Annotated in this window: 201 protein-coding genes and 1 tRNA gene (2 of these 202 only partly in view); 105 read left to right on the top strand and 97 right to left on the bottom strand. The window is 31.2% G+C overall.

Features of this window, described 5'->3' with window-relative positions; all coding sequences use genetic code 11:
* The 3 genes in view from BTO06_RS17350 to BTO06_RS17340 are tightly spaced (at most 3 nt apart) and all read left to right on the top strand, a layout consistent with a single transcriptional unit that may run on beyond the window.
* On the top strand, positions 1 to 520 hold the 3' portion of the coding sequence (locus tag BTO06_RS17350) for a hypothetical protein (RefSeq protein ID WP_100926501.1). The gene continues 146 nt to the left of window position 1, outside the view; only the last 520 of its 666 coding nucleotides appear in the window; the start codon falls outside the window, past its left edge; it ends in the stop codon at positions 518 to 520.
* Between the two features lie 3 nt (positions 521 to 523).
* Entirely contained in the window at positions 524 to 1195 is a 672-nt protein-coding gene (locus BTO06_RS17345) for a hypothetical protein (RefSeq protein ID WP_100926500.1), read from the top strand.
* Positions 1192 to 1884: a hypothetical protein gene (locus tag BTO06_RS17340; RefSeq protein WP_100926499.1), complete on the top strand. Its 693-nt coding sequence runs from the start codon at positions 1192 to 1194 to the stop codon at positions 1882 to 1884. Before BTO06_RS17345 ends, BTO06_RS17340 begins: the two co-directional genes overlap by 4 nt.
* Position 1885: 1 nt before the next feature.
* On the opposite strand, the gene rsmI is transcribed toward BTO06_RS17340, so the two are convergent.
* Positions 1886 to 2557, bottom strand: a complete 672-nt coding sequence (gene rsmI, locus BTO06_RS17335; protein WP_100926498.1) for a 16S rRNA (cytidine(1402)-2'-O)-methyltransferase — start codon at positions 2555 to 2557, stop codon at positions 1886 to 1888.
* A 38-nt stretch (positions 2558 to 2595) separates the two neighbouring features.
* On the opposite strand from rsmI, the gene dxs reads away from it, so the two are divergent.
* Entirely contained in the window at positions 2596 to 4371 is a 1776-nt protein-coding gene (gene dxs / locus BTO06_RS17330) for a 1-deoxy-D-xylulose-5-phosphate synthase (protein ID WP_100926497.1), read from the top strand.
* A gap of 89 nt (positions 4372 to 4460) precedes the next feature.
* Complete coding sequence (locus BTO06_RS17325) at positions 4461 to 6392, top strand: CocE/NonD family hydrolase (protein WP_100926496.1); 1932 nt, start codon at positions 4461 to 4463, stop codon at positions 6390 to 6392.
* A 51-nt stretch (positions 6393 to 6443) separates the two neighbouring features.
* Here the strand turns inward: BTO06_RS17325 and BTO06_RS17320 are convergent, their stop codons facing one another.
* The 23 genes from BTO06_RS17320 to gdhA form a co-directional block, all read right to left on the bottom strand.
* On the bottom strand, positions 6444 to 6986 hold the full coding sequence (locus BTO06_RS17320) for an energy transducer TonB (RefSeq protein WP_100926495.1): 543 nt from the start codon (positions 6984 to 6986) through the stop codon (positions 6444 to 6446).
* A gap of 74 nt (positions 6987 to 7060) precedes the next feature.
* Positions 7061 to 7921, bottom strand: a complete 861-nt coding sequence (atpG, locus tag BTO06_RS17315; RefSeq protein ID WP_100926494.1) for an ATP synthase F1 subunit gamma — start codon at positions 7919 to 7921, stop codon at positions 7061 to 7063.
* 70 nt (positions 7922 to 7991) lie between these two features.
* Positions 7992 to 9572 carry a F0F1 ATP synthase subunit alpha gene (atpA, locus tag BTO06_RS17310; protein ID WP_100926493.1) on the bottom strand — a complete coding sequence of 527 codons (1581 nt, stop codon included), beginning with the start codon at positions 9570 to 9572 and terminating at the stop codon, positions 7992 to 7994.
* Between the two features lie 21 nt (positions 9573 to 9593).
* Entirely contained in the window at positions 9594 to 10151 is a 558-nt protein-coding gene (atpH, locus tag BTO06_RS17305) for an ATP synthase F1 subunit delta (RefSeq protein ID WP_100926492.1), read from the bottom strand.
* 10 nt (positions 10152 to 10161) lie between these two features.
* On the bottom strand, positions 10162 to 10659 hold the full coding sequence (locus tag BTO06_RS17300) for a F0F1 ATP synthase subunit B (protein WP_100926491.1): 498 nt from the start codon (positions 10657 to 10659) through the stop codon (positions 10162 to 10164).
* 101 nt (positions 10660 to 10760) lie between these two features.
* Positions 10761 to 10955 carry an ATP synthase F0 subunit C gene (gene atpE / locus BTO06_RS17295; protein ID WP_100926490.1) on the bottom strand — a complete coding sequence of 65 codons (195 nt, stop codon included), beginning with the start codon at positions 10953 to 10955 and terminating at the stop codon, positions 10761 to 10763.
* A gap of 40 nt (positions 10956 to 10995) precedes the next feature.
* Positions 10996 to 12135 (bottom strand): F0F1 ATP synthase subunit A, encoded by a 1140-nt coding sequence (gene atpB, locus BTO06_RS17290; RefSeq protein ID WP_100926834.1) that lies wholly within the window; start codon positions 12133 to 12135, stop codon positions 10996 to 10998.
* Positions 12136 to 12262: 127 nt separating this feature from the next.
* On the bottom strand, positions 12263 to 12637 hold the full coding sequence (locus tag BTO06_RS17285; protein ID WP_100926489.1) for a DUF6168 family protein: 375 nt from the start codon (positions 12635 to 12637) through the stop codon (positions 12263 to 12265).
* Positions 12630 to 12857 carry an AtpZ/AtpI family protein gene (locus tag BTO06_RS17280; protein ID WP_100926488.1) on the bottom strand — a complete coding sequence of 76 codons (228 nt, stop codon included), beginning with the start codon at positions 12855 to 12857 and terminating at the stop codon, positions 12630 to 12632. The genes BTO06_RS17285 and BTO06_RS17280 overlap by 8 nt, the downstream gene beginning before the upstream one ends.
* Complete coding sequence (locus tag BTO06_RS17275) at positions 12826 to 13248, bottom strand: bactofilin family protein (RefSeq protein ID WP_100926487.1); 423 nt, start codon at positions 13246 to 13248, stop codon at positions 12826 to 12828. The genes BTO06_RS17280 and BTO06_RS17275 overlap by 32 nt, the downstream gene beginning before the upstream one ends.
* 5 nt (positions 13249 to 13253) lie before the next feature.
* Positions 13254 to 15488, bottom strand: a complete 2235-nt coding sequence (gene porW / locus BTO06_RS17270) for a type IX secretion system periplasmic lipoprotein PorW/SprE (protein ID WP_100926486.1) — start codon at positions 15486 to 15488, stop codon at positions 13254 to 13256.
* Positions 15489 to 15577: 89 nt separating this feature from the next.
* Positions 15578 to 16273, bottom strand: a complete 696-nt coding sequence (locus BTO06_RS17265) for an ABC transporter ATP-binding protein (RefSeq protein ID WP_100926485.1) — start codon at positions 16271 to 16273, stop codon at positions 15578 to 15580.
* Positions 16274 to 16292: 19 nt separating this feature from the next.
* Complete coding sequence (locus BTO06_RS17260; RefSeq protein WP_232731489.1) at positions 16293 to 17714, bottom strand: DUF5687 family protein; 1422 nt, start codon at positions 17712 to 17714, stop codon at positions 16293 to 16295.
* Between the two features lie 153 nt (positions 17715 to 17867).
* Complete coding sequence (locus BTO06_RS17255) at positions 17868 to 18872, bottom strand: DUF4837 family protein (protein ID WP_100926483.1); 1005 nt, start codon at positions 18870 to 18872, stop codon at positions 17868 to 17870.
* Between the two features lie 49 nt (positions 18873 to 18921).
* Complete coding sequence (locus tag BTO06_RS17250; protein WP_100926482.1) at positions 18922 to 20238, bottom strand: lytic transglycosylase domain-containing protein; 1317 nt, start codon at positions 20236 to 20238, stop codon at positions 18922 to 18924.
* A gap of 18 nt (positions 20239 to 20256) precedes the next feature.
* Positions 20257 to 21018: an exodeoxyribonuclease III gene (locus BTO06_RS17245; protein ID WP_100926481.1), complete on the bottom strand. Its 762-nt coding sequence runs from the start codon at positions 21016 to 21018 to the stop codon at positions 20257 to 20259.
* Positions 21018 to 21674, bottom strand: coding sequence for a CoA transferase subunit B (locus BTO06_RS17240; protein WP_100926480.1), 657 nt, complete (start codon positions 21672 to 21674; stop codon positions 21018 to 21020). Before BTO06_RS17240 ends, BTO06_RS17245 begins: the two co-directional genes overlap by 1 nt.
* Before the next feature lie 2 nt (positions 21675 to 21676).
* On the bottom strand, positions 21677 to 22378 hold the full coding sequence (locus BTO06_RS17235; protein ID WP_100926479.1) for a CoA transferase subunit A: 702 nt from the start codon (positions 22376 to 22378) through the stop codon (positions 21677 to 21679).
* A gap of 39 nt (positions 22379 to 22417) precedes the next feature.
* Positions 22418 to 24706, bottom strand: coding sequence for a penicillin-binding protein 1A (locus BTO06_RS17230; RefSeq protein WP_100926478.1), 2289 nt, complete (start codon positions 24704 to 24706; stop codon positions 22418 to 22420).
* 3 nt (positions 24707 to 24709) lie between these two features.
* The gene (locus tag BTO06_RS17225; protein WP_100926477.1) at positions 24710 to 25210 is read right to left on the bottom strand and encodes a gliding motility lipoprotein GldH; all 501 of its coding nucleotides are present in this window, start codon (positions 25208 to 25210) and stop codon (positions 24710 to 24712) included.
* Entirely contained in the window at positions 25188 to 26657 is a 1470-nt protein-coding gene (locus BTO06_RS17220) for a PSP1 domain-containing protein (RefSeq protein ID WP_100926476.1), read from the bottom strand. The genes BTO06_RS17225 and BTO06_RS17220 overlap by 23 nt, the downstream gene beginning before the upstream one ends.
* Positions 26658 to 26828: 171 nt before the next feature.
* Complete coding sequence (locus BTO06_RS17215; RefSeq protein ID WP_100926475.1) at positions 26829 to 27668, bottom strand: alpha/beta hydrolase family protein; 840 nt, start codon at positions 27666 to 27668, stop codon at positions 26829 to 26831.
* 63 nt (positions 27669 to 27731) lie between these two features.
* Positions 27732 to 29075, bottom strand: a complete 1344-nt coding sequence (gene gdhA / locus BTO06_RS17210; RefSeq protein ID WP_100926474.1) for an NADP-specific glutamate dehydrogenase — start codon at positions 29073 to 29075, stop codon at positions 27732 to 27734.
* A 184-nt stretch (positions 29076 to 29259) separates the two neighbouring features.
* Here gdhA and pheS point away from each other — a divergent pair, with 184 nt between their 5' ends.
* Together pheS and BTO06_RS17200 are read left to right on the top strand one after the other, a co-directional pair.
* Entirely contained in the window at positions 29260 to 30279 is a 1020-nt protein-coding gene (pheS, locus tag BTO06_RS17205) for a phenylalanine--tRNA ligase subunit alpha (protein WP_100926473.1), read from the top strand.
* A 4-nt stretch (positions 30280 to 30283) separates the two neighbouring features.
* A complete protein-coding gene (locus BTO06_RS17200) occupies positions 30284 to 30679 on the top strand; it encodes a hypothetical protein (protein ID WP_100926472.1) in 396 nt (131 codons plus the stop codon).
* 820 nt (positions 30680 to 31499) lie between these two features.
* On the opposite strand, the gene BTO06_RS17195 is transcribed toward BTO06_RS17200, so the two are convergent.
* The 3 genes from BTO06_RS17195 to BTO06_RS17185 all read right to left on the bottom strand — a co-directional run bounded on the left by BTO06_RS17195 (position 31500) and on the right by BTO06_RS17185 (position 33708).
* Positions 31500 to 31862 (bottom strand): cupin domain-containing protein, encoded by a 363-nt coding sequence (locus tag BTO06_RS17195; RefSeq protein WP_100926833.1) that lies wholly within the window; start codon positions 31860 to 31862, stop codon positions 31500 to 31502.
* 10 nt (positions 31863 to 31872) lie between these two features.
* Positions 31873 to 32664, bottom strand: coding sequence for a DUF6503 family protein (locus BTO06_RS17190; RefSeq protein ID WP_100926471.1), 792 nt, complete (start codon positions 32662 to 32664; stop codon positions 31873 to 31875).
* 138 nt (positions 32665 to 32802) lie between these two features.
* The gene (locus BTO06_RS17185; protein WP_100926470.1) at positions 32803 to 33708 is read right to left on the bottom strand and encodes a hypothetical protein; all 906 of its coding nucleotides are present in this window, start codon (positions 33706 to 33708) and stop codon (positions 32803 to 32805) included.
* A 183-nt stretch (positions 33709 to 33891) separates the two neighbouring features.
* On the opposite strand from BTO06_RS17185, the gene BTO06_RS17180 reads away from it, so the two are divergent.
* On the top strand, positions 33892 to 35250 hold the full coding sequence (locus BTO06_RS17180) for an alanine/glycine:cation symporter family protein (RefSeq protein ID WP_100926469.1): 1359 nt from the start codon (positions 33892 to 33894) through the stop codon (positions 35248 to 35250).
* Between the two features lie 224 nt (positions 35251 to 35474).
* Here BTO06_RS17180 and BTO06_RS19025 read toward each other — a convergent pair whose 3' ends face one another.
* The 5 genes from BTO06_RS19025 to BTO06_RS17155 all read right to left on the bottom strand — a co-directional run bounded on the left by BTO06_RS19025 (position 35475) and on the right by BTO06_RS17155 (position 39189).
* Positions 35475 to 35567 (bottom strand): OmpW family outer membrane protein, encoded by a 93-nt coding sequence (locus tag BTO06_RS19025; protein WP_100926468.1) that lies wholly within the window; start codon positions 35565 to 35567, stop codon positions 35475 to 35477.
* Between the two features lie 451 nt (positions 35568 to 36018).
* Positions 36019 to 36720 (bottom strand): M50 family metallopeptidase, encoded by a 702-nt coding sequence (locus BTO06_RS17170; protein WP_100926467.1) that lies wholly within the window; start codon positions 36718 to 36720, stop codon positions 36019 to 36021.
* A 21-nt stretch (positions 36721 to 36741) separates the two neighbouring features.
* Positions 36742 to 37374 (bottom strand): FMN-binding negative transcriptional regulator, encoded by a 633-nt coding sequence (locus BTO06_RS17165; protein WP_100926466.1) that lies wholly within the window; start codon positions 37372 to 37374, stop codon positions 36742 to 36744.
* Positions 37375 to 37416: 42 nt separating this feature from the next.
* Entirely contained in the window at positions 37417 to 38742 is a 1326-nt protein-coding gene (locus BTO06_RS17160) for a Kelch repeat-containing protein (RefSeq protein ID WP_100926465.1), read from the bottom strand.
* Between the two features lie 105 nt (positions 38743 to 38847).
* Positions 38848 to 39189: a HopJ type III effector protein gene (locus BTO06_RS17155; protein WP_100926464.1), complete on the bottom strand. Its 342-nt coding sequence runs from the start codon at positions 39187 to 39189 to the stop codon at positions 38848 to 38850.
* 117 nt (positions 39190 to 39306) lie between these two features.
* Between BTO06_RS17155 and aspS the strand changes: the two genes are divergently transcribed.
* Positions 39307 to 41061: an aspartate--tRNA ligase gene (aspS, locus tag BTO06_RS17150; protein WP_100926463.1), complete on the top strand. Its 1755-nt coding sequence runs from the start codon at positions 39307 to 39309 to the stop codon at positions 41059 to 41061.
* A 114-nt stretch (positions 41062 to 41175) separates the two neighbouring features.
* Here the strand turns inward: aspS and BTO06_RS17145 are convergent, their stop codons facing one another.
* The 8 genes from BTO06_RS17145 to BTO06_RS17110 all read right to left on the bottom strand — a co-directional run bounded on the left by BTO06_RS17145 (position 41176) and on the right by BTO06_RS17110 (position 49490).
* Entirely contained in the window at positions 41176 to 41406 is a 231-nt protein-coding gene (locus tag BTO06_RS17145) for a hypothetical protein (RefSeq protein ID WP_100926462.1), read from the bottom strand.
* Positions 41407 to 41763: 357 nt separating this feature from the next.
* On the bottom strand, positions 41764 to 42414 hold the full coding sequence (locus BTO06_RS17140) for an energy transducer TonB (protein WP_100926461.1): 651 nt from the start codon (positions 42412 to 42414) through the stop codon (positions 41764 to 41766).
* 263 nt (positions 42415 to 42677) lie between these two features.
* On the bottom strand, positions 42678 to 43625 hold the full coding sequence (gene glpQ / locus BTO06_RS17135) for a glycerophosphodiester phosphodiesterase (RefSeq protein ID WP_232731552.1): 948 nt from the start codon (positions 43623 to 43625) through the stop codon (positions 42678 to 42680).
* Between the two features lie 84 nt (positions 43626 to 43709).
* Entirely contained in the window at positions 43710 to 44459 is a 750-nt protein-coding gene (locus BTO06_RS17130; RefSeq protein ID WP_100926459.1) for a hypothetical protein, read from the bottom strand.
* A gap of 140 nt (positions 44460 to 44599) precedes the next feature.
* Positions 44600 to 45181, bottom strand: coding sequence for a glutaminase (locus BTO06_RS17125; protein WP_100926458.1), 582 nt, complete (start codon positions 45179 to 45181; stop codon positions 44600 to 44602).
* Positions 45182 to 45525: 344 nt separating this feature from the next.
* Complete coding sequence (locus tag BTO06_RS17120; RefSeq protein ID WP_100926457.1) at positions 45526 to 46371, bottom strand: hypothetical protein; 846 nt, start codon at positions 46369 to 46371, stop codon at positions 45526 to 45528.
* Positions 46372 to 46591: 220 nt separating this feature from the next.
* On the bottom strand, positions 46592 to 48493 hold the full coding sequence (locus BTO06_RS17115) for a hypothetical protein (RefSeq protein WP_100926456.1): 1902 nt from the start codon (positions 48491 to 48493) through the stop codon (positions 46592 to 46594).
* Positions 48494 to 48563: 70 nt separating this feature from the next.
* Positions 48564 to 49490: a PfkB family carbohydrate kinase gene (locus tag BTO06_RS17110; RefSeq protein WP_100926455.1), complete on the bottom strand. Its 927-nt coding sequence runs from the start codon at positions 49488 to 49490 to the stop codon at positions 48564 to 48566.
* Positions 49491 to 49565: 75 nt separating this feature from the next.
* Here BTO06_RS17110 and BTO06_RS17105 point away from each other — a divergent pair, with 75 nt between their 5' ends.
* The 6 genes from BTO06_RS17105 to BTO06_RS17080 all read left to right on the top strand — a co-directional run bounded on the left by BTO06_RS17105 (position 49566) and on the right by BTO06_RS17080 (position 53786).
* A complete protein-coding gene (locus tag BTO06_RS17105; protein WP_100926454.1) occupies positions 49566 to 49991 on the top strand; it encodes a SufE family protein in 426 nt (141 codons plus the stop codon).
* A 9-nt stretch (positions 49992 to 50000) separates the two neighbouring features.
* The gene (locus BTO06_RS17100) at positions 50001 to 50321 is read left to right on the top strand and encodes a DUF59 domain-containing protein (protein ID WP_100926453.1); all 321 of its coding nucleotides are present in this window, start codon (positions 50001 to 50003) and stop codon (positions 50319 to 50321) included.
* 10 nt (positions 50322 to 50331) lie between these two features.
* Positions 50332 to 50838, top strand: coding sequence for a DUF2480 family protein (locus BTO06_RS17095; protein WP_100926452.1), 507 nt, complete (start codon positions 50332 to 50334; stop codon positions 50836 to 50838).
* A gap of 16 nt (positions 50839 to 50854) precedes the next feature.
* Positions 50855 to 51721 (top strand): DUF3078 domain-containing protein, encoded by an 867-nt coding sequence (locus BTO06_RS17090; protein ID WP_198517104.1) that lies wholly within the window; start codon positions 50855 to 50857, stop codon positions 51719 to 51721.
* Positions 51722 to 51809: 88 nt separating this feature from the next.
* A complete protein-coding gene (locus BTO06_RS17085) occupies positions 51810 to 52640 on the top strand; it encodes a DUF3078 domain-containing protein (protein ID WP_100926451.1) in 831 nt (276 codons plus the stop codon).
* Between the two features lie 72 nt (positions 52641 to 52712).
* A complete protein-coding gene (locus BTO06_RS17080; protein WP_100926450.1) occupies positions 52713 to 53786 on the top strand; it encodes a CNNM domain-containing protein in 1074 nt (357 codons plus the stop codon).
* Between the two features lie 343 nt (positions 53787 to 54129).
* Here the strand turns inward: BTO06_RS17080 and BTO06_RS17075 are convergent, their stop codons facing one another.
* The 4 genes from BTO06_RS17075 to BTO06_RS17060 all read right to left on the bottom strand — a co-directional run bounded on the left by BTO06_RS17075 (position 54130) and on the right by BTO06_RS17060 (position 59752).
* The gene (locus BTO06_RS17075; protein WP_100926449.1) at positions 54130 to 56988 is read right to left on the bottom strand and encodes a TonB-dependent receptor plug domain-containing protein; all 2859 of its coding nucleotides are present in this window, start codon (positions 56986 to 56988) and stop codon (positions 54130 to 54132) included.
* Positions 56989 to 57034: 46 nt separating this feature from the next.
* Positions 57035 to 57748, bottom strand: a complete 714-nt coding sequence (locus BTO06_RS17070; protein ID WP_157811914.1) for an energy transducer TonB — start codon at positions 57746 to 57748, stop codon at positions 57035 to 57037.
* Positions 57749 to 57938: 190 nt separating this feature from the next.
* Positions 57939 to 59129 carry a GTPase HflX gene (hflX, locus tag BTO06_RS17065; protein ID WP_100926447.1) on the bottom strand — a complete coding sequence of 397 codons (1191 nt, stop codon included), beginning with the start codon at positions 59127 to 59129 and terminating at the stop codon, positions 57939 to 57941.
* Between the two features lie 59 nt (positions 59130 to 59188).
* Complete coding sequence (locus BTO06_RS17060) at positions 59189 to 59752, bottom strand: class I SAM-dependent methyltransferase (RefSeq protein ID WP_100926831.1); 564 nt, start codon at positions 59750 to 59752, stop codon at positions 59189 to 59191.
* A 46-nt stretch (positions 59753 to 59798) separates the two neighbouring features.
* Here BTO06_RS17060 and BTO06_RS17055 point away from each other — a divergent pair, with 46 nt between their 5' ends.
* Positions 59799 to 60491: a ComF family protein gene (locus tag BTO06_RS17055; protein WP_100926446.1), complete on the top strand. Its 693-nt coding sequence runs from the start codon at positions 59799 to 59801 to the stop codon at positions 60489 to 60491.
* 45 nt (positions 60492 to 60536) lie between these two features.
* The gene (locus BTO06_RS17050; RefSeq protein WP_157811913.1) at positions 60537 to 62153 is read left to right on the top strand and encodes an Ig-like domain-containing protein; all 1617 of its coding nucleotides are present in this window, start codon (positions 60537 to 60539) and stop codon (positions 62151 to 62153) included.
* A 108-nt stretch (positions 62154 to 62261) separates the two neighbouring features.
* On the opposite strand, the gene BTO06_RS17045 is transcribed toward BTO06_RS17050, so the two are convergent.
* The 9 genes from BTO06_RS17045 to BTO06_RS17005 form a co-directional block, all read right to left on the bottom strand.
* Positions 62262 to 62972: an energy transducer TonB gene (locus BTO06_RS17045; RefSeq protein ID WP_100926444.1), complete on the bottom strand. Its 711-nt coding sequence runs from the start codon at positions 62970 to 62972 to the stop codon at positions 62262 to 62264.
* Positions 62973 to 63246: 274 nt separating this feature from the next.
* Positions 63247 to 63732 (bottom strand): hypothetical protein, encoded by a 486-nt coding sequence (locus tag BTO06_RS17040; RefSeq protein WP_100926443.1) that lies wholly within the window; start codon positions 63730 to 63732, stop codon positions 63247 to 63249.
* Between the two features lie 130 nt (positions 63733 to 63862).
* Complete coding sequence (locus BTO06_RS17035; RefSeq protein WP_100926442.1) at positions 63863 to 65551, bottom strand: glutamine--tRNA ligase/YqeY domain fusion protein; 1689 nt, start codon at positions 65549 to 65551, stop codon at positions 63863 to 63865.
* A 99-nt stretch (positions 65552 to 65650) separates the two neighbouring features.
* Complete coding sequence (locus tag BTO06_RS17030) at positions 65651 to 67507, bottom strand: M1 family metallopeptidase (protein ID WP_100926441.1); 1857 nt, start codon at positions 67505 to 67507, stop codon at positions 65651 to 65653.
* A gap of 66 nt (positions 67508 to 67573) precedes the next feature.
* On the bottom strand, positions 67574 to 69241 hold the full coding sequence (locus BTO06_RS17025) for a S8 family peptidase (protein WP_100926440.1): 1668 nt from the start codon (positions 69239 to 69241) through the stop codon (positions 67574 to 67576).
* A 5-nt stretch (positions 69242 to 69246) separates the two neighbouring features.
* Positions 69247 to 70092 (bottom strand): MBL fold metallo-hydrolase, encoded by an 846-nt coding sequence (locus BTO06_RS17020; protein WP_100926439.1) that lies wholly within the window; start codon positions 70090 to 70092, stop codon positions 69247 to 69249.
* Positions 70093 to 70185: 93 nt separating this feature from the next.
* A tRNA-Cys gene (locus BTO06_RS17015) sits at positions 70186 to 70256 on the bottom strand.
* Between the two features lie 50 nt (positions 70257 to 70306).
* Entirely contained in the window at positions 70307 to 70669 is a 363-nt protein-coding gene (folB, locus tag BTO06_RS17010) for a dihydroneopterin aldolase (RefSeq protein ID WP_100926438.1), read from the bottom strand.
* Between the two features lie 5 nt (positions 70670 to 70674).
* Complete coding sequence (locus BTO06_RS17005; RefSeq protein WP_100926830.1) at positions 70675 to 73509, bottom strand: VPS10 domain-containing protein; 2835 nt, start codon at positions 73507 to 73509, stop codon at positions 70675 to 70677.
* A gap of 175 nt (positions 73510 to 73684) precedes the next feature.
* Between BTO06_RS17005 and BTO06_RS17000 the strand changes: the two genes are divergently transcribed.
* The 18 genes from BTO06_RS17000 to BTO06_RS16915 all read left to right on the top strand — a co-directional run bounded on the left by BTO06_RS17000 (position 73685) and on the right by BTO06_RS16915 (position 91802).
* Positions 73685 to 74587 (top strand): RimK family alpha-L-glutamate ligase, encoded by a 903-nt coding sequence (locus tag BTO06_RS17000; protein WP_100926437.1) that lies wholly within the window; start codon positions 73685 to 73687, stop codon positions 74585 to 74587.
* Positions 74554 to 75516 (top strand): succinylglutamate desuccinylase/aspartoacylase family protein, encoded by a 963-nt coding sequence (locus BTO06_RS16995; protein WP_100926436.1) that lies wholly within the window; start codon positions 74554 to 74556, stop codon positions 75514 to 75516. The genes BTO06_RS17000 and BTO06_RS16995 overlap by 34 nt, the downstream gene beginning before the upstream one ends.
* 664 nt (positions 75517 to 76180) lie before the next feature.
* Positions 76181 to 76432 (top strand): hypothetical protein, encoded by a 252-nt coding sequence (locus BTO06_RS16990; protein ID WP_100926435.1) that lies wholly within the window; start codon positions 76181 to 76183, stop codon positions 76430 to 76432.
* Between the two features lie 131 nt (positions 76433 to 76563).
* Positions 76564 to 77889, top strand: coding sequence for a DEAD/DEAH box helicase (locus BTO06_RS16985; RefSeq protein ID WP_100926434.1), 1326 nt, complete (start codon positions 76564 to 76566; stop codon positions 77887 to 77889).
* A 57-nt stretch (positions 77890 to 77946) separates the two neighbouring features.
* Positions 77947 to 78516: a Crp/Fnr family transcriptional regulator gene (locus BTO06_RS16980; protein ID WP_100926433.1), complete on the top strand. Its 570-nt coding sequence runs from the start codon at positions 77947 to 77949 to the stop codon at positions 78514 to 78516.
* 74 nt (positions 78517 to 78590) lie between these two features.
* Positions 78591 to 79886, top strand: coding sequence for an aminopeptidase P family protein (locus BTO06_RS16975; RefSeq protein WP_100926432.1), 1296 nt, complete (start codon positions 78591 to 78593; stop codon positions 79884 to 79886).
* A gap of 126 nt (positions 79887 to 80012) precedes the next feature.
* Complete coding sequence (locus tag BTO06_RS16970; RefSeq protein ID WP_100926431.1) at positions 80013 to 80750, top strand: 3'-5' exonuclease; 738 nt, start codon at positions 80013 to 80015, stop codon at positions 80748 to 80750.
* Between the two features lie 41 nt (positions 80751 to 80791).
* Complete coding sequence (glpK, locus tag BTO06_RS16965; protein ID WP_100926430.1) at positions 80792 to 83959, top strand: glycerol kinase GlpK; 3168 nt, start codon at positions 80792 to 80794, stop codon at positions 83957 to 83959.
* A 151-nt stretch (positions 83960 to 84110) separates the two neighbouring features.
* Positions 84111 to 84368, top strand: coding sequence for a DUF2200 domain-containing protein (locus BTO06_RS18860; protein WP_257790653.1), 258 nt, complete (start codon positions 84111 to 84113; stop codon positions 84366 to 84368).
* Between the two features lie 330 nt (positions 84369 to 84698).
* Entirely contained in the window at positions 84699 to 84992 is a 294-nt protein-coding gene (locus tag BTO06_RS18855) for a hypothetical protein (RefSeq protein WP_232731488.1), read from the top strand.
* A gap of 27 nt (positions 84993 to 85019) precedes the next feature.
* Positions 85020 to 85952, top strand: coding sequence for a DUF2157 domain-containing protein (locus BTO06_RS16950; protein ID WP_100926429.1), 933 nt, complete (start codon positions 85020 to 85022; stop codon positions 85950 to 85952).
* Positions 85942 to 87015 carry a DUF4401 domain-containing protein gene (locus tag BTO06_RS16945; RefSeq protein ID WP_100926428.1) on the top strand — a complete coding sequence of 358 codons (1074 nt, stop codon included), beginning with the start codon at positions 85942 to 85944 and terminating at the stop codon, positions 87013 to 87015. Before BTO06_RS16950 ends, BTO06_RS16945 begins: the two co-directional genes overlap by 11 nt.
* Positions 87002 to 87487: a GDYXXLXY domain-containing protein gene (locus tag BTO06_RS16940; protein ID WP_100926427.1), complete on the top strand. Its 486-nt coding sequence runs from the start codon at positions 87002 to 87004 to the stop codon at positions 87485 to 87487. Before BTO06_RS16945 ends, BTO06_RS16940 begins: the two co-directional genes overlap by 14 nt.
* A gap of 130 nt (positions 87488 to 87617) precedes the next feature.
* Positions 87618 to 88895: a phosphatidylserine decarboxylase gene (locus BTO06_RS16935; RefSeq protein ID WP_100926426.1), complete on the top strand. Its 1278-nt coding sequence runs from the start codon at positions 87618 to 87620 to the stop codon at positions 88893 to 88895.
* A gap of 511 nt (positions 88896 to 89406) precedes the next feature.
* Complete coding sequence (locus BTO06_RS16930; protein ID WP_100926425.1) at positions 89407 to 89862, top strand: hypothetical protein; 456 nt, start codon at positions 89407 to 89409, stop codon at positions 89860 to 89862.
* A gap of 20 nt (positions 89863 to 89882) precedes the next feature.
* Positions 89883 to 90260, top strand: a complete 378-nt coding sequence (locus tag BTO06_RS16925) for a hypothetical protein (protein WP_100926424.1) — start codon at positions 89883 to 89885, stop codon at positions 90258 to 90260.
* A 7-nt stretch (positions 90261 to 90267) separates the two neighbouring features.
* On the top strand, positions 90268 to 91074 hold the full coding sequence (locus BTO06_RS16920; protein ID WP_100926423.1) for a sterol desaturase family protein: 807 nt from the start codon (positions 90268 to 90270) through the stop codon (positions 91072 to 91074).
* Positions 91075 to 91337: 263 nt separating this feature from the next.
* A complete protein-coding gene (locus BTO06_RS16915) occupies positions 91338 to 91802 on the top strand; it encodes a helix-turn-helix domain-containing protein (RefSeq protein WP_100926422.1) in 465 nt (154 codons plus the stop codon).
* A gap of 53 nt (positions 91803 to 91855) precedes the next feature.
* Here BTO06_RS16915 and BTO06_RS16910 read toward each other — a convergent pair whose 3' ends face one another.
* The gene (locus tag BTO06_RS16910) at positions 91856 to 92545 is read right to left on the bottom strand and encodes a CPBP family intramembrane glutamic endopeptidase (protein ID WP_100926421.1); all 690 of its coding nucleotides are present in this window, start codon (positions 92543 to 92545) and stop codon (positions 91856 to 91858) included.
* Positions 92546 to 93338: 793 nt separating this feature from the next.
* Between BTO06_RS16910 and BTO06_RS16905 the strand changes: the two genes are divergently transcribed.
* The 5 genes from BTO06_RS16905 to BTO06_RS16885 all read left to right on the top strand — a co-directional run bounded on the left by BTO06_RS16905 (position 93339) and on the right by BTO06_RS16885 (position 98891).
* Positions 93339 to 94190, top strand: coding sequence for an ankyrin repeat domain-containing protein (locus tag BTO06_RS16905; protein ID WP_157811912.1), 852 nt, complete (start codon positions 93339 to 93341; stop codon positions 94188 to 94190).
* Positions 94191 to 94730: 540 nt separating this feature from the next.
* Positions 94731 to 94970 carry a hypothetical protein gene (locus BTO06_RS16900; protein ID WP_100926419.1) on the top strand — a complete coding sequence of 80 codons (240 nt, stop codon included), beginning with the start codon at positions 94731 to 94733 and terminating at the stop codon, positions 94968 to 94970.
* Positions 94971 to 95152: 182 nt separating this feature from the next.
* Entirely contained in the window at positions 95153 to 96037 is an 885-nt protein-coding gene (locus BTO06_RS16895) for a hypothetical protein (protein WP_100926418.1), read from the top strand.
* A 1150-nt stretch (positions 96038 to 97187) separates the two neighbouring features.
* Positions 97188 to 98519, top strand: coding sequence for a sensor histidine kinase (locus BTO06_RS16890; RefSeq protein ID WP_100926417.1), 1332 nt, complete (start codon positions 97188 to 97190; stop codon positions 98517 to 98519).
* Positions 98520 to 98525: 6 nt separating this feature from the next.
* Positions 98526 to 98891 (top strand): response regulator, encoded by a 366-nt coding sequence (locus tag BTO06_RS16885; RefSeq protein WP_100926416.1) that lies wholly within the window; start codon positions 98526 to 98528, stop codon positions 98889 to 98891.
* Between the two features lie 60 nt (positions 98892 to 98951).
* Here the strand turns inward: BTO06_RS16885 and BTO06_RS16880 are convergent, their stop codons facing one another.
* The 3 genes from BTO06_RS16880 to BTO06_RS16865 all read right to left on the bottom strand — a co-directional run bounded on the left by BTO06_RS16880 (position 98952) and on the right by BTO06_RS16865 (position 107557).
* Positions 98952 to 100811: an ABC-F family ATP-binding cassette domain-containing protein gene (locus tag BTO06_RS16880; protein ID WP_100926415.1), complete on the bottom strand. Its 1860-nt coding sequence runs from the start codon at positions 100809 to 100811 to the stop codon at positions 98952 to 98954.
* A gap of 326 nt (positions 100812 to 101137) precedes the next feature.
* Positions 101138 to 103813 (bottom strand): GEVED domain-containing protein, encoded by a 2676-nt coding sequence (locus tag BTO06_RS18850; protein WP_232731487.1) that lies wholly within the window; start codon positions 103811 to 103813, stop codon positions 101138 to 101140.
* Positions 103814 to 104095: 282 nt separating this feature from the next.
* The gene (locus tag BTO06_RS16865; RefSeq protein ID WP_100926414.1) at positions 104096 to 107557 is read right to left on the bottom strand and encodes a GEVED domain-containing protein; all 3462 of its coding nucleotides are present in this window, start codon (positions 107555 to 107557) and stop codon (positions 104096 to 104098) included.
* A 199-nt stretch (positions 107558 to 107756) separates the two neighbouring features.
* Between BTO06_RS16865 and BTO06_RS16860 the strand changes: the two genes are divergently transcribed.
* The 6 genes from BTO06_RS16860 to BTO06_RS16835 are packed head-to-tail and all read left to right on the top strand — an operon-like array spanning position 107757 to position 114474.
* Positions 107757 to 109418, top strand: a complete 1662-nt coding sequence (locus BTO06_RS16860; RefSeq protein ID WP_100926413.1) for an ABC transporter ATP-binding protein — start codon at positions 107757 to 107759, stop codon at positions 109416 to 109418.
* A gap of 60 nt (positions 109419 to 109478) precedes the next feature.
* Positions 109479 to 110495 (top strand): sugar nucleotidyltransferase, encoded by a 1017-nt coding sequence (locus BTO06_RS16855; RefSeq protein WP_100926412.1) that lies wholly within the window; start codon positions 109479 to 109481, stop codon positions 110493 to 110495.
* Positions 110434 to 111447, top strand: coding sequence for a tetratricopeptide repeat protein (locus tag BTO06_RS16850; protein WP_198517103.1), 1014 nt, complete (start codon positions 110434 to 110436; stop codon positions 111445 to 111447). The genes BTO06_RS16855 and BTO06_RS16850 overlap by 62 nt, the downstream gene beginning before the upstream one ends.
* Before the next feature lie 3 nt (positions 111448 to 111450).
* Positions 111451 to 112218: a DUF4292 domain-containing protein gene (locus tag BTO06_RS16845; RefSeq protein ID WP_100926410.1), complete on the top strand. Its 768-nt coding sequence runs from the start codon at positions 111451 to 111453 to the stop codon at positions 112216 to 112218.
* On the top strand, positions 112218 to 113426 hold the full coding sequence (locus BTO06_RS16840) for a murein hydrolase activator EnvC family protein (protein ID WP_232731486.1): 1209 nt from the start codon (positions 112218 to 112220) through the stop codon (positions 113424 to 113426). The genes BTO06_RS16845 and BTO06_RS16840 overlap by 1 nt, the downstream gene beginning before the upstream one ends.
* A 1-nt stretch (position 113427) precedes the next feature.
* A complete protein-coding gene (locus BTO06_RS16835) occupies positions 113428 to 114474 on the top strand; it encodes an AI-2E family transporter (protein WP_100926408.1) in 1047 nt (348 codons plus the stop codon).
* Here BTO06_RS16835 and BTO06_RS16830 read toward each other — a convergent pair.
* Both BTO06_RS16830 and BTO06_RS16825 read right to left on the bottom strand, forming a co-directional pair.
* Complete coding sequence (locus tag BTO06_RS16830) at positions 114464 to 114976, bottom strand: acyl-CoA thioesterase (protein ID WP_100926407.1); 513 nt, start codon at positions 114974 to 114976, stop codon at positions 114464 to 114466. The genes BTO06_RS16835 and BTO06_RS16830 overlap by 11 nt on opposite strands.
* Before the next feature lie 75 nt (positions 114977 to 115051).
* Complete coding sequence (locus BTO06_RS16825) at positions 115052 to 115975, bottom strand: SPOR domain-containing protein (RefSeq protein WP_157811910.1); 924 nt, start codon at positions 115973 to 115975, stop codon at positions 115052 to 115054.
* 97 nt (positions 115976 to 116072) lie between these two features.
* Between BTO06_RS16825 and dprA the strand changes: the two genes are divergently transcribed.
* Positions 116073 to 117170, top strand: a complete 1098-nt coding sequence (dprA, locus tag BTO06_RS16820) for a DNA-processing protein DprA (RefSeq protein WP_100926828.1) — start codon at positions 116073 to 116075, stop codon at positions 117168 to 117170.
* Between the two features lies 1 nt (position 117171).
* On the opposite strand, the gene BTO06_RS16815 is transcribed toward dprA, so the two are convergent.
* The gene (locus tag BTO06_RS16815; protein WP_100926405.1) at positions 117172 to 118092 is read right to left on the bottom strand and encodes a hypothetical protein; all 921 of its coding nucleotides are present in this window, start codon (positions 118090 to 118092) and stop codon (positions 117172 to 117174) included.
* 83 nt (positions 118093 to 118175) lie between these two features.
* Between BTO06_RS16815 and BTO06_RS16810 the strand changes: the two genes are divergently transcribed.
* Positions 118176 to 119243, top strand: a complete 1068-nt coding sequence (locus BTO06_RS16810; protein WP_100926404.1) for a hypothetical protein — start codon at positions 118176 to 118178, stop codon at positions 119241 to 119243.
* Positions 119244 to 119254: 11 nt separating this feature from the next.
* Here the strand turns inward: BTO06_RS16810 and BTO06_RS16805 are convergent, their stop codons facing one another.
* The 12 genes from BTO06_RS16805 to BTO06_RS16755 all read right to left on the bottom strand — a co-directional run bounded on the left by BTO06_RS16805 (position 119255) and on the right by BTO06_RS16755 (position 137948).
* Complete coding sequence (locus BTO06_RS16805; RefSeq protein WP_100926403.1) at positions 119255 to 120121, bottom strand: DMT family transporter; 867 nt, start codon at positions 120119 to 120121, stop codon at positions 119255 to 119257.
* A gap of 85 nt (positions 120122 to 120206) precedes the next feature.
* Positions 120207 to 121571: a TlpA family protein disulfide reductase gene (locus BTO06_RS16800; RefSeq protein ID WP_100926402.1), complete on the bottom strand. Its 1365-nt coding sequence runs from the start codon at positions 121569 to 121571 to the stop codon at positions 120207 to 120209.
* 69 nt (positions 121572 to 121640) lie between these two features.
* On the bottom strand, positions 121641 to 122174 hold the full coding sequence (locus tag BTO06_RS16795; RefSeq protein WP_100926401.1) for a GldL-related protein: 534 nt from the start codon (positions 122172 to 122174) through the stop codon (positions 121641 to 121643).
* 11 nt (positions 122175 to 122185) lie between these two features.
* A complete protein-coding gene (locus tag BTO06_RS16790) occupies positions 122186 to 123520 on the bottom strand; it encodes a TlpA family protein disulfide reductase (protein WP_100926400.1) in 1335 nt (444 codons plus the stop codon).
* 53 nt (positions 123521 to 123573) lie between these two features.
* Positions 123574 to 124665, bottom strand: coding sequence for a hypothetical protein (locus BTO06_RS16785; RefSeq protein WP_100926399.1), 1092 nt, complete (start codon positions 124663 to 124665; stop codon positions 123574 to 123576).
* A 361-nt stretch (positions 124666 to 125026) separates the two neighbouring features.
* Complete coding sequence (locus BTO06_RS16780) at positions 125027 to 126913, bottom strand: amidohydrolase (RefSeq protein ID WP_100926398.1); 1887 nt, start codon at positions 126911 to 126913, stop codon at positions 125027 to 125029.
* 445 nt (positions 126914 to 127358) lie between these two features.
* Entirely contained in the window at positions 127359 to 130688 is a 3330-nt protein-coding gene (gene mfd / locus BTO06_RS16775) for a transcription-repair coupling factor (RefSeq protein ID WP_100926397.1), read from the bottom strand.
* Positions 130689 to 130794: 106 nt separating this feature from the next.
* Positions 130795 to 132285: a P-loop ATPase, Sll1717 family gene (locus tag BTO06_RS16770; protein WP_100926396.1), complete on the bottom strand. Its 1491-nt coding sequence runs from the start codon at positions 132283 to 132285 to the stop codon at positions 130795 to 130797.
* 4319 nt (positions 132286 to 136604) lie between these two features.
* On the bottom strand, positions 136605 to 137081 hold the full coding sequence (locus BTO06_RS16765) for a hypothetical protein (RefSeq protein ID WP_100926395.1): 477 nt from the start codon (positions 137079 to 137081) through the stop codon (positions 136605 to 136607).
* A gap of 111 nt (positions 137082 to 137192) precedes the next feature.
* Positions 137193 to 137375, bottom strand: coding sequence for a hypothetical protein (locus BTO06_RS16760; protein WP_100926394.1), 183 nt, complete (start codon positions 137373 to 137375; stop codon positions 137193 to 137195).
* A 62-nt stretch (positions 137376 to 137437) separates the two neighbouring features.
* The gene (locus tag BTO06_RS18625) at positions 137438 to 137608 is read right to left on the bottom strand and encodes a hypothetical protein (RefSeq protein ID WP_157811909.1); all 171 of its coding nucleotides are present in this window, start codon (positions 137606 to 137608) and stop codon (positions 137438 to 137440) included.
* A gap of 139 nt (positions 137609 to 137747) precedes the next feature.
* On the bottom strand, positions 137748 to 137948 hold the full coding sequence (locus BTO06_RS16755) for a hypothetical protein (RefSeq protein ID WP_100926393.1): 201 nt from the start codon (positions 137946 to 137948) through the stop codon (positions 137748 to 137750).
* Positions 137949 to 138131: 183 nt separating this feature from the next.
* Here BTO06_RS16755 and BTO06_RS16750 point away from each other — a divergent pair, with 183 nt between their 5' ends.
* The 3 genes from BTO06_RS16750 (at position 138132) to BTO06_RS16740 (ending at position 141526) form a co-directional block, all read left to right on the top strand.
* Complete coding sequence (locus BTO06_RS16750) at positions 138132 to 139958, top strand: sensor histidine kinase (protein ID WP_100926392.1); 1827 nt, start codon at positions 138132 to 138134, stop codon at positions 139956 to 139958.
* A gap of 3 nt (positions 139959 to 139961) precedes the next feature.
* The gene (locus BTO06_RS16745; protein WP_100926391.1) at positions 139962 to 140702 is read left to right on the top strand and encodes a LytR/AlgR family response regulator transcription factor; all 741 of its coding nucleotides are present in this window, start codon (positions 139962 to 139964) and stop codon (positions 140700 to 140702) included.
* 95 nt (positions 140703 to 140797) lie between these two features.
* The gene (locus BTO06_RS16740) at positions 140798 to 141526 is read left to right on the top strand and encodes a hypothetical protein (RefSeq protein ID WP_100926390.1); all 729 of its coding nucleotides are present in this window, start codon (positions 140798 to 140800) and stop codon (positions 141524 to 141526) included.
* Positions 141527 to 141570: 44 nt separating this feature from the next.
* Here BTO06_RS16740 and BTO06_RS16735 read toward each other — a convergent pair whose 3' ends face one another.
* The 6 genes from BTO06_RS16735 to BTO06_RS16710 all read right to left on the bottom strand — a co-directional run bounded on the left by BTO06_RS16735 (position 141571) and on the right by BTO06_RS16710 (position 147872).
* Positions 141571 to 142170, bottom strand: coding sequence for a methyltransferase domain-containing protein (locus BTO06_RS16735; RefSeq protein ID WP_100926389.1), 600 nt, complete (start codon positions 142168 to 142170; stop codon positions 141571 to 141573).
* 24 nt (positions 142171 to 142194) lie between these two features.
* A complete protein-coding gene (locus tag BTO06_RS16730) occupies positions 142195 to 143193 on the bottom strand; it encodes an alpha/beta hydrolase (protein WP_157811908.1) in 999 nt (332 codons plus the stop codon).
* A gap of 393 nt (positions 143194 to 143586) precedes the next feature.
* Positions 143587 to 144336 (bottom strand): DUF481 domain-containing protein, encoded by a 750-nt coding sequence (locus tag BTO06_RS16725; RefSeq protein WP_157811907.1) that lies wholly within the window; start codon positions 144334 to 144336, stop codon positions 143587 to 143589.
* A gap of 9 nt (positions 144337 to 144345) precedes the next feature.
* Complete coding sequence (locus BTO06_RS16720) at positions 144346 to 145320, bottom strand: peptidase (protein ID WP_232731485.1); 975 nt, start codon at positions 145318 to 145320, stop codon at positions 144346 to 144348.
* A gap of 75 nt (positions 145321 to 145395) precedes the next feature.
* Positions 145396 to 146919, bottom strand: coding sequence for a glutamate--tRNA ligase (gene gltX / locus BTO06_RS16715; protein ID WP_100926385.1), 1524 nt, complete (start codon positions 146917 to 146919; stop codon positions 145396 to 145398).
* A 119-nt stretch (positions 146920 to 147038) separates the two neighbouring features.
* Positions 147039 to 147872, bottom strand: coding sequence for a hypothetical protein (locus tag BTO06_RS16710; protein WP_100926384.1), 834 nt, complete (start codon positions 147870 to 147872; stop codon positions 147039 to 147041).
* Positions 147873 to 148410: 538 nt separating this feature from the next.
* Between BTO06_RS16710 and BTO06_RS16705 the strand changes: the two genes are divergently transcribed.
* The 6 genes from BTO06_RS16705 to BTO06_RS16680 all read left to right on the top strand — a co-directional run bounded on the left by BTO06_RS16705 (position 148411) and on the right by BTO06_RS16680 (position 156562).
* Positions 148411 to 151791, top strand: coding sequence for a DUF4175 family protein (locus BTO06_RS16705; protein ID WP_100926383.1), 3381 nt, complete (start codon positions 148411 to 148413; stop codon positions 151789 to 151791).
* A 13-nt stretch (positions 151792 to 151804) separates the two neighbouring features.
* Positions 151805 to 152935 carry a hypothetical protein gene (locus tag BTO06_RS16700; protein WP_100926382.1) on the top strand — a complete coding sequence of 377 codons (1131 nt, stop codon included), beginning with the start codon at positions 151805 to 151807 and terminating at the stop codon, positions 152933 to 152935.
* Complete coding sequence (locus BTO06_RS16695; RefSeq protein ID WP_100926381.1) at positions 152899 to 153225, top strand: hypothetical protein; 327 nt, start codon at positions 152899 to 152901, stop codon at positions 153223 to 153225. The genes BTO06_RS16700 and BTO06_RS16695 overlap by 37 nt, the downstream gene beginning before the upstream one ends.
* On the top strand, positions 153222 to 153635 hold the full coding sequence (ybeY, locus tag BTO06_RS16690) for an rRNA maturation RNase YbeY (protein WP_100926380.1): 414 nt from the start codon (positions 153222 to 153224) through the stop codon (positions 153633 to 153635). The genes BTO06_RS16695 and ybeY overlap by 4 nt, the downstream gene beginning before the upstream one ends.
* A gap of 53 nt (positions 153636 to 153688) precedes the next feature.
* Positions 153689 to 155566 (top strand): tRNA uridine-5-carboxymethylaminomethyl(34) synthesis enzyme MnmG, encoded by a 1878-nt coding sequence (gene mnmG, locus BTO06_RS16685; protein ID WP_100926379.1) that lies wholly within the window; start codon positions 153689 to 153691, stop codon positions 155564 to 155566.
* Between the two features lie 129 nt (positions 155567 to 155695).
* The gene (locus BTO06_RS16680) at positions 155696 to 156562 is read left to right on the top strand and encodes a class I SAM-dependent methyltransferase (protein ID WP_232731484.1); all 867 of its coding nucleotides are present in this window, start codon (positions 155696 to 155698) and stop codon (positions 156560 to 156562) included.
* Positions 156563 to 156691: 129 nt separating this feature from the next.
* Here the strand turns inward: BTO06_RS16680 and BTO06_RS16675 are convergent, their stop codons facing one another.
* Positions 156692 to 157090, bottom strand: coding sequence for a DoxX family protein (locus BTO06_RS16675; protein ID WP_100926378.1), 399 nt, complete (start codon positions 157088 to 157090; stop codon positions 156692 to 156694).
* A gap of 117 nt (positions 157091 to 157207) precedes the next feature.
* On the opposite strand from BTO06_RS16675, the gene BTO06_RS16670 reads away from it, so the two are divergent.
* Positions 157208 to 158140, top strand: coding sequence for an SPFH domain-containing protein (locus tag BTO06_RS16670; RefSeq protein WP_100926377.1), 933 nt, complete (start codon positions 157208 to 157210; stop codon positions 158138 to 158140).
* Between the two features lie 46 nt (positions 158141 to 158186).
* On the opposite strand, the gene tatA is transcribed toward BTO06_RS16670, so the two are convergent.
* The 3 genes from tatA to rnr all read right to left on the bottom strand — a co-directional run bounded on the left by tatA (position 158187) and on the right by rnr (position 161356).
* Positions 158187 to 158372, bottom strand: coding sequence for a twin-arginine translocase TatA/TatE family subunit (gene tatA / locus BTO06_RS16665; protein ID WP_100926376.1), 186 nt, complete (start codon positions 158370 to 158372; stop codon positions 158187 to 158189).
* 36 nt (positions 158373 to 158408) lie between these two features.
* On the bottom strand, positions 158409 to 159083 hold the full coding sequence (locus BTO06_RS16660) for a head GIN domain-containing protein (protein WP_100926375.1): 675 nt from the start codon (positions 159081 to 159083) through the stop codon (positions 158409 to 158411).
* A 68-nt stretch (positions 159084 to 159151) separates the two neighbouring features.
* Entirely contained in the window at positions 159152 to 161356 is a 2205-nt protein-coding gene (gene rnr, locus BTO06_RS16655; RefSeq protein ID WP_100926374.1) for a ribonuclease R, read from the bottom strand.
* A gap of 860 nt (positions 161357 to 162216) precedes the next feature.
* On the opposite strand from rnr, the gene rpiB reads away from it, so the two are divergent.
* Both rpiB and BTO06_RS16645 read left to right on the top strand, forming a co-directional pair.
* Positions 162217 to 162648, top strand: coding sequence for a ribose 5-phosphate isomerase B (rpiB, locus tag BTO06_RS16650; RefSeq protein ID WP_100926373.1), 432 nt, complete (start codon positions 162217 to 162219; stop codon positions 162646 to 162648).
* Between the two features lie 3 nt (positions 162649 to 162651).
* On the top strand, positions 162652 to 163092 hold the full coding sequence (locus BTO06_RS16645; protein WP_100926372.1) for a GNAT family N-acetyltransferase: 441 nt from the start codon (positions 162652 to 162654) through the stop codon (positions 163090 to 163092).
* On the opposite strand, the gene BTO06_RS16640 is transcribed toward BTO06_RS16645, so the two are convergent.
* Positions 163093 to 163677 carry a pseudouridine synthase gene (locus tag BTO06_RS16640; RefSeq protein WP_100926371.1) on the bottom strand — a complete coding sequence of 195 codons (585 nt, stop codon included), beginning with the start codon at positions 163675 to 163677 and terminating at the stop codon, positions 163093 to 163095. It abuts the gene before it with no gap.
* A 547-nt stretch (positions 163678 to 164224) separates the two neighbouring features.
* Here BTO06_RS16640 and recA point away from each other — a divergent pair.
* Both recA and BTO06_RS16630 read left to right on the top strand, forming a co-directional pair.
* Complete coding sequence (gene recA / locus BTO06_RS16635; protein WP_100926370.1) at positions 164225 to 165232, top strand: recombinase RecA; 1008 nt, start codon at positions 164225 to 164227, stop codon at positions 165230 to 165232.
* A 141-nt stretch (positions 165233 to 165373) separates the two neighbouring features.
* Positions 165374 to 165919 (top strand): GNAT family N-acetyltransferase, encoded by a 546-nt coding sequence (locus BTO06_RS16630; protein ID WP_100926369.1) that lies wholly within the window; start codon positions 165374 to 165376, stop codon positions 165917 to 165919.
* On the opposite strand, the gene dut is transcribed toward BTO06_RS16630, so the two are convergent.
* On the bottom strand, positions 165916 to 166347 hold the full coding sequence (gene dut, locus BTO06_RS16625; protein WP_100926368.1) for a dUTP diphosphatase: 432 nt from the start codon (positions 166345 to 166347) through the stop codon (positions 165916 to 165918). The genes BTO06_RS16630 and dut overlap by 4 nt on opposite strands.
* Positions 166348 to 166443: 96 nt before the next feature.
* On the opposite strand from dut, the gene BTO06_RS16620 reads away from it, so the two are divergent.
* The 3 genes from BTO06_RS16620 (at position 166444) to BTO06_RS16610 (ending at position 169591) form a co-directional block, all read left to right on the top strand.
* Complete coding sequence (locus tag BTO06_RS16620; RefSeq protein WP_100926367.1) at positions 166444 to 167439, top strand: NAD(P)H-dependent glycerol-3-phosphate dehydrogenase; 996 nt, start codon at positions 166444 to 166446, stop codon at positions 167437 to 167439.
* 225 nt (positions 167440 to 167664) lie between these two features.
* Complete coding sequence (locus tag BTO06_RS16615; protein ID WP_100926366.1) at positions 167665 to 168324, top strand: hypothetical protein; 660 nt, start codon at positions 167665 to 167667, stop codon at positions 168322 to 168324.
* 4 nt (positions 168325 to 168328) lie between these two features.
* Complete coding sequence (locus tag BTO06_RS16610; protein WP_100926365.1) at positions 168329 to 169591, top strand: MFS transporter; 1263 nt, start codon at positions 168329 to 168331, stop codon at positions 169589 to 169591.
* 42 nt (positions 169592 to 169633) lie between these two features.
* Here the strand turns inward: BTO06_RS16610 and BTO06_RS16605 are convergent, their stop codons facing one another.
* The gene (locus BTO06_RS16605) at positions 169634 to 170077 is read right to left on the bottom strand and encodes a YHS domain-containing (seleno)protein (protein WP_100926364.1); all 444 of its coding nucleotides are present in this window, start codon (positions 170075 to 170077) and stop codon (positions 169634 to 169636) included.
* 42 nt (positions 170078 to 170119) lie between these two features.
* Positions 170120 to 171094 (bottom strand): LuxE/PaaK family acyltransferase, encoded by a 975-nt coding sequence (locus tag BTO06_RS16600; protein ID WP_100926826.1) that lies wholly within the window; start codon positions 171092 to 171094, stop codon positions 170120 to 170122.
* Positions 171095 to 171176: 82 nt separating this feature from the next.
* Here BTO06_RS16600 and BTO06_RS16595 point away from each other — a divergent pair, with 82 nt between their 5' ends.
* The 6 genes from BTO06_RS16595 (at position 171177) to BTO06_RS16575 (ending at position 175038) form a co-directional block, all read left to right on the top strand.
* Positions 171177 to 171803, top strand: a complete 627-nt coding sequence (locus BTO06_RS16595) for a DUF6970 domain-containing protein (protein WP_100926363.1) — start codon at positions 171177 to 171179, stop codon at positions 171801 to 171803.
* Positions 171804 to 171884: 81 nt separating this feature from the next.
* Positions 171885 to 172580, top strand: coding sequence for a hypothetical protein (locus BTO06_RS16590; protein ID WP_100926362.1), 696 nt, complete (start codon positions 171885 to 171887; stop codon positions 172578 to 172580).
* 10 nt (positions 172581 to 172590) lie between these two features.
* Positions 172591 to 173130, top strand: a complete 540-nt coding sequence (locus BTO06_RS16585; protein ID WP_100926361.1) for an RNA polymerase sigma factor — start codon at positions 172591 to 172593, stop codon at positions 173128 to 173130.
* The gene (locus BTO06_RS16580) at positions 173130 to 174431 is read left to right on the top strand and encodes an outer membrane beta-barrel protein (RefSeq protein WP_100926360.1); all 1302 of its coding nucleotides are present in this window, start codon (positions 173130 to 173132) and stop codon (positions 174429 to 174431) included. The genes BTO06_RS16585 and BTO06_RS16580 overlap by 1 nt, the downstream gene beginning before the upstream one ends.
* 76 nt (positions 174432 to 174507) lie before the next feature.
* Positions 174508 to 174636, top strand: coding sequence for a hypothetical protein (locus BTO06_RS18925; protein ID WP_257790643.1), 129 nt, complete (start codon positions 174508 to 174510; stop codon positions 174634 to 174636).
* 9 nt (positions 174637 to 174645) lie between these two features.
* Entirely contained in the window at positions 174646 to 175038 is a 393-nt protein-coding gene (locus BTO06_RS16575; RefSeq protein ID WP_198517174.1) for a GNAT family N-acetyltransferase, read from the top strand.
* A 27-nt stretch (positions 175039 to 175065) separates the two neighbouring features.
* Here the strand turns inward: BTO06_RS16575 and BTO06_RS16570 are convergent, their stop codons facing one another.
* Positions 175066 to 176115 (bottom strand): isoaspartyl peptidase/L-asparaginase family protein, encoded by a 1050-nt coding sequence (locus BTO06_RS16570; protein WP_100926359.1) that lies wholly within the window; start codon positions 176113 to 176115, stop codon positions 175066 to 175068.
* A gap of 107 nt (positions 176116 to 176222) precedes the next feature.
* Between BTO06_RS16570 and amaB the strand changes: the two genes are divergently transcribed.
* The 3 genes from amaB to BTO06_RS16555 all read left to right on the top strand — a co-directional run bounded on the left by amaB (position 176223) and on the right by BTO06_RS16555 (position 180855).
* A complete protein-coding gene (gene amaB, locus BTO06_RS16565; protein WP_100926358.1) occupies positions 176223 to 177764 on the top strand; it encodes an L-piperidine-6-carboxylate dehydrogenase in 1542 nt (513 codons plus the stop codon).
* A gap of 1606 nt (positions 177765 to 179370) precedes the next feature.
* Positions 179371 to 180000: an aminoacyl-tRNA hydrolase gene (gene pth / locus BTO06_RS16560; protein ID WP_232731483.1), complete on the top strand. Its 630-nt coding sequence runs from the start codon at positions 179371 to 179373 to the stop codon at positions 179998 to 180000.
* Between the two features lie 9 nt (positions 180001 to 180009).
* A complete protein-coding gene (locus BTO06_RS16555) occupies positions 180010 to 180855 on the top strand; it encodes a hypothetical protein (RefSeq protein WP_100926357.1) in 846 nt (281 codons plus the stop codon).
* Between the two features lie 5 nt (positions 180856 to 180860).
* Here BTO06_RS16555 and BTO06_RS16550 read toward each other — a convergent pair whose 3' ends face one another.
* The 3 genes from BTO06_RS16550 to BTO06_RS16540 all read right to left on the bottom strand — a co-directional run bounded on the left by BTO06_RS16550 (position 180861) and on the right by BTO06_RS16540 (position 182775).
* Entirely contained in the window at positions 180861 to 181310 is a 450-nt protein-coding gene (locus BTO06_RS16550) for a 6-pyruvoyl trahydropterin synthase family protein (protein ID WP_100926356.1), read from the bottom strand.
* 245 nt (positions 181311 to 181555) lie between these two features.
* On the bottom strand, positions 181556 to 182008 hold the full coding sequence (locus BTO06_RS16545; RefSeq protein WP_100926355.1) for a GNAT family N-acetyltransferase: 453 nt from the start codon (positions 182006 to 182008) through the stop codon (positions 181556 to 181558).
* Positions 182005 to 182775, bottom strand: a complete 771-nt coding sequence (locus tag BTO06_RS16540) for an enoyl-CoA hydratase/isomerase family protein (protein WP_100926354.1) — start codon at positions 182773 to 182775, stop codon at positions 182005 to 182007. Before BTO06_RS16540 ends, BTO06_RS16545 begins: the two co-directional genes overlap by 4 nt.
* 50 nt (positions 182776 to 182825) lie before the next feature.
* Here BTO06_RS16540 and BTO06_RS16535 point away from each other — a divergent pair, with 50 nt between their 5' ends.
* The gene (locus tag BTO06_RS16535) at positions 182826 to 183281 is read left to right on the top strand and encodes a GNAT family N-acetyltransferase (protein ID WP_100926353.1); all 456 of its coding nucleotides are present in this window, start codon (positions 182826 to 182828) and stop codon (positions 183279 to 183281) included.
* Here the strand turns inward: BTO06_RS16535 and BTO06_RS16530 are convergent.
* A complete protein-coding gene (locus tag BTO06_RS16530; protein ID WP_100926352.1) occupies positions 183278 to 184612 on the bottom strand; it encodes an MATE family efflux transporter in 1335 nt (444 codons plus the stop codon). The two genes, BTO06_RS16535 and BTO06_RS16530, sit on opposite strands and share 4 nt — an antisense overlap.
* Before the next feature lie 66 nt (positions 184613 to 184678).
* Positions 184679 to 185056 (bottom strand): Fur family transcriptional regulator, encoded by a 378-nt coding sequence (locus tag BTO06_RS16525; protein ID WP_100926351.1) that lies wholly within the window; start codon positions 185054 to 185056, stop codon positions 184679 to 184681.
* An 81-nt stretch (positions 185057 to 185137) separates the two neighbouring features.
* On the opposite strand from BTO06_RS16525, the gene BTO06_RS16520 reads away from it, so the two are divergent.
* From BTO06_RS16520 to BTO06_RS16510, 3 genes are read left to right on the top strand one after another with little or no spacing between them, the layout of a single operon-like run.
* A complete protein-coding gene (locus BTO06_RS16520; RefSeq protein WP_100926350.1) occupies positions 185138 to 185539 on the top strand; it encodes a MerC domain-containing protein in 402 nt (133 codons plus the stop codon).
* A 15-nt stretch (positions 185540 to 185554) separates the two neighbouring features.
* Complete coding sequence (gene folE, locus BTO06_RS16515; protein WP_100926349.1) at positions 185555 to 186214, top strand: GTP cyclohydrolase I FolE; 660 nt, start codon at positions 185555 to 185557, stop codon at positions 186212 to 186214.
* Positions 186215 to 186226: 12 nt separating this feature from the next.
* Complete coding sequence (locus tag BTO06_RS16510; RefSeq protein ID WP_100926348.1) at positions 186227 to 186841, top strand: HAD family hydrolase; 615 nt, start codon at positions 186227 to 186229, stop codon at positions 186839 to 186841.
* Positions 186842 to 186847: 6 nt separating this feature from the next.
* Here the strand turns inward: BTO06_RS16510 and mutS are convergent, their stop codons facing one another.
* Positions 186848 to 189457, bottom strand: a complete 2610-nt coding sequence (gene mutS / locus BTO06_RS16505; protein ID WP_100926347.1) for a DNA mismatch repair protein MutS — start codon at positions 189455 to 189457, stop codon at positions 186848 to 186850.
* Between the two features lie 362 nt (positions 189458 to 189819).
* Between mutS and BTO06_RS16500 the strand changes: the two genes are divergently transcribed.
* Both BTO06_RS16500 and BTO06_RS16495 read left to right on the top strand, forming a co-directional pair.
* Positions 189820 to 190350, top strand: a complete 531-nt coding sequence (locus tag BTO06_RS16500) for an RNA methyltransferase (RefSeq protein WP_100926346.1) — start codon at positions 189820 to 189822, stop codon at positions 190348 to 190350.
* A 54-nt stretch (positions 190351 to 190404) separates the two neighbouring features.
* Entirely contained in the window at positions 190405 to 192312 is a 1908-nt protein-coding gene (locus BTO06_RS16495) for a tetratricopeptide repeat-containing sensor histidine kinase (protein WP_100926345.1), read from the top strand.
* Positions 192313 to 192549: 237 nt separating this feature from the next.
* Here the strand turns inward: BTO06_RS16495 and BTO06_RS16490 are convergent, their stop codons facing one another.
* A complete protein-coding gene (locus BTO06_RS16490; protein WP_100926344.1) occupies positions 192550 to 192849 on the bottom strand; it encodes a GIY-YIG nuclease family protein in 300 nt (99 codons plus the stop codon).
* Positions 192850 to 193761: 912 nt separating this feature from the next.
* On the opposite strand from BTO06_RS16490, the gene BTO06_RS18920 reads away from it, so the two are divergent.
* The 6 genes from BTO06_RS18920 to BTO06_RS16465 all read left to right on the top strand — a co-directional run bounded on the left by BTO06_RS18920 (position 193762) and on the right by BTO06_RS16465 (position 199503).
* Positions 193762 to 193887, top strand: coding sequence for a hypothetical protein (locus BTO06_RS18920; protein WP_257790642.1), 126 nt, complete (start codon positions 193762 to 193764; stop codon positions 193885 to 193887).
* Between the two features lie 69 nt (positions 193888 to 193956).
* Complete coding sequence (locus tag BTO06_RS16485) at positions 193957 to 195816, top strand: tetratricopeptide repeat-containing sensor histidine kinase (RefSeq protein ID WP_198517102.1); 1860 nt, start codon at positions 193957 to 193959, stop codon at positions 195814 to 195816.
* Positions 195809 to 196486 carry a response regulator gene (locus tag BTO06_RS16480; RefSeq protein ID WP_100926342.1) on the top strand — a complete coding sequence of 226 codons (678 nt, stop codon included), beginning with the start codon at positions 195809 to 195811 and terminating at the stop codon, positions 196484 to 196486. The genes BTO06_RS16485 and BTO06_RS16480 overlap by 8 nt, the downstream gene beginning before the upstream one ends.
* A 664-nt stretch (positions 196487 to 197150) precedes the next feature.
* A complete protein-coding gene (locus BTO06_RS16475) occupies positions 197151 to 197801 on the top strand; it encodes a hypothetical protein (protein ID WP_100926341.1) in 651 nt (216 codons plus the stop codon).
* A complete protein-coding gene (locus BTO06_RS16470) occupies positions 197801 to 198823 on the top strand; it encodes a sensor histidine kinase (protein ID WP_100926340.1) in 1023 nt (340 codons plus the stop codon). Before BTO06_RS16475 ends, BTO06_RS16470 begins: the two co-directional genes overlap by 1 nt.
* Positions 198823 to 199503 (top strand): LytR/AlgR family response regulator transcription factor, encoded by a 681-nt coding sequence (locus BTO06_RS16465; protein ID WP_100926339.1) that lies wholly within the window; start codon positions 198823 to 198825, stop codon positions 199501 to 199503. The genes BTO06_RS16470 and BTO06_RS16465 overlap by 1 nt, the downstream gene beginning before the upstream one ends.
* Positions 199504 to 199551: 48 nt before the next feature.
* On the opposite strand, the gene BTO06_RS16460 is transcribed toward BTO06_RS16465, so the two are convergent.
* Together BTO06_RS16460 and BTO06_RS16455 are read right to left on the bottom strand one after the other, a co-directional pair.
* Entirely contained in the window at positions 199552 to 200907 is a 1356-nt protein-coding gene (locus BTO06_RS16460; RefSeq protein ID WP_100926338.1) for an alpha/beta hydrolase family protein, read from the bottom strand.
* 1248 nt (positions 200908 to 202155) lie between these two features.
* A complete protein-coding gene (locus BTO06_RS16455; protein WP_100926337.1) occupies positions 202156 to 203334 on the bottom strand; it encodes an acyl-CoA dehydrogenase family protein in 1179 nt (392 codons plus the stop codon).
* Between the two features lie 67 nt (positions 203335 to 203401).
* On the opposite strand from BTO06_RS16455, the gene rnpA reads away from it, so the two are divergent.
* From rnpA to BTO06_RS16365, 18 genes are all read left to right on the top strand, one after another.
* Positions 203402 to 203785, top strand: a complete 384-nt coding sequence (rnpA, locus tag BTO06_RS16450; protein WP_100926336.1) for a ribonuclease P protein component — start codon at positions 203402 to 203404, stop codon at positions 203783 to 203785.
* Positions 203775 to 205406 carry a S41 family peptidase gene (locus BTO06_RS16445; protein WP_100926335.1) on the top strand — a complete coding sequence of 544 codons (1632 nt, stop codon included), beginning with the start codon at positions 203775 to 203777 and terminating at the stop codon, positions 205404 to 205406. The genes rnpA and BTO06_RS16445 overlap by 11 nt, the downstream gene beginning before the upstream one ends.
* 4 nt (positions 205407 to 205410) lie before the next feature.
* A complete protein-coding gene (locus BTO06_RS16440) occupies positions 205411 to 207087 on the top strand; it encodes a DUF6909 family protein (protein ID WP_100926334.1) in 1677 nt (558 codons plus the stop codon).
* 10 nt (positions 207088 to 207097) lie between these two features.
* Positions 207098 to 208141, top strand: a complete 1044-nt coding sequence (locus BTO06_RS16435) for a hypothetical protein (RefSeq protein ID WP_100926333.1) — start codon at positions 207098 to 207100, stop codon at positions 208139 to 208141.
* A 40-nt stretch (positions 208142 to 208181) separates the two neighbouring features.
* Positions 208182 to 209297: a GDP-mannose 4,6-dehydratase gene (gene gmd / locus BTO06_RS16430; protein WP_100926332.1), complete on the top strand. Its 1116-nt coding sequence runs from the start codon at positions 208182 to 208184 to the stop codon at positions 209295 to 209297.
* Positions 209290 to 210354, top strand: coding sequence for a GDP-L-fucose synthase family protein (locus tag BTO06_RS16425; protein ID WP_100926331.1), 1065 nt, complete (start codon positions 209290 to 209292; stop codon positions 210352 to 210354). The genes gmd and BTO06_RS16425 overlap by 8 nt, the downstream gene beginning before the upstream one ends.
* Positions 210347 to 211618, top strand: a complete 1272-nt coding sequence (locus tag BTO06_RS16420) for a lipopolysaccharide biosynthesis protein (RefSeq protein WP_157811906.1) — start codon at positions 210347 to 210349, stop codon at positions 211616 to 211618. The genes BTO06_RS16425 and BTO06_RS16420 overlap by 8 nt, the downstream gene beginning before the upstream one ends.
* Positions 211619 to 211627: 9 nt before the next feature.
* Positions 211628 to 212317 carry a hypothetical protein gene (locus BTO06_RS16415; protein WP_157811905.1) on the top strand — a complete coding sequence of 230 codons (690 nt, stop codon included), beginning with the start codon at positions 211628 to 211630 and terminating at the stop codon, positions 212315 to 212317.
* Positions 212314 to 213732, top strand: coding sequence for an O-antigen polymerase (locus BTO06_RS16410; RefSeq protein ID WP_157811904.1), 1419 nt, complete (start codon positions 212314 to 212316; stop codon positions 213730 to 213732). Before BTO06_RS16415 ends, BTO06_RS16410 begins: the two co-directional genes overlap by 4 nt.
* A gap of 1 nt (position 213733) precedes the next feature.
* A complete protein-coding gene (locus tag BTO06_RS16405) occupies positions 213734 to 214936 on the top strand; it encodes an O-antigen ligase family protein (protein ID WP_100926327.1) in 1203 nt (400 codons plus the stop codon).
* On the top strand, positions 214926 to 216002 hold the full coding sequence (locus tag BTO06_RS16400; RefSeq protein ID WP_100926326.1) for a glycosyltransferase family 4 protein: 1077 nt from the start codon (positions 214926 to 214928) through the stop codon (positions 216000 to 216002). Before BTO06_RS16405 ends, BTO06_RS16400 begins: the two co-directional genes overlap by 11 nt.
* Positions 215995 to 216543: a putative colanic acid biosynthesis acetyltransferase gene (locus BTO06_RS16395; protein WP_100926325.1), complete on the top strand. Its 549-nt coding sequence runs from the start codon at positions 215995 to 215997 to the stop codon at positions 216541 to 216543. The genes BTO06_RS16400 and BTO06_RS16395 overlap by 8 nt, the downstream gene beginning before the upstream one ends.
* Positions 216544 to 216568: 25 nt before the next feature.
* Positions 216569 to 217741 carry a glycosyltransferase family 4 protein gene (locus BTO06_RS16390; RefSeq protein ID WP_232731482.1) on the top strand — a complete coding sequence of 391 codons (1173 nt, stop codon included), beginning with the start codon at positions 216569 to 216571 and terminating at the stop codon, positions 217739 to 217741.
* A gap of 6 nt (positions 217742 to 217747) precedes the next feature.
* Positions 217748 to 219103, top strand: coding sequence for an undecaprenyl-phosphate glucose phosphotransferase (locus BTO06_RS16385; RefSeq protein ID WP_100926324.1), 1356 nt, complete (start codon positions 217748 to 217750; stop codon positions 219101 to 219103).
* A complete protein-coding gene (locus BTO06_RS16380) occupies positions 219103 to 219861 on the top strand; it encodes a glycosyltransferase family 2 protein (protein WP_100926323.1) in 759 nt (252 codons plus the stop codon). Before BTO06_RS16385 ends, BTO06_RS16380 begins: the two co-directional genes overlap by 1 nt.
* Positions 219862 to 219894: 33 nt before the next feature.
* Positions 219895 to 221172: a phosphoribosylamine--glycine ligase gene (purD, locus tag BTO06_RS16375; RefSeq protein ID WP_100926322.1), complete on the top strand. Its 1278-nt coding sequence runs from the start codon at positions 219895 to 219897 to the stop codon at positions 221170 to 221172.
* Between the two features lie 274 nt (positions 221173 to 221446).
* Positions 221447 to 224857, top strand: a complete 3411-nt coding sequence (locus BTO06_RS16370) for a hypothetical protein (protein ID WP_157811903.1) — start codon at positions 221447 to 221449, stop codon at positions 224855 to 224857.
* A gap of 7 nt (positions 224858 to 224864) precedes the next feature.
* Positions 224865 to 229397, top strand: a complete 4533-nt coding sequence (locus BTO06_RS16365) for a DUF6443 domain-containing protein (protein WP_157811902.1) — start codon at positions 224865 to 224867, stop codon at positions 229395 to 229397.
* A gap of 466 nt (positions 229398 to 229863) precedes the next feature.
* On the opposite strand, the gene BTO06_RS16355 is transcribed toward BTO06_RS16365, so the two are convergent.
* Positions 229864 to 230199, bottom strand: a complete 336-nt coding sequence (locus BTO06_RS16355; protein WP_198517101.1) for a helix-turn-helix domain-containing protein — start codon at positions 230197 to 230199, stop codon at positions 229864 to 229866.
* A 143-nt stretch (positions 230200 to 230342) separates the two neighbouring features.
* Here BTO06_RS16355 and BTO06_RS16350 point away from each other — a divergent pair, with 143 nt between their 5' ends.
* Positions 230343 to 230686, top strand: partial view of a hypothetical protein gene (locus tag BTO06_RS16350; RefSeq protein WP_100923995.1) — the 5' end (the start) only. The gene runs 1183 nt beyond the window's last position; the window shows 344 of its 1527 coding nt (coding positions 1–344); it begins with the start codon at positions 230343 to 230345; its stop codon lies off the right edge, out of view.

Below are 230686 nucleotides of genomic sequence, written 5' to 3'. Positions count from 1 at the left end.
AGATGATGGTTTTCAAACATCATTTTTAAAATACATGTTAAGTCGAAAAAAAGAGTTTGAAATTAAATATAAAAGTCAAGTAAAAAAGTTGAACTGGTTCTACACAAAGAATTTATGCAAAGGTATCTTCAAACTAACATCAAAACCAAAAATTCTATTGCCGATTTCTATTTTGATCTTCTTATGTATTCAATTTGGAAATCTATATCTCAAGGAAATAAGTATAGCCTTATTTATGCTTCTAATTGGAAGTTATCTATTCATTCTATTAAAGCTTAGAACTTTCGGAAAGAAATTTGCAAACGTAAAATTTGTAAAATTCTACACAGTTCTAAATTCTTTCTTAGTGATTCTTCCTTTAAACTTCCCTAATATTTCTAATGTACTATATAAAGGAAATTACTCTACAACAATGATGTACTTATTTTTGATTTCTCTTATTGGCATTTCACTTATCAATTTTCACTTTTTTAATCAAAAAAAAATAATTGAACAGAAATATAATTTTTTAATTCAATAAGCTATGGAGTTGAGTAAAGAACAAATAAAATATATCGATGATATATTATACGATAATGGCGTTAAATTCTGGGACGTTCGAATCGAAATGTTAGATCATATAGTCTCTGAACTTGAACAGCAATCAGATTCAAACTTAAACTTTAAAAAAAGGGTGTTTGAAGTTTTCAAAATAATGGGTTGGAAGGAAAATTTTAACGGTAGTAATTTTGAAGAAATAATTAAAGATCATCACAACAGCATTTCTAAGAAAGTCAGAAAAAGATTCTCTAAAGCAATGAAAGAAGATTTTTCGAATCCAGTAATTGTTGCTATTTCTATTGTGTTATTATATGCTTTTTATGAAGTTGCTCATTATAAAGAACTACTTAAATATTTCAGTTTATTGATATTATTAGGTCTAGTTTTTCCAATGATATTTTTCTTCACAAGAAAGATGTTCTATCGATCAATTCATTTAAATCATGTTTCAAGTATCGCATTTTTCTCTTTGAGTTTTTTTAATTGTTTTATCTTATTACCCAAAATCTTTTTTGACTTTAATATTTTCAATTATCCAATATTAGTTGCTCTTATTTTTGGAATAACCACAATTCAAACTGCACTTGGAATTAAGTTCTTTTTCAAAGAATTCGAAAAAACAAACGACGTTTACAAAAAACTGATGACGCTGTGAAACTAACAGAAACTAACATAACAGAATTATATGAGTTTACAAGAAAACATTTCGTTGTGCATTACGATGTTCAAACAGAATTAGTGGATCATCTAGCAAATGATATCGAAGCTATTTGGGAAGAAAATCCGGATCTTAGCTTCGAAAAAGCAAGAGATAAATCTTTCAAAAAATTTGGTGTTTTTGGTTTTATGAATGTCGTAGAAGAAAAGCAAAAACAGGTTGGAAAGAGATATCGTAAAATTTTATGGACAATGTTTAAAGAATGGTTTAAACTCCCAAAACTTGCAACAACATTAACCTTATTTTTTCTGTTTTATACTATCCTTAGATTGCCAACATTAGGAACATATTTCTATTATACTATCCTAGGAATTTATATCGTTTACTTTTTTGTTAGATGCAGATTACTTATCGTAAAACATAAAAGAAAGGTAAAAGAAACTGGAAAAAACTGGTTGCTTGAAGACATCATTTTTAAACTGGCTTCCTCTAATTTCCTAATACTGTTTAGTAATGCTTTCAACATATTTCAGTTCGGAGATTTATTTCAAGAAATGCAATATGCTTTTCTAGTAGCTGTTTTCTTGGTAATATTATTACTCGTTGGATATATCACCTTAGTATTAATTCCAAATAAGGCAGATGAATTACTAGAAGAACAATATCCAGAATACAGACTAGTTTAACTTATTTTTTACCATCAACAATAATTACAATTTCGCCTTTAGCCGGTTTTTCAGTATAGTATGATAGTATTTCTTTTACACTTCCTCGCTTGGTTTCTTCGAACATTTTAGTAAGCTCTCTAGAAACTGAAACTTGACGTTCTTCGCCAAAATATTCGGCGAAATTCGATAAAGTTTTTAGAAGTTTATGTGGGCTTTCATAGAAAATCATTGTTCTGCTTTCTTCTGCTAAAAGTTTCAATCGGGTTTGTCTACCTTTTTTAACCGGTAAAAAACCTTCGAAAACAAATTTATCATTGGGTAAACCTGAATTCACTAAAGCAGGAACAAAAGCTGTTGCTCCAGGTAAACATTCAACTGCTATTCCTTTCTGAATGCAAGCTCTTGTAAGTAAAAATCCTGGATCAGAAATTGCCGGAGTACCAGCATCAGAAATTAAAGCAAATGTTTCTCCAGCTTGAATTCGTTTAACAATATTCTCAACTGTTTTATGCTCGTTATGCATATGATGAGATTGCATTGGTGTGCTAATATCAAAGTGTTTTAGCAGTTTTCCACTAGTTCTTGTATCTTCTGCTAAAATATAATCTACTTCCTTTAAAACAGTTAGTGCTCTAAACGTGATATCTTCTAAATTTCCTATCGGTGTAGGTACCAAATACAGTTTACTCATATAACAAAGCTACAACAAAGTTTTAGTACATTTGTCTCATGTCTGAAAAGTTGTTACAACATATTAATTTCCCTAAGGATGTTAGGAATTTAAATCCTGAGCAATTGCCCAAATTAGCTCAAGAATTAAGACGTTTTATAATTGATGTTGTAGCTACAAAAGAAGGACATTTAGGTGCCAGTTTAGGAGTGGTAGAATTAACCATTGCGTTACATTATGTGTTTAATACTCCTGAAGATTTACTAGTTTGGGATGTTGGACATCAGGCATATGGACATAAAATTTTAACAGGTCGAAAAGATATTTTTCATACGAATCGGCAATTAAACGGAATTTCAGGCTTTCCCAAACGAAATGAAAGTGAATACGACACTTTTGGAGTTGGACATTCTTCTACTTCCATTTCTGCGGCATTAGGAATGGCAATCGCTTCTCAAATTAAAAAGGAAGACAAACAACATATTGCTGTGATTGGTGATGCTTCAATTGCTAGTGGAATGGCATTCGAAGCCTTAAATCATGCTGGTGTTACAAATGCAAATTTGTTGGTTATTTTAAATGACAATGCTATTGGAATTGACCCTTCAGTAGGTGCGTTAAAGGAATATTTAACTCGAATGAAATCAAAGCGAAGTGATATTGAGCAACACAATATCATTGAAGCTTTAAACTTTGATTATTCTGGACCAATTGATGGTCATAATTTAGAAGAATTAATTTCTGAATTAAATCGCTTGAAAGAAATTAAAGGTCCAAAATTCTTGCATGTTACAACAACAAAAGGAAAAGGATTAAAGCAAGCAGAAGAAGATCAGGTGAAATATCATGCTCCAGGAAAATTTGATAAATTTTCTGGTGATCTCTTACCAAAACCTAGTATTACACAACCTCCAAAGTACCAAGATGTATTTGGTAAAACCATTGTAGAATTAGCACAACAAAATGAAAAAATTGTAGGAATTACTCCAGCTATGCTTACTGGAAGTTCGCTGAAATTTATGTTGGATAAATTTCCTGAAAGAACCTTTGATGTTGGCATTGCAGAACAGCATGCAGTTACTTTAGCAGCTGGTATGGCTACTGAAGGAATCATCCCTTTTTGTAATGTGTATTCTACTTTTTTGCAAAGAGCTTATGATCAAATTATTCATGATGTTGCTACTCAAAACCTTCCTGTAATTTTTTGTTTGGATAGAGCAGGTTTAGTTGGACAAGACGGAGCGACACACCATGGAGTTTTCGATTTAGCCTATTTACGTTGCATACCAAATATGATCATTTTCGCTCCACGAAATGAAGTAGAGTTACGAAATATAATGTACACCGCTCAACTCGGATTAGATCATCCAATTGCAATTCGATATCCTAGAGGAAGAGGAATTACTTTAGATTGGCAACAACCTTTTGAAGCTATAGAAATTGGAAAAGGAACCTGTATAAAAGAAGGAACAGATATTGCTGTTTTATCCATTGGAACTATTGCCAAAAATGTTTCGGAAGCAATACATTTAGTAACTGATAAAGCCAACGTTGCGCATTATGATTTGCGATTCGTTAAACCTTTAGATAAAAAATTATTACACTCTGTATTTCAGAAGTTTGATAAAATTTTAACTATTGAAGACGGAACTGTAAATGGAGGTTTTGGATCTGCTATTTTAGAATTCGCGGCAACACATAAGTATAACAATTCAATCACTGTCTTAGGTATTCCTGATACTTTTATCAATCATGGAACTATTGATGAACTTCAACAACTTTGCAAAATAGATTCAGTTTCTATTTCTATTCAAATCAACAATTTAATAAAGTAAGTTTTTTCTTAAAATATGAAGGTATCTTCAGATTTTAACATGTTGAGAATATAGCATTGGTTATATTTACCTGAATATATCAATCAAATATGAAAACACACCTTACCAAATTATCACTTTTACTATTATTGGTAGTTTCTTTTAGTTGTAAAACAACGACTAAAGAAGAGACAAAGCCTGTAAATTATGTAAAAGAAAACTACACCAAGAAAGAAGTAAAAATTACAATGCGAGACGGCGTAAAATTACATGCTACGATTTACGCTCCTAAAGACACTACTAAAACCTATCCTATTTTATTACAACGTACACCATATAGCTGCAGACCTTATGGTGAAGATCAAATGCGACCAAAAATTGGTCCGAATGAAATTTTAATGAAAGAAGGAAACATTATCGTTTATGAAGATGTAAGAGGACGTTGGATGAGCGAAGGTGTTTATGATAACATGCGTGCTTATATTCCAAACAAAACTGAAAAACAGTCGGACGAAACTACTGATACTTATGACACTATTGACTGGTTGATTAAAAATGTTCCTCATAACAATGGAAAAGTTGGAACTTGGGGAATTTCTTATCCAGGACATTATGCTACAGTTTCAACAATTGATGCGCATCCTGCTTTAAAAGCAGCTTCTCCACAAGCTTGTATTGGAGACTTTTTCTTTGATGATTTCCACCATAACGGAGCATTTTTATTAAGCTATTTTAGAGCAATTTCATTATTTGGAACGTATAAGGATGAACCAACGGATAGTGCTTGGTATTCTTTCCCAAAAATGAATACGCAAGATCAATATCAATTCTTCTTGGATAAAGGTCCATTGAAAAACTTAAACGAGTATTTCCAATACGACAAACCAGACTCTAAAAATGTGGCTTCAAAAAGTGATATTGATGATTTCTTCTGGAAAGAAATTGTAGAACATCCGAACTATGATTCAGTTTGGCAAAGTAAAGGAATCATTCAGCATTTAGATAAAGTACCTTCTACAGTAGCAACAATGATTGTGGGTGGATGGTTTGATGCAGAAGATTTATACGGTCCGTTAGAAACGTATAAGGGGATTGAAAAAAATCAGCCTAATAATTACAATACAGTTGTATTTGGTCCTTGGGATCATGGAGGATGGTCTCGTAGTAAAGTGAAAAATGCAGTTGGAAATTATTATTTCGGAGATTCTATTTCATTAAACTTCCAGAAAAATATTGAAACAAAATTCTTCAATCATTTCTTAAAAGGAAATGGTTCAAAAGAAAGCGGATTGCCAGAAGCTTATGTTTACGATACTGGTAAAAAAGAATGGAAATCATATGATGTTTGGCCTCCTAAGAATACTAAAAAACATAGACTTTTCCTTTCTCGAAACAATAATCTACATATTATTCCTCCATTAAATAATCAAATGATAACATCTATTAAGTTTGTAAGTGATATCAAACGACCTGTTCCATATTCAGAAGATATCAAGACTGTTTTCACTCCTAGAAAATATATGACAGATGATCAACGTTTTGCTGCGAGAAGACCAGATGTTTTGGTATTTGAAACTGAAGTTATGGAAGAAGAAATGACCTTAGCTGGAGACATTTTAGCGAGGTTAAATGTAGCAACGACAGGAACTGCTGCTGATTGGATTGTTAAGGTAATTGATGTTCATCCAAGTGATTTGAAAAACGACAATGAGGATATGCAGTCTCATCTGAAGCTAAGCAATTATCATATGATGGTGCGCAGTGAAGTGTTAAGAGGTCGTTTTAGAAATAGTTTCTCAGATCCTGAACCATTTACTCCAAATAAGAAAACAAGCGTTGATATAAAGCTGCAGGACGTTTTTCATACAATTAAAAAGGGACACAAACTTCAAATTCAAGTTCAAAGTACGTGGTTTCCTTTAATTGATTTGAATCCACAAACGTATGTAGATAATATTTATAAAGCAGATAAAAAAGATTTTAAAACACAAACGCATTCTGTATTTACCGATTCTAGTATAGAGTTTACCGTGTTGAAATAGACTATTTGAGCGATAAATAAAAAAAGCGAATCTGATTTAGATTCGCTTTTTTTATCTCACTCTAAAAGTAATAGGTAATGTATACCCTACTTTTACAGGTTTACCTTTTAATTTACCAGGTATCATTTTAGGAAGTAACTCTGCAATTCTTCTACCTTCATCTTCTAGTCTCGGATGTGGAGCTCGCACGGTGATATCAACAACCTCTCCGTATTGATCAATTTTAAACTGTATATAAATTACCTTTTTTCCACGAGATAATACAGGTTTACATTTTTCCTCATCAATATCCTTTTCTCTATTGTAGACCATTTCTGTTTCTAAACAGTTTACTAAATCAACATCAAAATGTGTTATAATATGCTTTCTCATCATCCTGTTCATACACATTTTTTTGTCTCTACTATTTGATTCAGATTCACAGCCAGGAAAAACGGGAACGTCTTCAATAATAGCAAATGGAACGTCTTTTATTTTCTCGGTTTCATTAAGATTGATTTCTCTTAATTCTGGTTCGTTAGTATTCTTTCCGTTTTCCTGTCCATATGACAATACGCTAACTAGAGCGAATACAATTAATAATGTTTTTTTCATAGTATTTATAAGAGTTAAAAAAAGCGAATCTTATTATAAGATTCGCTTTATATATATTTATAATTAAATATCTTCTAGTTATTCAATGCTTCTGCACCACCAACGATTTCTAAGATTTCGTTTGTAATTGCAGCTTGACGAGCTTTGTTATATGTTAATAATAACTCATCTCTTAATTCCTTAGCATTATCTGTTGCTTTATGCATTGCAGTCATACGAGCACCATGTTCGGCAGCAAATGAATCACGAATAGCTTTATATAATTGCGTTTTTAATGATTTTGGAATTAATTCTAAAATAATTTCCTCTTTAGATGGTTCAAAAATATAATCTAAACTAACGTTAGAGTCATTTTCAACTGGTTTAATTGGTAAGAATTGTTCAACCATTGCAATCTGCGTAGCAGCATTTTTGAAACGGTTATAAACAAGTTCTATTCTATCATATGATCCAGCTACGAATACATCCATTAAGTGTTGTGCAATAGCAGCAGTATTCTCAAAAGTTAATTCATCGAAAATTTTAGTATTATTTTCAACTACATTATACTCTTTTGATAAGATGTCATTACCTTTCTTACCGATTGTAAACACATCAACTTCTACTCCATTGTACTTTTCGTTTATTGTGCTAACTGTCGTTTTTATGATTGAAGAATTAAATCCTCCACATAAACCTCTATTAGAAGTTACAGCTACCAATAAAACCTTCTTTACTTCTCTTTGCTCTGAATAAGCACCACCAACATTTCCGTCTAAAGTAGCACTAATACTCTGTAAAAGCTCAGTTAATTTTGACGCATAAGGACGCATTGCCGTAATTGCATCTTGAGCTTTCTTCAACTTTGCAGCAGATACCATTTTCATGGCAGATGTAATCTGCATTGTTGATCCAATTGAAGTAATTCTGTTACGTATTTCTTTTAAGTTTGGCATCTATATATGAACTTAAAATTAGTTGAATTTCCACATCTTCGTAAAGATGTGGAAAAATTGTTTTTTATAATTAAGCTGAATATTTAGCTGAAATTTCCTTTGCAACTTCAGTTAAAATACCAGTAACCTCGTCAGTTAACTTTCCTGACTTTAATGTGTCTAAAGCATCTCTATGCTTAGCGTTTAAGTATTCGATGTAATCAGCTTCAAATTCTTTTACTTTATTTACAGGAACCTCTCTTAATAAGTTTTTAGAACCTGCATAGATAATTGCAACCTGGTCTTCAACAGTAAAAGGATCTCCTTGATTCTGCTTTAAGATTTCCACGTTACGCTTACCTTTTTCAATTACATTCATTGTAGCAGCATCTAAATCAGAACCAAACTTAGCGAATGCTTCTAATTCACGGTACTGAGCTTGATCTAACTTTAATGTACCTGATACTTTCTTCATTGATTTAATCTGAGCAGAACCTCCTACACGAGATACTGAGATACCAACGTTAATCGCTGGACGAACCCCTGAGTTGAATAAATCTGACTCTAAGAAAATCTGTCCATCAGTAATCGAAATAACGTTTGTTGGGATATATGCCGAAACGTCTCCTGCTTGGGTTTCAATAATTGGTAATGCAGTTAAAGATCCTCCACCTTTTACTTTACCTTTTAATGAATCTGGTAAATCGTTCATTTCAGCAGCAATAGCATCGTCATTAATAACTTTTGCAGCACGCTCTAATAATCTAGAGTGTAAGTAGAAAACGTCTCCAGGATACGCCTCACGTCCCGGTGGACGACGTAATAATAAAGATACCTCACGGTAAGCTACTGCTTGCTTTGATAAATCATCATAAATGATTAAAGCTGGACGACCAGTATCACGGAAATACTCACCGATTGCAGCTCCTGCGAAAGGTGCATATACCTGCATTGGAGCAGGATCTGAAGCGTTAGCTGCTACGATAGTTGTATACGCTAAAGCTCCTTTTTCTTCTAACATGTTTGCGATTGCAGCAACTGTAGAACCTTTTTGACCTACAGCGACGTAGATACAATATACTGGCTCACCTGCATCGTAAAATTCTTTTTGATTTAAGATAGTATCAATAGCAACTGTAGATTTTCCAGTTTGACGGTCTCCAATGATTAACTCACGTTGACCTCTACCGATAGGAATCATTGCATCAACTGATTTAATTCCAGTTTGTAATGGTTCAGTTACTGGTTGACGATAAATAACTCCTGGTGCTTTACGCTCTAAAGGCATTTCAAAAGTCTCACCTTCGATTGGTCCTTTACCATCAATTGGATTACCTAAAGTATCTACAACTCTACCTACAATTCCTTCTCCAACTTTTAAAGAAGCAATTCTTTCAGTACGCTTTACAGTAGATCCTTCACTTACACCAGTTGAAGGTCCTAATAATACAACCCCAACGTTATCTTCTTCTAAGTTTAAAACGATTCCTTCTAAACCGTTTCCAAAATCTACTAATTCTCCGTATTGTACGTTAGATAAACCATATACACGAGCGATACCATCACCCACTTGTAATACAGTCCCTACTTCATTTAACGTAGCCTTTGATTCGAAATTTGTTAATTGTTCCTTTAAAATTGCTGATACTTCAGCTGGTTTAATTGCTGCCATCTTAAATCTTTTGATGTATAATTAAATTTTTGGAATATAATGACTGTCGTCAAATTCTCTTCTTAATTCGTTTAATTGGTTTGAGATACTTGCATCATATTGCACATCTCCAACACGTAAAATAAATCCTCCTAAAATTTCCGGATTTACAATATTTTGAATCGCTGCACTGTTTCCAGTAATTTCAACTATCTTCTTTTGAATCTTAGCTTCTAATTCGCTCGTTAATTCAACAGCAGTAGTCACAGTCGCAACTTGCATCTTTTTATAGTAGTCGTAAATAATTGAATATTTCTTCGCTACGCTTTCTAGCATTAACATTCTCTTATTTTCCGCTAAAAGATTGAATAATCCTTTAGAAATATTATTTACTTTTTCTCCGAATAATGCATCTAATACTTTTTTCTTATCAGCTGCTTTTATAACCGGACTTTTAAGCATTGCATCTAAATCGTCACTCTCAGCAATAGTAGCTACAATAACTTTCATGTTATTATTCACTTCCTCATCTGAACCCTGCTCTTTAGCTAAGTTTAAGATTGCTTTTGCGTAACGTAATGCTGGTCTTGCTTCTTTCATCTTTACTTAATTAGTTTAAAGTAACGTCTTCTAACATTCCTTCAACAAGCTTTAACTGATCTTCTTGTGAAGCTAACTCTTTTCTAACTACAGTTTGAGCAATACCGATAGATAATTCGGCAACATTCTTTTTTAATTCTGCAATAGCAGCTTGTTGTTCTTGTTTAATTGTAGCTTTCGCATTCTCAATCATCTTAGAAGCTTCTTCACCAGCTTCTTCCTTAGCATCAGCGATAATCTTATCCTTAATCTCACGAGCTTCTTTCATCATTGCATCTCTCTCAGCTCTTGCTTCTTTTAATAATCTATCGTTATCTGCTTGTAAGTTTTGCATTTCCTTACGTGCATTCTCAGCTTGATCTAAAGCATTTTGAATACCTTCTTCTCTTTCATCTAAAGAGTTTAAGATTGGTTTCCAAGCAAACTTTGCTAATAAAACTAATAACACAATCAGAATCACTAATTGCATCGCAAATAACCCTATTGAAAAATCATTAAAAATTTCCATACTATTTTGATATTATCTTTTGTCTTGTTGTTTAATTTTTTAGAAACATTTCTGCAACCAACCGTTGCAGAAAATGTTTTTGTTCTCTTTTTTTCGGAAAATTAAGCTAAAAGTAAAGCACCAAATGCTAACCCTTCTAATAATGCCCCGATGATGATCATCGCAGTTTGGATTTTTCCAGCAGCCTCAGGTTGACGAGCAATTCCTTCCATTGCTTTTCCACCGATTTGACCTAATCCGATTCCTCCACCAATTACGATTAATCCTGCTCCAATTAAATTAAGAGTTCCAGTCATAATTTCTAATATATTAAATTAAACAAATTCTTATTCTAAATTAATGTGCATGATCATGTTCATGCTCTTCCACTGCCATTCCAATAAATAAGGCTGATAACATGGTAAAAATGAACGCTTGTAAGAACGCTACTAACAATTCAATTAATGTTAAAAACATTGCTAACAAAAACGAGATTCCCGTTGCTCCTGCAGTACCAAACTTCGCTTTCAACAATATCATTAAAGCTGCAATTCCCATTACTACAGAGTGACCCGCAGTAATATTAGCGAACAAACGCACTAATAATGAGAATGGCTTAATTAAAATAAACCCTGCTAATTCTAAAACTGCTAAAACAGGTCTTAATGGTTTTGGTACACCTGGCATCCATAATGTATGTACCCAGAAGTCTTTTGATCCATTAGTAATATAAATCACTAAAGTAAATAATGCCAAACATACAGTAATAGCGATTTGACCTGTTACGTTAAATCCTAAAGGAGTTAACCCCATTAAGTTTAATATCCAGATAAAAAAGAATACTGTAAGTAAATACGGCATAAACTTCTTATATTTTGCCTCACCAATATTTGGCTTTGCAATCTCATCTCTTACGTATATTACTAAAGGCTCTAACACACGCCCTACTCCGGTTGGGATAGCTCCTTTTTTGTACCCTTTAGCTAAAGATCCAAATCCTAAAAACATTAACAAACCAGCTATTAATATTCCAAACACACTCTTGGTAATAGATAAATCTAAAACTTTGTGTGCATTTGTAGCATGATGAGTTTCATCAAAAGAAACATGCTCTGCTCCCTCATTTAACTCATAAATCTTACTGTGAATCTTAGCTAATTTTACACCTCCTGCATCTACAACAACATGCCCATCATCATTGTGGTGAAACTTAGAAGACATAAATGTCTTTAAACCTTTACTTGTCCAAACAATTACTGGCAATGGAAACCCAACATGCTTTCTTTCCCCTGCATCGTTAGTATACGAATACAAAGCAAAATCATGTGAATCAGCCAAGTGATGCTTGATATAATCGTTGATTTCTTCTCTGGTGTTAATTCTTCCACCGTCATTATCAGAAGATTTTTTTTCACCGCCTCCAGCGAAAACGTTTAATGAAGAAAATACTATTGCTAGTATTGCTAAACTTTTGATAGGTTTTTTTGCTATCATCATACCTTTACTAAATATAGAATTTATGGTTTCTAAATTTCCGTGCAAAGGTAAACATTTAATTAAAACTACAAACTCTTTTTTAGATATAGTTTAAAGCTCATTGAGATAAAAACAAAAATGACGTAAACTACTTACTATTTAGGAGTTTAGAAACAGCTACAGCTTCTGTAATTAAAAACAGAAACAATGGTGCCACTAATGAAAATTTCTCTGGCTTTGACAAGATACCATTTGCGAAAACTGAAGAGTTAAAAACAAGTACAAAAAAGCCCATTTTTAGAAAAATGGAAGCTAAGTAAGTATAACCAGCCTGATTTGGCATATAATCTGCAGCAATCTCTATAGCACAATAAACTACAAAAGCAGCTATAGTATGGAATAAATAAACACTTAGTAAAGAAAAGGCAAACGTTTCCTCAACAACTAAGTAACTGTTTAAAAAGTAGCTGATAATAAAAACAAGAAATAAAGCAGTTAAAAAGAGTAAAATACGTTTAATCATTATTTGAAAGATTAGACACCTGTCTAATGACAGAATACATCGCCAAAAACACTGCGACTAAAGTACAAATTTTCATATACATTTGGTTTGGGTTAGGATATTTTCCATCCAACCATTCCCCTAGAAGGTTACCTAAGTAAATAGTAACTCCCATTTGAAGGGCAATTCCACTAAAACGAATGTATTTACTAAGCTGAGGCTTGTTTTCCTTTTTGGGCATTTGAACTACCTTTTCCTAATTCTTTTACCGCACCTTTCATGTTACAAGTTGCATTTAATGATGCGCCTGGTTCAGTAGCCAACTGTCCAACGATAATATTTCCTGTGATATAACTTGAAGACTTAGCTGTAAGTGTGTCAAAAACGTTGAACTCTCCTGCAAACTTCCCCTCAACATCAGCATTTGTACACTCAACTGTTCCATTTATGAATCCTTCTTTTCCTATAATTACTCTTCCTTTTGTACTTAGCGTACCTTCGAACTCACCATCAATCCTAAAATCTCCTTCAGAAATTAATTCACCTGTAATTTTAGTTCCTTTACCTATTACATTTCTATTACTAGAACTTCTCTCTACAATAGAATCTTTTTTATTTTTTTTACTTAACATGAGGATTATTTTAAAAGTTTAATTATTTCGGCTGCTTTCTTTCCTTCGATTCTATTTGCGTAGTTAAGCGCTACAAATTGAAGTTCCTTTTTGTATTCTTCTTTACTTTTGTACTTTCCAATTGCTAAGGCTCGAAGCAACACAAATTTAGCAATTAATTCTGAATTTCTTTCTGCATCACTTAATTTATCAACCTGATCAACAACATCCTCAAACTGATTAAACTTATATAAACTATAAACTAATCGATACTTTTTATCAATTTCATCAACCTTTTTAGTATCAGTAATCTTATTGTTTGGTCTTCGAATTATTTCGGCGAACTTTGAATCTGAATACTTAGTTAAGATAATATCTTTCTTTTCATTCGCTTTTTCAGTCTCACTCACCTCATCATACAGTTGATATAAATGATAACTTATTGGCAATACTAGTTCTGGGTTTTTATTAATATCTAAAAGCGTTTCGAAATTACTGATTGCCAAGGTCGAGTTTTTAAACTGTTCTTTATAAATAAGCCCTAATTGGTATAAAGCTTCATTTCTCTCCTTTCTAAGATTTTCAATAACAACAGGATCAGAAGGAATAACTTTTAAGTAAGTATCAACTACATATCTACTATCCGTTTTCTCTGTTTTTACAGCTTCTTCTGTTTCCGAAGACTGTGATACTTCATTTTTATCCGACCATCTCCAATTATCCTCTAATTTCCTCGTACCCCAATTTTTCTGAAATGCAACTTTTCCAAAACCAATAGATTGCGAATTGTAGAAATACCATTTTCCTTGATTGTTAGATCCTCCAAAAGATGAACCTCCGCCAAACTGACTACCAAAATCTTGAGCATTTAATAATCGCTGACGACTTTTCTCATCGTTCTCCTTAATTTTTTCAATATATGCCTCAAAATAAGCTGTACGTTCAAGATCAGTCATGGCTACTAATTTCAAGATACTATCATTATTTGTAACCGTCTCCTCATAAGAACGTAATTTGGTAAGACCCTTATTCTTTCTTTTGATTCGGCGGATTCTTTTTTCCGTTTCAAACTCTTCTGTCGTTGCTTTTAAAACACTATCATAAAAAGATCCAGCTAACAAATATTCTTGCTTATTAAAATAAATATTTCCTAATTTCTCGTAAGTATAAGTCTTCTGATATACATCTCTACTCGGAACCTCTAAAGACTTCAGGTAATATTCTATCGCTTTTTCCGTATTACCTCTATCTTCTTGAAGAACTCCTGCTTGATAATATAATTTATTCAAGTATTTTCTATTATCTGAATTGCGAATCAGCTTTCTCATACGTTCAACTAGAAGTACATTCGAAGAATCTTTTACTTCAATATTTTTTACCATTTCAATAGCAGCGTGAATTCTATATTTCTCAGGAACCCATCTTTCATCTGCTAATTTTCTAAAAACCATTCTAGCAGAATCTTTATAGTTTAATTCGCTGTAAATTTGTCCTAAAACAAATGCATTTCGAGCGGATTGATGATTTTTCACAAATGATGTAGATATTGCTAAGTGATCTATAACTTTTTGAATTGTATCAGTTTTTTCATAGGCCATTGCCATAGCTGTGTATGCTTCCTGTCTTTGAAAAGGTGTAAGATTTTTTTCATTCTTGTCCAACTCAATCAATAGTTTCAACGATTCGATCGCTAATTTTTCATTTTCTAGTCGAATATTTGCCTTCGCTCTCCAAACTTTCGTGTCGTAGATTAGGCTTGCTTTTGGATAGTTTGCAATTATATAATTAAATGATTCAATCGCAGGAATAAAACGCTGTGTATAGTAACGTGCCTTTCCTAATAATAAATATGCATCATCAATTTGTCGGTTTTTTTCAAAACCTCTGATATTCATTGAATGTCTCTGAATAGCTTTTACCGCTTTTTCCTCAGCTCTATCAAAAGGAGTTACTGGAGCGTTACTTTCAGTAGATTTATCATCGCCAAAACCAGCTCCGGGGGAACTAAATTTAATTACAACTGCATTTTTCTGGTCGAACTTTATGGGCTCAATTGGTAATCGTTTCCAAAAGTTATCTGCATAATTGTTTTCAATACCTTTTAAGCCATTTTCAAAAGCTTGTTGGCCATTAAACAGTACATTGTACTTTGTAGTTAATGCGTGAAAGTTTCTATTAATTACAGAATCTTTTTTAGTGCTACAAGAAAGCACAGAAGCAGCTATAAGTAAAAATATGATTAAGTTATATGATTTTTTCATGAAAAAAACGCTCTACAAGTACAACAGATAAATATAGCAACTATTGTACTAGTGAGCGTAAAAATAGAAATAAAAAGCTAATTTTCTAATTACGATGCAAAATAGCTTTCTAATTCTTGTAAGGTAACTGGAGCTGTCTGTATATCTTTTACGATGTTTCCTTTTTCTAAAACAACGATTCGTTCACAAACTTCTGTAACATGACTTAAATCGTGACTAGAAACTAAAACCGTAGTTTCCTTTTCTTCCGATAATTTCTTAATGATATTCTTTAATCGAATTTGCGTTGTTGGATCTAAATTTGCGAAAGGCTCATCTAATATCACAACCTTTGGGTTACCCATAAGTGCCGCAATAATTCCCGCTTTCTTTTGATTTCCTTTACTTAAATCTCTCAAAAACTTTTTCTTGCCTAATATTTCTCCATTGAAAAACTCTTCAAATTGACTTAAAAAAGATCTAATATCAGCGGAATTCATCCCCCTTAATTCACCTATAAAATCAAAATACTCATCAGGAGTTAAATAACCAATCAAGAAACTTTCATCGATAAAAGACCCCGTAAAGGTTTTCCATTCTTCACTTTTGTTCACAGTGATGTTATGATTATCTATATGACCTGTTGTTGGCCTAATTAAATCTAGTAAAATATTGAATAAAGTTGTTTTTCCAGCACCATTATTCCCTACTAAACCGAAAGATTCTCCTTTAGCAATATCTAATGATGGAATATTTAAAACTTCTGTTGATCCGTATTTTTTTGAAATATTTTTTACTTGTATCATTTTCTTCTTTTTTATGTAATTATTTTTTCTGATTGAAAGCGTGAATAGTTGCGTACTTGTCTCTGATGTACTTTTTTTCTATCAAATCCATTAAGTAATTTTTCAAGACTAACCCCAAGATACCGACAGTAGCAATAGCGATAATTCCAGCATTAAATCCAACAAATTTGTTAAATACCCAGAATAACAACATTGGTAATCCCATTAATGGTAAAATAATTAAAAATTGAGTGGCACTTGTTCCTTGTGTATTTCCAAATCCACTAGCTTGTAAGTCGATTCTTTTTCTATTAAACGAACCAGCAAATAATAAAAACAATGTGTTAAATCCAATATTAAAAATAGCTCCTGCCGTAATCATAAGAAATTTATCTATTCCGTAGTAGATATATGGAATACTTAAAATATATAACACAAAAGTAACTACACACATTAACAACCATTTACTTTCTAAAAACTTTCTATAACGAATATTCTGACTCATGATCATCTTGTAATATTCGCTATCCCATGCTGGGATAAATTGACCGAAATTTATAGCGAAACCACCTGTTACAAACAACGATGCAAAGATTAAAAATGCAGGCATTTTTTCTTCATAAGTCTTATCACTAAAAAATATTACGGCATAGAATAAAAATAGAAAGGACATTAAAAAAACCATTTTTGTTCTTTTATTCCTCCATATTAATCTCATATCATTTTTGATAAAAGGAGCTAGATCTCCTAATTTATCCACAAATGATAAATCTGCAGTAGCTGCTTCTTTCGTTTTTACTTGAACAGCGTCATCTAAGAATAACTGGGTATTTAAATTTTTAACATTTAAAATGTACAAGACAACAACTATTAGAGCTGGTACTAAAACGTAAATCCAATTGTCATAGAAACTACTAAAAATCGTTACACTATTCTGACTGAAATTATAAATTTCAAATTGTTGTAAAGCCATTATACCTCCTAAAATAACTACTAAAACCCCAAAGGCTATATTGCTTTTATTTATTAAGAAATTTAAAAAATTAGAGGAGACAACTATTAATAACAAGGCTGTTAACCAACTCAATACATTTGATGCCGGATATCCTTCTTTCATTAATATTATCGAAAATGGAATGTAGAAAAACAAACTAATCACATTGAAAAATGAAAAGATTGACTTGCTTAAAATATAATTTACCAAAGTACTTTTTCTAATGTTTAGAATTAGCAATGGCTTTACATTCATTACTGGTAGTTTTTGCATTAAATAACGGAATATTAAATCTCCCATTACATAAAACAACATAATTCCATTAACAATATTTAAAGGATCTTGATTCGGAATTTCTTTTTTTAGAATATAGAAACCTCCAACACCTATCCCTAAAAATATTACAATAAAGTACAATGCAAATAATCCCATAAGAATATTTACTGCAATACTTTTTTGCCAAAACATAGAACGAAAGAACTGTTTTCTTTCAAAACTTAAAAAGCGTGCTATCATAAAAGTTTGAATTAATAGTTGAATAATTAGTGAATGAAAATTAAAAAATGTTACATAAAAAAAGCAGCAATTATCTTGCTGCTTCTATTTTTTAATTTAAAAAGTTTACTCTTCTGACTTATCCTTTATTTTTAGAGATTTTCCAATAGCTTCCAACTCAAAAACGAAATCTCTTTTATTTACTGATGGTGCGTAAGTAAACCCTTCGAAAACTATTAATCTGTTATTCTTTTTATCAACTATGGTATAATTCAAAAAGGGACCAGCCATAAAATCATTCTTCACCTCCCATTTCCCTCTAGTTTCATAAGCCTTTTTACTGTCTATTTGAGTTTCGTATGTAAACGGAGCATACGCCTTCTCTGTTATCATATACATTCCTTCTCTACTACCAGGAATAAATTTCTCTCCGATACTATCTCTTACTTTGGTAATATTATCAGCAATTGAATCTTCGTTAGTTAAAGGTAAACTATAAATTAAAATATTATTAGATCCATCTCCTCTGGCGATTCCATTTTGCAAATGATGGCGCATCCATAAAAAGTTGTTCAATGTATCTTGCACTAAACGATATCTACTTGGAATTGTTATATCTAAACCTAACTTGTTTACTGTTGATAATTGTGTATGATCAATTCTTTCTTTTTGGAATATATTCTGAACGAATTTCACATCTTCATCTTTATATATCTTCATGAATTCCTTTCCTCTTTCGCGAGTCATATTAATCATATCTTCCTTCGTTTTATAAGAAGCTAATATTATCACTTGTGGCGCAGCATATTTATTCTTTATTACAGTTACTTTATTGGTGTCGGATTTTTGAAAAAGTAAAATCGACTTGTTATGTCTAATAAAAGAACTAAACCCAGAAGGATCAATTTGTGATGCTGAAATTAATGTTTCTGGTTGTGGTAACCCAACTTGGTGTTCACCGAAAACTTTCCGTACTTCATCACCTGGCTTTCCTATCCAATCAGCACCTTTCATTACTACAAGAATTCTATTAATATTTCCTGTAGCAGATGGTAAAATAACTTCATTTTTACCTTGCTTGCACCCAACTGTAATTAGTATTACAATAATTAATGCTAAAAAATTTTTCATGGTCGTGTATTTTATTTGATCAAATGATAGTCGTCAAAAATTATTCCAATTATATTCTTCGAGGATAAATAAATAATCGTTGACCAACTCTTAGGTTTGTTCCACGCATATTATTCCACCGTTTTATATCTTTTACTTTTACTCCAAACCTTCTTGCTATTTTTCCTAGATAATCACCCGATCTTACCTTATAACGGATTCTTTTATCCATTTCAAAATACTTTGGTAGAGGTTTTTCTCTCAAAGAATCCTCAGCAGCTGCTAAAGCATAAATTTCGCGCTCTTTATCTAAAAAATCAATTACCTTATTTCTAGGTAATCTAACACTGAAACTTTTCTTTTTAACATAGGGAATTACGTCAATTTTATACTTAGGATTGAGAAAAGCAATTGTTTCTTCATCAATACCAGTTTTTTCTGCTATTTGATCAAAAGTAACCGTTCTTTTAATTTGAATTGTATCCGTTTCAAAATGATATAAGTTCGGAGCTTCCGGATAAATTCCCAACTCTTCATTATATCGAAAAATATACATTGTTGCGTAAAAAGCAGGAACATAACCAGCCGTTTCCATTGGTAAAAACGGACGAATATTCCAGTAATTACGATAACCTCCAGATCGCTTAATTGCTTTTAATACGTTTCCTGGACCAGAATTATAAGCAGCTAAAGCTAAATCCCAGTCATTAAAAATATTATTTAAATAACTAAGATATTTACACGCAGCAATTGTAGATTTAACTGGATCTTGTCTTTCATCCACATAAGAATTTACAGCAAGTTTGTATTGTTTACCTGTTCCATACATAAACTGCCATAATCCAGTAGCTCCAACTCTTGATTTTGCTTTAGGATGCAAAGCAGATTCAACAATCGCCAGATACTTCATTTCCAATGGAATATCATATTGATCTAAATACTGCTCAAACATTGGAAAATAATACTTAGCTCTTGCCATCAAGGCAGGATAGTACTTTTTACGATGCTTTAAGTAACTATTAATTACTCTTTCTAAAGCTGGATTAAAAGCTAGATTAAACGGTGTACTTGAATTAATTTCTTTTAATCGAAGTTTTAGCAATTCTGGAGTGATGATATGCGATTTCGTTCCATTAATATCCTTATCATTTAACACATATTCAAACTTATCAAATAAAGGAGAATTAAACTTTGCATCAACTAATAAACTATCAATCCTTTTTAAATCATCATCTGAATATTTTACAGCCCTTAGCTTCACAACAGGAGTTGATTTTACTCCAATTTTGGGAACCTCTTCAAGTTTTACAACAGAATCATTCTGAACTTGGGCAACCAAATTAATGCTAAACAAAAATAAAGCAACTAAAAAAAACTTCTGGATCATATTCAATTATAAGATTCTTTAAAAGTCAAACTCTACTGCGACAGGACAATGATCAGAATGCTTGGCTTCTGGTAATATATAAGCTCTAGAAATCTTATTTCGCAAAGACTCTGTAACCATGCAGTAATCTAAACGCCAGCCTTTATTATTTGCTCTTGCATTGGCTCTATAACTCCACCAAGAATATTCTTGTCTATCTGGATTCTTGAACCGGAAACTATCAACAAAACCACTATCTATAAATTTCCCTAACCATTCTCTTTCTTCAGGAAGGAAACCAGAAACCCCTTTCATTTTTGGATTGTGAATATCAATTTCTTCGTGACAAATATTATAATCACCACAAATCACAAGATTTGGAACTGTTTTTTTCAACTCAGTCGCATATTCTAGAATATCATCCATATAATTGAATTTATAATCCAAACGAGCAGAATTAGTTCCTGATGGCAAATACATACTCATGATTGAAACATCATCATAATCGACGCGAATATTCCGTCCTTCACTATCCATAGACTCAATCCCAGTTCCAAATTCTACATGTTTTGGTTCTTTTTTACAAAAAACCGCAACACCTGAGTATCCTTTTTTCTCAGCAGAAAACCAATATTGAAAAGGATAACCGGCTAATTCAAAATCTTCAGCATTCACTTGTTCTTTTTGAGCCTTTGTTTCCTGGATACAAATTACATCTGGATTCGCAGCTTTTAACCATTCTGTAAGGCCTTTTTTTAAAGCTGCTCTTATTCCGTTTACGTTATAGGAAATGACCTTCATTATAAACTCATTTCTGGTATTTCACCGTTTACAACCAAAGTTCCTTCTGTTGCATTCTGAATTTCTTCAACTGAAACTCCAGGAGCTCTTTCTAACAAATAAAATGTATCATCTTTAATTTCTAAAACAGCAAGATTCGTAACTATTTTAGTTACACAACCCACTCCTGTTAACGGTAAAGAGCACTTTTTTAATAGCTTTGACTCACCTCTTTTGTTGGTGTGCATCATAGCCACAATAATATTTTCAGCGGAGGCAACTAAATCCATCGCTCCTCCCATTCCTTTTACCATTTTACCTGGAATTTTCCAGTTTGCTATATCTCCATTCTCTGCCACTTCCATAGCTCCTAAAATGGTTAAATCAACGTGTTTACCACGAATCATAGAAAAACTAGTAGCAGAGTCAAAAAAACTTGCTCCAGGCAATGTTGTAATGGTTTGTTTACCCGCATTAATTATATCTGCATCTTCTTCTCCTTCAAAAGGAAAAGGTCCCATTCCTAAAACTCCATTTTCACTTTGAAATTCAACTTCAATATCATCTCTTACAAAGTTTGCCACTAAAGTTGGAATTCCAATTCCAAGATTTACGTAATATCCGTCTTTTACTTCTTTTGCAATACGTTTTGCGATTCCGTTTTTATCTAAAGCCATGATTAGTTTCTTTGTCTTACCGTGCGTTGTTCGATTCTCTTCTCATATTTTTCTCCTTGAAAAATACGTTGTACAAAAATTCCAGGAATGTGAATTTGATTTGGATCTAACTCACCTACTGGAACTAATTCTTCTACTTCAGCAACAGTAATTTTTGCTGCTCCACACATGTTAGGATTGAAGTTTCTTGATGTTCCTTTGAAAATTAAATTTCCAGCTGCATCACCTTTCCAAGCCTTTACAAAACCAAAATCGGCTTTAAACGCAGGTTCTAAAACATACATTTTTCCGTCAAACTCTCTTGTTTCTTTTCCTTCTGCCACCTCTGTTCCGTAACCAGCTGGTGTATAAAATGCAGGAAAACCAGCTTGAGCCGCTCTACATTTTTCCGCTAAAGTTCCTTGAGGAGTTAGTTCAACCTCTAACTCTCCAGAAAGCATTTGACGTTCGAATTCATCATTTTCTCCTACATAGGAAGAAATCATTTTTTTGATTTGACGGTTTTGTAATAATAAACCTAATCCAAAATCATCAATTCCTGCATTATTTGAAATACAAGTAAGATTATTAACTCCTAATTTCACTAACTCACTAATAGCGTTCTCAGGAATTCCGCATAATCCGAAACCTCCAAGCATTAAAGTCATTCCACTTGAAACGCCTTCTAATGCTTCTTCCACATTATTTACTTTTTTATTAATCATTTATTAAGTTGTTTGCTAAGTTTTGTTTCAATGATGTGATTAAAAATCGTCTTCCTCTTTCTGTTCTTCTTTTTGATCTCCGTCTTTATTTTTCTTGCTTTCTTCTTCGTGCTTTTCGCAATCAATATTAATAGAAAGATTTTCAGGTTTTTCAAATGGCTCTTTACTGATATTCAATGTTTTGTCTTCATAACATTTTCTCATAAAAATAGCCCAAGTTGGTAATGACATTGCTGCTCCTTGACCTTTAGCAATTCCTGCAAAGTGAATAGAACGATCCTCTCCTCCAGTCCAAACACCAGTCATTAAATTTGGAACCATTCCCATGAACCAACCATCTGTGTGATTTTGTGTTGTTCCTGTTTTACCTGCGATTGCATTCGAGAATTTATATGGATATCCTGTAACAAACTTTGGTCTTGGATAATAGGTTCTCAATCGTAAACCCGATCCAGATTGTGTTACACCTTCCATTAAATTCAATATAACATATGCAGACTCTTCGCTTAACACCTCTTTTGTTTCAGGAACAAATGTCTCTAATACAGTACCATTTTTATCTTCAATTTGAGTAATAAACATTGGTGAAACACGCATTCCTTTATTCGCAAAAGTAGAATACGCACTTGTCATTTCAAGTAAAGTTAAATCGATTGCACCTAAGGCTATTGATGGGTTAGCTTTAAATTCGGTTTCTACACCTGCAGACTTTGCTAATCTCGCTACATTAACGGGAGAGACATCATCAATTAAACGGGCGGTAATCACATTTACCGAACCCGCCAAGGCTTCCTTTAATGTTAATTCACCTCCATATTTTTCGCCAACATTCCTAGGAGTCCAATCATCTTGCATACCATATTTTTCTTTAGGAATCGTATATGGCGTATTTGGTAATTTATCACAAGGAGACCGTTTTAGCTGATTTATTGCTGTTGCATATACAAAAGGCTTAAATGTTGAACCTACTTGTCGTTTTTGCTGTTTTACTGCATCATATTTAAAATGCTTATTGTTAATTCCTCCAACCCATGCTTTAATATGACCAGTTTGTGGCTCAATAGACGCTAATCCTGAACGCAAGAAATGTTTATAATAACGGATTGAATCATAAGGACTCATTACTGTATCACGATCACCTTTCCAAGTGAAAACTCGCATGTCTGTTTTTGTTTGAAATGCTTTTTCTATTTCTTTATCGGACTTTCCTGCCGCTTTCATTTTCTTGTAACGATCAGAATTTTTCTTAGCTCTTACTAAAATTTTACGAATCTCACTTTTATCAATATCATAAAAAGGTGCTGTTCTGTTTCTTTTTTGTTCTTCGAAGAAATATTTTTGCAAATTAGACATATGTTCTGTCATAGCTTCTTCGGCATATTTTTGCATCCTAGAATCAATTGTTACATAAATCTTTAATCCGTCTCTATATATGTCATATAACTCTCCACTAGGTTTCGGATTATTTTTTACCCAACCTTTTAGAAAGCTTCTTGTATATTCTCTAAAATAAGTTGCTAAACCGTCACTATGACTTTCTGGTGTATAATTTAAGCCAAGTTCTAGAACTTGTAGTGAGTCCTTTTGTTTTTCAGAAATGTAATCATTTCTAAACATTTGTTTTAAAACGACGTTTCTCCTATTAAAAACTCTTTTCTCTCTTCTTAATGGATTAAAAAGAGATGAATTCTTCAGCATACCTACTAACATCGCAGATTCATGCAAATCAAGTTGATTTGGCTCTTTACCAAAATAAATACGTGCAGCAGACCTAATTCCAACTGCTTGATTCAAGAAATCATATTTATTAAGATACATTGCTAGAATTTCATTCTTAGTATATTGTCGTTCAAGTTTTACAGCAACTACCCATTCCTTCATTTTTTGAACAACTCTAAGAACTATATTCTTTGAAGCTCTTTTTGTAAATAACATTTTCGCCAATTGCTGAGTAATTGTACTTGCTCCGCCACTCCCTGGTTTTAAAACAGCTCTTGCAGTACCTCTAAAATCAATTCCTGAGTGCTCGTAAAATCTTTCATCCTCTGTAGCGACCAAAGCTTTTACTAAGTTTTGTGGTAAATCTTTATAATGAACAGGGGTTCTATTTTCATGAGCATATTTCCCGATAGTTTTACCATCAGATGAAATTATCTCAGTTGCCAGATTGTTCTCAGGATTTTCCAACTCTTCAAAAGTTGGTAATGTTCCGAATAAACCCCACGACGCTAATAAAAAAACGAAACATAATGAGAATAATCCTCCTAGAACAATTCCCCAAAACCATTTAATATATTTTGTGAAATTCATAGTTTTCTTTTTTGTCATTTTTTAATTTATTTTCTCAATTCTAAAACCAACATTCACGATGCCTTCTAATGCATTTATACCTTCTACTTCCCCACCTTTTCTCATAGCCTGAAAGATGTCTAATGTATAAGATCCTTGATTTGGAAATAGAATTTGTTCTTTGTAAAAAAGTTTGCTCTCTTTTAATTCAGAAAATCCTTTACCTAAAAACACTCCATTTTTATCGGCCATATCATACTCTAACGTATCAATAATTTTATTACCATCAGGAAAACTCATTTTTGTTATTAAAAACAAATTACTATATTCATAATCGCTGTTGTTTCTGATATTAATAAACAGATTTCTTCTCGCTAAAGTGTCTTTAACTTCAAACTGATAAGAAATAGGAGCATTTATGTCCCATTTGTTATTTTCAATTGAAGTATACTCATCAAATATTCTTTTGGAATCACAAGAAACCAATATTAACAAAAGTGCTAAAACTTTTAAAACTATACTATTGCTTGTTTTTTTGAGCATTATTATTGTTTCCAGAATTACGACGTTTATTTCTTCTTTGATTATTAGGTTTTTTATTATTAGATGAATTTTGCTTAGGTCCTTGCTTTTGGTTTTGACTCTTCTTTTGACCTTGGTTCTGTTTTTGACCTTGCCCTTGTTTTTGATTCTGTTTGTTATTCTTCTTATTCTGAGTCTGACCAGCAGGTTTATTGCCTTTATTATTCTTATTATTGGAACTTCCTCCTTGCTTCGGAATATTTTTTTGCTCTCCTTTTTTAGCTCTATTAGAAGGGTTGTTTCCCGTTCTTTTTTGATTTGTCCCTTTTCTTCGATTCCTATTCCTATTTCTTTTTGGTTTCTTAGGAGTATCGAAACGTGTTAAACTATCTTGCCCAACAACATTCTCAAAATCTATTTTTATTTCTTCAGCTATCTCTGCTTCATATTCCTCTAATGGTGCCCCTAAATCATCATTCTCATTTAAATCAATTATTTCATTAACCTGATCTAGTGACAATTTATACCATTTAAACTTTTCTTCTTTATAAGTGTACCATAGTAATTTTTTAAAGATGTCCATTTTTACAAAAATAGCATCTCCTTTTTCTGTTTTTAATACAACATCTTGTTTTGGGAAAGAACTTAAAGCATCTAAATAAGAATCCAATTCAAAATTTAAACAACATTTTAATTTTCCGCACTGACCCGCCAGTTTTAATGGATTTAGTGATAACTGCTGATATCTAGCTGCAGCCGTATTTACTTTTCTAAAATCTGTTAGCCAAGTAGAACAACACAACTCTCTACCACAAGAACCAACACCTCCTAATCGTGCTGCTTCTTGACGCATTCCTACTTGTTTCATTTCAACACGAATAGAAAAAGCGCTTGCTAAATCACGAATTAATTGACGAAAGTCTACACGATCATCTGCAGTATAATAGAACGTTGCTTTATTACCGTCTCCCTGAAACTCAACATCAGAAAGTTTCATTTTAAGACCTAACTTACTGATAATTTCTCGTCCTTTTCGCTGTGTTTCAAGCTCACGATCACGGGCTGTATTCCAAATTTCAATGTCTTTCTGAGTGGCCTTTCTGTAAATTTTCTTTACATCAGGACTATCAAGAGCAACCTTTCTTTTCTTCATTTGTACTTTTACAAGCTCTCCTGCTAAAGAAACTACTCCTACATCATGACCTGGATTTCCTTCAACAGCAACAACATCTCCCATAGAAATATTATGCTTTTTTTCAGTACTTTTATAAAAGTGTTTTCTTCCGTTCTTAAAACGTACTTCGTATATATTAAATGGAGCTTCACCTGTTGGTAAAGTCATATTTGATAACCAATCAAAAACAGCTAATTTATTTCCGCTTCCACATGTTCCTGTTCCACAATTTCCATTGCTCTTACAGCCGTTTGGAACGCCGCTTTTGTTAGTTGAGCAACTGCTACAACCCATAATTTATATATTATTTTAATAACTTCTTAAATCTGACGCATTCTCAGTATCAAGAAATTAATTGTAATTGTTTGATTTTTAATAAGATAAAAAAACGTTGTTTTCTTTTTATCAATTCGTAAATATACTCATTCCTATGGAATGTGAAAATCACTTTACTCATTGAAATGACTAGTTCCCTAAAAATGATTTACAAATAGTAATCGCGTCATTTAAATGAGCTGGCAATTCTTTAGTTTCCCAAGGATGTTTTGCCCCAAAAACATGATCTGCTTCATCGATAATGTGTAGTTCACTTTGAGAACTCCACTTGTGTAAATTTTCAGCTTCATTTATGAGAATTGAAGTATCACCACTTCCGTGAATAATACAAAGTGGTACTCTTAAATTTTCAACTGATCTTTTAATTGTCAAACGCTCTTCATTCGCTTTAAAATCTTCATAAAACTGATAAAAATGCGGCATTTGTTGTTTCGTTCTTCCGTTTAAAACGTATTTAACACCGTTTTTTTTCCATTTCTTCAAATCTCCAACAGTCGAAGATCGTTCTCCAAAATTAGAAACTCCACCTAAAGTAATCACGTTCTTTATCCTAGAGTCTTCTTCAGCTTTTATGCATACAATTCCACCACCTCTACTATGACCAATTAACGTAATTGAGTCTGTACTTATTTCGTTAGCGAACTCTTCATTTTGACAAACCCAATCAATTACCGATTCTAAATCGTCTAATTCTTTACTATAATTATTATTTCCGAAGGCTTCCAAATCAGGGAAATCGATAGGTTGATCAACGGTTCCTCCGTTATGTGAAAAATTAAATTTTACGAAAAACACCTCCTCAGAAAATGCTTCGGCCATTAAATTCCAAGCTCCCCAATCTTTGAAACCTTTATATCCATGACAAAAAACAATGACAGGTTTAGGTTTAATGGTTCTTGTAAAGAACACATCTGTTAATATTGGTTTTTGATGTTTACCTTCAATTATTCTATTCTTTATTATTTCCATAGGTATAAAAATAAAAAAGCTCATCAGTAACTGATGAGCTTTTTAACATAATATTGAATTTATCTAGACAATTCCTTGTGCTAACATTGCATCTGCAACTTTTACGAAACCTGCGATATTGGCTCCTTTTACATAATCAATATATCCAGACTCATCAGTTCCATACTCTACACAAGCCTTGTGTATATCTTTCATAATTCCTTTTAATCTTTCGTCTACCTCTTCACGAGTCCAGCTTAAACGTAATGAGTTTTGACTCATTTCTAATCCAGAAGTTGCAACTCCTCCAGCATTTGAAGCTTTACCTGGTGCAAATAAGATTTTATGTTCGTGAAATGCAGCAATTGCTTCGGGAGTTGATGGCATGTTTGCTCCCTCACTCACACAAATACAACCATTATCAATTAAAGTTTTAGCTTCTTCACCATTTAATTCATTTTGAGTAGCACATGGTAAAGCAATTTCAGATTTTATTGACCAAGGACGTTCTCCTTTAAAGAACTTAGCAGATGGATACTTTTCAGTATACTCGTGGATCCTTCCTCGCTTAACATTTTTTAATTCCATCACAAAAGCTAACTTCTCAGCATCGATTCCTGCTTCGTCATAAATATATCCTGAAGAATCAGATAATGTTACCACTTTAGCTCCTAACTCAGTAGCTTTTTCACATGCAAACTGCGCAACGTTTCCTGAACCTGAAACAGTTACTGTTTTTCCATTGAAAGAATCACCTCTAGTTTCCAACATATTTTGTGCAAAGTAAACTGCACCATAACCAGTCGCTTCAGGTCGTATTAAGGAACCACCCCAAGACTGTCCTTTTCCTGTTAAAACACCTGTAAAAGTGTTTTTTAACTTCTTATACATACCAAACATAAATCCAATTTCTCTAGCACCAACACCAATGTCACCAGCAGGAACATCCGTATTATGACCAATATGCCTGTATAACTCTGTCATGAAGGCATGGCAGAAACGCATAATTTCGTTATCTGATTTTCCCTTTGGATCAAAATCAGAACCACCTTTTCCACCACCCATTGGTAAGGTTGTTAATGAATTTTTGAATACCTGTTCAAAAGCTAAGAACTTTAAGATGCTCGCATTAACTGTTGGATGAAAACGTAAACCTCCTTTATAAGGTCCAATAGCTGAATTCATTTGCACTCTATATCCTCTATTCACCTGGATTTCTCCGTTGTCATCTACCCAAGAAACTCTGAATGAAATTAAGCGCTCAGGCTCAACCATTCTTAATAAAATATTTTTCCCGTTGTAAATATCATGTTTAGCAATATAAGGTATAACTGTTTCAGCTACTTCTTGAACTGCTTGTAGAAATTCTGGTTCATGGCCATTACGCTTTTCAACGACTTCCATAAAAGCCTTTATTTTAGATTCCATAATTTAGTTATTCGAAAAATGTTTTTTTAATAAAAATAATGCACAAATATAGTTAAATAACTAATCTAGCGTTTTAAAAAAGATCTTTTTTTGCGGAAACGAAAACGTTATAGTAAAGAGAAGAAAGAAAAATGTTAATTAAGTAAAAAAACGTAAATTTGCCACTCAATTTTTTTGAAAGATCATGTTAGATAAAGTTAAAGAGCTCATTGGAGATGTTCAAGTATTTCAGGCAACTACTAAAGAAGAAGTAGAGGCTTTCAGAATTAAATACTTAGGTAGTAAAGGATTACTGAAAAGTTTATTTGCTGAATTTAAAAACGTTGATGCAGAATTACGTAAAGATTTTGGACAAGCTTTAAATAATTTAAAGAAATCTGCTGAGGGAAAAGTTGCAGAATTAAATGAGGCTCTAGAAAGCGCTGTTGAAGAAAAAGGGGTTTATGGAGATTTAACAAGACCTTCTGAACCAATGGAATTAGGATCTCGTCATCCAATATCTGTGGTAAGAAATCAAATTATTGAGGTTTTTAATAGAATAGGGTTTACAGTTTCTGAAGGACCTGAAATTGAAGATGACTGGCATAACTTTACTGCATTAAACTTACCAGAATACCATCCTGCGAGAGATATGCAAGACACTTTCTTCATTGAAAAAAATCCAGATACTTTATTAAGAACACATACATCATCAGTCCAAGTTCGATATATGGAAAATAATGAACCTCCAATAAGAACAATTTCTCCGGGAAGAGTTTTTAGAAACGAAGATATTTCTGCGCGAGCACATTGTATTTTCCACCAAGTAGAAGGATTATATATTGACACGGATGTTTCATTTGCAGATTTAAAACAAGTTCTTTTATACTTTACTAAAGAAATGTTTGGTAAGTCAAAGATTCGTTTACGTCCATCCTATTTCCCATTTACTGAACCAAGTGCTGAAGTTGATATTTACTGGGGATTAGAAACAGAAACTGACTACAGAATTACAAAAGGAACAGGTTGGTTAGAAATCATGGGGTGCGGAATGGTTGACCCTAACGTATTAAAAAACTGCAATATAGATCCAACCAAATATTCGGGTTATGCTTTTGGAATGGGAATTGAACGAATTGCAATGTTATTATACCAAATTCCAGATATTAGAATGTTTTATGAAAATGATGTTCGTTTCTTAAAGCAATTTAAGTCTGTAATTTAATTTCATGAGAAAAGACATTATAATTGATGAAGTAACTGGTCTTGAAATGGCCGTTGTTTCTGAATTCAACACATCAGAAAATTCAGAAAACTGGTATGTTTATCTTATCAATAAAAAAGATATTGATTTAGATATGGTTATGGTAGTTTCACAAGGTTTTTCTGAAACAAAAACAACTACGGTATTCAGGAAGAAATTCGAACATATAAAGGCAAACTCTTCTATTAAAGTAGAATTAATACATCACGACCTATTTGCTTTAGATAATAGATTTTTAGTGTCGTTTTTTGAAGGAAATAAAATCTATGAAAAAGTATTTCTTTTCCAAAGAAACACCATCAAAGAAGGAAATTTACGAATGATTCCAATTTTGAATTTAAGAGGTGTTATTGTAAAATAAAACTAAATAATAGATATTAAAAGAAAATCCCTTTGCATTTGGGGCTTGCAAAAGGATCAGTCTAGTCAACCAAATAATTTAAACTTAGATAGGATATTAAATATTTTAGAGAAAATACCTTATCATACCCTCTCATTTGAGCGCAAATATAGTTTGGTTAACGAATAAAATTTATCACTTATAGATGTTTAGTTCGGAAACTGTAGATTAACAGTTTCATTTACTCGATAAACTAGAAAGGAGTTACATTTTTCCTCTTTAACTAATGGTTAATCATTTTTTTGAGTTTTATATATTAAAAACTCTCCTACCTTAGGGAAGTAGGAGAGCGCAATATGATTCGGTAAAATCATAAAACTTTAATTCAAATTCAAAATGAAAAACAAAACTTTATTAGGGTTTAGAAGATTATATTTTTTACTAATTACTATCACTTTTAATGCTAATTATACCTCAAAGATATTACAGATAAACCTTTCATTATCAGATATTCGATGTGTTATTTTATACTGTAGATAAATAGTTTAAATTCATCGATAAGTAAGTCTATTAACAAATCTATTCAACTAGGAACGTATGGTAAAAAGTAAAATTTAAAACAAAGAAAACCTCTTACATTTGGGGCTTGCAAGAGGCTATTTTTTAACTCAAAAAAGTGAAAAGTATTATGTTTGGGGATTATTACTTTTTAAATTTTTTCATTACTACTAATTAATACGTCAAATATACATTGACCCTAAGTTTTACATATAAAGTTTTAGTTTTAATGTTTTTTTCCTTAGATGAATGGAGCATATTCTTCGATGAATGGAAAACTGATTTAAATCCACTCATATTCATCGACAGTTATATCAGCTAACACATCTCCTGTGTGTTTTGTTGACAAAGGTTCGAAAAGTAAAAGATGAACTTCTTCTTTCGCTATTGGTTTATGTAAAACTCCTTTGGATACAATATAAAATTCCCCCTCGTTTACAGTTATAATTTTATCCTCTAACTCCAACTGCAATTCCCCTTTCATTACCATAAATAATTCATCTTCATTATTATGCTTATGAAAAACAAACTCACCCTGAATTTTCGCTAACAATATCTGTTGACCATTCAACTCAGCAACTTTTTTAGGGGACCATTGATCTGAAAATAAATTAAACTTTTCCGAAATATTAATTACTGATGACATATACTTTGTTTTATTCAATTAGATTAATATTCTCTATATTAATTCGAGATACTTCTTTTAGTTTATCGTTTTCATACAAAACAGGAAGATCCTTTAAATAAGTTCCAACCTCAGCTTTATAATTAATATAATCTTGAAATATAATTCCTCCTACATTAATTCTATTATAACTACTTCTAAAACGTACACCACCTCCGTTCACCTTATACGTATAAGCCAAATAATCCATTTTATGAGATTTTTTATTAATCCAATAATAGTATTTATCTTCAAAATCTTTTCCTCCGCCTTCTTGCTTAAAAGTAACTTCTATAACATCATAGTTTTCTCCTTTTATTTCAATCTCGCCTTTGTATAATTTTTTAACTGCTGAGTCGTTCAATTTATGTGGAAGAGTAGCAAAATAAACAACAGAATTTAACGATTCACCATATTTAGAAGCATCTTCTTCTGATAAGCTCACTTGTTTTCCATTAACTCTTCTTGTAAAAACTCCATTTTCAAGGATATCAAGAACAGTATCTTTTTTATTACTCACTTTTTTTAAAGTATACTTAAACTCATTTTCTTTATTAATGAAAGTGTATTCTTTATTTCTGAAAGAAAACCTATAAGAAGCTTCATCATATAATTCTCCTCCATGAGCTTCAATAGTATTATTCACTATTTTTTCGGCTATACTGAGTTCAGTTACTACTTGTTTTTCTTCTTCTTTAGTCTTGGAAACTTTATGTTCCGACTTACAAGAAACAGTTCCTGACATTAATAAAGTTAGAAATACGAATTTTAATATGAATCTCATTATTGTTGGTTTTCTTTTGTAAATATGTCTCTTTTTTTCATACTCCTCTTATTTCTTAACAAATATTTAGTGTTTTTACACATAAAAACCGCTCAATGGAATTGAGCGGTTCCCTAATTATAACCTGTGAAGTATTTTTTATCTTAAACTAATTTTCCCATTACCTGCAATTTCATTATCGATATAAATAGCTACTTTATAATCTCCTCTTGCTAGAGAGTGTCTATCCACCGAAATTAATGAAACTATACCTAGTTTTTGATTCTCATAATTTACTTTTATGTAATCATTATATGCAGTTTGGTCACTATTTACTCCTCTATTTTTATCTGAAAGAATTAACTCATTATTCTTGTCAAAAATTTGAATAATAATATTTTTCATTCCGGCATCTGCTAATTCATTTTCTAATAATTCAAACTTAACCTTAAAAGCATCCGTTTTACTTGATTTTGATGTGCTCGTAAATTTTCCACTATTTCTTTCTTTAAAAGCGTTAACAGTAATATTGCCAATTTTAACTTTTTTAGCCGGATTAATCTTATCACGTAACTCTTTCTCTTTATTTACCAACTCAGCATTCTCCTTAAAAAGACTTTTCTGAGATCTTTCATGTGCTCGTAACCTCTTTCTTACTTCATTATTTTCATCTTGAAGAGAGTCATTTTGCTTTGTTAATTGGTCTGCTTGCAATATAAGTTTTCTGTTTTCACGCTGAATTTTAGCTACTCTCATACTATATTTGACCAACTTATCGTAGTTACTCCTTTTAATCTCTTTAATAGAATCTTTTAAAGCTATTATTTTATTAATACTCGTAATAATTCTTCTTGACAATCCTTTCTTTTTAACTGTCATTTTTTTATAATCCGCTACAATTTGATCTAGTTCATGTTGAAGAATCTTCTGCTCATTTCTAAACTCATCGTCCAATTTATTCTTACTTTCATGGGTGTTAAAAGAATAAACAATAAGAAAAATTAGTAGGAGAACAGGTGAATACTTCAAAAGTTTATAAAACGAAAAGTTACTTATGTTCTTCATGGTAAGGGGGGTATTGAAGTTATATCTTAAAAATAAGAAAAAACTTTCGTTTAAAACTTTAACATATCCATTTTTTCGATAAATGGTTAAAATTCTGACTTAATAGAATTCATTATTTTAGACACTAATAATCTTGATGTTAATATTGTTTAAAAGTCTTATTTTAGTTCAAAAACTAAAATAATGTTTTTAAACTTCCAAGATAGCGTTGCACAATTTTCCTCTTGGATTTGGGGGGTTCCATTATTAATTCTTCTTATCGGAGGTGGATTGTTTCTATTCATTTATTCTGGGTTAGCTCCATTCAGATATCTCGGGCATGCTATAAATATTCTAAGAGGAAAATATGATAAACATGATTCACCTGGAGATTTATCGCATTATGAAGCTTTGTCTTCAGCTATTGCTGCAACTGTCGGAATGGGTAATATTAGTGGAGTCGCTATCGCCATTGCAACAGGAGGACCGGGAGCTGTTTTTTGGATGTGGGTAAGTGCTTTTGTAGGAATGGCAACTAAATTTTTTACTTGTAGTTTATCCGTAATGTATCGTGGAAAAGATGAGGAGGAAAATGTAAAAGGAGGACCAATGTACGTAATTACTGAAGGACTAGGAAAAAAATGGAAACCACTGGCTGTCTTTTTCTCATTAGCAGGATTAATTGGAACGCTTCCAGCATTTCAAGCAAATCAATTAACACAAACATTAATTGATGTATTTGAAGTAAAATCATCGAATGTAAAAACAGCCAAATTTCTCTTGGGAATTTCAATAGCAATTATAACTTCTGTAGTTATTTTTGGAGGTATTAAACGTATTGGTAAAGTAGCAGGGAAACTAGTTCCTATTATGGTTGTTATTTATTTAATCACCGTTATCACAATCTTAATTTTAAGATTTGATATTATCCCTGAAATTTTCTCATTGATTTTTACTGATGCTTTTTCTGGTAACGCTGTTATGGGAGGTGCTTTAGGAGCATTAATTATAACTGGAGTAAAAAGAGCTGCTTTTTCTAACGAAGCTGGAATTGGTACTGCTCCAATGATGCACGGAACTGCTAAAACTAAAGAACCTATTAGAGAAGGTTTGGTGGCAATGTTAGGGCCAGCAATCGATACGTTACTAGTTTGTACCTTAACAGCTTTAGCTATTTTAACTTCTGGTATTTGGAAAAATTTTAAAGGAAACGGAATTTCATTAACGCTATCGTCTTTTGATGCTGTTCTTCCTTATGGTATGGGAAGTGTTATTTTAACAATTTGTGTTTTAATTTTTGCCTTTTCAACCTTATTCACCTACTCATTTTACGGTTACTCTTGTCTGAGCTTTTTAACAAACTCCAAAATAGCCAAATACTATAACTATGTGTATGTAGCTACTATTGTAATTGCATCAATTACAGAATTAAAATTTGTTATTAGTTTAATTGATAGTGGTTATGCTTTGATGGCGATACCAACTGTTATATCGACATTAATTTTGGCTCCAAAAGTAAAGAGGGCAGCCAACGATTATTTTACTCGACTTAAGACAGAATAGATTATTTAAATAAAAAATAACTTTAGGTTAAAAAGCTATTTAAAACATTTAACTCAATAATTCTAAAGGGATTAAGAAATAAATCTGAAATAATCAGATTAAAAAAATAAAAGGGAAAATTAAAATTTCATTCCAACATCGAATCCAATAATAAACGGATTAATATTAACTTCTAAAGATAAATTTCCTGACTCTGTATCTACAGTTACATCTGTTGATAATAATTATTTTACATCTAGGTTTAAAAACCATTTGTCATTCAAATTATAATCAAAACCAGTTTGCAAAGTAAAGCCAAATGAATTGTCATACTTCATATTGGAAGCATCTCCGTTATCAAAACGGTTAAGTGTTTTATTAAAAACACCAGAATCTACATAAAATTTTTAATCACTTACATAACATTGATACTGTAAATTCAAAGTTGACGGTACTATCCAAACATGTCCTAAATCTGCTCCTCCTCCTAATTTGACACCGTTTTTAGCTGTTCCTAAAATTATTTCCGCTGCGATATTCTTTGTAAATTATAAAGTGAAATCTCATTCACAGACAAAGCAGTTGTAATTTCAACATTTGCTACATCTAAATTATCATGTGCCGAAAGAGGAATTGAAATAAATTGCCTAGAAATGGATTTTCTGTATATCTAGTTTCATATGTATTAATTTAATTACAAAATTATTGCCCATAAAACTGACGAACGATGACAAAACTCATGTTTGAAAAGTTCAATTTTAAATTATTTGAAATACGCGCTTAAAAAAATTATTTTTTAAAATAAAATTGAATGCTTTTCCAAAGTAGAAGTAAACTTACAAGAAGAATTATTGCTCCCCACAGCCAATAAGTACCAAATGTATTTGCCGCTATGTTTTGCGTATCTGAAGTCAATACTTGACCATTACGTTCAAATTGTTTTGTAAACAAGTAATTCAGTTGAAGATAAGTGCTAAGAATACATTGAAGTCCTAAAAAAAGTACAGTAATTGTTTCTACTTTTTTATTCTTCAAAAACATAATTATCACAAACAATACAACAAAACCACTCAAAGCAATTATTCCCCAGTAAGAACGTATCCAAATAATTAATGACAAGCCGATTACTCCAGTTAGTATTCTGAATAAAATTGCAGCGTGTTTCTGTGATCTGGCTGCCATAATTAAAATACTTCCAGCAATTGCTGGCCCAAATAATCCTCCAGCAGCCGTAAATGCTTTTGCTAGAGAAATCGACATGAATTTATTAGTAACAGTTGAATACGCTACACCTCCTCCATTTGCATAAATTTCTAAATAATGAAACTTTCCACCAACCAATAATGCAGTTAACCCGTGTCCCATTTCATGGAACCAAGTTCCTAATAAACGGAATGGATATTGAATCTGAACAAAATATGGAAGTTGTAATAATAAAAATATTAGTACAGAAATAATTAAAATAGTATAGTCAGATTTTTTTGAAATCACTTCTTAATTTATCAATAACAACTATGAAAAGAATTGTTCTCTTCTATTTTTCATTTCTTCTCCCAATAACTTATCTAAACCTTCCTTTTTTTCTAACTCTTTCATAATATTTAAATATGTTGCTTCATTTACATCTTGGCTTAGCTTAAAAACACCTTCTATTTTTTCTACCTTGATTTCAAAACCTGTTATATGTGGCATTAATCGATCTTTATAAGAATCGGTAAGGTTATCGAATATTGTCGGAGAATTTTTATCTCCTTTTTCATGTTGCAAAGTAAAATCTCTCATCAAGTTGATCAATCTATCTCCTTCAAAAAAGGAAACACTTCCATTTACGTGAATCGTCATATAATTCCAGGTAGAACCTTTACTCTTAATAGTTCCCCAAGACGCACTTACATATCCATTTGGACCATTAAAAACTACTAAAACCCTACTATTCTTGAACATTGCTTGATAATGATCGGTTTGTTTCATCATATGTCCGACCAAAAACATTTCATTATTTCTATTTTCAACAATTAATGGAATATGAGTTCCAACAAAACTACCATTTTCATCTAAACCCGTTATAAAAGCTAAAGGATAACGATTTATGAAACTTGTTAGCTCATCAACGTTATCCTCTTTATAATTTGGTACATTATACATGTGTTACTTCCCTTTGAATTTTAAATACACAATGTAGTGAATTTAGTACTCATCATACAACGTTGTATTTAATTCATTTAAATCAATCGTGTACATTTTTTTTGAAGGCTTCACTTGATATTGATCCTCCACAAAACCACCTAAAAGATAAAACTTATTGTCAACCAAAAACATTTTACTCGATTCGTATGGAAGATCAATTTTATACTCTTTTAAACCCTTCGTATTTGTATTGAATTCATAGAAAAAGCTTTTATCAAAAATGTAAATTAAATCTCCTTTTTTATCGATTGCAGGCATCTTCATTGATCTTGGTAACACTTTCTCTATTTCCCATTTTCCATTTTTCAAATTGAAAGAAGTAATTCGATTCATTTTCTCGGTTCCTTTACCTCCAATCATAAACAACTTATCATTAACCTTTATACATTCAGTTTCTTTAGGGTCAGGAAGCTTACCAATTATATACCATTTATCTTCTTTTGTGTTGTACAATGAAACATTATTGGAAAATTTCAATCTTCCTTTTTTCAACTTCTTTACCGACCCTCCTACCAAAATAATACTATTATCAATTTTTGCCACGCCTTGATTAATTCCATTCTGCTTACTATCAATTAATTTCTCTAACTTATTTGTTTTTAAATTGAAAACCTCGATATCATTAATCAAATATTCCCTCGACTTATTTTTTGCTAATTTTTTCCCTCCTAATAAGTACGCTTTTCCATCGATTAAAACTGCTTTATGATAAGCTCTTTTAAGCACCGGTTTTTCTAAAGAAGACCATCTCTTATTTTTTATATCATAAATACGAACCTTATTACTATAACCTTGATAACTTATTCGTCTATTCGTTCTATAAATAAGCTCATTTATACTTATTATTTCATCCTGCATTCCGCTTAACTCCTGTAATGCCATTCTCATTGCATCACTTAATGTTGACTTATCTCCACCAAAAACATAGATTTTATTATTATACAGAACAGATGCAAATCCATGCAAGCCTTTTTCTAACTCAGGCAACTTTTCAAAATTTAGTTCTTTATTCTTCTTTTTGGTTATTAAAACCTCCGAAAGTTTAATGTCTTTTTCAGTAAGAAATACTGATTTGTTAACAATTTCACCGAATAAAACATCTCTATCATAATACTCTACATGCGACAAGAAAATTCTGTCATTAGATTTTATCCTTTCTATTAAAACCTTTCCATTCTTGTCAGTGACATAAATTTTCCCCTTTTTCTTTAAGTGAACATATTGAATTGGTTCCTTAGATTTTGAATTCAATACGGTAATTGTATGTTGACCAAAAACAATTTGAAAAGTAAGTAACAAACAAAATAATAAGAGTTTATTTTTCATAAGCTTAGCGATCTGGTTTCCCTTAAAAATACGCCAAAATAAAAAGTAAATCAACCTTTTAACCTTATTTAACGGACCATGTTTCCTCTAGATAAACCAGTAAAATTATAGCTCAGTTAGCACCTCATTCTCAAAACTTAACCCTTCAAACCCAGTTTTCATAAAGTTTCTGATATTTTGATGACCTATTCCTTTTGGATCATTCACAACTTCAATATAGTATTGACCAAAACAAGCTAAAGTCTCCTCTTTTGATAATCCTTCTTGAATTGCAAACGAAAACACTTTGCAAGATCCTTGGTTTTCTGTTGATTGATTTTCTAATTCACCGTTTTTAAATGCCGATGGAGTAAAATTATAGTTACCTTCTATCAGTTCAATTGTTTCTTTAAAATCAATCGTAGCAACTTCATTTTGTAGTTTATTTTTGAATTCAGATATCGTCATTTGTAATCATACTTTAGAAGTACAAAAAAATAGATTATCCAACTTAAAAACTAAACTCTAGTAATTTTTTACAAACTAACATTTATAGTTAAATTTGCGCATCTAAAATTATAGAAAATGTACAGATCGCATTCTTGCGGTGAGTTAAGAGCATCGCATATCAATACAGAAGTTACCCTCGCAGGATGGGTTCAAAAATCAAGAGATAAAGGTTTCATGATTTGGGTTGATTTACGAGATCGTTACGGAATTACTCAGTTGATTTTTGATGAAGAGAGAACTTCTAAAGACTTAATGGAAAAAGCAAAAACATTAGGTAGAGAGTTTGTGATTCAAGTAAAAGGAACTGTTATTGAAAGAGCTTCTAAAAATCCAAATATCGATACAGGAGATATTGAAGTTTTAGTTTCTGAATTAAACATTTTAAACGAAGCAAAATTACCGCCATTTACAATTGAAGACGAAACTGATGGTGGAGAAGATATTCGAATGAAATATCGTTATTTAGATATTCGTCGTAACCCGGTAAAAAACAGCTTAGTCTTCCGTCATAAAGTTTCTATGGAAGTTCGTAAATATCTATCTGATAAAGGATTTATTGATGTTGAAACTCCATATTTAATTAAGTCTACTCCTGAAGGAGCTCGTGATTTCTTAGTTCCTTCAAGAATGAATGCAGGACAATTTTACGCATTACCACAATCGCCACAAACTTTTAAGCAGTTGTTAATGGTTGGTGGAATGGATAAATATTTTCAGATTGTAAAATGTTTTAGAGATGAAGATTTACGTGCTGACCGTCAACCAGAGTTTACACAAATAGACTGTGAAATGGCGTTTGTTGAGCAAGAAGATATTTTAGAAATTTTCGAAGGAATGACTCGTCATTTATTAAAAGAAACTAATGGTGTTGAAGTAGATAAATTTCCAAGAATGTCGTTTGATGACGCGATGCGCTTATATGGAAATGACAAACCCGATATTCGTTTCGGAATGCAATTTGGTGAGTTAAATGAAGTTGCAAAACATAAAGAATTCAAAGTATTTAACGAAGCAGAATTAGTTGTAGGTATTGCTGTTCCAGGTGGAGCTTCATACACTAGAAAGGAAATTGATAAGTTAATTGACTGGGTAAAGCGTCCACAAGTTGGTGCTTTAGGAATGGTATATGTAAAATGTAATGAAGACGGAAGTTTTAAATCATCTGTAGATAAGTTTTACGACCAAGAAGATTTAGCTAAATGGGCAGAAACTACTGGAGCGAAAGCAGGAGATTTAATTTGTGTTTTATCTGGCAAAACTTCAAAAGTACGTGCACAATTATCTGCTTTACGTATGGAATTAGCAGAGCGTTTAGGTTTACGTAAACCTGATGAATTTGCTCCATTATGGGTTGTAGATTTCCCATTATTAGAATTGGATGAAGAAACTGGTCATTATCATGCAATGCACCATCCATTTACATCGCCAAAACCTGGTCAGATTGAATTATTAGATACAGATCCAGGAGCTGTGAAAGCAAATGCATACGACTTAGTATTAAATGGTAATGAAATTGGTGGTGGTTCTATTAGAATTCATGATAAAGAAAATCAAGCAATTATGTTTAAACATTTAGGTTTCTCTCCTGAAGAAGCAAAAGAGCAATTTGGTTTCTTAATGGACGCATTTGAATATGGTGCTCCTCCTCATGGTGGTTTAGCTTTTGGTTTAGATAGATTGGTTGCTATTTTGGGTGGACAAGAAACAATTCGTGATTTTATTGCATTTCCAAAGAATAATTCTGGTAGAGATGTGATGATTGATGCACCTGCAACTATTGACAAAGAGCAATTACAAGAATTAAGTATTCAATTGAATGTTCAAGAGTAATCTTAAGAATAAATAGTGTAAAAAATCTCGTTTAACGCGGGATTTTTTTATTTCATCTAGATATTTTCGAACATGATTTCTAATTAAAATTTCTATATCAACTACAGGCGATTATTATATGTTAGGATTATTACTTTTTAATAATTGAAAACCTTCATAAATCAAGTAGAAAATGAACGTGTAACACACAAAGTTTATAAATATAAACATTAATGTTTCTAACTCGAAAATAGGTTTATCATCTCCAAATCCGGCGGCGTAAAATAATTCATCAACAAGATGTGGAGAAACAAGCAAAAGACCTCCTAAACCCAATAATAATAATCCAATTATCTTTCTTAACATAGTTTAGTATAAATAAAAAATACTATATAAAAAACAATAAACCTTTGAAAAACAATAAGATGACGTTGAAATACAGGTAACCTCATCTAAGTGGTAATTAAGGAGAAAATCATAGTAATTTTATTGATGAAGTTACATAGACTAAAAAATACGACCATACTCAAACAAATCATTAATGAAATTAAAATCCCTTAAACAAGAGCTTGGCATTTTAATAAAAAGGGTGGGTATTCAGGTACAGACACACTGAAAAAAATAAACAAAACTTACATTTAGTTAAACAAATAAGTGATTCTAATTTCAAGAATTTGAGCACTTCGTAAGCCTCAATTTATCAGTAATATATAGTAGTAATGATTATTTTCCCATTTCAAATTTAATTGCCATTAAGTGTTTTACGTTTACTAACTCACCATCAATTTTACCTGGAGTGAATTTTGGTAATTCTTTAATTACTTTCGCTGCTTCCTTTTCTAATAACTTTCCGTTAGTTGGTCCTAACGTAACGATATTTTTAACCGTTCCATTTGTATCGATTACAAAACTTGTCCAAACAATTCCTTCAATTCCATTATGCTCTAAGACCTGTGGATATTCTAAATTATCTTCAACATAAGCCTCTAAAACAACTCTTAAATTACCTGAATATTTAGTTTTTCCTTCTGGTATTATTAACGTTGGTTCATTGGTAACTTCACCCAAATAGACGTTTTTAATTTTCACTTCTTTCTTAGGCTCTTTGTTTTTTACAGAAGAAATAGATCGAATATTTTTACGTAGTTTATGGTAGTAACTTCTTCTTGTTCTTGTTCTTAAATATCTTTTCGTTTTAACTTTTGGTTCAGAAGCTTTTACCTTTTCTTGATCATTCAAACATTTATCGATGGTATTTAATTCCATTAAAAGATCATCGTCTAAAGATGAACTTTCGCAAACATCGTGTTGTGCAACCAATACCATATTTGATGCAAAAACTAAACTTAGTATTAATATTTTCTTGAGTGTCATAATAAAAGGTGTTAATAGTAATTCTTAAAAAATGTATTCTGTTATTATTCAATAACACCACAAAGAAACTTCAATACTAAATTATTTCTATTCTATAACTTGTTGAGGCGGAAAAATTAAGGTTAAAAAGGAATCAAAGAAATTGAAATTTCCGCAAACCATTTGTTTTAAATGGAATGCAATTACACTTCCAATGTTAAAAAGGAAAAAAATCGACTTGAAAATCATACTAAAAACACGAATCATTTATCGTTTAGGAACACTTAACGTTTTAAAATTTTAATCACCTTGTTTGGAAAGTCAGTAAAACATCCATCAATGTTGGCTTCAAAAAGTAAAGTGTTTACATGCTCTTCAAAAGTAGAAAAATCACCTAACTGATCTGCTCTAAACGTATACGCATGCACTTTTAAGCCTAATTTATGAGCATCTTCAACTAATGAAGTAAATTGCCATTTACCATTAACCTTTTTATCAATAACTTGTTTATACCAAGGTCCAATTCCATCTGCATAAGTAGCAAAATAATCAAGCTGTTTAGTTTCTTTTGGGAACTCTATTAATTGTACTAAAAACAATTCGGATTTTAACTCCTTTCGAACACGTTCCAATTCTTTAGCATCGAAACATTGAAAGATGCAATCATCTTCCTTAGAAGTATATCCATATTCTGATAGAACCTCTAAAGTGATTTGTGCAATATCTTTTCCATTCTTATGATGAAAGTCAGGGTTTTTAATTTCTGGATAAATTCCGATACTTTTCCCCGTACTTTTATTCAGTCCTTGAATTAATTCGATTTCTTGTTGCAGAGAATGTAATTTAAAACTCCCTTTTCCTTTAGGAAATCTATTCGGATAAAATTGTTCACCAGTTTTAGGGTCAAAACGTTCAGAGACATGTAAACTCTGCAATTCGTCAAAAGTAAAATCGATCACATAATATCGTCCATCTTCTCGTTTTCGCTCAGGAAATTTTGCAGCAACATCAGTAACATCGTCTAAATAAATATCATGAATAACCATAGGAACATCATCTTTACTCAGCACTAAATCTTGTTCAATAAAATCAGGATTCATTGCATAAGCCATGGCTTTGGCTTCCATTGTATGTTCTGGTAAATAACCTGAAGCTCCGCGATGAGCAACAACAATTTTTGAGTTCATAGGCTGCTTTTTAAGGCTTTCTTTTGTAGATGTTTTGCAATTCATAAAAGATAAAATTACAACCATCAAAATCAAACGTTTCATAAAAACTATTTCTAGTAAATGTATATAAAAAGCGAGAATGTAATTTTAATATTCTATTAAATATTCATTCACTGAATTAGGGTTTAAAGTAATCGCTTCTGTTCTTTTGTTTTCATACACACCGTTCTTTTTAACCGTATAATCAAGATAAGCTTTTCTATAGGCCCCATTAACTTTTCCTTCTACCACAGAGTGAACATTAACACCGTTCCATTCTAACATACTTGTAACGGTATTTCCGTTATCATAAAACACATTTGTATTTTCATAATTAATAAGAGACTGTCTTACCAATCCATAACGTCTTAGACTTTCTTCATCATCTCTAAAATAACCCACACGAATGTTATCTTCTTCGTTAAATGGATTTGTGTTTTTTACCGTAATTTTTATTGAAGCATATCTATTTACTTTAATGTCTGGCAGCCCATCATTCATTAATTTTTCTATGGAATAGCCTTGTTGTGATGAATTCGCTTGATAATTTATATTTTTACTTCTAGTAAAAAATTTCAAGGAATTATCCTTCTCTTCATAATGTACTAAAACAGAAAATTTTCCATTTTCATCTGTCAAAGTCATTCCTTCATCTTTAGTCACACATATACCAAAAACACCACTTCCCCTAGGATTACATACTTCATAATCAATCTCAATATTTGATACAGGTTCATTCGTTACATTATCAACAGCTTTGCCTTCAAATAAAAAGTCATTCAAATTTTTTTCATTCTTCACTAAACAGGAAATATTAACGAATAGAAATAACAATATCAAGTACTTTAAATTTTTCATTTTTTATCATTTTAGGTTCTGAACCCAAATGTATATTTCATGAAAAAAAAAGTATCCTGAATCTTATACTCTATAAAATTCAGGATACTTTTTAACATTTTATAACCATTTATAATGCTCTTAGGAGAGTGAAAGTATGCTTAAAAAATTGATTCTTCAGTTTCAGTTGTAAATGCTTCTAAAAATTTCATTCCTCGATAATAATTTCCTTTTTCATTTAATTTCGAACTCCAAACCACAATACAATATTTACTTGGATAAACTGCTACAATTCCTCCACCAACGCCACTCTTTCCGGGCAATCCAACTCTAAAAGAAAATTCTCTTGATTCATCATAAAAACCGCAGGTTTGCATAATTGCATTTACCCTTTTTGTTTTACTCAGATTTAAAACGTTATCTCCAGTTGAAGTTGTAAAATTTGGGTTGGCCAAATACATAAATCCTTGTGATAATTCCTGGCAACTCATTTCAATTGAGCACATATGAAAATAAAAATCTAATACTTCTTCAGGTTCATTTTTAATATTTCCAAAAGACTTAATAAAATTACATAAAGCTTTGTTTCTATATCCCACCGAGGCCTCTGATTTAGCTACCGCTTCTGAATAAGAAATATCCGAAGATTTACAGAGTTTTCTGAAAGCAGCTAAAAAATCTACTTTTCGATTCTCATAATGACTTACGAGCATATCACAGATTACCGTTACGCCACTATTCATAAATATAATGTTATCGTGTAAAAATAAATTAAACTAAAAATAATCAGTTTAGTTTTACATATCTTAATTTATTGAATATCGTTTAGAGTAATCACTTCTCTTGTTTATTTTTATGTGTAGATTCAATAAATGCTTACGAAATGCAGGATACTGAGAGTCTTATCATGATGTAATTAGCTGAATATCACAGTCATTCGAATTTAATTTACTAGCAATTGAATTAAAATAATTGATTAAAAACTGTATCAATAGAATTATTACTTAAAAATTCAACATTATATCAAAATTAAAAACCCTTTAACAAAAACTTATTAAAGGGTAGTAGTTATATCCTCAAAATAATATTAATAATGACATGAAGCAAAACCGTAAGCCGTATCTGGTGCTATTGCTTGCCATGTAATTGTATTAGGAATATCCGATTGCTTTGGTAATGGATAGTCTGCGAAGGAATAAAAATCCTTTCCAATGATAGCATCTGGGTTTTTATGATACTCAATGTCACTATCGTTAGGAACAATAGCATTTCCGTTTAGACTGTAGAACCAAAAAGGTAAATGATCTTCTGGTGTGACACCTTCTAAATCGATTGTTATTATAGTTCCATTAATATTAAACTCTGTTATATAAGGCATTAAAGTATTCGTTTTCCCCATGTTGTAATAGGTAGCTGTGTAATTTACATAACCAGAATTTCCGAATATGTCCAGACTTCCTGTCACTTTATCTCCCACAGAAGGATTGTCTAAAGGGACAAACCCCATTGCTTCTCCAAGAGTAGCCGCACTCGTATTATTGTTTTTGTATAACGCATAAACATGATTGGTATATGCCTGATGAGGATCATTTACTGGAGCACCTTTCCAATTCGGAATATCATTATAATAAATAAGGATGGTTGGTAAGTATACTATATCATTATCTGCATACCCAGCAATCTTATGCCCATGATAATTGTGTAAGACGTTTTGTAACAAACGAATGCTACTTCTATAACTACTTAATGGTCTTGAAATACCTAAACCTGTTTTGGCAGTGGCTGGAAGTCCACTAACGCTTCTACGTAAAATAGCTCCATCTGCTTTGCTTAAACCGTTCTGTTTTGATTGTTCTTTTGGATTTTTAATGAATGCTTCTAAGGCATCATTATTTTTTAAAAGCTTGGAAATGTAAGTGTCTAATTGTGACATAATTTTTGATTTTAAAGGTTGGTTAAAAAATTTTTTAAAACCTAAAAATAACTTTGTTTAACCAAACCCTGTTATTGTTAAACAAAATATAACAAAAACAAAACAATCTAATAATAAATTCATAATAACAATATTTATTATTATTTGATTTATTTTCAGTATTTTCTAAGAAAAAAGACCACTATAAATAGTGGTCTTAAAAAATTATTCCAGATAACTCTTAATAAGCTCTCTTATTATTTCCTTCGTAAAAATTAATAAACGCTTGGTTTACTACTCTATGTCCACCAGGCGTTGGATAATCTCCTGTGAAATACCAATCTCCTTTATGTTTTGGACAAGAATTATGTAATCCTTCAACTGTTTGATAAATGATTTCAACATCAGCGTTAATTCCATCCGTTTTCAACATTTCAGCAATTTTAGCAGAAATTTCTTCGTCTGTGAAAGGAGCGTAAACTTCTTTCACAAAATTCACGATATCTTCTTTATCTTCCTTTGCTTGTTGTGCTTTGCATTTTTCGTAAACTTCATCAACAACATGATACATGTCTCTTTCTTTTAATAACTCTAATGCTGCTTTAAAAGCAATAAAATCGCCAATTCTAGCCATATCAATTCCGTAACAATCTGGATAACGAATTTGAGGAGCAGAAGAAACAACTACAATTTTCTTAGGCGATAAACGATCTAAGATTTTAATAATACTTTTCTTTAATGTAGTTCCTCTTACTATACTATCATCTATAATAACTAAGTTATCTGTAGGCTTTACAACTCCATAGGTAACATCATATACGTGTGCAACTAAATCATCACGACTACTATCATCTGTAATAAACGTTCTTAATTTCGCATCTTTAATTGCAATTTTTTCAAAACGTGGTCTTTCAGATAATATTTCTGTTACTCTTTGGGCAGATAATTTTCCTCCTCCGGCTAAAATTTCAGCCGTTTTCTGTTGATTCAAAACATCTTCAGCAGCTTCCATCATTCCGTAGAAAGAAGTTTCAGCTGTATTTGGAATATATGTAAATACCGTATTTGAAATATCGTCATTAATCGATTTCAATATCTCTGGAAAAACAAATTTTCCAAGGTTTTTGCGTTCTTGGTAAATATCTGCATCACTTCCTCTTGAGAAATAAATTCTCTCAAATGAACATGATAATTTTTCTCTTTTCTTAATTACTCTTTCTAAAGAAGTACTTCCGTTCTTTTTAATAATTAGAGCTTTTCCTCTAGGTAATTCTTGAACTTCTTCAATTGGAACATTAAATGTTGTTTGAATTACAGGTCTTTCTGATGCTACAACTACTACTTCATCATCTTGATACCAGAAAGCGGGACGAATTCCTGACGGATCTCTTAAAACAAATGCATCTCCATGACCTAATAAACCAGCCATTGCGTAACCCCCATCCCAGTTTCTAGAAGATCTTTTTAAGATTCTTTGAATATCTAAATTCTCCGCAATAAATGGTGAAGCTTGTTTTTTATTGAAACCAGCAGCTTTTGCTTTTTTATAGGTTTGAGCAACCTCATCTTCTAGAAAATGCCCAATTTTCTCCATTACTGTAACCGTATCTGTTGCTTCTTTAGGGTGCTGACCTAGAGTTATTAATTCTTTCATTAATTCTCCAGAGTTGGTCATGTTAAAGTTACCTGCAACTATTAGATTTTTGTGCTTCCAATTACTTTGACGTAAAAAAGGGTGAACATTTTCAATACTATTTCCTCCGAAAGTCCCATAACGAACATGACCCAAAAATAGGTTTCCAATGTATGGCATGTTTTCTTCTTGCCATTGTACATCTTCTAGTTTCTCTGGATCTTTCTCAAAAATATCATTAATTCTATTGTTGATTTGTCCAAAAATATCTTGAATAGGTTGTGTTTTATTCGAACGAATTCTACTAATGTATCTTGTACCTGGGTCAACATTAAATTTAATACTTGCTAAACCTGCACCATCTTGACCACGATTATGCTGCTTTTCCATTAACAAGTACAACTTGTTTAATCCGTAAAAAGCTGTACCATATTTATCTTTGTAATACTGTAGAGGTTTTAATAATCTAACTAGTGCAATTCCACATTCGTGCTTTAAAAAATCACTCATTGTTCTTTTAGTTGTGTTGTGTGTTAGTTTTTCTTAATAAAAAATCCGCGACAAAAAGCGCGGATTCATATTAAACCAATTCTATATCAAATTGTGTTAGTTTTTTAAATGCCTTTAAACGAGATTGTACTTCTGGTTGAGTTAGTTCTTCCATACGTTGTGTACCAAACTTTTCAACACAAAAAGAAGCTAAGTTAGACCCATAAATTATGGCGTTTTTCATGTTTTCAAATGAATAATCACCCGTCTTTGCTAAATATCCACAAAAACCTCCTGCAAATGTATCTCCAGCACCAGTTGGATCAAATACTTCTGCTAATGGCAAAGCAGGAGCAAAGAACATATTATCATCATTAAATAATAAAGCTCCGTGCTCACCTTTTTTAATTACAACATACTTTGGACCCATTTCATGAATTTTCTTTGCTGCATTCACTAGAGAATATTCTCCACTTAATTGACGAGCTTCTTCATCATTGATTGTAATAACATCAATTCTTTTTAAAACTTCATGCAAATCATTTAAAGCAATGTCCATCCAAAAGTTCATAGTATCTAAAACTACTAATTTAGGTCTCACATTCATTTGATCTAAAACAGAAGCCTGGGTCAGTGGATGTAAGTTTCCTAACATTACTACAGGTGCGTCTTTAAAAGATTCTGGAACTACAGGATTAAATGTTTCTAAGACATTTAACTCGGTTATTAATGTATCTCTTGAGTTCATATCGTTATGATACTTTCCACTCCAAAAGAATGTTTTTCCATCTTTTATTATTTCAATTCCTGTAGTATCGATTCCTTTTTCTTGCATCATATCTAAGTACGATTGAGAAAAGTCTCCTCCGACAACAGAAACTACTCCTGTATTCACTCCAAATTGAGACGCTGCTAACCCAACAAAGGTTCCAGATCCTCCTAATATTTTATCAGTTTTACCAAAAGGTGTTTCAATTGCATCGTAAGCAACCGTTCCTACTGCTAATAGTTTACTCATTTATTAATTTTTATCAGTAATTTTGCGAAATAAATACGCAAAACATTTTATAAAGTGCAAAAATAGTTCTAAAAAATGACTATCAAAGAAATACAAGAAGAAATTATCGATGAGTTTTCAATGTTTGAAGACTGGATGGAACGTTACGAGTATATTATTGAGCTTGGAAAATCTTTACCAATTATTGAAGATCAGTTCAAATTAGATGAAAATTTAATTAAAGGATGTCAATCAAAAGTATGGATGCATTCTGAAATTAATGGAGATATTATTAAGTTTACAGCTGATAGTGACGCTATTTTAACAAAAGGAATTGTCGCATTATTGTTACGTGTTTTTTCTGATCAAAAACCACAAGATATTTTAAATGCCGATACTAATTTTATCGACGAAATTGGTTTAAAAGAACATTTAAGTCCAACACGAGCAAATGGTTTAGTTTCTATGGTTAAACAAATAAAAATGTATGCTATTGCTCAACAATCTAAATTAACAAGTTAAAATTTAATGATGACTGAAGAAAACTTAGAAGAATTAGGAGATAAAATCGTACGTGTATTAAAAACTATATTTGATCCAGAGATACCTGTAGATATTTACGAATTAGGATTGATTTATGATGTTTTTATTTCGGAAGAAAATGACGCTAAAATATTAATGACTTTAACATCGCCTAATTGTCCTGTTGCAGAAACGCTACCCATTGAAGTAGAAGAAAAAGTAAAAACCTTAAAAGAAATCAATGACTGTGAGGTTGAAATTACTTTTGATCCAACTTGGACTCAAGATATGATGAGTGAAGAGGCAAAACTTGAATTAGGAATGTTATAAAACCATTTCCATGGCTGAAGAAATTATAAATAGAGTTGCAAACAGTAAGTTAGTTACCATTGATTTAGAAGACTTCTACCCTTCTGGACGACGTGTAAAATTCGATATTTCAGAATGGCTATTTGAAGGTTTACTATTAAAAGAAAAGGATTTTAGACAACAAGTAAAAGACCACGATTGGTCTCAATACAAAGATAGCTATGTTGCTTTGGGGTGTTCGACAGACGCCATTATTCCATCATGGGCGTATTTACTCTTATCTACTCAGTTAAATCCATTTGCCAAAAAAGTAATCGTTGGTAATCTAGATCTTTTAGAAACTGTTTTGTTTTCTGAAATTATTACAAAATTAAATGTTGAAGATTTTACTGATAAACCTGTAATTATTAAAGGTTGTGCGAATAAATCAATCCCACAAAGTGCCTATTCATTTTTAATTGAAAAAATCCAACCCGTAGTAAAATCTATAATGTTTGGAGAAGCCTGCTCTACAGTTCCATTATTTAAGAATAAATAATTCCTAAATCTACGATATGATAAAAAAACTATGTTTAGTTCTTTTATTGCTAAATCAGAATACATTCTCTCAGGATGTAAAAAAAGTACAGGACGATAAAAAAAAAGATAGTATTCCAAAAAAATGGAACACTAAAACCAAACTGGCTTTTATTTTAAATCAGTCTACCTTCTCAAATTGGATTGCTGGTGGAACCAATACCGTTGCTGGAAATTTAAATGCCAGTTACGAATTTAATTACAAAAAGAAGAGATGGAAGTGGGACAATAAAATTACATCTTCCTATGGTTTAAGTTATGTTGATGAACAAGGAGTGCGAAAAACAGACGATCAATTAGAGCTCAATTCATTATTTGGTTATAAATCTAGAAATAATTGGTTTTTCTCATTCTACAATAATTTAAAAACACAATTTACACGAGGCTATGATTATACAGAAAATCCAAAATTAGCAATTTCTGATTTTTTCTCTCCAGCTTACCTGAGTTTTGGACCTGGAATGCTATGGAAGAAATCTGATAATAAATCTATTAATATTGCACCATTATCTTCACGTTTCACCTTTGTTTCTCCTGAATTTTCAGGAAAATATGGTGTAAAAGATGGAAGAACAAGTAGTTTTGGTTTAGGTTTTAATTTATCATCATATTTTAAAATTAACTTAACTGATACATTAAAAATGGAGAATATTCTGGCAGTGTACGCAGACTACCTCGATAAACCACAAAATATTGATATTGATTATCAAATAAACTTCTTCGTTAAAATAAGTAAATACTTCTCAACAAATCTTGGTTTTCACACCATTATAGATGATAATGCTTCAAGTAAAATTCAGTTCAAACAGTTATTTGGTTTAGGACTTAACTATGTTTTTCTATAATTTATGACTTTTTCGATTCTATGTCTCAGAAATAGTTAAAGAAAGCGTATTTTTACCGCAAAAATTTACTCAATTAATATTTTTTAAAATGAAAAAATTATTAGCTATCGCTCTAGTATTTGGAGGATTATCTCTTTCTGCACAGGAAGAAAAAAAGGAAGAAAAAAAGGAAGGATGGAAAAAAGGAGGGACGATATCTTTTCTTTTTAATCAATCTGCATTCAACAATTGGTTAGCAGGTGGTACAAACAGTATTGCTGGTACTTTAGGTGTTAACTATGATTTTAATTATGCTAAAGGAGACTGGACTTGGGATAACAAAATTATAGCATCCTACGGTTTAACTAAATTAAAAGGACAAAGCTTACAAAAAACAGATGACCGTTTTGAGTTTAACTCTTTAGCTGGTAAGAAAGCAAAGGGAAATTGGTATTATTCAGCATTCTTTAACTTTAAGACACAGATGTCTTCAACAGATGTTAATGGAGTTCAACAATCACACTTTTTCTCTCCAGCTTATTTCCAATTTGGACCAGGTATGTTATGGAAGAAAAGTGATAATTTAAAAGTAAATATAGCTCCTGCTACCTCTAAGTTGGTTGTTTTATCTGAAGATTTAGCTCCAGCTTTTGGAGTTGATGCTGGTGAAACTACTCGTTATGAATTAGGTGCATCTGTAAGTGGTTACTATAAATTTAATCTTATGGAAAATGTTTCTATTGAAAACATCATAAACTTATATAGCAACTACCTAGAAGCCCCACAAAATATAGATTTAGATTACACCGTAAATGTTGTTATGAAAATTAACAAGTATTTATCTGCTAATTTAGCATTACAAACTATTTATGATGATAATGCTTTTAAAGGGTTTCAAACAAGAGAAGTATTTGGTTTAGGAGTGAACTATGCTTTTTAAACTCAACTTATAAAACATAACAAACCTCAAGATTAATCTTGGGGTTTTTTTATTTTTACAAAAAAATATAAAATGGGACTATTAATTTTATTTGGTGTTTTATCTATTATTGTATCTTTTTTATGTTCAATACTTGAAGCTGTTTTGTTAAGTGTTACACCAACATTTGTTAACGTAAAAAAGAAAGAAGGTAAATCTTATGCTGATGATTTAGAAGAATTAAAAAAAGATGTAGATAAGCCTTTAATTGCAATTTTAACACTCAACACAATAGCACATACTGTAGGTGCCATTTTAGTTGGTTCACAAGCGGAAACAGTTTTTGCTGAGGATACCGGAAGTGGGATTTTTAGTGGAGTATTTATAGTTTCTGCAATTATGACTGTTTTAATTTTAGTAGCTTCAGAAATTATTCCAAAAACTATTGGAGCAACATACTGGAAATCATTAGCAGGATTTACTACTGGAACTTTAAAGATTTTAATCTTCCTTTTTAGAATTTTTGGTATTATTTGGATTCTACAATTGTTTACCAAAATGTTTGGAAAAGGTGGTCATGGTGAAAGCGTTTTAAGTAGAGAAGATTTTTCTGCAATGACTGAAATTGCTGAAAAAGAAGGTGTTTTTGAAGAAAATGAAAGTAAAGTAATTAAGAACATGTTGAACTTTAAAGATGTTTGGGCGAAACATATAATGACACCAAGAACAGTTTTAAAAACAGCGAACGCATCTCAGACAATTCAATCGTTTTTTGATGAAAATCCTACTTTACGTTTTTCACGTATTCCTTTGTACGCAGATACAACTGATAACATCATTGGGTACTTCTTAAAAGATCAGCTTTTAGAAGCGATTATTCGTGGTAAAGGAGGGGAAAAACTTGAAACTATTAAACGTGACATTATTGTAACCAAGAGAGAATTACCAATTCCTGAGTTATTTGAACAATTAATTGAAAAGAGAGAGCATATTGCTTTAGTGGTAGATGAATATGGGTCGGTTAGTGGTATTGTTACTCAAGAAGATGCGATAGAGACGTTATTAGGTCTTGAAATCATGGATGAAAGTGATAAGGTCGCTAACCTTCAAAATCTGGCGAGAAAAAGTTGGGAACAACGCGCAAAAAGGTTAGGAATTATTGAATAAAAACCTATTCAACTAAAATCATTTTGAGATAAACAATCCTGGGCGAATGCTCGGGATTATTTTATTTATATAACCCTATAAAAGTTGTTTCACTAATAAGCACTAACAATAGAATATTCTATTATCTCTTTTATTGGTTGAGCAACAAAATAGTTATCACCGAATTATTGAATTCCTCGAAACTTAATTCTTGATTTAACATCTGAAGTGTTATAATTTATATTTTTTTATCTGTTTAGTAACTCATAAATGTTAGCTTATTTTAGCACACAAAATTAGTTTTTTTTAACCAAAAAAGGACCAACGTTTCCGCTGGTCCTTTTAATATTTATGCTTTCTATTACTAATTATTTATTGTCCACGAGATATAATACTGCGATCCAATAAAACCAGCCCCTGGAACTGATGTGTAATTTTTACCTGTTAAATTAGTTCCTCCTAATTTAATTTGAGACTTTAACTTGGGAATTCCTAAGCTTAATTGTGCGTCTAATACGAATCTATCTTCTACCATTGCATCAATAAATCTTGATTGGTACAAGAATTCATCTTGCCACCTTACGTTTACTCCAAAACCGAAGTTTTTGTACAATCTCTCATGACCTAATTGTAATTTAACTTGATGCTTTGGTGTATTAAATGACGGTTTAAAGTCTATTGTCTCTGCATCTACACTGAAATCTGAGAATGTATAACTACCACCAAAATCAAATCCTCCGAATACCTTTCCAGAAAACCCTGCTGCAAAACCGTAAGTATTAATTTTTGAACTTGTATTCGTTCTTAAGATATATCGTAATACGTCATTATTTACTACCGCGGTCACCGCTTCTGTTCCTATTCCTGAATCTGGTATTGTTGGGTTGTCAACATCTCCATAGAAAGGAGTTAACACCTCTTTTGTTGTAATAAAATCTTCATGGAAGTTATAATAACCTACAATATCAAATTCAAATAGTTTTCCCGCCAAATCAACAGCCCCTCTATATCCTAATTCAAAAGACTGTACTGTCTCCGGGCGTAACACTTCTAGTTCTGCTTTTTGTAATTGACTTAAATCGGGAGTGTTTCCTAATCTAACATTTGCTAAAAACGCCTCAACAGATTCAGCTGTAAAAGAGTTAGTGAAAGCATCTAAACCTGTTAATGTTGCAGATATAGCTGGATTAGAACGATACGGAGTTACAGTTATTTCTCTTGTCAAGTTCTCTTCAACTGTTCCTAAAAAAACTCTATCTCCTAATTGTAATCCTAAATACTGATCTTGTGAAGTCGGGTTACGGAAGGCTGTTTGAAAACCAATTCTGAAGTTATGATCTCTTCTTTCTCCTACGGCATAAGATAGTGTTGCTCTTGGAGAGAATTTACCTTCGAAGTTTCTTGCTTTATCAAAACGCGCTGTTGCAGTCAACTTTAATCTATCATCGTTGAAGGTTTTCTGAACTTGCGTATAAAGACCATATAATCTATGTCTTATAGGACCATCATCATCTGTATAAACTTGACCTTGAGAAGCTAATGCGAAACTTCTAAAACTACCTCCAATTTGCACATTTGCGAAATCAAAATAATCAGATAAATTCCAGTTTACATCGGCATGATAGTATCCTGTGTTATCAATTAATCTTGCTCCTCCATCACTTAGTGTAGTATTCTTTGCTCTATTTAAACTTGTATTATATTCAGGAGTTCCTGGCTCGAATCTTCCAGATTCAGCTGTAGCTCTTGCAGAGGCGTGAGCTTGTTCATTACTACCTGTTGCAAATAAGGTTGCTAAATATGCAATACCATATTCCCCAAAATATGTTCCATGATCTTTCCAATCATTTGCTACGAAAATACCTGCTAGTCGTGTATCAGTTGTTTGACCTGCATCATTCTCTGTATAATAACCTCGGATAAAGTAATTTTTACCATTTATCTCAAGTTTATATTGCTCCATAAAGCCTTGACGTTGATCATACCTATTACTAGCATGAATAACATTATCGGATAAATGGAATTTTGTTGAGAAAATGATTTCAGTTTCCGATCCTTTACCCCAAGGCCTGAAGTGTAAAGCGTTATCAAATGTTAAAAACTTAGTTCTATAATTATTTAAATCTTCTTCACGATATCCAATTCTTGATACATTTACATTATCAACATTTAACCAACTTCCTGCAGGAATTGGCTGTCCGTTTGGTAATAATACATTTCTATTTTCTAAGCTTCGAATAATATCTCTTAAATTAAACCCGATTTCATCACCATAAACATTTACTCCATCGTATCCTACATCATCTGCATGACTAAATCCTTCTTTAATAACACCTCCTTGCCCAGTTGTATTTCTATAATCTCTTGCATACCAATCTTCACCATTTGTATAAACTATATTAGCTTTAATCGCGAGGTAATCATTAAACTTAAAAGCCAGTCTTGCTCCAACATCATAAAACGCATACGCACCTCTATCTTGTTGTGTGGTAACACCTGATTTGAAATAAGTACTGATTCCATGATCATCAAATGGATTCTTACTTGTCATCAATAAGATACCGTTAAATGCATTCGCCCCATATAATGCCGAAGCGGCACCTGGTAATATCTCGACATTTTTAACATCAAGTTCATTTAAACCAAATAAGTTACCAAATGAATATTCGAATACAGGAATTGAACTTTCTGCTCCGTCTACAAGTTGCACGAATCGGTTATTTAATGTATTTCCAAAACCTCTATTTGATGTTATGATTTTTGTCGAAAAACTATTCCCTAATACGTCAATTCCTTTCAAATTCCCTAAACTTTCATAGAAATTAGGAGAAGCCGTTCTCTTGATGTATTTCCCATCAATTCTCTCAATTGTTACAGGAGACTCCATAACTCGTTCAGGAGTTCTCGAAGCTGAGATAACTACTTGATCTAAAATAAAGGCTTCTTTTAAAATCACATTAAGATCATCTGAAATACTCGAAACCTGAACTATTTCAGTTTGAAAACCAACTGAAGTAATATTCAAGGTTACAGGAAACTTTTTAACTGCTATAATAAATTCACCATCAATATTAGAAGTTACAGATGTTCCTTCACTTGATGTAATAGTAGCTCCGGGAAATGGCTCTAAATATTCGTCAAATACTAATCCCGACAATTTATCTTGGGCCAAAATTGTAAGATTTACTGCACAAAAGCACAGTAGAAATAGTTTTTTAATCATAATAAAATACTTATTAATTGATTTTTAGTTTTTTAATTATTAAAAATTAATTATCCTCTAATGCGAAGTTGATTGGAAATCCGTATTTAACTGAAGTAGAAATACCGTTTTTCTTTCCAGGGATAAACTTTGGTAAATTTGAAACTACACGAATAGCTTCATCATTTAATATTTTTGCTCCTTTTGGTCCTAAAGCTTTAATATTCGTAACATTCCCATCTTTATCAATGATAAATCTTACCCATACTTCACCTTGAACTTTATTTACTACAGCATCATTAGGATATCTAAAATGTTGTTGAATATGTTTCATCATCTCATTATTGAAACAATCTAACTGAGCATCACCAATTTCTCCTTTACAAAATGGAAACAAAGGAATATCATTCACTGTACTAAACTTCTCTGCGTTTCGAACTTCTTCTTTTGATAACGTGTTGGTTAACGCCGCTAAATTAGTCCTAAGAGCTAACTTTTTTGAAATGTCAGTGGTTTGGTTTGTACTCGTTAAACCAGAACTACTCAAAATCGTTGCTTCTTTTTGTTTTTTTCTTTTTTTTAAAAACCTTTTTTTTGGAGCCGAAACTCTTACTGATATTTGCCTTGATCTTTTATCCTTTAATTTTTTTGAAGGTTTTATAGTACATTTAGTGATACTATTTAAATCTTCGATGTTGTCCTCAGGAGTTTCACAAATATCTTTTTGAGCAAAAGCATTAATCGAAAGTCCGAATAATGCAAAAATTATAAATTTTCTCATAACTTGGGGATTGACACCATGCCTCATCAACAACTAAGACAGGATGCAATTAAACATCAACTTTTACAATGGGAATATTCTGAAACAAAATTAAAGAATTTTTATGCATGAAATTTATGTTATTAATTTTTGTCTTTTTCAAACCAGTATTAATCAATTGTTAACAATTTCAGTACTACAAGTAGCTATTTCAATATAAAAATTTATTATAAGGGAATATTTTCGTGTGAATTTTCATTACCTCTTCATAAACTTTTTCTTTAAATTCCTCAATATTTGTCTTTTCTCCAGCAGAAATAAAACAAACCTGCTCACTTAAATCATTAACCCATTTATTTTTCCAATCCTCTAACGTAAAATGAGCTTTAGTTTTTTCTGTAACTAAGTCATCTTTATCTATTGTTTCGCAGACATAGGAATCGATTTTATTGAATACCATTACAGTAGGCTTATTAGCGCTATTTATTTCGACCAGTATTTTGTTTACTGATGATATATGATCTTCAAAACTAGAATGGGAAATATCGACCACATGGACAATTAGGTCTGCTTCTCGCACTTCATCCAAGGTAGACTTAAATGATTCGACTAGTTGCGTGGGTAATTTTCGAATAAACCCAACAGTATCTGTGAGCAAAAATGGAATATTCTTAATTACTACTTTCCGTACAGTAGTGTCCAAAGTAGCAAACAACTTGTTCTCGGCAAAAACTTCACTTTTACTTATAAGATTCATAAGTGTTGATTTTCCAACATTAGTATATCCTACCAAAGCGACTCTAACCATTTTTCCTCTGTTCTTTCTTTGAACAGCCATTTGTTTATCAATGTTAACAAGCTTCTTTTTAAGTAATGTTATTTTATCACGAATAATACGTCTATCCGTTTCAATTTCAGTTTCCCCCGGACCTCTCATTCCAATACCTCCTTTTTGCTTGTCAAGGTGAGTCCACATTCTAGTTAAACGAGGCAACAAATATTGATATTGAGCTAATTCAACTTGAGTTTTCGCAGAGCTAGTTTGCGCTCTCCTTGCGAAAATATCCAAAATCAAATTGGTCCTGTCAAGAATTTTACAATTTAAAATTTTTTCAATGTTACGTAATTGCGCAGGAGACAATTCGTCATCAAAAATTGCGGTTCCTATTTCATTAACTTCTATAAAATGTTTAACATCCTCCAATTTTCCAGATCCCAAGAAGGTCTTAGGGTTTGGTTTATCTAATTTTTGTAAAAACCTTTTTACAGGGACTCCTCCAGCAGTAATAGTTAAGAACTCTAATTCATCTAAATACTCTTCCGCCTTATCTTCGTTTTGTAATTGAGTAATAACCCCAATTAAAACTGCCTTTTCAGAAATTACTTTTTTTGTTTCTATCATAAGGCACAAAAGTACAAATTATAAAAAATTGAAATAAGGATAATTGCTACTTTGAGTAATTAGATTTTTGAGCACTGATAAACAAATGCAGGTGGGATGTTGATAGCTTCAAATTGAACTTTTACGTTGTTCTTACCAAAAATATCTTTTAATTTTTTTAGGTAATTTAAAGAATATTGAAATTGAATATACTTACCATCCTCTTTTAAAACTTGATGAGAAGTATTCAAAATATTCATTGAAATTTCTTTTGGAATAATTGAAAGCGGCAAACTTGAAACAATATAATCCGCTTTTTCAAATCCATATTTTTCAATTTCAGACTCAATATTTTCAGCTGACGCCATTAATACAACCAATTGTGGGTGCTCAATTTTTTGCAACTCATTATAAAAGTTCTCATTTATTTCGAAACAAATAATTGTAGTATTGGGTCCTATTCTTTGAAGTAAATGTTTTGTTATTGCTCCATCCCCTGGACCTAATTCAACGATCAGATTCGTAGACTCGAAGTCAACACCTCTAAGCATTCTATCTGCCAAAAACCTGGAACTAGGAACTAAGGTTCCTGAGGTTTTAGCTGTTGCAATTGCTTCTTTAAAAAAATTAAACTTTTTACTCAAAAAAAATGAACTATTTGTATATTTATAAAAAAATTGCTTCGCAAATATGCGTTTTTTAAAAGACTTTTTAAGGGTATTTTTTCCTAATTTATGCGTTGGTTGCTCCAACGAGTTACTTTATTCAGAAAAAGTTTTATGTAATTTCTGTAGTAACGATCTTCCTATATTAAAATTAGACGACTGTACTAGCAATATTGTTACAGCATCTTTTTATGGAAGGACTAAAATAGAAAAATCCTCATCATTTCTTTTCTTCAACAAAAAAAATATAACTCAAAAATTAATTCATAATTTAAAATATAACAATCGTCAAGATATCGGAAACTATTTGGGTTTTTGGTTTTCCGAACTATTAAAGAGTAATCATTTTATGCATGACATTGATGCAATTATTCCCGTTCCAATTCATCGTAAAAAAAAGATAAAACGAGGTTATAATCAGGTTCACACCTTTTGTGATACTTTAGGTGACATCTTTGAGATTCCTGTTTATAAATCAACTCTTTTCAGAAAGTCAAATAATAAATCTCAAACTTCAAAAGACAGATATACTAGAGCTGAAACTATTTCTAAAGATTTTTATTTAAAAGATCATGTTATCTTAAGAAATAAACATGTTGTTTTAGTTGATGATGTTATTACAACAGGAGCAACTATAGAAGCTTGTTGTAAAGAATTGTTAAAAACAGATAATTTGAGAATAAGTGTTCTAAGTATTGCGTTTACCGAGAATAGTTAGCTCTTTTTTTTACTACTTTTGAATTGATTTAAATATATTTTTCTCGTGAAGCTTTTGAAACAATTATTGGTATTCTTCATTCCGTTAAGCCTGCTTTTCCACAATTGTGCACGAAAAGGAACACCAAGTGGTGGACCAAAAGATGAAGATACACCAATTATGGTGTTAGCTAAACCAGCTTACGAAACATTAAACTTTAAAGAAGATAATATTCGTTTGTATTTTGATGAATACGTTGTATTAAGAGATTTAAATAAAAAGCTCATAATTTCTCCTCCATTTAAAACACCTGCATTGGTTACTCCGCAAGGTACACCAAGTAAGTACATAAATATTAAAATATTAGACACTTTAAAAGAAAATACTACATACACTTTTAATTTTGGAGATGCTATTCAAGATAATAATGAAAATAATAAAATAGAAAACTTTAAATATATTTTTTCTACAGGTGATTACATCGATTCTTTAACACTTAAAGGTGGAGTTTATGATGTATTAAAGGAGAAAAAAAGTAAAAATTATAGTCTACTTCTTTACAAGGTTGATTCTATTTACAATGATTCTATTATTTACAAGAAAAAGCCCGACTATGTTTCACGTACAATGGATTCAGTTAATTTTGAATTTACCAATATTAGCCAAGGAAAGTATCGTTTATTTGCATTAGATGAGGAAACTCCAAATTATTTATATAACTCAAAATCTGATCAAATTGGGTTTTTAGATCAAGAAATTTATCTCCCTAAAGATAGTTTACTAATAAAATCTTTAGTGCTTTTCATGGAAGATCAACCATTTAAGTTTAAAAGGGGTAAAGAAATTAAAAAAGGTCGAATTCAATTTGCTTTTGAAGGAAAACAAAAAGATTTGAAAGTGAAACTTTTATCAGATGTACCAAAGGACTTTAAATATTTTTCTAAGTTATCTAAAGCGAAAGATTCATTAAACGTTTGGTACACACCAATGGAATTAGATTCTTTAAAATTTATAGTAACAAACGGAAAGAGTATTGATACCTCGAACGTAAAATTACGTAAAAAACAAATTGACTCACTTTCTGTCAAAACTAATATAAAAGGAAGGAATATCCACTTTAAAGATACCTTAAAAATAACAGCGAACAATCCAATTATCAATGTTGAACGTGAAAAGTTTTCTATGACTATTGCTGATTCAATTAATGTAGATTTTGAAGTAAAAAAACTAGATTTTAATCAACTTGGAATCTTATTTGATATGAAAACACAATCAAAGTACCGTTTAAAAATACTTCCGAATGCGATTGAAGATTTATATCAGGTAAAAACAAAAGATACTTTAAAGTACCTTTTTATTACAAAACAAGTAGAAGATTATGGTGCAATTAATGTAGATGTTAAAAAGAATACTGATAAACCTGTAATTCTTCAGTTGTTAAATAAGGATAAAGTTGTAAAAAGTGTTTACTTAAAAAAATCTGCAAAAATTGAGTTTAGTCTATTAGAGCCTAATGAATATACTTTAAGAGCTATTATTGATGATAATGAAAATGGAGTTTGGGATACAGGTAACTATCTACAGAAAAGACAACCTGAAAAAATTATAAATCATAATTCTGATGAAGAAAAGCTAATACTACGTGCCAATTGGATTCTGCCAATTTCATTTGAAGTTAAATAGTAGTAACTTTTTTAAGTTTCCACTCAACAGAGATTATTAAAATTATTGCAAAAAAAAGAGAGTCCCTAAGCTCTCTTTTATTTTACCTTCACTTTTTTCTCCTAAATATTACAAGGAGAAATCAAGGGAAAGCTGATATGTTAATGGAACAGGAATTCCGTTCTTTGTTGCTGGAGTAAAGCTTGGAAGTTTTTTAATTAACTCCTTGGTATAGTCACTTAATATTTTATCTTTATTAGGGTCTATTACCTCTTGAATTTTAATCGACCCGTTCTTATTAAATAAAAAGTGAACTGTCACTTTTCCTGTTATTTCATCTTCTAAAGCATCTTTTGGGTACTCAAAATTATTTTGAATATGAATTGAAATCTGTTCCTTAAAACACTCTAAAACATCTTTACCTACAAGTTTTCCACAATTTTTAAAAACTGGTATAAAATCAACCTCATATAGTTTAAAAACAGAAGTACTTGTTTTACTTTTGATAATTTTATTAGAAGTGGCAGAAGCTCCACTATTATCTTTTATTCCTTTTGCGTCCAATTCGCTAATCGCTTTAACCGTCTCTTTTGCTTTAAAAACTTTTTTACTATCTGGCTTACGTTTTCTTAAAAACCTACGATTTAAATGACTCAGTCTTAGAAAAACCTGACGCTTAGGTTTTTCGGATTCATCCAGTTTATCATTGATGGCTTTACATTTATCGATACTGTTCAAGTCTTCAACAATAACAACTTTAGAACTGCAGACCTTGTCTGTTTGTGCGGTTAAAATGTTTACTAAAAATAAGTAAACTAACAATCTTAGATGGTTTTTCATCTCGGGGGGGAATTTAAATTGTTTGTTAACTATTATTTATTTTAAATACTCTAAAAAGTATTATGTAGTATTTAGTTCTGTCTTCTAATCTTTTTATAGTGAAAATTCTAATTGAGATTCATAAGACGTAGCTACAGACTTACTATCTTCTCTAGCTAGTTTTAATTTTGGTAATTTTGAAAGTAATTTTATACTGTAAGTTGTAAGTGTTTCAACGTCATTGTCATCAGCAGCATTTATATTTACAATTTTATCTGTCGTATGAATAGTACAATTAACAAGTTACTTTGCAGGTAGTTCCTTCATCTATTGCTTTCTCTGGATACTCAAAATTCTCTTTTGTATATTTAGTAATACCTATCTTAAAACATTCTTTTGATAACTTTTTACCTATATTTTTTTTACAATCAGCAAATACAGGAACATTATCATCTTTATCAAAGGTAAAAATCGAATTGTTCTTAGACGATTTGTTCTTCTTGTCGTCCTTCGCACTTTGACTATTGCTTCTACCAAAAAAATAATCTACTGTCTTCTCTTTTCGTTTTATAAAAAAACGTTTCTTGATTTGTTTATCTATTTTATTATTTCCAGAAACAGTTGATAGCAGCTCTATTTTTTTCTTATAAACAATCTCTACTTCAATATTTTTTGTGGAATTTTTGCCTTTTTTTATTTTAACATTATGTGTGTTGTAATTCTGACAAAGAGCAGTATTACTGGCAATAAAAATTAAGAATAACCATATAACTTTTTTCATTATTGGGGGATATAAAGTATTGGTTTCATAGTATATCGTGAATACTAAAATAATAAAAAAAATTAGTTTTTTAACTTTTTTTAATTCAAAATTAATATGATGAAAAAAATATCATACATAATTAACAATTTTATTTATTCACTTTTGCCCAAGTATCTCTAAGACCTACGGTTTTATTGAATACTAATTTTTCCTTTGTACACTCATTGTCAACATTAAAATATCCTAACCTTTGAAATTGAAATCTATCTCCAATTTTTGCTGTTACCAAACTTGGCTCAACATAAGCTTCAATTTTTTTCAAAGAATTCGGATTCAAAAACTCCATAAAGTCTTTGTCTTTATGTCCATCTGGAGCTTCATCTAAAAACAAACGATCGTAAACTCGAACCTCAGCTTTGACAGCGTGCTTCACAGAAACCCAATGAAGCGTTCCTTTTACTTTTCTTTTACTTTCCTCTGTTCCACTTCCAGATTTGCTTAAAGGATCGTATGTACAATGAATTTCAGTGATGTTTCCATCTTCATCTTTAACACAACTTTCTCCTTTTATGATATAAGCGTTTTTTAAACGAACCTCTTTTCCTAATGCTAAGCGAAAATACTTTCTGTTTGCTTCTTCCTTAAAATCTTCTCTTTCGATATATAATTCCCGTGAAAATGGTACTTCTCTTGAACCAGCATCCATCTCTGGGTTATTTTCTGCTATTAAGATTTCTTCTTCTCCTTCAGGGTAATTGGTAATGACTAATTTTACAGGATTTAAAACTCCCATAACTCTATTAGCAGTTTTATTTAAATCCTCTCGAATTTTAAACTCTAATAAAGCTACGTCAATTACGTTTTCACGTTTAGAAACTCCAACAGTTTCAATAAAATTTCTGATAGAAGCTGGAGTATAACCTCTTCTTCTTAAGCCAGAAATGGTAGGCATCCTTGGATCATCCCATCCAGAGACAATCCCTTCTTCTACCAATTTTAAGAGCTTTCGTTTACTCATGATTGTATAACTCAGGTTCAAACGAGAAAACTCTCTTTGCTTTGGCATTAAAGGAAATGCATCTCTACTATATTCATAAACATTATCTCTAAACCAATTATATAAATCGCGGTGTGGTTTAAACTCTAATGAACATAAAGAATGTGAAATTTGCTCAATATAATCGCTTTCACCATGAGTCCAATCGTACATAGGATAAATTACCCAATTATTCCCTGTTCTATGGTGTTCTTTTTTAAGAATTCTATACATGATTGGATCACGCAACAACATGTTCGGTGAAGCCATATCAATTTTTGCTCTTAAGACATGAGCTCCTTCATCAAACTCACCTTCTTTCATTTTATAGAATAAATCAAGGTTTTCTTCAATACTTCTATCTCTAAACGGACTTGCAGCACCTGGTTCTGTTGGTGTACCTTTCTGTTCAGCCATTGCTTCAGAAGATTGGCTATCTACATAGGCCTTACCTTCTTTTATAAGTTGAACTGCCCAATCATATAACTGTTGAAAATAATCAGAAGAATAACATTCATTTTCCCATTGGTATCCCAACCAAGAAACATCTTTTTTAATTGCATCAACATACTCTTGCTCTTCTTTAGCTGGATTGGTATCATCAAATCTTAGATTTACAGGAGCATTATACTTCTCTCCCAAACCAAAACTAATTCCAATTGCTTTTGTATGTCCAATGTGAAGATATCCATTAGGTTCTGGTGGAAAACGAAAACGTAATTCATCGTTTTTCATTCCATTAGCTAAATCATCTTCAATAATTTGCTCTAAAAAGTTTAGTGATTTCTTTTCTTCTGACATATTCACTTATAATTTACGTGCAAAAGTAGTTATTTTAAAAATAAAAAAGCAGTGAAAACTCGTTGTTTTCACTGCCTTCATTCTATTAGTTAAATATCCTTATTCTATCGAAAAAGTGTTGTTCAACAGATTTACATCTGCCATTAAACCACTCTTATCAACTTTCACAGACTTTACTGATTTATTTGCTTTAAAAGTGTAGGTAGGATATGCCCAACCCCAATCTTTGAGCAATTTAGCATCAGTTGGTTTTGCACCTCTCATAATTTCTATTGGAATATAGAATGATTCTTTAGAACCGTCTGTATATTCGACTTCCAAATCAATAGGCATTGGCATTGCACCAATTCTTTCTAAAGTAATTTCTTTATCATTTACTTGTTTCACACCGTAATCAATTGTATGAGTAGTTTGCGTCCACTCGTTCAAATACCAATCTAAATGAATACCAGAAACTTTCTCTGCAGTTCTCTTAATATCGTTTGGCGTTGGGTGTTTAAAGGCAAAATCGTTGTAATACTTCTTTAATGTTTTCGCAACATTATCAGTACCAATAATATATTCTAGCTGACTTAAGAAAATATTTCCTTTACTATAACTTCCAATGCTGTATGCAAAGTTTGTTTCATATCTGTCTGCATGGGTTGAAAGTGGCTTCTCTTTTCCAGATTGAACTAAATATGCATATCCTCTATAAGAACCAGCATGCGGATTTTCTTTACCTCTTCCCTGAATTAAATCTTCAGCCTTGTTAGAAATATATGTTGTAAAACCCTCATCCATCCATGGATGTTTGCTTTCATTTGTAGCCAATAGAAATTGGAACCATGTATGAGCAAGTTCATGTGCAGTTACACCGAACAAACTTCCCCACTTTCTTTTACCGGTAATTAAAGTACATTGTGCATATTCCATACCTCCATCTCCACCTTGAATAACACTGTATTGCTTGTAAGGATAAGGTCCAATATTCTCACTGAAATAGTTCATTAATTCAGCAGTTTTTGGCTGTAATTTCTTCCAGTTTTCTAAATACTTCGCTTCTAAAGTTTTCTTGTAAAGAAAATGTAAGTTAATTCCATTATCCATTTTATAAACATCATGCTGATATTCAGGATCTGCAGCCCAAGTAAAATCATGAATGTCTTTTCCAACAAAATTCCAAGTTAACTTATCTCCCTTTGGAAGTTTTAAGCTTTTGTTTTTGTTTTCATACCCATGTCCAACTTCTTGAGGATTTTGAAGAGTTCCAGTTCCTCCAACTACATAATTCTTGTCGATATGTAAAGTTACATCGAAATTTCCCCAAACTCCGTGGAATTCTCTAGCTATATATGGAGGTGTATGCCATCCTTCAAAGTCATACTCTGCCATTTTAGGGTACCATTGAGTCATCGACAAAGCAACTCCTTCTTTACTGTTCCTACCAGAACGTCTAATTTGTTGCGGAACTTGAGCATCGAAATCCATAACAAAAGTAACTTTTTTACCTGGTTTAATTGGTTTGGCTAAGGTTACCTCTAAAATAGTACCGACAGTTTCATACTTTACTACTTTTCCATCTTGAGTAAGTGAATTCACCTTAATAAATCCAACTTCCGAAGGACTTAGTTTTGCTATTCTACTTTCTACAACTGGTTTGTCGATTGTACCAGCTTTTGTTACCATTCTTCCATCTGGATCATCAATGGTATGTAAACGCACATCCATTTGTGAATTTGGTTGAAAAGCATTGAAATACAAATGATAAAACACTTTATTTAACTCGTCTGGAGAGTTATTCGTATAGACAAGCTTTTGCTTTCCTTTATATTGATATTTTTCTACGTCAACATCAATATCCATCGTGTAGTCAACTTTTTGCTGCCAATAATTCTTTTGATTACCTGAATTCTGAGCTTGGCTTCCAAAAGAAAACAACAGTACACTTCCTATTGTTAAAATTACATTTTTCATCTCTTTATATTTTAATCAAAAAAAGAGCATTGGATAATGCTCTTTTATATTTATTTCTTCTGTAGATTATTTTCCATTTACTAATCTGTCAGCCATTTTTAATGCATTGTAAGCATTAACAACACGACCTGAAACAGATAATTCAGAGAATGATACTAATTCATCCTTTGTACCTGGCTTTACAACCTTAAAATCAATTTTAGTACCAGAATTCATTAAGATTCTTTTCACTTGGCTTGCAGAAAGCTGTGGATAATAAGAACGGACTAAAGCAGCTACACCTGCCGTTGCAGGAGATGCCATTGACGTCCCACTCTTCTTACCATACTCGTTTTCTGGAGTAGTTGAATAAACAGCTACACCCGGTGCGAAAACATCAACATTTATTTTACCATAGTTTGTGAAAGTTGCTGGTAAGTTTTTATTATAATTTGAACTCATTGCACCAATTGTAATGAAGTTATCCGAAACTTCATTTAATTGATCTGGAGCATCGTTTGGATATGTTTTATCAATATCGATATTTTCACTAGAGTTTCCAGCAGCATTTACAATTAATACATCTTTCTCTGCTGCATATTTAATTGCATCGTAAACCCAGTCTTTGTGGGGAGAGTATCCTTTACCAAAACTTGTATTAATTACTTTAGCACCGTTATCAACTGCATAACGAATTCCTAATGCAACATCTTTATCATACTCATCACCATCTGGTACTGAACGAACTGCCATAATTTTCACATTGTTAGCAACACCATCCATTCCTTTTCCATTACCTCTTGTAGCTCCGATTATTCCTGAAACATGAGTTCCGTGTGACTCATCTTTCACTGAATGACCAGAATTTGGGTTACCGTACCCTGGACTATCATTTATATCTTCTGGATTATCTCCAACTATTTTACGATAATTTTGCTTTAATAAATCACCAGAAATCATTGCCTTATCAGACTCTAATTTTCCTTTAAAATAATTCACCGCTCCTTCTAACTCTGATTTTGCTTCTTGAAGTGATCCAATTCCGAAACCAAAAATTTGTTTTGCTACAGCAACAGAACTTTCTAGATCTGCATTCTCTTTAATCCCTAAAATATCCTGACTTGTGTAATCTGCAGTTTTAAAATGTTTTGTGAATTTTTTATCTGCATCAATAACACCTTCTAACATTTTACCATAAGTCATGCTGTTTTGCTCAACTCTTTGAATTCCTTTTTTAACTTTTTCAAGCTCTTTATTATAGAATTCCTTAACTTCAGCTGCAGTTGTAGCATCAGCAATTGATGGGTTTTGCATAATTCTTTGATATTCTAATAATTCTTTGTACGAATCACCTAAGAAATTCCATCCATTGATATCATCTACATATCCGTTTTTATCATCGTCAATTCCGTTACCTGGAATTTCATCTTCATTTACCCAAGCAACATCTTTAAGATCTTCGTGCTTTAAATCCGTTCCACTATCAACAACACCAACAATAACTTCGACACCTTTTTTTCCTTTTAGGAAGTCATATGCTTTATAAACACTCATCCCAGGAATCGTATCAGTAGCTAGGTCATAATGTTGCCAGTTTTTTCCTTCAGCGTTAGTTAACTCAGCTTTTTTAGCTGGAATATCAATAACTGTATTTGGCCCTTGTGGCACTTCTTTTTTCGCAATATTACCCGCTGTAGAACAACTTGCTAATGCAACTGCTACAGTTGAATATAAAATTGGTTTTATAAGTTTCATGTTTATTAATTAAATATATCTGTAAATTTGTAAGTCTCATTTAATCGCACACCTTTTTCGGTGTGCTTTACTGTAATCAATTCGTTATATGCATCGTGTTCTAGGAATAAGAAATATTCCTTATCTGCGGCCTCAGTTAAAAATGCTTCTTTCTCTTTTAACGTCAGTAAAGGCCTTGTATCATAACCCATAACGTATGGAAGTGGTATATGACCTGCGGTTGGTAATAAATCTGCCATAAAAACAATTATTTTTCCTTGATATTCGATTTTTGGCAACATTTGTTTTTCTGTATGACCATCTTTAAAAATCACATCAAACCCAACATAATCTTTTGCATTTAAATGCAAAAAATTTAATTGTCCGCTTTCCTCTATCGGTAAAATATTCTCTGAAAGGAATGATGCTTTTTCTCTTGGGTTTGGATTTACAGCCCAATCCCAATGACGACTATTACTCCAAAACCTTGCGTTCTTAAAAGCTGGCTCAAAACCAGTTCTATTTTTATTCCATTGAATAGCACCTCCACAATGATCAAAATGTAAGTGTGTTAAAAACACATCAGTAATATCATCTCGGTGAAAACCGTGTTTAGCTAGAGAAGCATCTAATGAAAAATCGCCATATAAATAATAATATCCAAAAAACTTATCGGACTGTTTATTTCCAATTCCAGTATCAATTAATGTTAATCGATTTCCATCTTCAATGAGCATACAACGCATTCCCATTTCAATCATATTTTTGGAATCTGCCGGATTTGTTCTTTCCCATAAAGACTTTGGAACTACGCCAAACATGGCTCCACCATCAAGCTTAAAGTTACCTGTTTCTATTGGATATATACGCATAGGAAACAAATATCTGAAATTTTAACGAAACTTAAAGTTAATAATTTGATAATAGGACATAAAAAAGCTTTTACATAATGTAAAAGCTTTTTGAGGTGTCGAGCGGATTCGAACCGCTGTAGATGGTGTTGCAGACCACTGCCTAGCCACTCGGCCACGACACCTTTTGTGAGAATGCAAATTTAATACTTTTCTAATTTACAGCAAGTATTTTTTAATTTTTACGTGTATTTGACAATACAATTGTTACTTCACCTACATTTCCACCAATGGGAGGGTTTAGTTTTGAGATACTTACGATTGCTTCTTCAACCATTTTTATTTCATTAAAAATTCTATCAATAATTCGTTTTGCTACTTTTTCAAGTAGTTTTGAACGAATGGCCATTTCTTCTTTGGCTATTTTATTCAAATGAACGTAGTCAACAGTATCTTCTAAATCATCAGTTTCGGCTGACTTCATTAAATCTGCTTTCACTTCAATATCAACTCTGTACTCTGAACCAATTCTCGCTTCCTCATCTAAACATCCATGATTCGTAAACAATCGGATGTCTGTCACTTTAATAATTCCCATTCAATCTACTTAATTTCAAAATTTTGTTCTTCTCCAGCCAACTTAACAACATAATTTCCTTTGGGTAAATATGTTATTCCATTCTTTGCTTTCGATATAATTACGGCCTTTTTCTCTTTTTTAAAATCTTTTAGTCCTTTCTCGTTAAATGAAACATCAAACATTACCTCATTAAATCCTTTTTCTCCATTTACCGTTAACGAGTTCACTTTGATATCATCTTTATAAATATCAATTATAACTTTTCCATTCTTATTTGTGTAAAAAGGAATGTTTAATTCTGGTGTATTTGGCTTCAGCCATTTGCTCCATGTGTTCCCCCATGATCTTCTTTTTCTGATATTTTCAATAGAAAATAATTCATTTCTATCGCGTTCACGAACTCCCTGAGCAAACTCTTGTAAGGATTTTATATTAGCTTTGTACAAACTTCTTCCATGAGTACCAACGATTAATTCTTTAGCTTCTGGTTGAATCACAACATCATGAACTGCAACATTGGGTAAATTCTTATGAAAAATTTCCCAAGTACTTCCTCCGTTAAAAGAAGTATACAGTCCATTATCAGTTCCAAGATATAGTAAATTAGGTCTTTCAGAATCTTCTTTAATAACATTAACTGGAGAAGCCGGAATTGTTTTACCTATGTTTTCCCAAGTTTTACCGTAATCATTAGAAACATACACATACGAATTAAAATCATCCCATCTGTATCCGTTTAACGTAACATACACACGTTCTTTCTTGTGTTTTGAAGCAATTACCCTACTCACCCATAAATCTTTTGGTAATGCATTAGAAATTACTTCCCAGCTTCCACCACCGTTTTTAGTTATGTGAACTAAACCATCATCTGAACCTGTGTATATTAATCCAAATTGAAAAGGACTTTCACTAATTGATGTCAATGTTCCATAAGCAACATTTCCTTTTTTACCTCCTTTTGTTAAATCTTCTGAGATTGTTTCCCAATCATTTCCCTGATTTAAAGATCGATGTAATTTATTACCTCCTAAATACAAGATATCTTGATTATGTGATGATAAATGAATAGGTGTTTGCCAGTTGAAACGATACGGATTTTCACCTAAAACGTGCTTCGGCTGGATATACTTTTGTTTTCCTGAAGCTCTATCAATTCTGAAGTAATTCCCAAACTGATAACCTGTATATACAATATCAGGATTTCTATCATCTACCTGAACTTGCATTCCATCACCACCCATAATTGATTCGTATGGGTTCTTTCCAGACTGTAACCAAGCTTTATTGTTTTTTACATTATTGTTTGCAGTCCATACTCCGTTATCTTGTAAACCTCCGTAAATATTATAAGATTTTTGATTATCTGCATAAATAGCATAAAACTGTCCAACTGGTGGTGTATTTAATTTCAACCAACTCTTTCCATCATCATATGAAACATTTAAACCTCCGTCATTTCCGTCGATTAAATGACCTTGAACTTTAGAATTAACCCATAAGGCTTGATGATCTGCATGAACATTTTCTCTACTGATAGAGGTAAAAGTCTTTCCTCCATCTTTAGATTTTAAAATTGGCACTCCCAAAATATAAATTCCATCTTTATCTTGGGGATCAACTCTAATTTCTCCAAAATAATATCCGTAAGAATAGTATAAATCATCTAAATAACCCTCGTGTGTTTTTTTCCAAGATTTTCCTCCGTTTGTAGTTTTAAAAACCTCAGCTCCTACAACTGGGGTATCAAATAATAACGAATTAGCATCTTCTAAATATTTTGCTAAATCAATAGGTTTTGCAGAACCTGAACGCACCATTTGTTTGACATTTTCAGCACGATACTTTTCTTGAAAACCATTCATTTTCAAGTAAGAATTCAATTTTTTATCTGATAATCCTAAAAACGATTCAACCGACATTGTTTTGAAATCTTCTTTCGTTAAACCACTCGTTGATGACTTTTTCTTCTCTTCTTTCTTTCTTCTAAACTGACTATCGTGTGAAGCATACACGGTATTTTCATCATAAACCGCTAATCCAATTCTACCAACACCATCTCCATTTGGAAACCCATTATTCTCAGAGATTTTCTTCCACGAATTTCCACCGTCTTCAGATTTATAAATTGCTGAGTTTTTCCCATTTCCTTCAAAGTTCCATGCTTTACGTTCCCTTTCCCAAGAAGCCGCATACAGTACATTAAAATTATTTGGTGCGTGTTGCACATCTATAATTCCTGTGTCATCGTTTATGAATAAAGTTCTTTTCCATGTTTTACCTCCATCTGTAGTTTTATAAATTCCTCTCTCGTTGTTTGAAGAATATAAATGACCTAAAGCACCTACAACTACTTCATCAGGATTATTCGGGTTTATCAATAATCGACCGATATGATGAGAATCGAACAAACCAACATTTTCCCAATTTTCTCCTCCATCAGTTGATTTCAAAATTCCAATACCAGCATACGATGATCTCGAAGAATTGTTTTCTCCTGTTCCAACCCAAATTGTGTTACTTTTCCAATCAACCGCAATATCACCAATATTTTGAGTATCGGTATTATCCATAACTGGCGTAAATGTATTCCCGTTATTTTTTGTGTGCCATAATCCACCAGATGCATAACCAACATAAAATTCATTTGTGTTTTGTGGATTTACATCAATATCAACCACTCTTCCACTCATAATTGTAGGACCAATATTTGTAAATGGAATATTTTTAACTAGCGAGTTTTTCGTCATAGCTCGCTTCTTTGCCAGAGCCTCTTTCACTACTTCAGACGAAGTTGCGTTTTGTTGACCATAAACTGTAGCTCCTAAAAGCAGTAAAAAGGAAAGTGTTTTTTTCATTTGGTTTGGTTTAAGTAATCTCAAAAGTAAAAAATAGTTTTCACCTGATGCTACTTTTTTAGTAATCACAGGTATTCCAAAGTGTTAAAGTTTCAAGTTTTACTTGTATTTTAATAATTATATTTAACCTACAAGTTCCGTTTTATATTTTAACTAGATTTGTAAAAAAAGCCATATGAACATTTTTATTCTTTCCGTAGGTGAACATGTTTATTCTACAAAAAGATTATATGACGAAGCCACCAAAAGAGGTCATGATGTAAGTATCATCAATCACATGAGATGTTCCATTAAATTGAGTGGTGGAAAAAGGGAAATTATTTATGATGGTGAAAATATTATTGATGAGCCTGATATAATTATACCTAGAATTGGAGCATCAGCAACTAGACATGGAGCTGCCGTTGTTAAAGAATTTGAAATGAATGACGTATTTAGTTCCGCTCGTTCTTTAGGAATTATAAGAGCTCAAAACAAAGTTCGCACACTACAAATTATGAACAGAAAAGGAATTCCGATTCCTGATACACTATTTTCTGTAAACCCAGAAAATATCAAAGAGCAAATTGAATTATTAGGTGGTGCCCCGGTAATTATAAAAATGCAAGAAGGAACTCAAGGAATGGGTGTTATGTTAGCGGAAAGTAAAAAATCAGCAAAATCCATTATAGATACGTTCTACCGAATGAACATGCATATTTTACTTCAAGAATTTGTAAAAGAAAGTAATAGTGAGGATATCAGAGTGATTGTTGCTGGAGATAAAGTAATTTCTGCGATGAAGAGAAAAGGATTAGACGACGATTTTAGATCGAATATTCATAGAGGTGGTTCAGGCTCGAAAGTTCAACTGACGAATCAAGAAAAAACTATGGCAATTAAAGCGGCTAACTATTTAGGTTTACCAATAGCTGGAGTTGATTTAATTAGATCGAAAAGAGGTCCATTATTAATCGAAGTAAATTCTACTCCAGGTTTGCAAGGTGTTGAGGCTTATACAAGACTGAATGTGGCAGAAGGAATTATTAAATATTTAGAAAAGAAATGTTCGACAAAGAATTCAAGAACGAAGAGATAAGTATACGTGGAGAAAAAATTGGCTTGGGTGAATCGAAACTCATTAAAATTCCTGTTGATAGATTACCTACTGGAACTGTAATTGAAATTCCGGTATATGTTTTTAATGGAAAAGAATTAGGTCCGACTATTTTATTACAAGGAGGTTTACATGGCGATGAAACAAATAGCATTGAATTGGTTCGTAGAATGTTGATTGACAAATCGTATAAAATTCATAGAGGTTGTGTGATTGTAGTTCCGCTTTTAAACATCTTTGGTTTCCTAAGTTTTTCTCGTGAACTACATGGAAAAGATGTAAACCGAAGTTTTCCTGGTTCTAGAAAAGGTTCTTTAGCAAGCAGACTTGCTTATTATTTAATGAAAGAAATTACTAAGAATGTTGATTTCGCCATTGATTTCCATACTGGAGGAGCGCAACGTAGTAACTTTCCTCAAATTCGATTCACACCACAAGATGAAAGAGGAAAAAATCTAGCAGATTTATTTAACGCACCCTTCGTTTTTCCTTCTAAAGCTATTCCTAAGTCATTCAGAAATGAATGTTTCAAACATAACATACCGGTGATTGTTTATGAAGGTGGAGAATCACTAAGACTTGACGAACATGCTATTCAAGAAGGGATTTACGGAACATTACGAATTCTTAGACATTTTAAGATGATTAGTGAATCAATCGAAATTCCTCAAAACAACTCAGTAATTACTATTGAAAAAAGAAGCTGGATTCGAGCAAAAGCCGCAGGCATATTTAATACCAAAGTTGAAAACGGTGCAGCTATTTCTAAAGGAGAAATTCTTGGTTTTATTATGGATACTTACGGTGAAACTAAATTTCCTGTGAAAGCTCCAAAAGATGGATACATAATTGCTAAAAACAATTTTCCAGTGGTAAACTTAGGAGATGCTTTGTTTCATATTGGTTATTAATTACATTAACTAATATATGTCAGGGAGAAAATTTAATAGGTACAAAAAAGTAATTGTTGACATCATTTTTTTTGTCTTGTCATATAGAATCTTCATATTATTTTGGCATTTGTCATTTCCTTATTTCACAAAACTACTTCCTCTAAAACTTGAACTTAATCAAACATCGGAAAAGTTATACCTTCTGCTTTTATTAAATGTAATACTCATCATCTGCTCTTGTCTTGCTTTTATCAAAGTCAAGTCGTCATTAAAATATTGTATACGACTTTTATTAATATTCTCACTTTCAGTTTCTTTTTGGTTTGAATTCTATTCTTTAATCAGATATTCATTTTACAGCTTTAATAAATCACTTATTTGCTACATTCATTATGAAGAAATTAATCTAACAATTTATCTCCTTCTTTTTTCCTTAATTGCATGTATGGGGATCATAATTGCAAAAAAAATAAACTTAAAAAAGGACGAATTTATTCTATTAATCTTTATGATAATTACATATTCAATTTCTCATAATCTCTATCTATTTTTAGCAAACTAAAACAAATTTCTAGAATTAAACATATAAGATGCTTTATTTCATATTGGTTATTAACCTTATGATTTTGAGTTAGTTTTCGTTATCTTCAAAACGCAATAACAAATTTTAAATCAATTAATTATGGAATTAATCATTAGTTTACTTACAGGAGCTTTGGGTGGAAACTTAGCTGGCGCTGCATTAAAAAAATTCTCAGTGGGTACATTGTGGAATTCCGTTGTTGGAATTCTAGGAGGCGGACTTGGTGGTCATTTACTAGGAATGTTAGGATTAGATTTAGGTGGAATCGTTGGTAGTATTGCGGGAGGAACTGTTGGTGGTGGTGTATTAATGGTAATTATTGGTGTTATAAAAGGAGCTATGAAGAAATAACATTCGTAATAAAGAATATTTGAAAGCGTCTAAACTAGTTTTTTGACACTTTTTTCATTTTACAAGATCTATAACAGTACCTTTGTAATCGATAAAGAAATAAAACTTAATTTATTTCTATACACATATTTATGACATTTGAATCGTTAGGATTAAAAAAAGAGCTTTTAAAAGCAATTAAAGAAAAAGGATATACCACTCCATCCCCAATACAAGAAAAAGCAATCCCAGTAATTTTAAAAGGAAATGATGTTCTTGCCTCGGCGCAAACCGGAACTGGTAAAACAGCAGGATTTACATTACCGATTTTACAAATAATTACAGATACAAAAAACCCAAAGTTTCGTCCAATTCGAGCGCTTATATTAACACCAACAAGAGAATTAGCTGCTCAAATTTATGACAACGTAAGAGATTACAGTAAACATGTCAATATAAAATCCACCGTAATATTTGGAGGTGTAAAACCACAAAAACAAATTGCTGCCATTAGAAATGGAATTGATGTTTTAGTTGCTACGCCTGGAAGACTTTTAGATTTGCATGACCAAAAAGCATTGTCTTTAAAACGAGTTGATATTCTAATTCTTGATGAAGCGGATAGAATGCTCGATATGGGATTTGTTAGAGATATTAAAAAAATAATCGCTCTTCTACCTAAACAAAGACAAAACTTACTTTTCTCAGCTACTTTTTCAAAAGAAATCAAAAAACTAGCGCAAGGTATTTTAACCAATCCTTCCTTAGTTGAAGCTGAACCAGAAAATACAACTGCAGAAATGGTAACACAAAAGATTTATCGTGTTCCAAAAAGTAGAAAAGCAGCAATGGTTATTGAATTGATTTCAAAAGGCAACTGGGATCAAGTACTAATTTTCACAAGAACCAAACACGGTGCAAATAGATTAGCTGAGAAACTTCAAAAGAAAGATATTTCTTCAGCTGCAATTCATGGTAATAAAAGTCAAAGTGCACGTAAAAAAGCCTTAAAAGGATTTAAAGAAAACAGCATTCGTGTTTTAGTTGCCACTGATATTGCCGCACGAGGTTTAGATATTCCACTATTACCACATGTTATCAATTATGAATTACCCAATGTTCCAGAAGACTATGTACATAGAATAGGAAGAACAGGTAGAGCGGGCGCAAGCGGAGAAGCAATCTCTTTAGTAAGTAGAGAAGAATTAGAATATGTGAAAAACATAGAAAAGTTATTACAGCAAAAGCTAAAAATTGTTGAATTAGAAGATTTCGATCCTACTCCTACTGAACAATCTCAACAAAATAGGTCTTCAACTAAAAAACCTAAAACATCTCAAACCAATAAACCTAAAAGAAACTTTGGTCGTAAAAAGAAATCTAACGAGACTAAAGAAAACAATTCTAAATCACCGAAAAATAGGAGAAATAACAATAAAAGAAGGTTTAAAAAAGGATCTATAAAAGATAACGGATAACCTTTTTTTGATAATAATCAGGAATTCAAAGTAAACGAATATGCCTTAATTTGTATTATGAATTTAGAGAGATATCTAAAACATATTATTGATAATCCTTCTTTGGATGAAGAATTACCCGAGGTAATTAATGCCTTCGAAAAAACCACACTTAAAAAAAATGATTTTTTCGTGAAGGAAGGCGCTGTATGCAATCACTTTTGTTTTGTAGAAAGCGGTGTTTTACAACATGCTATTCTTTTCAATGGTGAGGAAAAAACAACATATTTAGCATTAAAAAACTCCTGCACTGTTGCACTTAAAAGCTTTTTAAATCAAAAACCATCTAGAAAAAGCATCAAAGCGTTAAGTGATTGTACTCTGTGGATTATATCTGCAGAGAATTTCAAAGACTTACTTAAGAATAATGAAGCATTTTTCATGTTTTATCATAAGCTCATCGAAAATCAAATTTTTAGAATCGATGATTATAGAATAGACTTGCTTACACTATCCCCAGAAGAACGATATCAAAAATTACTCAACAACGATCCACAACTTTTACAAAGTATTCCTCTTCTTTATTTAGCTTCCTTCTTAGGAATTTCTACAAGACATATGAGTAGAATCCGCAAAAACATAAAATAACGCCATTTGGCTACTTTGAGTACAGATTTCTTTAATTACATTTGGGAATACAAACACGTAAATGCCAAATTGAAATGAAATATTTACCAATAAACAAACAACTTTTCATAAAGAACAGAAAAAACTTTATGGCTCAAATGAAGCCAAATAGTTTAGCTGTATTTAATTCTAATGATATTTATCCTGTAAGTGCAGATTCTACTCTTCCTTTTGAACAACACCGAGATATTTTCTTTTTAAGTGGTGTAGATCAGGAAGAAAGTATTTTAGTGATTTTTCCAGACTGTCCTAAAGAAAGTTTAAGAGAAGTCTTATTTTTAAGAGAAACAAATGAGCATATCGCGGTTTGGGAAGGTGAGAAATTAACTAAAGAAAAAGCTTTTGAAGCTAGTGGGGTTAAAACTGTTTTTTGGTTACAAGATTTAGAGAAAGTATTGGCGGAAATGATGGCGTATGCAGATACTGTTTATATCAATACAAATGAGCATTATCGTGCAAATATTGAAACGGAAACCAGAGAAGCACGTTTTACAAAATGGTTACTAAATAAATACCCTGCACATTCTGTTGCTAAGAGTAATCCTATTTTACAACGTTTACGTTCTGTAAAAGATCAAATTGAATTAGATTTAATTCAAAAAGCTTGTGATATTACAGAGAAAGGTTTCAGAAGAATATTAAATTTCGTACAACCTGATGTTTGGGAATATGAAATTGAAGCGGAGTTTTCTCATGAATTCTTAAGAAATCGTTCTAAAGGATTTGCCTATACTCCAATTATAGCTAGCGGAAGTAATGCCAACGTTTTACATTATATTGAAAATAACCAACAATGTAAAGCTGATGAATTAATTTTACTAGATGTAGGTGCTGAATACGCAAATTACTCGAGTGATATGAGTAGAACAATTCCTGTTTCTGGACGTTTTACAGATCGTCAAAGAGATGTGTATAATGCTGTAAATCGCGTTAAAAAGGATGCCACTAAAATGTTAGTTCCTGGTGCAGATTGGACAGAATATCATAAAGAAGTCGGAAAATTAATGACTTCTGAATTACTGGGTTTAGGATTATTAGACAAAGCAGATATTCAAAATGAAAATCCAGATTGGCCAGCATATAAAAAGTATTTCATGCACGGAACTTCTCATCATATGGGATTAGATACGCACGATTACGGTTTATTACATGAACCATTGCAAGCGAACATGGTGTTTACTGTTGAGCCAGGAATTTATCTGCCAGATGAAGGATTTGGAATTCGTTTAGAGGACGACGTTGTTATTCAAGAAAACGGTGAACCATTCAATTTAATGCGAAACATTCCAATTGAAGCAGAAGAAATTGAAGATATTATGAACAAATCATAACTCATAAAAATCCCGTTAAAACGGGATTTTTTTATTTTGTCCAATTGAATGATAGATATTCCTGTTTTAAAATAATTTCATACTTTTACCAAAATTGCACACTGAAAATCAAATTGCTATATATTCATGTCAACACATTTTGAACTGAAAAATATCTTGTTTTTAGATATTGAAACGATTCCTCAGTACGAATATTGGAATGATGTTCCAGAGGAAACCCAACATTTGTTTGAACTGAAAACTCAGTATCAACGAAAAGATGAATTCACACCAAAACAGTTTTACCAACGTGCCGGAATTTGGGCAGAGTTTGGAAAAATCATCTGTATTTCTGTAGGCTACTTTGTTGAAAAAGAAAACAATCTACAACTACGAGTTACCTCTTTTGCAGGAAGTAATGAAAATGAAATTCTATTAGATTTTAAAGATTTATTAGACACTCATTTTAATCACAAAAAATACCTGTTGTGCGCCCATAACGGTAAGGAATTCGACTTTCCTTACATCGCTAGAAGAATGGTCATTAATGGAATTACATTACCGAAAAAACTCAATTTATTTGGAAAAAAACCATGGGAAGTTCCGCATTTAGACACCATGGAACTTTGGAAGTTTGGTGACTTTAAACATTATACTTCCTTAAGTTTACTTACACATGTTTTAGGAGTTCCTTCCCCAAAACAAGATATTGATGGTAGTGAGGTTGCTAACGTCTATTTTAAAGATAAAGACATTACTAGAATTATTCGTTATTGTGAAAATGATACAATTGCTGTAGCACAACTGCTTCTTAAATTCAATAATTTGCCTATTTTAGAAAAGAAAAACATTCTACAAGTCAGTTTACAACTAGAAAATAGTTAAAAACACTTCAAGAAGAACAACTAAAACCCTCACAATAAGCAATGGAGCAAAAATATATAGTCGCTTTCGATCAAGGTACAACAAGTACACGAACAATTATTTTCGATAAAAAGGGACAAATAAAAGCGATTGCTCAAAAAGAATTAACGCAGTATTATCCTAAATCTGGTTGGGTTGAACACGATCCAATTGAGATTTTTAATGATCAAAAAGAAACGTTTCATGAAGCTATTAAAAATTCAGGAATTCAACCTTCAGAAATTGCAGCTATTGGAATTACCAATCAACGTGAAACAACGATCGTTTGGGATAAAGAAACCGGAGAACCTATTTATAATGCTATTGTTTGGTTAGATAAAAGAACTAAAGATATCTGTGACGATTTAAAAAACCGTGGTTTATCTAACTACGTAAAAGAACATACTGGTTTAGTTATCGACTCTTATTTTTCTGCGACAAAATTAAAGTGGATCCTTGAAAATGTTGATGGAGCAAAAGAAAAAGCAAACGCAGGTAAACTTTGTTTTGGAACTGTTGATAGTTGGTTAATTTACAAATTCACCAATCATCAAAAACATGTTACCGACCATACCAATGCGTCTCGCACGATGATTTATGATATTAAAAATTTAAGTTGGGATGATACCTTACTTAAATCTTTAGAAATACCAACTTCTTTATTACCAGAAGTTCAAACCTCATCATCTCATTTCGGAGATATTAATTTTGAAGGAAATACAATTCCAATCTATGGTGTTGCGGGAGATCAACAAGCTTCTTTATTTGGACAAGGAGGTTTTAAAGCAGGCATTGCTAAAAACACTTATGGAACAGGATGCTTTATGCTTTTGAATACAGGAACAAACCAAGTAATTTCACAAAGTGGATTACTCACAACTTTGACTTGTAGTTTAGAATCTGAAACTGTTCAATACGCATTAGAAGGGAGTGTTTTCGTTGGAGGTGCCTCTATCCAATGGCTAAGAGATCGTTTGAACCTTATTGATAACGCAGCTGATACAGAAGAAATTTGTAATCGTATTCCGCCGTTAAAAAACATTTATGTTGTTCCCGCTTTTGCTGGATTAGGTGCACCTTATTGGGATGCAGAAGCTAAAGGAAGTATTTATGGAATGACCTTAGATACGGATAAAGAAGAAATTATCAAAGCAACAGTTGAAGCTTTGGCGTATCAAACCAAAGATGTAATTACCGCTATGATGAAAGATAGTGGGAAAGAAATAATTTCATTAAAAGTTGATGGTGGCGCAAGTGCTAATAACTACTTAATGCAATTTCAATCTGATATTTTAAATGTATCTGTTGATCGACCGAAAATGATTGAAGTTACTGCTTTTGGAGCGGCCTTATTAGCGGGAATGAAAGCGGGAATTTGGACCAAAAACGATATCGAAACTATTCGAGAAGTTGATACCATTTTTACAACAAAAATGAAACCTAAAGTTCGTAAAAAGAAATATAAAGGTTGGCTAAAAGCTATCGAACGAACAAAAACTTCGAAAAAGAAAAAAGGTAAACCTGATCCAGTTCGTTTCTCGGTTTTGGATCGCGATAAACATCTGAAAAAGTTAAAGTCAGAGTCTTTCGATTTATTGGTTATCGGAGGAGGAATTACAGGAGCTGGAATTGCATTAGATGCTTCTTCTAGAGGAATGAAAGTTTGTTTGGTTGAAAAAAACGATTTTGCCTCAGGAACAAGTAATAAATCTACAAAACTCATACATGGCGGACTACGGTACTTAAAACAATTAGAAATAGGTTTGGTAAGAGAATCTGGTTCAGAGCGTGCAATTGTGCATAAACTTGCTCCACATTTAGTTATTCCTGAAAAGATGTTATTGCCTTTGATTGAAGGTGGAACTTATGGTAAAATGATGACTGCAATTGGTTTGAAGGTTTACGATTTATTGGCAAATGTTGGTGGAGACGATGCTCGAAGAATGCTAGACAAAAAAGAAACCATGGAAAAAGAACCAATGCTAGATGAGAAAATCACATTGGGCAGTGGATACTATGCGGAATATAGAACAGATGATGCTCGTTTAACAATTGAAATATTAAAGAAAGCTTCCGAATTTGGGGCAACAGTTGTTAATTACTGCGAAATGGAATCTTTCCTTTATAATAAAGAAGGAAAAATTGAAAATGTACAATGTATCGACATCAATACTGGTAAAAAATTCAATGTAAAAGCACGAAATTATGTTTCTGCCGCAGGTCCGTGGGTGGATTTATTAAGGGAGAAAGATACTTCTATGAACAACAAACACTTACATTTAACCAAAGGTGTTCATATTGTTTTTCCGTACGAAAAATTACCGATTAAGCAATCTGTTTATTTTGATGTTCCAGACGGAAGAATGGTTTTTGCAATTCCAAGAGGGAGATGCACTTACGTTGGAACTACAGACACTAATTACTATGGAAGTTTGGATCGCGTAGTTGCTACTAAAGAGGATGCCGAGTATCTTTTAAAAGCTGTAAATAATACATTTCCCGATGTTAATTTGACCATCAATGAAATCGAATCGAATTGGGCCGGTTTACGACCTCTAATTCATGAAGATGAAAAGGATCCTTCGGAACTCTCAAGAAAAGACGAGATCTTCATTTCTAAAAGCGGATTAATTTCAATTGCAGGAGGGAAACTTACCGGTTACCGCAAAATGGCACATCGTGTTATTGATGCTGTGTTAAAAACCATGGATGAAAAACGAAGAAATTCTTATAAAAAATCACAAACTGAAAATATTTTATTAGTAAACCCCAGCATGCATTCAGTTGATGAAGTGGAAGCTTATCAAAAACAATTGGAACAACAATTACGTGATTTAGGAATGGAAGATTCTTATTATGCTTGGCATTTGTGTACGACTTATGGAAAAAGAGCGAATACAATTTTAGAACGAACTTCTTATTTTGCGTCAGGAACTATTGAACAACGATTAATTCGTGCAGAATTATGGTATTGTATCAATTTTGAAATGACTAATAGTTTGGCTGATTTCTTTGTGCGTAGAACAGGTCGTTTGTATTTTAACATTAACAGTATCACAAAACATTTAGATGTTATTGTTAATGATTTTATCAAGAGTTTAGATTGGAACGAGAACCGAATCGCTGAAGAAAAGAACTTACTAAATCAGTTATTAGCGGATGCAACAACTTATTATGGAACAGAGTTTTAATTTACTTTTTATAACTTTAACTTAAATCTACAAATATAAATCTATGGCAAATACCGGTCAACACGACGAACTATATTCGAATATGAAGTTTTCTTCTGTATACCCGCTACACCTAAATAAAATTGAAAATAAAGGTAAAATCTAAGAAGAACTGTATCAAACTATTGAATGGTTAACAGGTTTTAATGACACCAAAATTCAAGAATTAATTAATAGCGTAGTTATGTGCAAAACATTTTTTGATAAAGGACTTTTAAATCCAAATACAGGTTTAATCAAAGATATTATTTGTGGTTATCGTGTGGAAGAAATTACCACTGAACTCACTCAAAAAGCACGCTATTCGGATAAAATAATTGATAAGTTGGTAAGAAGAAAGAAAATTGAAAAGATTATGAGAACAGCATAAGTTAAATTCTTTACACATTCTCAAAGAACCAAAAATTGCCTTGACTTGAAAATAAAACAACCATATTTCAAAGGGAAATCTGTTTTTATTGTTTCTATGATTATTATTGTAGTAACTATTCTTACCGTTTATTTTACGGGGATAAATTACAACAGAAGCATTACTACTAACTTCTATTTATCCTTGGGGATTATTGCAACTGTACTGTTTTCGTTTATGACCTACGGATTATATACGTGAATAGGTTTAATTGATAATTTCCCTAAAATAAAAAGCTTCAAGCCAAAAGCAATACTCTCTGAATCTTCACCTTCCTTAGATACTCCTTTTGTGGAAGTTGGTGATGGTATTAGTGGGATTATTGTATCGATTGTACTTTGGATAGTAATGTCTATTGTTTTCGTACTGTTACTAGCTCTTTTAGAAGTGGTTTTTTGGTTTTCCTTATTGATAATTTTAGGAATGCTTTATTGGTTGTTTTTTAGAGCATTAAAATTGGTTTTCAACAAATCAAATGAAACAAAAGGTTCAATTCAAAGAGCTATTTTTTATGTTTTATCCTATACATCAATGTATGTAGGATGGCTTTTTGGAATTGTATATTTAGTACAAGTTCTCAAATAAAGATTCTTTAATAACGTTAATTACTTTATGAAAAGAGATGATATTCACATTATAAGCAGGCATTCAAACGCATCTGAACACACTATTCAAAAAGCGTTAAACGATCACGTTTACAGTGACCAAACCGATTGGAAAAAATTTTTCAATCTATTCATTATCAGTGTAGGTGTAGGATTTACCGTTGCAGGAATCATTTTCTTCTTTGCTTATAACTGGGCAGACATGCACAAATTTGTAAAGATTGGCTTAACACAAGGCATTTTAATCATTACTACCTCAATGTTGTTTTTATTAAAGCTCGATGAAAAGATTAAAAATATTATTCTTACCGGAGCTTCTGTTCTAGTAGGCGTTTTATTTGCTGTTTTTGGACAAATCTACCAAACTGGAGCGAATGCTTATGACTTTTTCCTCGGATGGACCATTTTTGTGACATTATGGGCAATAGTTTCTGATTTTGCTCCCTTGTGGTTAATCTACTTTATATTAATGAACACAACACTTCATTTATATACAGAACAAGTTGCCAAAAACTGGTCTATTACTTTTGTGTATACCTTGCACTTTATCGTAAATATGATTCCTGTTTTGTTCGTTGTGTTTAGTAAAAACAAGGCGCCAAATTGGTTTTTATATACTATGATTTTGGCATCTGTAACTTATGCTACGTTGGGAATTTCAATTGGGGTTTTTGAAAAGTTTGAATTCGCCTTCTTACTCCTAATTATCATAACTGGAATCTCTTATGTGTTTGGTTACAAACATGGACTGAAAACAAAAAACGGCTTTTATCTTTCAGTTATTCCTTTTAGTTTAATAGTAATTGTGTCGGCTGTTTTTGTTGACATTTCCAATAATGAATTAATGTTTTTATTTATTAGCATGTTCATAATTGTAAGTGTAACATTAACCATTCTCAACTTAATTAATTATCAAAAAAAGTGGAATCATGAAGAATAGTAAAAACATAAAATCGTTAATTGATTCCATTCAAAATATAGAAGGGCAAGAATTAACTTTTAACGAAGAGGCCATCAAATATGAATATGAGAATCAAAACGATGAACAATCTTTAGCTATAAAAATACTTTCTATTTTCGGTGGATTATTATCTTGTATAACCTTTTTAGGTTTCCTTTTTATAGCGGGATTATACAACTCAAAAGAAGGCTTACTCATTACCGGAATTATTTTCGTCCTTTGCGCTGTTGGATTAAATAAAATCTCTGATAAAATTATTATTGACACTATCAGTGTTTCTTCTTACGTTATTGGTTTTACTTTGATTTGGATGAGTTTAGAGCGAATGAATTTTGATGAGAGTTCCATTCAAATAATCTTCATTTTTGTTGGAATTGCAACCTTAATTCTTGTTCAAAATTATATTTTATCATTTATAGCTACTTTGGCTACAAACCTTAGTTTTTTAGCGCTTCTTTTGGAAGGAAACCAATATGATCTAATCCATGTGTACACGTTCGCTATGGTTTTTATCTTATCATTCCTTATACTTAATGAAGGTAAAATCATAACCACTAGTAAAAAACTATCTCGATTATACAATCCTTTACGAATCGGGTTAATTTTCTCTTTATTAATTGGATTAATCTTTCTAGGAAAAAAAGGAATGCTAAGAATAACACCAGAGTATATTTGGCTTTCGTCTATCTCTATCATTCTATTCATTGTGTACGTGATAATAGAATTAATAAATATCCTACAAGTAAAAGATATTCAGAGTAAAATTGGAATTTACATTTTTACAATTCTCATCTTAGCATCAACGGTACTTTCTCCCGCAATTTCTGGAGCGATTTTAATAATTCTATTGAGTTTTAAAGTCAATTATAAAACTGGTTTAGCTATTGGAATTATTGCATTCATTTATTTCGTTAGTCAATATTATTATGATCTAAAGTTCACTCTCCTTACCAAATCTATCATGATGTTTACAACGGGTATTTTGTTTTTAGCATTTTACTTATTCACTCATAAAAAATTATCAGAAAATGAAAAAGTATAAATGGCCTATTGTATTTGGAAACCTTATTTTATTGTTGGTATATTTCAACTATTCGATTTTTAAAAAGGAAACTTTATTAAATGAAGGACAACTGGTTTTACTGGAATTAGCTCCTGTTGATCCGCGTTCTTTAATGCAAGGAGATTATATGCGTTTACGTTATAGCCTTTCTCGAAACAATGATGTTGACATTCCTAAACGAGGATTTTGCATCGTACAACTTGATAGTAACAATGTAGCGTCAAAAGTAAGATTTCAAAAAGATACTTCTCCTTTAAACGAAGGTGAACTTCCTATTGAGTACACTTCTCCAAATAACTGGAATATAAATATTGGTGCTGAGTCTTTTTTCTTTCAAGAAAGTCAGGCAGAAAAGTATGAAAAAGCGAAGTATGGCGGACTTAAAATTGATTCTAAGGGAAATAGTTTGTTAATTGGATTATACGACGAGCATCGTGCTAAAATTGAATAATAATACAATTACATCTATACCTTAATTTCAAGCTCTTATACATAAATTACGATTTGTTAGGGTCTTTTTCAGAATAACAACCATTTCTAGAGGTAAATTGGTTCTATAATTTTAACCAACCTCTTTAAACATGGAAACTTTAACGCTACACCAAAAACACGAACCAGTTGTAACTTCATTACAAGAACTTTTAGCAGATGATCCAGCAATGGCTGCTGCTTTAACTGCATCTTTAAATGTTGCTGTTGCTGCTGCAAAGAAAAATTTAAACTCAGATTTGTACAACGTAATTAACAATGAGTTTAAAGGAAACGGATGGCCGACTTCAATTAATGCCTATTTAGATTATTTAGATTTATACGTAAGAATGGTACCAAATGAACGTAACGATCCAGAATATCCAAATGCTTGGAAAAGTAACGGGCAAAAAAACGGTTACAACCAGAAAGTATATGATTTACTTTGCCAATCTTATTGGTTAATTGATCAAAAAATTCCAGGAACAAATACCACTATGCAAAGCTTTGAAAAATTTGCTAATTGGTTAGATGATTTTGCAAAAGCTTGGGGAAGATTCTTAGATACTCCGGCTTCTCTAACTAAAGAAAGTTTACACTCTTTTAAATACGATAGAATGTACAACTTCCCTTTATATGCTAAAAACGAATCATCTTGGAAAACCTTCAATCAATTCTTCTTTAGAGAATTTAACGATGCTGATCCTGATACGGGAATTAGTCCTTTACGTCCTATTACTGCACCAAAAAATAACAAGGTTGTTGTTTCACCTGCAGATTGTACGTACAAGCAATTTTATCCAATCGATCAAGAAGGAAATGTAATCGGCCTTGAAGGAGATAAAAAACAATTAAAATTAAAAGGAACGCATACCATCGGAACTATTAGCGACTTACTTCAAGATAGTCCGTATGTAAACGACTTTAATGGTGGAACTTTTGTTCACTATTTCTTAAGTCCGTTTGATTATCACCGATTCCATACACCAGTTGCGGGAAAAGTCTTAGAAATAAGACCAATTGAAGGAAAAGTGTATTTAAATGTAGAATTAAAACCAGACGGACAATGGGATGCTCCTGATGGTGCTGGAGATGGTTACGAATTTAATCAAGCAAGAGGGTTAATCGTTATGGACGCTGGTCCAGAAGTTGGTAAAGTTGCAATTTTACCAATTGGAATGTGCCAAGTTTCTGGTGTTAAGATGTATGAAAATTTACAGGATAAGGTTGTAGTAAAAGGACAAGAGTTTGGAAAATTCAGATTCGGAGGTTCTGATATAATCATGTTATTCCAAAATCCACCAAAAGATCTTTACATGTATAAATACAATCCAGGTCAAGAACCAATTCACTTTCAATACGGACAAGCTTCTGTATTGTTTAATAAATAAAGAAATATGTTGACTATGGATTAAATTCCAGGTTATTTATTCAATCTGAAAAGGAAGGTGTGAAACCTTCCTTTTTTATTCAATTTATCCAGTATATTTGAATAAAAAATCAATTTTGAAAAGAATTCTATTCACTACCCTATTTGTTGTAACTGTTCAAACTGGACTTTCTCAGTCATCGGAAACCCTAAAAAATGTGGAAATTCAACTAAGAAGTGCATTGCTGAATATGCTAATTCAATCAATGAGGAAAATCAAATTGTATTTGTTCGTGAATGTTTAGAGAATGCAGCCGAAAAAAATATGGATGCTTTATTAAAGTATTATAAAATTGAGCGTTTTCGTGATCTCAAACTAAAAACTTATGTCTTAGATATGTTAGCATATTTAGCAAAACAAATAAAATAGATGAGACTAAACTAAAGCTAGCCTCTGATAAATGACTGAAATAAGCTAATGTCTGAGTAAATTTTCACAACATTAGTGTATATTTTTTAACTTTAAACGAAAAATGAAAAAGTTACTATTTCCATTGACCCTACCGCTCACGATAATTTCTTTTTCGATTTTTTCAAAATGGTGGTATGTAATTGCAATAGATGCTAAAGATGTATTTGCTTATGGTTTTCCTTTAATTTATAAATGTGAAGGCTTTCATACATCTATGTCAACACAATATTTTTTGACCGAAATGGCTTTCAATTTTTTATGCTATTTTGCTTTTTGGTTGTTATTTATTGGAATGATTAATAAATTTTGGAACATTCAATTTCCAAAATACATTAGTAAATTATTTTGGTATGTCTGTTCAATACTATTTGGAGCATTTATGTACCTATCTTGCGAATTTGATGATCGATACCTCCTAAAAAGACCATTCGAAATTAAGTTAATTGATTGTGGTCTTACCGTATTAGAAAAACACTCAACTGATAGAGAAAAGTATTTAAAACTAAAAGGAAACTAAATTAAGAATAAAAAGAACTCATGAAATCTACCGTTATAAAAGGACTAACAATTATTTTATTCTGTTCATTAATTATAGCTTTTGTAGTTTATAAAGCAGGATATTTTACTCAAGATATCTCTTCAGAATCCTCTATTTCAAACACAAGTAATGATAAAATTCAACTTGACAGTACTAAAGGGATAGATTCGTTAAAAAAGCTTCATTTATTATCTTCTTCAAAATCACTTACGCTAGTAAATCCTAAAGTAAAACAAAGTACAACTTCAAAAGCAGAGATGGACTCTATAGTTGACGCAGCTTTATTAAGTAGTTCAAAATCTGGTATTATTTTTAAGCGTAACGATTTTCAAAAAAGTAAGAAAGATACTACGGTAACTGATTCTATTAAAAGATAGCTTTGATATGGAAATCTATGAAATTATAACAACCACTGGAATCAGTTTGCTCTTCTTAATTGCGGTATTTGTTCCTATGGAAAAAGTCTTTCCTGCAAAACCAAATCAAAAGTTTCTCAGACCAAAATGGCTTCTAGATTTTTCCTTTTTTTTAGGTCAATATATACTTTGGAGTGGTTTGGTGCTTTGGTCGCTTTATTATTTTGGAGAATATTTAACTTCAATTGTGCCAAATTCTTTTCAACAAGAAATTAGAAAACAACCTTTCGTCCTTCAAGTAATCGAGGTTTTATTTTTTAGTGATTTGCTTATTTATTGGGGACACAGATTACAACATAAAGTCGATTTTTTATGGAGGTTCCATAAAGTTCATCACAGTGCAGAGCATTTAGATTGGTTGGCAGCACATCGCGAACATCCACTAGATTCGATATATACTATCGGACTCATAAATTTACCTGCTTTTATTATGGGGTTTCCATTAGAATCTATTACTGGAGTTATAGCATTTAGAGGAATTTGGGCAATTTATATACATTCAAATGTGAGATTGCCAATTGGACCATTACGAATCTTAATTGGCGCTCCAGAGCTTCATCATTGGCATCATGATTTAGATAGAAAAGCAGGAAATTATGCTAATATTTCTCCAATTATGGATATAATCTTTAGAACTTATACTTGTCCAGACAAAGAACCTAAAAAATTTGGTATTAAAGAAGAAACTCCAAAATCATACTTAGGCCAATTAATAGAACCCTTGCTGCCAAAACGTATATGGAAAACTGTAAAAAAGAAATTTCCAATTGCGTAAACCAAAGGGTAAGCAGAATAAAACACTTATTAATTATATCTGAAAAATATACCGCTACACTAGTAAAATTATATTGAAAATTTATAAAAATCTAAATAAATTCATTCATCCAAATTCTAAGATTAATATGCCTTTTGTTTTTGCTAACTACTTCTGTTATATTACTGTCACGTTGCTGTCATATAGATGTCGCATAGCTTTCCACAGAAACAAAAACCTGTGATGTAGTTTTGCTTCGTACTAAATATGAAACACAAAATATTATGGATTCTAAAACAAGTAATTTAAGAGATATTAAAAAAATGAGATTAGAACGTCATTGGTCTCAAGAACAATTGGCAGATATGAGCGGTTTGAGTATACGAACCATTCAACGTATAGAAAACGGAGAAAATGCAAGTTTAGAATCGTTAAAAGCCTTAGCGTCTGTTTTTGAAATTAATATATCAGATATCGATAAAAAAGAAGCGCTAGCACAAATCAGAAAAGAAGAAAAATATGTGCAAACAGTAAAAGGTTTTTACAAATTGTTGGCTTTAGCGATTCTAAATCTCGGCATCTTTCTTTTCATTGCTATCAGTGAATCAGATTCAGAGGGATGGTGGTTATTTCTTTACATGCTTATTGCTTGGATTTTTTTTCTAGGGATTTATGCATTCGGAAATGTTGAGTTTTTCGGAAAGGATTGGGAGAAAAAATTAATTGAAAAGAAGTTTAAGAAGAAGTAAAATAACTATAACAATATAATTATTTAACGTTCAAACAATCATAGTTTAAATTACTACACTTTTTCCATCATGGACAATGTATTCAGAATACAGTGAGCAATAATTAAAGGCCACAAATTTCTACCAAACTTCACATAGGCTATTCCCATTATTAAACCAATCATACCTACAGTAATTGAACGCTCTGAAATATCATAAGAATGTCTAAACCCAAAGATAACTGCTTGTAAAAGTACTGCGGTTGTCGTTGCAAATGAGGTTTTAGAAAACACCCTTTCAAACCAATTAATTAAAAAACCTCGATCTAAAAGTTCCTCTAAAGAGGATTGAAGTAGTATAAAAGGAATAATTGTTAGAAACAAGGTCCAATTTTCTTGCAAGTTTCCAAACTTTGAAACTGCTTCTTGAGAGGAGGTGTCTGGTGACAAGTTAATCGGAATGAGCCCTTGTAACTGTTGGAAAACAATAATTGAAATTGGAATAGCTATTAAAATCCCTATAGTTATTAAAGCCATTTTTAACAAGTTTGGGGGTTTACGCAGTCCTAAATCTCTCCATGTAACATTACGGACTTTCATTCTCCATGAAGCAACGATTAAAGTAGAAAATGACCACATTAATCCGTTTGCAATAAAAGGTAATTCAGAAAAATAAATTTCTCTTACTAAAAACATAACTGTGAGATACAACATTGCATCAAAGAAAAACCCTTTATAGTCAGTTTGTTCATTCGATAATTTCATATGCAATTTACTTTTTGGTTGTTAGTAAGACGCTAATGTAGTTAGTTAAGTTACATATATTTAAAATTATTTTACTCAAAAACAAACCTTTACTCTTAAAAAAGCTTTTGTGCCACTCCATGTAACAAATACCAAATTCCTAATTAGTTAGAGTGAATTTCATCAATGTTAATAATAGCCATTAATATTGAGAATTAATCAATGACAAATTAATTTATAGTACCAATCCTCGACATCAGAAAATCAGCGTGAAAAATAATCACAGCAAACGTTATTGCGATGGAATACAATGCAGTAAAACAATCTGCCGATAGACTGGAAGATTACTTCGTCATGTTTCAAAACTAAATTTAAACCAAGCCTTGTAATCCCGATCAAAATAAAGTTTTTCATAGATGACAATTTAAATGATTCACAAAAACATTACTAACTCACCACTATTTACCTATTTGTAGGGAGTTTCTCACCTCAATTCTCATAATACTTTTATCAATATAAAACTCATGCAACTCATAACATCAACGATTTAATAAAAGAATTGGGGAAATATACAGAGCTAAAACAGCAATTTGATATCAATCTAATTGAGTTTATTGAGAGATTGGTAGCATTGATTTTATTGTACTCAGCCATTTTGGGAACTAATTGAAAAGTAGAGATGTAAAATTCCGTTAAAGTACCCGAGTTAGTAATGTCTATTGGATGAAACATTTTGGAAGCAACGGTCGGACTTTTGGCATTATCATCAAGGAATTAAACAACTACACATAAAAACAACGTAAAACCAACCCAAATGAACCCGAAAACCATTATCTTATTATTATGGATTACTAATGTAATACCAATATGCTGTCAAGTTGGCTCAACTAATTTAGATTGGGATAACTTGGAATATACCTCAACTAAAAAATTAGAAATATTCGCCAAAGGATGTAATTTGTACCAAATTGAAAGATTGCTTAAAAATGATACAATTTTCGAGATCAACTACGGACAAATTACCTTGACTCCGATTCAATTGGCTATCGATGCGTTTATAAAAGCAAATAATAATAACGAACTGTGGAAATGTGATCAATGCATCAACTCTGTTGCTTATATCATGAAAGACAAACGCTATAATTATAAATTACAACCTTTAAGAACGCAAACAGATTTAATTTACGCTATTAAACGAGAAAAGGATGTGGTTAAAAACAATGAGATAATACAAAGATTTGAGTTTTTATTGTACACCATGTTAACTATACTTGATACCAAAGTAGATTTTGATATTAATTACTCTATTGGTACGTATGTAGATCCCCTGAACGGAAATCCAGGAACTGCTTTTGAGGCCTCAAGTGCCTTTGGAACTGCTTCGTTCTGTTTACTCACAAAAAAGTATCCGATTCTATTAGAAGAAATTGACAAGCGAAGTGGAGATAATAAATTTACTCCACTAATGTTTGCTGCGCGTTTTAATAATCTGTATACCGCTGAGAGATTACTTTTTTATGGAGCAGACTATCTAAAAAAATTCACAGGTTATCAAGTAAATGGAATTCCTATAATTGGAATTTCCAGACGAGCAGGTCAAACGACCATGACAAAATTATTAACGGATTATAAAGACGGAAAAGTACATGTTACAGGCTGTAAGTAGCTTTTATTTGATACCGAACACAACATATCCAAGCCTAAATACACAACGTTTATGACGGTTTTAGACAAATAAAACCTTAAATAAATTTACCAATTATAGTTCATCTACTACAAATTATACTGGTATTCTTCCCGAATTTAAATGTTTTTGGATTTATAACTGTTTGTTTTATCCATATATTTAAAATCGAAAATGATAAAGAAATAGACCAGTCCCCCTGTTCATTTCCTTTTTCTTAGAAATTTTATGAATTAATACTAAACTGTGGTTTATACAGGCTTTTTTGCTGGATAACAGAAATAAAGGTTAAGATATAAATTACTAGCATTATTTACGAAAAACAACTTTGAACGAAAAGAATACTTATTTTACTGATTTTCATTTCAAATTTGACTTTTGGATAAACTACTAAAAACTGAAACAAAGACTTCACTAATAATCCGGATTTATAACTTCAAACAAAAAGATATTGTTTAATTAGAACCAAAAAAGGCTGAGGAAAAATATGATTCTGAAATAAGTAATTCGCATGATATAAAAATGAAATTCTACAATATTGAGGAAAGCGAAGACGGAGTACAGAATGAATTGACAAGAAATTTAACAAAACTACAATTAGAAAAAACTTTTGGTTCTGGAAATATAAAACTTAATGAGGAAACTGAATTCTATGAAATTCGATCAAAATTGCATTTGGAATTTCAGAAAATAGAACCTCTGATTGGAAATTCGTTGTTATTGAACCGAAACAAAAGTTCATTTTGGAAAAAATATTACTGAAAGAATTAACCGAAAAAATATAAATCAACTAATACCTACAAAGAATTGAGATAAAAATTAGGTGTCTTTTAATTTAATTTGAATACAATATTCTCTTCATATAAGCCACATCTTACATTAACAGTTAGCTGTAATTAAACCAATTATGAAAATATCAGTCTAAAAAGAAAAAGGTAAATAACATGAGAAAATTTAAATACTTGATAGCTGCTGTATTGTTAATGTTTCTTTCTTGCAGTAAAGACGACAATCAAATAGAGGAAACTCAAGAAACACCAGAAACACAAGGGTATAATATGCTACTTATTGGGAATAGCTTTTTCAGACCTTATGCTGAAAAACTTGATGAAATAGCAATTGATGCTGGTTTTGTAAATCATAATAGTACAACTGTATTTCGTGGTGGCGAAAATGGAAATGCTATCAATTTCTGGAACGATTCAAGTAGTTCAGAGCACAGTTTAATCAAGTCAACCCTTGACCAAGGAAATGTCGATTATTTCGGAATGACAAGCGGTCATAATTCTGACAATCCGATCGAAGGATTTAAAGCTTGGATAGAATATGCTTTGCAAAACAATCCTGATATAACCATTTTTATTTCCTTAGCACCATTTGACTTTCCGAATGGTGATCCAAATGGAACCCGACCAGATTGGGATACATTTGCAGCAGATAATGGATTTAGCTCTATACAAGAAATGTATGATTTTTATATTAATGAAATTTTACATATCGAAATTGTAAACCAATTGCGCATCGAATTTCCTTCTACTAAAATATTTACCATACCAACTGGATGGGCTACATTTAATTTATATCAAATGCATCTAGATAATCAACTTTTGGACGATATTACAATGACTGGACCAAGAGCAACTTCAATATTCACTGATGCGAAAGGTCATCAAGGAGATATAGTTCGCGAAACAGGTGGACTTATATGGTTAAGTAGTATATATAATGTTGTTTTGAACACCGATACTTATAAAACAATTTTTAATACTAACTTACATGAAATTGCAAAACAAATAATCGATGACCATGATCCAAATTACAAACAGTAAAAAACCAACCATATATTATAATTATGAATTTTAATTTTGAAAATAACACCAGCTAACACTGTATTAAAATAATAGCGATTTAATCGATAAAGCTTACAAAACACAATGAACATAACATCATCAATTTTATGATATATGTTTACTTCTGAAATTCCTTGTTTTCAAAAAATGTGAACTTTGAAAAAATTGAGTTAGAATTAATATTAGATTTTGATAACTTAACGAACCCAGACTATAATACGAGATATAATAGTCTTCGACCAAAACTAAATTAGTTTTAATAAATTTAAATACATTGATTACATTGGATTTTTTGAATCTACTAGCAAGAGAATAAAACTAGAATTAAAAAACGGAAAATTTAGTAAATAAAATGGCTATAAATACCAACCGATTAGTTTCCAACCACAGGATTTCAAAAGAATCAGCCAGTGTCTTTTTTCATCCATTTTCATCGACAACTCAAACCAAATCTCATCTTGAGTTTACAGGTCTTCAATAATTTGTTGGAGCTCTACAAATTTGTCATTAATCGCTTCTAGAGCAATATTATCATTAGTGCCTTGTACTTCTATATCACTTTTCTTCTTTTAAAGTTATTCAATATCAATTATAAAAATTCCACGCTCACACCTCTTAATTTAGTGTAACTTTCCTTTTTGACGTTTTTATTCCCGCTTTATAGTCTCTTTCTTTTCAGCCTTAGTTTCTGAGGTTTTAGAATTTTCATACGCTCAATAAATAAAGAAACTCGAGTTTTATATGAAGACCACATACACGTAAAAACGCTTTTGTTTAACACCTCTAAACTTCTCTATTCTTATACAATAATTAAAAGGTAATGTAGTTAATTCTAGATTCTTTTCCTTTTTTTCGTATCTTGAGAGGAAATAGACTAGGTTACATTAGTATATTCAATTATTAAAATTGCATTTTCAAAAATAAATTCAGATCGACATATAAATGGTATACATATCCTAATAAGCAGCTAGTAGTTGCATATTTAAGATTCACTTTTATTGAGTTCAGAAACTGAAACATAAAATACACTTAGACTCAATAACTCAAAAAAAATAATTGTAATTATCGCTATCAAAGAGGTGCTGTTCCAAATTGTGTTGAAATATTAGATTTTTTAAATTCCAAACGTATGAAAACATTAGAATTCTCAAAACTAAAAAAGCAATTAGAATTAATTAATGACACGGTTTCTGGAGATTTGTATAATCTTGGAGATCTTTTTTTTGAAAAGATTGTATCGAGATTAAATGAAGCTTTGGGAGCTGATTATACATTTATTGGAGAACTTTCTAAAGATCAGTCTACAATTCAAACCATTTCATTGGTTAATAAAAATGGGTTATTAGATAATTTCGTTTACGAATTAAAAGATACTCCATGTGAAAATGTTATAGGTAGAGCAGCCTGTTCATATGCAAAAAATATAACAAAATTATTTCCAAAAGATCAACTCCTCATAGATATGAGTATTGAAGCCTACGTTGGGGTTCCTTTGTACAATTCTAAAAAAGAACCAACGGGAATTTTAGTTTGTTTGTACGAAAATGAAATTGATGATACTTTCGGAATTGAATCGATACTACTAATATTTGCATCAAGAGCAAGTGCAGAGCTGGAGCACTTAAAACTATATGCTACTCTTCAAAATCATAAAAAAATGCTAGAGATTAAGGTTGAAGAACGAACCAAGCTATTAAACTTGAAAAATAATGAACTAGAATTGTCAAATCAAAAATTATCACAAACAATACAAAATTTAAAGACAACTCAGTCAAAATTAATTCAGTCAGAAAAAATGGCTTCTTTAGGAATATTGACTTCTGGAGTTGCTCATGAAATCAATAACCCATTAAACTACATAAAAGGGTCGTATATAGGGCTAATGAACTACTTTAGTTGTTACTCAAGTAATGAAAAAGAAAAAACTGATAATCTTTTAAAAATTCTTAACGAGGGTGTAAAAAGAATATCTAGTATAGTTACAAGTTTAAGTTTGTTTAGTAGAGACAATGATCGCATGGACGAAATTTGTGATATACATGGAGCATTAAATAATAGTTTGACAATGTTAGAGAATAAAATAAAGCATAAAGTTGATATTATTAAAATGTATGCTGCTGAAAAAATACTAATTAAAGGAAATTCAGGTAAGCTTCATCAAGTGTTTTTAAATGTTTTATCTAATGCTCTCGATTCTTTTGACAAAGATGGACAAATAACTATTAATACATACTTAGATAAAAACAGTGTAAATATCGATATTATAGATAATGGTAAAGGAATTGATAAAGAAATACTAAATCGGATTACCGACCCTTTTTTTACAACAAAGCCTCCAGGAAAAGGAACGGGTTTAGGTTTGTCTATTTCTCTTGAAATCATCAAAAAACACATGGGTAAATTCGATATAAATTCCTCACAAAAAGATGGAACCAAAGTATCAATTGTACTACCCTATTAAAAGAAAATGATAAATAAAACTAAAATATTATATGTTGATGATGAAGAAATGAATACACTTTTATTTCAAATAATCTTCTCTGAAAAGTATGACGTTATTCTCGCTTCAAATGGGGATAACGGATTAAAAATACTCGATAAAGAACCGGAAATAGCTGTAGTGATTAGCGATATGAAAATGCCTGGATTAAGTGGAGTAGATTTCATCAAAAAAGCCTATAATTTATTTCCTGAGAAAAGATATTTTATACTCTCAGGAATGGACATCACCTCTGAAATTCAAAATTTATTGAAGAAAAAAATACTTATCAGTTTTCTAAAAAAACCAATTGATTTACAAAAAGTCGAAAAACTGATAGAAAAACACAAGTAAAATATTAATGATTTCCACTTTGAAACTGTTTAAAGACAATAAATATTATCTTGTCTAACTTTACACCTCCATTTTCATCGACAATTCAAACCAACGTTCTTCTTTGGCTTCTAAGTTTTCTATGATTTGTTGAAGCTCTACAGATTTGTCGTTAATGTCTTCAGTAGCAATGCTACCGTTAGCGAATTGCCCTTCTATTTCAGTTTTCTTTTTTTGAAGTTTTTCAATATCAATTTCTAAAATTCCAAACTCACGCTTCTCATTATAGCTTAACTTTCCTTTCTGAGGTGTTTTTTCGCGTTTTAAAGGAGCTGTTTTTTCAATTTTAGGTTCTGGGGTTTTAGAATCTTCATAAGCTCTAAAATCAGAGTAATTTCCAGGAAAGTTCTCCAATACTCCATTTCCCCTAAATACAAACAAAGAATCCACAATTTTATCCATAAAATAACGGTCGTGAGAAACCACCATTAAATTACCAGGATAATCCAACAAAAAGTTTTCTAAAACATTTAGGGTTACCACATCTAAATCGTTGGTGGGCTCATCTAAAATCAAAAAATTCGGGTTTTGTATCAACACCGCGCATAAATACAAACGCTTTTGCTCACCTCCGCTTAACTTTTCAACAAAATCATATTGCTTTTTACGATCAAATAAGAAACGTTCTAGTAATTGCGCCGCAGAAATTCTTCTTCCTTTCGTTAACGGAATTTCTTCCCCAAATTCTTTAATCACCTCAATGACTTTCTGACCTTCTTTTATCTTGATTCCTTTTTGTGTGTAATAGCCAAACTTTACGGTTTCACCAACTACAATTTTTCCCCCATCAACAGGAATTTGTCCTGTTAGTAAATTTAAAAATGATGATTTACCTGTTCCATTTTTACCAATGATACCAATACGCTCTCCTTTTTTAAAAACATATTCGAAACCATCTAAAATAACTTTATCGTCAAAAGATTTTCTCAACTTATGTAACTCTACAATCTTACTTCCCAAACGCTCCATGTTAATTTCTAACTGAACTTCATGTTCTTGTCGGCGCTGATGTGCTTTGGCTTTGATTTCGAAGAAATCATCAATTCTAGATTTTGATTTGGTAGTACGTGCCTTTGGCTGACGACGCATCCAATCCAGTTCTTTTTTATATAAGCTCTTCGCCTTGCTTAAATTAGTCGCTTCTAAAGCTTTTCGTTCTTCTTTATTTTGCAGGTAGTAAGAGTAGTTTCCTTTGTATTTGTATAATTGTCCATTATCTAATTCTATAATTTCATTACACACACGCTCTAAAAAGTAACGATCGTGCGTAACCATAAAAAGGGTGATTTTTTCGCGAGCAAAAAAGGATTCTAACCATTCAATCATTTCTAGATCCAAGTGATTGGTTGGTTCATCAAGAATTAATAAATCTGGTTTGTTAATTAAAATAATTGCCAACGCCAAACGCTTTTTCTGTCCACCAGAAAGTGTTCCCACCTTTTGCTTTAGTTTATCTAATTTTAACTTCGATAGAATTTGTTTGTATTGTGTTTCAAAATCCCATGCATTGTGTTGATCCATTAAATCAAAAGCTGCTTGATATGCTTCTGCATCATCAGGATTTTGCAAGGCATCTTCGTACTTTTGAATAATCGGAAGAATCTTGTTCTCTGTTGCGAAAATAGTTTCTTCAATCGATTTATTCACATCAAAATGGTGTTCTTGAGATAAGTACGCAATATGAATTCCTTTTCTACTTACAATTTGTCCAGAATCTGGAACATCTTTCCCTGCAACAATATTTAAAATAGATGTTTTACCACTGCCATTTTTCGCTACAAAAGCAATCTTTTGATCTTTGTTAATTCCAAAAGATAAGTCTTCAAATAAAACGCGTTCTCCGTAAGCTTTAGAAATATTTTCAACAGTAAGGTAATTCATAATATAATTTTAGCGCATGTAAGCACACAAAGGTAGTGTTTAAGAGCGATATATTTTATTGACATCAACTATTAAAGTGAGTTGAACATTAGGCTGATGATAATCGAAATTTTCATTTCGAACTAGTTTCAATTGAAAATTACAACGAGAACAGCAATTTTGATTAATGAAGAATATAATCCATGATTCTTTTCAGAATTTCACTCGAATTGACATATTTATTATAAATATATATTACTGAGTTATATGGATGGATTCACCAAAAAATTAAAAATCCGAGCAAATTGCTCGGATTTTTAATGTTAATAATAGGGTAAGGACATCTATTATTTCTTCAATAATTTAGTTTTAAATGATTTTTGACCATCATTTACCTCTAAAATGTACATTCCTAATGATAAATTAGAAACGTTAATTGTTCCATTGGTAAGTTCGCCTTGTTGAACTGTTTGTCCGATTGTATTCATAATACTGTATGAAGATATTTCAGCAGCTCTATTAGATAATTTCACATGAACAAAGTTAGTTGTTGGGTTAGGGAATGCTAATAAATCTATCGCAGCTTCATTTCCTAATGCATCAGCACCTGACGACACTAAATCTTGACGAGCCGAGCTTGTAATATTGATTGTATAATCTTCTACTTCTCCATCTCCAAAGTTTTCACAAGCTGTTTGTGCTGCATTGTACTTCATAGATACACGCATTCTCGTATTTCCTAGTACTGCATTTGAAGGTACATTTACTGTAGCAGATAAGTTATTTGCACTAGAAGAAGATCCAGAAACTACTTTTTCACTCTCAGAGAATGTTCCATCTTGATTGAAGTCAATCCAAACTGCCCAATATTCAGTATATGCAGTACTTCTAAATCCAGCACTTACAATCATTGTATTAGAACTTCCTTGAGCCAATGTTCCAACTTGATCCGTAAAATCTCCATATCCTCCATTACGTCCAGTTGCATTTGCTATTCCTCCTAATTCTACATTATCAATCCATTCGTAAGTAACTCTATTTCCACTTGAAGCACAATATGAAACTTGATTACTTAAAGTTGTAAATGTAACTGATCCAGCATTTGATTGGTTTCCTGCAGCATCTTTAGCTCTTACTGAAACTGTGTAAGAAGTATTTGCCAATAACCCTGTTAAGTTCGCTGAAGTTCCAGTTATAGTCCCTAAACTAGTAGAACCTCTAAATACCTCATAACCTGTAACTCCTACATTATCAGAAGAAGCATTCCAACTTACTGTTGCCGTAGTTTGCGTAACGGCCGAAGCTTGTAAATTTGAAGGTTGAGAAGGCGCCTGTGTATCTGGCGCAGCAGCGACAATTACAACTGTATAATCCTCTACTTCTCCGTAAGAGAATGTTTCACATGAAGTAGGCACTCCATTATACTTCATAGATATACGCATTCTTGTTGCTCCTTCAGTTGCTCCAGCAGGAATAGCGAATGATCCAGAAACTGGTGTATTTTGTGTAGCAGATTGCGTCCAAACTGTTTCACCACTATCTGTAAAATCTCCATCTTGATTATAATCAATAAATACTGCATAACCTTCGCTGTAAACAGTACCCGTCCAGATAGGTGTAATTGTAATACTTGCAGAGGCTGACTTTTCTAAAGAGGTAGACTGCGAAGTAAAATCGGAATATCCATTTCCGTTTCCAGAAGTATTGTTAATTGATCCAATAGCAACTCTTCCAATATATTCATCGTTTACATTATTACCTTTTGAATCACAGTAATTTAACTGTACTTCAGTAGTTGTAAAATTAACTGTTGAACTATACGAAGAGTTCCCTGAAGAACACTTACTTCTTACTTGTACTTGGTATTGTGTTGAAGCAGATAAACCCGATAAGGTAATTGATGTTCCAGAAACAGCATTTACAGTCCAAGAACTAGTTCCTACGGGACGGAATCTTACATCAAAAGTAGCTCCAGAAACATCATTCCAAGAAACAGTAGCTTCCGAAGATGAAACTCCTGATACATTAACTCCAGTTGGTGTAGTTGCATTACATACTGCTGGAGAGAACTTATCAGATAAAGCTAAACTTCTTCTAACTCCTCCAGCTTCTAAAACAGCTCTCATTCTATTTTTTTGTCCCACTGTATATAAATTCATACAGGAATCATCAGAATAATCCATAAAGTTCTCAACCATATCTTCGGAACCACATGACACATGTCCTGTCGCACACCCATAGTTTGGTGCATCAGAAGTAGGTGTATCAGAAACAAAATCGTCAACAGAACATCCACCATCACCCCAAATGTGACGTAAATTCAAAAAGTGTCCAACCTCGTGGGTAGTCGTTCTACCTTTATCAAAAGGAGCTGATAAATAAAAACCAGAACCTTTGTCTGAACTTCCAAAATATTGTGGACTCATAACCACTCCATCTGTTGCAGCACTACCACCAGGAAATTGTGCGTATCCTAAAATTCCTCCTCCAATATTACAAACCCACATGTTTAAATATTCAGAAGTGTCCCAAGGACTTACACCTCCTTGTGCAGTACTTTTCATTGCATCGTTAGTTCCCCAAGAAGTTCTAGTAGAAGCTTTTCTTGTTATACCAGAACTAGGATTTCCGTTTGGATCAATAGCTGCTAATGCAAACTCAATTTGAGTATCTGCTGCTTGAGACCATTTGTTATTTGCATCGGAATTAGTTCTTCTGAAGTCTTCATTTAGTACATCAATTTGAGATTGAATTTGCGCAACACTAATGTTCTCTTGTGCATTACTATAGATTACATGTACAACTACAGGTATCTTAATAATTTCGCCATCTACCTTTTTTTGAAGGTTTTGCATTTGTAAAAGTTTATTCTGAGTAAACTTTTCAATTTCCATCATTTTTTGTTTGATGGCAGGGTTTTTTTGTTGTCTAAATTCTAAATTATTCATGGAGTGACAGTTTCTCTTTTGTTGAGAAAAAAGTGCACCCGCAATGAAAAGAAATAATAAAGTAATTTTCTTCATTCTTTGAAGGGTTTTAATGGTTTTCGTTAAACTATTTGATTTACCACAACTTATTAGGGCTCTTATTGAAGAATTTATAGAAGGGGTAATCAAGGTGTCCAAATATACTTCAACGTTCACATAGTTTATATTTTTTGTTAAATTTTTGTATAGATTGTAAGTTTATGTTAAATTTTATGTAAAAATATCGTTATGGATTGCAAAAAAAATACAATTTAAAAATGCAAAAACCCGAGCAAAAGCTCGGGTTTTATTCTTGGTTTAAGTAAAATTGAAGGGTTTCTATCTTTTAACCAATTTAGTATTAAATAATTTTTGTCCGTCATTAACTTCTAGGATATACATACCTAAGCCAAGTTTCGAAACATTAATTCTATCATTTGTTAATTCTCCAGATTGAACAGTTTGCCCAATTGAATTTAAAATTCTATATGAAGCTAATCCAACATTTCTGTTGCTAGACTTCACTTGAATAATATCTCTTGCTGGGTTTGGATAAGCAGTAAACGTAGTTGCTACTTCATTACCCAGAGCATCAGCATTTGTGCTATTAAACGTAGTAAATAAACTGTTTGAAGAAGATGTAATATTAATAGTATAATCCTCTACTTCTCCATCTCCGAAGTTTTCACAAGCAGTTTGAGCGCTGTTATACTTCATAGAAACACGCATTCTGGTTTGACCTAAAACAGCATTAGAAGGTACATTCACAGTAGCCGATAGGTTATTCGCACTAGAAGACGAACCTGAAACTACCTTTTCACTATCAGCAAATGTTCCATCTTGATTAAAGTCAATCCATACTGCCCAATATTCTGTATATGAAGATCCACTAAATCCAGCACTTACAATCATAGTATTTGTGCTTCCTTGTGCTAAGTTCCCAACTAAATTTGTAAAGTCAGAATATCCACTTCCTGCACCTGTTGCATTTGAAATTCCTCCTAATTCTACGTTATCAATCCACTCATATGATGTTCTATTTCCACTAGAAGTACAATACGTTGGAGCTGGATTAACAGTAGAGAACGTAACAGAACCTGCATTAGAAACATTTCCTGCAGCATCTTGAGCCCTTACAGAAAAAGTGTAAGAAGTACCAGATGCTAAACCTGTTAAATTAGCAGAAGTTCCAGTAACTGTTCCTATACTTGAAGACCCTTGGAATATTTCGTAACCTGTTACTCCAACATTATCAGTAGAAGCATTCCAGCTTAAAGTGGCAGTAGTTTGTGAAATATTTGAGGCTTGAACATTAGATGGCGTAGATGGTGCTTGTGTATCTGATCCTGCATCAACAGCCGTGATTTCTATATCATCAATAGCAACATCACTTCTCCAGCTATTACCTGTAGTACCGACTAATCTTAACTTGATTGTTGATCCTACATAACTATTTAAATTAACAGAAACCGAATTCCATTGGTTTCCTTGGTTTCCTGATTGAGTCCAAATATTTGTCCAAGTTGATCCATCGTTAGTAGAAATTTGAGCTGTTAAAGATCCCATATTTGTACCATACATGTGGTTTTTAAATGCAAAAGTAGCCTCAGACTTTCCAGATAAATCGAAACATCCACTTTCTAATATTGCAGTAGCGTTGTTTCCTATTTGTCCTGGACTATTATTAGTCGAAGCTTCTAAGAACATGTAGAAAGATCCATCTGCTCCTGAACTTGGTCCAGTAGTTGAAGAAGGTGTTCCTCCACTATCTCTTACCCAATCTCCATCATCTCCTGAAACTTGAGTCCATCCATCATTACTTTCAAAACTTTCAGCATATGGTAATGACTCACATGGTGTTGGTGCAACAGTTGTGAATGTTGTCGTAGTACTGTAAGATGAGTTTGTTCCATTAGGACATTTACTACGGACTTGCACTTGATATTGAGTTCCAGCAGTTAAACCAGACAAAGAAGTAGATGTTCCAGTCACCGCATTTACAGTCCATGAACCTCCAACTGGACGGTGTCTAACGTCATAAGTAGTTCCAGCGACAGCTGACCAGTTTACAGTAGCTCCTGTTTGAGAAAGACCCGTTACACCAACTCCTGTTGGAGTAGTTGCATTACAAACTGCAGGAGTTCCTGTAACACCTGTTACAATTAAAGAAAAAGCTTGACTTCCTCCAACTAATGTTCCTTTGTTAGTTACAGTAATTGTGTAAGTTCCTGATGCTCCATTTACATCTACTCTTTCATACGGATCAACATTATTATCTCTTAAAGCACTAGATGTTGGTCCTGTTAATTCATATGGTAAATATGTTGTATTTCCTTTTGTTACTCTGATATCTAAATCGTTGACTAATACCGGTGTGGTAGAGTTAACCGTTGTATTTGCGGTACCTGGTCTATCTGTCCATGAAATAGAAGCTAATAATGGACTTGTTCCATCAGAATCCACAGTAATAGTATATGTTTGTCCACTTGTTAATGTTAGCTGCTCAATCTTAGAACCATTACCATTTGCTGTAATAGCTTCAGCAGCTCTTTTAGTATTTAAAAGACCCCATCCAAAAACTGCGTCCGGACCAGCAGCACCTGCATCATCTGCTGTATGAAGTGCTAAACCTTTTAATGTTGCAGCTCTCATTAAACTACCACCATTTAAATTTCCATAGTGTTGTTGTAGTAATAATAATGAACCTGTAACGTTCGGAGAAGCCATTGACGTTCCTGTTATTGAATTATAGGCGCTGTCATTATTATCATAAGTTGAATAAACTCCTGTACCATTTCCAGTAATATCTGGCTTAATACGCATATCATCAGTAGGACCTTCACTACTTGAACTATTTATTGAAACAGAAACTAAGTTTCCATTTGCGTCAATATTAGCATCCTGAGCATTTGCTACTACTAAGTTGTTCTTAGAAGTTGAATGTCCAGTTAATTTATCCCATCCCGATCCTCCTGTTGGATTTTGATTTGCTGAGTTATCGTTACCGTCATTACCAGCAGCAACAACCATTAAATAGTTTGGAGCATTAAATAAGATTTCATCCCAATCACGAGACTCTTCAATATATCCACCAAAAAAATGCTGTGGTAATTGAACTTGTCCAAATTGGTTTCTAAAAGCATAACCGTAAGAGTGATTTGAAAGAATCATTCCGTTTCCAGTTTCTGTAGTAGCTTCGGATTTATCGTTATTCCAATCAGCAGTTCTTGCCTTAGCGTGCGGCGCCATACCTTTTGCATCTGCAACAACACCCGAAGCAACAATTGTTCCCGTAACATGCTGGGCATGAAAACTGTTCCCGTTTAGCGTAGAACCGTCAATTGTAGAAACACGATTGTTTCCTCCTGCACCATCAAATTCTTGGTGAGTGTTACGTGTTCCTCCACCGTCCCAAACATTGGCGGTCATTCCTTGTCCCATTAAATTTAAACCTAACGAACCTCCTGAATGTAAGTGATCTGTTCTTGTGGATCTTGCAGCATCAACGTTAAATGTAGTATAATATATTGGTTTTCCATTAACTACACGTTGTAATTCCATAAAAGTTCCGTCTTCCTTTTTGATGGTAGTCTTCCATCCTTTTTGTTGAGCAATTCTCATTGCTTCCTTTTTTTGAAGATTTTCCTTGTTTTGTAGATTCTTTTGAATTGTTTGAAGCTTTACCAAATCGTATTCACTACGAATTTTCTGGATTTGCTCCTCACTTTGTGCAAATGCATTACTAGCAAAAACTAGCATACCAGCAGAAAGCAGTAACTTTGCAGTGTACTTGTTTCTCATTTTTGAAGGGTTATTTTGAGTTAAATAAAACTTAAAGTAGATTCACATTAAAAAATGTTAAAACAAACCTTAAAATTTTGTTAATAGTGCGCCAAATATAATTTTTTTTTACTTAAATCAAAATGTTTGTTTGATTTCATACAAATTTTTACAACAACCAATATCTTTGTTGAATAAAATGTAACCTTAAAGTTAAATAATGCTAATTCTCAAAGATTTTTCAGTTTCCATTAAAAATAAACCTATTCTTAAAAAAATAAATTTCACAATTAAGAATAATAGTATTCTTGGTTTAGTGGGAGAAAGCGGAAGCGGAAAATCGATTATGTCCTTGAGTATAATGGGGTTACTTTCAGGAGATAATATCCATTTTAAAGGAACTATTTCTTTTCAAAATAATAATATTCTAAACTTTGGTGAAGCTGATTTCCTAAAAATTCGGGGAAACGAAATATCTTTGATTTTTCAAGAACCCATGACTTCATTAAACCCAAGCTTGACTTGCGGTTATCAACTTTTTGAAGTCTTTAAAAACCATACTAAACTAGGCAAAACAGAAATTGAAGCAGAGATCATTTCGCTTTTTGAACAAGTGAAACTTCCCAGACCCAAAGACATATACAAATCATATCCTCATCAAATAAGTGGCGGACAAAAACAACGTGTAATGATTGCCATGGCTCTAGCTTTAAAACCTCAACTTTTAATAGCTGATGAACCGACTACAGCTCTTGATGTTACCGTTCAAAAAGAAATTATTTCTCTTTTAAAAACACTGCAAAAAGAAACTCAAATGAGTATTCTTTTTATCTCTCACGATTTAAACTTGATTCGAGAAATTGCCGACGAAGTTGTTGTTCTTAAAAAAGGAAAAATAATAGAATATAATTCCTCCGAAGAAATTTTCAAAGACCCACAAAAAGATTACACGAAAGCACTTATAAATTCCAAACCAAATTCAGATAATCGTCTAAAAAAATTACCAACAGTAGAAGACTTTTTAAACGATTCTATTGATTTAACCATTAAAAGTTTTGAAGATAGAGCTAGATATCATAAAGAAATTTACGGTAAGCCTCCACTAATCGAAATAAAGAATTTACACAAAGAATTTATTTCAAATTCTTTTTTATTTAAAAAACCCGCTTCCGTAAAAGCTGTTAATAATGTCTCTTTTTCCATTTATGAAGGAGAAACATTAGGTTTAGTAGGAGAATCTGGTTGTGGAAAAACAACTTTAGGAAGAACTATTTTACAACTTGAAAAAGCAACTTCAGGATCTGTTTATTACAAGGGAAGAGATATTACGACTCTTAAAAGGAGAAGTTTAAAAAAGCTGAGAAAAGAAATTCAAATTATTTTTCAGGATCCGTTTTCTTCATTGAATCCTAGGATTCCTGTTGGAGAAGCTATTATTGAACCGATGAAAGTTCACAATATACTGACTTCATACAAAGAGAGAAAAAATTATGTTATTGAAGTTCTTAAAAAAGTAGGTTTGGAAGAAGAGCATTTCAACAGATTTCCTCACGAATTTTCAGGAGGACAAAGACAACGAATTGGAATTGCAAGAACAATAGCGCTACAACCTAAATTTATTATTTGTGACGAATCCGTCTCTGCATTAGATGTTTCGGTTCAAGCTCAAGTTTTAAATTTATTAAATGATTTGAAGAAAGATTTCGGTTTTACCTACCTTTTTATTTCTCACGATTTATCGGTAGTTAAGTATATGTCTGACAATGTCATAGTAATGAACAAAGGAGAAATTACAGAAATTGGTGAAGCCGACGAACTATACAAAAACCCTAAAAATGAATATACCAAAACCTTAATAGATGCAGTACCAAAAGAAGTTTAAAATTTATTTTACCCTAATTAAGTAGTATATTGCATCACTGAAAAACAAAAGAAAGAATTAATGAAGATTATTGTTCCAATGGCAGGTATTGGTTCTCGCTTGAGACCTCACACTTTAACAACGCCAAAACCTTTAACCGTAATTGCTGGAAAAACCATTGTTCAACGACTAGTTGAAGACATCAGTAAAGTAATTGATCAAAAAATTGAAGAGATTGCTTTTGTTATCGGTCCAGCAAAAAAAGGTTTCCCATCTGACACGAAAGATAAACTTATCAAAATTGCCAAAGGGTTAGGTGCAAAAGGATCTGTTTATGTTCAGGAGGAAGCTCTAGGAACTGCTCACGCAATTTACTGTGCGAAAGACTCATTAAGTGGGCCTTGCGTTGTAGCGTATGCAGACACCTTATTTAAAGCTGATTTCACTCTCGACGCGAATGCTGACGGAGCTATTTGGGTAAAACAAGTTGAAGACCCAAGTGCTTTTGGTGTTGTAAAATTAGAAGATGGTTTCATCACTGATTTTATAGAAAAACCAAAACATTTTGTTTCTGATTTAGCAATCATCGGAATTTATTATTTTAAAGATGGAGATAAAGTAAAAGAAGAAATACAATATTTAATTGATAACGACTTGAAAGAAAATAATGAGTATCAATTAACAAATGTTTTAGAGTCTTTAAAAAAACAAGGTGCTAAATTTATACCAGGAAAAGTAAATGCCTGGATGGATTGTGGAAAGAAGGACCCAACCGTTGATACTAATAAACAAGTTTTAACTTTTGAAGAAGCTGATGGGAATAACTTAGTTTCCAAAGATGCTGTTCTAGAAAATTCAGAAATCATTCAGCCATGTTACATTGGAAAAAATGTCGTTCTCAAGAATGCTAAAATTGGTCCTTATGTTTCAATTGGAGAAAATAGTGTAGTAGAAAATGCTACTATTACCAACTCTTTAATTCAAACTAATGTTCAAATTAGTAATGCTAATTTCGACAATGCCATGATTGGTAATTATGCAAAATATAACGGAGAGTTTACATCAATTAGCATCGGTGATTATACAGAACTTATATAATACACAACAAAACAATACATTAAACACCAATATTTTACGTTGGTGTTTATTGATTTTTTTTATTTCTCAATTCTCATTCGCTCAAGACAGTATTGTTTTAGATGCCAGTGTCAGCGAGAAAAAAATGTTGAAATTCGAAGAGTTTTTCTTTGAAGCAATAACGGAAAAAGCAATAAACAATTATCAGAAAGCTATTGATTATTTAGAAGAATGTAACACAATTCTTCCAAACAATAAAGCAGTACTTTTTGAATTATCAAAAAATTATTATTATCTCAATAAAACTCCAGAAGCTCTAATCTATGGAGAAGAGGCTCTTTCTCAAGAGAAAGATAATCTTTGGATATTAGAGCACATTGTTGCTATTCATAAAAAAAACAGAAACTTCCCTGATGCTATTAAAACTCAAAAAATAATAGCTAAAAAATTTCCAAAGAAAAAACGTGCTCTTGTTTTTCTTCATCTACAAAACAATGACAGGCAATCAGCAATTCGCCTTTTAGATGAACTTGCTGAGGCTAAAATGTTAGATTCACGTCTTCGTGCTATCAAAAGAAGTATGTTTCCAATGGCAAAAACCAGAAAGCTAGAAGCAATAACTCAAAATACAAAAAAAGAAAATTTAAAGACTCTCTTTAAAAAAAACAAGTCCTTTCAAGTTTTAACAAAATTGCTAGATTCATTAGATAAGGAAAATGATGCCTCGTTATTAATTTATAGTGAACAAGGACTGTCTTTGTTCCCTGCACAACCTATTGTGTACTTAATGAACGGAAAAGCGTTAAATAAAAACAAACAATTTAAAAAAGCAGTTGAAAGTCTGCAAAATGGTATTGATTTTGTAATTGATGATAAAGCATTAACAAATCGTTTTTATAATGAACTAATTAAAGCCTACCAAGGGCTTGGTGATTCTAAAAACGTGAACAAATATCAAAAAAAACGTAAATAATACATGAAATTATATCGTTATCTTTTAGTTGGATTACTTGCTTTTGGTTCTTGTAAATCTTCTCGAAATGTTGTGAAATCAACTAGTGAAGTTGCTAAAATGTCATCAAGAAAAATTATTCGAAAGCACAACAACTTAAACTTTCCTAAAACGGTTGATGCAAAGCTAAAAGTAAACTATAAAGATGCCAATGAAAACCTTGGATTTTCAGTTAAAATGAAAATGATAAAAGATGAAGTTATTTGGTTGAAAGGAACCAAACTTATTACTGTTTTTAAAGCTAAGATAACTCCAGAAAAAGTCAGTTTTTATTCTCCTTATAAGAGAAACTATTTTGAAGGAGATTTTTCTATGTTAAAAAAACTATTGGGTGTAGATATTAATTTCACTCAATTACAAAATATGCTCTTAGGTCAAGCGATTTACAACCTTAAAAAAAACAAACAAGAAGTTGAAATTATTGATCAATCTTATAAATTGTATCCTAAGAATCAAACTTTGCTTTTTGATATTTTCTACCATATTAGTCCAAAGCATTTTAAGTTGACAAAGCAATATGTTTTAAACCCACTTAAAAACCAACGATTAGATGTTTTATATCCTAATTATATAGAAAAGAATAACGTTTTCTTCCCTGAAAAGATTCAAATTAGAGCAACAGAAAAAAATAAATTCACTAATATTGATTTAAACTTACGTTCAATTGAGTTTAATAAGAATTTAGAAATGCCGTTTAAGATACCTTTGGGTTATAAAGAAATAGAACTATAGTGAAACGTTTTTTTTACATATTATTTTTAAGTTTTCTTTTTATTGGAACTTCATTACAAGGGCAATCCAGAAAAGAACTCGAAAATCGCCGTAAAAAGCTCAACAAGGAGATTAAAAAAATCAACACGTTACTTTCTGAAACGAATAAAGAAAAAACAGATGCCTTAGATGACTTAAAAGATTTAAGTCAGAAAATAACTGTTCGTGAACGTTTAATTGAAACAATTGAACTGGAATCAGAAGAACTTTCGAAGGAAATTAAACAGAACGAAAAGAAAATTGAAAAAAATAATTTAGAGCTTGCTAAGTTAAAAACTGACTATGGAGCTATGGTCTTTAAGTCTTATAAGAGTAAGTCACAACAGAGTAAAACTATGTTTTTACTTTCTTCTGAAAACTTCTTACAAGCCTACAAACGAATCAAATATATTGAGCAATATAAAAATTTCCGCAAAAAACAAGGCCAACGTGTTATTACTAAAACTGAGGAAATTAAGAGGCTAAACGATTCACTTACGAAAAAGAAAAATCAGAAGAAGGTTTTACTTAATACAGAAAAAAACCAGAAAAAAAAGATTGAAAACGAGAAAGAAGAGCAAGAAACACTTGTTACTAAAATAAAAACTCAAGAAAGCAAGTACAAAAAACAACTTCAAAAGAAAATTAGAGAGGAAAAAGCGGTAGCGAAAAAAATTGATAAAGCCATTAGAGCTGCTATTGCAAAAGCGAATAAAGGAAAAAAAGGTAAGGCTAAAAAAGGCGAATTCTTACTAAGTAAAGCCGAGAAAGCATTGAAAGCAAATTTCGAACAGAATAAAGGATATTTACCTTGGCCTTTAGATGGTGTTATTACACGTAAATTCGGTGTTCAACCACATCCGACTTTTAGATCAATTACAATTAATAGTACTGGACTTCATATCCGTGGAAAAAAAGGAGATACTGCTAAAAGTATCTTCAATGGGAAAATTTTAACAATTACAAAATCAGAAAAAGGAACTAAAACGGTAATGATTCAACACGGTGATTATATTACTACTTATTCGAACCTAAGAGAAATATATGTAAAAAAAGGACAAGCTGTAAAAACTGGAGACGCTGTAGGTAAAGTTTTTACCGATAAAATTACAGGAAAAACAGATCTGGTTTTTGTACTTTTCAAAAATAGAAATAGATTAAACCCTTCTGATTGGATTAGAGCCAACTAAAATGAACAAAGCTTCAAACTTTATAATTGTAACTACAGCAATCATTGCTATTTTAGTTATTGGAAAAGGGATTTTAATACCCTTCATTTTTGCTGTGATATTTTGGTTTTTCACAAGAGAAATTCGAAAATCCATTTATAAAATTCCTTTTGCAAAAAAGTTTATACCTAAATGGTTAAGTAACGTAATTGTGTTTACGTTAATCATTTTAGCTTTTGGTTTTGTTTCTGAAATTATTACCAACAGTGTTACAAACGTTACCAATTCTTACGACAAATACGAACCCAATATTCAAAAAATTATTACCGATTTAGGTAATTATTTAAATGTTGATATTTTAACTTCAATAAAATCTGTAATTGGCGATTTCGATTATGGTTCTGTATTAGGTGATATTGCTAATGGAGTTAGTGGATTGTTAGGTGATACTTTTATGATTATCATTTATGCCCTTTTCTTGTTTTTAGAAGAGAAAAGTTTCGTTAAAAAGTTATTTATGATCTTAACGAATGGTAACAATTACCAAAGTGTGAAAGGGATGCTCGATAAAATCGAAGATTCTATTTCTAACTACATTCGACTAAAAACTTACGTTAGTTTATTAACAGGAATATTAAGTTATTTTGTATTACTTTTTGTTGGAATTGATAGTGCTCCTTTTTGGGCGTTTTTAATATTCTTACTGAATTATATTCCTACCATTGGTTCATTAGTTGGAACTGTTTTTCCAGCAATATTCAGTTTACTACAATTTGGTGAGTTTACACCATTTTTAATAATTGTAATTGCTGTTGGTGCAATTCAAGTAGTTGTAGGAAATATTTTAGAACCAAGACTCTTCGGTAAGTCTTTAAACTTAAGTCCGTTAGTTACTATACTTTCCTTGGCTGTTTGGGGGAAAATTTGGGGAATTACCGGAATGGTTTTATCTGTACCAATCACGGTAATAATGATTATCGTATTTTCCCAATTTGAAAAAACACGATCCATTGCTATTATGTTATCTGAAAACGGAGAAATAGATAAGATAAGCCGTTCTAATCCATAAATAAAGCCTTAAGTTCTGTAGCTTCATTTGGTTTCATTTTACCCGCTAAAACCAAGCTTAATTGTTTTCTACGAAGTGCACCGTCATATCTTAATTTTTCTAAATCGGTTTCTGGTTCAATTTGAGCAATCGGCACAGGCTTTCCTGTTTCATCTACAGCTACGAATGTATAGATACCTTCGTTAACTTTAGTTTTCTCACCAGATTGACGATCTTCAATCCAAACATCAACAAAAACCTCCATTGATGATCTGAAAGCTCTAGATACTTTTGCTTCAAGAGTCACAACACTTCCTACAGGAACTGATTTAGTAAATGCAACATGATTCACAGAAGCTGTTACAACAATTCTTCTCGAATGTCTTCTTGCCGCAATACTACATGCACGATCCATTCTTGCCAGTAACTCTCCCCCAAAAAGATTATCTAAATAGTTTGTTTCTCCAGGTAAAACTAAATCGGTAAGTATAGTTAATGATTCTCTTGGATGCTTTGCTCTCATCTTTAAAATTTTCCGCAAAGATATAGAAAGCTCCTTGAAAGAACTAAAAACTAGAGGTAATTAAAAGTGGAAACATTAGTCTTCTTGTACCAAAATCCAAGCATCAGCAGAAATTTTAGTTCTGATTTCTTCAATAACTTCGTCCGCAGCTTCTTTAGTAGCAAAACTTCCAACAGAAACTTGTGTAAGCCCCCATTGATTTTTACCTAAAATTTCAGCTTCGTAACCTTTGTTCTTTAATTCATTAATCTTTTTATGAGCGTTTTTCTCTAACTGAAAAGCACCAGCAATAATATGAACTTGGTTATTTTCTTTGGCAACATTCAAACTAACTGTTGGAAGTTGGTCGTCAATAATAAATGTTGCTTTTTGTATTTTTTGTTCAATAGCGTCTTGCTCTTTCGCTAATTCTTCTAAACTAATGTTTTCGTTGTATTTGTTTACTCCTAGAATACCCGCCACTAGTATGGCCGCACCTGCTGCATATTTTAAGAAATTACGAGATTCTACGACTTTATGTGGTTCATTTTCTTTAACCTCAACCTTAGGAGTTAACACTTTTGTTTTCGTGTCAACTAAAATAGGAACTTCAACTTTTTCAACATCTGAAACCGGTGTCAAACCGAATGAATTTAGATCAAAATTTACCTCACCACTTGGTTCAAAGTTTAACTGGTTTTCGGTATTTGTTGTAATGGTTCCAATTCCATCAATCATTAAAGATTGAGTTTGTAGATGCTTCTTCCATTCAGAAACAACCTTAGCTACTTTGTCATTGGCTTGGTTAAAGGTAATCTTTTCAATAGCTGCTACATGATTCACAAATAAACCATCATTATGATTTAATTGTGCATTAAATGATATTCTTTTTGAAGGAGGGTAAATTTTACTACCTTCAATCGTTGCTCCAATTTTGTTAGCAATAAAACCTCCAAAACCTGGAACTATCACACAATCATAACGATATAATAAATCTTGTATATAGCTTTTCAATGTCATAACTACAAAGTTAATTTTTTTGGTCGGTTTTTCCAAAAAAGCAAGTCTATAAATATCTCAGAAAAATTGTACTTTTGCTATGCTATTAAAAGAGAACATGCTAGAAGAAGAATTATTTGCAGTACTTCGACTGCAAGCTACACCGAACATTGGTGTTATTATTGCTAAAAAATTAATCCGACATATTGGATCAGCTCAACAAATATTTAAAGAACGAAATTCGAGTTTATTAAAAATTGACGGAATTGGTGAATTCGTTATTAAACAGCTTCAAAAAACATCATTTTTAAATCGGGTAGAAGAGGAATTAAAATACATTGTTGATGGAAAAATTAATTTCAGTTATTTTCTAGAATCATCGTATCCAACAAGATTACAACACTGTGTTGATGGACCTTTACTATTATTTCATGACGGAAAAATTAATTGGGATCAGGAAAAAATTATTTCAATTGTCGGAACTCGAAATCTAACCAATTATGGTCGTTCATTTTGTAATGATCTTATTGCTCAATTGGCTTCTCATCATCCAATTATTGTAAGCGGATATGCATATGGAACAGATATTTGCGCTCACAAAGCTGCTTTTGAAAACAAATTACAAACACTTGCTGTTTTAGCTCATGGGTTGGATGATATATATCCGAAAACTCACAAAAAATATATGAGAGATGTAATGAACAATGGTGGTTTTATTACCGAATTCTGGCATCATGAAAAACCAATGCGAGAAAATTTTTTGAAACGCAATCGTATTGTTGCTGGAATATCACAAGCAACTATTATAATTGAATCTGCAGAAAAAGGAGGCTCATTGGTTACAGCAGATATTGCTAATTCCTATAATCGCGATGTATTTGCTTTACCTGGAAGGTTTGATGATGTTTACAGCAAAGGCTGCAACAATCTTATAAAAAACAACCAAGCTCATTTACTCAGTTCAGCTGATGATATTATTGCAATGTTAAACTGGGATATTCCAAAGAAATCAGCTCCAAAACAAACCTCGCTTTTTATTGACTTGTCACTCGAAGAACAAAAGGTTTATGATTATTTGCAACATAACGGAAAGGAATTGCTAGATGTCATTGCATTGGACTGTGAAATTCCTGTTTACAAATTATCATCATTACTAATTCAAATGGAACTGAAAGGAGCAGTTAAAACATTACCTGGTAAAATGTTCGAAGTTTAACTTACTCAATCATCAAATTTATCGGTAAATTATACTTGACTTTTACTGGTCTCTTATCATTTTCTCCAGGAATAAATTGAGGAAGTTTCTTCAATATTAATTGTATTTTTTCTCTTAATTTTGGATGAGGAGCTCTCACTTTTATTTCTTCAACATTACCTACATTACCTATTACAATTTGAATGAATATTTTCCTTTTCCCAGTAGCTAATCCAAGATTTTGATACGACTCGTTATGAAAGTTTTTAACTACATATTCCTTCATCGTTCTTTCAAAGTTTTCTGTCCAAGATTCATTTTCTCTTTTTACTACACCTTTGAATCTCGGAACTTTATCAATAAGTGAAAAATAATGAGGTTCGTCATATTCTTCAAGAACTGGCTCACCTGTGAGTTCAACTACAATTCCCGTAGTTTTAGGTGGTGGAGGTAGTGCTCCCAAAACTGTTATAGTGCTATCATTTTCTGGTACTTTTATACTCTTTTCATTCTTCTTTATAGTTGATTCCTTTTGTATAATTGAGAACAAACTGTCTATGGTTTTTTCCGATGTTTCCATAGAATCTTTCAGAATTATTTTCTCAATTTTCTGAGTTTTACCTTCCGTTTTACAGCTCAACAAACTGGTTCCCATTACCACTAAAATCAATAAAACAAACATCTTTTGAAATGAAAATTCTCTCTCAAAAATGGTACTCGGTAATTCAATAACAATACTATCTAATTGCCTTTTATAAAAATGTCCGCATACTCGTTTTCCTTGATTATGTTGCAAGTACTCCTGAATTTGTTTTGGAGATTTCTTAGTAAAATCAATCACTGTTTTTGAACAAGAATTACAAAAACGTCCTTTCTCAACTGAAGTCATTTGGTTCCAGTTTTCATGACACGGTTCAGGAATGGTAATTTTATAGTTTTTCATAGTAGTGTAGTTTCGCATACTCGAAACAAATTCTATTCCAAAAATCTTCGTTTAATTGCTTACATTTGAAAAAAGACCCACTCATGCATTCCGAAGAAAAATTAATGTCTAAAAAGAAACCTGCGTTTCCAATCAATCATTTTTTAAATGAATACTTGATTGAACACAGTAGGAATATTAAAATTCCAATTTTTTACGAGGATTTATTACGCTTTCAGGGATCGGTTGTTGTGTATGATAAAAACGATGAAGATACTTTGTGGGTTCGTGTATACTATTCGGAGTTTGACAGAGAAGAAATAGATCTTAGTTTAAAGAAAGTTTACAATATTCTACATTCGAATGGAAACGAGGACAATATTCAATATTTAAATATCGACTGTGTCGATTTTTGTACGTTTGGAAACTCGAAACCCTTTCGTGTAAAAGTCCGTAATGTTTTAAATGATAATTACACATACTTCTATGTAAAAAAGACCGATGCTTCAAGAGTTTATGGTTTAGAATTAGAACATATTTTATCTCCCTATAATTTAAACTTTCTTGTTTACAAGGATACTTTAATTGAAGAACACATTGCAGGAATTCCAGGTGATACTTTTATTAAAGAGATTTTACAAACCTGTACTGAATCTCAAAAATCACAAATTGCAAAAGAGTTTGTAAAATTTAATGAGCGTTGTATGATTCGTTTGTTAGGAGATATGAGATCGTACAATTATGTAATTGTTCCGACCCACGATTTTGATAATGTTGTTTATAAAATAAGAGCCATTGACTTCGATCAGCAGTGTTTTGAAGGAAAATTTAAAGTGTACTATCCACAATTTTTTAAAGAAAATTATCCAATGGTAAAACTGGTAGGAGATAAGCTACTCGAAAACTCGATTGAGCAGTATAAACTAGAAGAACGCTCTATAGTTGCCAAACGTATTTTATCTTCCGAAGACCGAATTAACGAGTTGGTTTTTTGCATGAAAAATGATGAAATTTCTACTAATGAAAATATCGAGAAATTAAAAATGGAAATTTTTGATTTTACAAGTGATATTTCTTTCAAAAAAAGTAAAGGAATGGGCGAAGTTTTAGAAAGTGCTTTAGATTTTGTTAGAAGAAACTATGAAGATGTTTCTTTACGAGGGTTCAAATAATTTGCTAGAACTTACTTTTTACTTCTCTTACTTCTAATACTTTCAATTAATACAGTTGCTAGTATTAAACCTCCTCCCAAAAACGTATTTACAGTGGGTATTTCACTCAAAAAAATGAAGGCCAAAATTATTCCAAAAATAGGTTGAATACTGCTGATAATGCTGGTAGTTGATGCCGTAAAAAACTGTAAAGAATAGACCATTAAACTATGACCAATTGCTGTGGTTAAAAATGCTAACAAAAGTAAGTATGGTAGTTGACTTTGAAACTCTGAAGTATCCATGAAAAATAGAGTAGGGAACAAGCAAATACTTATAATAATCGTTTGATAAAACATGAGTAATACACCATTGTATTGGTGCACATATTGCTTTAAAATTAAAATTCGGATCGAATAACACAGGGCTGAAACTAATCCGAATAAGATTCCTTGAACCGTAGTGCTTTCGAATGTGAAATCCGGTGATAAAATATACAATCCTAATAACACTAAAATTCCCAAAACAATGTAAATCGGATTGAATTTTACCTTTAAAAAAACAGGTTCTAAAAAGGCGGTCATCACTGGAAATGTATATAACGATAACATTCCAATTGCAACGTTCGAGAGTTTTAATGCATAAAAATAAGTTACCCAATGAACTCCCATAAATACTCCTGCAACTAAAAACGGAAGTTTATGTTTACTAGATTTCAATTTAAAATCGACACGTTTGTATTTTAAAAACACAAACAAAATGATCATCGCAAAAGTTGCTCTGAAAAAAATAATAACTTCAGAAGGCATACTAATGTATCTTCCTAATACACCAGAAGTACTGATGAAAAATGTTGCTACGATTAAACCTAGAAGTTTTTCTAAATAATTGTTTTGCAAGGCACTATTTTTAGCGGATTGAAATGCGAAAGTTAGTTATTAATTTCGTTCTTACCTGTACAAGACTGTTTAAAAGAATTGTAATTTACTCCAATTTATCAAACAGTTTTCTTAGAGAACGTTGTGTCTTCTTTGAATCGATTTCTTTGATATCAATTTTCATTTTTTCTCCTTTTAGAGATAATAGTACTAAGGCTGGAATAGAAGAAATTTCATAAGCTTTGATAAGTTTTGATCTTGCATCATCAAAAAACAATTGCATAGCACTTGTTTTAATTCCTGATTCATTTACCAAACCAGACCATTTATCGAAGTCTTCTTTTTTATCTACAGAAACACCAACAAATACTATGTTTTTATCTTCAAAATTATCTCTAAGTTTTTCGATGTTTTTAAACTCGTTTACGCAATCTTTACAAAAAGTTGCCCATAGATATAGAAAAATGTAATTACCTTTAAAATCAGCTAATTTTACCTCTTCTCCGTTGGTGTTTAAATATGAAAATCTAGAAAGATTTTTTTCCGCTTCTTCTTGTGCAATAACTGAAAGTTTTGCTTTCGATCTTGCAATTAATTGGTTGTCTTTTGAGTAGGCTTTGATTAAATCCAAATAAGCACGCATTCTATTTGGGTCATCTTTCGCCATTGTTTCATACAAACGCACCAATAACGCTTTCTGAATTGCTTCGGTTCTAATAGAAGCAATGATTCCTTTCATTACCGAATAATTATTAGTTTTTTCTATATCTATTTGCCATTTCAAAACTGCAAGATCGTTGTACGATTGGTAACGATCAGAAAACAATTGGTTATCAAAAAGAACACTTCTTAGAGGTGCTAAATACGCTTTTGAAATCTGAATACTGTCTTTAAAATCATAGTACTTTTTGGCTTTTTCAAACTTTAAAATGTCCAAGTAATAGCCATATTGCAAATTTTTAGATTCCTCATTTATAAAACTCTCCTCAAATCCACTCCCGAAAATTGTTCCGTAAAAACCTTTGTAATATTGATCTAGACGACGTACGTATTTATTCTCATTTCCTTCATAAAAATTTCTCTTGTAAAAGGTATTCAAATTTCCATCTTGATCTAACAATTCTATATTTTTACTGTGCAAATATGTGTTTCTTCCTGCACCTCGTTTCCCAGAAAAAGTAAGTGACTTTAAAAAGTTTTCTCCATCGAAAGAAATCGTAAACTCGTCGTTCCTTTTCAAATATAATAATGTTTTTTCGTCTTCTTTTTTCAGAAAGTAATAGCCTTCATCAAGGTTAATATCCACATTAAAATTGAACGATTCAATGGTAATTGTTTCTACAATTTCATTGGTAATTTTCGTTAGGTAAAATTCTTTTTTAATAGAATCGTTGGTAATATTAAAAGACAATCGTTGTCCATATATTACACTTGTTAAACCTATAAAAACTATTGTGAGTATTCGTTTCATTTACCTAACATTTAAACCTATTGGTTCATCATTAAAAATAACACCAAAAGCTACTATTATTAAAATAGCTTATGAATAAGACTTTTGCTTTTTGAAAAGGTTAGTTTTCGTGGTACAAAAGTCTAACAATAATATCCAAAAAACAATATCTGCCACCAGTCGATAATCCTTGGATAAAACGTGTAGAAAAATTAAAACTGTGCTACTTAGTAATAAAATTACCCAAGTAAGTTTTAAATAGTCTAATCTCTTTTTAATCGGTTTTTTATGGAAACTTATACTATATGCAATTAAAATTCCCACCAAACCAAAAACAATTAAATAATCAGCATATAATTTATAATGCATAATTTTTAAAAGTGCTCCAACAATAACGATTGACATTAATCCCTGAGTAATTTTAAAGTATATAGTTCCAATAAAAGTTCCATTTGATAACATCAATACCCAACCTGCTACATAAGCAACATTTAAGCAGAAACTTTCTATGATACTACCTGTTTCAATTAACTCGAAATTTGAACTAAAAAAAGTTAGTAATCTACCAACAAAAGCACAAATGAGAAGTAAAAATACTATGTATATATATGGCTTATCTCTCAAAATTAAACGGTTTACTTCAACAAGGCATCTAGTTTTTCTTCAGTAATTTTATGTGATGGTTTGCTAAAATGACTTTCCACAATAGTGCCTTCAGGAGAAATTAAAATAAACCTTGGAATTGAAGCGACACCAAATGCATCAACAAAATCAGACTCAAAAGACTTGTCTGCAAATAGTTGAACTCCACCCATTTTCTTCTTGTCTAAAGTTTCTTTCCACAATTTATATTCGTCTTTATCATCAACTGAAATACCCACAAATACAATGTTTTTATTGTGATATTTTTCCTCTAACTTTTTTAAATAAGGTACTTGTTTTAAACATGGAACACACCACGTTGCCCAGATATCAATGAGTACATATTTACCTTTGAATTTCGCTAATTCAACAGGCTTTCCATTACGATCATTAAACTTGAAGTTTGGTGCTTTTTTACCGTTTGATGTAGCCTTTACTTTTTCATATTCTGCCTTCGCTTGTTTTATAAATTCCTTATTCGGAACAAACTTTTCAATTAACTTAAAATGCATTTTAGATTTCTCTGGTGTATCGGCTATTCGATAAAAAGAGTTGATTATCACATCAACAAAAATATGTTTCGAGCGAATTTTTTCAATTACACTGCTCATTTCTTCAAAGCTATCAGCGTTTTCAACATCCTTTTTCCACTTAGTTCCTGCTAAATATCTGTAGTAAGGATATTTTAAATAGTTGACTGCATTATCAAAGTTCACATCTTCTAGTGCAGCAAAGAAACTTTCAGGAACTGTTACTTTCTTCCCGAAGTTAAATTTCATCATATTCGGGTAATTGTAAATGTCAAATAAGTAGCCGAATCTTATATTTTTCTCTTCTTCTTTCCGGAAACTTTCACTATTTACCTTAGCCAATAAGATTTTTATTTCTTTTTCAATGGCAAGAATTTTCCTTTTATAATCTTGCTCATTTCCTTCGTAAAATTTATCAGTATCTTTTTTACGTTCCTGCTCTAGTTTCCCTTTTATTACCAAATAATTATTTGCTTCTGAACCTTCACCAGCATAAGACAAAGTTTCGTCAAATTTTTGAGCATCGAAACTAATGATAAGTTCATCATTTGGTTTTAAATACACATGCTCTGTACTGTTGTCTTTTCGGATTAAGTAAAATCCTTCTTTTAAGTTTAAATTATCAACTTCAAAAGTTCCATTTTCTATAGGAATTTCTTTGATTGTTCTATCTCCAATTGTTCGAAGTGAAAACTTGGTTTCACTACTTGCATTATTAATAATTCCTTTGATTTTTTGAGCTGATATACTTGTTGTAAAAACAAAAATTGACAACAAAACAACACCTAATTTTTTCATTAGCTTTCTTTTTTAATCGCTACAAAGTTAAGCTTTTTAGATTGTCGTAAGAACTATTGATTTTGAAACTCTTTTACCAAGTCTTTTAATTGGTCGTTCTCTATATTTTCTAAATCCTTCTTATTCTTAGGTAATTCATAAGATTCTTTGACAACTCCATTTTCTATTTTATAGATTGATGAAGATTTGACTTTGAAACGCATCATTCCAAATTCTCCTTTTTCTTCTTTTCCAAAATTGATGATAAAAACACCTGAAACCCAATTAGCAAAAAGCTTGTCCTTATAAAACTCTTTGCCTTTAAAAAATTCCTTGATATTCAATTCTGATTTTTCAGGGCCATCAAAACTTAATCCAGATAATAATTCTAAAGATTCTAATAACAATTTACCATCTTCAATAACATAACTTCCATTTGGTGCACCGACATACGTTTCACTTTCCCAATTAAATGGCCAATCGGAATAATCACTTTTGTAATTATCTAAAACTAAGCTTCGTTCTTCTTTTCCTAATAATTGACCTTTTTTTCCTTTAACAGCAACCATTTCTCTCTCATACAATCTGAAGTAAAATGAAATGTATGATTGATTCAAATACAACATTGAATATTTTGAAAGGAGCTCAGTATTGGTGGTATCTTTTGCAGTGAATTCTTGTAACCTTTCTAGCTCTTTATTGGTAATTTGAGCTTCTCTTTCCACAATTCCCTGTTTAACATAATAGTACACCGTATAAGCAACACTCCAATCTTTATTAATTTTTCGACATTCAATAACGCCAGTAAACCAATCTGCAAAAACTCTTTTCTCGTTGGAAAATCCTGAATTTTCTGATTTAATACTGAAATCTGTTGGTTTATGTTTTGTTCCATCAACATCTAAACCTATCAAATAAAACCTACTGTTTTCTATATTCCATGTAGCAATATGACCTCGATAGTTTGCAGTTGAAATCATTCTAAATGGATTTTTGATATCCTTATTTTGACGAAAATATGTTTGTAACGGAGATGGATGTCCCCAACCGATATTTAGCTTAAGACTATCGTTTCCAACGATTAAATGATCTGGAGTTTGTCGAGTTGCGAACACAAAAGTGCTCATTAGTACTAAGCATAATAATAGCCATTGTTGCTTTTTCATAGTTTTTCTTTTAAATATTTTCACACAAAAAGATACAGTTTTTCTTTAAAAGATCGCTCAAAATCAGTCATTAAAAAACTCGAACCTTTCAGCTCGAGTTTTCATTTTAAATTTTCTCTAAAATGGTTAATGCCTTTTAACGGAATCAATTTTATAAATGTGGCTAATAATCTTAATCCGTTTTTGGTTTGTTTTTCCTTCATTACGCAGCTTTTCTTCTTTAAGCATTTATAAGTCTCATTTATCCTGTAGTTATATTTTCTCTTCTTAAATTAAAATTACTCCTCCTTAAAAAAGGTATAATGTTTGAAACTCACTATCAAATCCTATTCTATCTTGAACAGACATGAGATTGGGAATATTATTTCTTTCTGCAGTTAATAATTCTTTTAAAATGATCAAAAGCTGCGTAACCAAACGAATCTAAATTATAGTAATCTAAATAACCTACTTTGTTTGTTTGATTATTAATTTTTACTGGTTGCTTAACGCCTTCAACAACTGTTCCCCAAACTTTTATATTTTTAATTTCTAGAGGATTACAAGTAATTGGGTTATCATCTAATATTGTAAAGTTTGCAAGTTTTCCTGACTCGATTGAACCAATTTGGTTTTCCATTTTAAGAGAATAGGCCGCATCAATCGTCACTGCTTTTAAAGCACCTTCCCGACTTACTCTTTGGTTAGGATCTGCAACTCTTCCACTTGTTGTAATTCGATTCACCCCGCACCACATTAAAAAAAGTGGATCTGCAGGAGCCATAGGCATATCACTATGATATGAATAAGAAACTCCAGCTCTTTCAACATCACCCATTCTAACCATACTATTAGCTCTTTTAGGTCCTAATCCGAATATGCTGTAATTATCTGCCAAGGCAGAAGTATAATATGGATTTCCACTAACAATACAATTTAGTTTAGCTAAACGAGCTACTTGATCTTTTTGACTAACAGCAAAGTGTACAATAACAGTTCTGTGATCAAATCTCGGATTTCTGCGAATATTTAATTCTAATGTATTTAGAACTCTATCCAGTCCAGCATCTCCGTTAACATGAATATGAATTTGATAACCAGCATCCCAAAAAATTCTAAAAGCTCTTTCAAAAACATCTTTATCAGTCATCCACTCACCTTTATGCTTGTCTAAATAAGGCTCTCTAACTTGCATAAGTTGTGAATAAATAGCACCATCTGAAAAAAGCTTAACTTGCTTTTTCGCAAGTGATGTCTTACCATAATACCATGATTCTAGTTTTTCTGCTTCTTCAATAACCTGATTATCATCTTTATATTTATCACACAACGTTTTCCCATCTGCCATAAAACTCCATCGAAAAGGCATACTATTGTCTGACATAATTGCATTTACCGCATCTTGTAACTGTTTTACTAATATTCCCCCAGGCTCATTTCCAAATGTGACACCTTTAGAGTGCATAAAATCACGCGTTATCTCTAAACCTTCTTTCAATTTTTTTGGAGTAGCAAGCACCGTAGCAATTTTAGGAGCGACAGCAAACATTCCTTGTTCCCAAAAACGACCATCGTTTAAGTTCGATTGTCTTTGCGGTGTTTCTCCCCAAGTTTTTATAAATTCCTGATTGACTTGATAAAGAGTTAATGCCTTTGTATTCATTACAATCTCATGGCAGCTTCGCATCCAAACCAATATTGGTCTTGTTTTACTAATTTTATCTAAATCTGACTTAGTTAATGATCCAAAGAAACTTGGATGATAACCCCACGAAATTAATGGCTCATCCTGATCTAATAATTTTTTATCCGCCATTTCCATGCGTTTCATAAAATCGGGTTTGTCTTTCACTGCCTTTACTGTGCCTGATGGTAATACCCAATCTTCAATGGATAATATTTCTGAGGCCATGGTAAGCGCAGCAAGAACAGGATGATCATGTTGTGCAATGAATCCAGGAACAATAACTTTATCGCTAAACGTGTTGTCAATTCTAATAGGTTGGTTTCCTACTAAATCTTGAAGTTCTTTAACTGTACCCGTTGCTAACACTTTGCCATTAACCACGGCAACAGCTTGTGTTTTTGGTTTCTCAGGATTCATAGTAATAATCTCTTTTGCCGTGTAAATAGATACTAAAGGAGAAGCTTGAAAATTACCCCCTATATCCTGTAAAGTCTGAGCTTTAGTAAAGTGAAATGCTACGATTAAACTTAGAGTAAGAATGACGTTCTTAATAGGAATTAGATCTTTTTCGTTATGAACCATTTTAATTTTTTATTTAATTTGTTGTTGTTGATTGACTGATACTAAAGATTACAATTAAGCTTTCGCTAAATCTTGAACTTACTCTCAAAATGCTTTTCTGTAGTGTAATTCTAGAAGCAAAATATTGAAAAGAAACCAATAAGTTTATGACCTCCTTTAAACCTAAAAATAATAATTCTTTTTCATTTTGCAATTAAAGTTTGACAAGATTATGAAATCTTAAAATCAGATTTTCAATACATTATGTTAGTTTAATTGGCTATTCTCGTTAGTTATTTTCCTGTCTATTAGTTTGTGACCATATTATACGTATCTTAATCTCAGATCTTATTCTATAAAAAATACTCTAAGATAAACCTCGTATAAGAGCAATTATAAACTTCCACAAAACTTTACTCAAAATCAGTCATTAAAAAACTCGAACCTTTCAGTTCGAGTTTTCTTTTTAAATTTTCTCTAAAGTAGTTAGTGCCTTTTTAACGGAATCAATTTTTATAAATGTGATTAACAATCGTAATCCTTTTTTGGTTTGTTTTTCCTTCATTACACAGCTTTTCGAATTTTGCTGTACATATTTCAACATTCTTGTAAATGCTTCGGTTTGATAAAAGTCCGATTGTTGATCTGACACAAAATATCCTACCAAACGTTTTTGCTTTAAAATTACTTTCTCTAACCCTAATGATTTTGCTAACCATTTAATTCGGACAGAATCTAGTAAATCTTGTACCTGTGTTGGGAATTCTCCAAAACGATCAATGATATTTTTCTCGAATGTTTGTAATTCTTCTTCCTCATTTAAATCACTCAATTGCTTATATAAATTCAAACGTTCTGAGATATTATTAACATAATCATCCGGGAATAGAATTTCAAAATCAGTATCAATTTGAACTTCTTTTACATACTCTTTCGGACCAGCATTTTCGTCCACTGGATATAAATCTTTGAACTCGTTTTCTTTCAGTTCTTCAATGGCTTCTTTTAAGATTTTCTGATACGTATCAAAACCAATATCATTGATAAATCCGCTTTGTTCTCCACCTAATAAATCTCCAGCACCACGAATTTCTAAATCTTTCATGGCAATGTTTAATCCACTTCCTAATTCAGAGAACATTTCTAAAGCTTGAATACGTTTACGCGCTTCTTCCGTCATCATATGATACGGAGGCGTAATGAAGTAACAAAATGCTTTTTTATTCGATCGACCTACACGACCACGCATTTGGTGTAAATCTGATAATCCGAAGTTATTGGCATTGTTAATGAAAATTGTATTCGCATTTGGCACGTCCAATCCACTTTCAATAATCGTGGTAGAAACCAATACATCAAACTCGCCGTTCATAAAAGCTAGCATTAATTCCTCTAACTTTTTCCCTTCCATTTGTCCGTGTCCGATTCCAATTTTTGCAGCAGGAACCAAACGTTGTAACATTCCAGCTACTTCTTTAATGTTTTCAATTCGGTTGTGAATAAAGAAAACCTGACCTCCACGTGAAATTTCATACGAAATTGCGTCACGCATAATTTCTTCAGACAATCGCACCACATTTGTTTCTACCGGATGACGGTTTGGTGGTGGCGTTTTAATCACAGATAAATCACGAGCAGCCATTAAGCTGAACTGTAATGTTCTTGGAATTGGCGTAGCCGTTAAGGTTAAGGTATCTACATTTTCCTTGATGGTTTTCAACTTATCTTTTGCGGCAACTCCAAACTTCTGTTCTTCATCAATAATTAGTAATCCTAAATCTTTAAACTGAACATTTTTGTTGGTTAACTGATGCGTTCCAATTACAATATCTACAGATCCGTCTGAAATCCCTTCTAAAACACCTCTCTTTTGTTTTGCAGTTCTGAAACGGTTCAGGTAATCGATTTGTACAGGAAAATGCTTTAAACGTTCTGAAAATGTCTTAAAATGCTGAAAAGCTAATATTGTTGTTGGAACCAAAACAGCAACTTGTTTTCCGTTGTCAACGGCTTTAAATGCGGCACGAATGGCAACTTCTGTTTTTCCGAAACCAACATCTCCACAAACCAAGCGATCCATCGGTTGATCTTTTTCCATATCAGCTTTTACATCTTGCGTTGCTGAAAATTGATCTGGAGTATCTTCGAATAAGAAACTTGCTTCCAACTCATGTTGCATATGCGTATCTGGACCAAAAGCAAATCCTTTTTCTAACTTACGTTTTGCGTATAATTGAATTAAGTTAAAGGCAATTTCTTTAACTCGAGTTTTGGTTTTCTGCTTGATTTTCTTCCAAGCATTTGAACCTAACTTAAATATTTTTGGAGCCTTTCCATCTTTTCCATTGAACTTCGAAATTTTGTGTAAAGAGTGAATACTCACGTACAAAATATCGCGATCGCCATAGATTAACTTAATTGCTTCTTGTTTCTTTCCGTCAACATCAATTTTTTGTAATCCAGCAAAGCGTCCAACTCCGTGATCGATATGCGTTACATAATCGCCTTTTTCAAGATTGGTTAGTTCCTTTAGCGTGATGGATTGCTTTTTGGCGTAGCCATTTTTTAATCGGAATTTGTGATAACGCTCAAAGATTTGATGATCGGTATAACATACAATCTTCTGATCTTCATCTATAAATCCTTGATAAATTGGGAAAACCACCGTTTCATAATGAACCTCTTCATCGGCGTCATCAAAAATATCATGGAAACGTTGTGCTTGTTTTTCATTCGCACAGAAAATATAGTTCGCGTATCCTTTGCTGTGATGCACATTTAAATCTTCAATTAACAAATCGAATTGTTTGTTAAAAGAAGGCTGGGAGCGAACCGCGAATTCAATCTTTTGCTCGCAATCTGTTTTATCTAAAAACCCGATATTAAAATCAGACAACTGACTTTCAATAGTAGTTCCGTTACAAAACAATTCTGATGGTTTTGAATGCTGAACTTCTTTCGACAGTTTTTCAAATTCTACTTCCGCTTTGCGGAAAAATTTATCGAGATTTCCAGTGAGTAAATCTTTGTTTTTTACAAGCAGTACCGTTTTTGAAGAAATGTATTTCAAGAAACTTTCTCTTGATTCTTGCAATGCCTTGTTTTCAACATTTGGCATAATACTCACTTTCGAGAATTTCTCTTTTGACAATTGTGTTTCTACATCGAATGTTCGGATGCTGTCTACCTCATCACCAAAAAACTCAATTCTGTAAGGTTCATCATTTGAAAACGAAAACACATCTACAATTCCTCCACGTACCGAAAACTCTCCAGGTTCGGTAACAAAATCTACACGATTGAAATTGTACTCGAATAACACTTCGTTGATAAAATCAAGTGATAAATTTTCTCCTTTGGTAACTTTTAATGTGTTTTTCTCCAGCTCTTTTTTCGTCACTACTTTTTCAAAAAGTGCTGTTGGATAGGTAACAATTATCGCTGGTTTTTTACGAGAATTGATTCGGTTGAGTACTTCCGAACGCAATAATACATTGGCATTGTCGGTTTCTTCTATTTGATAGGGACGACGATACGAACCGGGATAAAACAGTACATTTTTCTCTCCAAGTAATTGCTCAAGGTCGTTTAAATAATAGGCCGCTTCTTCTTTATCGTTACAAATAAACAAGTAGGGTTTATCAACAGTTTTAAAAGTTTCGGATATGACAAAAGACAACGAAGAGCCGACCAAATTCGAAAGTTGAAAATGGTGTTTCTCTTGTTGTAGCGCCTGTTGTACCAAAGCTACCTTTGTAGCATTTTGGTAGTAGTTTACAATGGTTTGCTTACTCAACGATAATTAATTTTTGCAAAGATACGGGGATTATATTTTGTGAGGAAATTGTTGGGTTTACAGTTTATACTCTGTAATATACTAAATTTAAATACTTTATTACTTATTACTCGTTATGCACGCCTTTTTTTATTATTTCACTCAGACTTAATACTGTAATTCTTGGTGAACTTCTTATATCATCCCTTCTTCTCTTAGTATCAGGTTCGATTTCTTTGAAGTTTCTCGGACGTCCATTAGTATATAAACTTACATCAAGTAAATAAGCAGAGTATCTCTTACCATCCGATGGTGCAGCACTAGTATTGTTATCAATAATATGAACAAACCTAAGATCTATTAATTCTTTAATTATTGTCTTTACAGATACATTCTGTTCCAGACTACCATTCTCGATTAGAAATACGTTTGTACGTTTTTCAGTAAAAACTTTATCCCGAATAAATGACATTATATTCTCTAGAATATTCGTCTCCTCGAGAGAGTCCTTTTCAAGTGCGTTCTTTTTGTTTGTGTAGTTTTCAATCGCTACTTCACGAACATTAGGAACATTAATTCTATTTGAACTTTCATTAAGAGTAGAACAACACTTAATAAATAAAACAAGGAAATCTCTTGGTACACCTCCTGATGCAATACACAGTTGATCAAATCCTTGTTCATTAAATATATCGTTAATATTAACCTTTGCTTGGGAAGAACTAATTGCAGATTCTAGTAAATCTCTCATAAATCTTTTTAATTCATTCCATTTATCAAGTGTATAATCTAAATCAATATCATAAACATCAGCATTCAACTCCATACCAATATAGCTTTCCCTTGACTGTTTATAAAGATTGGTTCTATGTTTAACGGTTCCTACTTTTAAATAGAAATCATTGGATTTAGATAATCGATGGAAATAATCTATCAGATATGGTTGTATCGTTTTGGGAATAAAGTAAAAGTCATCTAGAACCAATATTATTTGCTTGTCAGTTAGTTCTGATATTCCTTGTATTAAGTCCTTAATATTGTCGATGGAAGTTTTTAACTCATTTAGTTTATCAATTTTCCATTGATGTTCAATCTCACTTTCAGCTGACTCAGAAGAAGAAAGTGCGACTCCAATATCTAAAGCTTTACCACTGATATTTCCAGCATCTTGTTGTGTTGTTTTATATTTTCTTCTTTCATCAATGGAGTCTGGACTAGCAATCTTCTTATTTAAATAAACAACTAGTTTTTTTAGATTTTTCTTCAACCTTATTTTTCCTTTCCATTTTTTGAATTGCCAAAAAGAAATATCTTTATCTAGCTTTTTTATAGAACCTTCAAAAAATCTTACAAGAACTTTAATAATAATATTTGGAAACGTAATATCCTTATAATCCTCCAAATTTACATAGATTGAAAAATTTTCTCTCTGAGAAATAAGTGTTTTTAATAAAGTGCTTTTTCCTGCTCCTCTTCTTCCAAATACAACATAATTCTGCTTTCCTTGAATTTTAGATTTAAAATTTCTTGGGTCAATAAATTTTATTCCTGAAACTTTATCGGCTCTAGTATTTTCTTCTATGTATCTAATTAATTTCTGAATTTCAATCAGTTCCATGTTTTAATTTTTAAGATGGTCAACGTGTACATATAAAGAATAAGTTTGGGACAAACTTCCATACAACTGAATATCCACGTCTGCTCTAGATTAAAAATAAATTTTATTAGGAAAAATAAAAAGGAACAGGGGGACTGGTCTATTACTTTATCTTTTTTCGTGGTTTAAACATACAAAAATTTATTAATTCGAAAATGCAGTGTATTTGGTTTTAACAGTTTAGTGTAGTAGTGGATGATTGTCATTACGAGGCTTGTGTCAAATTTAGTTTGACAACAGGACGAAGTAATCTTTGAATCAAAGGGGAGATTGCTTCGCTATCGCTCGCAATGACGTTTGTTGTGCTCATTCTTTGTCTTGATACAAAGAAACAAAAATCAAGACTTCAGAAAATCTACTAAAAATCTTCGCCCAAATTCTAAAATAAAATAACTCGGCATTACCTCAAACAGATTTCATTTTCAACGAATTTGCACTCAATTTTCTTAACGTTGATCTTCTGAGGTCCATGGTCTTAGTTACGATTTAAGTATCATTTATAAGTTAATTGTTCCAGGATAGGCAGATTGCTTCACTGCATTACATTTCGTTCGCAATGACAAGTTTCTATTTTAATCGTCATTACGAGGAAGAATGACGAAGTAATCTCTCAATCGATGCGAAGATTGCTTCACTGCATTGTATTTCGTTCACAATGCGAAGTTTTTATTTTAATCGTCATTACGAGGCTTGTGTCAAATTTAGTTTGACAACAGGACGAAGTAATCTTTGAATCAAAGGGGAGATTGCTTCGCTATCGCTCGCAATGACGTCTGTTGTTCTCATTCTTTGTCTTGATACAAAGAAATAAAAATCAAGACTTCAGAAAATCTACTAAAAATCTTCGCCCAAATTCTAAAATAAAATAACTCGGCATTGCCTCAAACAGATTTCATTTTCAACAAATTTGCACTCAATTTTCTTAACGTTGATCTTCTGAGGTCCATGGTTTTAGTTACGATTTAAGTATCATTTATAAGTTAATTGTTCCACGATGGACAGATTGCTTCACTGCATTACATTTCGTTCGCAATGACGAGGATTTAATTTGACCGTCATTACGAGGAAGAATGACGAAGTAATCTTAAAGTCGATATGGAGATTGCTTCGCTGCATTGTATTTCGTTCGCAATGACAAGTTTCTATTTTAATCGTCATTACGAGGCTTGTGTCAAATTTAGTTTGACAACAGAACGAAGTAATCTTTGAATCAAAGGAGAGATTGCTTCGCTGAATTGCATTTCGTTCGCAATGACGTTTGTTGTGCTCATTCTTTGTCTTGATACAAAGAAACAAAAATCAAGACTTCAGAAAATCTACTAAAAATCTTCGCCCAAATTCTAAAATAAAATAACTCGGCGTTGCCTCAAACAGATTTTATTTTCAACGAATTTGCGCTCAATTTTCTTAACGTTGATCTTCTGATTTCTATGGTTTTAGTTACGATTTAGGTGTCATTTATAAGTTAATTGTTCCACGATAGGCAGATTGCTTCACTGCATTGTATTTCGTTCGCAATGACAAGTTTCTATTTTAATCGTCATTACGAGGCTTGTGTCAAATTTAGTTTGACAACAGGACGAAGTAATCTTTGAATCTAAAGGGAGATTGCTTCGCTATCGCTCGCAATGACGTTTGTTGTGCTCATTCTTTGTCTTGATACAAAGAAATAAAAATCAAGACTTCAGAAAATCTACTAAAAATCTTCGCCCAAATTCTAAAATAAAATAACTCGGCATTGCCTCAAACAGATTTCATTTTCAACGAATTTGCACTCAATTTTCTTAACGTTGATCTTCTGAGGTCCATGGTTTTAGTTACGATTTAAGTATCATTTATAAGTTAATTGTTCCACGATAGGCAGATTGCTTCACTGCATTGTATTTCGTTCGCAATGACAAGTTTCTATTTTAATCGTCATTACGAGGCTTGTGTCAAATTTAGTTTGACAACAGGACGAAGTAATCTTTGAATCTAAAGGGAAATTGCTTCGCTGCATTGTATTTCGTTCGCAATGACGTTTATTGTGCTCATTCTTTGTCTTGATACAAAGAAACAAAAATCAAGACTTCAGAAAATCTACTAAAAATCTTCGCCCAAATTCTAAAATAAAATAACTCGGCATTGCCTCAAACAGATTTCATTTTCAACGAATTTGCACTCAATTTTCTTAACGTTGATCTTCTGAGGTCCATGGTTTTAGTTACGATTTAAGTATCATTTATAAGTTAATTGTTCCGCGATAGGCAGATTGCTTCACTGCATTGCATTTCGTGCGCAATGACAAGTTTTTATTTTAATCGTCATTACGAGGAGGAATGACGAAGTAATCTTTGAATCTAAAGGGAGATTGCTTCACTGCATTGTATTTCGTTCGCAATGACGTTTATTGTGCTCATTCTTTGTCTTGATACAAAGAAACAAAAATCAAGACTTCAGAAAATCTACTAAAAATCTTCGCCCAAATTCTAAAATAAAATAACTCGGCATTGCCTCAAACAGATTTCATTTTCAACGAATTTGCACTCAATTTTCTTAACGTTGATCTTCTGAGGTCCATGGTTTTAGTTACGATTTAAGTATCATTTATAAGTTAATTGTTCCACGATAGGCAGATTGCTTAACTACATTACATTTCGTTCGCAATGACAAGTTTTTATTTTGATCGTCATTACGAGGAAGAATGACGAAGCAGTCTCTCAATCGATGTGAAGATTGCTTCACTGCATTGTATTTCGTTCGCAATGACAAGTTTTTATTTTAATCGTCATTACGAGGCTTGTGCCAAATTTAGTTTGACAACAGAACGAAGTAATCTTTGAATCAAAGGGGAGATTGCTTCAGGTTTATTCAAACTTTCGCAATGACAAGTTTTTATTTTAATCGTCATTACGAGGAAGAATGACGAAGCAGTCTCTCAATCGATGTGAAGATTGCTTCACTGCATTGTATTTCGTTCGCAATGACAAGTTTTTATTTTAATCGTCATTACGAGGCTTGTGCCAAATTTAGTTTGACAACAGAACGAAGTAATCTTTGAATCAAAGGGGAGATTGCTTCAGGTTTATTCAAACTTTCGCAATGACAAGTTTTTATTTTAATCGTCATTACGAGGCTTGTGCCAAATTTAGTTTGACAACAGAACGAAGTAATCTTTGAATCTAAAGGGAGATTGCTTCGCTATCGCTCGCAATGACAAGTTTTTATTTTAATCGTCATTACGAGGAAGAATGACGAAGTAATCTCTCAATCGATGCGAAGATTGCTTCACTGCATTAAATTTCGTTCGTTATTACGAGGCTTGTGGCAAATATAGTTTGACAACAGGACGAAGTAATCTTTGAATCAAAGGGGAGATTGCTTCGCTATCGCTCGCAATGACGTCTGTTGTTCTCATTCTTTGTCTTGATACAAAGAAACAAAAATCAAGACTTCAGAAAATCTACTAAAAATCTTCGCCCAAATTCTAAAATAAAATAACTCGGCATTGCCTCAAACAGATTTCATTTTCAACGAATTTGCACTCAATTTTCTTAACGTTGATCTTCTGAGGTCCATGGTTTTAGTTACGATTTAAGTATCATTTATAAGTTAATTGTTCCACGATAGGCAGATTGCTTCACTGCATTACATTTCGTTCGCAATGACAAGTTTTTATTTTGCTCGTTATTACGAGGAAGAATGGCGAAGTAATCTTTGAATCTAAAGGGAGATTGCTTCACTGCATTGTATTTCGTTCGCAATGACAAGTTTTTATTTTAATCGTCATTACGAGGCTTGTGCCAAATTTAGTTTGACAACAGAACGAAGTAATCTTTGAATCAAAGGGGAGATTGCTTCAGGTTTATTCAAACTTTCGCAATGACAAGTTTTTATTTTAATCGTCATTACGAGGAAGAATGACGAAGCAGTCTCTCAATCGATGTGAAGATTGCTTCACTGCATTGTATTTCGTTCGCAATGACAAGTTTTTATTTTAATCGTCATTACGAGGCTTGTGCCAAATTTAGTTTGACAACAGAACGAAGTAATCTTTGAATCAAAGGGGAGATTGCTTCAGGTTTATTCAAACTTTCGCAATGACAAGTTTTTATTTTAATCGTCATTACGAGGAAGAATGACGAAGTAATCTTTGAATTTAAAGTGAGATTGCTGAAGGTTTATTCAAACCTTCGCAATGACGGAGTTGTTATATCGAGTGAAATTATGAGCAAATATTCAGAGCTCAACGTAAGTCACTATTGGTTAAAAGAAGCGATAGTTTTATAAAACTTAAAAAATTAGTTTTCTGTAGAGCGTTCGTAAGAAAAACTACCACTCATTCCCTGTCCCCAACTTGTAAACATTACAGATAAATAAATTTGTTCTTGCTCTATAAATAAAACTAAATTTTTACCAACTACGTCTTTGGGAGAACCTACGGCACTTCTGAATGATTTAAAAGTAAGATCATCTACATTTGAAATATTTCCAATAGCCCATTTTGTTCCTAATGGACTTGCATCTTTATTCGGTGAACTTTCTAATTTTATATTATATATCTGACCCCCAGAGGTGCCTCTAGTTATCGCTACACTTGGCGTTATTTGATCTTGATTTTGTGGGTTCGTAGCATCAGTATTTGCCATTTTGGTGAAAGTTAATTTCGGACCTGTCCATATAATTTTATCCTGTGGAGTATTGGTAGTATCTTCAACAACCGATGTAGAACATGAGCTTAAAACAATAAATAAAACAATAAATAAAAAGTACCTCATATGTGTAGTTTTAATTTCTCTAATTTACTGAATTTTGAGAACTTAATATTCAGAGGTTTTCTAGGAAATAAAAAAGCTACCCTGATGGATAGCTCTTTTTGATTGATTCTTCTACACGATATGAGGAGTATCGGTAACACATTTGTTACCCATCCAAGCACATTGTGGTCTTCTTAAACACTCAAATTCAGTTTTACCAGGACAAGTGTTGAAAAATACTCCAAATCCTCCAGATACTGATTGTTGTGCTTCTTTACTTAATGATTTCCCTAGGGTCAAAATTGATTTTTTCATTTCATCATTTTATTTAAATTAACTTTTTTATTGATCATTTATAGACAGTCAATAGCTCTGTCTTATTTTTTAGGTGGTTCTTCTTCTCCACATGGAACACATATAGGATTTCCCATTGGATTGTGGTTGCCAGTGTAACAATACCTTATTCCATCACAAGTTCTGCCGCTTCCATTAATCGATTTTAATGCTTTTTTGTCAAGTTCTTTTCCTAAGTTTTTTAAATTATTCATAGTTAAAATGTGTTTCTAATATTAATTGTCTACTCCGAAATTAGAGGTAAAAAAAATATCTTTTACCTATATTACATTTGCTTTATCTCAATTCAAAAGCGCAAAAAAGGAGCTAAATATTAGCTCCTAAATTTAGATGTTACAATCCACAGGGATTTACATCTCCAAAGATTCCAGGGGCGCAAGTACCGTTGTAACATAAATAGCCATAAGAACTATTATGTTTATAATTACAACAGTCACTATTTGATTGGCAACGTAATGATGCTCCTCCTCCATGCAAATTTCTTTGTGTGGTTCTATCCAACACTTTTCCTAAGTTTAAAATTATTTTTTTCATAAGTATAAATTTTTGTCAGTGATTCAATTCACTACAATTTTGAAGGCAATTTAAACCGAAAGCATTAGTATTATCATAGAAATTCAGATTTGTAAGCAATCACTTCATATACGCTAGGTATTTATTGTTTTTTAACATTTCTATTTTTAAAAATTAGTAACTTTAGTTTTATTTTTATTTTTTATGGAAAAGATTATTGGGTTTTTTTTTCTACTTATTGCTGTTGTTTCATGTAAAAAAGAACACCAATCATTTGATTTCTTATCGCCCGATTTTTTCTTCAAAAAAACAAGACAAGGTTTATCAAAAGATTCTCTTGCTTTCTACCTCAATATTTTGGAAAAAATTCCAACAGAAAAACTATCTGACTCTTTACAAGCTGAGTATGCTTATATGACTTCTCGTTTTCATGATCGTTTACAAAATTATGACGCTGCTATTGAGCGTTTAATTTTTGCTACTTCTTTTAGTAAAGAAAAGATTACAAACAGTAGAGAGATGCTATTCTTCAGAGCATTAGAAGCAATATATTTTAGAAGAAAAAACGATTATTTAAATGCTGCTGGGGTCAATGAGAAAATGGCAAAACTGTTAGATAGTACGGATTATAAAAATAGAGCATTTATCCATCACAACAATCAAAGTCTACAGACTGCTTTAGGAAAACCTAATGAAGCTTTAGTGGAAAATGCAAAAGCTAAAGAGTTCTTTTTAAAAGCAAAGGATACTGGAAACTATTTGGTATCAAGTTTAGATAGAGTGCCGACTCTAAATAGCTTATCTAGAAATGATGAAGCTCAACAAGAACTTCATAGCGTTTTACCTTATGAACATTTATTAGATACACAGAGAAAATATCAATTATACAGTGCACAAGGCTATTCATACAACAGCACAAAAAAGTTTGTTAACGCGCTAAATGCTTATAAAAAAGCGCTCACATATTCCAAACAACTTGATCCTAGAGTTAGCCTTCAAGAGGTTGCCAATTGTTATTTAAATGTTGGCGTTATGTATTCGAAATTGAATAATTATCAGCAATCAAAAATTTATTTAGACTCAGTTTTTAGCATAGGAATGCATCGTTTAAATTTTACCGATCAGCAAGAAGCTTTACGTACAAATCTCGAAATTTCCTACAAGCAAAAAAAGGATTTTAAATACACCTCATCTCGATTAGATTCACTATTCTCATTCCTACAAAAAAGTAGTGATACAAGAATTAATAATGAACTACAGGTTTTAAAGGAGTCTTACGAAAATGAGAAAAACTTACAAGAAGAGAAGAGTAAGGCAGAAGTGAAAAGTTTAAAGTTTGAACGAAACCAGTATATTCTGATTGCGCTACTTCTTATTTTAATTGTAATTACTGTTTTGGTTCTGAATTTTTATCGTCAACGAAGATTCAAAATAGAAAAACAAAACTTCTTATTACAACAGCGATTACTTCGCTCACAAATGAATCCTCATTTTATATTCAATAGCCTGAGTATGATTAAACAAAATGTGGAAAGTAATCCAAATCAGTATTCAAAATACATTGTGAAACTTTCTCGATTATTACGAACTGTTTTCGATAATTCTACTCAAGATTATGTGCTTTTAGAGGATGAATTGCAATCGTTAGAGGATTACATTGAGTTACAAAAGTTCCGATTTCCTGACCGTTTTGACTATGAAATTGAAAATAAAATCACCACAGAAAATGAACTCTTTATTCCGCCAATGCTATTGCAACCTTTTGCAGAAAATGCAATTATTCATGGGTTTGGAAAACTAGAAATTAAGGGGAATTTATACATTGAAATTTCAAAACAAAAAGAGTTCATAACTTGTTGTATTGAAGACAATGGTGTTGGAATGCAAAAATCGGATCTCAAAAAGAATTCATCGATGTATTTAATTGATCAGTTTTTGTTTAAAACGACAGGAGAAAAACTAAAAATTTCAAACAATGAAACAGGAAAAGGAACTAAAATTGAAATCAAAATACCATATTCAGAACGATAAATTATGCTACGAGGGTTACTAATTGAGGATGAACAACATGTAAGAAAAGAATTGCAACAATTAATCAATAAAAATTTTGTTGATGAAGTATCAATTGTAGGCGAAGCAAAGTCCGTAAAAGAAGGAGTAAAGGCAATTTTAACTCATCAACCAGATCTAGTGTTTTTAGACGTAGATTTAGGTGATGGTTCTAGTTTTGAAATACTGTCTATGCTACCGGAAATTAATTTTGATATTATTTTTGTGACTGGTTACGATTCGCATGCCATTAAAGCTATAAAACTTGGGGCTTTAGATTATCTGTTAAAACCAATTGATGAAGATGAGCTTAAAGAATCAATTTCAAAGGCAATTCAACAAAAAAATGAAGCAAAAAGTAATGGAAATTTAGTGGATGTTGCGAGTAATTTCTACAAAAATAAAGTACATAATAAAATTGTTGTAAAGACTTTAGAGGCGCAACATATTCTAAATTTTGAAGATATTATTTTTTGTAAATCTGAAGGAAACTATACTACGTTTCACCTTAAAAATGAGCAAGTATTGGTGTCTAAATCCATGAAAAAATTACAACCGCTCTTGGATAATAATATATTCCTAAAATGTCATCAATCCTACCTAATAAATAGGTCACACATTACTAAATATTTAAACGAAGGATTTTTAGTAACTAAATACGGAGATAGAATTCCTGTTGCAACCAGAAGAAAAGATGACGTTTTAAATTTAATATTTAAATCTTAAAACAAATTTGAAGTGAATTCGGGCGAATTTGAACTCGTTTCATCTAGTATAGAATTCCATAGTACTTTTATTGCCATACTAAAAATTATAATAACATGAAATATGTACGATTAGTAATTTTAAGCATGACTTTGATTTTATTGTCATGTTCAGAAGAAAAAGAAAGTCTGCAAATGTTAGAAACATTTGAAAAAGAAAAAGTCATTACAAATCAATCTATAAAAAGTAATTCTCCAAAAGGTATTTCCATACCTTATTCAATTCTTGAGGAAGAAAACATGATGTACATGACATCATATTTAATAGGTTTAACATTACTGAATGATCATGATGCTAGAGAATATTTATTTCAAGAATTAAATGGGAAAGAACAAAAAATCAGCTTAAGAACACTTTTAAGTAATGATAAAAATTCTTTTAAATTGGCATTCAGATCAGAGTATCTTAAATTTAATTGGGGCACAACTCCAAAAGGAGAACCTACACCACCAGTATCTTCAGCTATACCCGATCCTTTGAAAAGAAATTATGGTGTATTAACAATAGATTTTGACACTTATTTACATCAAATTTCAAACACTTATGATTGGGATATTCATGCACCTAATAAAGATATTTTATTTGGTTATTTAAACTTTTCGCAGTACTTGAATCATAAACAATATCTAATCAATTTATGGGATATGGACACAGGCTTATACGATGATGGACTAAAAATGTCGGATACCCACAAAGACTTTATTCCAAGCTATTTTGATTATACTCAAGAACTCAATGATATTTTAATCTTAACACTTAGAAATCCAGGAACCTATTCAATTTAATAAATAACTGATAAATTTAATGACCGTCTTGTAAATAAAGACGGTTATTTTTTTACTCTAAAAATACCAAACAATTCACTTCCTTGTCTTGATGGAATAGAGTTGTAGCAAGCTTCAAAACTTTGAACTTCAAAATACGGTGAGAGATAATTCAAATATTCGTCTATATCACCACCAAAAGGACGTTTTTCTATATCGCCCGTTAATGGGAAATTAAACCATAATCCTACTAACTTTCCGTTCGGTTTTAAAAGTTCATGCATTTTTTGCGCATATGCTTTTCGGGTTTCTAGTAATGGTGGAAAAGAACAGAAAAAAGTTTGTTCTAATATCAAATCAAACTGACCTTCAAACTCAAAAAAGTCCTTTTCATGTAATTGTTCCACGGGAAAATTTGGATTTCTTTTAGCAAAAGCATCTATTGGTTCTTTAGCTATATCAAGAACATGAACATTTGTATATCCGTTATTAAATAAATACTCCGATTCATACGAATTACCGGCACCAGGAATTAAAATTGTAAGATTCTTATCCGTTAGTTGATTCACATAATATTGTAATGGAGGAGAAGGTGCTCCTAAATCCCATCCTGTATTATTTTCTTGATAACGTTGTGACCAATATTTTTTTGTCTCCAATTTCATTACTATGCTACTAAAATTACTTAATTATTGCTTAATTAAGCTCATTTGTTTTACCATAAAATCAAAACACAAACCTTCTAAACTTTTACCGTTAACAGTTGCACTCCATGGTCCATGTCCTTTTCCTTCTAACGGATAAAATTCATACGGTACACCAGAATTTATATATTGGTCGCGTAATGTTTCTGCCTCAGAAAATAAAACCGTTGTATCTTCGGTTCCATGCATAATTATAATAGGTGCATCGTTTGTTCCAAAACGTTGTTTTCCATACAAATCATTTATTAATCTTGCTGTTGAACCACTTCCCCAGAAATCTAGAATAGCGCGAACTTTTGTGATTTCATTTTCATTAGTGGTCGCTAAGGTCGGATCAGTTGTCGCATCAATTTCACTGTAATAATCTTCTGCTTCAGTAACTCCCAACATTATTGCAGAAACTGCTCCGGCAGAACCACCACCCACTGAAACATAATCAGGGTTTATATTATAAGTTTGAGCGTTTGCAAACACCCAACGTAAAGCTGCTTTAGCATCTCTACTGGCTGGATATAAAGCATATGCTTGTTCAACATCTGCAATGAAAGCACTATTATTTTCAATATACGTTTTCCATTCTTCAGGAATTGTTCCTAAATCTGCTTGTAGTCGATAATTAATAGAAAATGCTACCCAACCTCTTTCTGCAAAGTAATTTGCTAAATGCGTCATTTGTGATACATCTTTAGATCCTCCTTTAAAACCTCCTCCGTGAATTAATAGCACCGCAGGTCGGTTTAGTAAAGTATTATCAGGAACGTATGCGTCTAATTTTAATTGCTTAACAGAAGATGCTGTACTGTTAATATTTTCATGACTTAATCCTTCTGCATAGACAATATCTTTCATTACAAGCACTTCATAAGTTGCTTGTTCAGTAACCGTTGGAGCTTGTCCATTTTGAACTGGAACTTCATTTGAGTCTGTAGAATTACATGCCATAAAGAATATTGTTAAAGCGGATACAACTAGTAAATTTTTCATGATTAAGGATTTTATAACCATATGACTATTTATTCAGATAAAGGTTTAATATATAATTAATCATTATGAATAATATTTTTAAAAAAACGAGAAATTGTATTTTCTTCAGATTTAGTACTTAATATTTCTTTGTATAATATAACAGTTATATATTTAATTTCAATTACTTAGTTTGTAATGCTTCTTTAAGAATTTGAAAATGAATTTTCGATATGATACAAAAACTTGAACGCAGTTGGTTAAAGCAAAAATGTATCTGATATTTCAAGAAAATGAATCTGGACAGTTAGATAATTAGAACTCCTTTTTTATTAATACTAACATAAAACATTTAAAATTTTAGAATAATTAGAAAAATAGTACTTATTCAGATAAGATAATTCTAATAAATTTTTAAAAACTATACAGCAATCCGTTAGTGAATCGATACTGTTCTTTTGGAACTCCTATTACTGGAAATTCATCATATTGATACGTGAAGTTTGCAGTGAACATTAATTTTTTAACGATTTCAAAAGCAATAGTATTTTGACTAGATATTCTGAAATCTGAAACCCTATCAAACCTCGGTTGAAAATAAGTAGTACTTACAATAGATATATTACTTTTAGGATATAAACTCATAGAAAAATAAGTGCTTTTTCTCCAGTCGCGATTATTTGGTTCTGTTGTAGAGACAATATTTTCATGTTCGTACATTATTAAAGTACCTAAATAGAGCTTATATTTCTCTTTTTTAGATACTTTAAATCGAATTCCGCATCCTAAAAGTCCTCTAAACCGTATTGCTGATATTTCGTCTGTTTGAGACTGTAAAAAGGCCTCAAAGGAAAGCTTTTTTTCAAATCTATAATTATATCTGACATGCTGAGCATTTCTATTTACAAAATTTTCATCATTTGTCTTACGAAAATCAAAGTCATTTAAAAATAGCCATAAATGCTTGTTTCCTTTGTATTGAATTCTTGTTCTGTTTGAAATCCCAAAAATGGTATTTTTATTCTTTACCAGTTCAAGAATCAAACTAGTATATCCCGACCATCCAATCGTGTCGGTTGCACGTCGAACGCTTTCAACGTTTATAATTTGAGATTGTAATACAGACGGAAAAAACACAAAAGCAATAAGAATATATTTTTTCATTTTGTTCATTTATTCTGATTGATGAAAAGCTCGATAAAATTCCTCTTTCAATTGATTTATTTGTTGTGCATTGTATTTCCTAGAGAAATGAACAGGAATGGGATTTTTAACTTGAGCTTGTCGCGCAACTATACCAGATTTTTCAGCGTAGCTATGGAAGTTTTTAAGCGCAAGCTCCTTATCTTCATTTACATAAAATGACTCAATTAAAACAGTTTCACAAAAATTAAAATGTGAAATTATTTTATCATGGTTTTCCTTGCTTGGCGCGTGATCCATTATAATTCCAACAGAATCACCTTTTTGAACCTCCAATAAATAGAATAAATCTTTAGCTCGATATAATGATTCGTCTATCGTAATTTCATTATCCAACTCCTTATTTTCAAAGGCATATTTTAAATCCTTAACCCATTTTCCTGGTTTAAAATCTGCTTTGCTTAAATTAATTTTTATCTTTTCTTTTTCTTCAAATTTATAGGCAACAGTAGGAATTTTGTGATCTAGCAATACAGCTGATACTTGAAAATCCTCATTTTTGAAAACAAAATCATTGGTAACGATTTCTTGCTTTTCTAATTTCCAAAGTGGTGGTTGTAATTCGAAGACCTCATATTCATTCTGGACGTTCAACTCCCGAACTTCATAAATAATCGACTTTTCTTCAATAAGGTTCCACGTATAACCTAATAACCTAGCTTGTACTTGTTTTGCTATTCCAATTGGTCCACAGATAATTACACGTCTTTCAATTCCTATTTGATGACGAATAATGCTATCAAAATTTATAAAATGATCTATATGTGTATGGCTGATAAATAAGGCCTTAATATTTTGTATTTCCTTTATTGTTAAACCGCTAGCTTCACCACAATCGCACAAATAGTTCCACGTGTGATTATCTTTTTGAATTAAAATTGAAATATCTTCCTCTTGAGTACTCTTTACTGTAGTGGTAAACATGTTTCTTTTTCTTGATTTCATTACAAAGAAACAAAAAATAAAACGCTACTAAGAAATTCTCAGTAGCGCCTTAATATTTTGATTTTACAATTGAAATTAGCTTAAGTTCGCTATTGCGTTTTGTATTCTTTTGATAGTTGTTTCTTTACCTATCATTGTCATAATTTCAAACAAATCTGGGCCAGCTAATTTTCCTACCAAGCTTAATCTTAAAGGCTGCATTACTTTACCAAAGCCAATTTCTTTCGAAGTAATCCATCCTTTGATTTCAGTCTGTGCATTTTCAATAGAAAAATCTTCAATTCCCTCAATTACAGTAACTAATTCAGACATTAATTCTCCAGTGTTTTCCTTCCATTGTTTCTTAGCAGCTTTTGGATCATACTCTGACGGATCTATAAAAAAGAAATTCGATAATTCTGTTAAATCGTTCACGAAATTTGCTCTTTCTTTTACTAAACCAACTACTTTTTGAACATAGTTTTTATCAGCTTCAACACCTTGTGAATTCAAGATTGGCAAGAACAATTCCGTTAATTCTTCAGCTGACTTTTGCTGTAAATATTGTTGGTTGAACCATTTCGCTTTATCCGGACTAAACTTCGCTCCAGATTTACTTACTCTAGCCAAATCAAAAGCCTGGGTTAATTCTTCTAAAGAGAATAATTCTTGCTCTGTTCCTGGATTCCATCCTAATAAAGCCAATAAGTTTACAAAAGCTTCTGCAAAATATCCGTCTTCCTTGTATCCACGTGTTACATTTCCGGTTTCTTCATTTGTGTATTGTAAAGGAAATACTGGAAATCCTAGTTTATCTCCATCTCTTTTTCCTAATTTTCCTTTTCCAACAGGCTTAAGAATTAAAGATAAATGCGCAAATTTTGGCGCTTCCCATTCAAAAGCTTTGTATAGTAAAGTGTGTAGTGGAAGAGAAGGTAACCATTCTTCACCACGAATTACGTGTGAGATTTTCATTAAATGATCATCAACAATGTTCGCTAAGTGATACGTTGGCATCCCATCAGATTTAAATAAAACCTTATCGTCTAATGAATTAGTGTCAATTTTAATAGTTCCACGGACTTCATCTTTTAAAATTAAAGTTTCATCTTGTGGAGTTTTAAAACGAACTACATATTTGTCTCCGTTTTCAATACGTTTTTCAACATCTTCTTTACTTAAAATCAATGAGTTAACTAACTTTCCTTTCTCACGATTATGCCAATTATAAATGAATGTTTTACCATTCGCTTCGTGATCTTTTCTGTGTGCATCTAATTCTTCAGCAGTATCAAACGCATAATACGCCCAACCATTTTCTATTAATTGATCAGCGTATTGTTTGTATAAATGTTTTCTTTCTGACTGTCTGTACGGTCCGTACTTTTCATTCTTTCCTGGTCCTTCATCAAAAGGAATGTTACACCATTCTAAAGAGTCAATAATATACTTTTCTGCATTAGCAACATATCGAGTTTGGTCGGTATCTTCAATACGTAACACAAAAGTACCGTTATGCTTTTTAGCAAATAAGTAATTGTACAAAGCGGTTCTAACGCCTCCCATATGTAATGGTCCAGTTGGACTTGGTGCGAAACGCACTCTAACATTTTCAGACATTTGTATTTTTTTTTAAAGCGCAAAGATAGTTTTAAAACATCAAGAAAAAAACTGAAAAATAGTGCACAAAAAAAGTTTCACGAGAAACCTTTTTAGAGTTATTTAGGATAATTAATAAGTTAAAGTTTGTAGTATAACCCTAATGAAATTGCAGGAGATTTAGCCACGTTTCTTCCATCAAATGCACCACCTAAACCAACGTTAGCTCCAAAATTTCGATCAAATTCAGCTATCAGCTTAAAACCAAAGGCTGCATAGCTCTGGTTATTTACATATAAACCTGTTAATCTATTGTTTCGTGGATCAATTACATCTCCGTTTTGAAAAGAAGCAACTCCGTCTAAGAAACCAGCAACCCATAACCAATCCAATGCTTTATATCCAGCTTCACCACCAATTTTAAATGCTGAACTATAGTCATTTGTACGAATATCAACACCGGTAAACCCTTGAATATACCATTTATCAAATCCTCTTCCAATAATCACTGTTGGTGTTAGAGTCCAAGCATCATAACCAGTTCTTAAACCAGAAGCATCTTCATAAGTACCTGTATTTGCTTCCATTAATAACTGACCAGAAATTAACCATTTCTTATTATAAAAATTATGTTTAACACCTAATTGAATATTTCCTAATGCCGTTTTAGAATCTTCTGTAGTGAAAGGAGAAATTGTTGTACTTGTTAACTCATTACTCGCCAAAATTTTAAGAGGTAAGTTCACAATTAACGTTGTTTTGTCGGATAAACCATACTCAGCATAAAATTGTAATGTATTATCACTTACTTTTCTTTCCGTATTGTACTCAGGATTTCCAAAAAGTGTAGAATATTTGGGAATGGTTGTCATACTTAATTGTATATAAGCTTCTCCTTTTTTCTGGGTCCAAGGACTTTGGGCATAAGTAGTCAATGAAACAATAAAAAGTAATAAGTAGGCTAATTTCTTCATGTTATTTATATTTTAAAAGTTAGTTTGTTCAATTTTTAAAACCTTACAAAAATGTTGTTTTTTTATAGAGAACAATAAACCTAAATAAGCAGCTTTATTTACATATAATATTTCTGCCTCCATTCTTATTTAAAAGAACAGATAGAACATATATCTAGACAAAAAATTCCAATACAAGATTAACCTTCTAGTGATGAAACTAAATAATTCTCTTATATTGAAATTCAACAATATCATCATATTTAATTTCTCAATAATGTTTATGATGTGTCATGATGAAACGGTTTTTGCTTTCGCTTATTCCTTCATTTATGCTCTTTCTTAAAGATTAGAATGTTTAATAATTTGGTTATCAATTTATTTAGAGACTACGATTAAACGATATTCAGAGCTATTGTAATACACATATAATTTTAGTTCAATTCTTATGAAAGAAATATTTTTAGCTGTTTTTTAACAGAAATCTATTTCTTTTCAGAAGATAGCTTCGCTCGCAAGTAGTTTTTATTACTTAATTTTACATAAGAAGGTATTTATTATGAGCAAATTTTCATTAATCGAACAGAAATTACAGCAATTTAGCAAGAAGTATTACACCAATGAATTAATAAGGGGAAGTATACTCTTTATTACATTGGGATTACTTTATTTCTTCATCACACTATTTGTTGAATATTTTTTATGGTTAGAGCCAAAATCGAGAACTTTCCTTTTCTGGTTATTTATATTGGTTGAATTAACTTTATTAATAAGATTTATTCTTTTTCCTATTTTTAAATTGTTCGGATTACGTAAAGGAATCTCTCAAGAAGAATCATCGAAAATAATTGGTGAGCATTTTCCTGAAGTAAAGGACAAACTTTTAAATGTTTTACAACTTAAAAATACTTCAAACGATTCTGAATTATTAGCTGCCAGTATTGAACAAAAAGCAAATCATTTAGAACCAATTCCTTTTACAAACGCGGTTAACTTCTCTGTAAATTTAAAATACCTCAAATATTTAGCAATTCCTATCATTATATGGGTCGGAACTTTAGTGTCGGGAAATTCTAATAAATTAAATCAAAGTTTTAATCGTGTTGTCAATCATAATATAGCATATCAACAACCAGCTCCTTTTAGCTTTCATTTAACAACACCAAACCTAGAGGCCATTCAAGGAAATTCGTTCACCGTATATTTCGAAACCAAAGGAGAGGTACTTCCTGAAGAAGCAAAAATCCATTTCACTGGACAGGAGTATTATCTAGATAATAACGGAGGTGGACTATTTTCTTACACTTTTGATGAAATTAACGAAGCAACTCAATTTTATGTTCAAGCCAATTCTATAAAATCTCTGTTATATACTATTGATATTGTTAAGACTCCGAATATCCAAAATATTAGTATGGAATTGAACTATCCTAAATATGTAGGAAAGAAAAATGAGATACTTCCAAACGCAACAAATATCAATGTTCCACAAGGAACATTGTTAAAATGGATTGTTACAACCATCCAAACAGATTCTGTAAAATATTATGAATCAAATAATTATATAAAATTTTTTAAAAAGGAATCCGATAATAAATTTAATTATGAACAAAGAATAATTGAAAATATTAATTATTCAATAAGTACATCGAACAAAAAGTTAACAGACTATGAAAAACTGGAATTTACAGTGAATACAATTCGCGACGAATCACCAAATATTACTGTTAAATCCAATATCGACAGTATTTCCCGTGGACCAGCGTACTTTGCAGGACAAATTTCTGATGATTACGGCTTCTCTGAATTAGAGATGATTTATTACGACATTCAAAATCCAAATGTTCAAAATTCAAAAACTATTAAGATAACGAATGAAACTGTACAAACTTTCTTCACATCTTTCCCTGATAATTTAGATTTAAAGGAGGGTATAGATTACGAATTATTCTTTCGTATTTCAGATAACGATGCAGTTAATGGATCGAAACCTGCGACAAGTAGAAAGTTTTCATATCGTAAAAAAACCGCAGAAGAAATTGAGAATGAATTATTACAAGAACAACAGAATTACTTAGAAAATATTCAAAATTCAATTGACAACCAACAAAAGAATAAAAAAGAACTAGAGCAATTACAGTTTGATCTTCAAAACAAGAAGAATATGAACTGGAACGATCAAAAGAAAATTGAAAATGTAATTAAGCGTCAGGAGCTATACAAAAAAATGATGCAACGCCAGGCGGATAAGTTACAAGAAAATTTTTCTGAGAAAAAAGAAAAAAACCAGAGTTTACAAGAGAAAAAAGAACAATTACAAAAGCGAATTGAAGAATTAAAGAAATTAGAAAAACAGAAAAAGCTTTTAGATGAAATCAAGAAAATGGCAGAAAAACTTAACAAAGAAGATCTGCTAAAGAAAAGTAAAGAACTTGCACAACAAAACAAACAACAAGAAAAAAGTTTGGAACGTGTTTTAGAATTAGCTAAACGCTACTATGTAGAACAAAAAATGAATCAGATTGCGGATAAATTGAATGAATTATCAAAGAAGCAAGAAGATTTGGCCAATAAGAAAGAAGAAAAAGAAAATAAGAATGAGAACAAATCAAATAATCCGAACTCAAAACAGAAAGCTGAAGAAGAAAATAAAGAACTAACAGAGAAGCAAAAGGAGATAAGTAAAGAGTTCGAAAACATTAAAAAAGATATTGATAATTTAAAAAAGGAAAATGAGAAATTAAAGGAACCTATGGACATTCCTAAAACTGAGGAATTACAAAAGGAAACTAAAGAGGAATTACAAAAAGCAGAAGAAAACCTAGAAAAAAAGGATAACAACAACGCGAAAAAGAATCAGAAGAAAGCATCTCAAAAAATGCAGCAGATGAGTAAAAAAATGCAACAATCTATGCAAATGATGAGTAGTGCGATGCAAGAAGAGAATATGGAAGATTTAAGAAGCGTTGTTGAAAATTTAATTACGTTTTCATTTGATCAGGAAAATTTAATGGATTGGTACTTAAAATCTAGTTCATCGCACCCTGAATTTGGTGAGAAAATTAGAAAACAAAACCAACTTAAAACCTATTTTGAACATATCGATGATAGTTTATATGTTTTATCAATGCGCGTTCCAGAGATAAGTTCTGCTATTCAAGAACACTTAGCAACGGCACATTACAACTTAGACTTAAGCCTAGAAAATTTTTCAGAAAGTAGATTTAGAAGAGGAACATCTAACCAACGTTATGTTATGACAGCAACAAATGAATTGGTAAATATGCTAAGTAATACTTTAGATGCAATGCAAAATCCTAAACCTGGAAGTGGATCTGGAAAGGGTAAAAAAGGTGAATCATTTAGTTTACCTGATATCATCCAAAAACAAAAAGGATTATCAGAACAGATGAAGAAAGGTATGCAAAAGAAAGGTCAACAAGGCAAACCCGATAAAGGGAAAGATGGAAAAAAGGGTCAAAAAGAAGGACAACAGGGACAAAAAGGAGAAGGTAATCCAAACGAAGATTTAGATGGAGACTTATATCAGATTTATAAGGAGCAATCAAAACTTCGTCAAGAATTAGAGAACGCAATTAAAGAAGGAGGATTAAAAGATGGTAAGGCTAAGAAAGCTTTAAAGGAAATGGAGCAATTAGAAAATCAAATTTTAGAGCGTGGTTTTAATCAAAACACATTACAAAGAATGCAGAAATTAAACTACGAATTACTAAAACTCGATAAAGCTACCTTTGAGCAGGGTAAAGAAAAGAAGCGTAAATCAAACACCAATATAATAGAATATAACAGGAATAAGATAAAAGAGCTTCAATTTAAAAAACAGTTTTACAATCAAACAGAAATTCTAAACCGACAATCACTACCTTTGCGAAAAAACTACAAAAAGAAAGTTCAAGAATACTTTAATAAAAATCAATAAATTAAATTAAAAAATGCTAAAAAACACGGTTTTGGTTGTCCTTATATTTATAAGTACAAATATATTTGCTAATGAAATAATTACTCAATCAATAAAATTAGACAAACACTATAAAGTAGAGAATACCTTTTCTGGGGATTTATTCGACAACACTTCATTTCATTTGATTTTTACTAAAAATAAAAAAACTAAAACAAAAGAAACTCTAGGGTTTTTATATGATGGAAATTCAGTGAAGAAATTAGAAAGCTTTTCCCATTTCAATAACTTAGGCATTACATCATTTCACACAACTGAGTCTCATTTAATTGTGTTATTCTCTTATGAACAATATAGCAAGAGATATTTAAAAAAGATTGTCTACGATTTAAATAATAAAAATATATCCGAAAACACTACTATTTCAAACACAGGTCTTGAAGGTTCATTTAGAACCAAGGATAGATCAGTACTTATATACAAAATAAAAGATACGTTACAAACTAAATCCTTTAATGGAATTGATAAAGAAGCAGTGAGTAAATATATATATTTTAACAAAAAAGACCCTGTAAAAAAATTCTTTAAAGGATCAATTATAAATACTATTAAAACAGACGAGTTTGTTACTAATGGATCTACATCTGAATTAAAAGCATATTTGGATAATAATAAAATTATCTTTACGAAAGACGATTCCAATAAAAACCAATGTTCAGTTCTGACTATTTCTTTAAATAATAATAAAATTATACCTAGTAAAATTTTGACATTCGAAAATAATAATGGTGACAAGCGATATAAAAAATCAATCTCATATTATAATAATAATCATCTATATTTTCTTTCACTGGATAAAAAATCTGGAGCAATCAAAATTTTTAATGTTTCACAAAATAAGCAACTCAATACTATTTCTTTAAACTCAAAGTTAAATTCAAAAATTTTGAAAAACGCACATTTTAAAGGAATGGTAGACTTTCTTAAAAATGCAGGAAAAAATAAATTCCACCCTACAATTACGGTAAATAAAACTAATTCGAATAACGTTCGAATCAGGGTTGATTACGTTGATATCAATTATGGATATTATAACGATTGGTGGTGGCATCATCAACAATTCATGAGATGGCAAAATCAATTTCATATGCAACAAAAAAAGTGAATCTTCCTAGTAGATTCGGACCTAATCCTTCAGAGTATTTCGATATCTCATTTTTAAATACACCAGAAAGGTATTTCGAAATAACTATAGATTCAAATGGAAATATTAATCAAGAGGATACTTCAGAAACTATTTATAAAGAAATAAATAAAAAAAAATACATTGACACACTAGAAGGAATACAAAATATTAAACACGAGTCAAGTTGTTTTTTAAAAAATTCGTTCAGATATATAGGATATTCTAAAAAAATAAAAGAGTTCATATTCCAAACAAATACAATTAAATGATAGCTTTTAACTACGAAACTGATTTCAATTTAGACGACGAAACTGAAATTAAGAAATGGATTATAAACTGTGCAGAAAATGAAAACTTCGAAGTAGGGGAAATCAACTATATATTCTGTGATGATGAATACCTACATAAAATAAACGTAGAATTTCTACAACACGACACCTTAACAGATATTATAAGTTTCGATTACACGATTAGTAAATTATTAAGTGGAGATATATTTATATCAATACCTCGAGTAGAAGAAAATGCTAAAACATTTAATGTTACTTTTAATGAGGAATTACATCGGGTAATCATTCATGGTATTTTACATTACATGGGATACAAAGACAAGACTGATGAAGAAAAACAATTAATGCGAGACAAAGAAAATAGTTGTTTAAAAACCGTAAATTTGTAACCGTTCCACGTGGAACGGTTTTTTTTATTTTATAAAATCTAGTAATTACAACAATGAGTTTATTCACAACAACGTATGATGTTATCGTAGTAGGAGGAGGACATGCTGGAAGTGAAGCAGCAGCAGCCAGCGCAAATATGGGCGCAAAAACTTTATTAATTACAATGAATTTACAGAACATTGCTCAAATGAGCTGTAACCCTGCTATGGGAGGAATTGCAAAAGGTCAGATCATTCGAGAAATCGATGCTTTAGGTGGATACAGCGGAATCGTCACAGATAAAACAGCTATCCAATTTAAAATGCTCAACAAATCAAAAGGACCTGCCATGTGGAGTCCAAGAGCACAATCCGATAGAATGCAATTCGCAGAATGTTGGCGAAACATGTTAGAACAAACAGAAAATTTAGACTTCTATCAAGATTCTGTTAATGGACTGATATTCGACGAAAACAAGATTATTGGTGTAAAAACGAATCTCGGATTATCTATAAACGCTAAAACAGTAATCGTTACAGCTGGTACATTTTTTAATGGTTTAATCCATATTGGTGAGAAAACTTTCGGAGGTGGTAGAGCGGGAGAAGGTGCTTCAACTGGTATAACAGAAGACTTAATTGAAAAAGGATTTGAATCAGGAAGAATGAAAACAGGAACTCCTCCAAGAGTTGATGGAAGATCATTAGACTATTCAAAAATGACAGAACAACCTGGAGATGATAACCCAGAAAAATTCTCTTATTTACCAATAACAAAATCATTAACCGAACAACGTTCATGCTACCTTACTTATACAAATCAAACAACACACGATTTATTAAGAGAAGGTTTCGATCGTTCACCAATGTTCAATGGACGAATAAAATCAACCGGACCTAGATACTGTCCTTCTGTAGAAGACAAAATAAATCGTTTCGCGGAAAAAGACAGACACCAAATATTCGTTGAACCAGAAGGATGGAATACAGTAGAAATTTATGTAAATGGATTCTCGACTTCACTACCTGAAGATATTCAAGATAAAGCAATCCAATCTATACCAGGATTTGAAAATGTAAAATTCTTTAGATACGGATACGCTATCGAATATGATTATTTTCCGCCTACTCAATTAACTCACTCACTAGAAACAAAACTTGTTGAAAATTTATTCTTCGCTGGACAAATAAATGGAACCACTGGTTACGAAGAAGCAGCTGCACAAGGTTTAATGGCAGGAATAAATACAGCCTTAAAAACTCAAGGTAAAAAACCTTTTATATTAAAAAGAAGTGAAGCATATATTGGAGTTTTAATAGACGACCTAATAACAAAAGGAACTGAAGAACCATATAGAATGTTTACATCGCGTGCTGAATACAGAACACTATTAAGACAGGATAATGCCGATTTACGTCTAACTCCAAAATCATTCAAACTTGGTTTAGCTTCTAAAGAAAGAATGGATAGAGTAGAAGCTAAGAAAGAAAAAACGGAATTACTTATAAACTTTATTAAAAACTTAAGTGTAACGAAGGAAGAAATAAACCCAATACTAACTAGTAAAAATCTTACACAAATCAACCAATCTATGAAACTTTACAAGATTGCAGCTAGACCTCAATTAGTATTTAATGATTTACTCTCAATTGAAAAATTAAATTATTTCATTCACTCTAACAATATAGATTCTGAAATAATCGAACAAGTAGAAATTCATTTAAAATATTCTGGCTATATAGAAAAAGAAAAGAGTAACGCTGATAAATTAAATCGTTTAGAAAACGTTCCTATTCCTTCTAACTTCGATTATACAAAAGTTAAATCATTATCATATGAGGCTCGCGAAAAACTAACAAAAATTAAACCAACAAGTATTTCACAAGCAAGTCGAATAAGTGGAGTCTCACCAAGTGATGTTTCCGTTTTACTCGTTTACATGGGTAGATAAAAACAAATAAAAAAAACGTTCCATGTGGAACGTTTTTTTTATTTTCACACGCAACTTAATTTATGTTCCACGAGGAACATTATTTCTAAAATTTATTAATTGTTCCATGTGGAACATAAATTATCATAATTGATTTCTCAAGACAACTTCATACAAAATTCAGAATATTATATTTCAACCAAAGACTTTTCGTTAACAGGAGAGGAATTTAAGCTCGTAAGAAATGATAAATTCGATTTACTAATAACTCAACCTATTCCACAAAACTTAGAAAAGTATTATGACTTCGATGAGTATATATCTCATACAGATTCAAAAAAATCAATGATTGACAAAGTATACCAATTAGTAAGGAATTTCACCCTCAAAAAGAAACTTAAATTAGTCAATTCTTTAACAGAAACGAATAAAACAATTTTAGACGTTGGATGCGGAACTGGAGATTTTTTATCAGTTTGTAAAACTAATGGATGGACAACAGTTGGTATCGAACCCAACCAAAAAGCAAGAGAAATATCTTTAACTAAAAAATTAGTTATAAAAAAAGATATTAACGATTTAGTAGATGCAGAAGAGAAGTTTGACATCATTACTCTTTGGCATGTTTTAGAACATGTTCCAGATTTAGATCAGTACATTACTAAATTAAAATCACTACTTCATAAAAATGGAACTTTAATAATTGCAGTGCCTAATCATAAAAGTTACGATGCCGACTACTATCAAAATCACTGGGCAGCTTTTGATGTTCCACGTCATATTTGGCATTTCTCTAAAACGAGTATTGAAAAAATATTCAGTCATTATGATTTCAAACTCATCAAAACACTTCCGATGAAATTTGATTCCTATTATGTTTCATTACTATCTGAAAAATATAAAACTGGAAAAATGAATCCTATTAACGCATTTATAACTGGTTTAAAATCAAATTTCTCTGCACGTAAAACAAAACAATACTCATCAGCTATATATTTATTAAAAAAGAGTTCTTAATAATATTTAAAGTAGGATAAAAGATTAATAAGAGAAATACCTTACTAAAAAATAAAAACCCTTTAAAACGTAAATTTTAAAGGGTGTATTAATTATTAAAATTGATAATAATATAATTTGCTATAATTTTTATTTATTTAATAAAAATACTCCAAATATGGCAATCATAAAATAAACTGCCAAAGTCATCGCTCCTGCATAATCTTTTGCTAATCTCTGACCGACTAATAAAAATATCAAACTTAAAGCAGATAATTCTACACCAAGTAATGCAAGATTAGTTTGTCCTGTTGTTGCTAATTGAAAAACTCCAACAAACATCAATGCACCTGCCATTAATTCTAAAATTAAAATTATAGCTAATAATGGCGACACAAAATTCTTTAAAGGTGAATTTTTAAAATGATCTTTTATAAAGGATAAGTTCCCTCCCCAATCAGTCACCTTATCTATTCCTGACTGTAGAAAAGTAACGATTAAAAAAAGGAGTAATAAAATTTCAGTTGCATGCTTTTGTATAAGTTCCATATGATAGATTTAGTTTAAGTAAAATTAGCACTATTTGTAACAAATCAAAAAAATTGCGTCATATAACTAACTATTAAAGTATATTTATATACAATTCAACTTTAAAAAAATTAAACTATGCCATTATTCTCATCAATAGCTATTTTCATTGGAGTTATTCTTTTGATCTCAGCTTTCTTTATTGTAAAACAACAAACAGCCGCTGTAATAGAACGTTTCGGACGTTTTCACAGTATTCGTCATTCTGGACTGCAATTAAAAATTCCTTTAGTAGATAGAATTGCAGGTAAATTAAGTTTAAAAATTCAACAGTTAGATGTAATTGTAGAAACAAAAACATTAGATGACGTATTTGTACGTTTAAAGGTTTCTGTTCAATATAAAGTAATAAGAGACAAAGTGTATGAAGCATTTTATAAATTAGACTATCCGCATGATCAAATTACAAGTTATGTATTCGATGTAGTTCGTGCCGAAGTACCAAAAATGAAATTAGACGATGTATTCGTTAAGAAAGACGACATCGCAATTGCTGTAAAAGCTGAATTAAATGATGCAATGATGGAATACGGTTATGACATCATTAAAACGCTTGTAACTGACATTGATCCAGATTCACAGGTAAAAGAAGCTATGAACAGAATTAATGCCGCAGAACGTGAAAAAATTGCTGCTCAATACGAAGGAGATGCACAACGTATTTTAATTGTTGAAAAGGCAAAAGCTGAAGCAGAAAGTAAAAGATTACAAGGTCAAGGTATCGCTGATCAAAGACGTGAAATTGCTCGTGGTTTAGAAGAATCAGTAGAAGTTTTAAATAAAGTTGGAATCAACAGTCAAGAGGCTTCTGCCTTAATTGTTGTTACTCAACACTATGATACCTTACAGTCAATTGGTGAAGAAACCAATAGTAATTTAATCTTACTACCTAATTCTCCTCAAGCCGGTAGTAATATGTTGAATGATATGGTAGCTAGTTTCGCAGCGAGTAACCAAATTGGAGAAGCAATGAAAAAGACAAGAGATAAGAATAAAGATAAAGATGCCTAAATCGAATTTAGTTAATAAAAAAAACCGAGTTAATTAACTCGGTTTTTTATTCTTTATTATTATCTGTATTTTCTTCTTTTTTTGTAGCGTCTTTAAATTCTTTAATTCCAGTTCCTAATCCTTTCATTAATTCTGGAATTTTCTTTCCTCCAAAAAGTAAAACTACTAGTACAACAATAATGGCAATCTGCCATGGTCCTACTATACCTAAAAATATTGCTAACGCTTTCATATTTTAAAATTTTGAATTACAAAGATAGAAAAAACTTTAATTTCGCTCTTCAATTGTTCCACCAATTACCTTTTTTTCACTAAAAAACTCAGGTTTACCTTTATATAAAATAGTACCTCCAAAACTAACTTTGGCTTTTAAACTATCACCTGCCAAAATCTCTGCTTTTGAACCCGATCCAGCTTTAACATTAGTAACATTTTTAGTCACCAACTTATAACCATGGTAGGTCGCTCCTAGATCTAACTTAACATCTTCATTTTTAGTGGTCCCTGTTAACTTTACAACTCCTCCTGATGATCCTTTCACCAATAGATACTTTGTTTCAATTACCATATTTACAAAAGCTCCTTCTTGAGCTTTTACCTCTATATAACCTTGTTTTATACTCCTACTTGTTAACGTAACACCTTCATTAGCGTCAATAACAACAATATCTTTATTAAAATATAAAACTACCTTCACTTTACCATCTGCAGTCGTTTCTGGTAAACGCAGCATTATTTTTAAAGTTTTTCCGTTTTCCTTGACTTTAACTTTCTCCGCCTTTTCTCCTGTTATAATAAGCTCTTGTTTATCTGATTGAATTAATTCAATATCAATACCATTATAAACTTTCAAATTTTTAAAATCCTTTATAGTTCTAACAGTTCTTTGTGCTGAGCATAAAAAAGGAAGTAATAGGATTGAAATGTATAGTAATCGTTTCATTTTAGGTGACCATTTTATCTTAATATAAACTATAAAATACTTCATAAAGTATTTCAGTTATGTTAAAATTATCCATTGTGTTCAATCAAATCAAAATCTAAATGCTTACGTTCTAAGTCTGTATGCTTTACTTTAACCTTGACGTAATCACCTAATTGAATAATAGCATTTGTTGCCTGACCAATAACAGCATACTGTTTCTCATCAAAAATATAGTAGTCATCTTTAATATCTCGAATACGAACCATACCTTCACATTTATTCGATAAAATTTCTACATAAATACCCCATTCTGTTACACCCGAAACGACTCCTTCAAACTCTTCATCCTTATGATCTTGCATAAACTTCACCTGCATATATTTAATTGAATCTCTTTCAGCCTTTGCTGCTAACTCTTCCATTTTAGAAGAATGTTTACAACGCTCTTCATAAGATTCTAATTTAGGCGAGGAACCACCATCCAAATAATGTTGTAATAACCTGTGAGTCATAACATCAGGATAACGACGAATTGGTGAAGTAAAATGACTATAATAATCAAATGCTAAACCATAGTGACCGATATTTTGTGTAGTATATTCTGCTTTACTCATTGATCGGATGGCCAAGGTTTCTACCATATTGGCTTCACCCTTACCATGAACATCTTTCAATAACTTGTTTAAGGATTCAGAAGTTGTTTCACGGGTCTGTGTATCAATCTTATATCCGAACTTGCTAATTATATTTTGAAGAGCAGCCAACTTTTCAACGTCGGGTTCATCATGCACACGATAAATAAATGTTTTATTTGTAGCCTTTCCTCCTTTGCCTTTTCCTATACATTGTGCAACTCTCTTATTTGCTAATAACATGAATTCTTCAATCAACTTATTAGCATCTTTTGATTCTTTAAAATAAACTCCAATTGGATTTGCTTGTTCATCTAAATTAAAACGAACTTCTACTTTGTCAAAAGAAATAGCTCCAGATTTCATACGTTTCTTGCGCATTTTCTTGGCAAGCTCGTCCATTTTCAACACTGCTTGAACAATATCGTCCGAAACTTCATATTCCTCTCCAGATAACGACACTTCACTTGGAATTCTATTTTGCTTTGTTTCAATAATCACCTGTGCTTCTTCATATGCAAATCGTTTATCCGAATAGGTAACAGTTCTTCCAAACCACTCATTCAAAATGTTTGCTCTCTCATCCATTTCAAAAACCGCTGAAAACGTTAATTTTTCCTCATTCGGACGTAACGAACAAACTCCGTTTGATAACATTTCTGGAAGCATTGGAACTACTCGATCTACGAGATATACTGAAGTGGCTCTATCATAAGCTTCGTCATCTAAAATAGTGTTAGGCTTTACATAATGAGAAACATCAGCAATATGAATTCCTATTTCATAATTACCATTTTCTAAAACCTTAAATGACAATGCATCATCAAAATCTTTTGCCGTAATTGGATCAATAGTGAACGTTAAATCTGATCTCATATCTCTACGTTTACTAATTTCTTCATCAGTAATTTCTATTGGTAATTTCTCTGCTTCTTTTTCCACCTCACTAGGAAATTCGTATGGCAAACCATACTCTAAAAGAATAGAATGAATCTCAGTATCGTGATCACCAGGTCTTCCTAACGTTTCTGTAATTTTACCGAATGGATTTTTTGAATTATCTGGCCAATCAGTAATTTTTGCTACTACCTTATCACCATCATTCGCACCATTTATTTTTCCACGTGAAATAAAAATATCCGCATACATTTTTGAATTGTCTGGAATTACAAAACCAAAATTCTTACTCATTTGTAAAGTTCCTACGAATTCTTGTTTGGCTCTTTCTAAAACTTCAACAACGTCAGCTTCTAATTTATTCGATTTTCTTTTGTTATAAACATATACTCGAACTAAATCGTTTTGTAATGCTTTATTTAAGTTAACAGAAGGAACAAAAATGTCCTCTTCAAAATCTTCACAAATGAAATAACCGTTTCCATTACTAGTCAAATCCATCGTTCCGATATAATATTTTCGCTCTTCATTGATTTTATATTTTCCTTTTTCAACTTGAACAATTTTATCACTTGCAGTTAACTCCCCTAACTTTTTAATTATTTGATTTTTCCCCTCAGTGTTATTAATTCCATATCTTTCTGCTATTTGTTTGTAAGTGAAGCCTTTATTTGAATCTTCATTAAGTACTTTAAAAATCTTACGGGTAAGATCTTTAATTACCTTTCCTTTTTTCTTATGTATTTTCTTTTTTCTAGGCATAAAAAACTTGTTTGTTTTGCAGAAACCAAAGTACGAAGAAATAAATAGACCAGTATTTCTTAAAAAAAACTTAAGAAAAATGTAACGTCTCTTAAATTTTATCGTCTATACTATAGAAACAATTACTTTACTTTGAAAAACTTACGCAAAATAATCAGCTTTTTCTTATTCATATTTCTAGCAGGAATAGTGATTACTGCCGTAAGTATTAACACCACGCTCAACAAAAAGGAGCCTTCAAAAAAATTGAAGACAAAACAGGATACCGTTTACCTACTTAAAAAAGGAAAGAAACTTGCTTAATACCAAACTTTAAATTCTCACACTTTTTACACTTATCAACAGACTATATTATTATATCTTTTTGTCTTTAAAATTTTAAAAAAGATATGTTTGTTATAATAGTGTGTTAATTTGTGGAATTGTTTTTTGTTTTCAAATTTTGATTATTGACTTATCAAAAATAATAAACAATTTATCCTTATAAATATGTATTGAAAATCAACTATAAGATGAGGTTATTAACAATTTTTATTAATAATAGTTCACGTATTATTATTGAAAGTTAATTTTAAGTTCACTGTAAATAAATTGTAAATTTTATGTTGATAAATGTTCGTTAAAAACTAAAAAAAAAAGTTGCATAATTCACCCACTCCGCTGTATTGGAAAAAAAATCAAAAATCACAAATATTCTTTTTAGAATCTTATGATTAGTTCTTAACAATTTGGAAATATAGGTTAATAGTTTTGTCTGTAGTTAATTACGTTACTTTTCAAAAAAACAATTGTTAATTACTGTTGATAACCGTTAATAACTGTATTTTTGTGACCAATAATACAACACAAATCAACACATTATGACAATTGCGATAGGAAATGATCACGCTGGAACTGATTACAAGTTCGAAATCATTAATATTTTACAAGAGTTAGGTCATGAAGTAATCAATTTTGGAACGGATAATTCTGATAGTATGGATTATCCAGATACAATTCATCCAACAGCTGACTCAGTAGAATCAGGAAAAGCTTCTTTAGGTATTATTTTATGTGGAAGCGGTAATGGAGCTCAGATGACAGCTAATAAACATCAAGGAATTAGAGCTGCTTTATGTTGGAATAATGAATTAGTTGCTTTATCAAGACAACATAATAATGCAAATATTTTAACGATTCCTGCGCGCTTTGTTTCTTTACAACAAGCAATAGGATTTGTAAAGATTTTCCTTTCAACAGAATTTGAAGGAGGTCGTCACCAAAATAGAGTTTCTAAAATTGCTTGTTCATAACACATGGAATTTACAGTTAAATCCTTTGATCAACTAACTACTTCAGAATTGTATGCAGTTTTGCAATTACGTTCTGAAGTATTTGTTGTTGAGCAAGATTGTGTATATCAAGATATTGATGGTAATGATCAAAAAGCTCTTCATGTTTTAGGTTTTAAAAACAATCAATTAATTGCATACACACGCTTATTCAAGCCTGCTGATTATTACAAATTTGCTAGTATTGGCAGAGTAATTGTAAAACAAGGAGAACGAAAATATGGTTATGGACATGATTTGATCAGTTTTTCAATTGATACAGTTTATAAAGAGTTTTCAACAAAAACGATTAAAATTGGCGCACAAACCTATTTAAGAAAGTTCTACGAGTCACATGGTTTTCAAAAAGTTGGCGAAGATTATATTGAGGACGGAATTCCACATATATATATGATTAGAGAGTAATTACTTAACCATTTCCATTAAATTTTCAACTTCCACTACTCCACCAGATTTTAAATCATTTAATAAAATATTTCCAATTCTTACACGAACTAAACGTAATGTTGGGAAACCAACTGCTGAAGTCATTTTACGAACTTGTCGGTATTTTCCTTCCTTTAATGTTATTGAAATCCAAGATGTTGGTCCGTGACGATCATCTCTTATTCTCATTGTTCGTTCAGGTAAATTAGGCGTTCCAATAGGTTTTACTTTGCAAGGTTTTGTTAGGTATTTTTCACCTTTAATTCCAATTTTTACTCCTTTTTGAAGTTGTTCAATTTCAGTGGAGTTTATAGTGCCATCAACTTGTACGTAATATTCTTTTTCTACTTTACCTCTCGTAGTAATGTAATCACTAACTTTTCCATCGGTTGTTAACAATAATAAACCTTCCGATTTTACGTCTAATCTTCCAATAGCCATGGTTCCTTCAGGAAAATCATGCAACTCTCCTAACATTTTTTTCATTCTCTTAGTTTGATTGTTAATAAACTGAGAAAGGAAACCAAAAGGTTTATGAATAATAAAATGTCGATGTTCTTTCATTACGATGTAAAGGAATATTTTTTACTAAATTATTGCACAAGTATATAACTACTTTCTTAATAAAGAAAAATTACCTGTTTGAGAATAGTTGTACTCATAAATTACTTTGTAACATTACTTGTTAGAAGGCATTTTTCTTCTATTAAATAAACCTTTTCGATCTTTATCTTTTGGAATAATAGCCAGTAAAAACTAAAGCGAACGAATATATATCAAATCCTTGGTATAAAAAACTAGCAAAAAATTATTGTCCAGAACGAAGGATATATTTTTATAATTATTTGTAAATTTTAAATATATATAATAAACCCGTTATTTTATGTACATTAAATAAAGGTCAACTATATAAGATAAGAGTTTAATAATTACCTATTAAACGTTTCGTATTTATGTATGATGAGAAATTATATTTAAAAGTTAAATTTTATATTCAGAAGGAACTAAAATTGTTAATTACTTCTTTTCATTTTGAAATATTTGTACAATAAATCCTATACATTTTTCATAACTTAGCGGTTCTTATTTTGATAAATTTTTAGCATAACTTATGGCAGCAGATAAAGAAAAAGAAGCGAAATTAAAGGCGCTTCAACTTACTCTAGATAAATTAGATAAGTCTTACGGGAAAGGAACAGTAATGAAGTTGGGTGATAAAGTGATTGATGATGTAGATGCTATTTCTTCAGGATCTTTAGGATTAGATTTGGCCTTAGGAGTTGGAGGGTACCCAAGAGGAAGAATCATTGAAATATACGGACCAGAATCTTCTGGTAAGACAACATTAACTTTACATGCAATTGCAGAAGCTCAAAAAGCAGGTGGAATTGCAGCTTTTATTGATGCCGAGCACGCTTTTGATCGTTTTTATGCAGAAAGCTTAGGAATTGATGTAGATAATTTAATTATTTCTCAACCAGATCATGGAGAGCAAGCATTAGAAATTGCAGACAACTTAATTCGTTCAGGGGCGATTGATATTGTAGTTGTCGATTCTGTTGCAGCATTAACTCCAAAATCTGAGATTGAAGGAGAAATGGGAGATTCTAAAATGGGATTACATGCACGTTTAATGTCTCAAGCATTGCGTAAATTAACGGCTACAATTAGTAAAACAAATTGTACAGTAATTTTCATTAACCAGTTACGTGAAAAAATTGGTGTAATGTTCGGAAATCCTGAAACAACTACTGGTGGTAATGCATTAAAGTTTTATGCTTCTGTTCGTTTAGATATTCGTAGAAGAACTCAAATTAAAGATGGCGATCGTGTTATTGGTAACAGTACGAAAGTAAAAGTAGTTAAAAACAAAGTGGCTCCACCTTTCCAAACTGCAGAGTTCGATATTATGTATGGAGCTGGAGTTTCTAAAGTTGGAGAGATTTTAGATATCGGAGTTGAGTTAGGTATTGTTAAGAAAAGTGGATCTTGGTTTAGCTATGGAGACACTAAATTAGGTCAAGGTAGAGACGCTGTTAAAGGTCTAATTAAGGATAATCCTGAATTAATGGAAGAATTGGAAACTAAAATTAAAGACGCCATTGAAAATCAAGAATAATTTGATTTTCAAACACTCATAAATTATAAAGCAATTGAATTAATCAATTGCTTTTTTTCTTATGTTAATTAGACTAAAGGTATGAGTAACTAAATGTTTTAAAAGTAAAAAAATAAGCTTACCGCGTAATAGATATGATTTATGAAAATTCAAATCAACGAAAATATTAGTTTAGAACCTATTACAAATTCAACAAGTAATGAACTTTTTCAATTAATGAAAGAAGTTTATTCTTTGGCTTACGATTATTTCTGGGAAGATGGTGGTAATTGGTATGTGCATTCACAATATTCTAAAGAAAATATTAAGGAGGAGTTAGCTCAGGAAAATGCTGAGTATTATTTTGTAGTTTTCAATGGGGAGCGGATTGGCAATTTTAGAATTCTTTGGAATGAACCTTTTCCAAATTCAAAAGAGAATTTAAAATCAGTGAAACTTCACAGAGTGTATTTACATGCTAAAACCCAAGGAAACGGAATAGGAAAAGCGTTATTAACTTGGTTAGAAAATAAAGCCATAAAAAAACAATATGAGTTGATATGGTTAGATGCTATGGATGAAAAACCACAAGCGTTTAACTTTTATAAAAAATTAGGATACCAATACCATTCACATTGTTTTTTACCTTTTGATTTATTACATGATACATATAGAAAGATGAGTCAGCTGTATAAAAAGTTGGGTTAAACTCCGGTACTTCCAAATCCACCAGCACCTCTTTCAGTTTCATTTAATTCTGAAACTTCTTGCCAGTTCACACGTTCGTGTTTTGCAATAACTAATTGTGCAATTCTTTCACCGTCATTAATGGTAAAATCTTCGTTAGAAAGATTCACTAAAATCACTCCTATTTCACCTCTGTAATCTGCATCAACTGTTCCTGGAGCATTTAAAACTGTAATTCCTTTTTTAGCAGCCAAACCACTTCTTGGTCTAACTTGTGCTTCATATCCATTTGGTAAACCAATAAATAATCCTGTTTTAACAATAACTCTTTCAAGAGGTTTTAAAACAATGGCTTCCTCTATGTTTGCTCTTAAATCCATTCCAGCCGAGCCTTCAGTTTCATACGCCGGAGTTTGATGTTTAGATTTATTAATTATTTGTACGTTCATAAGATATTTTTACGAAATCAAATATAAATAATACGAAGTATTTCATACTAGACTTATAGATTTATTAATTTAGCATTATGCAAACAAACAACAAGAATGAATAAATTTAAAAAAATAGCAGTTATTGGTGGTGGAAGTTGGGCAACGGCAATTGTAAAAATGCTTTGTGAAAACTGTGATACTGTAGGTTGGTACATGCGAAGTATTTATGCAATTGAGCATATAAAAAGAAACAAACACAATCCGAATTATTTAAGTTCAGCAGAACTGCATCCTGAACAATTAGAGCTTTCAAGTGATATAAATGAAATAGTAAAGAATTACGACGTATTAATTTTTGCTATTCCTTCAGCTTTTTTAAATTCTGAGTTAGATAAACTTACTGTAAGTTTAGACAATAAAATTCTCTTTTCAGCGATTAAGGGTATTGTTCCTGAATCTGGTTTAATTGTAGGAGAACATTTTCATCAACATTACAATATTTCTTATGAGAATATTGGAGTTATTGCGGGTCCATGTCATGCAGAAGAAGTTGCAATGGAACGTTTATCGTATTTAACCGTGGCTTGTCAAGATCAAGAAAAAGCAAAAGAGTTAAGTGAGTACATTAAGGGAAGATACATTAAAACAAAAGTATCTGATGATATTTTTGGAACTGAATACGCAGCCATGTTAAAAAATATTTATGCTATAGCAGCCGGAATTGCACATGGTTTGGGTTATGGAGATAATTTTCAGTCTGTATTAATGAGCAACGCAATTCGTGAGATGAAACGTTACATTAAGAAGGTTCATAAAATGAAACGTAACATTAATAACTCCGTGTATTTAGGTGATTTGCTGGTAACAGGATATTCTATTTTTAGTAGAAATAGAATGTTTGGTAACATGATTGGAAAAGGTTATACAGTAAAATCTGCAATATTAGAAATGAACATGATTGCTGAGGGATATTACGCAACTAAAAGTGCGTATAAAATTAATAAAGAAAATGATGCAAAAACACCAATAATAGATGCAGTGTACTCTATTTTATACGGAAAAAAAGAGGCGAAAGATGTGTTCGAGAAATTAACTAACATGTTAGACTAAATTCCATCGTTAAAAGTATAAAAACCCTTCTAAATAATACTTTAAGTGAAACTCAAACGACCTCTAACGCCCATAAGTTTTAAATTTTATAAAACTCGGGGCAAATGTAAGTTAAAATGAAATACTGGCAACATATTAAGGTTATTAAATTTTTTAATAAAAGTTAAATAAAAATTAACAACATTTTATATTTTTACAACAAATAGTATATTTTTAAACAACCAAATGAAAACGATTCAAGAAGCTGTTGAAATTACTATCAGAAAAACCCCTTTCATTGAAGAAGCTCTTAACGAAAAACTTATCAATGTTTCATCTTTAGCTAGGGTTATTTTACCTGAGGTAGCACAACAATTAAAAAAAGAAGTTAAGGTAGGTGCCGTAATGATGGCAATCAACCGATTGTCTCCTGTGAACGAACTTCGCATTAGAAAAAACATCAAGAAATTAGCACTAAATTTAGGCGACGTTATCGTTCGTTCAGACTTGTGTGATTTCACTTTTAAAAACACTCCTACTCTATTTAAAAGAATCGCAAAAATCTTAGATAAAGCTTCTGAGAATAACGATTTGTTTTTAACAATTTCTCAAGGAATATTTGAAACAAATATTGTTGCTAGTGTTATTTTACAACCGTTTATTACTGAAATTTTCGAGAAAGAAATTTTAATAAATAACGTAACAGATTTAGCTTCAATAACTATAAAATTACCTAAAGAGAACTTAGAGCAATCAGGTATTTATTATTTTATTTTAAAGCAGTTTGCTTGGGCAAACATTGCGGTACAAGAAGTAATTTCAACTACACACGAGATGACGATTGTTGTAAAGGAGTCTGATGTAAATGAAACCTTCGGAATTTTAATGGATTTAAAGCTGAATTAAGCTTATGAATAAAGTCGATCCTTATGCCTCCCTGAGGTATAAAGAGTTTAGTATTTTTCTACTAGTACGTTTTGCTCTAGTTTTTGGATGGTCAATGCAATTTCTAATTTTAGAGTATGAGGTTTATGAGTTAACTAACTCTAAACTTGCAATTGGAATTATTGGTTTAATGGAGGTAATCCCTGCTGTTTCCATGGCTTTATTTGCAGGTCATATTGTAGATCAAAAAGAAAAGCGAAATTTGTTGGCGCTTTGTATTGGTTTATTTTCTCTTATTAGCTTAGGTTTATATTTTTTAACCAATCGTGATTTTGTTGCTAATTGGAATTATAATAGTGTGTTATATTCCATATATGCTTTGGTGTTCTTTGGTGGAATTTTACGTTCATTTTTTGGTCCAACGATTTTCTCTTTGGTCGCTTTAATAGTTCCAAAAAATTTATATACAAATGCTGCAACATGGAATAGTTCTACATGGCAATTAGCAAAAATATTAGGTGTTAGTACAGGAGGATTTTTTATTGGATGGTTTGGTGTTGATTCCTCTTTATTAGTAGTATTTTCTATAGTTATTTTTTCTTTAGTGTTACTTTTTTCAATAAAGAAAAAACCAATTATGAATAAAAAAATAGGAGAGCCAGTTATTGAAAGTTTAAAGGAAGGTATTCAGTTTGTAAGAAATTCTAAAGTAATATTAGGTGCTTTAACTTTAGATATGATTTCTGTTTTATTTGGAGGTGCAATAGCTTTGCTACCTGTTTTCGCCAAAGATATTTTAAAAGTTGGACCAGAAGGATTTGGTTTTTTAAGTGCGGCTCCTGCTATTGGCGCATTCTTAACCATGTTAATTACTGCATATATACCAGTTAGTAAAAACGCTGGAATGAAATTACTTGTAGCTATTTTTGGTTTCGGGGTATGTATTATTGTTTTCGGTTTATCAGAACTATTTTGGGTATCATTGTTAGCTCTGTTTTTCAGTGGAGTGACAGATGGGGTATCTATGGTAATCAGACAAACTATTTTACAGTTAAAAACTCCAGATCATATGAGAGGAAGAGTGGCATCTGTAAATTCTATTTTTGTTGGTTCTTCTAATGAATTAGGTGCGTTTGAAAGTGGATTAACAGCAAAACTTATGGGAACTGTAACAGCAGTTGTTTTTGGTGGAACAATGACCTTAATAACCGTTTTAACTACAGGAATATTCAATCCTACACTAAGAAAATTAGATTTGACAGAGGATTTTGAAAATCAAGAGAAATAAAAAAAGAATCCAAGACGGATTCTTTTCTTTTTATATAAACGTTTATTTAACTAAACTCGACCAATTTTTATCTGCTTTCATTTTAAGTTCTTCGGGGTTTTCATTTAACCATAATTTCAATGTATTGGTTCCCCAAGAATTATAGAATAGGTATAATTTACCATCTCTAATTTCAAAAGTCTTTGGATTTATTCCAACCTTTACACCTTTTACTCCGATCGCATAAGCACAATATCCACCATATTGAGGAATATATTTTGTTGGATTGCCTTTGAAAGTATTTAAGTTTTCTTTTGTTGAAAACAGGAAAGTAACATTATCATATAAATAAGATAACTTCTTATTTCCTTTTACTGTTTTGTTTGAAAAGTAAGCTACAACATCATAGCCATTAGCCACAGCTCCTTTCTTAAGATTATAATTTTCTTTTTGAGAGAAAATAGTGAAGGAAAAGAATAAAATAGCGATAGCAAAAATGCGATTCATAAGTAATAAATTTTCAAAGTAGTCGAAGGAGACTATGAAAATTTACAATACCATTAAGTTACAACCCCTAATATCTGAATTATCAAACCTCCCAATAATCTCAAAAGAATCATCAGCATGTACTTTTCCTAAGTCTTGAGTAGCGATAAACGAACAAGAGTTGTAGTTCGCTAAATCAATAATATTAATTCCACCAGTTTTTCCTTTAGTTTGAATTGATAACGGATCTTCAGTGTTTCTGGTTAGAATTTTCATCCAGGGCGGGCAAGCAAAAACTCCATTTCCATTCGAATATCCTTGACTCAATAATTCTGTCATACCATATTCAGAGTGAATATTTTCAACTCCAAAACCATTAGAAAGTAATTGATGAAGCTCAGTTCTTATCAATTCTTTTCTTCTTCCTTTCATACCTCCAGTTTCCATTATAATGGTGTTTTTAAGCTTGAAAGAATGTTGTTCTACCATATCAAGCAAAGCAAAAGAAACACCGATTAAGAGCACCTTTTTACCACTATTGTCTAATAGAGATAACTTTTTAGCAAGTTCATCCAGATTATTAAGGTAAAATCCGCTTTCTTTATGATTTGATTTTTCAATTAAATCATCAACCATATATACCAATGAAGAACCTTTCCTTTCTAAATAATTAGGAAGTAAAGCAAGTATAATATAATCATCAATATCACCATAAAAATGTTGAAATCCTTTAATATAACTTTCCTGATAGAGAGAAATATCAGTAACATAATGTTTACTAGTTACAGTTCCTGTAGTTCCTGAGCTCGAGAACACTTCTTCAACCTCATTCAAGGAAGAAATTACCTTTTTAGATTTGAAAAATTGAATTGGTAAAAACGGAATTTCGTTAATATTCTTCACATCACTAGCATGTACATATAGTAAATCACAGAAAGATCTATATACAGAATTATGCTCAAACTGATGTTTAAAAACTTGTAATACAACTTCTTGAAATTTTTGTTCTGTTTGTATGTTAAAAATTGAGTTTTTCATTTCCAAGAACAAAAATAATAGTATTTCACGCAACCCTTCGACAAAAATTACATCTTATCTGTAAACACCATAAAGTTTAGTCATGAAAACTGTATTAGAACTTATCTGTTTTACAATTATTTTGGGTTCTTGTAACAAGGGTGAAGAAATAAAAGTAATTAGTTCGTTTGATAATCCAATTGAACAATTATTCTGGTTGAAAAAGATTAAAACTGGTCTTGAACAATCAGTTGCTCCGGTAAAAACAGAAATTTATGAAGACACGTATAAACAAGAACGTATTATTCGTGTGAATTCATTTGTAGGTTGCAGTGATTCTAAAACAGATGTTTACAATTGTGGAGGAAATTTAATGTGTAAATTTGGAGGAATAGCTGGATTAAATACTTGTCCAGATTTTGATTCTCAAGCAACAAATAAAAAATTACTTTGGAAAAATCACGATCAGCCCAAAATTGATAAAGATGTGTATAACAACACAACAACAGATAATTATTCTATAACAAATATTGAACCGAATAACGATACTTTAAAAACTAGTATTTCATATAGTGGGTGTTTTCCAGATTCAGATCGAATTTCTCTTGTAGATTCTGAGTCTGTATTCGAATCTACAAGACTTCATCGTCTTTTAAAACTTAAGTTTTTAAAGAAGAATCTTGTTGCCGCGTTTTATGGAATATTAGAATTTAACATTAATAATTTATAAGTTTCTTCGATTAATAAGTTGAACTTATCAATTGCAGGTAGGAATAATAACATGACATATTAATATTTAAAAGTACAGAAAATGAAAAGAGTTTTAGCCATTTTAACCCTAGTATTTACTATCTCATCTTGTTCAGTTACAGATGAAGATGTAACCTTTGATCCAAAAGACCTTTTGTCGGGGAATTGGACGTTTGAGTATTCCAATAACGGAGAAACAGTTTTTAAACGAACGAATACATTGCCAAATGAAAAATACGGAGTGTCGTTTTTCAGAGATGGAAAATTTATAGAAAGAACATCTGATTGGAGTGGTACGCCTCAATTAGTTTTTTCTGATGTTCAAGGAACTTACCAATTAGAAAAAACTTTGATAAAAGTTAATATTGAAGGTTTTCCAGGAAATTATCATTGGAGAATAATTTCACTAACAAATAAGGAATTAGTTATTACACATGATAGAGCAGATCAAGAAACAGATCTTAAAGAATTGATGGATTTATTTAACAAACTTTATACAATGGCAACGAGTGAAACATGTCAGGATGCTAATGATTGGTCTTTTACTGCCTACGGATCAAAAGCGTGTGGTGGACCTCAAGGTTATTTGGCGTATCCAAATTCTATTAATGTAAATTTATTTTTAGAAAAAGTTGCATTTTACACTCAAAAAGAAAAAGAATATAATATTAAATGGGATGTAATTTCAACATGTGATTCACCAGCTCAACCAAATGGTGTAATATGTGAAAATGATTTACCAGTTTTAACATATTAAGAAGAAGAAGATTAATATACAAGAGCTCATAAAAAAGTGTAAGGAAAACAACCTCCAGGCACAATCTCAAGTTTACCAGCTTTATGCTGGTAAACTCTTTGCTTTGAGTTTAAAATATTCTCGTAATCAACATGATGCTGAAGATGTATTACAAGATAGTTTTTTAACTGCTTTTGCAAAGATTCATCAATACAAATCGAAGGGATCTTTTGAAGGTTGGTTAAAACGAATTGTGATCAATACAGCATTACAGAAATACAGAAAAGAACCTGCGCTTTATTTGGTGAAAGATGAAATAATATCTGAAGAAGAGGAAGTTGATTTTAATGAGAGTGCGATTGGAGTAAACGATTTATTAGCAATGATTCAAGTATTGCCAGACCGGTACAGATTGGTGTTCAATTTATATGTTCTAGATAGTTTTTCTCATAAAGAAATAGCAGAGATGTTACATATTTCTGTTGGAACATCAAAATCTAATCTATCAAGAGCAAAGCAAATATTAAAGAAGGCAATTGAAAATCGTAGGGAAAAATTAGAAAAGGCATAATGATGGAAGACAAAAAAATAGAAAGATTATTTCAAGAAAAACTTAAGGATTTTGAGGTACAGCCTTCTCCTTTAGTTTGGGATAATATTGAAAGTAACTTAACTAAAAAGAAGAAAAGAAGAATTTTTCCTATTTGGTGGTTTTCAAGTGGAGTAGCTTCTTTGTTAATCATCGGTTTATTCCTTTATCCGTATATAAATGATTTTGAAAAAAATATTCCTATTGAAGAAAAGATATTAAATGAAAAAGAGGTTAAAATAGAAGAAACTAACAATACAAATAAAGAGAATGTATCGACCCCAATATTTCAAGAAGGGAAAATTAAAAAAGAACCTTTAAAGTTTGATTCAGGAAAATCAGTAACATCAGCCTATGAAAAGCGAATGATTAGTAGAAAAATTAAAAAAGAGAAAAAACCATCAATTTCGTCTGTTTCTTTGAAGGGTTTACAGGCAAATTCAAAAATTGCTATGAAAAGTATTTTTGTGGAGCCTTTGATTTTTGAAAAGGATGAAAAAGTAGAAGAGAAAATGGATTTTATAGCTGAGATAAACAAAAAGAAAAATAATAAAAAAGAGAAGATAGAAGATTCCAAATGGAGCATTTCTCCAGTAATAGGAATTTTAAGTTCTCAATCACTCAGTCAATCATCTTCAATAGATGCCAGTTTAAATGAAAATGAAATATCAAATCCGGGTACATTTTCCTACGGAGTAAGTTTTACTTTCGATATTAATGAGAAACTTTCTATAAAATCAGGAGTACAATTTCAAAATATGAGTTATCATACAGAAAATATAGGAATCGTGTCAAACACAACTATTACTAATAACTTAGAGAACATTAGTTTTAATGGATCAGATAACTTCTTATATGTAAGTAATTCCGAGCAAAGTTTTCTTGAGGATATAGGAATAACATCATTCGGAACAATCAGTGAAGGAACTATTGAACAGGATATTAATTACATGGAATTCCCTGTAGAGCTGAAATACAGGTTATTTATGTTAGGTAAATTTCAAACGAGTTTAGTTTCAGGATTTAGCACTTTATTTTTAACCGATAATTTAATTACAACTCGTACAGCAAATTTTTCAAGAGAAATAGGTAAAGCAAATAATTTAAACAAGTTTAATTTCAGTGCAAATTTAGGTTTAGATGTGGAATTTAATATAAATAAAAAAGCAAGATTTAATATTAACCCAATGTTCAAATCTCAACTAAATACATTTTCAGATAATCCAACGAATTTCAGACCTTTTATAATTGGTGTTTATTCAGGATTGAGATATAGTTTTTAAATAAAATTATTTTTTAAATAATTTGTTTCAATGTTAGTTTTTATTTTAATTTTCCAACGATTTTAAATAGTGAGCTATGGAAATAAGTGTACGAGAAATTGAATCAAGAGATATTGATTTACTTTTAGATTATTGGTATAATTCAAGTGAAGAACATTTTTTGAAAATGGGTGCGGATAATAGTAAACTTCCTAGTAGGAATTAATTCTATTCCATTCTTGAACAGCAAATAACAACTCCTATACAAGAGAAAAAATCCTATGCATTAATCTGGGAAGAAAATGGTGTACAAATTGGTCATACAAATGCAAACAATATACTTTTTGGAAAAGAAGCATTTATGCATTTACATGTTTGGGATACATCAAAACGAAAAAAAGGTTTAGGTAATAATTTGATTAAAAAGTCACTTCCGTTTTATTTCAAAAACTTAGAAATTGAAACACTATTTTGCCAGCCATACGCGTTAAATTTAGCGCCAAATAAGACACTAAAAAAAGTAGGATTCGAGTTTGTTAAAGAGTATGTTACTATTCCGGGATCTATAAATTTTGAACAAAAAGTAAACCTTTGGAAAATGACACGTGACCAGTTTTTATTGTTCTAAATTTTATTCGGAATAAAATATCGCATTTTAGTCTTTATATATTTTTATCTCTGCCTCTCCTTTATCGTTCATTGAAGCTCGATACATTCCAGCTGTGTTAAATTCAAAAACCATATTTCCGTTTTTATCAACAGCAATAATTCCACCTGTTCCACCAAGTTTGGTGAGTTTATTTTGGATTACCTCTTTCGCTGCATCTTTTAAAGAAAGTCCTTTATAATCCATTAATGCAGAAATATCATGCGCAACTTGAGCTCTGATAAAATACTCTCCCCAACCAGTTGAAGAAACTCCACATGTGGCATTATTTGCATAAGTTCCTGAACCAATAATAGGAGCATCTCCAATTCTATTCCAACGTTTATTTGTCATTCCTCCAGTTGAAGTTCCTGCGGTGATATTTCCATTTTTATCCAAAGCAACACAACCAACAGTTCCAAATTTAGAATCTTTTATTAAAGGATCATAGAAAGCTGATTTTCCATCGTGATCTAACTCAGCCTTCATTTTTTCTTTTATTCTTTGTAATGAGTTAAATCGGTTTTCGGTAAAAAAGTATTTTGGATCAACAATTTCAACACCTTGTTCTTTTGCGAATATTGAAGCTCCTTTTCCAGATAGCATTACATGTTCAGAGTTTTCCATTACTTTTCTGGCAAGAGTAATCGGATTTTTAATATCGGTAACACCTGCTACAGATCCAGCATTTAAATCATTCCCAGTCATAATAGAAGCGTCCAGTTCATTGTTTTCTTCATGAGTAAAAACGGCACCTTTTCCGGCATTAAATAGAGGAGAGTTTTCTAGAATGTGAATAGTTTGTTCTACAGCATCGATGCTTTTTCCCCCGTTTTTAAGAATATTATATCCAACTTTAATGGCTTCTTCCAGTTTTTCTTTATAAGCTTTTTCCTTTTCTGGAGTCATATTTTTCTTTAAAATTGTACCAGCTCCACCATGAACTACTAAAGCAAATTCGTTTGTTTTCTGAGGTTTATCGGATTTTTGTTCAATAGGATTTGTACAGTTAACAAGTAATACAGACACTGCAAATAGTGTTGAAAAAAATGTTTTCATAAAAAGTTTGATTTCAAACAAAAAACTAATGTTTTGTTTAATTTATTAATTTAGAAATATTTGTAAATTTGACTTTTCAATTTAAACAACTAAAACGTAAATACAAAATGGCAGATTTTGGTATTCAAGAAGCATTACAAACCCTTGGGTTAAAAGAAATAAACGAAGGAACATCAACAGGGTTAGACTGGTTTTCAAATGGAGAAATTATTGAAAGTTATTCACCAGTTGATGGTAAACTAATAGGAAAAGTAAAGGCATCTACAAAAGAAGATTACGAAAACGTAATGAAATCGGCTACAGAAGCTTTTAAATCTTGGAGAGTTTTACCAGCTCCACAAAGAGGAGAAATTGTACGTCAGTTTGGTGAAAAATTGAGAGAGAAGAAAGAAGCTTTAGGTAAATTAGTTTCTTATGAAATGGGAAAGAGTTACCAAGAAGGTTTAGGTGAGGTTCAAGAAATGATTGATATCTGTGATTTTGCTGTTGGTTTATCACGTCAATTACACGGTTTAACAATGCACTCTGAAAGACCAGGTCACAGAATGTATGAACAATATCACCCATTAGGAGTAGTAGGAATTATTTCTGCATTTAATTTCCCTGTTGCTGTATGGTCATGGAATACAGCTTTAGCTTGGATTTGTGGAGATGTTTGTGTTTGGAAACCATCTGAGAAAACTCCTTTATGTGGTGTAGCTTGTCAAAATATTATTGCAGAGGTATTAAAAGAAAATGATTTACCAGAAGGAATTTCTTGTTTAGTAAATGGAGATTACCAAGTGGGTGAGTACATTTCTAAAGATACAAGAGTTCCTTTAGTATCTGCAACAGGTTCTACTCGTATGGGTAAAATTGTAGCGAAAGAAGTTGCTGGTCGTTTAGGTAAAAGTTTATTAGAGTTAGGAGGAAACAACGCAATTATTGTAACTCCAGATGCTGATATTAAAATGACTGTTATCGGTGCTGTATTCGGTGCAGTAGGAACTGCTGGTCAACGTTGTACTTCTACACGTAGATTAATCGTCCACGAATCTATGTACGATAAAGTAAAAAATGCTTTAGTTGATGCTTATAAGCAATTACGTATTGGAAATCCATTAGACGAAAACAATCACGTGGGTCCATTAATCGATACACAAGCTGTTGAAATGTATAAAGATGCATTAGAAAAGGTTGTTGAAGAAGGTGGAAATATTATTGTTGAAGGTGGAGTTTTAGAAGGAGAAGGATACGAAAGCGGATGTTATGTAAAGCCTGCAATTGCAGAAGCTGGAAACCACTATGACATCGTTCAACACGAAACGTTTGCACCAGTATTATATTTATTAAAATATACAGGAGAAGTTGAAAATGCAATTGCTTTACAAAATGGAGTTGCTCAAGGATTATCTTCTGCTATTATGACAAATAATTTACGTGAAGCGGAGCGATTCTTATCTCACGCAGGATCTGATTGTGGTATTGCTAATGTAAATATCGGAACTTCTGGTGCTGAAATTGGTGGAGCCTTTGGAGGTGAAAAAGAAACTGGTGGTGGTAGAGAATCAGGATCTGATGCTTGGAAAATTTATATGCGTCGTCAAACAAATACAATTAACTATACAACTGAATTACCTTTAGCACAAGGAATTAAATTTGATTTATAAGATTCGTGTTTTTATATAAAGATTTACAGGATTTCTATTTTTAGGAGTCCTGTTTTTTGTTTTTTAAGCAATAACGATTTTATAACTTTTACTTCTAATATTTAATAAAATTACATTAGAATTTTCTTTGAGACATTGAATTAATTTTGAAACAAATCCACCCACACTTTTTGAAAGAAAGAATCACCTCTTCAAACTTTCTTCAATATTTTTATCTCGATTGTCAAAAGAGTACTTTTTAGAAATACATAGGTTATTTTCTCCTCATAAAATATAGCGATAGTTTTGTCTTCTTGAAGTAAGGATGTAATTCTGATTATAAAATTTTTCCATAGCAAATTATTTTCTAATATAATTTTTGAAATCAGCCATAAATCTTTTGATTATATCTTCCTTTTTAATTTTTATAGTGAAGAATATATTAGGTATTTGTCTATCTGTTTTGCGTGAGATTTATAACCATTCTTTTTAGGTATTATTATCCTTAAGTAATAACCTCTTAATTCATACCATAAAATAACCTTAAAATTGCTGGTCTGTTATTATCATAACTAAAATAATATATCCTATCTTCTTTCAAATTATAAACAAATAGACAAGCTAATATTATCATACCTTCTGCAAATAAGATATAATGTTTCTTCTCATTAAATTTTCATTGGAAGCATAATTTTAAAAGTATTTTTGTTATTTGAACCTTTAAAATATACATGCTAAAATAAAACAAGAAAACAAAAAGTAAATGTAGAATGCACATCATGTAAAGATTGAATGCCATTTGATAATGTATCATTGTAACGGAAAGATTTGTCTTACTCAGTTTTGTGATTATCTACAATCTATTAGTATAAAAATAAAAGAGCCACATAATTGTGGCTCTTTTAAATGTTCACAGTCCCCCCGAACTATAAACGATTATATTTTTAAAACTTAATTACATTACCTATGCTGTAAAGATATGATGGATTTCAGTTGATTTTTATTTTTATCGATGAATCGCTTGGTTTTAAAGGCAGTTTAGTAATTAACAATGGTTAATAAGCAGTTATTTCATCTAAAGTTTCTATTTATGTAGATTAACGGTATTAAGTGATCGTAAATATGTGAATAAAACAATAAAAAAAAGGAATCAATTTTATCATTGACTCCTTTCCTATTGCTCAAAGCCCCCTTGACTGTAAACAAAAAAAGTTACTATACTTACACTTCAAAGATACTAAGACTTACTTATTCTAATTGAGGTTTCAGCCGAAGTGTAGTTTTCTAATGATAATTTGGAATTTTGTGATGTTTAATACAGAAAAAGGAAGTTTTAATTTAGTATAGGTTTTATCAATATAAAAAATAGAGTCACCGTTAGATGACTCTATTTTTTTATGTTCACAGTCCCCCCGAACTATAAACGAATATCTAAATGAAATTTATGGTCTAGGTGTAAGTTATAAATCATTTTATGATTATTCTGTTTAATATCGACGAAAGGTATTAATTGCTAGTTGATTATAAATCAAAATAGGTTAATTAATATTTGTTAATACCTTTAAATCCATTCAGGTAGTTACTCAGTAAAACTTTTTGAGTTAATTTTACATCTTATTTAAATATTATGGGTATTCTTTCATTTTTAGAAAAACTATTCAAAAGTAAAAAGGAAACACAAGAGGAGATCATGAAAAAGTTTTTAGTAGTTGGATTAGGCAATATTGGAGAAAAATATAACAGTACACGTCATAATATAGGTTTTAAGATTGTAGATGCTTTAGTTAAAGACTATGAAGAATCTTTTACCACGGAAAAATTAGGCGATTTAGCAAAAATTAAAATTAAAGGTAAAACAGTATTTGTATTAAAACCAAATACTTTTATGAATTTGAGTGGAAAAGCAGTTTTATATTGGATGAAAAAAGAAAATATTTTGATAGATAACGTTTTGATTATTACCGACGATCTTAATATTGATTTTGGAAAAATTCGTTTAAAAGGAAGAGGAAGTGCAGGAGGACATAATGGATTAAAAGATATTCAAGAGAAACTAAATACTGGTTCTTATCCACGTTTTAGATTTGGAGTAGGCTCTGACTATCGTAAAGGAGGTCAGGTTGATTTTGTACTAGGAAAGTGGAGTGATGAAGAGGAAAGTACTCTAATTGAAAGAATTCCGACAAGTATAAAAGTCGTAGAGTCATTTGTTAATGCAGGATTGGCAAATACAATGAATACTTTTAACGGAAAGTAAGATTATGCTATGAAAATTGGTATTTCAGTTAATAGAGCCTTATTAATTGGTCATGTAATTGTCAATTTGCCTGTGTTATGCTTTATTTTAGGGACACCTTTATTGACATACTATTTTTTTAGTTTAAACATTGTACCTATTTGGTCTATTCCGATAAGTATAATTGCTGGTTTTGGTTTAGCATGGTTTATATGGAGTTTTATGATTACCAAATGGAGAATTTGGGCTTTTGAAAACGTAAGAAATGTACATGATTTAAAAAAACGAGCTATAGAGGAAAAGTTACTATGGGAAGATGGTAATTGGTTTGAGAAAACAGAAATTAGAAGTAAACAAGATAAAATTGATTTAGAGAGAACCTTTAGAAAGTTTGAGAAAGAAGATCAATTCAGAGAAGATTATTTACTCCCAAAAAAAACAAAGATTTATTATTCACGTTGTAGTAATCCAATAGAAATTGTTAGTACAATACTAATATTTCTTCTTGCATTTTATTTTATTCTTTATAAGAATGATGATATAAAATATGTAATAGGAGCTTTACTTACATTAATTATTGTTTTCCGAGATTTCCTCAAGACCTGGAAAAAAATTACTAGTAATGAACCAATCATTGAAATTGATGCGAGTGGAGTTACAACGGAAAAATCAGGTTTTAAAAAATGGTCACAGATTGAGGGAGAAGATGTTATTAAGGAATATTTTAAAGAGTCTAAACTAGAAGTATATTTGGTTTATTATTATGATCAAGAGAACGAAGTAAAAATTAATCTCAAAGAGTTAAATGTAAACTATAAGGAAATGATAAACATCCTTAAAACTTATAGAATTAGAAATAACAAAAACCGAGGATAAAATATTTAATTATCGCTAGCAAACCACTCCGCGTAGCAGGTCTCAGTTTCTTGTAGTTTTAAAGAATGTAAAGTAAGACCTTCTGGTAGTTGTGCTTTGATTTTTCCTGCAAAATCTAAAATCATCATTTCACTCGATGGTTGATAATCTACTAAAATAATATTATGACCGAGTTCAAGTAAATGATTCGCCAAATCTAAATGTGGAGTATTCTTATTCAAAATTGTTGCATGATCAAAAATATCAACAACTTCTTTATTTACAATCTTTTTTAAATCACCAAAATCAATAACCATCCCGTACTTAACGTTGTTTGGGTCATTTATTGGTGTTCCAATTACAGTTACTGATAATTTATAACTATGTCCATGAATATTCTTACATTTTCCATCGTAACCGTACAGTGCGTGTGCTGTTTCAAAAGTGAACTGTTTTGTAACTCTAATTGTCCTCATAATAGTGTGCAAAATTATATAAAATAGTAATACAGAGCACAATCATCTTTAAATAATTGGATTAAAAAAAATTCATCTTCCAATATTTTTAAAATCAACACTTTATAGATATACCATTGGAGCATTGTTTGTATAAAACCCGACGATCTTACAAATAGGAATTTTAGCGTTTATTTCGCATTTTATTGTAAAAATATACAACTACTAAACCTACCGCTAATACAAGAAATAAATATTGATCCATTTTAATATAATTTTTTTTCAAAACAAAGGCTTTCTACCAAACCGTGATATTGACCATAATTTTGAGTTAAAGTATAGTTGTTTTTTTTATATAAATGAACGGCTTCCACTTGTCGAATACCTGTTTCTAAAATACACCTTTCGAAAGATAATTCTTTTGCCCATTTTTCAAGTTCAATCAAAATTTTTGATGCCATTCCTTTACCTCTAGATTTTTTTGAGGTAAACATTCTTTTAATTTCCATCGTTTGAGTATCAAATTGTTTCATTGCACCGCAAGCAACAGGAATAGAATCGATATAGCCAATGATAACATATTTAATATTGTCTATTCCATTATATTGATTGTAGAAGTCATGATCATCACCATCAGTGATAGCTAAATAAGCATCAAGTTGTTTTACCAACTCAATAAAGTCTTTATTCTTAGAATTTGTTCGAATTAAGGAAATCACTTTTTAAATTTTGCTAAGGCATTTTTAGTGAAATTAGAAAGTACTAGCTTACCAGAAGTTTCTGCTCGATCAATTAGTAAAGTATCCCAATGTTCCGTACCTAACCACAAAGCTCTTTTCATTTCATCTAAAGCTTCAGGGTTATAGGAAGCTAACTTTGCAGCCAATAATTCTACTTCTGTATCTAATTCAGAAATTGACTCAAATACACGTGCATATAATCCTTTATCTTTTGCCCAATATGCATTTTTCCAGTTCGTGGCGTCTAATGTTAATTCTGCTAATCCGCTAACACCAACTTTACGTTCTACAGCAGGAGCAATTACAAAAGGTCCAATTCCAATAGTTAATTCTGAAAGTTTAATGGAAGCCGCTTCTGTTGCTAAAACATAATCACAAGCACCAGCTAAACCAACACCGCCTCCTACAACTTTTCCTTGGATACGACCAATTACTAATTTTGAACATTTGCGCATCGCGTTGATAACATTAGCAAAACCAGAAAAGAAAGCTTTCCCATCTTCTAAATTATCAATTGCTACCAATTCATCAAAAGAAGCGCCAGCGCAAAAGGCACGTTCTCCTTCAGATTTTAAAACGATAACTGAAACGTTAGTATCATCAGAGAGTTTATCAAACTCTTTAGCTAATCTATCTAATAATTCACTTGGAAATGAATTGCTTGCTGGATGTCCAAATTCAATAGTTGCTACTTTATTATCAATTTTGGTATATAAACTCCCGTTGGGTCTTATTGTTGTAGTCATTATTTAGTTGTTTGTTCAAAAATAGTGGTAATTTTAGTCTTTGAGAAATTATGATTGATCAAAACATAAAAATTAAAACAATTCATGGAGCTCCAAGTAAAGAAGTTTTGGATGATCTATTGATGTTGTATACTTTGGTTTTTGAAGATGCAATAGTTGATTTTTTTATGGAAAGAATTTCAACCAAAGAAGATGTAGTTTCAATAATCGCTTATAAAAATGAAGTTCCAGTTGGATTTAAAATTGGATACCGATACAATGAAAGTACTTTTTACAGTTGGGTTGGCGGTGTTTTATTGAATCATAGAAAAAAAGGAATTGCTAAAAAATTAGCAGCATCTCAAGAGTCAATTGCAAAGGAAAAAAGATTTACTAGATTAAGAACAAAATCTATGAATCGATTTAAGCCTATGTTGATTTTAAACTTGAAGAATGGGTTTGATATTGTTCAAGTGTATATCAATGAAAAAGGGCAACAAAAAATTGTTTTTGAGAAGGAAATTTAGCGTTGTTGAGCCAATGCTAAAAACTTCTTTCGAAATACTATAATTAATGGCAAACCACGAGCTATAATCCAAGCGAAGAATGCAATCCATATTGCATATAATTTGTAATCTAAAGAATCAAAAAACAGCAGTATAGGAATGAAAACTATTCCGGTTGTTATTAACAGTAAATTACGTAAATATTTCATTTCTCCCATTCCCTTAAATATCCCATCGTAAATAAAAGCTAAAGAGCAAAAAGGTTGCATAACTAATATAATCCAGAATGAAGTATAGAAAGTATCTAAAACTTCTTTTTCTTGCGTAAATAATCTTCCAATAGGTTCATACAATATAAAGCCAATAATTGCCATAAGAACCCCCAAAGAAAAACCATACAAAATCAATCTATTACCTAATCTTACTAAAGTTTTATATGCTTTAGCTCCCAATAGTTTTCCTGATAAAATATTCCCAGCAGAAGAGTATCCATCAATTATAAATGCTCCCATAAGCCATAGATTTAAACCAATAGTGTAAGCAGCAATATATTCGTTTCCATAGTCGGTAGCATAAGACGTACCAAAATATAAAGCAATATTTAAAGCAATAGTTCTGACGAACAAGTTCAAAACCATATTGATAAATCTAGGTACTTCATGATTAAATGGTAAGCTAAATTTTAATGAAATATTAGTTTTATTATACAATAAAATCAATGATAAAACAGCCATAATAACCTGAGCAATAACACTTGCATAAGCTGCTCCTTTAATGTGCATGGCTGGTATATAATCTTCAACTCCATATACAAAAAGAATATCTAGAATTATATTAATTAATGTTCCAACAATAGCAATAATCATTGGATAAAAGGTGTTTTGTAATCCTCTAAATGTTCCGTAAACTGCGATAGTAAATAAAGTAAAAGGAAAACCAAAAACACGGATTTTATAATAGTCAATAGAATACTCTAAAACTTGACCAGAAGCATTGTAAAACTCGAAGATTTCTTTCGCAAAAGGATAACTAAGAGTAAGAATGAATATACTTGTTAATACAATGATTACAGTAGCCTGAGCAGGTAGATTTTTAATTTCATTTAATTTTTGAGCGCCAACATATTGGGAAACTATAGAAGAAATTCCACTGCGAACTTGTCCAAAAACCCAAATCAACATAGAAAGGAAAGCACCAACAATTCCAATAGCGGCAATACTTTCAGTTGCATTTTCGTTAATATTTCCAATAATCGCTAAATCTGTAGTAGAAAGTAGAGGTTCAGCAACACCAGTAATTAATGCAGGAATTGCTAATTTATTAATGTAATTAAAACTAATATCGTGTTGCATAAAAGTCCACAAAAGTAACCATTATATATCTTGAAAGATCTTTTTAAAGACTATAAAATGTTATCATTAGGCGCAATTTCCACATCTACCAGTTAAAAGAACAGAAGCATTTTCAATGGTGTAATTTTCTAATTTTGGTATAGAAATCTCAACAGATAAGCAGGTTACTTTTTTACATTCTGTACATTGAAAATGAGGATGGATATCATTATGATGACTAGAGGAACAACTTGTGCATTTTGCATACCACTTAATGCCCTCAATTCCCATGAAAGAATGAACCACACCATCATTTTCGAGTCTATCTAAAACTCGGTAAACTGTAGTTTTATTCATTTCTTCATTAAGTTGAGCAACTAAATCAACAGCTGAAATTGCTGAAATTCCAGGCTCAAATAAACTTAATAATCTTTTAACCGCTTTCGTTTTTCTTATAACTCCCATAAAACCAAAATAAAGCAACATTGTTGCAATTAAAAAAATGACGTATTTTTGCTAATTCAAAATTACTAAATTAAGAAATCAATGGTACTGAAGCAAAAGTCGGATACATTAGGAGCATTATCAAGCAGTTTATGCCTTGCTCATTGTATATTTACGCCTTTTTTATTTGTCATTCAATCCCATGCTGCTTGTTGCAGTGTAGAGTCGGTTCCTTTCTGGTGGAAAAGTATCGATGTTTTATTTTTAATAATATCATTTTTTGCAATAAACAGATCAGTTAAAACTACTTCCAAGAATTGGATGAAATATGCCTTATGGTTTACGTGGTTTTTACTATTTTTAGTTGTTGTAAATGAATATTTTAATTGGGTAGGTTTACCTGAACAGAGTATTTATTTTCCAGCGTTAAGTTTGGTATTTTTACATATATATAATGGCAAATATTGCCAATGTGAAAACGATACATGTTGTGCTAATAACTAAATAAAATATTAAGAAATGGAGAAACATGATCATATAGGAGATAACCATATTTCAACAAATGTTGAAACACCTTTGGTTGCGAATGCTTTTGATAAATCTGACGATGAGAAAATAGCAAATATTCAAGGGTATTTTGCTAAAATTATGGAAGAGTTAGGTTTAGATTTAACTGATGATAGCCTTTCAGGAACTCCTTATCGTTTTGCAAAAATGTACGTAAAGGAATTGTTTTATGGTTTAAATCCTGCTAATAGACCAAAAGCATCTACTTTTGAAAACAAGTATGGTTATGGTAAAATATTGGTAGAGCAAAATATTACCATTGATTCTTCATGCGAACATCATTTTCTTCCAATTACAGGTTATGCACATGTTGGTTATATTCCAAAAGATAGGGTTATTGGACTTTCGAAAATCAACAGATTGGTAGATTATTATTCTCACAGACCACAAGTACAAGAGCGTTTATGCTTACAAATTCTAAAAGATTTACAAGAAACGTTAGGAACTGAAGATGTAATTGTATTAGTTAACGCCAAGCATTTATGTGTTTCTTCTCGTGGAATTAAAGATAAAAATAGCTATACAACAACCATTGAATACGGAGGAAGTTTCAACGATTTAGCCGTTCGTAACGAGTTTTTCAAAATTTGTGAGTTTGAAAATAGAGAATAACTTGTTCATTATATGGAGAACATTAAAGTTATAGTTTTTGATTTATACAATACATTAGTTGAAATAAAAGACAATCGTAATTTTTTCTTAGACTTGTATAAGAGTTCTTTGAATGGGTTTAACGTTGATATTCAGACATATTTCACCTATGTTTTAATCATGAATAAAGAAGATTTGTTTTCTGAAATGCCAAAGGAATTTTCAAGATTATATAAGGGTAAACAAGAAAACTTAATATCAGAATTAGAATCTGTTGCAGTTTATAAAGAAGTTAATTCTGTGCTGGAAAAATTAAAACAAAACTATAAATTGTATTTAATTTCAAATTTAGCTTTTCCTTACGCAAAACCAGTTTATAATTTAGGACTTGACTCTTATTTTGATAAAATCATATTCTCATATGAATGTGGATTTTTAAAACCAGACTCTAATATTTTCAAAACAGTAGAACTAGCTTCAGAATTCCGTTCGGAGGATATTCTTATGATTGGTGATTCTTTAAAAGCAGATATTAAAGGAGCGAAAGAAATAGGTTGGAAGTCTATTCAAATTAATAGAAAACAAGCTCCTTTAGATAATCAAATATCTAATTTAAATCAGTTAAAAGATTTTGGATTAGTAATTTAAAATAAACTACTTCTTCACCAACATTCTCTTAATTTCATTCAATTTCATTAACGCTTCAATTGGCGTTAACGTGTCAATATTTGTAGATAGAATTTCTTCTCTAATGTCTTCTAATAAAGGATCATCTAATTGAAAGAAACTCATTTGCATTTCTTGATTTTGAACATCTTTTAAAGTCTTTTCAACTTCTTTATGTGAATGACTCTCTTCTAATTGTTTTAAAATTTTATTGGCTCTGTGAATAACCTGATTTGGCATTCCTGCAAGTTTTGCTACATGAATTCCAAAACTATGATTACTTCCACCAGTTACCAATTTACGTAAGAAAATAATGCTGTCTTTAAGCTCTTTAACAGAAACATTAAAGTTTTTTACTCGCTCAAAAGTTGTTGTCATTTCATTTAACTCATGATAATGCGTTGCAAATAAAGTTTTAGCTTTTGCTGGGTGCTCATGTAAATATTCTGCTATGGCCCAAGCAATTGAAATTCCGTCATAGGTAGAAGTACCACGACCAATTTCATCTAATAAAACTAAACTACGATCTGAGATGTTATTTAAAATAGAAGCCGTTTCATTCATTTCTACCATGAATGTAGATTCTCCCATTGATATATTATCACTGGCACCAACTCTGGTAAATATTTTATCTATAATTCCAATTCGAGCTTGCTGTGCGGGAACATAACTTCCCATTTGAGCTAATAAAACAATTAACGCAGTTTGACGAAGAATTGCCGATTTACCAGACATGTTTGGTCCGGTAATCATTATAATTTGTTGCTGACTACGATTTAAAACCACATCATTTGCAATATATTCTTCACCAATTGGAAGTTGTTTTTCAATTACAGGATGACGACCATTTTTAATTTCAATATCTGTTGTTTCATCAACTGTTGGTCGAACATAATTATTATCAATTGCCAGTTTAGCAAATGATAATAAACAATCTATTTTAGCAATAGTTTGTGCATTTTCTTGAATTGGCTGAACAAAGTCAATAATATATTGTACCAGTTTCCCAAACAATTCAACTTCCAAAGCCTGAATTTTTTCTTCAGCTCCTAGAATTTTTGTTTCGTATTCTTTTAGTTCTTCAGTGATGTAACGTTCTGCGTTTACTAACGTTTGCTTTCTAATCCACTCTTCAGGAACCTTATCTTTATGTGTATTTCTTACTTCTATATAGTAACCAAAAACATTATTAAAGGCAATTTTTAATGTTGGAATTCCTGTTCTTTCCGTTTCACGAGCCAACATATTATCTAGATATTCTTTTCCAGAATTTGCGATACTTCTAAGCTCATCCAATTCTTCTGAAACTCCACTAGCAATTGCATTTCCTTTATTAATATTTACAGGAGCATCTTCAAAAACAGTAGTGTTTATTTTTTCAATTAAATCCTCACAATTGTGTAATTGATTTCCAAGGATTTTAACTGCGGTATTTTTAGTGTTTTCTGCAGCAGTTTTAATTGGTAAAATAGCTTTTAAAGAATTCTTAAGTAACACAACTTCTCTTGGTGATACTTTTCCTGTGGCTACTTTAGAAACCAATCGTTCGATATCAGAAATCTGTTTTAATTGATACGATACAGTTTCAAAGAAATCATCACTGTCAATTAAGAATTTTACCAATTCGTGACGATCTTTTATTTGTTCCAAATTTTTAAGTGGTAAAGCCAACCAACGTTTTAATAAACGTCCTCCCATTGGAGAAATCGTTTTATCAATAACATCTAGTAGCGAAACGGAGTTTACAGAATTTCCACCGTACAATTCTAAATTACGTACTGTAAAACGATCCATCCAAATGTAATTGTCTTCAGCAATTCTATTAATTCTTTGAATGTGTTCAATTCTGTTATGCTGTGTTTCCGATAAATAATACATCACAGCACCAGCAGCTACGACGCCATAAGTAATATCTTCAACACCAAATCCTTTTAAGTTTTTTACTTTAAAATGTGAAGTTAAAGTTTCATAACCGTAGTCTTTTTGAAAAACCCAATCTTCTAAATAAAATGTGTGAAAACGATTAGTAAATTGTTCAAGAAAACGCTGTTTATATTGTTTTTGAACTAACACTTCACTTGGCGAAAAGTTTTGTAATAATTTATCAATGTAAGATTCATTTCCTTGCGCAACTAAAAATTCTCCTGTTGAAACATCAAGGAAAGAAACACCAATTTGCTTCTTATCAAAATGAATAGCTGCTAGGAAATTATTGGTTTTCGATTGTAAAACTTCATCGTTTAATGAAACTCCTGGAGTTACCAATTCGGTAACACCACGTTTTACAATTTTCTTAGTCATTTTTGGATCTTCTAATTGATCACAAATAGCAACACGATGTCCTGCTTTTACTAACTTCGGCAAATAGGTATTTAAAGAATGATGCGGAAAACCAGCTAAAGCCGTTTCACTTTCACTTCCATTTCCTCTTTTGGTTAAAACAATTCCTAAAACTTCTGATGCTTTTATAGCATCTTCTCCAAAGGTTTCATAAAAATCACCCACGCGAAATAGCAACATCGCATCCGGATATTTTGCTTTAATTCCGTTATACTGTTGCATTAATGGAGTCACCTTTTTTGCCTTTGTTTTTGCCAAGTTTATAGATTTTAAGTTAGTTTTGCGAAGATAGAAAAAAGTCATTAGGGAACAGTTTGCAATTATCAGTTATCAATTAACAATTATGTATATTTAGTTACAGCCGAATCAAGAAAACTATTCTCATATATAATAAAACGGTCATTACGAAGAAGAATGATGGAGTAATCTCTATTTTCGATTAGATTCTGAATTTAGTTCAGAAGAAACAGATTTTTTCATTTTGTTTTACTCTATTTGTAATGACGTTTTCAATCGTCATTACGAAGAAGAATGATGGAGTAATCTCTATTTTTTGATTAGATTCTGAATTTACAGATTGCTTCATTTTATTCTCAATGACGTAAAAGCTTACTAAAACTATGCGTAAATTAAAAAATAACGAATTAGGAAGAATTTCAGTAGATGAGTTTAAAGAAGCAGAAAAAACACCGATAATTGTTGTACTTGATAATATTAGAAGCTTAAATAATGTAGGTTCTGTCTTTAGAACTTCAGACGCTTTTTTAATTGAGAAGATCTATTTATGTGGAATTACAGCCACACCACCAAATAAAGAAATTCACAAAACAGCTTTAGGTGCAACCGAATCTGTAAATTGGGAATATGTGGAAGACACGATATCTTTAATTCATAAACTTAAAGAAGAAGGTGTGAAAGTATTTTCTATTGAACAGGCTGATAATAGCACAATGCTTGATGAGCTTTCTGTTTCAAAAGAAGAAAAATATGCTGTTGTTTTTGGGAATGAGGTTAAAGGTGTACAACAAGAAGTTGTAACAGCATCGGATAATTGTATTGAAATTCCTCAATTAGGTACAAAACACTCCTTAAATATTTCTGTAAGTTGTGGAGTTGTTCTTTGGGACTTATTTGTGAAGTTGAGAGAATAAGTTTTATCAAAGACCTCACTTGCAAAATAGTAAAGATTGATTAATTTCAGCTTCATGAATAAGTGTCAACTTTTATTAGTTTTTTTCTTAATTGTATTTTCTATTAGTGCTCAGAATCAATCCAAGACTAATTATGAACAGTTTAAAGACGATATAATTGAATCTGGTAGACAAGCCTACTTTGCAAAAAAATTATCTGAGCTTCAAGCAATAACAAAAAGAATAGATTCAACTTATTTTATTCATAGAGATTCTTTTCTATTAGCCAAATTGTATCATTTTAGAGCTTTACAACATAAATTAATCTATCAGAATGATAGTGCTTATTTCTATTATCAACTGTCAACAAATATTTCAAAACTTTTAAAGGATTCTTTAGCAGTAGGAAGACGCCTGTTAAGTATGGCTGTTGTACAAAGAAGGGTAAAAGATTATTTAGGAAGTCAAATCAGTTCATTTGAAGCGTTAAAATATTTAGAACCTCTAGAATCATTTGCATATTTAGAAAGCTTATATAATAATTTAGGTCTAGTTTCTGAAGAATTAAATCAAGATAGAGAAGCAATTAAATATTACAAATACGCATTTAATTTTGGAGATTCAATTAAAAACAAAAATCGAAAAAAATTAAGTTACATAAGGTTTTACAATAATATGGGGTTATTTTATCAAAAAGATAACTCTCATAAGAAGGCTGTAAAATATTTTGAAAAAGGATTGTTATTGGATAGTCTTAAAGAAAAATTTCCTATTCATTATGCCCTATTACTAGAGAATTTAACTTATAGTCAATTTAAATCAGGAATAGAAAATGATACGGAGCAAAAATATTTTGAAGTTTTAAACTTAAGAAATCAATATCAAGAGGAAAATGGTGTAGCTACTACTTTTGAAATTCCAACTACGTTTATGAACTTAGCTGATTTTCATATAACTAAAAAGAATTTTACAAAAGCAAAAGAATATGCAATTTCTGCTTTAGAGTATTCAAAGCAAACACATAACAATAAAAGATGGTTGAAAGCATTGTTGACTCTATCAAAAATTGAAAAGGGAGATGAATCTCTTAAGTATTTGCAGGAATATATTGAGCTTAACGACAGCCTCTTTCAACAAGAACGTCAGTTAAAGAACCAATTTGCTAGAATCCGTTATGAAACTGAAAAAAAAGAGAAAGAAAACAAGGAGTTAAGAACAGAGAATGAAGCTAAAGAAATTGAAATATTAAAAGAGAGAGAACAAAAAATATGGGGTTGGTTTTTAGCTATTTTTAGTTTGTTGGGTTTAGGAATTAGTTTTTTATTTTTCAATTTAAAGAAAAGAAAAGCAGCTTTCGTAGCCGAGCTGGAAAAAGTTAGAGTTGCGAATAACGAACGCGACAGAATTGCTCAAGAATTACATGACGGTATTTTAGGAAGATTATTTGGAACTCGATTTGGTTTAGGGTTTTTACCTGTAGGAGGAGGAAAAGAAGAAGAAGAAAAATATGGTCAACTATTAGATGAACTTCAAGATATTGAAAAGGAAATTCGTGAGGTATCACATAAATTGAGTTATACGCCAAGTAGTTCTTCAGAGAATTTCAATGCGGTAATTAACGAGCTTATCAAGGAAAAAACTACTATTGCCGAATTAAACTACAAAATTGATATCGCCAAAGAAATCAATTGGGATGTTATACAAAAAGATATAAAAACAGACATTTATCGAATCCTTCAAGAAGCTTTACAAAACATTATTAAACACGCGAAAGCAAGTTCTATTTCAGTAGCGATAAAAGAATTGGAAAGTAAATTAACACTAGAAATTGAAGATAATGGTGTTGGGTTTAATACTGTTGAAAATCCAGCGGGAATTGGTTTTAAAAACATGGAAACACGTGTTAAGAAACTAAAAGGAATTTTCGGAGTACAAAGCTCAAAAGGAAAGGGAACAAATATTTTAGTACAAATTCCTATTTGATTCTGAATTTATTTCAGGATAAATAGATTGCTTCACTTCACTATGTTTCATTCGTAATGACGTTTTGAATTGTCATTACGAGGTTTGTGCCAAATTTATTTTGGTAACAAGACGAAGTAATCTGTTCGTTGAATAATATTGATTTAGTTTTTTATATATGATTACTTCACTTCACTATGTTTCATTCGCAATGACGTTTTGAATTGTCGTTACGAGGAAGAATGACGAAGTAATCTTTTAATTCGTATCAAAAACCCAGTTTGTAGATAAATCACTCCATTCAGGGTTCGCTATATTTATTAAATCTTCTTTTCTTTTTCTATTTCCTGATTTTAGTTGCTTTTCTCTAACAATAGCATCATTTATTGAATCAAATTCTTCAAGATAAACTAACTTATTACAATTGTATTTAAAAGTAAACCCTTTAAATACTTTTGTCTTATGCTGGAAAATTCTTTTCTCAATATCACTGGTAACCCCAATATAAATTACAGTATTATTTTTATTGGTAAGAAAATACACATAGCTCTTTTTCATAGAGGTAAAAGTATAATATTTTCGTCATTACGAGGAAGAATGACGAAGTAATCTCTCGTTATGGATATACAGATTGCTTCACTTCACTATGTTTCGTTCGCAATGACGAATTGATACGTCATTACGAGGAGGTATCGACGAAGTAATCTCTCGTTATGGATATACAGATTGCTTTACTTCACTATGTTTCGTTCGCAATGACGAATTGTTACGTCATTACGAGGAGGTATCGACGAAGTAATCTCTCGTTTTGGATATAAAGATTGCTTCACTTCACTATGTTTCGTTCGCAATGACGAATTGTTACGTCATTACCAGGAAGAATGACGAAGTAATCTGTTCGTTGAATAATATTGATTTAGTTTTATATATAATGATTGCTTCACTTCACTGTGTTCAGTTCGCAATGACGTTTCATTATGTCATTACGAGGTTTGTACCAAATTAAGTTTGGTAACAAGATGAAGTAAATCTGTTGGTTGAATAATATTGATTTAGTTTTTTATATATGATTGCTTCATCCACTATGTTTCATTCGCAATGACGAATTGTTACGTCATTACGAGGAAGAATGACGAAGTAATCTCTCATTATGGATATACAGATTGCTTCACTTCACTAAGTTTCATTCGCAATGACGAATTGTTACGTCATTACGAGGCTTGTACCGAATTAAGTTTGGTAACAAGACGAAGTAATCTTTTTGTTGAATAACTTTAAAGATAACACTAATCTCAAAACCTCACATTTACCATCAAAATGAAAGGAATTTTGTTGAAAGTGGTTTAGCAAATGCTAAAAAATGTTTAAAATTTCCTTTAACAGTAGTAAATATTGCGATATTAAATTAAAATGTTTAATTTCAAATCTCATTTAGCATAAACAATCACAACAATAAAAATTTTACAGATTATGAAAAAAATTACTTACATCCAAAAAACAGAAATAGCTAAGTTCCCAGGCGGAGATGACAACGGTGGTGGTATGACTGGCGGTGGTGGTGGAGATGGAGGAAATGACGGGGGAGATAGAACTTAAAAGTTGAATCAAACGTTTAATTTGATAATATAAAACCATTATTTTTGAGGAATAATGGTTTTGTTTTTTATGAATAGACAATATTTTTTCATAATAGTCTTTTTTACTTTCATTTCTTTAAATGCTCAAGAGGATTTACTAGAGTTCAATAGAGATGAAATAATTCAATCTGGGCGTAGGGCTTTTTTTAGCAAAAACCTACCAGAATTAATCAACATCACCAATAAAATAAATAGTTTATATTTAGTAGGTGGTGATTCAATCCTTCTAGCAAAATATTTTCATTTTAAAGCTTTACAAAATAAACTTACTTACACTAGGGATAGTGCATATTATTATTATCAAAAGTCAATTAATATTTCCAAAAAAATTAATGACTCATTAGCAGTTGGAAGAAGATTGTTGAGTACAGCAAATTTACAAAGAGAGGTAAAAGATTTTTTAGGAAGTGAGGTGAATTCAATTGAAGCATTAACTTATTTGGAACCGATTAATTCTTTTGAATATATTGTAAATTTATATAATAACTTAGGTTTAGTATCATTAGAATTAGGTCAGAATATTAAAGCAATAAAATATTATAATAAAGCTTTAAATGTAAATTCTTACCTGAAAGATTCAAATAGGAAAAAGAGGTCGATTTTACACATTACAAATAATTTAGGACTTTTATATCAACAGCAAGGAGAACATCTTAAGGCACTGAATTTTTTTAAGAAAGGTCTCAGTTTTGATAGTATAAAAAAGAACTACCCTTCACATTATGCTTTACTTTTAGAAAATTTAACTTTTAGTAGTTATAAACTAAATAAAAATCACGATCCAAAAAAGGTTTTACAGAGTTATGATGAAGTTATTACAATTAGGAATAAACTAAATAATTTATCGAGTTTAAGTACTACTCATTTGAATATAGCAAATTATTATAACGATCAGAATAATAAGAGTAAGGCCAAGTTTCATACTACTGAAGCTTTAAGATATGCAAAAAGCACACACAATAATAAACGTTGGTTAGAAGCACTTGATTTACTTTCTTATTTAACAAATGGTGAGGAATCCAAGGAGTATTTAAGAGAATACATAACACTCAATGATAGCCTTTTTCAACAAGAACGTCAGTTAAAAAATCAGTTTGCAAAGATTCGCTACGAAACAGAAAAAACTGAAAAAGAAAACGAAGAACTTAAAGTAGAAAACGAAAAAACACAAGCAGAAGCAGAAGCGCAAAAGCAACGTGCTACTATTGGTTTACTGTTATCAGGTATTAGTATTATGTTTTTACTATCAAGTATTTCGTTTTTTAGGTTCAGAAGGAAGAAGTTGCTGTTTTTAGCACAGTTACAAAAAGTAGAGGCTAGAGAAGAAGAGCGTAGACAAATAGCAAAATCTTTACACGATGAGGTAGCTGGCGATTTACGCTTGCTACACAGAAAATTAGAAAAATCACAATTAGTAGAGGAAGCTCAAAAGTTAGAATTGGTAAAAGACAATGTTCGAAATTTATCACATCAGTTAAGTAGTGTAAGTTTTGAAGAAGTTCCGTTTAGAGATCAAATTCTAAATTTAGTAAGTGATTATTTTTCTCCTCAATTTATAATTAAGGTAAACGGCTTAAAAGAAATCGATTGGTCGGAAGCGAATAAATCGATTAAAAGAATGTTATACTTAAGTTTACGAGAATGTATTCAAAATTGTCAAAAATATGCCGACGCTTCTAAAATGACGATTAGTTTCTCAATAAACAAAAAAACTGTATTTTTGGATGTAGTAGACAATGGTAAAGGTTTCGATACCACTACGCAGAAAAAGGGAATTGGACTATTAAACTTACAAGAACGTGTTCAGGAATTAAACGGAACATTAACTATTGAAAGTGAGGTAGGAAAAGGAACTCATATAATCATCCAAACACCACTAAATGCCTGAAAAAATTAAAATCTTAATTGCTGATGATCATCAGTTAATCATAGAAGGTATCCTTTCTTATATTAAAGATATTGATAATCTTGATATCGAAACGACGAATTCTTGTGATGATGCGTACGCAAAAATTAAGGTTGCCCTTACTGATACTCCTTTTCAAATTTTGTTTACCGACTTAAGTTTCGATAATGCAAATGAGAATTCACGAATAGATAGTGGAGAGAATTTAATTAAAACCATTAAGCAAGAAGATATTCCAATTAAAGTTGGAGTAATTACAGGTCATTCTGAAACAAACAGAGTTTTTAATGTTATTCAGAATTTAAATCCGAATGCTTATTTATTAAAAGGAAAATGCAATACAGCTGAGTTAACTTTTGCTATTGAAAAAATGTTAGCTGGGGAGGTTTATTACACACACGAAATCCACCAAAAATTATTAAAGCGTGCTTTAATAGATATTCAAATGGATGATGTGGCAATTCAAATATTGAAAGAACTTCCTAAACATCCAAAAATTAGTAACCTAGAAGGAATTATTACTAAGGACGATGGAAGTTTACTTAAAATACGTTCGATAGAAAATAAGTTAGCTAAATTAAGAACTGATCTTCAAGCTAATAATAATACAGATTTGGTTTTAAAAGCAAAGGAATTAGGAATTTTAGATTAGCTTTTGCGGAAAACCACATTTTACTTTGCGGTTATCCCTTTTATAGAACTTAATTACTTATATACCTTTGTAGTGCTTATATAACATAAACAAATTCTTTAGGGAAGAATTACTAAAAAAAGTAAAAGAAAGATAAAAGACCTCTTAGGTGTAAAAACTTAAGAGGTTCTTTTTTATCCATACATTTTAGCATTGCAGAAACCCACATTTTTTCCTGCGGAAAGTCCTTTTAGAGAAAATGAACAAACAAATATATTTACAGCAATCAACCGAGTAATTCAATTTTAGGGGGAACGAATTACTTCAACAGAGATTAATTTAACATGAACCTTTTAAACTTTTGTTTAGAAGGTTCTTTTTTTGCTTGATTTTTAAGGTTTTGCATAAATCCACATTTTAAATTGCGGAAATCCCCTTTAGTAAAATATGACCCTGTAATATATTTGTATCAGTGATCATCCGCGGAAACAAAAGGGTGAAAACATTTTAGGGGATTATATGGCCTTCTAGAAATTTTTTTCTAGAAGGTTTTTTTATGGAGTTCGTTTTTTGCGAAAGGACCTTAGTAGTGCTTACCGAGAATTTTACTGTGTTCATCTAAAAAAGTTTGTTGTGTTGTTATTCCAATGTTCTTTTGAGGTGTAAATTTTTAAATTTGAGCATTATGAAAACAAAATACTTAATTTTATTTTTTGGTTTATTACTATTTCAATCGTGTATTGTTAAATCCTTAAATCCATTTTATACCGAAGATGTTATACAGTTTTCAGAGGACTTTGCGGGCGAATGGAAAGACAATAATAATGATAGTTGGAAAATAGTTCCAACTAAAGAAGAATATAAGCGATTGAAAAAGAAAGGAGGACAGCTATCTATTAAGGACAAAACGTTTTTTGAAACCTATAAAAACTCCTACTTGGTTGAATATTCCGATAACACAAAGACATCTCATTTCATAGCAACACCGTTTAAAATAAACAATCAGTATTTTTTAGATTTTATCCCTTATAGTAATGATGGAAGAGGAGTGAACTCTTTATTACAAATTCATAATGTATATGCACATTCATTAGTAAAGCTTGATGTATTAAATTCAGAAAAAATCAGTATCAAATGGTTTGATGAAAAACGTCTGAAAAAGTTATTCGATGAGCGTAAAATTAAAATTAAACACGAGAAGATTGGTATTATGAAAGAGGATATTTTGTTAACTGCCAGCTCAAAGGAGTTGCTTCAGTTCTTAAAAAAATATATGGCTTCTGACGTAGCTAAAAAATGGGAAACAGAAACTAAGTTTACATTAAAAAAGAGTTAATGAATTTGATTTCAAAGAGTTTTAATAGAAACAATCACAACGGAATACTATTTAATAGTATGTTATGGTTGTTTCTTTTTGTTGTTTTATTGTTTGCTTTTTCAGAGTTACCAATACAGCAAATAGATCTTATTTACACAATTAGTTATTTGCTAACTCTAGTTCTTCCTGTTATTTTAACAATTTATTATTTAATGCCTAGATATTTAAAAGATGGTAAGAATTTGCTTTTCATAATTTTATTAATTTCTAATATATCTTTTTTTTATGGTATAAATTTTTTGTTTCATAATAAGCTTATTGATTCGTTATTTCCAGAGTATTACTTTGTTTCATATGTGGATGAAATTACATCGCTATTCATTTTTTCAGGAGTGATTTTGTTTACTGTTTCAGCGAAACTTCTAGAAGACTGGTTGTATTTGAATCAGAAACAAAAAACAATGTTACAATTGGAGTTAACCGCTTTAAAAAATCAGATTAATCCGCATTTTTTATTTAATGCATTAAATGTTTTATACTCTTTGTCCATTAATAAAAAAGAAGAAACAACAACAGCAATTTTAAATTTATCTGATATTTTGCGTTATGTGATTTATGAAGCTACAGATAAAAAGATTTCTATTCAAAAAGAAGTTGAGTTAATAAAAAGTTATATAGATTTTGAGAAGAAACGTAATATTTCTGATGCCCGAATCGAATTCAATTGTAAAATTGAAAAGGAGATGAATATATATCCAATGATTTTATTACCACTTATAGAAAATGCTTTTAAACATGGATTAAAAAGTGGTGTTGAAAACCCATACATTGAAATGAATTTGTCAACACAAGAAAATCAACTATTGTTCACCATAGAGAATAATTATTTGCCGATGACAAAAGAAGATGATCATTTTTCTGGAGTTGGTTTAGAGAATGTAAAAAAGCAATTAGAGATTTTGTATACGAATAATTACAATTTTACTACGAGTTCTGGAAAAGAGATCTATACAACAACCTTAAGTATTACTAATTTATAATGAAAGTAAGTTGTTTAATAATTGATGATGAGCCAACATCTCAAGACGTTTTAAAAAAGTTTGTATCGGATATTTCTTGGTTAGAAATTGTATCTGTTTGTAATAATGCTCTTGAAGCCAAAGCAATAGTAGAAACACAAAAAATTGATTTACTTTTTTTGGATATAAATATGCCTAAACTTTCAGGTTTGTCTTTTTACAAATCATTGAATAATCCACCATTCGTAATATTTACAACAGCTTACTCAGAGCACGCTGTTGATGGTTTCAATTTAAATGCGGTTGATTATCTATTAAAACCATTTTCATTTGAACGTTTTTTTCAAGCTGTAGAAAAGGTAAAATCTATTGTAAATAAAAACAGTAATCAAATAGTTTTAAAGTCAGATAAGAAACTGTTTTTAGTTAAAATTATTGATATTCTTTATGTAGAATCATTAGGTGATTATATAAAAGTACACATGAACAATCAAAGTTTAGTTGTTTATAAAACATTGAGTGCTATATCAGAATTACTTCCCGAGGATAAGTTTATTCGAATTCATAAATCGTTCATTATAAATCTTGATAAAATGAGTTTTGTAGAAGGAAATCAGGTCGATATTTTGAAGTTAAAAATTCCAATAGGACAAAAGTTTAAACCTATGTTTTTACAGAAAATTAAAAACCTTAATCAGTAAGAAAAAGAAAAGCACCTAAACTAAGGTGCTTTTTTATGTACGAACAAGTTATCTTAAATCCCAGAACCAATCATTGGTTTTCAGTAAAAATGGTAAATAACCTGAAATATGTTCACCGATAGTATAATCAAAAGAAACATTACCACCGTTATTTTTATGTAAGTTATAATATTCAAAAGCTTGATTCGTGTAAACTGCATTATCAAGCGATCCATGATACATTCTAAATTGACATTGGTTATTCCAAGGTTGAATGCTATTTTCTCTTAGAGCATCAAAGAAATTAGCATAATCTGAATTAGGATCATTTGGGTTCGCATTAATAAAATCATTCATTAATAATTTACTAGGAATATTTGGAAGTGCGAATTGCAATTTTAAAATAGAATTTGACCCATCATATAATGCTTTAATTTGATCATAATTATCATAACTTCCTGAACCAAATTTATTCAATTGAATTATACGGTCTTCTCTAATTGAAATTAAATTGTTTTCTTTCATACCATAATAAGCATAAGGAAAAAAGAAAGGATGAGGATGAAAACTCTCTGATCTCGCTTTTAAAATAAACTGATCTAACAAAGCAGGTGTTCCTCCGGCAGATAAAGCTTTTACTCGTTTAAGATTATTAGTTTCTAAATATCTTGTGAACTGAATAGCAGAAAATGCACCTTGAGAGTATCCTTGAACTAGCATTTCATTTTTAAGTTCATATCCCATATTTTCTAGTTGCTGAATTCCTGCTTTTAAGAAGTCGTAATTTGATTTGTTATGAGCGTCTTTATTTACAAACGGAGGAAAACAATCTCCGAAAGAATCTCCAAATCCTGGATAATCGGGAATGAAAACAGCAAACTTTCCGGTCCAAGCTTGTGCAATCATTGTTAAAGGAACTAATTGGTCAACTTGATCTGGAATACTAAAAATATTACTGTAAGAAACAGAAGCTGCTGATGTGTTGCTCGTGTAGGTAAAAGGAGTTACAAATCTAATTCGATATGGAATTTTTTCTCTCTTAAACCAAACAATTTTGTCTTTATACTTCGGAATTAACACAACTCCAGATATAGTTATATTTCGTCCAGATCCATCTGGGTGAGGTGATTGTGTGGAAATCTTGTAAATATTTACATTAATTCCAGAATACAATTTTTCAGGAGTTTTTTCTGAACTAATCAATTCTTCTTTTTCAAAACCATATTTCTTGGAAAGTTGGGTATAAAGTTCTTTAGGTTCTTGAAAGTTGTTTTCGGTAATTGTAGAAAGTAAATTCACTTCACTTAGTTCTTGAGCAATGTCTTGTTGGGTAATTTCATCATTAGAACAAGCGTAAAAAAAGAATACGAGGATGATAGAAGCTGTAATTAACAGCCCCTTTTGAAAGGGTTTTAAAAGATTCATAATTTGAAAGGTTAAAATTTGTTACTTCACCTAAAATAGTAAAACATAACTAACATAAGTGCAGAAAATTAACAAAAAAAGAAGGTTTTTTCATTTCAACAGGAAAAACACCTAAGCATAATTCGGAAAATTACATTTTAATTTGCGGGTATCCCCTTTTAATAATCTTATGTATGATTATATATTTGCAGTGTTATTCTTTAATAACAAGTTTAGGGATTATTTATACATTAAAAAAATGGGAAAACTATTAATTAAAAAAGTTAAGCGAATTATTAGGGGGATCGTATTAACTTTAAACGAATGGGGAAAGGCAGCAAGTTATGCCATACAACATTAAAAAAGGCTGAACCAATTTTTTAGGACCGTCCATTTTGGGCGGTTTTTTTTTATAAAAACAGATGTTTCGGAAATCACCATTTTTAGTTGCGGATATCCCATTTTTTAAATTGAATTACCAATATACCTTTGTGGTGTAATTAATTAGAAACAAATAGTTAACAATATAAAAATATAAGGATTATGGGAATAGTATTACTAAAAAGAATTGACAGTATAATTAAAGGATTTTTAACAATACTAGCCGACTGCGCGAAGGGAGCAAGCTATGCCATAAATCACTAGTAAATTTAAAATCACAATTATAAAAAGCCACCTATTAAGTGGCTTTTTTCTTTTTCATTAAAGAAAAGATTATTTCGGAAATTACCATTTTAATTTGCGGATATCCCTTTTTAAGTATTGATTATCAAGTTTATATTTGTCGTGTAAGGAAAAAATAACAAAAGTTTACAATAAAATAAAAAGGGATTAAGGTTACTATTTGAATTACTTGAATTAATCAAACTTTGAAGGGGATTATATTAATATTAGTTAAATGTGGTAAAGGAGCTGGTTACACCTTACACCACTAACAAACAGTTATTAGTCAAACTGGGAAAAGTTGCTTTTTAAGCAGCTTTTTTTTATTTTTTTGTTTTCGGAAATTACCATTTTAGGTTGCGGATTTCCCATTTTTTCAAGTAGTTAACCGCTATATATTTGTCGTATAAATAATTAGATACTATTTACTAACAATAAAATATAGGGATTATGACAACATTATTACTTAAAAAATTAGATAAAGCTGTAAAGAAATTTTTAATAATATTAGCGGAGTGTGCAAAAGGAGCAAGTTATGCAATAAACCACTAATACTCTCTGACACTATAAAACAAGAAGAGCTGCTATATTTTTGCGGCTCTTTTTTTATTTAAAAGCGTTTAATCCTGTAATATCCAAACCAGTTATTAGTAAGTGTACATCATGAGTTCCTTCGTAAGTAACTACACTTTCTAAGTTCATAGCGTGTCTCATAATTGAATATTCTCCTGAAATTCCCATAGCACCTAAAACTTGTCTCGCTTCTCTTGCAATATCTAAAGCCATGGCAACATTATTTCGTTTTGCCATAGAAATTTGCGCAGAGGTAGCTTTTCCGTCATTTTTTAAAACACCTAATCGCCAAGCTAATAATTGAGCTTTCGTAATTTCTGTAATCATTTCAACAAGTTTCTTTTGCTGAAGTTGAAACTGACCTATTGGTTTTCCAAATTGAGTCCGTTCCTTTGCATATCGCAAAGCAGTATCGTAGCAATCCATAGCAGCACCAATGGCACCCCAGGCGATTCCATACCTTGCATGATCCAAGCATTTTAAAGGAGCACTTAATCCAGATTTATTTGGAAGTAAGTTTTCCTTAGGTACTTTAACATTATCGAAAATTAATTCACCAGTAATAGAAGCTCGTAACGACCATTTATTTTTGGTTTCAGGAGTAGAAAACCCTTCCATGCCACGTTCAACTATTAAACCATGAATCCTCCCTTCTTCATTTTTAGCCCAAACTACGGCAACATCACAAATTGGTGAATTAGAAATCCACATTTTAGAACCGTTTAAAAGATAATGATCTCCCATATCTTTAAATTTAGTCTCCATTCCACCAGGATTTGATCCATGATTTGGTTCTGTTAAACCAAAACTACCAATCCATTCGCCTGTAGCTAATTTTGGAAGATATTTTTTTCGCTGTTCTTCATTTCCATAGCTATAAATTGGTCCCATTACCAAAGAAGTTTGAACTGATGCGGTAGATCTAATTCCACTATCTCCACGTTCCAATTCTTGCATAATTAAACCATATGAAATCTGATCCAATCCAGCCCCACCATATTCCTCAGGAATATAGGAACCAAAGGCTCCAACTTCTGCTAATCCACCAACCAAAGTTTGAGGGAATTCAGAACGTTGTGCATACTCTTCGATGATTGGTGACAGATTCTTTTTCACCCAGTCTCTGGCTGTATTTCGAACTAATTTATGTTCGTTATTTAAAAGATCATCCACTTTATAATAATCGGGTGCTTGAAATAAGTCTGGTTTCATAAAAAAGCTTTCCTCAAAAATACGCAAAAAATTAAATGATAGCTTTAGTTTACGTATGTTTGTATTAATGAAATTTACACTAGGTAAAGAGGAAAGATTAAAAAGTAGAAAGCTAATAGGAAGGCTATATGCTGAAGGAGAGATTATTAAGAAATTTCCTTTAAGAATGGTTTATTTACAGACTGAACACACTTCAAATTATCCGGCTCAAGTAGGAGTTTCGGTACCTAAAAGATTGTTTAAAAAAGCAGTTGATAGAAATAGAATTAAGCGTTTATTAAGAGAATCGTATCGTTTACAAAAAGAAACCGTTTATTCAGAAGTTGATAAACCTTATGTGTTTATGATTTCTTATCTTGCAAAAGAGGAGTGGAAGTATGCCGATATTGAAGATAAAATGGGAAAATTATTAACTTTATTTATAGAAAAAACATCTAAAAATGAGGAATAAGAAAAGTATCATAGCACTTGTTGTAACCGTAGTTGTAGTTTCTTTTTCATTTCAAGATCGTTTTTTTGAAATTGCAAAGCAAATTCAAATTTATAACAACTTATATAAAACTCTGAACCTAAATTATATAGACGAATTAAATCAAGGTGATTTAACATCAAAAGCTATTAATAATACATTAGAAAATCTTGATCCGTACACACGTTTTTATAACGAACAACAAGTTGAAGATGCTAAAATTAGAAGAGAAGGTGAGTATGGTGGAATTGGAATTTCTTCAAGATATATAAAAAAAGGAATTGTTATCGTATCTGTAAAAGAAGGATTTCCAGCTGATAAATCAGGACTAAAATCAGGTGATATTATAACAGTAGTGAATAATCAAAACTTAGCGAAACTCGAAAGAGAACAACTTTCACAGGTATTAAAAGGAACTCCTGGAACTCCAATTACACTTAAAATTGAGAGAGGAAATCAAAAACTAGATTTTGGTTTAAAATTGGATAAGATTATCGATAATCCTGTTCCATTTTATGAGATGATTAACGATGATACAGGTTATGTAATTCTCACAAGATTCACTGTGAGAAAATCTACTGAAGGAGTTCGAAAAGCCATTGAAGATTTAAAAGGCAGAGGGATGAAAAAACTAGTTTTCGACTTACGTAGTAATCCCGGAGGATCACTATTTGACGCTGTTAATATTACTAACTTATTTATTCCGACAGGAAAAAAAGTAGTAGACACTAGAGGTAAAAATAAGAAAAACACTAGAACCTACAGAACCAATCAAACACCGTTAGATACAGAAATGCCAGTGGTAGTCCTGATTAATAGAAGATCAGCATCAGCTTCTGAAATTGTATCGGGAGCTTTACAAGATTATGACCGAGCTGTTGTAATGGGACAACGTTCTTTTGGAAAAGGTTTGGTACAACGTTATTTTGATTTGAGTTACGGAACTCAAATGAAGGCAACAATTTCTAAATATTATACTCCTAGTGGAAGATGTATTCAAGAGTTAGATTATGCGAATCGTGACCCTAAAACAGGAAAAGTTCCGAAGTTTTCAGATAATGTTGTAAACTCATTTACAACCGCTAATGGAAGAACTGTAAAGGAAGGTGGAGGTGTAACTCCCGACATTGTTATCAAAACTACGGATAGAACAGATGAAACTAAGAAACTTTTAAATTCTGCTGCAATTTTTAATTTTGCGACAAATTATGTTCGAAAGAATAAAAAACCAATGCTAGATAGTTTTTCGATTGGAAATTCAGAATTCAGTTCGTTTAAGAATTATTTAAAATCACAAGATACTACCTTTGTAAGCAAACAGGAAGATTTATTTGGAAAGGCGTACAAGTCTGTAAAAGATAGTAAAGCTATTTCTTCAGACTTTACAAGGTTAAAAAAAGAATTACAAAATCAAAAAATTAAGTCAATCTCAACGAATAAGGATGTTATAATTACTGAAATTCAAGATGAAATATTAGAGCAATACTTTTATAAAAAAGGAGTTTATCAATATCACTTAAAGAATGATTCAACAATTAAAGAAGCAGTTGAATTATTAAATAACCCAAGTCGTTATCAAAAAATATTAGCAAACGGAAAGTAAGCATATGTCCAAGGTGTATAAAGAAAGAACAAGAGCACAAGAATCAACAAACGCAATAGAAAGATTATACATTTCTATGCGCCATTTATTTAGTAGAGGTTTTTATAAACCAATGGGAGTTTCTGGAGAAACGTTACGCAAATCATTATTACTGTTACGTCCAGAAATTTATGGTTCTATTGCAGAGGAAAAATCAGAGTTAAACGGATTAACATATATCATTGAACGTTTACCTGAAGGAATTGAAGAATGTCAGTTTATTAACTTAACGGCCGATGAAGGGTACAGAAATTCTCATTTCAAATGTATCGTACCTCCAAAGCGTAGAAGAAATTGTTATCGTATTGATAAAGATCAGATGAATATCGAAATTACTCGAGGAAGATCTGATATTTATGATATTCTTACTCACCTTACCTTTTTATTCATTGAGTCTCACAAAATTAAGGAAAGAGTATTACTTTCTGATACTGGAAAAACAACAAGAGAATGGTCTAACTTAGAAGAAGTAGTTGTAAAAAACATAACGTTGTCAAATAAAGAAAAAGATGTATTAATGGTACATCTTGGAAGTATTTTAGGAAGAACCTATGATGAGGTTTACCAAGCTTACAATACTTTCTCAACAGAAGATAATCCACATCGTTTCTTCCATCTAATTTATTGGTTAGGAAAGTTGGCCATTAACGAAGAATTATACGACAAAAAGAGATCAATCCGTTTTAGTTCTGTCTTGTCAGAAGAAATTGGGAGACACTATCATGGAGAGCGCTGGGCAAATGATATTAAAGAAGTTCTGTTAAAAGAAGGTTTAATTACACGTCCAATTCATATTATTAGTGCAAACATGCATAGTGTATTAAATTCAGTTTATGCAAAAAATGCTATTCCAACAGAAGCTGAGAGCAATGTGGGGTTTTCGTTATTTGAATTGTTAAGTAATAGTGATAGTAAATTGTTACAAACAGCAGTAAAGAATTTTGCTTCTGAAAACGGATTGTATTATTTAAAAGATAAGTCTGGAACAAACATCAATGTTCAGGTTATTGACACGGGTAAAATTTCATTTGATTCAGAATTTATTTCTGATAAAAATAAAGATAACGCTCCTGTTATAATCGTAATGGATTATGCTTTTGGTGAGCAAGCTTACGAAACAATGGATGAATTATTAAAGCCATATAAAGAAGGAACAAATATTCACCATTTAAATGTTGATTCAGTTTCTATTATGGGTAAAGCTGGAATTTTAGAAGGTGGTAAAGGAGATATCATGATACCATCAGCTCACGTTTTCGAAGGAACTGCAGATAATTATCCATTTAAAAACGAGTTAACTAAGGAAGATTTGAAAGGATTTGGGGTTGAGGTTTTTGATGGTAGTATGGTTACGGTATTAGGAACATCTCTTCAGAATAAAGATTTATTGAAGTTTTTCCATGATTCAACGTGGAAAGTAATTGGTTTAGAGATGGAAGGAGCACATTATCAAAAAGCAATTCAATCTGCTTCTAGAATTAGAGAAACTATTGGTGAAAATGTAAAGGTAAGGTATGCATATTACGCTTCGGATAATCCTTTAGAAACAGGAGCAACTTTAGCATCTGGTGGATTAGGAATGAGTGGTGTAACTCCAACTTATGCAATTACTCAAAAAATACTTGAACAAATATTAAAATAAGGTTACAGAAATGTCAAAACAAACAAAGGAAAACGAAGAGGTTGATTTAGGTTCTTTATTTACAGTTATCGGCAATGCTTTTTTCAAAATAGGAAAATTTATTACTTCAATTTTCAAAGCCATATTTAGGTTTACAATTGAGGTACTACTTTTTGTTAAATTAAATATAATAAAGTTAGGAATCGCCACAATAGTTGGTGGTGCTTTAGGGGTTTTACTAGAGTTTAAAACAGGTAAAAAGTATGAAGCAAATTTATTCGTAAAACCTAACTTTGGAAGCTCAAGACAACTGTATAACAATGTTAAGTTTTATGATGATTTAGTAAAACAAAAGGATTACGAAGACTTATCTCAAATATTTAATATTTCTCCTGAGGAAGCGGAATCTCTAAAAAGATTTACCATTAAACCAGTGGTAAACGAAAATGATATTCTAACATCATTTGATGATTTAATGCAATCTATAGATACTTCATCTGTAAAAAGTTATTCCTACAAAAAGTTTAAAGCAACTTTTACCGAAGTAGATTATAAAATTCATGAAATTTTAGTTACATCTTCAAAAGACAATGTATTTAAAAAGTTAAGCAACCCAATTATTTCTTCTATCATCAACAACGATTATTTTAAGAAATTAAAGACAAATAGTAGGGAAAACTTGCAACGTACAGATGCTTTGCTCAGAAAAAACTTGCAGCAAACAGATTCACTTCACAACCTTTATAAGTTAGTTTTATTGGAGGAAGCGAAAAAAACGAGTGCTGGAACAACAATCGATTTAGCCCAGAATAACACAACAACGGATAAAGAGCTAAAACTATTTGAAACGAATTTAGTGTTAAATAATAGATTAGTTGATGTGAATAATGATTTATCAGAAAAGTCAGAAGTTATAAATATTGTTTCAAACTTTCAACCCATTGGTCATAAGGTTAGAGAAATAGAAAAAAATAAGGGATTTCAATTTGCTTTAGTAGGTTTTGTATTAATGGTTTTTGCTTTATTACTGATAAAGTTAAATACATACTTAGAGTCATATAAATCGAAGGCTTAAAATTCTCTAAGTAAAATTCTATTATAATTAGTCAAATAAAATGAAAAAGGTAGCTTTAATTACAGGAATTACAGGGCAAGATGGTGCATATTTAGCTGAACTTTTATTAGAAAAAGGTTATATAGTTCATGGTATAAAAAGAAGAGCATCTAGTTTTAATACTCAGCGTATAGATCATTTATACCAAGATCCACATACATTAAATAGAAATCTAATTCTCCATTATGGAGATATGACAGACGGAACGAACCTTATCAGAATTTTACAAGAAGTTCAGCCAGATGAGATTTATAATTTGGCCGCGATGAGCCACGTACATGTTTCATTTGAAACTCCAGAGTACACTGCAAATGTGGATGGTTTAGGAACTTTACGTTTGTTAGAAGCCATTCGAATTTTAAAGCTTGAAAATAAAACAAAAATCTATCAAGCTTCAACATCCGAATTGTACGGTAAAGTACAGGAAGTTCCACAATCGGAAAAAACACCTTTTTATCCAAGAAGTCCTTATGGTGTTGCTAAAATGTATGCTTATTGGATTACTGTAAATTACAGAGAAGCTTACAATATTTTTGGTTGTAACGGTATTTTATTTAATCACGAATCACCAATTAGAGGAGAAACATTTGTAACTAGGAAAATTACCAGAGCAGTTTCAAAAATTGCACATGGTTTACAAGATAAATTGTATCTAGGAAATTTAAATGCTCAAAGAGATTGGGGACATGCAAAAGATTACGTCCGTATGATGTGGATGATTCTACAGGCAGATCAAGCGGAAGATTGGGTTATCGCTACAGGTAAAACAACAACAGTTAGAGATTTTGTAAAAATGGCTTTTAATGAAATAGGAGTTGAGTTATCTTTTGAGGGAGAAGGAAAGGATGAGAGAGGAATTGTAAAATCAAGTAGTAATTCAGATTTTAATCTAGAAATAGGTCAAGAGGTTGTTTCTATCGATCCTCATTACTATCGACCTACAGAAGTGGATTTGTTAATAGGAGATGCAACCAAAGCAAAAGAAAAGTTAGGTTGGGTTCCAGAATACACCTTAGAAGATATGGTGAAAGAAATGATGGAAAGTGATTTAAAATTGATGGAACGAGAAACTTACTTACAAAAAGGAGGCCACGATATTCTGAATAATTATGAATAAATCTTCTAAAATATATGTTGCTGGCCACAGAGGGTTGGTAGGAAGTGCAATTATAAAAAACCTTCAGGAAAAAGGATTTACAAATATTGTCACAAGAACTCACAAAGAACTTGATTTAACAGATCAAATAGCCACAGCCGATTTTTTTAAAAAGGAACAACCAGAATATGTTTTTTTAGCGGCAGCAAAAGTTGGTGGAATCGTAGCGAATAACACATATCGAGCTGACTTTATTTATGAGAATTTGATGATTCAAAATAATGTAATTCATCAAAGTTATAAGCATAATGTAAAGAAGTTGCTTTTTTTAGGAAGTACATGTATTTATCCAAAGAATGCACCGCAACCTTTGAAGGAAGATTCATTACTTACGAATGAATTAGAATATACTAATGAACCGTACGCAATTGCCAAGATTGCTGGAATTAAAATGTGTGAGAGTTATAACTTACAATATAGAACGAATTTCATTTCGGTTATGCCAACAAACTTATATGGACCAAATGATAATTTTGACTTAGAAAAATCTCATGTATTACCGGCATTGATAAGAAAAATTCACTTGGCAAAGTTATTATCTGAAGGAAAGAACGCAACGATTATTAATAACTTAAATGTTGAATCAATTGAGGAAGCGAAAAGGTATTTAAATGGATTTGGCGTAAGTGAAAATAGTGTTGAAATTTGGGGTTCTGGAAAACCAAAACGTGAATTTCTGTGGAGCGAAGATATGGCAGATGCTTGTGTTCACATTATGGAAAAGGTTGATTTTAAAGACACAATTCAAGGTGTAGAACACGATATTAAGAATACTCATATAAATATTGGTACAGGTAAAGAAATATCAATAAAAGAACTAGCTGAATTAATAAAAGACAAAATTGATTATCAAGGAGAATTAGTTTTTAATACAGATAAACCTGATGGTACAATGAGAAAGGTAACAGATGTGTCTAAATTAAACGGACTTGGTTGGAAACATTCAGTTGAACTTAATGATGGTATTGATAAAATGTACGCATGGTATACAGAAAAAAAAGTGAATCAACTTGTTTAGTAAAGAAGGAAAAACATCTTGGGCATTTTTAGATCAGGCTTTAGTATCAGGAACTAATTTTTTATCAAATATACTATTAGCCAAGTATTTGGGTATTGAAGAGTTTGGTGTTTATGTGATTATAGTTCTAGGAATGTTACTATTTACTTTAATATTTCAATCACTGGTCACCGTTCCAATGATGAATATTACGCCAAAAGTATCTTCAAAAAATGAGTATTTAAAGGTTGTTAAAATTCAAAGTATTGGTTTCAGCTTGTTACTTTCGCTACTTGCATTTTTAATGATAAATTTAAGTTGGATATTTAATAAGAATTGGGATTTATCTAACTATTCTCTATTAATTACATTACTAATTTTTGTAACCTTAAATCAAGATTTTGTAAGACGTTATTTTTATGTAAAAGAAACTCCAAAGCTTAGTTTTTTTTCTGATGTTTTGCGAAATAGCTTATTCCTTGTAGGAACAACTGTTTTGTTTCTTTTATATGATATAACACTAAGAAAAACTCTGCTAATATTAACAGTTGCAAACTTATTAGGAATTATTCCTTTTTACACTATTTACAGGAATTTAAAAGTAAACTTAGAAAACTTTAAAGTTCACTTTTTTAGAAACTGGATGTTTTCCAAATGGCTTTTAGCAAGCTCAATCATACAGTGGGTTTCAGATAATACATTTATGCTGGGAGCAGGAGCATTTCTTGGAGCTACCGCTGTTGGAGCTCAAAAAGCGGCTCAAAGTTTATTTGGTATTACTCACATCTTTTTTCATGCTTTAGATAATATTGTACCTCTTAAAATTGCGACTTACATTAAAAATAATGACCGTACCAGTATTGTAAAATACATAGCACGTTTAATTTTTATTGGTCTTTTGGTCGTCGGAGTTTTCACTTTACTATTTTTAGTGTTTAAGAATACTTTGTTTGAAACAATTTTCAACAAGGATTATTTACCATACACCTACTTATTGTATTACATAGCTATTTTTTATATTTCATTAGCGTTAACCAATCCAATAGTATATTTAATAAAAGCAACAGAAAACACGAAGGTTTTATTTTTAGCTCAAACTATAATTTCAATTTCTTTCTTGGGTATTGTAAAATTAATAACTGATAAATACGGAGTTTTAGCACAGCCTATTTCGTCTATTTTATATCAAATAATTTTTATTTCTGTTATCCTTATTTATTTTAGGAGTAATGTTATCAATATAATTCACAAGGTTATTGATAAAACAAAACAAATAGAACGATAGTTTTGTATTATGGAATTAACACTATTAATTTTAGCTGTATTTTTTTTGATATTCTTATTGAATAGAGGATTGAAATACTACTTGTTAAGTGCGATATATATCTACATCCTTTTTAGTGTACTTTCATTAGATTTGTCCACTCTTTACTTTTATTATTACGAACTTAAGATTTCTCTTTTCAATTTGGATAAAGTTTCTCAAGGATACTTTTTTAGCGTAATTAAAATGTATTTACATGCACTTGTCGCGTTTTTAATTGGTGCTGTTGTATATTATGACTTATCAGTTAAAAAGAATAAATTATTTTTTAATAGAAACTTTACAGAGTACTTATTCTTTAAATATAAATCTAGTTCATCATTAAAACTTGAAATTATTGCTCCTATTATGGTTTTTAGTATTATTGGAATGTATTTTTTACTATATGGGAATGGTATTTTAATAATAGATTATTATATAAATGAAGTAAGTCGCGGATTAAAAATAGCCATAGAGTTACTATCTTTCATTGCATTAATAATTTTAGGTTTACTAAATGAAAAGCACCCACCTGAAATTGAAGCTGAAATATCGAATGAAAATTTATTATTATTTAAGATACATTCTATTGTGAATTTTAAGGCTTTAATTAAAAGAAATTTTTTTAAAAAAGATTTAACAGATGCTATGGCTAACACTTATATAAAATTGATTCAATGATAAAATTAAGAAGTGTATTTATAACAGTTTATATGGCTTTATTGCTAATAATGTTCGTTACATTTACAGCAGATATTAAAGTATGGCTGTCTTTTTTTGTAAGTGCTTGTGTGTTATTCGTCATAACAATATATCATTTGTATTATGAAAAGAATTATTCCCCTTTTTTATCAACTTATATTGTTTTTAACTTTCTTTTTTTCTTAGCTGCACCCATTACCCAAATTAACTCATTTACAGGGGTCGAAAACCCTTTGTTTATAACTAAATTTCCTTATAAAGAGGATTTAGTAATATATGTTAATGCATTAATTACTGTTTTCAACAGTGTTTTTATTTTATCATATATAATATTAAAAAATAAAAGATTAAACAACTTTACACCGAAAGAAGAAAGTACTTTTAGTATTAAAATTTTACCTTTTAAAGTACTTATTTTCACTGTTTTAAGTATTATTTTTTTTGTGTTTAGTTATAATTTTATAAGCTATGAACTTAATCGTTCAAGTTGGGTTCCTTCGAAATATTCTGTTTCAGTTTTATTATTTTGGAAAAAATTTATCTTTTTTATTCCTTTTGCGGCAGTCATAATGTGTTTTCAATATTTTAAAAAGAAGCATAAAAACAGAAATAATTATTTGAATATTATTCTTTTTTTTACGGTTGTGATAACATTGTTATTTTGGTTTAAAAACCCATTGACAGAAAAGAGAAATGCTCTAGGACCATTATATATTTCATTAATATTTTTATTTAAACCAAACATATTAAACAGTAATGTAAAAACAGTTTGTTTTTTATTCTTTTCAATGATTATTTTATTTCCATTAATGGCAATTATAACCCATTCTGATGCAACATTAATAGAAATATATAGAAATCCATATTTATTAATTGAACAAATGAAAGGAGGCGGAATTTCCAATGCGTTTAACACATTAAATTATGATGCTTTTTTTAATTTTAAAACAGCTATTGATTATGTTAACGTTAATGGTTTTTCTTTAGGATATCAACTTTTAGGAGGTATTTTTTTCTTTATTCCTCGTAGTATTTGGGTTTCAAAACCTGTTTCTTCAGGAGAAATGATTGGAGATTATTTAGTTAGTGATTATGGATATAATCACACTAATTTATCTTGCCCTTTTGTTTCAGAGGGGTTTTTAAATTTTGGAATTGTAGGGGTAGTTATTTATGCAATTATTTTAGCGCATATTTTATCAATAATGATAACTTGGTTGAAAGGGAAAGATATGTTAAAAAAAACAATGGCTTTTTATTTTGCAATGCACTTATTGTTTTTATTGCGAGGAGATTTTACAAATGGTTTTTCTTATTTTATAGCTCCTTTACTTGCAGTTGTTTACTTTCCTAGAGTTGTTGAAATAATTATACATAATGCTTTAAAAAAATAATATGAAAAAGATATTGAAATTCATAAGGAACGAAGAAATTAATATTGCATTCATGTTGTTATTCTCTTTGGTTTTATTCCCTAGAAATTTAAAATCAATAGCAATTGTTTTATTTGCACTAATACTTATCATTAAAGCGATTACAAATAAGCAAAAGTTCAACTGGAAATTTTTTTTAATAAATAGTAGTGTTTACATATTTATATTGCTAACTGTTTTTTATTCGCAAGATATGCGTTATGCGAGTTTAAAACTACAAACAATGTTATCTCTTTTGTTATTTCCTCTATTATTCTCTTTGATATCGATTGATGATTACAAAAATATTTATAATAATAAAAATAAGTTTTTATACACATATGTTTTAAGTGTAATAGGTTTTAATATGTCCATATTTTTATGGTACTGTGTGAAATATGCAAATGTCTTTAATGCAATGAGGCATTATATAATTATAGTAGATCAAAAGTTAGATAAATTCAGTATACACCCGATTTATCTTTCAATGCATATAGGAATTGCTCTTGTTTTTTGTTTTTACTTGTTTATGAAAAATAATAATAAATGGATTTTATTTTTAGCTACAATTTTACTTTTCTTTTTATCAATATTGATGAAGAAAGGTCCGATTTTATCTTTGAGTATAGTTCTTTCTTATGCTGTTATATTTATTTTAAATAAAAAAATGAAACTAAGAGTATTGTTATTATCATTGGTAGGTTTTACTCTTTTGTTTTCTTCTTCTAAATTGAGAAATAATTTTAAAGAGTTGTTAAATATTACTCCTTTAACTGAAAACAATTTCACATCAACAAACATGAGAGCTGAAATTTATAAATCGTCATTGAAGCCAATGGGACAATCTTTGTTTTTAGGACATGGAATCGGTGATTTTAATAAAGTACTAATAAACAGTTATACGAATGAAACGTTAAGGAAGGACAAATACAACTCTCATAACCAATACATAAGTTTTGTGTTAATTGGAGGGATTGTACTCTTAATGCTTTTTTTAGGAGTAAATTTTTATAATATCAAATTAGCCGTAAAACAGAAGAATCATTTATTCGTCGTTATTTGTGTCTTTTATTTAGCAAATATGTTAACTGAAAGTATTTTGGAGAGAGAGAATGGAGTTGTTTATTTTAGTTTTTTTACATGTTTTTTTGGGTTGAAAAGTTATTTAAGTAGTAATGAAGTCTAAAATTTTACTAATTGGACCTTTACCCGATCCTATTTCGGGAGTTTCTTTAGCTAATAAAGTTGTGAAAGAAATTCTTGAGAAATCAGATGATTATTCCGTAGATTATGTCAATACTTCTAATCCAAATTTTAGTGAAGATTTAGGAAGTTTCTCAATAAAAAAGGCATGGTTCTATTTTAGTTTGAATCTACATCTTTATAAAGTTTTTTCTAGTAATGCTATTTACATCACTCCAGGTCAAACCTTTTTTGGTATTGTTAAATATGCAGTATTTATTTTACTAGGCTCATTGCTTAATAAAGAGTTAATAATTCATGTTCATGGAAATCATTTAGGAGATTGCTACCAAAGTTTGACAGGCAAAAAGAAAAGATTATTTAAATATTTGGTAAAGAGATTTTCTAAAGGAATTGTACTATCAGAATCTCTAAAAAATAATCTAACTCCTTTTTTGGATTCTGATCAAATTCACGTTTTATATAATTTTGCAGAAGATTATCTACGTGATGAGCGAGAGAAAGATTTTAGTAAGTTAAAATTAGTGTTTTTAAGTAACTTAATGCAGGAGAAAGGGATAATTTATTTATTGGATGCATTAATTAGTTTAGAGGAAAATAATATTCTCTATGAGGCTAAAATTGCCGGAAATATAGATATAAACTTAAAGGATAACATTGAGGAGAAGTTAAACAGTTTAAAGTTTACTGAATATGTTGGAGTTGTTAAGGAAGAAGATAAGAAATCCTTGCTTTATTGGAGTAATACTTTCATACTACCAACTTTTTATAAAATGGAAGGACAACCAATTTCTATATTAGAGGCGTTAGCAAGTAAAAATTGTGTGGTAACAACAGCTCATGCGGGTATTCCTGATATTATTCAAGACTCAAAAAATGGTAAATTTATAGCCAAAGAAAGTGTAAAAAGTATTGTTGTTACACTTTCTTATTTAGCACAAAATCTTGATTTTGTAGAAGAAAAAGCAAAATTTAATGAGATTTATTTTCAGAAAAATTTTTCATTAAATAATTTTGGTGAAAATTTCATAGATATACTGAATGCGTAAAAAACAAGATCTTCAAAAATTTAAATTACCACCTAATTTTCGTGGTAAGAATCCTTTTACAGTTCAGTTTTGGTGGATCGTTCAAGGAGTTTTATTTAGAACTTCGCCTCAGTTTCTATATGGGTGGAGACGTTTTTTGTTGCGTATGTTTGGTGCTCAAATTGGAAAAAATGTAATCATAAGACCAACTGTTAGAGTTACATACCCTTGGAAATTGAAAATTGGCGATCATTCTTGGATTGGTGACGATGTAGTTTTGTATAACTTAGGAAACATAACTATTGGAAGTAATACGGTTATCTCACAAAAATCATATATATGCACTGGATCTCATGATTATTCGAAAGTATCTTTCCCGATTTATGCGAAAGAAATTTGTATTGAAGATGAGTGCTGGTTAGCTACAGATGTTTTTGTTGCACCAGGAATCACCATAGGAAAACAGTCTGTTGTTGGTTCCAGAAGTAGTGTTTATAAAAATATTCCAGCAGGAAAAATAGCATACGGTAATCCTGCTAAAATTGTAAAAGACCGTAATTAATTCTCAATAAATTTAAAAGTAAAAATTGACTAGTACTAAAGTTAATATCACGATTGTAACTCCTTTCTTTTTTCCTGAGCCGATATCCACAGGAAAGTTTAATACTGAAATGGCCATAGCATTAAAAAATAGAGGTCATCATGTAAAAGTGTTGTGTTTTCATCCTTTTTATCCAAGTTGGAAGATTAACAAAAGTTCTGAAGATATTGATGGGATTGAAATTATAAGAGGAGGATGGTTTTTAAAATTCACGAATAATGCAACAATTCGAAGGGTAATTTTAGAATTGAGCTTTACATTTTTCTTACTAAGAAATTTATCGAAACTTAGAAGTAATACCGATATTGTTATTCCTGTTTTTCCTCCTAGTTTAGGGTTTTTAGTAACAAAATTATTCCTTAAAAAAAGAACCAAAAAAGTAGGTATGGTTCATGATTTACAAGAAATATATGCGAATCAGAAAACCAGTTTGTTGAGTAAAGTTATATCAAAATTAATTCATTATGTTGAAAAAGGATGTTATCAATCTTGTGATAGTTTAATCTTTTTGTCACAAGAAATGAAAGATACAGCTCAAGAAATATATAAACTTCCTATCTCAAAATTACAGGTTCAATATCCTTTTATCACCATCAATTCAAAAAGTAAAACTAACGATTTAGAAAACATACTTCCAAACACTCATAAGCATATTGTTTATTCTGGAGCATTAGGAGAAAAGCAAGATCCTAAAGGACTTTTTAAAATATTTAATGATAGCAGTAAGGAATTAAATGGTGTAATGTTTCATATATTTTCTCAAGGAATACATTTTGACGAATTAAAAAGATCAAATACAAATACAAATATTTTCTTTCATCCTTTAGTGCCAAAAAAGAATATTGAAGAATTGTATGCGAAAAGTGATATTCAAGTAGTTCCTCAACTACCAGGAACATCAAAAGGATCGTTGCCGTCTAAATTACCAAATCTATTATTTAGCGGAACTAATGTAGTGTGTATTACGGATAAAGGAAGTGAAATTGAACAATTATTTAAAAAAAATAACTTTAAAACAATAGTCACCTCTTGGGATTCCATAAAAATTAAGAATATCTTTGAGGAGTTAATAAATAATGATAATAGAAACATAAACCAAACTGAAACAAGTAAAAAGTTGTTTCAAATAGATGCAATGATTGATAAAATTTTAAACTAATTTACCTTGGTTAGCAAACTAATTAGAAATACAACCTCTTTCTTAGTAATAGTAGATTTACTAGTTATCAATTTTGTTGTGTTTGTTGTTTTTGAGAAAGCACATCAGAGTTTTCAGTTTCATTCTTATATTTCAGTATTTTGGTTAATTACCGCTGTAATTTCCAATTATTATAAGGTATATCGATTTACTAATTTATACAGGTTACTAAGGTTAACAGTTGTTCAAGCACTATTTTTTACACTCGGGTTTTTCGCGTACTTCGGTATTTTTAAAGAAGGCGAAATAGTAAATACTCAATTTAAAACATTGATAATTACCTTAAGTTCTTTGGCAATTATTAAGCTGGCGTTCTATCTTATTCTTCAGAAAATCAGAGCATCAGGAAGTAATTTTAATAAAGTTGTTTTTTTTGAGAAAGATGATACTGCTAAAAAGATGATTAAACTTTTCCAAAATAGAGGAAGTTTAGGGTACTCTTATCTAGGTTACTTTTCAAATAAAAGAGCTGAGGAGGCTAGTTATTTAGGAAACGAGAAAGAATTATATACTTTTTTAGAGAATAATGATGTAGACGAAATATATGCTACCTTGTCAATTTTAAAGAAATCTCAAATTAAAAAATTAACCAAGCACACAAGTTTGAATAATATAACTTTAAAGCTAATTCCAGATTCTAAAGAGTTTTACAGTAAAAGTAGAAATGTGCAGTTTTATGATGAGACTTTAAAAGTTTTGAGTGTAAAAAAATTGCCATTCGATTTACCTGAAAATAGGATTATAAAACGAGTGTTTGATTTTTTATTCGCTTCTTTTGTCTGCTTGTTTATCATTTCTTGGTTATATCCGATTTTATGGATCTTAATTAAACTAGAGTCAAGCGGTCCTGCAATTTTTAAACAAGAAAGAGAAGGATTCAATGGAGAAGAATTTGTTTGTTATAAATTTCGATCAATGCGAATTAATCAATTAGCAGATAAAGTCCATGCAACAAAGAATGATAGTAGAGTAACTAAAATTGGAGCATTTTTAAGAAAGACAAGTTTAGATGAGATTCCTCAGTTTTTTAATGTGCTTTTGGGAAGTATGAGTGTTGTTGGTCCTCGTCCGCATTTAGAAAGTCTTGCGGTTGAATATCAAAAAGATGTTGATAATTATTTAGAAAGACATGCTGTAAAACCGGGTATTACTGGACTGGCTCAAATTAGTGGATATCGTGGTGAAATCAGAAGAAAGTCAGATATAAAAAACAGAGTTCGTTTGGATATATTTTATATTGAAAACTGGTCATTTATGTTGGATGTTAAAATTGTAATGAGCACTGTTTTAAATGTATTCAAAGGAGATGAAAATGCTTATTAATGTCAAATCATTACAACATATCTGCAACAATTGTTCTTTTTAAGGAACAAGAGGATGTGCTGTTAAAAGCTGTAAATTCATTTTTAGCATATTCAGGAGAAAAGAAACTTTTTTTAGTTGATAATTCTCCAACACCAATTTCAAATTCTTACATTCTTAATCATCCCGAAATCACCTATATTTTTAATAATAAGAATTTGGGTTTTTCTAAAGCGAATAATCTTGTTATAAGCAAGATTAAAGATAATTCTAAGTATCATTTAGTTTTAAATCCAGATACTGTTTTTAAACCTCAAGTTTTAGATGAGTTAGTAGAACAGTTTGAAATAAATGAGGAATTGTCGATTGTAGCTCCTGCAATTAAATATCCTGATGGTGAACATCAATATTCAGTGCGTAAATATCCAAATTTCTTAGATCTTTTATTTCGAAAAACAGGAATTAGTAAAAAGAGAATTTACCAGCAAGAATATAGAAATCTAGACTTATCTCAACCTTTCTTTCCTGAAGCTGTTCATGGTTGTTTTATGCTTTTTAAAACAGAAGATTTTACGCAGATAAATGGATTTGATGAAAGGTATTTTTTATATATGGAAGATTTAGATATTTGTAAAAAAATAGATCAAATAGGTAAAAAGAAATATTATTTCCCAAGTGTTGAAGTAACTCATGTTTTACGTAAAGGATCGGCAATAAACATCAGGTTGTTTTTCTATCATTTCTCATCTGCTGTGAAGTATTTTTTAAAATGGTTATAGCTATATTTGCAGCTTAATAACACAACACACACAATGAATATTTTAGTTTTAGGTTCTGGAGGAAGAGAACATGCATTTACGCACAAGCTATCACAAAGTAAAAAAATCAATAAACTTTTTGTTGCACCAGGAAATGCTGGTACTGATAAAATTGCGATTAATATTGCGATAAATCCAACCGATTTTGAGGCTGTAAAAAAAGTAGTTCTAGAACAAGATATTAACATGGTTGTGGTAGGGCCGGAAGCTCCATTAGTTGAAGGTGTACACGATTTCTTTTTGTCTGATGAAGAATTAAAATCTGTTCCAGTTATTGGTCCAAAAAAAGATGGAGCTTTATTGGAAGGAAGTAAAGATTTTTCAAAACAGTTCATGGAAAAACATAACATTCCAACTGCTAAATATCAATCATTTACAAGTGAAACATTAGAAGAAGGATTTGCTTTTTTAGAAACATTGAAACCACCATTTGTTTTAAAAGCAGACGGATTAGCTGCCGGGAAGGGAGTATTAATTTTAGATGATTTATCAGAAGCAAAAGTTGAGTTAAAAGAAATGCTTACGAATAAAAAATTCGGAGCAGCTTCTGCAACTGTTGTGATTGAAGAATTTTTAAAAGGAATAGAATTATCAGTATTCGTTTTAACAGATGGAAAGAGTTATAAAGTTTTACCATCAGCAAAAGATTATAAACGAATTGGAGAAGGCGACACTGGATTAAATACAGGGGGAATGGGAGCCATTTCACCAGTTCCTTTTGCAAATGATGATTTTCTTGGAAAAGTAGAAGAACGAATTATCAAACCAACCGTAAATGGATTACAAAAAGATGGTATTGATTACAGAGGTTTCATTTTTATTGGATTAATGAATGTAGCTGGAGATCCATTCGTAATTGAGTATAACGTGCGTATGGGAGACCCTGAGACTGAAGTAGTTTTACCAAGAATAGAATCTGATTTATTAGAATTATTTGAAGGTGTTGCAACGCAAACTTTAGAAGAAAAAAGTTTCAGCGTAACAGATAAAACAGCGACAACAGTAATGTTAGTTTCAGGAGGATATCCAGAGGCTTATGAAAAAGGAAAGGAGATTACAGGTTTAAATGAAGTTGAGGGCTCTTTAGTTTTTCATGCAGGAACCAAAAAAGATGCTGATAAAGTAGTTACAAATGGAGGGCGTGTAATAGCTGTAACCTCTTTCGGAGATACTATTGAAGAAGCATTAAAAGTGTCGTATAACAATATTGATAAATTGTCCTTTGAGAAAATCAACTATCGAAAAGATATTGGTTTTGATTTAGTCAAATAAAACCATTCTTTTAATATAACAGTAAAACTCGGGATTGATATTCCGAGTTTTTTATTGTAGGCATGTTTTATTCTGTAGCCTCAAGAATTGGAGTCCCTGATTAACCCTCCTCTCAATATTCAATATGATAACAATAAGTAAAAAAAAGTTATAAAACTTTAGGTAACAATTTTTAAAAGTGACAACATATTAGTTAAATAACTAAAAGTATGTATATTTGCGCCGGAGAAAAAATTGTTTAATTAATAATTGCTAAAAAAAATCAATTAATCTTATGAAAAAATTATTGTTAAGCGTTGCTATAACGCTTGGATCTTTTATGGGTTATAGTCAACTCGCAGGGTCAAATGGAAATCCTATTGGAGGAGGAGGAAGTACGTCTTCTCAGGGTAATTTTTTACCTGAAGTAGTTCCGCCATCACCAGAAGCGGCGGCATTATCAAGATTTACTGAAGTGCCAGTATCTCATTATACGGGAATGGCAAATGTTTCAATTCCTATCCATACTATTTCGGTAAAAGGAATCCAAATTCCAATCAGTTTAAGTTATCATGGTCGTGGAGTTAAAGTTTCTGAGACAGCTCCAAGAACAGGAATGGGTTGGTCTCTAACGTATGGCGGTGATATTTCACGTCAAATTAGAGGGAAGGCTGATGAGTCAGGTTATTTAGGAAATGCTTCAGACTTTATGTCTGTTCCATTAAGCGAGGGTGCCAGAGCTAATTTTTTCTCAAGAGAGACCCAAATAACAGATTATGATTATTATCCAGATCAATTTACTTTTAGTGGAGGAGGAACAAGTGGAAAGTTTGTTTTTGATTATGAAACTTTAGAGCCTGTTGTTCAAAGTTTTGGTGATGTAAAGATAATTTCAGAGCGAGAAGTTATTAATAGGATAAAGAAGCGAATAATTGGATTCAAAGTTATAGATGCATCGGGTAATACATTTTACTATGGGATTTCTAAAGATAGACAAAGAGAAGCAAGAGATTATCAACGCTCTTCAATAGGAGAATCAATATATTATAATGGAAATGTTGTTAGAGATGGTCATGGATCTGGTGAACAAAACTTCAGTTCTTGGAAGCTCATGGATATAGAAACTGCTTATGGAGAGATGATTAGCTACCACTATGAAGTAGAAAGTATACAGCGATACGATAAATCTTATGATAAACATTCCCCATATCCTACATCAACTACTAATTTGGGAGATATGACTAATATTTTAACAATGAGTTCTAAAATAAATAGGATTGATGAGACGGTTTATCAATTAAGTAGAATAACCTATAACCAAGGAAGTATTGTTTTTACAAAAGAAACTAATTTAAGAGAAGATTATGAAGGGCACGCTCTTGATAAAATAACCGTTTACGATCAAAATAATAGAAAAATAAAGGCATTTGATTTAAATTATACATATACTACAAGTACTGATTATTCAAATGTATTAAGTCATATTACCAATTTAAATTTATTTGGGAAGTCGTTAAAACGTATGTTTTTAACCAGTATTGAAGAAGAAGGAAATACAGGAGCGAAATTACCACCCTATGAATTCACCTATAATGCAAAAGTATTACCAAGTCGTTTTTCTACAAGACAAGATTATTGGGGATATTATAATGGGGCAGAGCGTAACGGTCCTTTCTTAAGAATGTTTGAGTATGGTACTTTCAAACCAGATAGAAGGGTTCATTTAGAAAACTCTAAAGCAGGTATTCTAGAGCAGATTAAGTATCCTACAGGAGGAATAACTAAGTTCACTTATGAACATAATACGGGAGCGTCACCTTCTTTTATTAACGAAGTAGTTACACCTGATATTAATCCAGAGTCTGAGGTAGGAGTAAAAATAGAATTAACAAAGAGTGATTTCATTGATAGTTCTACTGGAACTTATAAGGTATTAAATTATGATATTCCTGCAGGAGTTACTGCAACTTACAAACTAGATTGTTTTCATTTAAGAGAAGCTAACGGAGATCCAAATATTCCGGACTGTATTTTTCAAGTTCTGAAGGATGGTTATGAAATGGAAATAGGTAGAGAAGTTAGCTTTAGTACTTGCCGAGGAGGTGGAACAGTTAGTTTCAAGCCTTTAGTCCCAAGGCATCCTAATGTTCCAGTAGATTTACATTTAAATCCTGATTATGATTTCAAATTAACCATTACCTATGATCAACCCATACCTATGCTATACTCTGGTGGTAAAAGAATTAAAAAGATAGAGTATATTACTGAACATGATACAAGAATCAAAGAATTTGATTATAATAGAGGCGGAAATACTAGTGGTGTTGTAATAGGTTTACCTTCTTATTTACTTATCGATAAGTATAAAAATAATAGTGCTTGTACTAATTATATAATTGCTTATTTTGATCAGACAAGTGCTTTTAGTTCTTATCAGGCTAATACTATTGGTTATTCTTTTGTAACAGAATTTAATGGTACAAAAGATGATAATGAAGGTAAGACAGAATATTATTTTACGAATTTACCTGATGGAGGAGGAGATTATTATGAGTTTCCTTATCATCCCCCGACAGATAACGAATGGTTAAGAGGTAAAAACGTAAATACATTAACCTATAGTAATGTTCCTTCCAGAGGGTATGTTTTAGAAAAAGAAGTAATCACTAATTATTTGTATGGAGATCATTTTTATGGTTTTGACCTTGTTGGTGGTATTTTTACCTATCCTGATTTTAAATTTAATCCACCAGCAGAATATTTAGGTTGGACTGAAGAAAAGAGTTCCTTAGGAAAAGTTGGAGTCAATGAAAGTAGAACATTATTTAAGCTACCATTATTTATGAGGAAAAGGCCTGTTAACCCTCTTGACAGGTATACTTCAGGTTTGCGTGTATATTATTTAACAGGAGGAACAGTAGATTTGTATAGCACTACCGAACGCAATTATTTCGATGGCAAAGTATTGGAGAGTGAAACGAAGTATTTCTATGATTACCCTAGGCATTACCAGTTAAAGCGTACTGAAATGACTGATAGTAGAGGAGATGTCTATAAAACAGAGAACGGGTATAATTCATCTTTAATGGCTCAAAATAGAATGCAACCTGTAACTTCTACTTCTTATAAAAATGACACCAAATTAGGTGTTCAACATTCGGAATATGGTCCTTTTAATGGAGTTTTATTACCATCTGTAATACAAACAAGTAAAGGAAACCAAGCCTTAGTAGAAGATAGAGCTATTTTTCATGATTATGATTATGGAAATCCAAAAGTAGTGAGTAAAAAAGATGGATCAATGATTTACTATGTTTGGGGGTATAATAAAACTCAACCAATTGCTAAAATTGAGGGATTACCGATGACTTCAGTTTATCAGCCTGATAAAAAACGTTACTATGTGAATTATACTTTCACTCCAGAACAAAACCAAGCAATTGTAAATGCAATTAATGCTTCTAATAATGATATAAACGAGTCTACAGAAAACAGTTTACGCGCAAGTTTAACAGCGTTACGTAATGCTTTTTCTGCATCACAGGTTACAAGTTTTACATACGATCCATTAGTTGGTGTAACAAGTATTACAGATCCAAGAGGAGAGGTAATGTATTATGAGTACGATGAATTTAACAGATTAAAATTTGTTAAAAACACAGAGGAAGAGATTTTAAAAGAACACACGTACAACTATAAAAATTAAGAAAAAGATGAAAAAGTTAGTATTTATACTTTTAATGTTGCCATTTGTGATGTACGCACAAAGCACTAATGAGAATCATGTAGTAACTAAGGTGTATAAGAAAGGAACTACAACACCTATTACAGGACATAATAAAGATGAAGTAATGACTAGCGTCCAGTATTTTGATGGACTAGGTCGTTTAAAACAAACTGTTGGCGTTAATGCGGGAGGAAATACAGTTTCTGAGAATACTATTCCAATTGATTGGACATTAAATGCAACTGCTACTGATTTTTTTAACAGAAACGGAGCTTCAACTGAGAACAAAATTGTAAGCGGAACTACCCCATTTGGAGGTACAGATTTACTATGGGAATGTATACCAGATGCTGCTAGTGGAGCAGATGGAGGCTGGAATACAGATTTTTTTACGATTGATAATACCAAAACCTATCGTTATACAATTTGGGTTAAGAAAAATAAAACCGGATCAACATCTCATGGGAGAACATATCATGGAATTGGTTGGAATGATGTTAACAATTTAAGTGGAACAATTAATTCCAATCCTTATTTTATCGTTAATTTCTTACCAGAGGCAAACAAATGGTATTTATTAGTTGGTATTGTACATCCTCACACTTATAGAGGTTCAGATTCAGGAGTAAGTGGTGTATACGATACGAATGGAAATAAGGTTTTGGATGGAATAGAATTTAGATGGCGTTCAGATAAAACATCTACCAGATTAAGAAATTATTTGTATTACTGTACAGATACTAGTGTTCGTCAGTACTTTTGGAGTCCATTGTTTCAAGAGATGGATGGAGGAGAAATCCCATTAGATGATGTGATTACTGAAAGTTCACCTGTAATTGCACAGGAAAACATAAAAGACATTGTCTCACATGTAGAGTACGATAATTTAGGCAGAATTACCAAAGAGTATTTACCACTTACTAATGGAAGTGGTGATGCGAACTTTCGTACGGGTGAAATGGGAACAGAAACACAAAGATATTATGCAAATAAATATGCGAAAGACTTTGCTGGAGTAACTCTACCATCTCAAGTAAATGCATATTCAGAAAAAGCATATGATTACTCTCCGTTAAATAGAGTTACACAACAAGCTGCTCCAGGAACCGATTGGAAATTAGGAAACGGACATGAGATTAAGTTTGATTATGATGTAAATTCTACTGGAGAAGTTAAAGTTTATTCTGTAACGACGACTTTTGCCAACAACACATACACTCCAACATTAGAAGGAGGAACGGATTCTTATGGAGAAGGAGAATTGTCAAAAACCGTAACAAAAGATGAGAATTGGAACGAATCTCAAACACATGATAAGGATCATACCACAGAGGAGTTTAAAAACAAAAGTGGACAAGTAGTTTTAAAACGTACTTACAATGCAAACCAACCTCACGATACCTATTACGTATATGATGACTTTGGGAATTTAACCTATGTAATCCCTCCAAAGGCAGAAGGATCAGTAGCAAAACCAACAGCAACACAATTAAGAGAGTTATGTTACCAATATGTGTATGATTACAGAAACCGTTTAGTTGAAAAGAAAATACCAGGCAAAGGATGGGAATATATCGTATATGATAAATTAGATCGTCCTGTATTAACTCAAGATGCTAATCAACATGTTAAAACAAATTCAAGTGGTCAATTAGATAGAGAGTTGTTATTTACAAAGTATGATCAGTTAGGAAGAGTTGTATATACAGGAATTACGAAGAACCTTTCTTCGAGAACAACTTTGCAAAATACGGCTAACACAGGAGATTATGAGCAATACGAAAACAGAACAACAGGTAAGCAAAACTACGGAGGAGTCGATATTTATTATTCAAAATCAGCAATTCCGAGAGTTGTTAGTGAAGTTTATACGATTAACTATTATGATACCTATATAAATTTACCGACTGATTTCGTAGCTCCTACAAAGGTATATAGCGATGTAGTGAATGTTACAACCAATACCAAAGGGTTAGCGACAGTTTCAAAAGTAAAAGTTTTAGGAACTAGTAGTTGGATTACAACAGTTACATATTACGACAAAAAAGCGCGTCCTATCTATGTATACAGTAAAAACGATTATTTACAAACCACAGATATTGTAGAAAGTAAATTAGATGATTTTACAGGAAAAGTGTTAGAAACAAAAACCACACACACAAAAGCGGGTAAAGACCCTATTGTAACCATTGATCGTTTTGAATACGATCATATGGATCGATTGATTAGCCAAAACCAACAAATAGATGATCAAATTTCTGAGCGTATCGTAAAGAACAATTACGATGATATGGGTCAGTTAGAAAGTAAAGTATTAGGAAACGGAACGAAAGCAGGATATAGATATAATATTGAGTCAGTTGTTTCGGTTTCTGATAATATCATTACAAAAGTTGGTGGAGGAAATACCTCATGGGATGGTGATATTTCTACTCAAGGAAGTATTAATGGAGATGGTTATGTTGAATTTATCTCAGAGACGAAAGGGAAATACTACATGGCAGGATTATCAAATAATAATAATACAGCATCATTTCAAAGTATAAAATTTGCTATTTATATAAATCACTCAGTTTATATCTACGAATCTGGAGCAAATAAAGGCATACGTTTAAGCTATAACGCAGGGGATATATTCAGAGTAGAACGTATAGGAAACACCATTCATTACAAAAAAAATGGAGAAACTTTTTATGTTTCAACAAAGAAGTCTACTGAAGAATTATTTGGAGATGTGAGTATGTATCACACAGGAGCTCAAATCAGAGACCTTAAAATTGTTGATAACAGCAAAGGATTACAAAAAGTTGATTACAACTACAATGTACGTGGATGGTTAACAAATATCAACGACGATATACAAGTAGACAATGATTTGTTTAACTTTAGCATACAATACAACGACCCAAGTGTGGAGCTAAACAAGCGTTTATATAATGGTAATATTGCCCAAACCAGCTGGCAAACACAAAATGTAGATATTGCTAGAAGACAATATACATACACATATGATGCTTTAAATAGAATTACCCATGCTGGAGGTCTAACGAATCTATATAATGCTGCATATAGTTATGATAAAAATGGAAATATTTTATCGCTAATTAGGAAAGGACATGTAAATGCCGATGCTACGTCATTTGGAACAATGGATGATTTAGCTTATACATATGATAATGGGAACAAACTGTTAAAAGTAGCAGAGAATACAGGTAGCAAAACCTATGGTTTTAAAGATGGCGCAAATTCAGGTAACGATTATACCTACGATGCAAATGGTAATATGATATCCGATGCTAATAAGCAGATAACAAGTGTTTTATATAATCACTTGAATATGCCAACAGAGATTAAGTTTAATAACTCGAATACTAAAAAGATTAATTATACTTATGATGCTACTGGTGTAAAGCTTAGAAAGACAACAAATAATAACGGAGCAATTACAACTACAGATTATGCAGGAAGTTTTGTTTATGAAAACAATACATTTAAACAGCTTAGTCAACCTGAAGGTTATGTAAGATATAGTAGTTCAAGTGGATTTGATTATGTGTATCAATATAGAGACATATGGAGAAATACTAGAATTACGTATTCAGATGTCAATAAAGATGGTGTAATTACTCCAAGTACTGAAATCTTACGAGAGCAGAATTATTATCCTTTTGGTTTAGAGCATCGAGGATATAACACCAATATTATAGGTGTTAAGAATAATTTAAAGCAATATCAAGGTCAAGAATTTACAGAGGATTTAGATTTAAACACTCATGAATGGAGATATAGGGTTTCTGACCCAGCAATTGGAAGGTTTTGGCAAATAGATCCATTGGCGGAAAAATATACTTATAATTCTGTATACGCTTTTCAAGAAAACAAATTAGGTTCTGGAATTGAATTAGAAGGTTTAGAGAACCTTACTTGGGAACAGCAGCAATCCCTTACTTGGGAACAGCAGCAATACCTTCAAATGAGTAAAGAAGGTCAAGGACTTTTGGCTTCTATAGGTTCGTATGTGGATAAATTTTTTGCTAGTTTTACAGTTACAACTACAGAAGAAACAGGTAGTAAAGAGACACCAGTTACTATTACTAATGTTGAAACAACCACTGTTTCACCTAATTTAGAGGACTTTTTTATGAATGGTATGAGACCTAGTTCTGATGGTACAATAATTGTTACAAACACCCCTATGGTAAAAGTAGATAAGTCTTCAACTAAAACAGTTAGTACCAAAGTGGTCAAAGAAGAAGTAAAGTTAAAAGGACCAGCGAAAGCTACGGGTGATGTTAAAGTTTCAACAAATTTAGAAACAGGAGAAACTTCCGTAACTGGAAAAGTAAGCTTAGTTGTAAGCGCGGGAGATAATAAAGCGGGTTTATTTGCGTCTACTAAAAGCTCTTCTAATGGCAGTGTTAATGTAAAAGGTGGTGTAGAAGCGAGTGTTAAGGTTGATAAAAAAACTACTTTAGGTTTTACACTTGGTATATCTCATACCGTTTTAGAAAATGAATAGTTATTTAATAATTTAATCAATAAAGACCTTTATATAAAGGTCTTTATTGATTTTTAATAGACTAATTATTGCTACTGATATCATATTTATCTTTTAATATTAATAAAAAGATGAATAGTAAAATTAAAGAATAGGGCTGGAATTTTATTCCAAGAATGTTAATACTTAGAATAGAGGGGGTAAAAGCAATTAATCCAAGAGTTCCAAGAATCAATATACCTCCCATAATATATTCATAAACTTTTCTACTAAAAAATAAGCTTACTAATGAAATTAAGATTAAAAAAAAGCCCAAATAGTGAGGTAAGGTAAAAATAACATTTGATGTTAATACTTTTATTACAGAGTATAATATTGTTGCTATGATGATAATTAATGGTATAAACTCTTTGAGGTTTTTTATTTTCATTTTGTCTTTAATATTAATGGAACAAATTACTTTAGGATAGCTTGTGTTTTGTGATTTTTATTTATAAGCTTGTTGTGTTTTGTAATCTCTAATAACAGAATCAATAATAGAAAATAAGTGAGTTTTAAACTCACTAGACATCTCTTCAATAGCTTGTAAACGTTGTAATGTTTTTTTATCGAAAGAAGCATTTATACCTTCGCCAACTAAGTAATCAAGCGATACACCAAAAGCATCAGCAATTTTTTTAGCAGCATCTACAGACGGAATTGCAATCCCTCTTTCATACTTACTAATCATCTCACGAGAAACTTTACTCTCGTTCGCTAAATCTGTTTGCGACCAACTTTTTTCTTTTCTAAGGTTAGCTATAATTACTGCTATTTTATCCACTATAAGCCTGTTTTGCGTACAATAATACTGTAAAAGCACAAATATATGTAATTAATAGACGTAATTAAAACTTAAAAGACTTGCGAAAATTGGAAATAAAATCTACATTTGCGTCTAATAAGACCAATAAAATATTTTTAACAATGTTTAATACTTCCAATCCAAATAACTACAGTTACGAAACAAAACACTTAGAAATCCATGTTTTAGGAGGTTTAAAGATTAATAAGTTAGAGAGTTTACGAGTAACGGTATCGGTACAAAAAGTAAAATCACAAAATATTATCCGTCATAATATTGATTTATACAATGATACACAGTTAGAAAAGTTTGTACGAAGAATAGCAGAACAGTTAGAAATAGGAATCAATATTGTTCGTAAAACACTACAAGAATTAACGAAAGAGTTAGAGAATTACCGCTTCATATTATTAGATAAACAAGCAGAAGAAGGAAAGTCAAAATATAAAACCCTAAATGCTACAGA

The sequence above is a fragment of the Tenacibaculum sp. SZ-18 genome (assembly GCF_002813915.1).
Lineage (GTDB): Bacteria > Bacteroidota > Bacteroidia > Flavobacteriales > Flavobacteriaceae > Polaribacter.
Note: the sequence above shows the minus strand (reverse complement) of the source record. Positions and strands in the feature narration are given on the sequence as shown.

Excerpts from the sequence above, each read along its gene's own strand:
- BTO06_RS17345 (WP_100926500.1), top strand. The coding sequence starts at position 524 with ATGGAGTTGAGTAAAGAACAAATAAAATATATCGATGATATATTATAC.
- rsmI (WP_100926498.1), bottom strand. The coding sequence starts at position 2,557 with ATGAGTAAACTGTATTTGGTACCTACACCGATAGGAAATTTAGAAGAT.
- dxs (WP_100926497.1), top strand. The coding sequence starts at position 2,596 with ATGTCTGAAAAGTTGTTACAACATATTAATTTCCCTAAGGATGTTAGG.
- BTO06_RS17325 (WP_100926496.1), top strand. The coding sequence starts at position 4,461 with ATGAAAACACACCTTACCAAATTATCACTTTTACTATTATTGGTAGTT.
- BTO06_RS17320 (WP_100926495.1), bottom strand. The coding sequence starts at position 6,986 with ATGAAAAAAACATTATTAATTGTATTCGCTCTAGTTAGCGTATTGTCA.
- atpG (WP_100926494.1), bottom strand. The coding sequence starts at position 7,921 with ATGCCAAACTTAAAAGAAATACGTAACAGAATTACTTCAATTGGATCA.
- atpA (WP_100926493.1), bottom strand. The coding sequence starts at position 9,572 with ATGGCAGCAATTAAACCAGCTGAAGTATCAGCAATTTTAAAGGAACAA.
- atpH (WP_100926492.1), bottom strand. The coding sequence starts at position 10,151 with ATGAAAGAAGCAAGACCAGCATTACGTTACGCAAAAGCAATCTTAAAC.
- BTO06_RS17300 (WP_100926491.1), bottom strand. The coding sequence starts at position 10,659 with ATGGAAATTTTTAATGATTTTTCAATAGGGTTATTTGCGATGCAATTA.
- atpE (WP_100926490.1), bottom strand. The coding sequence starts at position 10,955 with ATGACTGGAACTCTTAATTTAATTGGAGCAGGATTAATCGTAATTGGT.
- atpB (WP_100926834.1), bottom strand. The coding sequence starts at position 12,135 with ATGATGATAGCAAAAAAACCTATCAAAAGTTTAGCAATACTAGCAATA.
- BTO06_RS17285 (WP_100926489.1), bottom strand. The coding sequence starts at position 12,637 with ATGATTAAACGTATTTTACTCTTTTTAACTGCTTTATTTCTTGTTTTT.
- BTO06_RS17280 (WP_100926488.1), bottom strand. The coding sequence starts at position 12,857 with ATGCCCAAAAAGGAAAACAAGCCTCAGCTTAGTAAATACATTCGTTTT.
- BTO06_RS17275 (WP_100926487.1), bottom strand. The coding sequence starts at position 13,248 with ATGTTAAGTAAAAAAAATAAAAAAGATTCTATTGTAGAGAGAAGTTCT.
- porW (WP_100926486.1), bottom strand. The coding sequence starts at position 15,488 with ATGAAAAAATCATATAACTTAATCATATTTTTACTTATAGCTGCTTCT.
- BTO06_RS17265 (WP_100926485.1), bottom strand. The coding sequence starts at position 16,273 with ATGATACAAGTAAAAAATATTTCAAAAAAATACGGATCAACAGAAGTT.
- BTO06_RS17260 (WP_232731489.1), bottom strand. The coding sequence starts at position 17,714 with ATGTTTTGGCAAAAAAGTATTGCAGTAAATATTCTTATGGGATTATTT.
- BTO06_RS17255 (WP_100926483.1), bottom strand. The coding sequence starts at position 18,872 with ATGAAAAATTTTTTAGCATTAATTATTGTAATACTAATTACAGTTGGG.
- BTO06_RS17250 (WP_100926482.1), bottom strand. The coding sequence starts at position 20,238 with ATGATCCAGAAGTTTTTTTTAGTTGCTTTATTTTTGTTTAGCATTAAT.
- BTO06_RS17245 (WP_100926481.1), bottom strand. The coding sequence starts at position 21,018 with ATGAAGGTCATTTCCTATAACGTAAACGGAATAAGAGCAGCTTTAAAA.
- BTO06_RS17240 (WP_100926480.1), bottom strand. The coding sequence starts at position 21,674 with ATGGCTTTAGATAAAAACGGAATCGCAAAACGTATTGCAAAAGAAGTA.
- BTO06_RS17235 (WP_100926479.1), bottom strand. The coding sequence starts at position 22,378 with ATGATTAATAAAAAAGTAAATAATGTGGAAGAAGCATTAGAAGGCGTT.
- BTO06_RS17230 (WP_100926478.1), bottom strand. The coding sequence starts at position 24,706 with ATGACAAAAAAGAAAACTATGAATTTCACAAAATATATTAAATGGTTT.
- BTO06_RS17225 (WP_100926477.1), bottom strand. The coding sequence starts at position 25,210 with ATGCTCAAAAAAACAAGCAATAGTATAGTTTTAAAAGTTTTAGCACTT.
- BTO06_RS17220 (WP_100926476.1), bottom strand. The coding sequence starts at position 26,657 with ATGGGTTGTAGCAGTTGCTCAACTAACAAAAGCGGCGTTCCAAACGGC.
- BTO06_RS17215 (WP_100926475.1), bottom strand. The coding sequence starts at position 27,668 with ATGGAAATAATAAAGAATAGAATAATTGAAGGTAAACATCAAAAACCA.
- gdhA (WP_100926474.1), bottom strand. The coding sequence starts at position 29,075 with ATGGAATCTAAAATAAAGGCTTTTATGGAAGTCGTTGAAAAGCGTAAT.
- pheS (WP_100926473.1), top strand. The coding sequence starts at position 29,260 with ATGTTAGATAAAGTTAAAGAGCTCATTGGAGATGTTCAAGTATTTCAG.
- BTO06_RS17200 (WP_100926472.1), top strand. The coding sequence starts at position 30,284 with ATGAGAAAAGACATTATAATTGATGAAGTAACTGGTCTTGAAATGGCC.
- BTO06_RS17195 (WP_100926833.1), bottom strand. The coding sequence starts at position 31,862 with ATGTCATCAGTAATTAATATTTCGGAAAAGTTTAATTTATTTTCAGAT.
- BTO06_RS17190 (WP_100926471.1), bottom strand. The coding sequence starts at position 32,664 with ATGAGATTCATATTAAAATTCGTATTTCTAACTTTATTAATGTCAGGA.
- BTO06_RS17185 (WP_100926470.1), bottom strand. The coding sequence starts at position 33,708 with ATGAAGAACATAAGTAACTTTTCGTTTTATAAACTTTTGAAGTATTCA.
- BTO06_RS17180 (WP_100926469.1), top strand. The coding sequence starts at position 33,892 with ATGTTTTTAAACTTCCAAGATAGCGTTGCACAATTTTCCTCTTGGATT.
- BTO06_RS19025 (WP_100926468.1), bottom strand. The coding sequence starts at position 35,567 with ATGAAGTATGACAATTCATTTGGCTTTACTTTGCAAACTGGTTTTGAT.
- BTO06_RS17165 (WP_100926466.1), bottom strand. The coding sequence starts at position 37,374 with ATGTATAATGTACCAAATTATAAAGAGGATAACGTTGATGAGCTAACA.
- BTO06_RS17160 (WP_100926465.1), bottom strand. The coding sequence starts at position 38,742 with ATGAAAAATAAACTCTTATTATTTTGTTTGTTACTTACTTTTCAAATT.
- BTO06_RS17155 (WP_100926464.1), bottom strand. The coding sequence starts at position 39,189 with ATGACGATATCTGAATTCAAAAATAAACTACAAAATGAAGTTGCTACG.
- aspS (WP_100926463.1), top strand. The coding sequence starts at position 39,307 with ATGTACAGATCGCATTCTTGCGGTGAGTTAAGAGCATCGCATATCAAT.
- BTO06_RS17145 (WP_100926462.1), bottom strand. The coding sequence starts at position 41,406 with ATGTTAAGAAAGATAATTGGATTATTATTATTGGGTTTAGGAGGTCTT.
- BTO06_RS17140 (WP_100926461.1), bottom strand. The coding sequence starts at position 42,414 with ATGACACTCAAGAAAATATTAATACTAAGTTTAGTTTTTGCATCAAAT.
- glpQ (WP_232731552.1), bottom strand. The coding sequence starts at position 43,625 with ATGAATTGCAAAACATCTACAAAAGAAAGCCTTAAAAAGCAGCCTATG.
- BTO06_RS17130 (WP_100926459.1), bottom strand. The coding sequence starts at position 44,459 with ATGAAAAATTTAAAGTACTTGATATTGTTATTTCTATTCGTTAATATT.
- BTO06_RS17125 (WP_100926458.1), bottom strand. The coding sequence starts at position 45,181 with ATGAATAGTGGCGTAACGGTAATCTGTGATATGCTCGTAAGTCATTAT.
- BTO06_RS17120 (WP_100926457.1), bottom strand. The coding sequence starts at position 46,371 with ATGTCACAATTAGACACTTACATTTCCAAGCTTTTAAAAAATAATGAT.
- BTO06_RS17115 (WP_100926456.1), bottom strand. The coding sequence starts at position 48,493 with ATGAGTGATTTTTTAAAGCACGAATGTGGAATTGCACTAGTTAGATTA.
- BTO06_RS17110 (WP_100926455.1), bottom strand. The coding sequence starts at position 49,490 with ATGAGTAAACTATTAGCAGTAGGAACGGTTGCTTACGATGCAATTGAA.
- BTO06_RS17105 (WP_100926454.1), top strand. The coding sequence starts at position 49,566 with ATGACTATCAAAGAAATACAAGAAGAAATTATCGATGAGTTTTCAATG.
- BTO06_RS17100 (WP_100926453.1), top strand. The coding sequence starts at position 50,001 with ATGACTGAAGAAAACTTAGAAGAATTAGGAGATAAAATCGTACGTGTA.
- BTO06_RS17095 (WP_100926452.1), top strand. The coding sequence starts at position 50,332 with ATGGCTGAAGAAATTATAAATAGAGTTGCAAACAGTAAGTTAGTTACC.
- BTO06_RS17090 (WP_198517104.1), top strand. The coding sequence starts at position 50,855 with ATGATAAAAAAACTATGTTTAGTTCTTTTATTGCTAAATCAGAATACA.
- BTO06_RS17085 (WP_100926451.1), top strand. The coding sequence starts at position 51,810 with ATGAAAAAATTATTAGCTATCGCTCTAGTATTTGGAGGATTATCTCTT.
- BTO06_RS17080 (WP_100926450.1), top strand. The coding sequence starts at position 52,713 with ATGGGACTATTAATTTTATTTGGTGTTTTATCTATTATTGTATCTTTT.
- BTO06_RS17075 (WP_100926449.1), bottom strand. The coding sequence starts at position 56,988 with ATGATTAAAAAACTATTTCTACTGTGCTTTTGTGCAGTAAATCTTACA.
- BTO06_RS17070 (WP_157811914.1), bottom strand. The coding sequence starts at position 57,748 with ATGAGAAAATTTATAATTTTTGCATTATTCGGACTTTCGATTAATGCT.
- hflX (WP_100926447.1), bottom strand. The coding sequence starts at position 59,129 with ATGATAGAAACAAAAAAAGTAATTTCTGAAAAGGCAGTTTTAATTGGG.
- BTO06_RS17055 (WP_100926446.1), top strand. The coding sequence starts at position 59,799 with ATGCGTTTTTTAAAAGACTTTTTAAGGGTATTTTTTCCTAATTTATGC.
- BTO06_RS17045 (WP_100926444.1), bottom strand. The coding sequence starts at position 62,972 with ATGAAAAACCATCTAAGATTGTTAGTTTACTTATTTTTAGTAAACATT.
- BTO06_RS17040 (WP_100926443.1), bottom strand. The coding sequence starts at position 63,732 with ATGAAAAAAGTTATATGGTTATTCTTAATTTTTATTGCCAGTAATACT.
- BTO06_RS17035 (WP_100926442.1), bottom strand. The coding sequence starts at position 65,551 with ATGTCAGAAGAAAAGAAATCACTAAACTTTTTAGAGCAAATTATTGAA.
- BTO06_RS17030 (WP_100926441.1), bottom strand. The coding sequence starts at position 67,507 with ATGAAAAATGTAATTTTAACAATAGGAAGTGTACTGTTGTTTTCTTTT.
- BTO06_RS17025 (WP_100926440.1), bottom strand. The coding sequence starts at position 69,241 with ATGAAACTTATAAAACCAATTTTATATTCAACTGTAGCAGTTGCATTA.
- BTO06_RS17020 (WP_100926439.1), bottom strand. The coding sequence starts at position 70,092 with ATGCGTATATATCCAATAGAAACAGGTAACTTTAAGCTTGATGGTGGA.
- folB (WP_100926438.1), bottom strand. The coding sequence starts at position 70,669 with ATGGGAATTATTAAAGTGACAGACATCCGATTGTTTACGAATCATGGA.
- BTO06_RS17005 (WP_100926830.1), bottom strand. The coding sequence starts at position 73,509 with ATGAAAAAAACACTTTCCTTTTTACTGCTTTTAGGAGCTACAGTTTAT.
- BTO06_RS17000 (WP_100926437.1), top strand. The coding sequence starts at position 73,685 with ATGAACATTTTTATTCTTTCCGTAGGTGAACATGTTTATTCTACAAAA.
- BTO06_RS16995 (WP_100926436.1), top strand. The coding sequence starts at position 74,554 with ATGTTCGACAAAGAATTCAAGAACGAAGAGATAAGTATACGTGGAGAA.
- BTO06_RS16990 (WP_100926435.1), top strand. The coding sequence starts at position 76,181 with ATGGAATTAATCATTAGTTTACTTACAGGAGCTTTGGGTGGAAACTTA.
- BTO06_RS16985 (WP_100926434.1), top strand. The coding sequence starts at position 76,564 with ATGACATTTGAATCGTTAGGATTAAAAAAAGAGCTTTTAAAAGCAATT.
- BTO06_RS16980 (WP_100926433.1), top strand. The coding sequence starts at position 77,947 with ATGAATTTAGAGAGATATCTAAAACATATTATTGATAATCCTTCTTTG.
- BTO06_RS16975 (WP_100926432.1), top strand. The coding sequence starts at position 78,591 with ATGAAATATTTACCAATAAACAAACAACTTTTCATAAAGAACAGAAAA.
- BTO06_RS16970 (WP_100926431.1), top strand. The coding sequence starts at position 80,013 with ATGTCAACACATTTTGAACTGAAAAATATCTTGTTTTTAGATATTGAA.
- glpK (WP_100926430.1), top strand. The coding sequence starts at position 80,792 with ATGGAGCAAAAATATATAGTCGCTTTCGATCAAGGTACAACAAGTACA.
- BTO06_RS16950 (WP_100926429.1), top strand. The coding sequence starts at position 85,020 with ATGAAAAGAGATGATATTCACATTATAAGCAGGCATTCAAACGCATCT.
- BTO06_RS16945 (WP_100926428.1), top strand. The coding sequence starts at position 85,942 with ATGAAGAATAGTAAAAACATAAAATCGTTAATTGATTCCATTCAAAAT.
- BTO06_RS16940 (WP_100926427.1), top strand. The coding sequence starts at position 87,002 with ATGAAAAAGTATAAATGGCCTATTGTATTTGGAAACCTTATTTTATTG.
- BTO06_RS16935 (WP_100926426.1), top strand. The coding sequence starts at position 87,618 with ATGGAAACTTTAACGCTACACCAAAAACACGAACCAGTTGTAACTTCA.
- BTO06_RS16930 (WP_100926425.1), top strand. The coding sequence starts at position 89,407 with ATGAAAAAGTTACTATTTCCATTGACCCTACCGCTCACGATAATTTCT.
- BTO06_RS16925 (WP_100926424.1), top strand. The coding sequence starts at position 89,883 with ATGAAATCTACCGTTATAAAAGGACTAACAATTATTTTATTCTGTTCA.
- BTO06_RS16920 (WP_100926423.1), top strand. The coding sequence starts at position 90,268 with ATGGAAATCTATGAAATTATAACAACCACTGGAATCAGTTTGCTCTTC.
- BTO06_RS16915 (WP_100926422.1), top strand. The coding sequence starts at position 91,338 with ATGGATTCTAAAACAAGTAATTTAAGAGATATTAAAAAAATGAGATTA.
- BTO06_RS16910 (WP_100926421.1), bottom strand. The coding sequence starts at position 92,545 with ATGAAATTATCGAATGAACAAACTGACTATAAAGGGTTTTTCTTTGAT.
- BTO06_RS16905 (WP_157811912.1), top strand. The coding sequence starts at position 93,339 with ATGAACCCGAAAACCATTATCTTATTATTATGGATTACTAATGTAATA.
- BTO06_RS16900 (WP_100926419.1), top strand. The coding sequence starts at position 94,731 with ATGAAATTCTACAATATTGAGGAAAGCGAAGACGGAGTACAGAATGAA.
- BTO06_RS16895 (WP_100926418.1), top strand. The coding sequence starts at position 95,153 with ATGAGAAAATTTAAATACTTGATAGCTGCTGTATTGTTAATGTTTCTT.
- BTO06_RS16890 (WP_100926417.1), top strand. The coding sequence starts at position 97,188 with ATGAAAACATTAGAATTCTCAAAACTAAAAAAGCAATTAGAATTAATT.
- BTO06_RS16885 (WP_100926416.1), top strand. The coding sequence starts at position 98,526 with ATGATAAATAAAACTAAAATATTATATGTTGATGATGAAGAAATGAAT.
- BTO06_RS16880 (WP_100926415.1), bottom strand. The coding sequence starts at position 100,811 with ATGAATTACCTTACTGTTGAAAATATTTCTAAAGCTTACGGAGAACGC.
- BTO06_RS18850 (WP_232731487.1), bottom strand. The coding sequence starts at position 103,813 with ATGAAGAAAATTACTTTATTATTTCTTTTCATTGCGGGTGCACTTTTT.
- BTO06_RS16865 (WP_100926414.1), bottom strand. The coding sequence starts at position 107,557 with ATGAGAAACAAGTACACTGCAAAGTTACTGCTTTCTGCTGGTATGCTA.
- BTO06_RS16860 (WP_100926413.1), top strand. The coding sequence starts at position 107,757 with ATGCTAATTCTCAAAGATTTTTCAGTTTCCATTAAAAATAAACCTATT.
- BTO06_RS16855 (WP_100926412.1), top strand. The coding sequence starts at position 109,479 with ATGAAGATTATTGTTCCAATGGCAGGTATTGGTTCTCGCTTGAGACCT.
- BTO06_RS16850 (WP_198517103.1), top strand. The coding sequence starts at position 110,434 with ATGCAAAATATAACGGAGAGTTTACATCAATTAGCATCGGTGATTATA.
- BTO06_RS16845 (WP_100926410.1), top strand. The coding sequence starts at position 111,451 with ATGAAATTATATCGTTATCTTTTAGTTGGATTACTTGCTTTTGGTTCT.
- BTO06_RS16835 (WP_100926408.1), top strand. The coding sequence starts at position 113,428 with ATGAACAAAGCTTCAAACTTTATAATTGTAACTACAGCAATCATTGCT.
- BTO06_RS16830 (WP_100926407.1), bottom strand. The coding sequence starts at position 114,976 with ATGAGAGCAAAGCATCCAAGAGAATCATTAACTATACTTACCGATTTA.
- BTO06_RS16825 (WP_157811910.1), bottom strand. The coding sequence starts at position 115,975 with ATGACATTGAAAAGCTATATACAAGATTTATTATATCGTTATGATTGT.
- dprA (WP_100926828.1), top strand. The coding sequence starts at position 116,073 with ATGCTAGAAGAAGAATTATTTGCAGTACTTCGACTGCAAGCTACACCG.
- BTO06_RS16815 (WP_100926405.1), bottom strand. The coding sequence starts at position 118,092 with ATGAAAAACTATAAAATTACCATTCCTGAACCGTGTCATGAAAACTGG.
- BTO06_RS16810 (WP_100926404.1), top strand. The coding sequence starts at position 118,176 with ATGCATTCCGAAGAAAAATTAATGTCTAAAAAGAAACCTGCGTTTCCA.
- BTO06_RS16800 (WP_100926402.1), bottom strand. The coding sequence starts at position 121,571 with ATGAAACGAATACTCACAATAGTTTTTATAGGTTTAACAAGTGTAATA.
- BTO06_RS16790 (WP_100926400.1), bottom strand. The coding sequence starts at position 123,520 with ATGAAAAAATTAGGTGTTGTTTTGTTGTCAATTTTTGTTTTTACAACA.
- BTO06_RS16785 (WP_100926399.1), bottom strand. The coding sequence starts at position 124,665 with ATGAAAAAGCAACAATGGCTATTATTATGCTTAGTACTAATGAGCACT.
- BTO06_RS16780 (WP_100926398.1), bottom strand. The coding sequence starts at position 126,913 with ATGGTTCATAACGAAAAAGATCTAATTCCTATTAAGAACGTCATTCTT.
- BTO06_RS16770 (WP_100926396.1), bottom strand. The coding sequence starts at position 132,285 with ATGGAACTGATTGAAATTCAGAAATTAATTAGATACATAGAAGAAAAT.
- BTO06_RS16765 (WP_100926395.1), bottom strand. The coding sequence starts at position 137,081 with ATGAGGTACTTTTTATTTATTGTTTTATTTATTGTTTTAAGCTCATGT.
- BTO06_RS16760 (WP_100926394.1), bottom strand. The coding sequence starts at position 137,375 with ATGAAAAAATCAATTTTGACCCTAGGGAAATCATTAAGTAAAGAAGCA.
- BTO06_RS18625 (WP_157811909.1), bottom strand. The coding sequence starts at position 137,608 with ATGAATAATTTAAAAAACTTAGGAAAAGAACTTGACAAAAAAGCATTA.
- BTO06_RS16755 (WP_100926393.1), bottom strand. The coding sequence starts at position 137,948 with ATGAAAAAAATAATTTTAAACTTAGGAAAAGTGTTGGATAGAACCACA.
- BTO06_RS16750 (WP_100926392.1), top strand. The coding sequence starts at position 138,132 with ATGGAAAAGATTATTGGGTTTTTTTTTCTACTTATTGCTGTTGTTTCA.
- BTO06_RS16745 (WP_100926391.1), top strand. The coding sequence starts at position 139,962 with ATGCTACGAGGGTTACTAATTGAGGATGAACAACATGTAAGAAAAGAA.
- BTO06_RS16740 (WP_100926390.1), top strand. The coding sequence starts at position 140,798 with ATGAAATATGTACGATTAGTAATTTTAAGCATGACTTTGATTTTATTG.
- BTO06_RS16735 (WP_100926389.1), bottom strand. The coding sequence starts at position 142,170 with ATGAAATTGGAGACAAAAAAATATTGGTCACAACGTTATCAAGAAAAT.
- BTO06_RS16730 (WP_157811908.1), bottom strand. The coding sequence starts at position 143,193 with ATGAAAAATTTACTAGTTGTATCCGCTTTAACAATATTCTTTATGGCA.
- BTO06_RS16725 (WP_157811907.1), bottom strand. The coding sequence starts at position 144,336 with ATGAAAAAATATATTCTTATTGCTTTTGTGTTTTTTCCGTCTGTATTA.
- BTO06_RS16720 (WP_232731485.1), bottom strand. The coding sequence starts at position 145,320 with ATGAAATCAAGAAAAAGAAACATGTTTACCACTACAGTAAAGAGTACT.
- gltX (WP_100926385.1), bottom strand. The coding sequence starts at position 146,919 with ATGTCTGAAAATGTTAGAGTGCGTTTCGCACCAAGTCCAACTGGACCA.
- BTO06_RS16710 (WP_100926384.1), bottom strand. The coding sequence starts at position 147,872 with ATGAAGAAATTAGCCTACTTATTACTTTTTATTGTTTCATTGACTACT.
- BTO06_RS16705 (WP_100926383.1), top strand. The coding sequence starts at position 148,411 with ATGAGCAAATTTTCATTAATCGAACAGAAATTACAGCAATTTAGCAAG.
- BTO06_RS16700 (WP_100926382.1), top strand. The coding sequence starts at position 151,805 with ATGCTAAAAAACACGGTTTTGGTTGTCCTTATATTTATAAGTACAAAT.
- BTO06_RS16695 (WP_100926381.1), top strand. The coding sequence starts at position 152,899 with ATGGCAAAATCAATTTCATATGCAACAAAAAAAGTGAATCTTCCTAGT.
- ybeY (WP_100926380.1), top strand. The coding sequence starts at position 153,222 with ATGATAGCTTTTAACTACGAAACTGATTTCAATTTAGACGACGAAACT.
- mnmG (WP_100926379.1), top strand. The coding sequence starts at position 153,689 with ATGAGTTTATTCACAACAACGTATGATGTTATCGTAGTAGGAGGAGGA.
- BTO06_RS16675 (WP_100926378.1), bottom strand. The coding sequence starts at position 157,090 with ATGGAACTTATACAAAAGCATGCAACTGAAATTTTATTACTCCTTTTT.
- BTO06_RS16670 (WP_100926377.1), top strand. The coding sequence starts at position 157,208 with ATGCCATTATTCTCATCAATAGCTATTTTCATTGGAGTTATTCTTTTG.
- tatA (WP_100926376.1), bottom strand. The coding sequence starts at position 158,372 with ATGAAAGCGTTAGCAATATTTTTAGGTATAGTAGGACCATGGCAGATT.
- BTO06_RS16660 (WP_100926375.1), bottom strand. The coding sequence starts at position 159,083 with ATGAAACGATTACTATACATTTCAATCCTATTACTTCCTTTTTTATGC.
- rnr (WP_100926374.1), bottom strand. The coding sequence starts at position 161,356 with ATGCCTAGAAAAAAGAAAATACATAAGAAAAAAGGAAAGGTAATTAAA.
- rpiB (WP_100926373.1), top strand. The coding sequence starts at position 162,217 with ATGACAATTGCGATAGGAAATGATCACGCTGGAACTGATTACAAGTTC.
- BTO06_RS16645 (WP_100926372.1), top strand. The coding sequence starts at position 162,652 with ATGGAATTTACAGTTAAATCCTTTGATCAACTAACTACTTCAGAATTG.
- BTO06_RS16640 (WP_100926371.1), bottom strand. The coding sequence starts at position 163,677 with ATGAAAGAACATCGACATTTTATTATTCATAAACCTTTTGGTTTCCTT.
- recA (WP_100926370.1), top strand. The coding sequence starts at position 164,225 with ATGGCAGCAGATAAAGAAAAAGAAGCGAAATTAAAGGCGCTTCAACTT.
- BTO06_RS16630 (WP_100926369.1), top strand. The coding sequence starts at position 165,374 with ATGAAAATTCAAATCAACGAAAATATTAGTTTAGAACCTATTACAAAT.
- dut (WP_100926368.1), bottom strand. The coding sequence starts at position 166,347 with ATGAACGTACAAATAATTAATAAATCTAAACATCAAACTCCGGCGTAT.
- BTO06_RS16620 (WP_100926367.1), top strand. The coding sequence starts at position 166,444 with ATGAATAAATTTAAAAAAATAGCAGTTATTGGTGGTGGAAGTTGGGCA.
- BTO06_RS16615 (WP_100926366.1), top strand. The coding sequence starts at position 167,665 with ATGAAAACGATTCAAGAAGCTGTTGAAATTACTATCAGAAAAACCCCT.
- BTO06_RS16610 (WP_100926365.1), top strand. The coding sequence starts at position 168,329 with ATGAATAAAGTCGATCCTTATGCCTCCCTGAGGTATAAAGAGTTTAGT.
- BTO06_RS16605 (WP_100926364.1), bottom strand. The coding sequence starts at position 170,077 with ATGAATCGCATTTTTGCTATCGCTATTTTATTCTTTTCCTTCACTATT.
- BTO06_RS16600 (WP_100926826.1), bottom strand. The coding sequence starts at position 171,094 with ATGAAAAACTCAATTTTTAACATACAAACAGAACAAAAATTTCAAGAA.
- BTO06_RS16595 (WP_100926363.1), top strand. The coding sequence starts at position 171,177 with ATGAAAACTGTATTAGAACTTATCTGTTTTACAATTATTTTGGGTTCT.
- BTO06_RS16590 (WP_100926362.1), top strand. The coding sequence starts at position 171,885 with ATGAAAAGAGTTTTAGCCATTTTAACCCTAGTATTTACTATCTCATCT.
- BTO06_RS16580 (WP_100926360.1), top strand. The coding sequence starts at position 173,130 with ATGATGGAAGACAAAAAAATAGAAAGATTATTTCAAGAAAAACTTAAG.
- BTO06_RS18925 (WP_257790643.1), top strand. The coding sequence starts at position 174,508 with ATGGAAATAAGTGTACGAGAAATTGAATCAAGAGATATTGATTTACTT.
- BTO06_RS16570 (WP_100926359.1), bottom strand. The coding sequence starts at position 176,115 with ATGAAAACATTTTTTTCAACACTATTTGCAGTGTCTGTATTACTTGTT.
- amaB (WP_100926358.1), top strand. The coding sequence starts at position 176,223 with ATGGCAGATTTTGGTATTCAAGAAGCATTACAAACCCTTGGGTTAAAA.
- pth (WP_232731483.1), top strand. The coding sequence starts at position 179,371 with ATGGGTATTCTTTCATTTTTAGAAAAACTATTCAAAAGTAAAAAGGAA.
- BTO06_RS16555 (WP_100926357.1), top strand. The coding sequence starts at position 180,010 with ATGAAAATTGGTATTTCAGTTAATAGAGCCTTATTAATTGGTCATGTA.
- BTO06_RS16550 (WP_100926356.1), bottom strand. The coding sequence starts at position 181,310 with ATGAGGACAATTAGAGTTACAAAACAGTTCACTTTTGAAACAGCACAC.
- BTO06_RS16540 (WP_100926354.1), bottom strand. The coding sequence starts at position 182,775 with ATGACTACAACAATAAGACCCAACGGGAGTTTATATACCAAAATTGAT.
- BTO06_RS16535 (WP_100926353.1), top strand. The coding sequence starts at position 182,826 with ATGATTGATCAAAACATAAAAATTAAAACAATTCATGGAGCTCCAAGT.
- BTO06_RS16530 (WP_100926352.1), bottom strand. The coding sequence starts at position 184,612 with ATGCAACACGATATTAGTTTTAATTACATTAATAAATTAGCAATTCCT.
- BTO06_RS16525 (WP_100926351.1), bottom strand. The coding sequence starts at position 185,056 with ATGGGAGTTATAAGAAAAACGAAAGCGGTTAAAAGATTATTAAGTTTA.
- BTO06_RS16520 (WP_100926350.1), top strand. The coding sequence starts at position 185,138 with ATGGTACTGAAGCAAAAGTCGGATACATTAGGAGCATTATCAAGCAGT.
- folE (WP_100926349.1), top strand. The coding sequence starts at position 185,555 with ATGGAGAAACATGATCATATAGGAGATAACCATATTTCAACAAATGTT.
- BTO06_RS16510 (WP_100926348.1), top strand. The coding sequence starts at position 186,227 with ATGGAGAACATTAAAGTTATAGTTTTTGATTTATACAATACATTAGTT.
- BTO06_RS16500 (WP_100926346.1), top strand. The coding sequence starts at position 189,820 with ATGCGTAAATTAAAAAATAACGAATTAGGAAGAATTTCAGTAGATGAG.
- BTO06_RS16495 (WP_100926345.1), top strand. The coding sequence starts at position 190,405 with ATGAATAAGTGTCAACTTTTATTAGTTTTTTTCTTAATTGTATTTTCT.
- BTO06_RS16490 (WP_100926344.1), bottom strand. The coding sequence starts at position 192,849 with ATGAAAAAGAGCTATGTGTATTTTCTTACCAATAAAAATAATACTGTA.
- BTO06_RS18920 (WP_257790642.1), top strand. The coding sequence starts at position 193,762 with ATGAAAAAAATTACTTACATCCAAAAAACAGAAATAGCTAAGTTCCCA.
- BTO06_RS16485 (WP_198517102.1), top strand. The coding sequence starts at position 193,957 with ATGAATAGACAATATTTTTTCATAATAGTCTTTTTTACTTTCATTTCT.
- BTO06_RS16480 (WP_100926342.1), top strand. The coding sequence starts at position 195,809 with ATGCCTGAAAAAATTAAAATCTTAATTGCTGATGATCATCAGTTAATC.
- BTO06_RS16475 (WP_100926341.1), top strand. The coding sequence starts at position 197,151 with ATGAAAACAAAATACTTAATTTTATTTTTTGGTTTATTACTATTTCAA.
- BTO06_RS16470 (WP_100926340.1), top strand. The coding sequence starts at position 197,801 with ATGAATTTGATTTCAAAGAGTTTTAATAGAAACAATCACAACGGAATA.
- BTO06_RS16465 (WP_100926339.1), top strand. The coding sequence starts at position 198,823 with ATGAAAGTAAGTTGTTTAATAATTGATGATGAGCCAACATCTCAAGAC.
- BTO06_RS16460 (WP_100926338.1), bottom strand. The coding sequence starts at position 200,907 with ATGAATCTTTTAAAACCCTTTCAAAAGGGGCTGTTAATTACAGCTTCT.
- BTO06_RS16455 (WP_100926337.1), bottom strand. The coding sequence starts at position 203,334 with ATGAAACCAGACTTATTTCAAGCACCCGATTATTATAAAGTGGATGAT.
- rnpA (WP_100926336.1), top strand. The coding sequence starts at position 203,402 with ATGAAATTTACACTAGGTAAAGAGGAAAGATTAAAAAGTAGAAAGCTA.
- BTO06_RS16445 (WP_100926335.1), top strand. The coding sequence starts at position 203,775 with ATGAGGAATAAGAAAAGTATCATAGCACTTGTTGTAACCGTAGTTGTA.
- BTO06_RS16440 (WP_100926334.1), top strand. The coding sequence starts at position 205,411 with ATGTCCAAGGTGTATAAAGAAAGAACAAGAGCACAAGAATCAACAAAC.
- BTO06_RS16435 (WP_100926333.1), top strand. The coding sequence starts at position 207,098 with ATGTCAAAACAAACAAAGGAAAACGAAGAGGTTGATTTAGGTTCTTTA.
- gmd (WP_100926332.1), top strand. The coding sequence starts at position 208,182 with ATGAAAAAGGTAGCTTTAATTACAGGAATTACAGGGCAAGATGGTGCA.
- BTO06_RS16425 (WP_100926331.1), top strand. The coding sequence starts at position 209,290 with ATGAATAAATCTTCTAAAATATATGTTGCTGGCCACAGAGGGTTGGTA.
- BTO06_RS16415 (WP_157811905.1), top strand. The coding sequence starts at position 211,628 with ATGGAATTAACACTATTAATTTTAGCTGTATTTTTTTTGATATTCTTA.
- BTO06_RS16410 (WP_157811904.1), top strand. The coding sequence starts at position 212,314 with ATGATAAAATTAAGAAGTGTATTTATAACAGTTTATATGGCTTTATTG.
- BTO06_RS16405 (WP_100926327.1), top strand. The coding sequence starts at position 213,734 with ATGAAAAAGATATTGAAATTCATAAGGAACGAAGAAATTAATATTGCA.
- BTO06_RS16400 (WP_100926326.1), top strand. The coding sequence starts at position 214,926 with ATGAAGTCTAAAATTTTACTAATTGGACCTTTACCCGATCCTATTTCG.
- BTO06_RS16395 (WP_100926325.1), top strand. The coding sequence starts at position 215,995 with ATGCGTAAAAAACAAGATCTTCAAAAATTTAAATTACCACCTAATTTT.
- BTO06_RS16380 (WP_100926323.1), top strand. The coding sequence starts at position 219,103 with ATGTCAAATCATTACAACATATCTGCAACAATTGTTCTTTTTAAGGAA.
- purD (WP_100926322.1), top strand. The coding sequence starts at position 219,895 with ATGAATATTTTAGTTTTAGGTTCTGGAGGAAGAGAACATGCATTTACG.
- BTO06_RS16370 (WP_157811903.1), top strand. The coding sequence starts at position 221,447 with ATGAAAAAATTATTGTTAAGCGTTGCTATAACGCTTGGATCTTTTATG.
- BTO06_RS16365 (WP_157811902.1), top strand. The coding sequence starts at position 224,865 with ATGAAAAAGTTAGTATTTATACTTTTAATGTTGCCATTTGTGATGTAC.